This is a genomic window from Lentibacillus daqui, from assembly GCF_027186265.1.
GTDB classification, from domain to species: Bacteria; Bacillota; Bacilli; order Bacillales; family Amphibacillaceae; genus Lentibacillus_C; species Lentibacillus_C daqui.
On the sequence record NZ_CP114176.1, the window covers coordinates 3,286,482 to 3,517,167 of the forward strand.

At 40.4% G+C, this 230,686-nt stretch carries 217 protein-coding genes, 10 pseudogenes and 1 riboswitch (1 of these 228 running past the window's edge); of the genes and pseudogenes, 49 read left to right on the plus strand and 178 right to left on the minus strand.

The features are described 5' to 3' along the window. Positions 1 to 13: 13 nt before the first annotated feature. Positions 14 to 223 (minus strand): hypothetical protein, encoded by a 210-nt coding sequence (locus tag O2S85_RS16410; protein WP_269410371.1) that lies wholly within the window; start codon positions 221 to 223, stop codon positions 14 to 16. Between the two features lie 102 nt (positions 224 to 325). Next, positions 326 to 748: a hypothetical protein gene (locus O2S85_RS16415; protein ID WP_269410372.1), complete on the minus strand. Its 423-nt coding sequence runs from the start codon at positions 746 to 748 to the stop codon at positions 326 to 328. Positions 749 to 1,414: 666 nt separating this feature from the next. Here O2S85_RS16415 and O2S85_RS16420 point away from each other — a divergent pair. The 3 genes from O2S85_RS16420 to O2S85_RS16430 all read left to right on the plus strand — a co-directional run bounded on the left by O2S85_RS16420 (position 1,415) and on the right by O2S85_RS16430 (position 3,976). Next, the gene (locus tag O2S85_RS16420) at positions 1,415 to 2,482 is read left to right on the plus strand and encodes a C40 family peptidase (protein WP_269410373.1); all 1,068 of its coding nucleotides are present in this window, start codon (positions 1,415 to 1,417) and stop codon (positions 2,480 to 2,482) included. Positions 2,483 to 2,561: 79 nt separating this feature from the next. Then, positions 2,562 to 2,741: a hypothetical protein gene (locus O2S85_RS16425; protein ID WP_269410374.1), complete on the plus strand. Its 180-nt coding sequence runs from the start codon at positions 2,562 to 2,564 to the stop codon at positions 2,739 to 2,741. Between the two features lie 278 nt (positions 2,742 to 3,019). Beyond that, a complete protein-coding gene (locus O2S85_RS16430) occupies positions 3,020 to 3,976 on the plus strand; it encodes a nuclease-related domain-containing protein (protein WP_269410375.1) in 957 nt (318 codons plus the stop codon). A 502-nt stretch (positions 3,977 to 4,478) separates the two neighbouring features. Here O2S85_RS16430 and O2S85_RS16435 read toward each other — a convergent pair. After that, positions 4,479 to 4,715, minus strand: a complete 237-nt coding sequence (locus O2S85_RS16435; RefSeq protein WP_269410376.1) for a hypothetical protein — start codon at positions 4,713 to 4,715, stop codon at positions 4,479 to 4,481. A 3-nt stretch (positions 4,716 to 4,718) separates the two neighbouring features. After that, positions 4,719 to 4,967 (minus strand): hypothetical protein, encoded by a 249-nt coding sequence (locus O2S85_RS16440; RefSeq protein WP_269410377.1) that lies wholly within the window; start codon positions 4,965 to 4,967, stop codon positions 4,719 to 4,721. 336 nt (positions 4,968 to 5,303) lie between these two features. Between O2S85_RS16440 and O2S85_RS16445 the strand changes: the two genes are divergently transcribed. Further along, a complete protein-coding gene (locus O2S85_RS16445; protein WP_269410378.1) occupies positions 5,304 to 5,810 on the plus strand; it encodes an Hsp20/alpha crystallin family protein in 507 nt (168 codons plus the stop codon). Positions 5,811 to 5,818: 8 nt separating this feature from the next. Here O2S85_RS16445 and O2S85_RS16450 read toward each other — a convergent pair whose 3' ends face one another. Beyond that, entirely contained in the window at positions 5,819 to 6,040 is a 222-nt protein-coding gene (locus O2S85_RS16450) for a hypothetical protein (RefSeq protein WP_269410379.1), read from the minus strand. Between the two features lie 59 nt (positions 6,041 to 6,099). Between O2S85_RS16450 and O2S85_RS16455 the strand changes: the two genes are divergently transcribed. Continuing rightward, positions 6,100 to 7,017: a hypothetical protein gene (locus tag O2S85_RS16455; RefSeq protein WP_269410380.1), complete on the plus strand. Its 918-nt coding sequence runs from the start codon at positions 6,100 to 6,102 to the stop codon at positions 7,015 to 7,017. A 252-nt stretch (positions 7,018 to 7,269) separates the two neighbouring features. Here O2S85_RS16455 and O2S85_RS16460 read toward each other — a convergent pair whose 3' ends face one another. Both O2S85_RS16460 and O2S85_RS16465 read right to left on the minus strand, forming a co-directional pair. Next, positions 7,270 to 7,485, minus strand: coding sequence for a nucleotidyltransferase domain-containing protein (locus O2S85_RS16460; protein ID WP_269410381.1), 216 nt, complete (start codon positions 7,483 to 7,485; stop codon positions 7,270 to 7,272). 93 nt (positions 7,486 to 7,578) lie between these two features. Then, positions 7,579 to 7,983 (minus strand): nucleotidyltransferase substrate binding protein, encoded by a 405-nt coding sequence (locus O2S85_RS16465; RefSeq protein WP_269410382.1) that lies wholly within the window; start codon positions 7,981 to 7,983, stop codon positions 7,579 to 7,581. A gap of 346 nt (positions 7,984 to 8,329) precedes the next feature. Here O2S85_RS16465 and O2S85_RS16470 point away from each other — a divergent pair, with 346 nt between their 5' ends. After that, positions 8,330 to 10,066 carry an ABC transporter ATP-binding protein gene (locus O2S85_RS16470; protein WP_269410383.1) on the plus strand — a complete coding sequence of 579 codons (1,737 nt, stop codon included), beginning with the start codon at positions 8,330 to 8,332 and terminating at the stop codon, positions 10,064 to 10,066. Between the two features lie 367 nt (positions 10,067 to 10,433). On the opposite strand, the gene modB is transcribed toward O2S85_RS16470, so the two are convergent. The 4 genes from modB to O2S85_RS16490 all read right to left on the minus strand — a co-directional run bounded on the left by modB (position 10,434) and on the right by O2S85_RS16490 (position 15,550). Next, positions 10,434 to 11,108: a molybdate ABC transporter permease subunit gene (modB, locus tag O2S85_RS16475; RefSeq protein ID WP_269410384.1), complete on the minus strand. Its 675-nt coding sequence runs from the start codon at positions 11,106 to 11,108 to the stop codon at positions 10,434 to 10,436. Beyond that, the gene (gene modA, locus O2S85_RS16480) at positions 11,089 to 11,892 is read right to left on the minus strand and encodes a molybdate ABC transporter substrate-binding protein (RefSeq protein ID WP_269410385.1); all 804 of its coding nucleotides are present in this window, start codon (positions 11,890 to 11,892) and stop codon (positions 11,089 to 11,091) included. Before modA ends, modB begins: the two co-directional genes overlap by 20 nt. A gap of 295 nt (positions 11,893 to 12,187) precedes the next feature. After that, entirely contained in the window at positions 12,188 to 14,923 is a 2,736-nt protein-coding gene (locus O2S85_RS16485; RefSeq protein WP_269410386.1) for an MBL fold metallo-hydrolase, read from the minus strand. A 186-nt stretch (positions 14,924 to 15,109) separates the two neighbouring features. Then, positions 15,110 to 15,550, minus strand: coding sequence for a hypothetical protein (locus O2S85_RS16490; RefSeq protein WP_269410387.1), 441 nt, complete (start codon positions 15,548 to 15,550; stop codon positions 15,110 to 15,112). Between the two features lie 202 nt (positions 15,551 to 15,752). On the opposite strand from O2S85_RS16490, the gene O2S85_RS16495 reads away from it, so the two are divergent. Continuing rightward, positions 15,753 to 16,379, plus strand: coding sequence for a superoxide dismutase family protein (locus O2S85_RS16495; RefSeq protein ID WP_269410388.1), 627 nt, complete (start codon positions 15,753 to 15,755; stop codon positions 16,377 to 16,379). A 176-nt stretch (positions 16,380 to 16,555) separates the two neighbouring features. Here the strand turns inward: O2S85_RS16495 and O2S85_RS16500 are convergent, their stop codons facing one another. From O2S85_RS16500 to O2S85_RS16520, 5 genes and pseudogenes are all read right to left on the minus strand, one after another. Then, a complete protein-coding gene (locus O2S85_RS16500) occupies positions 16,556 to 16,867 on the minus strand; it encodes a YxxD family cognate immunity protein YxxD (protein WP_269410389.1) in 312 nt (103 codons plus the stop codon). A gap of 20 nt (positions 16,868 to 16,887) precedes the next feature. Next, the gene (locus tag O2S85_RS18945; RefSeq protein ID WP_439649414.1) at positions 16,888 to 17,352 is read right to left on the minus strand and encodes a polymorphic toxin type 50 domain-containing protein; all 465 of its coding nucleotides are present in this window, start codon (positions 17,350 to 17,352) and stop codon (positions 16,888 to 16,890) included. A gap of 591 nt (positions 17,353 to 17,943) precedes the next feature. Continuing rightward, positions 17,944 to 18,374 (minus strand): annotated as a pseudogene (locus tag O2S85_RS16510) (YrhA family protein). A gap of 4 nt (positions 18,375 to 18,378) precedes the next feature. After that, positions 18,379 to 18,600: a hypothetical protein gene (locus O2S85_RS16515; protein WP_269410391.1), complete on the minus strand. Its 222-nt coding sequence runs from the start codon at positions 18,598 to 18,600 to the stop codon at positions 18,379 to 18,381. Next, positions 18,600 to 19,556, minus strand: a complete 957-nt coding sequence (locus tag O2S85_RS16520) for a ribonuclease YeeF family protein (RefSeq protein ID WP_369419588.1) — start codon at positions 19,554 to 19,556, stop codon at positions 18,600 to 18,602. Before O2S85_RS16520 ends, O2S85_RS16515 begins: the two co-directional genes overlap by 1 nt. Before the next feature lie 552 nt (positions 19,557 to 20,108). Here O2S85_RS16520 and O2S85_RS16525 point away from each other — a divergent pair. Then, on the plus strand, positions 20,109 to 20,651 hold the full coding sequence (locus O2S85_RS16525) for an NADPH-dependent FMN reductase (RefSeq protein WP_269410392.1): 543 nt from the start codon (positions 20,109 to 20,111) through the stop codon (positions 20,649 to 20,651). A 199-nt stretch (positions 20,652 to 20,850) separates the two neighbouring features. On the opposite strand, the gene O2S85_RS16530 is transcribed toward O2S85_RS16525, so the two are convergent. Further along, the gene (locus O2S85_RS16530) at positions 20,851 to 21,201 is read right to left on the minus strand and encodes a hypothetical protein (RefSeq protein WP_269410393.1); all 351 of its coding nucleotides are present in this window, start codon (positions 21,199 to 21,201) and stop codon (positions 20,851 to 20,853) included. Positions 21,202 to 21,529: 328 nt separating this feature from the next. On the opposite strand from O2S85_RS16530, the gene O2S85_RS16535 reads away from it, so the two are divergent. The 5 genes and pseudogenes from O2S85_RS16535 to O2S85_RS16545 all read left to right on the plus strand — a co-directional run bounded on the left by O2S85_RS16535 (position 21,530) and on the right by O2S85_RS16545 (position 25,654). Continuing rightward, positions 21,530 to 22,369 carry a gluconate 2-dehydrogenase subunit 3 family protein gene (locus tag O2S85_RS16535; RefSeq protein WP_269410394.1) on the plus strand — a complete coding sequence of 280 codons (840 nt, stop codon included), beginning with the start codon at positions 21,530 to 21,532 and terminating at the stop codon, positions 22,367 to 22,369. 24 nt (positions 22,370 to 22,393) lie between these two features. Further along, positions 22,394 to 22,510 (plus strand): annotated as a pseudogene (locus tag O2S85_RS18950) (NAD(P)-binding protein); the annotation flags it as partial. Between the two features lie 132 nt (positions 22,511 to 22,642). Beyond that, entirely contained in the window at positions 22,643 to 23,590 is a 948-nt protein-coding gene (locus tag O2S85_RS18955; RefSeq protein WP_439649464.1) for a GMC family oxidoreductase N-terminal domain-containing protein, read from the plus strand. Positions 23,591 to 23,686: 96 nt separating this feature from the next. Further along, on the plus strand, positions 23,687 to 24,127 hold the full coding sequence (locus O2S85_RS18960; protein ID WP_439649466.1) for a GMC oxidoreductase: 441 nt from the start codon (positions 23,687 to 23,689) through the stop codon (positions 24,125 to 24,127). A gap of 153 nt (positions 24,128 to 24,280) precedes the next feature. Beyond that, positions 24,281 to 24,384, plus strand: a riboswitch (SAM riboswitch). 160 nt (positions 24,385 to 24,544) lie between these two features. Next, positions 24,545 to 25,654, plus strand: a complete 1,110-nt coding sequence (locus tag O2S85_RS16545) for a 5-methyltetrahydropteroyltriglutamate--homocysteine S-methyltransferase (RefSeq protein ID WP_269410395.1) — start codon at positions 24,545 to 24,547, stop codon at positions 25,652 to 25,654. A gap of 214 nt (positions 25,655 to 25,868) precedes the next feature. Here O2S85_RS16545 and O2S85_RS16550 read toward each other — a convergent pair whose 3' ends face one another. The 3 genes from O2S85_RS16550 to O2S85_RS16560 form a co-directional block, all read right to left on the minus strand. After that, positions 25,869 to 26,255 (minus strand): hypothetical protein, encoded by a 387-nt coding sequence (locus O2S85_RS16550; protein ID WP_269410396.1) that lies wholly within the window; start codon positions 26,253 to 26,255, stop codon positions 25,869 to 25,871. Between the two features lie 4 nt (positions 26,256 to 26,259). Next, positions 26,260 to 27,090: a sulfurtransferase gene (locus O2S85_RS16555; protein ID WP_269410397.1), complete on the minus strand. Its 831-nt coding sequence runs from the start codon at positions 27,088 to 27,090 to the stop codon at positions 26,260 to 26,262. A gap of 144 nt (positions 27,091 to 27,234) precedes the next feature. After that, the gene (locus tag O2S85_RS16560) at positions 27,235 to 27,375 is read right to left on the minus strand and encodes a hypothetical protein (protein ID WP_269410398.1); all 141 of its coding nucleotides are present in this window, start codon (positions 27,373 to 27,375) and stop codon (positions 27,235 to 27,237) included. A gap of 94 nt (positions 27,376 to 27,469) precedes the next feature. Between O2S85_RS16560 and O2S85_RS16565 the strand changes: the two genes are divergently transcribed. From O2S85_RS16565 to O2S85_RS16575, 3 genes are all read left to right on the plus strand, one after another. After that, on the plus strand, positions 27,470 to 28,006 hold the full coding sequence (locus tag O2S85_RS16565) for a MerR family transcriptional regulator (RefSeq protein WP_269410399.1): 537 nt from the start codon (positions 27,470 to 27,472) through the stop codon (positions 28,004 to 28,006). Continuing rightward, a complete protein-coding gene (locus O2S85_RS16570) occupies positions 28,006 to 28,260 on the plus strand; it encodes a DUF2187 family protein (RefSeq protein WP_269410400.1) in 255 nt (84 codons plus the stop codon). Before O2S85_RS16565 ends, O2S85_RS16570 begins: the two co-directional genes overlap by 1 nt. A 210-nt stretch (positions 28,261 to 28,470) precedes the next feature. Further along, a complete protein-coding gene (locus O2S85_RS16575; RefSeq protein WP_269410401.1) occupies positions 28,471 to 29,127 on the plus strand; it encodes an HAD family hydrolase in 657 nt (218 codons plus the stop codon). 242 nt (positions 29,128 to 29,369) lie between these two features. On the opposite strand, the gene O2S85_RS16580 is transcribed toward O2S85_RS16575, so the two are convergent. The 3 genes from O2S85_RS16580 to O2S85_RS16590 are packed head-to-tail and all read right to left on the minus strand — an operon-like array spanning position 29,370 to position 33,048. Next, the gene (locus O2S85_RS16580) at positions 29,370 to 29,837 is read right to left on the minus strand and encodes a (2Fe-2S)-binding protein (RefSeq protein WP_269410402.1); all 468 of its coding nucleotides are present in this window, start codon (positions 29,835 to 29,837) and stop codon (positions 29,370 to 29,372) included. After that, positions 29,834 to 30,685 carry an FAD binding domain-containing protein gene (locus O2S85_RS16585; RefSeq protein WP_269410403.1) on the minus strand — a complete coding sequence of 284 codons (852 nt, stop codon included), beginning with the start codon at positions 30,683 to 30,685 and terminating at the stop codon, positions 29,834 to 29,836. The genes O2S85_RS16580 and O2S85_RS16585 overlap by 4 nt, the downstream gene beginning before the upstream one ends. Then, positions 30,682 to 33,048, minus strand: a complete 2,367-nt coding sequence (locus tag O2S85_RS16590; RefSeq protein ID WP_269410404.1) for a xanthine dehydrogenase family protein molybdopterin-binding subunit — start codon at positions 33,046 to 33,048, stop codon at positions 30,682 to 30,684. The genes O2S85_RS16585 and O2S85_RS16590 overlap by 4 nt, the downstream gene beginning before the upstream one ends. A gap of 257 nt (positions 33,049 to 33,305) precedes the next feature. Between O2S85_RS16590 and O2S85_RS16595 the strand changes: the two genes are divergently transcribed. Further along, on the plus strand, positions 33,306 to 33,908 hold the full coding sequence (locus tag O2S85_RS16595) for a DUF2238 domain-containing protein (RefSeq protein ID WP_269410405.1): 603 nt from the start codon (positions 33,306 to 33,308) through the stop codon (positions 33,906 to 33,908). Between the two features lie 136 nt (positions 33,909 to 34,044). Here O2S85_RS16595 and O2S85_RS16600 read toward each other — a convergent pair whose 3' ends face one another. After that, positions 34,045 to 34,818: an HAD family hydrolase gene (locus O2S85_RS16600; protein WP_269410406.1), complete on the minus strand. Its 774-nt coding sequence runs from the start codon at positions 34,816 to 34,818 to the stop codon at positions 34,045 to 34,047. A gap of 475 nt (positions 34,819 to 35,293) precedes the next feature. On the opposite strand from O2S85_RS16600, the gene O2S85_RS16605 reads away from it, so the two are divergent. Next, positions 35,294 to 35,932, plus strand: a complete 639-nt coding sequence (locus tag O2S85_RS16605; protein ID WP_269410407.1) for a phosphate signaling complex PhoU family protein — start codon at positions 35,294 to 35,296, stop codon at positions 35,930 to 35,932. Between the two features lie 369 nt (positions 35,933 to 36,301). Then, positions 36,302 to 37,906, plus strand: coding sequence for a Na/Pi cotransporter family protein (locus O2S85_RS16610; RefSeq protein ID WP_269410408.1), 1,605 nt, complete (start codon positions 36,302 to 36,304; stop codon positions 37,904 to 37,906). Between the two features lie 275 nt (positions 37,907 to 38,181). Here the strand turns inward: O2S85_RS16610 and O2S85_RS16615 are convergent, their stop codons facing one another. Continuing rightward, positions 38,182 to 38,379 (minus strand): aspartyl-phosphate phosphatase Spo0E family protein, encoded by a 198-nt coding sequence (locus O2S85_RS16615; protein WP_269410409.1) that lies wholly within the window; start codon positions 38,377 to 38,379, stop codon positions 38,182 to 38,184. 187 nt (positions 38,380 to 38,566) lie between these two features. Here O2S85_RS16615 and O2S85_RS16620 point away from each other — a divergent pair, with 187 nt between their 5' ends. Then, complete coding sequence (locus tag O2S85_RS16620) at positions 38,567 to 38,710, plus strand: hypothetical protein (protein WP_269410410.1); 144 nt, start codon at positions 38,567 to 38,569, stop codon at positions 38,708 to 38,710. 369 nt (positions 38,711 to 39,079) lie between these two features. After that, the gene (locus tag O2S85_RS16625; RefSeq protein ID WP_269410411.1) at positions 39,080 to 39,865 is read left to right on the plus strand and encodes an HAD family hydrolase; all 786 of its coding nucleotides are present in this window, start codon (positions 39,080 to 39,082) and stop codon (positions 39,863 to 39,865) included. Between the two features lie 441 nt (positions 39,866 to 40,306). On the opposite strand, the gene O2S85_RS16630 is transcribed toward O2S85_RS16625, so the two are convergent. From O2S85_RS16630 to O2S85_RS16640, 3 genes are all read right to left on the minus strand, one after another. Then, on the minus strand, positions 40,307 to 40,915 hold the full coding sequence (locus O2S85_RS16630) for a methionine biosynthesis protein MetW (RefSeq protein ID WP_269412620.1): 609 nt from the start codon (positions 40,913 to 40,915) through the stop codon (positions 40,307 to 40,309). Between the two features lie 137 nt (positions 40,916 to 41,052). Further along, entirely contained in the window at positions 41,053 to 41,331 is a 279-nt protein-coding gene (locus O2S85_RS16635; protein WP_269410412.1) for a DUF5344 family protein, read from the minus strand. Positions 41,332 to 41,338: 7 nt separating this feature from the next. After that, entirely contained in the window at positions 41,339 to 41,755 is a 417-nt protein-coding gene (locus tag O2S85_RS16640; protein ID WP_269410413.1) for a YwqH-like family protein, read from the minus strand. A gap of 285 nt (positions 41,756 to 42,040) precedes the next feature. Here O2S85_RS16640 and O2S85_RS16645 point away from each other — a divergent pair, with 285 nt between their 5' ends. Next, on the plus strand, positions 42,041 to 42,439 hold the full coding sequence (locus O2S85_RS16645) for a secondary thiamine-phosphate synthase enzyme YjbQ (RefSeq protein ID WP_269410414.1): 399 nt from the start codon (positions 42,041 to 42,043) through the stop codon (positions 42,437 to 42,439). Positions 42,440 to 42,672: 233 nt separating this feature from the next. Here O2S85_RS16645 and O2S85_RS16650 read toward each other — a convergent pair whose 3' ends face one another. From O2S85_RS16650 to O2S85_RS16660, 3 genes are all read right to left on the minus strand, one after another. Beyond that, on the minus strand, positions 42,673 to 42,888 hold the full coding sequence (locus O2S85_RS16650; RefSeq protein WP_269410415.1) for a DUF2922 domain-containing protein: 216 nt from the start codon (positions 42,886 to 42,888) through the stop codon (positions 42,673 to 42,675). A gap of 47 nt (positions 42,889 to 42,935) precedes the next feature. Continuing rightward, positions 42,936 to 43,160 (minus strand): DUF1659 domain-containing protein, encoded by a 225-nt coding sequence (locus O2S85_RS16655; protein WP_269410416.1) that lies wholly within the window; start codon positions 43,158 to 43,160, stop codon positions 42,936 to 42,938. Between the two features lie 203 nt (positions 43,161 to 43,363). After that, positions 43,364 to 44,104 carry a WecB/TagA/CpsF family glycosyltransferase gene (locus O2S85_RS16660; RefSeq protein ID WP_269410417.1) on the minus strand — a complete coding sequence of 247 codons (741 nt, stop codon included), beginning with the start codon at positions 44,102 to 44,104 and terminating at the stop codon, positions 43,364 to 43,366. 337 nt (positions 44,105 to 44,441) lie between these two features. On the opposite strand from O2S85_RS16660, the gene O2S85_RS16665 reads away from it, so the two are divergent. After that, complete coding sequence (locus O2S85_RS16665) at positions 44,442 to 45,515, plus strand: LCP family protein (RefSeq protein WP_269410418.1); 1,074 nt, start codon at positions 44,442 to 44,444, stop codon at positions 45,513 to 45,515. 166 nt (positions 45,516 to 45,681) lie between these two features. On the opposite strand, the gene O2S85_RS16670 is transcribed toward O2S85_RS16665, so the two are convergent. Beyond that, positions 45,682 to 46,725: a glycosyltransferase family 4 protein gene (locus O2S85_RS16670; RefSeq protein WP_269412621.1), complete on the minus strand. Its 1,044-nt coding sequence runs from the start codon at positions 46,723 to 46,725 to the stop codon at positions 45,682 to 45,684. Positions 46,726 to 46,852: 127 nt separating this feature from the next. Beyond that, positions 46,853 to 47,986, minus strand: coding sequence for a glycosyltransferase family 4 protein (locus tag O2S85_RS16675; protein ID WP_269410419.1), 1,134 nt, complete (start codon positions 47,984 to 47,986; stop codon positions 46,853 to 46,855). 263 nt (positions 47,987 to 48,249) lie between these two features. Here O2S85_RS16675 and O2S85_RS16680 point away from each other — a divergent pair, with 263 nt between their 5' ends. From O2S85_RS16680 to O2S85_RS16700, 5 genes are all read left to right on the plus strand, one after another. After that, the gene (locus O2S85_RS16680) at positions 48,250 to 49,521 is read left to right on the plus strand and encodes an O-antigen ligase family protein (protein ID WP_269410420.1); all 1,272 of its coding nucleotides are present in this window, start codon (positions 48,250 to 48,252) and stop codon (positions 49,519 to 49,521) included. Continuing rightward, positions 49,508 to 50,545: a glycosyltransferase gene (locus tag O2S85_RS16685; protein WP_269410421.1), complete on the plus strand. Its 1,038-nt coding sequence runs from the start codon at positions 49,508 to 49,510 to the stop codon at positions 50,543 to 50,545. The genes O2S85_RS16680 and O2S85_RS16685 overlap by 14 nt, the downstream gene beginning before the upstream one ends. Positions 50,546 to 50,632: 87 nt before the next feature. Then, entirely contained in the window at positions 50,633 to 50,833 is a 201-nt protein-coding gene (locus O2S85_RS16690; protein WP_269410422.1) for a hypothetical protein, read from the plus strand. Positions 50,834 to 50,988: 155 nt separating this feature from the next. Then, complete coding sequence (locus O2S85_RS16695; protein WP_269410423.1) at positions 50,989 to 52,071, plus strand: polysaccharide pyruvyl transferase family protein; 1,083 nt, start codon at positions 50,989 to 50,991, stop codon at positions 52,069 to 52,071. 49 nt (positions 52,072 to 52,120) lie between these two features. After that, positions 52,121 to 53,548, plus strand: coding sequence for a lipopolysaccharide biosynthesis protein (locus O2S85_RS16700; protein ID WP_269410424.1), 1,428 nt, complete (start codon positions 52,121 to 52,123; stop codon positions 53,546 to 53,548). Positions 53,549 to 53,608: 60 nt separating this feature from the next. Here the strand turns inward: O2S85_RS16700 and O2S85_RS16705 are convergent, their stop codons facing one another. Beyond that, positions 53,609 to 53,767, minus strand: coding sequence for an Rpn/YhgA-type helix-turn-helix domain-containing protein (locus O2S85_RS16705; RefSeq protein ID WP_500796420.1), 159 nt, complete (start codon positions 53,765 to 53,767; stop codon positions 53,609 to 53,611). 205 nt (positions 53,768 to 53,972) lie between these two features. On the opposite strand from O2S85_RS16705, the gene bla reads away from it, so the two are divergent. Continuing rightward, positions 53,973 to 54,875: a class A beta-lactamase gene (bla, locus tag O2S85_RS16710; protein ID WP_269410426.1), complete on the plus strand. Its 903-nt coding sequence runs from the start codon at positions 53,973 to 53,975 to the stop codon at positions 54,873 to 54,875. 223 nt (positions 54,876 to 55,098) lie between these two features. Here the strand turns inward: bla and O2S85_RS18850 are convergent, their stop codons facing one another. The 4 genes and pseudogenes from O2S85_RS18850 to O2S85_RS16730 form a co-directional block, all read right to left on the minus strand. Next, the gene (locus tag O2S85_RS18850; RefSeq protein WP_369419598.1) at positions 55,099 to 55,335 is read right to left on the minus strand and encodes an RpnC/YadD family protein; all 237 of its coding nucleotides are present in this window, start codon (positions 55,333 to 55,335) and stop codon (positions 55,099 to 55,101) included. Beyond that, a complete protein-coding gene (locus O2S85_RS16715) occupies positions 55,293 to 56,003 on the minus strand; it encodes an RpnC/YadD family protein (RefSeq protein WP_369419600.1) in 711 nt (236 codons plus the stop codon). The genes O2S85_RS18850 and O2S85_RS16715 overlap by 43 nt, the downstream gene beginning before the upstream one ends. 360 nt (positions 56,004 to 56,363) lie before the next feature. Beyond that, a pseudogene (locus O2S85_RS18855) lies at positions 56,364 to 57,661 on the minus strand (IS91 family transposase). A 275-nt stretch (positions 57,662 to 57,936) separates the two neighbouring features. Then, positions 57,937 to 58,188, minus strand: a complete 252-nt coding sequence (locus O2S85_RS16730) for a GlsB/YeaQ/YmgE family stress response membrane protein (RefSeq protein WP_269410427.1) — start codon at positions 58,186 to 58,188, stop codon at positions 57,937 to 57,939. Positions 58,189 to 58,392: 204 nt separating this feature from the next. Between O2S85_RS16730 and O2S85_RS16735 the strand changes: the two genes are divergently transcribed. Then, the gene (locus O2S85_RS16735; protein ID WP_269410428.1) at positions 58,393 to 59,112 is read left to right on the plus strand and encodes a glycerophosphodiester phosphodiesterase; all 720 of its coding nucleotides are present in this window, start codon (positions 58,393 to 58,395) and stop codon (positions 59,110 to 59,112) included. 140 nt (positions 59,113 to 59,252) lie between these two features. On the opposite strand, the gene O2S85_RS16740 is transcribed toward O2S85_RS16735, so the two are convergent. The 8 genes and pseudogenes from O2S85_RS16740 to O2S85_RS16775 form a co-directional block, all read right to left on the minus strand. Beyond that, positions 59,253 to 61,106, minus strand: a complete 1,854-nt coding sequence (locus O2S85_RS16740; RefSeq protein WP_269410429.1) for an LTA synthase family protein — start codon at positions 61,104 to 61,106, stop codon at positions 59,253 to 59,255. Between the two features lie 475 nt (positions 61,107 to 61,581). Beyond that, positions 61,582 to 62,382, minus strand: coding sequence for a teichoic acids export ABC transporter ATP-binding subunit TagH (gene tagH, locus O2S85_RS16745; protein ID WP_269412622.1), 801 nt, complete (start codon positions 62,380 to 62,382; stop codon positions 61,582 to 61,584). 15 nt (positions 62,383 to 62,397) lie between these two features. Continuing rightward, positions 62,398 to 63,222: an ABC transporter permease gene (locus O2S85_RS16750; RefSeq protein WP_269410430.1), complete on the minus strand. Its 825-nt coding sequence runs from the start codon at positions 63,220 to 63,222 to the stop codon at positions 62,398 to 62,400. Positions 63,223 to 63,410: 188 nt separating this feature from the next. After that, a pseudogene (locus tag O2S85_RS16755) lies at positions 63,411 to 64,571 on the minus strand (CDP-glycerol glycerophosphotransferase family protein); the annotation flags it as partial. Positions 64,572 to 64,606: 35 nt separating this feature from the next. After that, positions 64,607 to 66,760 carry a bifunctional glycosyltransferase/CDP-glycerol:glycerophosphate glycerophosphotransferase gene (locus O2S85_RS16760; protein ID WP_269410431.1) on the minus strand — a complete coding sequence of 718 codons (2,154 nt, stop codon included), beginning with the start codon at positions 66,758 to 66,760 and terminating at the stop codon, positions 64,607 to 64,609. A 777-nt stretch (positions 66,761 to 67,537) separates the two neighbouring features. Then, on the minus strand, positions 67,538 to 69,058 hold the full coding sequence (locus tag O2S85_RS16765) for a glycosyltransferase (protein ID WP_269410432.1): 1,521 nt from the start codon (positions 69,056 to 69,058) through the stop codon (positions 67,538 to 67,540). A gap of 455 nt (positions 69,059 to 69,513) precedes the next feature. After that, positions 69,514 to 72,504: a peptidoglycan recognition protein family protein gene (locus tag O2S85_RS16770; protein ID WP_269410433.1), complete on the minus strand. Its 2,991-nt coding sequence runs from the start codon at positions 72,502 to 72,504 to the stop codon at positions 69,514 to 69,516. 193 nt (positions 72,505 to 72,697) lie between these two features. Next, entirely contained in the window at positions 72,698 to 74,737 is a 2,040-nt protein-coding gene (locus O2S85_RS16775) for an N-acetylglucosaminidase (RefSeq protein ID WP_269412623.1), read from the minus strand. Between the two features lie 138 nt (positions 74,738 to 74,875). On the opposite strand from O2S85_RS16775, the gene O2S85_RS16780 reads away from it, so the two are divergent. The 6 genes from O2S85_RS16780 (at position 74,876) to zwf (ending at position 83,083) form a co-directional block, all read left to right on the plus strand. Beyond that, positions 74,876 to 76,660, plus strand: a complete 1,785-nt coding sequence (locus tag O2S85_RS16780; RefSeq protein ID WP_269410434.1) for an IS1182 family transposase — start codon at positions 74,876 to 74,878, stop codon at positions 76,658 to 76,660. Between the two features lie 1,019 nt (positions 76,661 to 77,679). Beyond that, entirely contained in the window at positions 77,680 to 78,078 is a 399-nt protein-coding gene (gene tagD, locus O2S85_RS16785; RefSeq protein WP_269410435.1) for a glycerol-3-phosphate cytidylyltransferase, read from the plus strand. After that, the gene (locus tag O2S85_RS16790) at positions 78,071 to 79,252 is read left to right on the plus strand and encodes a CDP-glycerol glycerophosphotransferase family protein (protein ID WP_269410436.1); all 1,182 of its coding nucleotides are present in this window, start codon (positions 78,071 to 78,073) and stop codon (positions 79,250 to 79,252) included. The genes tagD (O2S85_RS16785) and O2S85_RS16790 overlap by 8 nt, the downstream gene beginning before the upstream one ends. Before the next feature lie 361 nt (positions 79,253 to 79,613). Continuing rightward, positions 79,614 to 80,009, plus strand: a complete 396-nt coding sequence (tagD, locus tag O2S85_RS16795) for a glycerol-3-phosphate cytidylyltransferase (RefSeq protein WP_269410437.1) — start codon at positions 79,614 to 79,616, stop codon at positions 80,007 to 80,009. Positions 80,010 to 80,067: 58 nt separating this feature from the next. Next, positions 80,068 to 81,165, plus strand: coding sequence for a CDP-glycerol glycerophosphotransferase family protein (locus O2S85_RS16800; RefSeq protein ID WP_269410438.1), 1,098 nt, complete (start codon positions 80,068 to 80,070; stop codon positions 81,163 to 81,165). Positions 81,166 to 81,598: 433 nt separating this feature from the next. Further along, complete coding sequence (gene zwf / locus O2S85_RS16805; protein ID WP_269410439.1) at positions 81,599 to 83,083, plus strand: glucose-6-phosphate dehydrogenase; 1,485 nt, start codon at positions 81,599 to 81,601, stop codon at positions 83,081 to 83,083. A 236-nt stretch (positions 83,084 to 83,319) separates the two neighbouring features. Here zwf and O2S85_RS16810 read toward each other — a convergent pair whose 3' ends face one another. The 6 genes from O2S85_RS16810 to O2S85_RS16835 all read right to left on the minus strand — a co-directional run bounded on the left by O2S85_RS16810 (position 83,320) and on the right by O2S85_RS16835 (position 90,526). After that, positions 83,320 to 84,777: an APC family permease gene (locus O2S85_RS16810; RefSeq protein WP_269410440.1), complete on the minus strand. Its 1,458-nt coding sequence runs from the start codon at positions 84,775 to 84,777 to the stop codon at positions 83,320 to 83,322. A 530-nt stretch (positions 84,778 to 85,307) separates the two neighbouring features. Next, positions 85,308 to 86,462: an acyltransferase gene (locus O2S85_RS16815; RefSeq protein ID WP_269410441.1), complete on the minus strand. Its 1,155-nt coding sequence runs from the start codon at positions 86,460 to 86,462 to the stop codon at positions 85,308 to 85,310. A gap of 490 nt (positions 86,463 to 86,952) precedes the next feature. Beyond that, on the minus strand, positions 86,953 to 88,017 hold the full coding sequence (locus tag O2S85_RS16820) for a glycosyltransferase family 4 protein (protein WP_269410442.1): 1,065 nt from the start codon (positions 88,015 to 88,017) through the stop codon (positions 86,953 to 86,955). Positions 88,018 to 88,106: 89 nt separating this feature from the next. Further along, positions 88,107 to 88,766, minus strand: coding sequence for a TetR/AcrR family transcriptional regulator (locus O2S85_RS16825; protein WP_269410443.1), 660 nt, complete (start codon positions 88,764 to 88,766; stop codon positions 88,107 to 88,109). A 13-nt stretch (positions 88,767 to 88,779) separates the two neighbouring features. Beyond that, positions 88,780 to 89,796 (minus strand): ABC transporter permease, encoded by a 1,017-nt coding sequence (locus tag O2S85_RS16830; RefSeq protein ID WP_269410444.1) that lies wholly within the window; start codon positions 89,794 to 89,796, stop codon positions 88,780 to 88,782. A gap of 4 nt (positions 89,797 to 89,800) precedes the next feature. Continuing rightward, on the minus strand, positions 89,801 to 90,526 hold the full coding sequence (locus O2S85_RS16835) for an ABC transporter ATP-binding protein (RefSeq protein WP_269410445.1): 726 nt from the start codon (positions 90,524 to 90,526) through the stop codon (positions 89,801 to 89,803). 349 nt (positions 90,527 to 90,875) lie between these two features. Here O2S85_RS16835 and O2S85_RS16840 point away from each other — a divergent pair, with 349 nt between their 5' ends. The 3 genes from O2S85_RS16840 to O2S85_RS16850 all read left to right on the plus strand — a co-directional run bounded on the left by O2S85_RS16840 (position 90,876) and on the right by O2S85_RS16850 (position 93,410). Beyond that, positions 90,876 to 91,619 carry a threonine/serine exporter family protein gene (locus O2S85_RS16840; protein WP_269410446.1) on the plus strand — a complete coding sequence of 248 codons (744 nt, stop codon included), beginning with the start codon at positions 90,876 to 90,878 and terminating at the stop codon, positions 91,617 to 91,619. Positions 91,620 to 91,700: 81 nt separating this feature from the next. Then, positions 91,701 to 92,141: a threonine/serine exporter family protein gene (locus O2S85_RS16845; protein WP_439649417.1), complete on the plus strand. Its 441-nt coding sequence runs from the start codon at positions 91,701 to 91,703 to the stop codon at positions 92,139 to 92,141. 117 nt (positions 92,142 to 92,258) lie between these two features. Beyond that, on the plus strand, positions 92,259 to 93,410 hold the full coding sequence (locus tag O2S85_RS16850) for an acyl-CoA dehydrogenase family protein (RefSeq protein WP_269410448.1): 1,152 nt from the start codon (positions 92,259 to 92,261) through the stop codon (positions 93,408 to 93,410). Positions 93,411 to 93,483: 73 nt separating this feature from the next. Here the strand turns inward: O2S85_RS16850 and O2S85_RS16855 are convergent, their stop codons facing one another. The 4 genes from O2S85_RS16855 to fabZ form a co-directional block, all read right to left on the minus strand. Further along, positions 93,484 to 96,537 (minus strand): efflux RND transporter permease subunit, encoded by a 3,054-nt coding sequence (locus O2S85_RS16855; protein ID WP_269410449.1) that lies wholly within the window; start codon positions 96,535 to 96,537, stop codon positions 93,484 to 93,486. Continuing rightward, a complete protein-coding gene (locus O2S85_RS16860; protein WP_269410450.1) occupies positions 96,534 to 97,391 on the minus strand; it encodes an efflux RND transporter periplasmic adaptor subunit in 858 nt (285 codons plus the stop codon). Before O2S85_RS16860 ends, O2S85_RS16855 begins: the two co-directional genes overlap by 4 nt. A gap of 220 nt (positions 97,392 to 97,611) precedes the next feature. Then, entirely contained in the window at positions 97,612 to 98,076 is a 465-nt protein-coding gene (locus O2S85_RS16865; RefSeq protein WP_269410451.1) for a competence protein ComK, read from the minus strand. A 221-nt stretch (positions 98,077 to 98,297) separates the two neighbouring features. Continuing rightward, entirely contained in the window at positions 98,298 to 98,717 is a 420-nt protein-coding gene (gene fabZ, locus O2S85_RS16870; protein WP_269410452.1) for a 3-hydroxyacyl-ACP dehydratase FabZ, read from the minus strand. A gap of 234 nt (positions 98,718 to 98,951) precedes the next feature. Between fabZ and O2S85_RS16875 the strand changes: the two genes are divergently transcribed. After that, positions 98,952 to 99,101, plus strand: coding sequence for a lmo0937 family membrane protein (locus O2S85_RS16875; protein ID WP_269410453.1), 150 nt, complete (start codon positions 98,952 to 98,954; stop codon positions 99,099 to 99,101). A gap of 91 nt (positions 99,102 to 99,192) precedes the next feature. Here the strand turns inward: O2S85_RS16875 and O2S85_RS16880 are convergent, their stop codons facing one another. The 7 genes from O2S85_RS16880 to spoIID all read right to left on the minus strand — a co-directional run bounded on the left by O2S85_RS16880 (position 99,193) and on the right by spoIID (position 106,755). Further along, on the minus strand, positions 99,193 to 99,888 hold the full coding sequence (locus O2S85_RS16880) for a DNA-directed RNA polymerase subunit beta (protein ID WP_269410454.1): 696 nt from the start codon (positions 99,886 to 99,888) through the stop codon (positions 99,193 to 99,195). 582 nt (positions 99,889 to 100,470) lie between these two features. Beyond that, positions 100,471 to 101,472, minus strand: coding sequence for a rod shape-determining protein (locus O2S85_RS16885; RefSeq protein WP_269410455.1), 1,002 nt, complete (start codon positions 101,470 to 101,472; stop codon positions 100,471 to 100,473). Between the two features lie 530 nt (positions 101,473 to 102,002). After that, positions 102,003 to 102,284, minus strand: coding sequence for a sporulation transcriptional regulator SpoIIID (gene spoIIID, locus O2S85_RS16890; protein WP_269410456.1), 282 nt, complete (start codon positions 102,282 to 102,284; stop codon positions 102,003 to 102,005). A gap of 491 nt (positions 102,285 to 102,775) precedes the next feature. Continuing rightward, entirely contained in the window at positions 102,776 to 102,901 is a 126-nt protein-coding gene (locus O2S85_RS16895; RefSeq protein ID WP_269410457.1) for a hypothetical protein, read from the minus strand. Positions 102,902 to 102,991: 90 nt separating this feature from the next. Then, complete coding sequence (locus O2S85_RS16900; protein WP_269410458.1) at positions 102,992 to 104,029, minus strand: AimR family lysis-lysogeny pheromone receptor; 1,038 nt, start codon at positions 104,027 to 104,029, stop codon at positions 102,992 to 102,994. Positions 104,030 to 104,274: 245 nt separating this feature from the next. Beyond that, positions 104,275 to 105,279 carry a stage II sporulation protein SpoIIQ gene (gene spoIIQ / locus O2S85_RS16905; protein WP_269410459.1) on the minus strand — a complete coding sequence of 335 codons (1,005 nt, stop codon included), beginning with the start codon at positions 105,277 to 105,279 and terminating at the stop codon, positions 104,275 to 104,277. Positions 105,280 to 105,570: 291 nt separating this feature from the next. Further along, a complete protein-coding gene (gene spoIID / locus O2S85_RS16910; RefSeq protein ID WP_269410460.1) occupies positions 105,571 to 106,755 on the minus strand; it encodes a stage II sporulation protein D in 1,185 nt (394 codons plus the stop codon). Positions 106,756 to 107,444: 689 nt separating this feature from the next. On the opposite strand from spoIID, the gene O2S85_RS16915 reads away from it, so the two are divergent. Beyond that, positions 107,445 to 108,485 carry an Rpn family recombination-promoting nuclease/putative transposase gene (locus O2S85_RS16915; RefSeq protein WP_269410461.1) on the plus strand — a complete coding sequence of 347 codons (1,041 nt, stop codon included), beginning with the start codon at positions 107,445 to 107,447 and terminating at the stop codon, positions 108,483 to 108,485. An 89-nt stretch (positions 108,486 to 108,574) separates the two neighbouring features. After that, a complete protein-coding gene (locus tag O2S85_RS16920) occupies positions 108,575 to 108,799 on the plus strand; it encodes a MetQ/NlpA family ABC transporter substrate-binding protein (RefSeq protein ID WP_269412624.1) in 225 nt (74 codons plus the stop codon). 64 nt (positions 108,800 to 108,863) lie between these two features. On the opposite strand, the gene O2S85_RS16925 is transcribed toward O2S85_RS16920, so the two are convergent. After that, positions 108,864 to 110,207 carry an RNA-guided endonuclease InsQ/TnpB family protein gene (locus O2S85_RS16925; RefSeq protein WP_269410462.1) on the minus strand — a complete coding sequence of 448 codons (1,344 nt, stop codon included), beginning with the start codon at positions 110,205 to 110,207 and terminating at the stop codon, positions 108,864 to 108,866. Further along, positions 110,194 to 110,616: a MerR family DNA-binding transcriptional regulator gene (locus O2S85_RS16930; protein WP_269410463.1), complete on the minus strand. Its 423-nt coding sequence runs from the start codon at positions 110,614 to 110,616 to the stop codon at positions 110,194 to 110,196. Before O2S85_RS16930 ends, O2S85_RS16925 begins: the two co-directional genes overlap by 14 nt. 111 nt (positions 110,617 to 110,727) lie before the next feature. Here O2S85_RS16930 and O2S85_RS16935 point away from each other — a divergent pair, with 111 nt between their 5' ends. After that, positions 110,728 to 110,865, plus strand: a complete 138-nt coding sequence (locus O2S85_RS16935) for a MetQ/NlpA family ABC transporter substrate-binding protein (RefSeq protein ID WP_269412625.1) — start codon at positions 110,728 to 110,730, stop codon at positions 110,863 to 110,865. Between the two features lie 201 nt (positions 110,866 to 111,066). Here O2S85_RS16935 and O2S85_RS16940 read toward each other — a convergent pair whose 3' ends face one another. From O2S85_RS16940 to O2S85_RS17060, 25 genes are all read right to left on the minus strand, one after another. Continuing rightward, positions 111,067 to 112,083, minus strand: coding sequence for an ABC transporter ATP-binding protein (locus O2S85_RS16940; RefSeq protein ID WP_269412626.1), 1,017 nt, complete (start codon positions 112,081 to 112,083; stop codon positions 111,067 to 111,069). Further along, a complete protein-coding gene (locus O2S85_RS16945) occupies positions 112,076 to 113,020 on the minus strand; it encodes a C40 family peptidase (RefSeq protein ID WP_269410464.1) in 945 nt (314 codons plus the stop codon). Before O2S85_RS16945 ends, O2S85_RS16940 begins: the two co-directional genes overlap by 8 nt. 16 nt (positions 113,021 to 113,036) lie before the next feature. Beyond that, entirely contained in the window at positions 113,037 to 113,957 is a 921-nt protein-coding gene (locus tag O2S85_RS16950) for a S66 peptidase family protein (RefSeq protein WP_269410465.1), read from the minus strand. A gap of 167 nt (positions 113,958 to 114,124) precedes the next feature. Continuing rightward, on the minus strand, positions 114,125 to 115,759 hold the full coding sequence (locus O2S85_RS16955; RefSeq protein WP_269410466.1) for a peptide ABC transporter substrate-binding protein: 1,635 nt from the start codon (positions 115,757 to 115,759) through the stop codon (positions 114,125 to 114,127). A gap of 35 nt (positions 115,760 to 115,794) precedes the next feature. After that, positions 115,795 to 116,799, minus strand: coding sequence for an ABC transporter ATP-binding protein (locus O2S85_RS16960; protein WP_269410467.1), 1,005 nt, complete (start codon positions 116,797 to 116,799; stop codon positions 115,795 to 115,797). 9 nt (positions 116,800 to 116,808) lie between these two features. Next, positions 116,809 to 117,765: an ABC transporter permease gene (locus tag O2S85_RS16965; RefSeq protein ID WP_269410468.1), complete on the minus strand. Its 957-nt coding sequence runs from the start codon at positions 117,763 to 117,765 to the stop codon at positions 116,809 to 116,811. A 1-nt stretch (position 117,766) separates the two neighbouring features. After that, positions 117,767 to 118,699 (minus strand): ABC transporter permease, encoded by a 933-nt coding sequence (locus O2S85_RS16970; protein WP_269410469.1) that lies wholly within the window; start codon positions 118,697 to 118,699, stop codon positions 117,767 to 117,769. 409 nt (positions 118,700 to 119,108) lie between these two features. Then, positions 119,109 to 120,452, minus strand: a complete 1,344-nt coding sequence (gene murA / locus O2S85_RS16975) for a UDP-N-acetylglucosamine 1-carboxyvinyltransferase (RefSeq protein ID WP_269410470.1) — start codon at positions 120,450 to 120,452, stop codon at positions 119,109 to 119,111. A gap of 33 nt (positions 120,453 to 120,485) precedes the next feature. Beyond that, entirely contained in the window at positions 120,486 to 121,202 is a 717-nt protein-coding gene (locus O2S85_RS16980; RefSeq protein ID WP_269410471.1) for a YwmB family TATA-box binding protein, read from the minus strand. A 132-nt stretch (positions 121,203 to 121,334) separates the two neighbouring features. Further along, complete coding sequence (locus O2S85_RS16985) at positions 121,335 to 121,565, minus strand: DUF1146 family protein (RefSeq protein ID WP_269410472.1); 231 nt, start codon at positions 121,563 to 121,565, stop codon at positions 121,335 to 121,337. 448 nt (positions 121,566 to 122,013) lie between these two features. After that, entirely contained in the window at positions 122,014 to 122,409 is a 396-nt protein-coding gene (locus O2S85_RS16990; RefSeq protein WP_269410473.1) for a F0F1 ATP synthase subunit epsilon, read from the minus strand. Between the two features lie 287 nt (positions 122,410 to 122,696). Beyond that, positions 122,697 to 124,112: a F0F1 ATP synthase subunit beta gene (gene atpD, locus O2S85_RS16995; protein WP_269410474.1), complete on the minus strand. Its 1,416-nt coding sequence runs from the start codon at positions 124,110 to 124,112 to the stop codon at positions 122,697 to 122,699. Between the two features lie 37 nt (positions 124,113 to 124,149). After that, entirely contained in the window at positions 124,150 to 125,010 is an 861-nt protein-coding gene (gene atpG / locus O2S85_RS17000; protein WP_269410475.1) for an ATP synthase F1 subunit gamma, read from the minus strand. 97 nt (positions 125,011 to 125,107) lie between these two features. Next, a complete protein-coding gene (gene atpA / locus O2S85_RS17005) occupies positions 125,108 to 126,619 on the minus strand; it encodes a F0F1 ATP synthase subunit alpha (protein ID WP_269410476.1) in 1,512 nt (503 codons plus the stop codon). Positions 126,620 to 126,637: 18 nt separating this feature from the next. Continuing rightward, on the minus strand, positions 126,638 to 127,183 hold the full coding sequence (locus tag O2S85_RS17010) for a F0F1 ATP synthase subunit delta (RefSeq protein WP_269410477.1): 546 nt from the start codon (positions 127,181 to 127,183) through the stop codon (positions 126,638 to 126,640). Further along, entirely contained in the window at positions 127,180 to 127,707 is a 528-nt protein-coding gene (atpF, locus tag O2S85_RS17015) for a F0F1 ATP synthase subunit B (protein WP_269410478.1), read from the minus strand. Before atpF ends, O2S85_RS17010 begins: the two co-directional genes overlap by 4 nt. Positions 127,708 to 127,855: 148 nt before the next feature. Further along, entirely contained in the window at positions 127,856 to 128,074 is a 219-nt protein-coding gene (gene atpE / locus O2S85_RS17020) for a F0F1 ATP synthase subunit C (RefSeq protein WP_269410479.1), read from the minus strand. An 86-nt stretch (positions 128,075 to 128,160) separates the two neighbouring features. After that, positions 128,161 to 128,883 (minus strand): F0F1 ATP synthase subunit A, encoded by a 723-nt coding sequence (gene atpB / locus O2S85_RS17025; RefSeq protein WP_269410480.1) that lies wholly within the window; start codon positions 128,881 to 128,883, stop codon positions 128,161 to 128,163. A gap of 25 nt (positions 128,884 to 128,908) precedes the next feature. Beyond that, positions 128,909 to 129,277 (minus strand): ATP synthase subunit I, encoded by a 369-nt coding sequence (locus O2S85_RS17030; RefSeq protein ID WP_269410481.1) that lies wholly within the window; start codon positions 129,275 to 129,277, stop codon positions 128,909 to 128,911. 581 nt (positions 129,278 to 129,858) lie between these two features. Next, positions 129,859 to 132,183, minus strand: coding sequence for a S8 family serine peptidase (locus O2S85_RS17035; protein WP_269410482.1), 2,325 nt, complete (start codon positions 132,181 to 132,183; stop codon positions 129,859 to 129,861). 185 nt (positions 132,184 to 132,368) lie between these two features. Further along, positions 132,369 to 133,502, minus strand: coding sequence for a non-hydrolyzing UDP-N-acetylglucosamine 2-epimerase (gene wecB / locus O2S85_RS17040; protein WP_269412627.1), 1,134 nt, complete (start codon positions 133,500 to 133,502; stop codon positions 132,369 to 132,371). 81 nt (positions 133,503 to 133,583) lie between these two features. Further along, entirely contained in the window at positions 133,584 to 134,213 is a 630-nt protein-coding gene (upp, locus tag O2S85_RS17045) for a uracil phosphoribosyltransferase (protein WP_269410483.1), read from the minus strand. Positions 134,214 to 134,465: 252 nt separating this feature from the next. Beyond that, positions 134,466 to 135,479, minus strand: a complete 1,014-nt coding sequence (locus tag O2S85_RS17050) for an NAD(P)/FAD-dependent oxidoreductase (protein WP_269410484.1) — start codon at positions 135,477 to 135,479, stop codon at positions 134,466 to 134,468. 20 nt (positions 135,480 to 135,499) lie between these two features. Further along, positions 135,500 to 136,522 (minus strand): FecCD family ABC transporter permease, encoded by a 1,023-nt coding sequence (locus tag O2S85_RS17055; protein WP_269410485.1) that lies wholly within the window; start codon positions 136,520 to 136,522, stop codon positions 135,500 to 135,502. After that, entirely contained in the window at positions 136,519 to 137,508 is a 990-nt protein-coding gene (locus O2S85_RS17060; protein WP_269410486.1) for a FecCD family ABC transporter permease, read from the minus strand. Before O2S85_RS17060 ends, O2S85_RS17055 begins: the two co-directional genes overlap by 4 nt. 222 nt (positions 137,509 to 137,730) lie before the next feature. Between O2S85_RS17060 and O2S85_RS17065 the strand changes: the two genes are divergently transcribed. Next, positions 137,731 to 138,693: an iron-hydroxamate ABC transporter substrate-binding protein gene (locus O2S85_RS17065; protein ID WP_269410487.1), complete on the plus strand. Its 963-nt coding sequence runs from the start codon at positions 137,731 to 137,733 to the stop codon at positions 138,691 to 138,693. 255 nt (positions 138,694 to 138,948) lie between these two features. Then, a complete protein-coding gene (locus O2S85_RS17070; protein WP_269410488.1) occupies positions 138,949 to 139,749 on the plus strand; it encodes an ABC transporter ATP-binding protein in 801 nt (266 codons plus the stop codon). A 164-nt stretch (positions 139,750 to 139,913) separates the two neighbouring features. On the opposite strand, the pseudogene O2S85_RS17075 reads toward O2S85_RS17070, so the two are convergent. The 18 genes and pseudogenes from O2S85_RS17075 to cax form a co-directional block, all read right to left on the minus strand. After that, positions 139,914 to 141,474: pseudogene (locus O2S85_RS17075) on the minus strand (IS1182 family transposase); the annotation flags it as partial. Positions 141,475 to 141,638: 164 nt separating this feature from the next. Next, a complete protein-coding gene (gene glyA, locus O2S85_RS17080) occupies positions 141,639 to 142,892 on the minus strand; it encodes a serine hydroxymethyltransferase (protein ID WP_269410489.1) in 1,254 nt (417 codons plus the stop codon). Between the two features lie 81 nt (positions 142,893 to 142,973). Beyond that, positions 142,974 to 143,522, minus strand: coding sequence for a TIGR01440 family protein (locus tag O2S85_RS17085; protein WP_439649418.1), 549 nt, complete (start codon positions 143,520 to 143,522; stop codon positions 142,974 to 142,976). A 136-nt stretch (positions 143,523 to 143,658) separates the two neighbouring features. Beyond that, the gene (gene rpiB / locus O2S85_RS17090) at positions 143,659 to 144,096 is read right to left on the minus strand and encodes a ribose 5-phosphate isomerase B (protein ID WP_269410490.1); all 438 of its coding nucleotides are present in this window, start codon (positions 144,094 to 144,096) and stop codon (positions 143,659 to 143,661) included. Between the two features lie 48 nt (positions 144,097 to 144,144). Next, entirely contained in the window at positions 144,145 to 144,312 is a 168-nt protein-coding gene (locus tag O2S85_RS17095; protein WP_269410491.1) for a hypothetical protein, read from the minus strand. Between the two features lie 27 nt (positions 144,313 to 144,339). Next, complete coding sequence (locus O2S85_RS17100) at positions 144,340 to 144,948, minus strand: low molecular weight protein arginine phosphatase (RefSeq protein WP_269412629.1); 609 nt, start codon at positions 144,946 to 144,948, stop codon at positions 144,340 to 144,342. Positions 144,949 to 145,267: 319 nt separating this feature from the next. Continuing rightward, positions 145,268 to 145,822: a manganese efflux pump MntP gene (locus O2S85_RS17105; RefSeq protein WP_269410492.1), complete on the minus strand. Its 555-nt coding sequence runs from the start codon at positions 145,820 to 145,822 to the stop codon at positions 145,268 to 145,270. Positions 145,823 to 145,945: 123 nt separating this feature from the next. Further along, the gene (locus tag O2S85_RS17110) at positions 145,946 to 146,971 is read right to left on the minus strand and encodes an L-threonylcarbamoyladenylate synthase (protein ID WP_269410493.1); all 1,026 of its coding nucleotides are present in this window, start codon (positions 146,969 to 146,971) and stop codon (positions 145,946 to 145,948) included. A gap of 104 nt (positions 146,972 to 147,075) precedes the next feature. Then, the gene (locus O2S85_RS17115) at positions 147,076 to 148,239 is read right to left on the minus strand and encodes a GNAT family N-acetyltransferase (RefSeq protein WP_269410494.1); all 1,164 of its coding nucleotides are present in this window, start codon (positions 148,237 to 148,239) and stop codon (positions 147,076 to 147,078) included. 153 nt (positions 148,240 to 148,392) lie between these two features. Next, on the minus strand, positions 148,393 to 148,842 hold the full coding sequence (locus O2S85_RS17120) for a GNAT family N-acetyltransferase (RefSeq protein ID WP_269410495.1): 450 nt from the start codon (positions 148,840 to 148,842) through the stop codon (positions 148,393 to 148,395). 73 nt (positions 148,843 to 148,915) lie between these two features. Further along, on the minus strand, positions 148,916 to 149,545 hold the full coding sequence (spoIIR, locus tag O2S85_RS17125; RefSeq protein ID WP_369419614.1) for a stage II sporulation protein R: 630 nt from the start codon (positions 149,543 to 149,545) through the stop codon (positions 148,916 to 148,918). Positions 149,546 to 149,693: 148 nt separating this feature from the next. Further along, entirely contained in the window at positions 149,694 to 150,545 is an 852-nt protein-coding gene (gene prmC, locus O2S85_RS17130; protein WP_269410496.1) for a peptide chain release factor N(5)-glutamine methyltransferase, read from the minus strand. A 13-nt stretch (positions 150,546 to 150,558) separates the two neighbouring features. After that, positions 150,559 to 151,629, minus strand: a complete 1,071-nt coding sequence (gene prfA, locus O2S85_RS17135) for a peptide chain release factor 1 (protein WP_269410497.1) — start codon at positions 151,627 to 151,629, stop codon at positions 150,559 to 150,561. 171 nt (positions 151,630 to 151,800) lie between these two features. After that, complete coding sequence (locus tag O2S85_RS17140) at positions 151,801 to 151,989, minus strand: hypothetical protein (protein ID WP_269410498.1); 189 nt, start codon at positions 151,987 to 151,989, stop codon at positions 151,801 to 151,803. 4 nt (positions 151,990 to 151,993) lie between these two features. After that, positions 151,994 to 152,965, minus strand: coding sequence for a nuclease-related domain-containing protein (locus O2S85_RS17145; protein WP_269410499.1), 972 nt, complete (start codon positions 152,963 to 152,965; stop codon positions 151,994 to 151,996). A gap of 37 nt (positions 152,966 to 153,002) precedes the next feature. Beyond that, positions 153,003 to 153,173 carry a hypothetical protein gene (locus O2S85_RS17150; RefSeq protein WP_269410500.1) on the minus strand — a complete coding sequence of 57 codons (171 nt, stop codon included), beginning with the start codon at positions 153,171 to 153,173 and terminating at the stop codon, positions 153,003 to 153,005. Positions 153,174 to 153,268: 95 nt separating this feature from the next. Further along, positions 153,269 to 154,138 carry a DUF6612 family protein gene (locus O2S85_RS17155; RefSeq protein WP_269410501.1) on the minus strand — a complete coding sequence of 290 codons (870 nt, stop codon included), beginning with the start codon at positions 154,136 to 154,138 and terminating at the stop codon, positions 153,269 to 153,271. Positions 154,139 to 154,488: 350 nt separating this feature from the next. Beyond that, positions 154,489 to 155,550, minus strand: coding sequence for a calcium/proton exchanger (gene cax / locus O2S85_RS17160; protein ID WP_269410502.1), 1,062 nt, complete (start codon positions 155,548 to 155,550; stop codon positions 154,489 to 154,491). A gap of 268 nt (positions 155,551 to 155,818) precedes the next feature. On the opposite strand from cax, the gene O2S85_RS17165 reads away from it, so the two are divergent. Further along, the gene (locus O2S85_RS17165) at positions 155,819 to 156,262 is read left to right on the plus strand and encodes an Hsp20/alpha crystallin family protein (protein WP_269412631.1); all 444 of its coding nucleotides are present in this window, start codon (positions 155,819 to 155,821) and stop codon (positions 156,260 to 156,262) included. A 105-nt stretch (positions 156,263 to 156,367) separates the two neighbouring features. Here the strand turns inward: O2S85_RS17165 and O2S85_RS17170 are convergent, their stop codons facing one another. The 41 genes and pseudogenes from O2S85_RS17170 to O2S85_RS17380 all read right to left on the minus strand — a co-directional run bounded on the left by O2S85_RS17170 (position 156,368) and on the right by O2S85_RS17380 (position 187,839). Beyond that, on the minus strand, positions 156,368 to 157,405 hold the full coding sequence (locus tag O2S85_RS17170) for a lactonase family protein (RefSeq protein ID WP_269410503.1): 1,038 nt from the start codon (positions 157,403 to 157,405) through the stop codon (positions 156,368 to 156,370). A 213-nt stretch (positions 157,406 to 157,618) separates the two neighbouring features. Next, positions 157,619 to 158,728, minus strand: a complete 1,110-nt coding sequence (locus O2S85_RS17175) for a glycerol dehydrogenase (protein ID WP_269410504.1) — start codon at positions 158,726 to 158,728, stop codon at positions 157,619 to 157,621. A 75-nt stretch (positions 158,729 to 158,803) separates the two neighbouring features. Continuing rightward, a complete protein-coding gene (locus tag O2S85_RS17180) occupies positions 158,804 to 159,076 on the minus strand; it encodes a hypothetical protein (RefSeq protein ID WP_269410505.1) in 273 nt (90 codons plus the stop codon). A gap of 1,513 nt (positions 159,077 to 160,589) precedes the next feature. After that, positions 160,590 to 161,141 carry a hypothetical protein gene (locus tag O2S85_RS17185; protein WP_269410506.1) on the minus strand — a complete coding sequence of 184 codons (552 nt, stop codon included), beginning with the start codon at positions 161,139 to 161,141 and terminating at the stop codon, positions 160,590 to 160,592. Positions 161,142 to 161,583: 442 nt separating this feature from the next. Next, positions 161,584 to 162,264 (minus strand): DUF443 family protein, encoded by a 681-nt coding sequence (locus O2S85_RS17190; RefSeq protein WP_269410507.1) that lies wholly within the window; start codon positions 162,262 to 162,264, stop codon positions 161,584 to 161,586. A gap of 300 nt (positions 162,265 to 162,564) precedes the next feature. Next, a complete protein-coding gene (locus tag O2S85_RS17195; protein WP_269412632.1) occupies positions 162,565 to 163,269 on the minus strand; it encodes an SDR family oxidoreductase in 705 nt (234 codons plus the stop codon). A gap of 535 nt (positions 163,270 to 163,804) precedes the next feature. Further along, a pseudogene (locus tag O2S85_RS17200) lies at positions 163,805 to 164,451 on the minus strand (DUF443 family protein). Positions 164,452 to 164,523: 72 nt separating this feature from the next. Continuing rightward, positions 164,524 to 164,742 (minus strand): hypothetical protein, encoded by a 219-nt coding sequence (locus O2S85_RS17210; RefSeq protein WP_269410509.1) that lies wholly within the window; start codon positions 164,740 to 164,742, stop codon positions 164,524 to 164,526. A gap of 80 nt (positions 164,743 to 164,822) precedes the next feature. Then, entirely contained in the window at positions 164,823 to 165,245 is a 423-nt protein-coding gene (locus O2S85_RS17215) for a DUF443 family protein (protein ID WP_269410510.1), read from the minus strand. 319 nt (positions 165,246 to 165,564) lie between these two features. Further along, positions 165,565 to 166,044, minus strand: coding sequence for a hypothetical protein (locus O2S85_RS17220; RefSeq protein ID WP_269410511.1), 480 nt, complete (start codon positions 166,042 to 166,044; stop codon positions 165,565 to 165,567). Between the two features lie 47 nt (positions 166,045 to 166,091). Then, positions 166,092 to 166,541, minus strand: a complete 450-nt coding sequence (locus O2S85_RS17225) for a hypothetical protein (RefSeq protein ID WP_269410512.1) — start codon at positions 166,539 to 166,541, stop codon at positions 166,092 to 166,094. Positions 166,542 to 166,602: 61 nt separating this feature from the next. Then, entirely contained in the window at positions 166,603 to 167,127 is a 525-nt protein-coding gene (locus tag O2S85_RS17230; RefSeq protein ID WP_269410513.1) for a hypothetical protein, read from the minus strand. A gap of 448 nt (positions 167,128 to 167,575) precedes the next feature. Then, positions 167,576 to 167,866: a hypothetical protein gene (locus O2S85_RS17235; RefSeq protein ID WP_269410514.1), complete on the minus strand. Its 291-nt coding sequence runs from the start codon at positions 167,864 to 167,866 to the stop codon at positions 167,576 to 167,578. A gap of 296 nt (positions 167,867 to 168,162) precedes the next feature. Next, entirely contained in the window at positions 168,163 to 168,549 is a 387-nt protein-coding gene (locus O2S85_RS17240; protein ID WP_269410515.1) for a DUF4176 domain-containing protein, read from the minus strand. Positions 168,550 to 168,648: 99 nt separating this feature from the next. Then, positions 168,649 to 169,332, minus strand: coding sequence for a DUF443 family protein (locus O2S85_RS17245; RefSeq protein WP_269410516.1), 684 nt, complete (start codon positions 169,330 to 169,332; stop codon positions 168,649 to 168,651). A gap of 168 nt (positions 169,333 to 169,500) precedes the next feature. Next, positions 169,501 to 170,798, minus strand: a pseudogene (locus O2S85_RS18860) (IS91 family transposase). 280 nt (positions 170,799 to 171,078) lie between these two features. Continuing rightward, a pseudogene (locus O2S85_RS18865) lies at positions 171,079 to 172,376 on the minus strand (IS91 family transposase). A gap of 390 nt (positions 172,377 to 172,766) precedes the next feature. Beyond that, positions 172,767 to 173,405 (minus strand): DUF443 family protein, encoded by a 639-nt coding sequence (locus O2S85_RS17270; protein ID WP_269410519.1) that lies wholly within the window; start codon positions 173,403 to 173,405, stop codon positions 172,767 to 172,769. Between the two features lie 38 nt (positions 173,406 to 173,443). Continuing rightward, a complete protein-coding gene (locus tag O2S85_RS17275) occupies positions 173,444 to 173,764 on the minus strand; it encodes a hypothetical protein (protein ID WP_269410520.1) in 321 nt (106 codons plus the stop codon). 268 nt (positions 173,765 to 174,032) lie between these two features. Beyond that, a complete protein-coding gene (locus tag O2S85_RS17280; RefSeq protein ID WP_269410521.1) occupies positions 174,033 to 174,341 on the minus strand; it encodes a DUF4176 domain-containing protein in 309 nt (102 codons plus the stop codon). A gap of 99 nt (positions 174,342 to 174,440) precedes the next feature. Continuing rightward, positions 174,441 to 175,079: a DUF443 family protein gene (locus O2S85_RS17285; protein WP_269410522.1), complete on the minus strand. Its 639-nt coding sequence runs from the start codon at positions 175,077 to 175,079 to the stop codon at positions 174,441 to 174,443. Positions 175,080 to 175,147: 68 nt separating this feature from the next. Continuing rightward, a complete protein-coding gene (locus O2S85_RS17290; RefSeq protein WP_269410523.1) occupies positions 175,148 to 175,423 on the minus strand; it encodes a hypothetical protein in 276 nt (91 codons plus the stop codon). A 25-nt stretch (positions 175,424 to 175,448) separates the two neighbouring features. Continuing rightward, positions 175,449 to 176,210, minus strand: coding sequence for a DUF443 family protein (locus tag O2S85_RS17295; RefSeq protein ID WP_269410524.1), 762 nt, complete (start codon positions 176,208 to 176,210; stop codon positions 175,449 to 175,451). A gap of 30 nt (positions 176,211 to 176,240) precedes the next feature. Further along, positions 176,241 to 176,834, minus strand: coding sequence for a hypothetical protein (locus O2S85_RS17300; RefSeq protein WP_269410525.1), 594 nt, complete (start codon positions 176,832 to 176,834; stop codon positions 176,241 to 176,243). Between the two features lie 23 nt (positions 176,835 to 176,857). Next, positions 176,858 to 177,907: pseudogene (locus O2S85_RS17305) on the minus strand (IS630 family transposase). Positions 177,908 to 177,946: 39 nt separating this feature from the next. Beyond that, positions 177,947 to 178,324, minus strand: a pseudogene (locus tag O2S85_RS18990) (IS110 family transposase); the annotation flags it as partial. Positions 178,325 to 178,584: 260 nt separating this feature from the next. Next, positions 178,585 to 179,388: a hypothetical protein gene (locus tag O2S85_RS17315; protein ID WP_269410526.1), complete on the minus strand. Its 804-nt coding sequence runs from the start codon at positions 179,386 to 179,388 to the stop codon at positions 178,585 to 178,587. A 4-nt stretch (positions 179,389 to 179,392) separates the two neighbouring features. Further along, positions 179,393 to 179,884: a hypothetical protein gene (locus O2S85_RS17320; RefSeq protein WP_269410527.1), complete on the minus strand. Its 492-nt coding sequence runs from the start codon at positions 179,882 to 179,884 to the stop codon at positions 179,393 to 179,395. Positions 179,885 to 180,579: 695 nt separating this feature from the next. Further along, entirely contained in the window at positions 180,580 to 181,941 is a 1,362-nt protein-coding gene (locus O2S85_RS17325) for an IS4 family transposase (RefSeq protein WP_269409153.1), read from the minus strand. Positions 181,942 to 182,087: 146 nt separating this feature from the next. Next, the gene (locus O2S85_RS17330; protein ID WP_269410528.1) at positions 182,088 to 182,501 is read right to left on the minus strand and encodes a hypothetical protein; all 414 of its coding nucleotides are present in this window, start codon (positions 182,499 to 182,501) and stop codon (positions 182,088 to 182,090) included. Positions 182,502 to 182,664: 163 nt separating this feature from the next. Further along, positions 182,665 to 182,799: a DUF4176 domain-containing protein gene (locus O2S85_RS18880; protein WP_367749103.1), complete on the minus strand. Its 135-nt coding sequence runs from the start codon at positions 182,797 to 182,799 to the stop codon at positions 182,665 to 182,667. 218 nt (positions 182,800 to 183,017) lie between these two features. After that, positions 183,018 to 183,284: a hypothetical protein gene (locus O2S85_RS17335; RefSeq protein WP_269410529.1), complete on the minus strand. Its 267-nt coding sequence runs from the start codon at positions 183,282 to 183,284 to the stop codon at positions 183,018 to 183,020. Positions 183,285 to 183,623: 339 nt separating this feature from the next. Beyond that, positions 183,624 to 183,878: a hypothetical protein gene (locus O2S85_RS17340; RefSeq protein WP_269410530.1), complete on the minus strand. Its 255-nt coding sequence runs from the start codon at positions 183,876 to 183,878 to the stop codon at positions 183,624 to 183,626. Further along, a complete protein-coding gene (locus O2S85_RS17345; protein ID WP_269410531.1) occupies positions 183,820 to 183,975 on the minus strand; it encodes a hypothetical protein in 156 nt (51 codons plus the stop codon). Before O2S85_RS17345 ends, O2S85_RS17340 begins: the two co-directional genes overlap by 59 nt. Before the next feature lie 238 nt (positions 183,976 to 184,213). Then, positions 184,214 to 184,759, minus strand: coding sequence for a hypothetical protein (locus O2S85_RS17350; protein WP_269410532.1), 546 nt, complete (start codon positions 184,757 to 184,759; stop codon positions 184,214 to 184,216). 380 nt (positions 184,760 to 185,139) lie between these two features. After that, positions 185,140 to 185,814 carry a DUF443 family protein gene (locus tag O2S85_RS17355; protein ID WP_269410533.1) on the minus strand — a complete coding sequence of 225 codons (675 nt, stop codon included), beginning with the start codon at positions 185,812 to 185,814 and terminating at the stop codon, positions 185,140 to 185,142. 30 nt (positions 185,815 to 185,844) lie between these two features. Then, positions 185,845 to 185,970, minus strand: a complete 126-nt coding sequence (locus O2S85_RS17360) for a hypothetical protein (protein ID WP_269410534.1) — start codon at positions 185,968 to 185,970, stop codon at positions 185,845 to 185,847. Positions 185,971 to 186,102: 132 nt separating this feature from the next. Continuing rightward, on the minus strand, positions 186,103 to 186,393 hold the full coding sequence (locus tag O2S85_RS17365; RefSeq protein WP_269412634.1) for a DUF4176 domain-containing protein: 291 nt from the start codon (positions 186,391 to 186,393) through the stop codon (positions 186,103 to 186,105). A gap of 9 nt (positions 186,394 to 186,402) precedes the next feature. Continuing rightward, positions 186,403 to 186,918 (minus strand): hypothetical protein, encoded by a 516-nt coding sequence (locus tag O2S85_RS17370; RefSeq protein ID WP_269410535.1) that lies wholly within the window; start codon positions 186,916 to 186,918, stop codon positions 186,403 to 186,405. Positions 186,919 to 187,360: 442 nt separating this feature from the next. After that, positions 187,361 to 187,507: a hypothetical protein gene (locus tag O2S85_RS17375; protein ID WP_269410536.1), complete on the minus strand. Its 147-nt coding sequence runs from the start codon at positions 187,505 to 187,507 to the stop codon at positions 187,361 to 187,363. A 182-nt stretch (positions 187,508 to 187,689) separates the two neighbouring features. Then, entirely contained in the window at positions 187,690 to 187,839 is a 150-nt protein-coding gene (locus O2S85_RS17380; protein WP_269410537.1) for a hypothetical protein, read from the minus strand. A gap of 674 nt (positions 187,840 to 188,513) precedes the next feature. Between O2S85_RS17380 and O2S85_RS17385 the strand changes: the two genes are divergently transcribed. Beyond that, complete coding sequence (locus O2S85_RS17385) at positions 188,514 to 190,280, plus strand: IS1182 family transposase (RefSeq protein ID WP_269410538.1); 1,767 nt, start codon at positions 188,514 to 188,516, stop codon at positions 190,278 to 190,280. Here O2S85_RS17385 and O2S85_RS17390 read toward each other — a convergent pair. From O2S85_RS17390 to rho, 14 genes are all read right to left on the minus strand, one after another. Then, a complete protein-coding gene (locus O2S85_RS17390) occupies positions 190,213 to 190,524 on the minus strand; it encodes a DUF4176 domain-containing protein (protein ID WP_269410539.1) in 312 nt (103 codons plus the stop codon). The genes O2S85_RS17385 and O2S85_RS17390 overlap by 68 nt on opposite strands. A 92-nt stretch (positions 190,525 to 190,616) precedes the next feature. Beyond that, positions 190,617 to 191,264 carry a DUF443 family protein gene (locus tag O2S85_RS17395; protein ID WP_269410540.1) on the minus strand — a complete coding sequence of 216 codons (648 nt, stop codon included), beginning with the start codon at positions 191,262 to 191,264 and terminating at the stop codon, positions 190,617 to 190,619. A gap of 38 nt (positions 191,265 to 191,302) precedes the next feature. Then, the gene (locus O2S85_RS17400) at positions 191,303 to 192,817 is read right to left on the minus strand and encodes a T7SS effector LXG polymorphic toxin (protein WP_269410541.1); all 1,515 of its coding nucleotides are present in this window, start codon (positions 192,815 to 192,817) and stop codon (positions 191,303 to 191,305) included. A gap of 22 nt (positions 192,818 to 192,839) precedes the next feature. Beyond that, the gene (locus O2S85_RS17405; protein ID WP_269410542.1) at positions 192,840 to 193,130 is read right to left on the minus strand and encodes a TIGR04197 family type VII secretion effector; all 291 of its coding nucleotides are present in this window, start codon (positions 193,128 to 193,130) and stop codon (positions 192,840 to 192,842) included. A 5-nt stretch (positions 193,131 to 193,135) separates the two neighbouring features. Then, positions 193,136 to 193,558, minus strand: coding sequence for a YwqH-like family protein (locus O2S85_RS17410; protein ID WP_269410543.1), 423 nt, complete (start codon positions 193,556 to 193,558; stop codon positions 193,136 to 193,138). A 12-nt stretch (positions 193,559 to 193,570) separates the two neighbouring features. Continuing rightward, on the minus strand, positions 193,571 to 198,022 hold the full coding sequence (gene essC, locus O2S85_RS17415) for a type VII secretion protein EssC (protein WP_269410544.1): 4,452 nt from the start codon (positions 198,020 to 198,022) through the stop codon (positions 193,571 to 193,573). 48 nt (positions 198,023 to 198,070) lie between these two features. Then, a complete protein-coding gene (gene essB / locus O2S85_RS17420; protein WP_269410545.1) occupies positions 198,071 to 199,411 on the minus strand; it encodes a type VII secretion protein EssB in 1,341 nt (446 codons plus the stop codon). A gap of 402 nt (positions 199,412 to 199,813) precedes the next feature. Continuing rightward, the gene (locus O2S85_RS17425; protein ID WP_269410546.1) at positions 199,814 to 200,068 is read right to left on the minus strand and encodes an EsaB/YukD family protein; all 255 of its coding nucleotides are present in this window, start codon (positions 200,066 to 200,068) and stop codon (positions 199,814 to 199,816) included. Positions 200,069 to 200,080: 12 nt separating this feature from the next. Further along, complete coding sequence (gene essA, locus O2S85_RS17430; protein WP_369419623.1) at positions 200,081 to 200,581, minus strand: type VII secretion protein EssA; 501 nt, start codon at positions 200,579 to 200,581, stop codon at positions 200,081 to 200,083. Beyond that, the gene (esaA, locus tag O2S85_RS17435) at positions 200,553 to 204,140 is read right to left on the minus strand and encodes a type VII secretion protein EsaA (protein WP_269410548.1); all 3,588 of its coding nucleotides are present in this window, start codon (positions 204,138 to 204,140) and stop codon (positions 200,553 to 200,555) included. The genes essA and esaA overlap by 29 nt, the downstream gene beginning before the upstream one ends. Positions 204,141 to 204,326: 186 nt before the next feature. Further along, positions 204,327 to 204,623, minus strand: coding sequence for a WXG100 family type VII secretion target (locus O2S85_RS17440; protein WP_269410549.1), 297 nt, complete (start codon positions 204,621 to 204,623; stop codon positions 204,327 to 204,329). Between the two features lie 430 nt (positions 204,624 to 205,053). Continuing rightward, positions 205,054 to 205,674 (minus strand): thymidine kinase, encoded by a 621-nt coding sequence (locus O2S85_RS17445; protein ID WP_269410550.1) that lies wholly within the window; start codon positions 205,672 to 205,674, stop codon positions 205,054 to 205,056. A 187-nt stretch (positions 205,675 to 205,861) separates the two neighbouring features. Continuing rightward, positions 205,862 to 206,107 carry a type B 50S ribosomal protein L31 gene (locus tag O2S85_RS17450; protein ID WP_269410551.1) on the minus strand — a complete coding sequence of 82 codons (246 nt, stop codon included), beginning with the start codon at positions 206,105 to 206,107 and terminating at the stop codon, positions 205,862 to 205,864. Positions 206,108 to 206,307: 200 nt separating this feature from the next. Further along, positions 206,308 to 207,588, minus strand: coding sequence for a transcription termination factor Rho (gene rho, locus O2S85_RS17455; protein WP_269410552.1), 1,281 nt, complete (start codon positions 207,586 to 207,588; stop codon positions 206,308 to 206,310). Between the two features lie 245 nt (positions 207,589 to 207,833). Between rho and O2S85_RS17460 the strand changes: the two genes are divergently transcribed. After that, positions 207,834 to 208,232: a hypothetical protein gene (locus tag O2S85_RS17460; RefSeq protein ID WP_269410553.1), complete on the plus strand. Its 399-nt coding sequence runs from the start codon at positions 207,834 to 207,836 to the stop codon at positions 208,230 to 208,232. 98 nt (positions 208,233 to 208,330) lie between these two features. Here the strand turns inward: O2S85_RS17460 and murA (O2S85_RS17465) are convergent, their stop codons facing one another. The 14 genes from murA (O2S85_RS17465) to O2S85_RS17530 all read right to left on the minus strand — a co-directional run bounded on the left by murA (O2S85_RS17465) (position 208,331) and on the right by O2S85_RS17530 (position 227,572). Next, positions 208,331 to 209,617, minus strand: coding sequence for a UDP-N-acetylglucosamine 1-carboxyvinyltransferase (gene murA, locus O2S85_RS17465; RefSeq protein ID WP_269410554.1), 1,287 nt, complete (start codon positions 209,615 to 209,617; stop codon positions 208,331 to 208,333). Between the two features lie 154 nt (positions 209,618 to 209,771). Further along, positions 209,772 to 210,413 (minus strand): fructose-6-phosphate aldolase, encoded by a 642-nt coding sequence (gene fsa, locus O2S85_RS17470; protein WP_269410555.1) that lies wholly within the window; start codon positions 210,411 to 210,413, stop codon positions 209,772 to 209,774. Between the two features lie 170 nt (positions 210,414 to 210,583). Then, positions 210,584 to 210,952 (minus strand): response regulator, encoded by a 369-nt coding sequence (locus O2S85_RS17475; protein WP_269410556.1) that lies wholly within the window; start codon positions 210,950 to 210,952, stop codon positions 210,584 to 210,586. 186 nt (positions 210,953 to 211,138) lie between these two features. Then, positions 211,139 to 212,746, minus strand: coding sequence for a CTP synthase (gene pyrG, locus O2S85_RS17480; RefSeq protein WP_269410557.1), 1,608 nt, complete (start codon positions 212,744 to 212,746; stop codon positions 211,139 to 211,141). A gap of 311 nt (positions 212,747 to 213,057) precedes the next feature. Further along, on the minus strand, positions 213,058 to 213,555 hold the full coding sequence (gene rpoE / locus O2S85_RS17485) for a DNA-directed RNA polymerase subunit delta (protein WP_269410558.1): 498 nt from the start codon (positions 213,553 to 213,555) through the stop codon (positions 213,058 to 213,060). A 470-nt stretch (positions 213,556 to 214,025) separates the two neighbouring features. Further along, positions 214,026 to 217,271, minus strand: a complete 3,246-nt coding sequence (gene icmF, locus O2S85_RS17490) for a fused isobutyryl-CoA mutase/GTPase IcmF (protein ID WP_269410559.1) — start codon at positions 217,269 to 217,271, stop codon at positions 214,026 to 214,028. A 2-nt stretch (positions 217,272 to 217,273) separates the two neighbouring features. Then, on the minus strand, positions 217,274 to 217,918 hold the full coding sequence (locus O2S85_RS17495; protein ID WP_269410560.1) for a TetR/AcrR family transcriptional regulator: 645 nt from the start codon (positions 217,916 to 217,918) through the stop codon (positions 217,274 to 217,276). Between the two features lie 239 nt (positions 217,919 to 218,157). Beyond that, a complete protein-coding gene (locus O2S85_RS17500; protein WP_269410561.1) occupies positions 218,158 to 219,297 on the minus strand; it encodes an acyl-CoA dehydrogenase in 1,140 nt (379 codons plus the stop codon). 42 nt (positions 219,298 to 219,339) lie between these two features. Next, entirely contained in the window at positions 219,340 to 220,482 is a 1,143-nt protein-coding gene (locus O2S85_RS17505; RefSeq protein ID WP_269410562.1) for an acyl-CoA dehydrogenase, read from the minus strand. Positions 220,483 to 220,516: 34 nt separating this feature from the next. Next, positions 220,517 to 221,368 carry a 3-hydroxybutyryl-CoA dehydrogenase gene (locus O2S85_RS17510; protein ID WP_269410563.1) on the minus strand — a complete coding sequence of 284 codons (852 nt, stop codon included), beginning with the start codon at positions 221,366 to 221,368 and terminating at the stop codon, positions 220,517 to 220,519. A gap of 152 nt (positions 221,369 to 221,520) precedes the next feature. Then, on the minus strand, positions 221,521 to 222,699 hold the full coding sequence (locus tag O2S85_RS17515) for an acetyl-CoA C-acetyltransferase (protein WP_269410564.1): 1,179 nt from the start codon (positions 222,697 to 222,699) through the stop codon (positions 221,521 to 221,523). A 161-nt stretch (positions 222,700 to 222,860) separates the two neighbouring features. Next, a complete protein-coding gene (locus O2S85_RS17520) occupies positions 222,861 to 224,966 on the minus strand; it encodes a (Fe-S)-binding protein (RefSeq protein WP_269410565.1) in 2,106 nt (701 codons plus the stop codon). A 449-nt stretch (positions 224,967 to 225,415) separates the two neighbouring features. Beyond that, positions 225,416 to 227,083: an arginine--tRNA ligase gene (gene argS, locus O2S85_RS17525; protein ID WP_269410566.1), complete on the minus strand. Its 1,668-nt coding sequence runs from the start codon at positions 227,081 to 227,083 to the stop codon at positions 225,416 to 225,418. A gap of 51 nt (positions 227,084 to 227,134) precedes the next feature. Beyond that, positions 227,135 to 227,572 (minus strand): YwiB family protein, encoded by a 438-nt coding sequence (locus tag O2S85_RS17530; RefSeq protein WP_269410567.1) that lies wholly within the window; start codon positions 227,570 to 227,572, stop codon positions 227,135 to 227,137. A gap of 373 nt (positions 227,573 to 227,945) precedes the next feature. On the opposite strand from O2S85_RS17530, the gene O2S85_RS17535 reads away from it, so the two are divergent. Beyond that, entirely contained in the window at positions 227,946 to 229,991 is a 2,046-nt protein-coding gene (locus O2S85_RS17535; protein WP_269410568.1) for a transglycosylase domain-containing protein, read from the plus strand. A gap of 173 nt (positions 229,992 to 230,164) precedes the next feature. Here O2S85_RS17535 and O2S85_RS17540 read toward each other — a convergent pair whose 3' ends face one another. Next, on the minus strand, positions 230,165 to 230,686 hold the 3' portion of the coding sequence (locus O2S85_RS17540) for a YwhD family protein (protein ID WP_269410569.1). It continues 6 nt past the right edge of the window; 522 of the gene's 528 nt are visible here — the last part of the coding sequence; its start codon lies beyond the right edge, outside the window — the gene reads right to left on this strand; the stop codon is at positions 230,165 to 230,167.

Here is a 230,686-nt window from a genome sequence, read left to right on the forward strand (position 1 = left end):
TGTAGATTTGAATTTATAAATCCCTCATATGTAGTCCTGCTTCGTATTTATCTCCAATCCCTTTACAGGCATCTTTTTTCTCACGGTCGATAAAATATTTGAAATTATTCATATAAATATTACCCAATCGCAAATCTTCAAGATATTTTCTCTCATTGTGCTTAAATAAACAAACCACCATATTTTCTAACATACCACCGTAATCACTTAAATATTTAGCCAAAAAAATCACCTTCTGCCTCTTTAATTTCAACATATTTTACTTAATATACTAATTTGTCAAATAAATATAATTTCAAAAAGTAGCTGTTGCATAAATGCTTATTTAAATATATTTCTTATAATCCTGTTTAATAATCATTATTATTTTATGATAATCGTCAAAAATCATTTCTATATATTCCTGCCCCGGTCCTAAGTATTCACATTTCTCTGCTATCTCGTCTATATGTAATACACGTGTTACCACTTCATATTTAAACAAATGCAAATTTTCGTATAACACTTTTCTGTTGCCTTTTACATAAACTTTCCAATCAAAATCTTTAGGTTCTCCATAATGTATAGGAAACTCAAGTGGGCTATTATTGCCCTCATTTCCTAGAATAGTATTATAAGCGATTAGTTTCATTCGTCTATTCTTTGTTTCCTCGATCCTATTTTGATGTCTCGTTTGAGCCCAGTATGAAATCCATCCACCTAATCCGACGCCAATTAAAGGTAGTATTGATTGTAATAGGTCATTCATGAATTATCCCTTGCCTTTGTAAAACTTTATAATATATATTTTAAACACCTATTAATTCTTGTAAGGTTATTTATTGGTTTGGAGGTTTCTACACTTTACGTGGTTATAAATCATGGTTAAATAATAAACTCTCATACGCTTCTCACCTAGCGGAATAATTGTGCAAAAGGGGCATAATCAAAAATGGGCATTTATGACTTTGCCCTTTACCGCTTTCAATAAACTAAAATCAAATCCTTATATACTTTTCCATCTGTTCTTGGTATTTAACCTTTTTAAAACTTCATGACGCACATTTATAGGTTGTTCGTATAATTTTGTTATTTTATCAGACCCTCCGATTTATTTTTTTACTGTTAATACCTGAAATGTTATGTCTTCTTTCTTTAATCCAGTGTTATCAAACCCTATGATTGGGCTCGTTTGCCGATTTTTATAAGAATTATACTTCATGTCTATTGAAAAATTGATAATTCCATTCGACATTATACCACAAACCTGTCTGGTGATGTAAGACTTTTTTGAAATGGTCTGTTACCGAACTATTCGAACTTACTGTCATATTACAATAATATTACAAATCTATTGGAAATCTATCAAACTTTTACCTTAATTGATATAATCGTGACATAGTTAGTAAAATTTTCATGTGAGAGGGGTAGAGAATTGACGAATAAGAAATTAATTATGTCAGTATCTGCGAGTGCGGCCATCGCTTCGGCATTTTTTGTCGCTGATGAAGCAGACGCAGCTTCCTATAAAGTAAAAAGTGGTGACACGCTATGGGCCATCGCACAAAAATACAATACAACGGTTGGTCAATTGAAATCGGCAAACAGCCTGACCAGTGACGTTATCTATCCAAAGCAGGTACTGGAAACTGGGAATAAAAAACAATCATCCAACTCTAATTCTACTAATAAATCTGGTTCTACATATACTGTAAAATCGGGTGACACCTTATCGGGGATCGCCGCCAAACATAACATATCCGTTTCTGAATTAATGAACTGGAATAACTTGAAATCGACATTAATTTTTCCTGGAGATGTATTGGCTGTCACGAAAAATGGAAGTTCTTCCAGCGGTGCGAATGCATCTGGCGGCTCAAGTTCTTCGGGATCAAGCTCGAATGGTGGTAGTGTTGGCTCAGCAAAAGTGCACACCGTTCGTTCCGGTGACACGTTATCGGGCATCGGTAGCAAGTACGGCGTTAGTGTTGCCAATTTGAAACAATGGAACAACCTGAAATCCGATCTGATTATTGTCGGGCAAAAGTTGAACATTAGCAAGAGCTCATCATCGGCAGGTTCCGGTTCCAGCTCGGGCTCTGGTTCATCCGGCTCAAGCGATTCTTCCAGCGGTGCCAGCTATGATGCAAGCAAAGTGGCTAGCATTGCCAAAAGTCAAAGTGGGGTCCCGTATGTATGGGGCGGCTCTAGTCCAAGCGGGTTCGACTGTAGCGGATTTATCTATTACGCCTACAATCAAGCAGGCAAATCGATCAACCGTACATCAGCTGAAGGCTATTACAACCGTTCGGCCTATGTCAACAAACCAGCTGTAGGCGATCTCGTCTTTTTCGAAAACACCTATAAGAGCGGCATCTCCCATGTCGGCATCTACTTGGGCGGCAACCAATTCATCAGCGCCGAATCAGATGGCGTGAAGATTAACAGCCTAAGCAACCCGTATTGGAGCAAGCACTTTGAAGGATATAAGCGGTTTTATTAATACATCGAGTTAACCGCTCCCTTTGGTATGCCTTATTGAATGATAGTATAACCGGCTTTTGATTCATTTGGTTTGATTAATGAAAGTGCCGGTTATTGGAGAAGATGGTAGGAATCCGGCTCTGGGCCGGATTCCTTTTTATGTTGGGTTGGTGTGTGGGCTGGAGCAGGGCGGGACACTCGATCAACTTTTCACCGTTTCCGATCGACTTTCTCGCTCCTTCGATCAACTTTTCCTCGTTCCCGATCAACTTTCTTGACCGATCGATCAACTTTTCTTCATTCCCGATCAACTTTCACATTCGATCGATCAAATTTTCCATAAGACACTTCCAATGAGAAGTCCATACCAAGTGTAACACCTGGCACGGTCAACATTCAGGGAATCCGTGCCAAGGCATTTCCGGGTGGAGGAACGAACCTAAAATTTCCTCCAGTTTAATTAATTCGCCAACATCATTTCAGTGCTATTAAACTCCCCGAAATATGCTATAATATGAAATATATACTAACAATTTAATAGGAAAAGGAGAATTCTATGTTACTTCGAAAACGCCCCAAGCCACTGCCACTACGGAAACTGGAAGTGCTTATTCCACGAACACCCTCTTATTTCAGTTGTTTACCAGATATGCAACAGGATCTGGCAAAACGAATGACAGGATATATCGGTGAAAAAAGAGTTGATTATCACCTAAGATCGCTCGCCAAGAAATATACCATTCTGCATGATGTCCACCTCAAACTCCCATATGGAAACTCTATCCAGATCGACTCATTTATTCTTACTCCATATGCCATCTTTATCATTGAAATTAAAAATTATAAAGGAACGATCACCTTTGACACGCTTCTCAAGCAACTTATCCGTGATGACGGTGAAAAGGAGACAGGCTTTAAATACCCAATTACACAAGCGGAGAATCATCAGCTGCACCTCGAAAATTGGCTGCACGATCATCATTTTGCAAATGTACCCATTCGTTATTTCATAGCTATCGCCGATCCAGGTACGATTATAAAAGTAGAAGGAGACAAGCAGGGAATCGCCAAAGTCGTCACACATGCAGAACATCTCCCACAGCGAATACTCGAAATAGATGCAGCATATGCACAGAGCAATAGTGCCAACTTGCCGGTTAAAAAGATAAGTGATGCTATTTTGAGTGAATGTGAGGAATTTGATATAGATATCTTGGGGAAATATGGTATGACGAAGGAAATGATTTTGCCTGGGGTGGGTTGTCCGGAGTGTGGAGTTTTGGCAATGGAAAGACAGTATGCGAACTGGAAATGTAGACGATGTGGGAAGTTAAGCAAAGATGCACATGCACGGGCGCTGGATGTTTATTTCCTATTGATTAGTGATAAAGTAACGAACCGTGAATGTATGTGGTTCCTAAAAATTAATTCGCGTCATCTAGCCTCAAGAATTTTGAAATCATATAACTTGACTTATTTCCAAAAGGGCAAATACTGGACGAAAAAACGCTGATGTCCCGCACAAGTTAAATAACGGATACGATTCGATTCACTCATCAACCGGTATTTAATTAACCAAAGGCCGGTTATAGGACAAGTTAACCTAATGGGAGTTTAGTGCTATTAAAATTACCCTAATCTTAATAAGAATAACTGAACCGGCGTGGAAGGTTGATCGAAAACGAGGGAAAGTTGAGCGAACATGCATGAAAGTTGAGCGAAAACGAAGCAAAGTTGAGCAAACATGCATGAAAGTTGATCGGAAACGAGGGAAAGTTGGTCGAACATGCGTGAAAGTTGATCAAGGTGAATGAAAAAGTGATCGTTATCGGAATATGAGATGTTCGGTAGCTTGACCGGTTTATACGTTATCGGCGCATGCATCACTGTTTATATCTCCATCGGACACCGCAGCTTTATCTCAATCGACTTGTTGCTTACTCTAAATCACCCAAAAAGGCGAACCACTACCAGATCCGCCTTTCCGATGATTTTTGTGAACAGAACTGCCAGCATTACACGATACTTGTCTTCTGGGCATTTGTGTCATTTACATCCAAATCATTGACGAGATTGAGCGGGACATTCGTGATTGTAAAATCGCCGTTTTCTTCTCCTAACCCATAGTTTTGCTTAATGGTTAAAAATGTATCTACACGCGGGGAAGGTGCCAAGTTCATTGATGAATTCCTATCCATTGCATTCACCTTGATCGCCAAGACATTTACGGCTACAGGTCCAAAAAACACCATTTGTTATCCCTCCATCTTTTTGGGTAAGGCATGAAAGGTTGATGGCGAATCCACTTGATCCCGGTCATCAATAAAACTTTGCGGACTTACAAAGTCACTTCCATCCCCAAAGTTTTGCCCAAACCCTTGTGTTTTCTTATCCGAGTTATTCCAATCAGCTAGCACGTTTTGACCTACATTGACGGCAGACGCATTTTCAAAGGAGTTGATTTTTAACACAAAAATATTGATATTGACTGATGCACCTTTCATCTATTGCTGCCCCCTCCCTTAAGTGAATATATTACACCGCCTGCTTGCTTATGAGAAAAAAGGAAATTTTCATATTCATTGTGTGATCAAGGTAATGAACGTTCCATTGGCTTAATACATATATATAACACCGCTATTACTATTTTAACGTGGAAGTTGAATCAATCGAAAAACCGGGAAAACTTTTTCCTTCATGTTTTTAGACCTTTAATCCGAATGAACATTTACGGTGCTCTTCATCATTTGATTCGGCTAAGTCCTCCTTTTAGAACGTAGATGTACAACTAATTTTAGTTCCTGTCCAGGTGTAATGACATTTGTCAGGAGGCAGAGATAATGGACATGGAAAAACTCAGACAATGGATGGAGATGGCGCAAAAATACCAAAACGGTAACTTTTGGGATGCTATCTTTGATCAATATCCTGGTATGGACCAGCAAAACACAAATGGAGACCAACAAAATATGGGGGCAACGGGGCAAAATGATGATGTATATACAGAAGAATCACCGAAGCATCATACCTCGGCCGAATTCCCCCTGGCTGATATTTTTGTTACGGACACGCAAATAATGATTATTATTGAACTACCCGGGTTGAAGAAAGAGGATATTCAATTGTCCCTTTCCGGAAATAAATTGCTTGTCAAAGGAGAAAGTAAGATGCCTATTGTGTCGGGATCACCCTTCCTAAAAGAACGGAAATATGGTGAATTTGAAAGACAGATTGAGCTGCCGGAGCCCACTGAAAGCAAAGACATGCAAGCCAAATTTGACAATGGTCTCCTGCTGGTTACATATATTAGAAAATATAACCAGCATGAACCAATTTCCATCCAATAAGAGAGAGCTTATTTTTTTATATTTTCCGCGTCTGTGAAATCAGAATCCTCTACGGTAGAAGCAGGCATAATTTGGGTGACTTCATCCGCATTTTGTTCACCAAATCCTTCATTTCGATGATTGACTACATGATTTCCACGTGCAATCGTTTTGCCAATGGAAATGGTGGAATTTTTATCGATTGTATTTATTTTTACATGATGCAACCCAATAGTCGTCTTTGCTTTCATCTGCAGGATCTCCTTTCGTCATTTTTTGGACAATATTTTTTGAAAAGGTGTGAGATAAGATGCCTATAAAAGATTTATTCAACAGGGATGAAAATAATGATGATGAAATAGAGATGCTGGCCAAAAGGGTAATGGCACTTGAATCGAAAACGAATACGTTGGATGTACATATGCGACAATTTGCAAAGTTTGAGAACGAATTGCGATCAGAAGCCTATACCTCCAAATATAGCAATAATAAATCAAAGGAGACGCGGAAATCAGCGGAGAAAAATGCTTTAACACGTGAAACACTTTCCGCCATGGAGAATCATATTTATTCACAAGTGTCCGATTATGTCAAACAGACCACAAGTCCCATTCAAAAGAAAATGAACAGCTTAGAAGAAAGGTTGTCTGTTATGGAAAATAATGTTCTGAAAATGAGCGATTTGATCGAGAAAAACCTGCAGCAGACAATGCAATTAAAAAGTGAGATGGAACGCATAAAAGCGGGATTAAGCCCAAGGGAAGAAAAACCGGTTGTCATTCGGGAACTGAAAGTAGATAGAATTATGCTGGATAAATACGAGCAGAACAATAATTTTGGTAACTTGGGAATCAAAAATATTAGTGGGCAACTGAATATAGGGGCAACTTACGGAAAAAGCGCCCTCCCATCAGGAATTACTGATGAGCTGATAGATGATTGGAAAAACCCTGAAGAAGAAGCTGAACAACAAGAAATGATGGACGAGAGTGATTCTGGGAGCGAATCTGATAATGGGGCAGTAAATAAATCAGATAATGGGGTGGATAATGAGTCAGGTGATGAATCCAAGGGTGAGTCAGTAAATCAGCCGGATAATGGGGCGGATAATGGGTCACGTGATGAATCCTATCTTGATTACCACGGTCGAGGCCACAGCGGCTATTTTGCAGGCAAGCAACAACCAGATGACGATACAGATGGTTTCACAAATATACCGATTGAATGATAAGAATTAGATGTGTGCCTGGCACCCGAATATTTCATTGAAAGGGTGCTGTCATTTCCTGGTTTTTATCGCATTCGATCGATTTGCGCCTTGCTCGATCGATTTTCTCTTGCACTCGATCGATTTCACACCGCGCTCGATCGATTTTTCGCCTTGCTTGAACTGTTCCAATGGCAGGAAGCTTTCTCAGTCAATTGTTTGCGTACCTGGCATCCGGACAGTTCAGCGTATTCCGGGGTTGATGGCGTGCCTTCACCCGGTCTTCCTGCGATACATTTCAACCCCTTCTGTATTAATATGTCTAATTAAGCTTTTGTTCGTAATCCCTTCATAATGAACCACGTCAAAGAAATATGGAAGCGGGTACTCTTCATTTAACAGGAAATGTAGTTCGGATACCGTTTTTCTCGTGACTTCTTCCCCTACTATCGCAATATCCACGTCTGAGCCTTTTTTATAATTTCCCATCGCTCGACTTCCAAAAATCAATGCGTTCAATTGCATCAAAAAGACCTATCGCATTTTTTATTAACGTCTGATCTCGAGATTGCAAGCCAAACATTATTCTCTTTCCTCCTGAAGTTTTTCATACAATATCTTCAACTGCGGCAAAAATACGTTTGCAATTTCATCGACAAATTCCTTTGCCATCTGTTCATCATATGTATGAGTCATTAAATTACGTTTGGATAAAGCATCCATCCAGACATGTCCGTCATCAATTAAGTCAATTTGATATGCCTGTTTAATCGCTTCTCTTGGACTCTTTACTACATACCCTTGTGCTTCCAGGTAGTCTTTTAGAACTTTCCACGATAGTTCAAATGTCATTTCAAAAAACTGAATGACCCCAGCCCACTCTAATTCCGTTTCAACGGATTGTGTAGCATATTTATTCAACAGTTTGAACGATCGTTCGAAGTTTTCAAACCGCTGTCGCCACCGTACCTCTTTTGACGGTTCCATATAAACACTCCTCTCAGGCAACATTATATTTTATATTGGAACAAAGGTACAAGCCATTGTTTGCATTCAACCATCCAAAACTGTTCGCCTACTTGCATGGAAAAATAGGCATCCCGTCCTTCAGCTTGCGGGTCCGTTATTGACAAAAATGGAATATCAAAACCTCTTGTCAATATTATTATGATTATTTATATAATTACAACATAATATGAGGAAAATTGTTTGTGTGCCTGGCACCCGAATAATTTCACGTAACCCTTTTCACTCTAACACACACGCCCTAACATGATATAATAACACCGTACGGGACGCCTCACAGTTCCCCCGTAGAAGGAGTTATCATACCATGGGAAATAACAAACAAGTCGGTCTTAAGCCATTTTTCTCGCTTATTTTATCAACAAACATTCCAAAAGTTGCGTTAACAATCGGCTTAATCGCAAGCATCCTCACAACAATCGCCGGTCTGGTCGTTCCATTACTGACCAAACAATTAGTCGACGGCTTTTCCGCTTCCTCGCTAAGCATCCCACTTATTACGGCGATTGCTTGTGCCTTTATTATCCAGGCTGTCGTCAATGGATTGTCCACGTATCTGTTAACTGCAGTCGGCCAAAAAATCGTAGCCAATCTTCGGGAAAATATGTGGGTAAAACTCATCCGCCTGCCCATTAGTTATTTTGACAAAACTTCAAGCGGCGAAACAGTCAGCCGCGTGGTAAACGACACGAATATCGTCAAAGACTTAATTTCGGAGCATTTTCCACAATTTGTTACAGGTATCATCTCGATCATAGGAGCAGTCGCTATCCTCCTAATAATGGATTGGAAAATGACACTTATTATGCTCCTTGCTGTTCCGATTACAGTGGCAGCAATGGTCCCGCTTGGCAAAAAGATGGTCAAGATTTCGCGTGGACTTCAGGATGAAACAGCTGTCTTTACTGGTAACGTCCAGCAGACACTTGGCGAAGCACGCTTAATGAAAGCCTCGAATGCAGAACAAAACGAAGAAGCAAAAGGACTGGCAGGAATCAAGAAATTGCTCGGATTTGGCTTACAGGAGGCTCGTATTTTTGCACTGGTCGCACCACTTATGTCCCTCATCGTCATGGTCGTAATGGTGACGATCATTGGTTACGGTGGTATGCGTGTGGCAAGTGGAACGATGACAACTGGATCCCTCGTTGCCTTTTTACTTTACCTTTTCCAAATCATTATGCCAATTACCGCTTTTGCCATGTTTTTTACCCAATTACAAAAAGCAAAAGGCGCCACGGAAAGGATTATCGATATCTTGGAGCTGCCACTGGAAATTGGTCAAACCGGTATGGAAATGGATATTGCAAACCTGCCAATCCATGTTGAGAACGTATCATTCGCCTATCAAGCGGATGAACCCGTGCTTAGACAAGTATCTTTTACCGCTAACCCCGGCGACAAGATTGCTTTTGCCGGTCCGAGCGGCGGCGGAAAAACAACCATGTTCGGACTACTTGAGCGTTTTTACGAACCGGCAACAGGTGTCATCCGCATTGGAAACACCGATATTCAAGATTTGTCCCTGAAATCTTGGCGGAGTCAAATCGGCTATGTCCCCCAAGATAGCGCCATGATGGCCGGGACGATACGCGAAAATTTGTGTTACGGTCTGGAAAATGAAGAACAAATACCTGATGAACTATTATGGCGTGTTGCCGAAATGGCGTACGCTGCCCAATTCATCAAAACTTTTCCAAAGGGATTATATACAGAGGTTGGGGAACGCGGCGTGAAGCTATCTGGTGGTCAGCGCCAACGCATCGCCATCGCTCGGGCATTCCTGCGCGATCCGAAAATCCTAATGATGGACGAGGCAACCGCCAGCTTGGACAGTCAATCGGAAAAAGCTGTCCAACAAGCTTTAACACAATTAATGAAAGGACGAACGACATTTGTTATTGCCCACCGACTTTCAACAATCGTCGATGCAGATAAAATTATTTTCATTGAAAAAGGCCAAGTAACAGGCAGTGGGACACACCAGGAATTAATCCAGTCACATGCATTGTACCGTGAATTTTCTGAACAACAACTTGTGTAGAAATTGAACAAGCAGCTGGGCGATGCATATTGGTTCGGGGGCCTGGCATATTTGTTTAGGCTAAGTAGCCATAATGGCATAGGCAAATTAAAGGGTATCAGTGGCTTTGTTAATGTGGTTTTGTAACCGGCTTTTGGTTAATGAAGTGCCGGTTATTGGGGGAGGAGGTTAGAATTCGGCGGGCGGGATTTCTTTTTTGATAGGGTGCGGATGAGTTGGGGCAGGCGTGTCTTTCTTAGGTTTGCGCGTTTCTTCCGGTTTCGTGCATCTCTCCCCCAGCCTGGTCGTGCTCCCTCCCGGCCTGGCACACTTCTCTCCCCCCAGCTTACCACCACTCCCAATACACAACCATCATCACCACATCCCGCTATTTCCGCTGAACCGACCACAACATCACAAACGAAATCAGGACAATCGCCAGCACCCACATCCAGGCCATTTGCATATTTCCCGAATCAATCGCAATGTAAATGGCCGTCGGGATCGTTTGCGTCTCCCCGGGAATATTGCCGGCAAACATCAATGTCGCCCCAAACTCACCCAATGCCCGTGCCACACTTAGAATACTTCCGGAAATGAGCGCCTTTGATGCTAACGGGATGGAAATCAGAAAAAACAGCTTCCATTCCTTTGCACCGTCCACTCTAGCCGCTTCCTCAATCCCCTGGTCAATGCCTTGAAAACCGGACTTTGCTGATTGGTACATAAGCGGAAAGGCTACCACAACGGAGGCAATCACGGCAGCCACCCAAGTGAAAATAACCGGTTGCTGGAAAACCCATTCAATCATTCGTCCCACAACACTTTGCCTACCGAAAATAACAATTAGGAAAAACCCGACAACAGTGGGTGGAAGAACCAATGGCAACATCAGGATCGTTTCCAAGACAGCCTTGCCCCTGAAACGTTTGCGAGCCAAAATTCGACCAACAATCGTGCCGGTTAAAATTACGATAATCCCAGCAATCACCGCAACTTTTATGGATAGCCAAATCGGGCTCAGAAATTCATTCGTCGTTAGTTCATTCCACAGTGAATCCATATTTTTCAAACACCTTTAATGCTTCATCACTTTGCAAATACTGATAAAAATCCCTTGCTTCCTCCCTGTGTTTCGTGTCTTTGACAATGCCAAGTGGATAAATGATTGGCGTGTGGGTCTTGGCATCAGCAGTGGCCGCGATTGTTACCTTGTCCGAAATCACTGCATCAGTTTTATAAACCACCCCCGCTGCCACATTTCCCGTCTCCACATAAGACAATACCTGCCGTACATCTTTGGCATAAACTATTTTCGGTTCGACATCATTCCAAATCTCCATTTTTTCCAGGGACTCCTTTGCATACTTGCCCGCTGGTACCGATTCGGGTATTCCAATCGCAATTTGATCGATATCCGCTTTTGTTAAATCCTTAAAGCTGCTTATGGAACTTTTTTTATTGGGGACAACCAGGACAAGCGAATTACCAAGGAGATCCACACCGTCCTTCTTGCTGATCTTTCCTTCATCCACCAGCCGATCAAATTTATCCTCCGCCGCGGAGAAGAACAAATCAACCGGAGCCCCTTGCGAAATTTGCTGCTGTAAGGAACCCGAACCGGCAAAGTTGAATTTCAACGCCACTTCAGGGTGCTCTTTCTTATATGTATCCTGAATCTCCGTCATCGCATCCTTTAAGCTGGCTGCCGCGGAAATGGTTAATTCTATCTTTTCCTTAGCCTTCTTGCTCCTGGATGATTGATCGGTATTTTCAGTATTGGAACATGCAACAATAACCACCAATAAAAAAGCAATCACCGCCACAAGTTTAAGCTGTTTCCACATCTTTTGGTCCCCTTGTATAATAAGATATATTTCATTATATCTTATTATACAAGGGTTTGTGTACCGATGATATGACAATTGTGCAACTTAAAAAATGGCGATCGATATCGTATCTCTTCCCTATTCTCGATTGACTTTTGCATCCTTTCGATCAACTTCTGCATCTTTTCGATCAACTTTCACGCTCACTCGATCAACTTCCGCGCTCACTCGATCAACTTCCGCGCTCACTCGATCAACTTCCGCGCTCGCCAAACTTTAAGGGATCAGTACCCCGCACCCAAACTTTTCCCATCTATTTCAATCGCAACGAATATCCAGTCTCCGCTTCAATCTCCCTGCTAACTGTTGCAAATGCTTCCTCGCCAGGTTCATTCCCCACTTTAACGGAAACTTCCGCTTTGTCCATGTGTACGGATGGGTTGCCTTTTTGTTCCCATTCAGGTGGGATAGCTTGATTGGTGATGCGGATGATTTCATTTTGTTTCGGGGATTTGGCATACGTTACGGCCATACCGATTTCATTGCTCAACGCCTGCATCATCTCGCCATATCGCTGGGCAACTTCCGGCGATATAAAATGCAATTCCATCAACGGTTGACCGCCAGCTTGTTTCATTCCTGTTTTGAAGATGGTCACACCGTAATCTTCACCATATTGTTTGGCGACTGCAATAGCCTGATTATTTTCCAACGGCTCAATACCGACTTCAGGAGTGTACACGTCATCCGAACCACTTGCACCACCGCTAGTCCCCTTAACAGCATGCGCATCTTCGGCAAACACGAGTGTAAATCCGGTGGTTTGTTTAAATTGCTCGGCGATGTGCGCGCTATTTTCCGGTTTCGCTTCTTTGGTCACAACCGTGGCATCATGAATGTGAACCGATGGCATGGCAACATTCTTTTCCAACAGTGATGCAAGCAGTGGCTGGAATGCTTCGTGCCGGACGGAATCAGAAAATGCCACATTCCAGCCAGTTTGCTTCATCAAATCCCGGGAAATCTGTTTTTGCTCTTTATCGGAAATACTATCGGGAAAATCAAACGACAACAGCATGTGCTCATTTTCCGTTCCATTTTCCTTCACGCCACAGCGCAAGAATCGTGGGTGATCGGCAAAATAGTCGCGGATCTTGTCCATCGCATGATTGGCATTCATTTTTTTCGCCTGGATGGGCAAGTCCAAATTGCTCAGTTGAAACCGTAGCTTCTGATCCAGTTTGTACCCAACGCGTCCTTCCACATCTACATGTCGATGTGAATCTGGGATACTTTGCAGTGCCAAGGCAACGGCAAATTGCTGTGCTTCATCTTCAATCCCAAGCCGCTGGAAAATTTCCTGCAACGACAAGGTATAATCGGGCACCAGATCCCAATTCACGTTTTCCAGATATGGACGGCTAAAAGTCAATACGCGATTGGCTACATCTGCAAATTTTTCTATGGATAATCCCCACGGGCCAAGTGTTTCCATCATACGATTGGCCTCCACTTTATCCAGCTTTCCTTTTGGCGTGTCGCAGTAAAATGTCGCGATTTTCGGATGCACGTTTTGACAGAGGCCAAATTTTAATGTTTCATCTGCCTCTTTCTTATATAGTAGTACATGACCAATATAACTGCGGAGCCGCTCCTGTTCACGATTCCGTTTGTATTTTTTGCCAACAACGCCCTTTCCTTCTTTCCGTTTATCAAAAGGATACGTTTCTCCATTTTCTGTTAACAGTGGATGAAAACGGGGATGAATTTTATCACCCAACGCAACCCGCGCATCATCATCTCCGTGCACTAAAAGGGTATACGTTGGATTCAGCGTTTCAATAAATCGGGTCATCTCACTCGCATCCGCATGTGCGGACAAGCCAAATTTATCCACTTGGCAATTCACCTGATAAGATTCGCCATCAATATCCAGCGTATCTTCCTCACCCGCAGCAAGTGCCAGCAATTTTTTACCCGGGCTTTCCTCGTCTTGATAACCGGTCAGATAAACTGCATTCTTTTTATCCGTGACCAAATGTTTCGCGTACCAAGCACTCGCCCCGCCGGTTAGCATTCCCGATGACGCAACAATACAGGCAGGTTGACCGTTTATTACGTTTTTCCGTTCTTTCGGGTCAACCGGTATGCACCTGCCCTCGGTTAAAAACGCATCCCCATTTGTCCGCACCCGATGTGCAACCGGGCCTTTCAGGTAATGCGGGTAATTGCGATAAATTCGGCTGACCGGTGTGACCAGACCATCCACATAAATTGGAAATGTCGGAATCAGCCCTTTTTCCATGTAATCTTGTAAAACCAACAGAACCTCCTGCGCCCGGCCAAGTGCAAACGCCGGAATCAAAGCAAATCCGCCATCCTCAATCGTTTGCGCCACATGTTGTGCCAGCCGCTTTTCCTCCATATTCCGATCCGCGTGCAAACGATTACCATAAGTCGATTCCATCACCACCACATCAGGCTGGATATTTTCCGCCACCTTGGCACCTGGGATTGTCCGCCCGCCACTAAACGATAAATCCCCGGTCACCAGTAGACGCTCACCGTTATTCTCCAGCAAAAACATCACCGCACCCATAATATGTCCGGCACGATAAGCAGTTACCGTCGTCTGACCTATTTTCATCACACCATTTGCCGGCAAAACAAGCACTTGTTTCAGCATTTGCTGCATCTGCTCTTCTGTATATGGCATCAGCGTCTGATTCAACCGGCTTTGCTCTGTCAAAATTTTATAGGAATCTTTCATCATCAGTTGCATCAAATCAGCAGTCGGCGGCGTCGCGTAGATCGGAACATCCGGATATAACGCATGAACGACCGGCAACGCACCAATGTGATCCGCATGTGCATGGGTGACCAGAATCACATCCGGCTTACCGAGCTCGTCTGTCATTCCCAGCATCGGCAGCTGATCCTCCCCATGCATCCGCATCCCGGCATCAATCAAAATATTTGTCTCGCCCAATTGAATATGTAAACAGGAAGCACCTATTTCGCTTCCTCCACCAAGAACCGTTACTTTCATGTAGGCAAACACCCTTTCCTTCAAATCGATAGGTCTATTATAACATGGGATAGAGGGTCTCTGTCGTCCCCATTTTTATGCGCGACTGATCTTCTTCAACTAATTTCTTTCCCTTTCTACCGTGACAAATGGTACACGTGCCAGGCACCCAAACCATTCAGAATTGTCCGGGTGCCTGGCACTGAATTACATGCGTACAATAACCGCGCCTCCTCCAGATGGTGTTGAAACCATTTGGCTTTGTTCTGGCTGATGCTGTAGTTGCTGTAATATCGCATTGTTTTGCTGAATTAGTTGTACAAGCAGCTGTTGGATATGCTCTAACTGTGCTTGCATATCGCCTCCAGATTTTATATATGGTGTATACATCATCGGATTATAGGAATAACCCTCCGTATTTTTTCCATTGTGTTGTTCTGACGTTTTTTCAGGCCCTTTGTTGGTGTTGGGTGGTGCAGGGAAGCTCCCGGGATATTGCTGGTTAGACGGATTAGCAACCTGGGGGCCTGACGGATATGGATTATACGAATATGAACTTTGAAAGCCAGATGGAGGCATTACACTACTTTTTGCTTCATTCTCTTGATTCCTTGCATTTGGTCGGAGTGGATAATAGTAATACATCATTTCCCCCCTTCGTCACAATATAATTTTATTCAATTTGCTAAAAAACGGGTGCTTTTATCCAATAATTGATGAAGTGGCCCAATTTGCTTACAAGGCTGGAGGGAGTCTCGACATAGAAATGATTTAACACCAAAAGGTTTAACTTACTCCATTTATGTTAAATATATATTGTAAACATTGGAGTTGGAAAGGAGTTGCATGGATGAAACGCAGGATTTCCCTTTTATTTCTATTAACTATTGCGGTTGTTTTAACTGCATGTGGTGGAAACGCAGATAATGACAACGCAGACAGTCGGAACAACACGGTTAAAAAAGATGCCGACGCCCAACAAGTAAACAAGGATGAGAATACCCAAAAGGTTAACGTTGACCTAAATAACGGTGATGGTGAGTCGGTTGGGACGGCAACATTAAATCAGGTTTCGGATGGGGTTGAAATCATGATTGAAGGAAAAAACCTCCCAAAAGGCACCCACGCTTTTCATATCCATGAAAAAGGACAATGTGAGGCGCCAGACTTCGAATCAGCAGGAGGCCATTACAATCCGGATGATACCAATCATGGGTTTGATGACCCGGATGGACCACACGCTGGCGACATGCCAAATATTGTGGTAGGGAATGATGGCACGGTGAAACAGTCATTTCTGGTTGAAAATGTATCATTGGAAAAAGGCGAGAATAACTCTTTACTAACCGATGAAGGAACATCCCTCGTCATTCATGAAGGTGCTGATGACGGAAAATCACAGCCTGCTGGAGACGCAGGTGACCGACTGGCATGCGGTTCTATAAGCGAGTCATCGGGAACAGCGATGCATCAATGACCTTCTCGTTTAGCTTAACGTCTATTGTCTAACATGTACCCCAAGGTGATCACGTCTTGGGGTATTGTTTTATCTTAGAACAGGCTTTTGAAAAACATGACATTCCTCTGGGATCTTCTCTAATCGGAGGTAAACTTTTATTAGTAAATATTCTGTTCTAAGGTTCTAACAAGTATTTACTGGGACCAAATCACTGTATAATCCTCTAATAAAACTTGTTTTGGTTTATTTTGGATAGATACTTCTATCAAATTCCCTTTCTTTATATAATTATCAACTTTGACCGGTACATTTAAAATCTCAATAACTTCAACTGCACATGCATAAAACTCTTGATAATCTTCTTCTTCTATCTCTAGCCCATTATCCGTTTCATAACAGGTATCCACTTTCCCCTTGATTTCTAAACCACTTTTCCACTTAATTATGACATAATATCTGTCTTTTAAACTAGTAAGTAGAACCTTATGAAGTGAATCGGTTTCCATAATATTTGCGTCCTCCTTTTTTACCAACTAATAGGATTCGAAGGTACAATATGTGCACCATTTTTTGAATAATGTATAATTCCCTTAGTAGTTTCATAATACTCCCCAGTTATAGGATCGACATATTTACCTATTACTTGTCCAAAGTCCACCCTTTCCTTATTTGCTCCTAGCCATTGCCCAGTTCCTGCTTTTTCATCCAATAATTTTTGCGCATCGCCGTTAAAAATACTCTTTCCCTTTTTATAATTTGAATGCCCTTGTATATGTTTTCCTTGCTTACCCGGGTGCACTTTAGCCTCAAAACCATTTATTACCCCAAAGACTTGGCCATCAGTTTTCTTTTTATTGAAGTCATTTCTATCTTGCTTCCGCACAAACCAATACTGCCCACCAGCACTATCCTGCACAGCCCCAACTTCTGGAACGCTCTTTTTCAACGAGTTTATCAAATTATTAACTGTCGGAATCTGGAATGGTTCCACCGAATTTCCTCTTACTATCGGGGTTGAAGCCCTAGATACGGATTTCGTTGATGATTTCTCCCCGTGTTTAACTGAACCCACTCTATTTTCTGTCTTTGCAGCTTTGTCAGCGGATTTTACTGTATTTGAGCCACTGACTTAACAGGGGGCCTTGCAATGCCTAGTAAACCTGCCACTCCCAAGATGTCCGTGATATCATGCCAATGTTGCGACTACTCCACACTTATGGAATTACTTTTTATATATAAACCCTTATCCTGAATTAAAACAATATTAAAACGTTGGACAAAAGATTACTACACCTTCCGTCCAACGTTTTGTTATTTTATTTGTTTTTAACTTCCAACATCTCTATGCATGCATAAATTCACTAAAATTACTGGCATTATTTTTTATAGTACATTACATGTTACCAGGATTGATTTAGTAAACCTATTGCATAAATCTTGTATATACTGTCTTCTCACAAGTGAATTCAGCCATTCATCTGTAATACTGTCGATTTTGTAGTAAACACCTGTGGGACTACCGGTTGATCAAAAAGATGAAAAACAATCTGTTACCTTATCTCCAGATGGATCTTGAGTTCACTCACAATATATTCCTTATCGCTTCTTCCAGCATTTGTTCATATGTTGTATAAACCTCAATAAGATCCCCGCTAGGTTTATCTAATTCACAAAAACGCTTGTGTTTCAAATCGTAGCAGAGCCAAGAAATATCACTATCCCCAAAAAAACATAGTTTTCTAGTTCCTCGTTTTCCCACCAAATGGTATTGGCATTAATAAAACCATTGTTTTCATCATTAATATCGGAATTATAAATAATCAAGCCATTATAATCAAAGCCATTCACTATTTTTAAAAATTCTTCATATTCATTAAAGAAGTTCTCTCCCTCGAAACGATTTAACACCCATTTCCTAACCTTTTTTAAACTAGTTTCATCAGCAGGCTGTGGAGGTTTTTCTCCAAATGACTTCATTTCACTTTTTAACTGATTAATCAATTCTTTTATCATTCTATCACATCATTTCAAACGGCTTAACCTTTTCTCCGGTTCCAGCCGATCTTCCGGGATACGGGTCAACAAACAAGTGCCTCATTTCCTCATCTTCTTCAAACTCCCGGACAATCCGGCCATTATTTAAGGTCATATATTTTCCTTGGAGCTCTTCTTTGTAATCGGAAATTTCCTCGGCATTTACAACCTTGTCTTGTAACGTGACGTATTGACACGCATTCATCAAGAAATGGAGCTACCGCCTATATCAAGTAACGTTTGCATGGATCGCAGACTATAATCCATGGTGCGCATCTCAAATTTTTTCTGCGCATATTTCACCACAGCACCTGGTATCGGTATGTTCAAAAACCGCGTCAAAAATCCCTTAACACCATAAGTCATTAGATTATCACGGGAAAAGGCATTACTCGCCCTCTTACCCTTTAGGCCTTTGAGCAATTCATCATACGCATCGACACCAGACAGCTGTTTCACTGAATAACCAGCAATGCTTAGATCACCGCTAACCTGCTTTTCATTGATCTTCTGCAAATATTGTTTCATCACCTGAATATCATGTTCCACATGTTCCAACTTGGCTGTTTGGTCGGCATCGTATGCATGTAGCTTTTCTACCGTTTCGTAAATTTGGCTTCTTCCTTGGGTCAACGTGAACAGGAATTCCTCATCATCGACAGTCGGAAGCGATACAATATCTCGAATAGATTTAATCGCTGCGTTGGTTTCATCCGTCAAAGCAGTTGTCATCTGCTCCGCCTTTTTCAACCCATCGACCAAATCACCTTCTAGAAACTCCTGGTGAATATAACCATTTTCATCAGGCTCCATCGCCAGCAGTTCACTTTCCATACCTTTTAACACATCCTGATAATCAGCAATAAACCCCTCCAAAAACAGCAAAAAGGGCAGATGCAATTCCTTATAAAACGAACGAATCGCCTGCGCACCCTTCCCACGAAACGAATCATCCAGTGTCACAACCGCCATCACCCGCTTCTTTAGGTCCTGAACCTGTTCACCCAAACTATGTAAGCGCTTCCCTGTTTCTCTAATTCTTTTCAATAACTGATAAACATCTAAAACCTTAATAAACCAACACCCCCAAATGGGACACAGGGACGGTTCCTTTGTCCCGGTAACCCACAGTTGCAATTCTCTATTTGATGTATTTCGCAACTGCTTCTCACAAATATTTCATGAATTCTATCTATATTATATGGGAAATCTCTACCAATTTTAAAGGGGGAAAAGTACTGTTTTTTAATTTTTGAGGATGAAATGATAGTTCGAAGGGTAATAAAATCACCGTATATATAGCAAAAATCGTCGTTAAATGTTTTACCACCCTTGCGTATACTCTTTGTTACGGAAATTGTGGATGTACCTAAGATAAGGCTATCGCCAACATCACAACTTTTATTGGCGAGTCACACCTTTGGGCAGATTTTCCTGTCAATCAAAAACTACATGTCTCTCTTGCACACTGGTTGTTATGCTGGCGGGGCAATGATTGACGCGCGGGGTGGGGGATGCCGCTCACCCGGATACGAGCAAATGGCTTGCGTTAAAATTCAGGACAAGATAAGCTTCAACTGTAATAAATATGCAGCACTTATTTAACAGGTACATAAACAATCAACCTAAATAGTCATACAATAATAGGAATAAGGTGCAATATCGATGCCTTATTTCATGTTATGAATGGTTATGGGAAAGGAGGCAATCCTGTTGAAACTTGTCGGAGTATCAGGAGCATTAGCCGGTGACAAGACATCTCTGGCTGTAAACGATGTGTTGGTTGCGGCCAAATTGATTGACTCATCTATACAGACGGAGTTGATTGACTTACGGGACTATGAAGTGGAATTTTCTGTGGGTGCCCCATTATCGGATTATAACGATGATACCTGGAATGTTGTGAATAAGATGCTGTCCGCCGATTTTTTGGTATTTGGCACACCCATTTATCAGGCATCCATTTCAGGAGCATTAAAAAACTTGTTAGACCTTTTTCCTGAAAATGCCTTTAAATATAAAGTAACCGGTATTGTCGCAACTGGTTGGTCCAATAAACATTTCTTGGTGCCGGAATATCAATTAAAGCCGGTCCTTTCTTATTTTAAAGGATTGATTCCAACAGGCAACGTCTTTATCCAAAATGATTCCTTTAATGAAGAAAGCGATGAAATTATTGATCGTAACGTTTCAGAAAGGATTAAAAAACTTGCCGATGAAATGATTTATCTGCAGCGAGGGATTAATAATAGATAGTCCCTTGTTTTTTTGTGGTGGAAAAGAATAATAGCGCGATTGATGCTCGCCTTGATTGGCTTTCAGATGCATTCGGTCAACTTTGATCTTCCCCAATTAACTTTCAAATGAGTAATAAAAAAAGACGAGCATTTGCCATCCTTTGATCTGAAGAAAAATTTTTCCGAAGTCTTATTTGTGAAGTAATCTTGTAGTTATCTTATTTCATACCCATGGTTGTCTTGATACGATGAATGTCGACTTTGTTTGCCCAGGTGTCATCCCGCACAAGTTCCAATTTTGCGGCATGGTCATCCAACGCCTCTTTCAAAGAACCAAATTCCTTTGCATTTGCAATTTTCATACCGTCAATTTCCGCTTTCAAATACGCTTGCCCGGACTGTAAAGCACGCAAAATCTGTCCATGTTCTTTTAGTGTTTCCCCTTGCATTTTCAGTGTTTGGTCAAACCCATCCATTCGCTCATCCGTACGATCAAATCGCTTGTCCATGCCATCGAGCCTTTCTGCAATAGACTCCAACATTCCAATGATTTTGTCTTCTTTTTCCAACCGGTTCACCTTCTTTTATTCTTTTACTTAGTGTAACATATTTCCGATCCGCCAGGGGAAAATTTCATAGGTTGTAAAGACACACTACTATTTCACAAAAGCATCTATTTCCACGTGCAAAAAGAGATGCTTAAAATGTCAATATACCGGGATATATTGACAAAGTCGCTGATAAACCCCGTAATTTTAACAATCTACCTCTGCACTATTTCTTTCCCCACGCATATGTAATTCACTGCAATTTGAAAGAACATGCTTCTAAGAACTGTATATTTCCCCACCCATTGGTAAAAATACCCGTATACAAAAAATGCAGGAGGTATATGTCATGACAGATAAGCGTGATAATGATCAGGATCCCAAAAAGGACAATCCGGAAAATCATTCAGGTGACCAACATGATGATGTTACACATGACCCCAGTCGCCGCCGCTTTCTCAAAAACAGCGGGATGGTAGCTGGCGGTGTGATTGGCGGGGGATTACTTGGCGGTTTTTTAACTAATCAGTTCACATCAAACGAAGAGGCGAAAACACCAAAAACACAATCAAAGAAAGAAAATACAGCTGACTATCAAAACGCGCGGCAATTTTTCCATCGCATCGGGGACTTCACGGTATTGGAAGCGGCCGTCGAACGAATTTATCCCAAGGATGATAATGGGCCGGGTGCAATCGAGCTTGGTGTACCCTATTTTATTGATAATCAGCTAGCCGGTCTTTGGGGCATTAACGGCAGAGATTACCGGCATCGCCCGTTTATTTATCAGAAAAAAAATCGGAGTAATGAAGGTCAGGCCGATCAGTCTATGCTGGATCGCGGGCAGATTTTTCTCAATGGGCTGCGAAAAATGAATGATGAAAGTAAAAAACGCTTCGATACAACGTTTGATAAGGCTGATGAAGATCAGCAAATTGAAATTTTACAGGACTTTGAACATGACAAAGTCAAGATGCAAGGTGTTTCTGCCGCTGATTTTTTCACCTTGTTACGGCAAGCAACATTAGAGGGGTGTTACGCTGACCCGCTATATGGCGGAAACAAAAACATGGACGGCTGGCGTATGAAAGAATTTCCCGGTTCCCAGCCATCGTACACTAATATTATTAGCAACGAGAAATTCGACAAAATTGAACCAATGAGCCTAAAGCAATATCAAGGACATTAATCAACATGACAAGGAGGAGAGAATATGGTCCAAAAACTCGATAAAGTGGATGCAGTTATCGTTGGCTCTGGTTGGGCAGGTGGTATTGCCGCTGCAGAACTTTCCAAAGCAGGTTACCAAGTTGTCGTGTTAGAACGCGGAGAGAACAAAAAGCAAGATGATTTTGTTGGTACCAAGGATGAATTAAAATATTCCATCCGCTATGATTTGATGCAGAAATTAAATAAGGACACCATTACCTCGAGAAGTAGTATAAACGGTACAGCATTGCCCGTGCGCAACAATAGTCACGCCCGCATCGGCACAGACACTGGAGGGGCAGGTGTACATTGGAATGGCATTAGTTTCCGCTGGTTGCCATATGATTTTGAGATTTACAGTAAAACGGTGGATCGCTACGGCAAGGATAAAATCCCCAAAGATATGACCATTCAGGACTGGGGCATTACCTATGACGAATTGGAACCGTATTACGACAAATTCGAAAAAACTGCCGGTATATCCGGAGAAGAAAACCCAATCGGGCCCAAGCGTTCAGATAAATATCCGAATCCGCCGATGCAGGAGACCGCGGTTACCCGGCTGTATAAAAAAGCCGCGAAAGAACTCGGATATCATCCCTATCACATACCATCTGCCAACGTCACCAGGCAGTACACGAACCCGGACGGAGAAACCATTAACGCCTGTATGTATTGTGCATTTTGTGAGGAATATGGCTGTGACTTTGGTGCGAAGGCGGATCCGATTGTAACTGTACTTGCAACTGCCGAAAAGACTGGCAATTACGAACTGCGTAATCAATGCACTGCCACCCGGGTTACCCATAGCGGCAATCGGGCCAACGGGGTTATTTATACCGATACCTCAACCGGTCAGGAATACGAGCAACCTGCTGACATTGTTGTGCTTGCCGGATTTGTTTTTACCAATAACCGGTTATTATTATTATCTGAGATTGGCGAACCATACAATCCTAAAACTGGAAAAGGTATCATCGGCAAAAATTTCACCGGCCATTTTTCCAATCTCTCTACCTATGTCGGTACCCGCGGCTTCTTTGAAGATAAAAAATTCAATCTGTATGCCGGTGCAGGTGCCCTGGGTACGACGATTGATGACTTTAGCGGTGATAATATCGACCATACCGATCTCGATTTTCTACATGGGTATGAAGTGCATTACTTCCAGACGGGAATGCGGCCAATTGCCAATAACTAAGTTCCAAAAGGTACACCAATCTGGGGGAAGGAATTTAAGAAAAATTCATTGCACTACACGAATCGCAATATCTTCCTGACCCCACAGACCGCATTTTTGCCAAACAAGAACAGCTACATGGACCTGGATCCAACGTACACCGATTATCTTGGCAATCCGCTGCTCAGAGTAACCTGTGAATACCAGGACTATGATATCAGCCGCACCCGTCACGGTATTAACACTTCCAAAAAAATCGTGGAAAAAATGGGCGCTGATATCGTGGATGTCGATGAAATTGATGATGATACGCAATTCGACCACAAATTTTATACCGATCATTTCTTCGGTGGCGCAATCATGGGCGACAAACCCGAAACGTCAGCGGTAAACACCTACTCACAGATGTGGGATATGGAAAACCTATTCGTTGTAGGCGGCTCTTCCTTCCCACATAACAGTAATTACAATCCAACCGTTACTATCGGTGCATTCGCTTACCGTGCGACAGAGGGAATGATTCAGTATTTAAAAAATGGAGGAGGAATAGTTTCTTAGGAGAAAAGGGAATAAGTATTTTACTTGTTTGATTCATTGAATATATTTTATTGGCTTGGGGTTAGTATCTGTTACTTTTATAAACATTCAAAAATCCCTTGACATTTAGTATCGTCACGTGTAACGTAAATATTAATAATTTAATATAATTTTTTCTTATCCAGAGAGGTGGAGGGACTGGCCCTTGGAAGCCTCGGCAGCAGACTCGGAATAGAGTACTGTGCCAATTCCAGAAGCGTCATGCTTGAAGATAAGAAGAGCGAACAACTATGATCGTGAAACCTCTTCTTAATTCAAGAAGGGGTTTTTTGATTCCATAAAGGCCCCCCACATAAACTAGACAGGAAGGAGCGGTGTTGCAGGAATATCTGAACCTATTGATTTTAATCATCACAAAAAAGAAAGAGGGTATATTACATGTCGATTACATTAACCAAAGCACCATTTAAAGCTGATCTTGTTGGCAGCTTGCTCCGTCCAGAAAATTTGCATCAGGCGAGGAAGGCATACAAAGAAGGAAGCATCTCCGCTGAACAACTGCGCGAGATTGAAACGAAGGAAATCAAGCGCATTGTTGACAAGCAGATTGAGGTCGGTTTAAAAGCCGTGAGTGACGGAGAGTTCAGACGCCGCTTCTGGCATACAGATTTCCTGGAACATTTAAATGGTGTAGAAGGCTATGTTCCTGAAACTGGATTCATTTTTCATGGTGAGGAGGAAACGGAAAAGTATGATGTACGAAACATTGGCAAGATCTCGTTCAATCCGGACCATCCGTTTCTAAACGACTTTGCCTTGTTTCATGACATTGTAGATGGCCGGGCAGTTGCCAAACAAACGATTCCAAGTCCTAACCAATTGTTTAATCACGGCATTCGCGATGAAAGTATCTATCCGGATATAGAGGAATATGCAGATGATATTATCCAAACCTACCGGGATGCATTACGGGCGTTTTATGATGCTGGTGTACGATACTTACAATTTGATGATGTGTATATTGCCGGGCTTTCGTCACCAGATATTCCGTTCAATGACGGTACATATAATCGGGAACAATTAATTGATTTGGCATTGCGAGTTGTCAATGGCGTGCTGGAAGGAAAACCGGATGATTTGCATGTGACAACCCATCTCTGTCGCGGTAATTATCGATCCAACTGGGCATTTGCAGGAAGTTATGAACGGATTGCACCCACATTATTTGCCAAAGAAAATGTCAATGGATTCTTTTTAGAGTATGACGATGATCGTTCCGGTGATTTCAAACCATTGGAATATATCCCAAATGGAGGGGCACAGGTTGTACTTGGCCTGGTCACTTCCAAATCTGGTGAGCTGGAAGATAAGGAAAAGATTAAAGCACGAATCGAGGAAGCATCACAATATGTACCGCTTGAACAACTAGCTCTAAGTACACAATGCGGATTTGCCTCAACCCATCATGGAAATAAATTAACTGAGGAAGATCAATGGAGGAAGCTGAAGTTTATTGTCGAGATCGCCAATGAAGTATGGGGATTTTGATCATTGGTACAATCTCGAAATGTCTTCGGTTAAGGATATTCAAGGGTCTCTGTAGTGTTGTGGGGATAGTCTGGATTTTTATTAGGAACTTCCTAATGGAGGAGTTCCTTTTTTATTGAAAACATGCAATGAGCATACAATGACTGTTTCATATTTTCAGCTATCAAAAGAAACAAAAACAAACATCCCCCCTTGATGCTTGGGGGGGATGATCCTACCAGGAACGTATTGCTCCATCGTCCAAACAACCGGGACGAATGACACCTTTGATAAAGTTTTGGCTAGTTGGCAATGACACCAGATGAGCCAGCCATTGTTCTTTTTCCTTATCCGGGATCCTGTGGACAAAACTTTCTGCAGTAACCTGAAGAATCGCATCATCGTGACTAATTCCAAAGTCCAAGGACCAGCCACCGGTTTTGGAAATTCGTCCAGACGTATCGGTTCGAATGATTTTATAATCGTCCTTTTCTTTATAGGAATCTAACACAGATGCATCCAAATAGATTGGTAGTTTTTCAAGCTGTCCATCCTTTAGCGCTTTTGAGAATAGCTGTTTTATGATTGGAACGTCACTCACACGAATGATTTCTACCGCCATTGCTTTACCTCTCAACCGGTACGCCAACCATGCTTCCCCATTCGGTCCAGGAGCCGTCATAGTTGCGGACGTTGTCAAAGCCAAGTAACTCGTGAAGGGCAAACCATGTGTGAGCAGAACGTTCACCAATTCGGCAATAGGTGATAACGTCTTTATCGGAAGTAATTCCTTTTGTTCCATATAATTCTTTTAATTCCTCTGGAGATTTAAACGTACCATCCTCATTTGTAGCTTGTTTCCATGGCACATTGGCAGCTCCTGGTATATGTCCACCGCGTTGAGCTGTTTCGGTCATTCCTGGTGGCGCAATAACTTCACCGCTAAATTCTTGTGGACTGCGGACATCTACAAGCGCTACGTTGCCATCCTTTACTGCAGCTAATACTTCAGGTTGAAGCGCACGAACAGACAGATCTGGATTTTTCGCCTCATATTTTACAGGGGTTACATTAGGTTCAGTTGTTACATATGGGCGTTCTTCAAGCTCCCATTTTACCCGGCCGCCATCCAATAATTTGACTTGTTCGTGGCCAAAAATTTTCAACTGCCAGTATGCATATGCTGCGAACCAGTTGTTATTATCACCGTACAATACAATTAATGTGTCAGGGGTAATGCCAGAGTTGCCAAGTAATTCCTCAAACTGATCTTTACTAAGGATATCACGACGGACCTGATCATTTAACTGGGTCGTCCAGTTCCATGCAATTGCTCCTTCAATATGACCAGATTCATACGCGCTATTATCAACGTCCACTTCCACCAGTTGGACCTTGTCATCATCCTTATGTTCTGCCACCCAATCCGTTGTAACGAGTGCTTTATTCACAGTCATCAAAAAACCTCCTTTGATAAATTGCTTTGCCTACAATTAAAATACCACTAAATTTATCGGAATACAATACTTGGAGTGGCATTTTTGCGAAAAGATTGAAAGGTCTCTCTGTAAACAAGAGCATTTTGAAGATATTTTAATTATCTAGAGGGAGGCAATCACTGAACAATCATTTTCAAAATCATAAATAACAACTGGTCTAGTTTCAGTTGCAGACGTTTTGGAATAGGTAACAGATAACCGCTGAATATCAGGGTTATGATCCATCCCTAACTTTTTCCACATTTATCACATATTCATCCCAACTTCTTCTTTTATGATAAACATGTAGCGTCGGAAATTAAAAACGGCACTTCAATACTGATAAAGAAAGTAGACGGTGAAAACATTGGAATTGTTGAGCATAAGAAGCCTAAGCCGTATGGTCGGAATCTCACTATATACGGCAGCGAATTGGATTGAGGATTTTGATGTTTATATCCCGAAAACGGAGGAAAGAGACGCCACTTATTACTACCCCGATGCTGTTGACGTGTTAAAACGTATAAAAAAATGGAAAGCCAAAAACTATGAAAATGCACAAATAAAAATCATGTTGGCCAATTACGCACTTCCAACCAATCAGAATCATGCAATGAAAGAAACACAGACAACACTGGATCATGGTAATGACAAGGAAAATATGTTAACAATCATGCAAACCATTGGAAAAACTGTATCCAACGTTACAAACCAAGAAAAAATCATCCATGAACTGCAAGAACAACAACGCAAACAACTGAAACGAATTAAAAAGTTGGAAAAGCAAGTTGAGGATATAAACGAGCTAAAGCAAGAGATTGCGACATTAAAACGGGAACTTGCATCCAATAATTATGAGACGAGCAAAGCATCATTTGCGCGCTTATTTCATTAATGCTTATTGAAGCATGGACAATACTTACGAGGAGAATTGAGTTGTTTACACCTGACAAGAAAAAAGCCAAACCTGGTGATATTGTGGAATTCAAGAAAAACGATTTTATTATGAAGGGAGTAGTATTACCTTCTAACTGCAAAAAAAGTATCATTGTAGATATTGAATCACTGAACAACCTGAAAAAACTACCGTTTGGATATCCGAATACGGTTGTTGCACATCATAAGTACAGGGTTGTTGATAAGAAATAATTCGCATAAACGGACAAAGGCGTAGTGACTGCCTTGTCCGTTTTTTCGATGATATGATGGACCTCGAAATAGTACTCGACTGACTATAATCGTTCCATTAAATATCTGATCGATGGCAATCCCAAACCCTCGTTCTTTCCCTATTTGAATGTTTAAGTGCTTTGTGTATATAATGACCCTAGATTATTCATTACAGAGGAGAACAGATACATGATAAAAGGTGTAATTTTTGATTTTGATGGTTTGATTTTTGATACAGAAACCGTCGAGTATAGACTGCTAAGTGATATTTTTGCCAAACACGGAGCCGAGCTGTCGCTAAAACGTTGGCAACAAGAAATCGGAACATATACAGGATTTAAGCCATTTGAATATTTGTGCGAACAAACCGGCAATAAACTGAATCAGAAGGAACTTGAAACCCAATTTAATACTTTATTCCATGAACAATTAACAAATGAAAGTGCCCGATCTGGAGTAGAGGAATATTTAAAAGAAGCAAAAACACTTGATTTGAAGGTTGGATTGGCATCAAGCTCTAACTATAAATGGGTTTCCAACCACTTGCAAAACCTAAATCTAATTGATTACTTTGATTGCATTAAAACGTCAGATGATGTGGAACATGTCAAGCCGGACCCGGAATTATATTTACAAGCCGCCAGCTGTTTAGGGTTGGAAGTTGGTGAATGTCTCGTTTTTGAGGATTCGGCAAATGGAGCAATCGCCGCAAAAAAAGCCGGCATGAGCTGCGTCATCGTACCTAATGAAGTAACCGAAGCCATGGAATTCTGCCAGGTAGAACACCGAATAACATCGATGTCAGACATTACTTTAAAAGAATTATTGGAAACCATCAAAGTATAAACAAACCTATAAAGTGAAACTTCTTCAGTGGAGACTTCGATTAACAAGAAGTTGAAGTGGAGACTAAAAAACTGTCGATATTTCCCGGGAAATGATGAACTTTCCCAGGAAATATCGACACGAATAAGATAAGTTCGCATAATATGGTTGTCCTCGGAGAATCCCATAAAAAAGAAAAGGCCTCGAATTATCGAAGCACTTCACACCAAATCTCCCTCACACCACTATAAACAGCCATTACCTCACCCCGAGGCATATCTTTTTGCCTCCAACACCGACGTGATCGCTTCCTTGATTTCCTCATATCCGGTACACCGGCAGATGTTGGATTGCAACCAATTTTTAATTTGATAATCATCGGCATTAGGATGAAGTTCAGCCAATGCATAACAGTTCATTAAAAATCCTGACGTACAGTATCCGCATTGAAAGGCGAATTTCTCGATAAATGCTTGCTGAATTGGGGTATCTTTCAATCCCTCAATCGTTGTGATGTGATGGCCAACCGCTTCTACGGTCAACATCAAACAAGATTTCATCGGTCTGCCATCAACAAGGATCGTACAAGCCCCACAGTCGCCATTCTCACAACCGGGTTTGGTTCCTGTCAATCCAAGTTCATCCCGTAATGTGTTTAACAACGTATCCGCAGGCCTGACGTGAACGCTTTTTGTCTCATTATTAATCGTTAATTCCACCGTTATCTTCATCGCCCGTTGCCATCCCCTTTCAACTCCAATAGCGATTCTTCCAATACCTGTCGTAACACAAACGCTCGATAGGCTGCGGATCCGTATATATCATCCAGGAGTGGTGCGGGAAGCTGGCCGATCGCCTCGTTAATCCGCTTCTCCAGCGACTGGTCTGACCTATTTAGGGTTTCCTCCACATCACTTGAACGAAACGGAAATTCACACAAACCACTAAACGCCAATCGTACCTGATCTTCTTTCTGTATTCCGGAAACAGTAAACAGGGGATACCCAATTCGGCCAATTCTAGTCATTTTTTTACTGACAAACGGCAAATCAATCCATTGCTTATCTACAAGGATTTGGACAATAAATGACCCGGGATCGAGATTTACTTGTTGATCAAACGTTTGATTAATCGGAATTTGCTTCACTCCAGATTCCCCGGCAACCACTAGATCACAGTCAGTTAATAATAACGGTAAGATTGCTTCCTTATATTTAATGTTTCCACAAATATTGCCGCCGATTGTAATCTTTTCCCGTGACGTATGATCAGCTATCCGGCTGCAGTTTTTCCCCAATAATGGAAATTCACTCCACTCTTCAAGCTGGGATAATGGAACCGCGGCACCGATCACCAAACGGTCACCCTGGGACTCCAAAACGGTGCATTCCGGAATGGTCTTGATATCAATGACTACTCTTGTTTCCGTATAAAGCTGATTGGTACGCATCATGGTGATAATTTCTGTTCCACCACTGTAAAAGATGGGCGACTTTCCCTCGTTGCGTAACCGCTGGAACATCTCGACAGCCTCTGTTATGGAAAAAGCCTGATAATATTCAAAATCTACCGCAATCAAAGGTTCCCCGCCTCCTTTTTCTGCTGCCAAATGTATTCCGGAACAAGTGGCAATTGATTCAGTGGAACTCCCGCAGCTGCCGACAAACTATTCCCCAGTGCTGCCGGCATGCCAATGATTCCATGTTCCGCAACCGGCCGCGCACCATATGGGGCATCGAGCTGTGGAGTATCCAAAAACTCCACGATATATTCAGGTTGTTCCTCGTAGCGTAAGGTTTTGTACGTGCGAAATTGGTTCGTTTCGATGTTGCCATTGTCATTAACCACGATTTGTTCACGATTGGCCCAGCTTAATCCCATGATCATCGAACCGGTCACTTGTCCACGGGCACCTTTTGGGTTCAATATTTTTCCGGCATCAATGACCGATACTGCCTTACTGATTTTATAGGAAAATGTTTTCGTATCAAACTCTACTTCTACTGCCTGTGCACCAACCGTCCAAGCGGGTCCGGGAATCCCTTGTCCCGTTTGCTGATTGACTTTGGTTAGGTGGTTCATAATGAAGCCGCCACGTCCAACCACCATGCCGCCAACCGCGTTTCCATTATCATATTTATACCCATGAGCCACGTCTTTCACATTCACATTGATGTCCGGGTTACTTTTTACAAACACCCTGGCTTCTGCGACATCAAGATCCTCTGGCTTGCATCGTAAAGCGTGTGATGCAATGATTTTTAATTGCCGTTTTACATCCTCGGCTGCCTCCAACACCGCGTTACCGACCATGTATATTGCCGTACTTGCTACTGTTTTCCAATGGCGTGGGCTTGTCTGGGTATCAACCTCCATCATGACATGGATTTTACTTTCATCTACCTGCATACTTTCCGCAAGCAATTGGGTTAACGTGGTTTTGGTTCCTTGACCAATTTCCACAACACCAACATTCAAATTCATGCTGCCATCCTCGTTAAAGGTAATGATTGCACCAGCTGTTGCATCTGTTGGGGACATGGAGGTTTTCCATAAACAACTGACCCCTTTTGCCCGCACCATACGGTCAGATACCGGAACAACCTGCCCTTCTTCCCAATTGATTAATTGCTTGACACGCTCTAAACATTTGGCCGTATTACCGATATTACTTTTTGTCAAGGGTGCTTGGGTCGGTGTGGTATCGCCTGGTTTGATCATATTCATCATTCTTAATTCAATGGGGTCGATGTGTAATTTTTCTGCAAGCATATCTAAGGCACGATCAATAGCAAATGCGAGTTCTCCATGCCCATACCCCCTGCTTGACGTGGAATAAGGATGATTCGTGTAGACACATAAGGAGTCACACCATACATGATCAATCTTGTAAGGACCTGTACAATTCAATGCCGCAGTGGTAGTAATGTCGGACGCTTCATCGACATATGCACCTGAGTCAAATAAAAAGGTAATTTCCGCCATCATTAATTTTCCCGTTTGCTTTGCCCCAAGTTTCACATTGGCGCTCATGCCAATACGTACAGGAGAACTGATCAAATCTTCCTCTCTTGTGTTTGCAATTTTCACCAACTTACCGCCAACCGCCTTAGAAGCTACATATGCAATAAATTCTAGCTGAATCGCAGCCTTCCCACCGAATCCGCCCCCTACCAATGGCGTGTGAACAACCACTTTATCTTCATTTAAGGAAAAATATTTACTAATATCCTGTTTCACCATAAACGGCGCCTGACTGGATGTATGGATATGCACTTCCCCGTTTGGTAAAATTTCCGCGCGAACGGTACGCGTTTCCATTGCCGCATGATCCGTTTGCGGCAGGGATACTTCTGTTTCAACTGTCACCTCACTTAGGTCCCGTCCCTCATCGATATCACCTTTGCGAACCTTGACATGATTTGATATATTACGATCTGGATCCGGCCTGACCTCTTTTCCCCTTGTATAGTGCATCAATTCTTCATGAACGTACGGGCGCATTCCCGCAACTGCTTCCTGAACCGAATTAATGACCGGATAGGGTTCATACGCCACCTGAATCTTCGCACAGGCAAATTGTGCTTCATGCTCACTATCTGCTACAACAACAGCAACCGGCTCGCCAAAATAGCGGACTTTTCCCAATGCCAAAATAGGGCGATCCGCAATGGCCGATCCCGTCAAAACCGGATAATCCTCGCCAATTACAACTGCCCGCACACCAGGACATTTTTTTGCTTCTGTTATATTGATTGATTTTATCTTTGCATGAGCATAAGGACTTGTCAGTAATTTGGCATGCAACATCCCCGACGCTGAAAAATCACCCGTATATTGCGCCCTACCGGTAACCTTGTTGACACCCTCTTTTCTTTTTACACTCTTTCCAATCATCGTTGCAATACTCCCTTTTGACAAATATTCATTAACCAATTTCATTATTTGTCAAAACAAAGAAACTATACCCGGGTTAAAAGCGTGACACGGGGATTTGGTTGAAGTGAATGGAATGGATCCATTAAGAGGTATAGACTATCGACCGGCTGTATGGACCTAAGCGCGGATATTAACCCAGAATTATATTTTTAAAAAGGCATGTATCCAGTTAAATAGGGCAAGTTATAGTACATATATAAAAGGGAACACCAAAATGAGCGGATTTGTAACAGCTAGTTGTAAGTTTTTGAGGTGATAGATTGAAACGTAAAATTGTCATTGCAATATGTCTGATATTTACCATTTTCATGGCGTTTCTGGCGGTGTATTACTTCAATAGCGGAGAAATGAAAAAAGCCTTGGTAGGTGTTGGCGGAGCAGTTTGTGGTGCCATCCCTTTGCTGTTGGCTCTGTTTTTCAAGCTCAAATTTCATCTTCCCCTCGTTATTTCTTATCTTGTTTTCTTATTTGGCTCACAGTATCTCGGTACCATCCGGGAATGGTATGGACTCGGCTGGTGGGATACATTCATTCATTTTATCAGCGGTGGAGTGCTCGCTTTTACTGCCATCGCCTTATATGAACGGCTTATTCGTCGTAATGCCGGCAATGCTATTTCACCCTGGTTTGTATTTCTGTTTATACTCGGATTCTCTGCACTCGGTGGGGTTTTATGGGAAATTTATGAGTTCACCTGTGATCAGCTCTTTCAAACGACAATGCAGGGCGGCGGTAACTTTGATACGATGACAGACCTGATTGCCGGTATGATTAGCTCATTGATCATTGCAGGCTATGCGGGGATTCGAACAAAAGTGAAGCTGAAAAGGAAGCGTCAATCAATTCCCACCAATCATAAATAGGTCATTCATATGGTCACCTTTCCAAGAAACTATTCAGGAAGTTTTGCGATAACCACAGAATGGAAAGATCATTTTGAATTTGGAAAGTGAGGAAGTACCCGGCCGCTTCCTCACAAAAAGTAACCAGATAAACTTATCAGCGATTCCCATTTTCTCCGGTTTTTTGAACATCTCCCCTAAGTAAATATTTCTCAATCGCCTTTCCAACCCCACTCTGTTCATTGGAATCCGTCACTGCCTTGGCAACATCTTTTAATTGCGGTATTGCATTTCCCATTGCCACACCAAAACCGGCAGCCCTGATTAATGGGAAATCATTCCAATTATCCCCAATAGCCATCACTTCTTCCATCTTTATTCCCACATGCTCGCAAACCTTTCTGACACCTGTTGCTTTTGATTTTCCCTTCACCCCAACCTCAATAACATTTAGAGCGGAACTAGTCATGCTAAGCCCATGTAGACTGCAAATTCGCTTTTTCACTCTATCCAAAACCTGTACATACGGATCCCGAATACCAAACTTCAACCAGTTCCTGGAGCCCATTTTTTCCGTCCAATGGTGGCGTCGAACGAGACCGTTTACGTCGCATCCCCAATAATCCGCTCCATAATGTTCGGCAATCTCCTTCAATGTACGTATATCTTTTCTTGGAATAATTGATCGTTCCAGCAACTCACCCGATCTCCCCCAGACCTCACCGCCATTTACTAACACCATGGGAGTATGTAAACCTAACTCTTTTCTAAATGCTCTCACAGACTGTCTCCCCCGGCCACTGGCTATAATAACCATAACCCCCGCATCGGTCGCCCGCCCTATCCATTTCCTATCTGTCGGTGAAATCCGCTTATCATCAGTAAGTAGTGTACCATCCAAATCCAGCGCCAATAAACGATATGGAACCATCGAATCACCACCTATACGTTGTAACAAAAACCATCTATTGATTATATGCTCGCTACAGATCATTTACGACCTTTGATATAGAATTCTCCAGATTAATAATGACCAGAGCGCAAAGTCGATCGAGGCGTATGAAAGTTGAGCGACTCTGGCTTAAAGTTGATCGAGAATACATGAAAGTTGAGCGACTCATGCCCAAAGTTGATCGAGAACACATAAAAGTTGAGCGACTCATGCCCAAAGTTGATCGAGAACACATAAAAGTTGAGCGACTCATGCCCAAAGTTGATCGAGAACACATAAAAGTTGAGCGGCCTAGATGCAACCAAAATCGATCGAGTCAAACACTTGCTCCTATAAAAGAACTTTGTGGATCATATTTTTTGATCATAGTTAATATGCTGGAAAGATAACAGCAAAATGACATCCGCAATTATTTTCCAAAGGATACAGGCGGTTCATCCAAGGAGGTGAAAATATGCTCATCCGACAAAATTATTACGATCACAAACGGCAGCAAATCCAGCAACTTGTATTGGAAATTCTGGATAATCTGCAACAAATGATGGTGCAGTTTGATGCGTATTTGCTCAAACCGACAAGCGAAAACAAAGCGTTTATTTTTGAAATTGAGAATGAGATAGATACTGATGAAAAGAAGATTGAAAAATACATCCTTGAAATAATTTCGCTGGAACAACTGAACACATCGGAAATTAAATGGTTATTCTCGGTAAGCCGGATTATTCGCGAACTGGAGCGAATTGGCGATCAGTTAACCAATATCGTAACAATCAGTGATGTGATTGATACCAACATTCTCCGGCCTATGATCCGGTCTTTTTTTGATTACGAAAAAGATATGATATCGTGGCTCACCGCAGGCATTCAAGACAATAATGCCGAAAAGCTTCAATCCGTCATTACACACGATGCATATGTGAATCACCTAAATAAACAGACATACAAAGGTTTGGTTCATTTGATTAATGAAGAGAAGCAGTTGACTGAAAGTAAGTTAAAAATGGTAATTGTCAGCCGTTTTCTGGAACGAATCGGCGACCATCTGGTGAATGCAGCGCGGACGTATAAGGATGCGATTGAGGTTTACCAATGAATTAGTGTACATCATGGTTGTTGGGTGGGGGATGAACAACATAAGAGCGGTGGAGGGTACACCAATCGTGGGACAGGAACTTGTCAAGTCGGGAGAGAGTCTTGCTAACCCGGGAGACAAATACGTTATGTCGGGACACAAGGTCGTCTACTCGGGAGAAAACCCCGTTATGTCGGGACACAAGGTCGTCCACTCGGGAGAAAACCATGCTATGTCGGGACACAAACTCACTTACTCGGGAGACAACGCTGCTAAATCCGAAATAACACACAATCCAACACCAGATACCTCCCATCTGCTACCAAATAAAACTCATTCGACACCCCCGCCCTACAACAAACGCACAATAAAATAGAAAGAGGAATCCTTATGCTTACATGTATATTAGGCTTTTTTGGTGGCTTGGGAATTTTCCTTTATGGTACGCACCTGCTCAGCAACGGCCTGCAAAAGGTGGGCGCATCCAAAATGCGAAAATCCCTTGCTGCCATGACTAATACTCGATGGAAAGGCATTTTAAGCGGAATTAGTGTGACATTTTTCTTACAAAGCAGCACCGTTACGAACATTCTTGTCGTTGGACTAGTGAGCAGCTCCATCATTACCCTGTCGCAAGCATTCGGCATTGTGCTTGGATCAGCGATAGGAACGACGCTTACTGTGCAGATTTTAACGTTTGATGTGGCACGCTATGCATCGATTTTCATTTTTCTTGGTGCAGTTTTTATCATGTTTTTGAACAAGAATATATGGAAATCGATTGGCCAAATAGCACTCAGTATTGGCTTTATTTTCTTTGGGATTGGCGTCATCACATCTTCCTTGGAACCGTTAAGTGAAAAGGATGCTGTTTTACATTTTCTGGTCACTCTTTCACAAAATCCAATTCTATTTGCAATAATTGGCATGATTTTTACCGCCCTAATGCATAGCAGTGCTGCAATGATTATTATCGGGATTGCCTTTGTAACATCAGACGTACTGACCCTACCGGATGTATTACCACTCGTCCTTGGTGCCAACGTTGGGGCAACATTGCCAGTCGTCATTTCTAGCCTTGCCTCCCAACTGGAAGGAAAGAAACTTGCACTATTTTATTTTTTATTTAAAGGTATCGGTGTGGTTATCGCTATGTCATTGTTAGCCTTTATCACCGATTGGATTCATTATTTGCCTGGTAACCCAGCACGGCAGATTGCTCATTTTCATACGGCGTTTAACATTGCGATTGCCATGTTATTTTTCCCATTTCTGCCCTGGATTGCGACATTGTTTAAACGGTTTTTCCCGCAACAGCAAACTGCAACTGCACCCAATTTTCAAATCTATCTCAATGAGAGCTTATTGACTGTACCCGAGGAGGCTTTGATTAGTAGTAAACAGGAAATTTTCCGGTTGGCTGACATGGTTCGGGAAAATATGATTAATCAGTTGAAAGGTTATATCGACGGCACGGTTACGAAAGACGACATCGATCGGGTCGAACAAGCGATTGATGCTTCCTACATCAAAATACAGCAATATTTACTAAAAGTTGGTCAGCTTGATTTGTCGAGCAGCCAGTCAAATGAGGAAGTCAAATTGTTGAACATTTTAAATGATATTGAACATATCGGGGATATTGTGATTCGGTTTATTAGCAAAGCAGAAAAAGTTAGTGAGAAAAACATTGCATTAAGTGAAAAAGACCAGGGACAACTAACCGAATTGCTTGGATATATTGAACAATCCTATACTGATTCATTACAGGCATTTAAGGAAGACGATCTAAAAAAGGCGCGAAAGAATATCCAATCCCAGTCGGCCGTCAACCAGTTTGAAAAAGATGCCAAATTTGAGCACTTCAACAACCTGATCACCAAACAGGAACACAATCCGGACATCAGCGCCGTCTACCTGGATATCATCAACCAGCTCATGCAAGTTTACCATCACACCATGAACATCTCGCGCACCGTACTTGGTTTGATTTAGGGAGAGTGGCTATTCCGATGACATCTCCAACTAATACTATCTATATCATGATTGCCTAGAAATAATTCTCCCACATTCTTGCAAAATTCAAGCATGTTTTGATTCAACCTTTTCAAAACATGCTTCTTCATTTGCCTTTCATCCGTAAATAATTCTACATTTTCAGAAACTACTACCCAGCCTCATTACCCACCTGAACAATTAATTTTAGTTAAAAATACCTATGTAAACCGTGAAACATACGACAATCGCATACATGGAAAGGAAATTAATTATCAGATATAATGATTTAATAGTTTCCAATGTTGCCCCTGCCCAGTTAACAAATAATTTCTGTATAAATTCAATAGATCATCTAACTCCTGGCTGCATTTCACTGTCTCTTCATGGGTAAATCCCTTTTCATAAGCTAAATCAATCATTTGTCTTCTTTTTATATGGATTGACTCCTGTAAATTTTTATGTATATACAATTAAAATACCCCCAACCCATGATATATATTATTTAGTTTATAGGACTTTAGTATGAAAGTAAACACATTCCATACTAAATTACCAAAAGCTTCATTATTACATTTTCATTACAATTGAGTTATGACGATATAATCTTTCTGAAATTTTGATACAATGGGGACATATCTACTATCAGGGGGCGGCTTGATGGAACCAGTCATCTTGTATATAAAATTATCCAAGGAGTTCGAAAGCAAATTAAATAGAAAGCTTACAAATAATGAAGAAGAATTCCTTAAATGGATTGTCCAGGAAAAACGTAATGAAGAAAAATCGACAGTATCTTGTTAAGTTCTGTCCCAGAGCCACTAAAATAAAAAATTGGATGCCCATGGGTTGAAGGTGGGCATCCATCGAAAAACAAAACTCCAAACCTGTGTTCAATGTTATTTACCCATTGAATATGGTAATTAAACATAAGGAACATTATTTATTCCACGCCATAAGCATGTGCCTTTAGAGATTGTGATGCAGTTTTTAAAGCGATTATGTTAAAAAACAAAATTCAAAAGTGAAAGCATAAATAAATGACATTCATTCTCAGTAATAAAATACGATATGCTCCCCCCTATCCAATCATCCATCATCAGAAACCGTGCCCCTGTCCCAAAAATGTGATAGACTTAATATAACAATCATTCGCAGTAAAAGGAGAACAACATGACCTACCAGGTACTTTTTCTCGACATCGATGGGACGATATTAAAACCAGACCATACCTACACGGCATCAACCAAAGATGCGATTACCCAGCTTAAAGAAAAGGGCATTGAGGTTTTTCTCGCAACCGGAAGACCAATCCATGAACTTTCTGAGCTGGCCGATGAACTTGGTATTACCTCATTTATTGGTTACAACGGTGCACACGCCATCTACAAAAACCAGTCCATTATTGACGAGCCCATGAATCCAGATACGATTGCGACATTTTTGCAGATTGCAAGTGATCGTGGACAAGAACTCGTGTTATATACTAGCGAAAAAAATTATTATACAGCTCTGGATACACCAGAAGTCAACCAATTCATCGAAACATTCCAAATGCACAAAAACGAGCGTTTCACCAGCGAAATAATGAACCGGGTGCTTGGCGCAACCATCATTAACATGAATCCAGCGGACGTTATCCATTATGAATTTGATGCTAATATCCACCTTTCCCAAGTAAACATAACTGGTGTCGAACATTGCTATGACATTATTCGCAAAACCGTCAACAAAGGAGAAGCGGTTAAGCGTGTACTCAAACGTTTGGATATTCCCAAAGAAAGTGCGATTGCCTTTGGGGATGGGATGAATGATAAAGAAATGCTGCAAACCGTTGGAGAGGGCTTCGCTATGGGAAATGCCAGCCCAGCTTTATCGCAATATGCAAACCGCAGAACAACAACGGTGGAGAATTCCGGAATTTTTAATGGATTGAAGCAATTGGGTTTGGTTAGGTAAATAAGAAAAACGAACGTGTACATTTGTTAAAATCGTGGTATAATAACGGTAGAGATCCATAAAATAATAACGACCGCCTCATGAGACCAACATGAAGCGGCCGAATAGACTAGACCCCATCAAGAGGGTCAGGCAGCATTAAGAAAAAATAATCCCTCAGCGCCACCTGAACGCATAAGGAGTGTGCTAGGATAAAAAGGTGTATATGTTGCGACAAGGTAAAAAATACCACAGTAACACTCACTGCGGTAGACCGTCTTTCAATAAGATAAGCCGAAACTGGAATTCCAGTTTCGGCTTCTTTGTTTTTGGAAAAAGTATGTCGCTGTGATTAGATACAACTGTTGTGGAATATTTGCTGTCGATATTTCCCGGGAAATAGCTATTATTGTTGTCGATTCTTTCCCGTCAAAAAAGTTTTTCCCGTTGTTAAATATCTCCTTATATCAAATCATAAACCAAAAACCGTTCATCCAGGTCCCAGTCGTATAACCCTGGCACAATAATCTCCTGCTTCAAGGTGAACATTGTTTCACTTTCCAAAAAATCGATATATTTTTCGTCTGGATAATACAAAATGAGTTCAGCGTCCCTATCAGTTTCGGCAACCGATACCAAAATATGATCGACAACTTTCCGGAAAATCTGGATGGAAAAAGGGTTAAAAAAATAAAAATAGGTATCTTCCGGGACAATTCGATATTCTTCCGCCAGACAATTAATAAATTCAATTGGTTGCTGTTGATTTTTTGTATTATGCAAATAGCTTCTTAGATTGTCAGACGCACCTTTTAGTAAATCCTGATCCATTTCAATTCCTTTTACAGCTAATTCTTGAAAATAATGCAGATAAAAATTCAAACGACCTTTTCCGCATCCAAAATCCACTACCTGACTGCCAGCCTTTATCGAATAATTGGTAAATAATGTATCAAGTGCGTCATAGGGTGTCGGTTCATATGGGTAGTGATAAGGTGAATCGGGATATGCAACGTTCTTACTTTCTCCTGTCTTGACGTGCAGCAATTTATCATAATAGTACTCTCTGATAGATCTGGGTCTTTTTGCAGTATGCCATTGATGCCCACAGATTATAAGCACATCCTTTCATTCATTTCGCTTTCAAAAGGAATTCCGGTAAAAATCCCTGCAATATTACTTCCATTTTACAGAGTATTCAGCTCTATTTAATCAGAAAATTGTATTGCATCTGCTGCCTTTTCATCCGTTTTCTGCATCGTTTGCACCGACCGAATTGTAGCCTCTTTATTGTTAAGCAACAATGACTGATAGGATCCGATGATATCATCCAGCGCTTGATTAATCGTATTCAGTTTATCGGCCATATCAAGTTGATTATCATCCGCAATCATAACATGGATCGATTCCAAGGCTTGACCCGATGACTCCATTTCATTTAGTGTCTGCTCCACGTCCGCAAAACTAATCTTTACTTCTGTACCCATGGATTACTTAACTCCCCCTTCGCTGTGACCGCAAATCACTTAACAGTCTGTTTTTGGATGCATAATCACTTTCCATATCGCCAATTGATGCGCGTATTTCCTCAATTTTATCCGTTAACAGGAAAATGATATGATCTAGTTGCTGATCCGGGATGGATTTATACGTTGCCTTAATTTCACCGTTTCGGAACCCATCAAATTGATTTGCCTGTTGCCCATTCCACGTACGCCTCGACAAGTCCGGGTCGAGGCAGTACCGTTGATTGACCTGGAATTCCTCTTGATAATCTTCAAGTTGTAGATGCGTTGTTTTTAACCGTTCTAATTCGTCACGTTTTTGGATAAGTTGTTGATTCATGGAGTAAATGGTGCTCTGAAGGGTTGTGATTTGCATATCAATTGTATCATTCATTTCTTGTTTCACCGCCTGATCTGCTTAAATCTTAAAGTAGAATTATTTCTCAGCCATCTACACATTATATGGTATTATCACCCTAGGCAACAGGGGTAGAACGTACTGTTTTTTAGTTCAAATAAATTAGGCATTAAGCCTCATTTATTCAAGTGTTTTTCATGTGCGAAAACAGGGAAAACTATTGATACATCAAGCACAACATTTCAGGTAGATGTCTGGCACGCATATGATTGACGTAAATTCAAAAATTGGTCGGTGCCTTATGCAAATTATTCAGTGAAAGGATGATGTTAAATGAATAAACGCTTCACTTTAAAAACAAACCGGCATTCGGAAATGATTGAGATTACACCTACGCTAGAGCAGTGGCTTCGTGAAATGAAAGTAAAAGATGGCATTTTAATTGTTTCATCCTTACACACGACAGCTGGGATTACTGTGAATGAAAATGCCGACCCCGATGTCAAAACTGATATGCTTATGCGGCTCGATGAAATCTATCCATGGAACCACCCACAAGACTTGCATGTCGAAGGAAATACGGCAGCCCATTTAAAAACGAGTACTGTTGGACATGCCCAAACCATCATTATTTCTGACGGGGAACTCGTACTTGGTACATGGCAAGGGGTATATTTTTGTGAATTTGACGGGCCACGCAATCGAAAATATCATGCGAAATTGATCGCCTGATGATTTAACAAAATCATGGAACGGCTTCAACCGAATTCGCGCAAAGTGCAGGGCTGGAATTAAAAATATAAATTAAATTTTATCGGCGGTTTCAGCTCATTTTACGGCGGTTTACATATTTTTTACGGCGATTCCGATATTTCATGGAGGCGGAGGCCAACGTTAGAAAAACTTCCCCACCTCCGCTAAAACAAAAAGGGCAGCACGTTGTCACAACGCACCGCCCTCTATCATTAGTCAAGCTCAATCTCCGTCACCTGATGATCAACCAGTCGGGCTCCCTTGATTGAAACAAGGTCACCTCCTGAAGTTGTAAACACATCCTGGCTGATAATCTCATCCATTGCGCTTTTAACAGCTGCTGGATCAACTGGTTCCACCGGTTTATCCAGCGAATAGGTAACGGTTTTGCCATCTTCATTTAAAAATTTCAACTCAAGCTTTTTCACGTTTCCACCTCCTCTTTACCCGCCATGTATGAGCCCCGGTCCTGAACCTATGACTCCATAATCTGGGAGCTGTCTTTACGTTCGATGTCGTAAAGTGGAAGCTCCTGCAATTCGACAAAAGCATGGGCTAGGGCATAAAGCTGATCAGAAGTTGCTTCAGGCTTGATATTATTGAAGCTCTTCGTCTTATAAACCTGCTTCCCTGAGTCCATATCCAGGCCATCGTCCAGGATAATTTGCAAAGTGGAACTATACAATTCTGCTACTGCCATGTTCATCTCCTCCTTTCACAACTACAATCGTTTGTGGATGGAGAAAGGTGCCATGTGATTAGTAAATTTAATATATACCATTACTGCCGTGCCCTCTATTTTAGAGAAAGAGACGATAGCTAAAAATGAAAAAGCAGCGAACAAGTTACCCGATCCGCTGCTTTTTCAAGGATACATCTCTCACTACACACGCTGTCCTGCTTTCAATCACGTTTTAAAATCACTCGCCCCATAAACGCAAATACTTTCAAAATTCGTTTCAATCGTGTTGGCTGTTTAATCAAACGATACAGCCATTCCAGATTAAGCGAAATCCAAAATTGCGGAGCCCGTTTTGCCTTGGTCACTCCGGCAATCGTATCAAAACTCCCACCTAACCCGATAAACAATCCCTTGGAAAATTGCTGTCTGTATTTGGCAATCCATTCCTCTTGTTTGGGAAATCCAAGCGCAACAAAAATGATGTCAGGATTGGTGCGCTCCACCTTAGCAGCAATTTCCGTGTCATCCAAATCAAAAAAACCATGATGGTGTCCGGCAATCTTCAAATCGGGATATTTATGTTTGACTTCTTTTACCATCTTTTCATTGACAGTTTCTTCAGCACCCAGAAAAAAGCAGCGGTATCCCCACCGTTCTGCATGATCAAGCAAATCAAGCATGAGATCAAAGCCGGGAATTCGCTCCGGCAATGGTTCTTTTTGATATTTTGCTGCCATCAAAATGCCTGAACCGTCCGGAACTACATAATCGGCACTAAGAACAATCTCCTTATAGGCTGGGTGTTCGCGGGCATGCATTACGATTTCCGGATTAGCCGTAACTACAAATGTATTCTCCTGATTCGCGATTCTTGGTGCAAGGTATTTTTCAAGAAATTCCTGCTTCGTTGTATGGATAAATGGGATGCCCATAATAGTTACTGAAGTCCTGGAATTCGTCATATTTCGCAACCTTTCTATTGAAAACTCAGCTTATCGCCCTCTATCTAGCTGAAGCCATCGTTTTTTATAATTTAATTCCTTTTGCCCTCGACAAGCGTTAAAAGTAGCGACCATGTTTGTAACAATTTACATATAAGGTGCAAAATTGTTATCAAATTTTAATTTACTGCTGATTGTTTTTCTAGTAAAATTAATGATAGCTTTCGAATTTTATGTAGAAAATACTCGAAATTATCATATCATGTATCATTAGATTTTTCTAACGCATTTTGAAATATAGCTAAATATTCATGCATAATACTAATATATAGGTATTACGCATAAAAGGGGAATGAATATGTCCAATCAAACACGTTTTGTGCGACACAGAAGAAAACGTAAACTGCGGAAAAAGGTTGTTTTCATCCTTGTCCCATTTTTATTAGTATTTATCGGAGTTGCTACCTATGGCACATATCTATATATGAAAGCCGGCTCTGTTTTCTCCGAGTCATTTCAGGATGATGGAAGGGAGAAATCAAGTTTACGTGAAACAAAAGTTGACCCCTCCATCGATAATGTATCCGTTTTGATCATGGGTGTAGATGCCAGTGATGTTCGTGATAATAAAGATAGCAACAATTCACGTACGGACACATTGATGCTTGCCACATTGAACAAAGATGATAAAAGTGTAAAACTGCTTAGCATTCCACGTGATTCCTTTGTTTATATTCCTGAAGCGGGCTTTCAGTCAAAAATTAACGCCGCTCATGCCTATGGCGGACCAAAGTCAACGATTGAAACTGTGGAGAACCTGCTGAACATTCCTGTAGATTATTATGTCAAAGTAAACTTCGAAGCATTCATCGATGTGGTTAACGCAGTCGATGGTGTGGATGTTAATGTACCATACGAAATGTATGAACAGGACTCCAAAGATAAGGCGAACAAAATTCACTTGCTCCCGGGAAAGCAGAAATTAAATGGTGAAGAGGCTTTGGCATTTGCCAGAACAAGAAAACAGGATAATGACATTGAACGGGGCAAACGGCAACAGGAAGTAATCAAAGCCATCATGAATAGGGCAATATCAATGAATTCCATCTTAAAATATGACGATGTTATTGAAGCAGTTGGCAAGAATATGACCACCAACATGACATTCGATGAAATGAAAAGCTTTATATCCTATGGAACAAGCAAAGATTTAGACATCGAATCACTAACATTGGAGGGGCAGGATTACCAGCCAGCCAATGTCTATTATTACCAGCTGGATGAAGTGGCACTGGAAGAAACACAGCATATACTAAGAAAACAACTGGATTTGTCTGATTCGGTGAGTGCAACCGCGGGTGACGATAACAACGTGGAAACAGGCACTGAAGCAGGAACAGAACCGGAGACGAACCCGGATTTGACCTATTAATATAAACAACCCGCTAGTTATAAAACTAGCGGGGTTTTTTACGAGATAAGAAGATATGAAAATTCTGGGTTTATGGCCGTGTCCGACTCCATAAACAAGTCTGATTTGAAGCTTGTAGCCAATCATCTCGCACACGATCAATAGCAGCAACCCACCCGAGCCACTGCTATTTATGCTTCAACCCTTTCACCAAATTTGTCAAAGGTTTATATTCAGCATTGATTAATTCCAGATTTTCAATTAAAAATTGTACTGCTACCAAGGAAATCGCGAAAATCAGCAGCGATCCCCAAACTGTTGTCATCGAGAATAAAATTGCTGCAACACTAAACATACCACTAAGCGTGTAGATAATTAACACAGTTTGCTTATGGGTAAATCCGGACTTAACCAAGCGATGATGCAAATGTGAACTGTCCGGACTCGATATCGGCTGTTTATTAATATACCGGCGAACCATGGCAATCAAGGTATCGGAAATCGGCACACCCAAAATAAAGATCGGAATGATAAACGAAATAATCGTTACATTCTTAAACCCGAGCAGTGCCAATACTGCAATCATATAACCTAAAAATAATGCACCAGTATCTCCCATAAAAATTTTGGCCGGGAAAAAGTTATATCGTAAAAAGCCAACTGTGCTAAAAAATAGGATCAAAGCTATCGTCGCTACATAAATATTGCCCATAATTACGGCCATTCCGGCAATGGTAAATAAGGCAATTGCGGATACCCCGCCGGCAAGCCCGTCCAGGCCGTCAATCAGGTTAATGGCATTCGTAATCCCGACAATCCAAATAATCGTAACTACTGAACTTAAAAAGCCAAATTCAATTTGTCCACCAAACGGCAGGTTAATAAATTCCACCTGCAGGCCGCCCCAGAAAACGACTAGACAAGCAGCTCCCGTTTGGGCTATAAATTTAACCTTTGGAGAGAGGTCAAATAAATCGTCAATACAACCAACGAGCACCATAACAAAACCGCCACAAAGAATGGCAATATGGTATTGATTGATCGGTTGTAGTATACATAAGCCAATGAGGAAACTTAAATAAATGGCGATTCCACCCAGCGTTGGAATCGGCGCTTTATGAACTTTTCGTTGATTTGGTTTATCTGTTGCGTTAAACTTCAATGAAACTTTTATCAAAATCGGCGTTATGATTAATGAAATGAACAGTGTTAAAAAGGCTAATCCCACTATCTTTATCACTTAGCCCACCCCGTTTGCCAGCATTTACGCAGGCAATTTTTATTTTCACCATCTGCCTGCTTCTTATTTCTATACTATATATATTCGGCCTTTACACCAGAAATCTGTATGCAGGTACTCAAATCCATCTGCTTTTTATACTGTCATTTACATGTTCCATACTTAAATATATATTATAAACGTTTTCAGCAAAAATCTCCAATGAAAATTTACTTGATGCATGAGATTTGAGCTTTTCCCCCATCGATTGCAGCATTCCCCTATCACGAAAAACCATCGCCTCTTCCATCGCACTGGTCAATTCCCGGATATTTCCCGGACTCGTACGCCATCCGTATGATTTGTCACAAAGTAATTCCGCTACACCGCCAACATCTGATGCGATCACTGGTGTTTTCGCCCGGGCAGATTCCAGCAATACGAGCGGAAAACTTTCGCTTAACGAGGTTAGCATCGTGACATCTGCCATCCCGTAAAATTTGTCGATATCCTGTCTGTGCCCGAGGAAATGAACATGATTTTCGATGCCCAAATCGCGTGCAGCATCTTTTAATTTGTCGGTAAGGGAGCCGTCACCCGCCAGCAGCAAGTGACAATTTGCATGTCCGGCTAGTAATTGTGCCAAAGCTTCGAAGGCAATTTGGTGACCCTTTACCGGTTCCAGCCTTGCTACCATCAAAAATAAAAAATCATGATTAGAGAAACCAAAGTCGTCCCTTACATGTGGGGAATCAAGCTTTTTCCGAAAGTCAATACCGTTTAATGCGGTGATAATTTTCTTGTTTTCTACCCCGGCACCGTTTAAATTGGTACGAAATGGTTCGGAAATTGCAATCACACGATCTGCATGCCGAATTGCATTTAAATGGATATGGCAGAGGAAATTCCCGTACAGCCCCTTCCCCATAAAGTCGTGGGCTGGATCACTGTGAACTGTAACTACCCAATGGAAGGAAGCCATTTTCTTTAATATCTTTGCGTACACATTCGCCCGTGGCCCGTGAGTATGAACGAAACGAATGCGCTCTTTTTTGATAAAGCCAGCAATTTTACGCATCAGTGGAATACTTAATTTTAGGTGATTGGAAAAATAAACGGTCTGAATCCCCCATTTTTTCGCCTGTTTGAGCAGTTCGCCTTTTTCTAAAACACCTAAAACAAATTCATCCCGGTTAAATTCTTTTAACAGCCCCAGAATATGATGCATTCCGCCGCCTGTTTCATTTCCGGCATTTAAATGTAAAATTTTCATATGTAACTTTCACTACCTTTTATTGAATCTGTCTACAGGTTGCCCAAGGATGGCTGTTTTCATGCTTTTTTAGGGGATGCATTTGCAATGTAGTTCGTGCTTTTGCTGAATCCGGGCTGTTTGTTCTAGTATAATCGGCGGGTTTTTCTTTCCGTAATATGGCGAAAGAACGCCCGCTTCCTATAAGCCTCCTATGCATATTTGTTACATAACTGCCCATAATTGTGAATATGGAATGATCGTGACATGAAAGGACTATTCACATGGAAATAATAGAGAAGCGGGAAAAGTGGATTTTTTTATTAATTATCATTCAGCCGCTTATAGATATTGCGACATCTATTTCCAGCTACCATGGGATGACTGTTACAATCGGTTCCCTTTTTCGGGCAATTTTAATGGCTGGGTTGTTTATTTGGATGATACGCTTCATATACTTATATAAACAGGAACAGGTATGGGCTTTTTTTGCATCCTATTTTGCGATTATACTGATGCTGGCCATAACGATGCTATATAAACCCCAACTTAACTTGTTTCAGGAAATAAATTTTGCGATTAAAACCGGCTATTACCTGGTCATGATTCATGTATCAATCCTTTTACTGAAACAAAGAATATTATCAAAAGCAACCATATACAGGGCGGCAGCGGTTACAAGTCTGATCGTTGGAGTCAGTTACTGGCTGGCCATTGCAACCGGCACAGGTATTGACAGTTACCGCTATGGGAGTGCGGGTTTTTCCGGGTGGTTTTTCGCTGCGAATGAATTGAGTGTTATTGTCATTGTTCTGCTGGGATTAAGTCTGGTTCACCTTACCTATAAACGAACATATCTCTCCTGGTTTTCTTTAGCATTCATGATCAGCATGGTGCCAATGATCGGGACAAAAACAGCTTTTGTAGGTGGAGTCGCCCTCCTATTAACAGGTGTGGGATATATACTGCTTTTTATTCGGCACGTTGGGAGAGAAAAAAGCGCCATTCTTTTCCTGGCAATCGTTATCTTATTCATTTGTCTTATTCCAAAAACACCGATTTTTTCAGCAACGGGACAGTTGGGACATGGGGCGGATCATAAAACAGAGCAAATAGAATCTGTCTCTGATCAAACCGAAACCAAAAGTCCAACGAATATCCTTAGTTCTCGTGATATGTATCTGCAACAAACAAAAACAGAATTTGCCGATGCTACGGTGGCAAGGAAATTATTCGGACTAGGGTTTGCTGGTGATAATCAAGATGTTGAGAAGTTGATTGAAATGGACTTCTTTGATTTATTCTTTGGCTATGGTATTATTGGCAGTTTTTTATTAGTCATGCCGCTCATCTTTTTAGTCAGTAAGCTTTGCAAAAACATGTTTCCATTTACCATTAGAAAACTTATTTTGGCTTGTACACTCGGATTATGCCTTGGTATAGCTGCATTAGCCGGTCATGTATTATTTGCGCCATCTGTTATGACATATGTAACCATTGGTATGATTGCTTTAGTTCGGGAAAATATTGAGGTGGGAAAATATGACGTCCCCTAATATAGTCAGTATTATTGTACCTGTATACAATGCTGAGAAATATCTTAGCAGATGCATCAGCAGTATTTTGCAACAGACATACAAGCTGATTGAAGTGATCTTGGTTAACGATGGATCCACCGATGACAGCGGGCTTATTTGTGAGCGTTACGCCAAACGGGATCAACGGGTGCGGGTCATTCATCAGCCAAATGCCGGACCATCCGTTGCGCGTAACGGTGGTATCAAAGCAGCAACGGGACACTTTATTCAGTTCGTCGATGCCGATGACCATCTGGAACCAACCATGACCCAACGTTTGGTGGAAGCGATGAAGCCCGGTATTCAGATGGTTGTTTGCGGATATCATATTGCCCAAAAAACAATGAAACAACCGATTATCCCATCCATTACTGGCATCTTTTCCAAAACAGACTTCATGCAGCATATCGGGGAACTTTATAAAAACATCATTCTTCCTTCACCCTGTAACAAACTATATGATGCTACTCTGATTAACGATTGCCATATTCAATTTGACAAACATTTTTCCATGGGTGAAGATCTGCTGTTTAACCTTGGTTATATTGAAGCATGTGAGCAGATCCATATCATCACCGATCCATTATATACGTATTGTATTAACCAGGATTCATTAACGAAAGCGTTTAAGAAGGACTTGATGGAAAACCAGCAAGTACTGCTTGTTCGGGTCAAAGATTATCTGCGTAAAAAAAACTGTTTCACCGCAGATAATCAATATTTCCTGGCCATGATTCAAGCCAATAGCATTGTGAATGGTCTGAACAATCTATTTCACCCAGACAGTCCGCTTACATCCAGACAAAAAAAACAAGCAATCAACGCTATCGTTACCGCAAGCTATGTACCCATGGCCCATTTTTCCGACACCTTGCAAGCTCGTTTAGTTGGAAAACTGGTTAAACGTCAAGCGATACATGCCATATACTGGTTTTTCGCTGCAAAAAACCTGCTCCACCAACGCCTCCATCCCGTATTTAACTTGCTGAAACAACTCAACTAGCCGGCGATAAGATGAGGGGGCATGCCGGCATGGACATAAGCGGTTCTCTTGATTTTCCGGTTTAGGGCTTGGGCAGAAACTATTGAGATGATGGCACAAATTCCAAAGTGCGATGGACCGAGAAAAGGTTTTTTCCTAATTTTGGGGATCGCTGATATAAATGCTGAAATCGCTGATAAAGCACGTAAAATCGCCGATATAAGTGCTAAAACCGCTGATATATCGTGCAAAGTCGCTGATATAATGCAAGAAATCGCTGATATATTCAATCACCGTTCACCAATTTAAGAAAACTTGCACCAAACAATGTCTTTAGCATCTTCAGTTGTTTGGACCTGTAAAATGGCATGACTTTTCATGTCTAAAACAGTCTGTATTGTGCAACCATGCAGGTATAGTAATCCCGGGATTGAACCCCCTTGTTAAAGCGAGGAATGACCAGCATGAAAAAGGTGATCATTTATGCGTACACACAATTTAATCTGGGTGATGATTTATTTATAAAAATACTATGCGAACGCTATCCGGACACACAGTTTCTGCTTTATGCGCCACGTGGTTACCAAAAATTATTTCACATGTTACCGAATCTCCGGGTTTTCCCTAGCGATACATTATGGTTTCGTGGCGTCCGTTTATTATCCCGGAAACTTCATCTGGAACATGTTTTATGTAACATAATTGCCAAAAACTATGACATGGCAGTTTACATCGGGGGATCCCTTTTCATTCAAGGTGAAAATTGGAAGAAGGAGTTCAGGAACAATAAAGCATTAAAGTTAACAAATAAACCATTTTTTCTATTAGGGGCTAATTTCGGACCCTATGATGACGATGAATTCTATATAGCATATAAGAAGCTGTTTCATACATATACAGATATTTGTTTTCGCGACCGTCATTCACTTGAACTGTTCCGTGACTTGCCACAAACACGAATGGCCGCTGATATCGTTTTTCAATTGCAAATGCCAACAGCCAATACACAGGAAAAAATGGTCGTCCTAACTGTAATTAAGCCATCGATTCGCAAGCACTTGGTAAATAGTGATCAGCTGTATTATCAAAAAATGAGTGAGGTTGCGATTCACTTTATAGAGAGAGGATACCAGGTAACGCTAATGGCCTTTTGCGTAATCGAACAAGATGATGAGGCTCTCACTGCAATCAAACAACGTATTCCAAAACATTTGATCCCAAACGTCGCAACCTATGTATATCAATATCATATAGATGAAGCACTACAAATTCTGGTACAATCCAGCTTTATTGTCGCATCCAGATTCCATGCAATGATTCTTGGTTGGGTTATGGGAAAACCAGTATTTCCAATTGTGTATAGCCGAAAAATGACCAATGTTATGCAGGATTTACATTTTACCGGAAAATACTGTGATTTCGACGCATTGCATACATTAAAAGCAAATGATGTCTTTGCCAGCTTAAACAACAGTACAATCAATGTTTCCAATCCCGTGAAGGAAGCAGAGGAGCACTTTTTACTTTTGGATAAATACATGAAATAGTTGTTTTGTCCGGGATATTAAAAAACATCTACAAAAGGAAAGACGTTGTATGGCAAATGGAAACAATTTATTAAAGAATACAATACTCTATACAGTTGCTAATTTCGGCTCAAAAATACTCGTCTTTTTCATGCTCCCACTGTACACCCATTATTTTACAACTGCAGAATACGGACTTTGGGATGTTGTGGTAACCACGGCAACATTGCTCGCACCATTTATTACGTTTGAATTAGTTGCTGGGGTTTACAGGTGGCTGCTCGGGGAAACGGATGAAAGCAAAAAGCAACAAATTATTACCACTGGAGCAGTCATTATTTTACGTAACCTGCTCCTTTTCAATGTGGTTGCTGTGGCCGTACTCCTATTGACTTCCATTCCATACGGCTGGCTTGCATTGTTATATGTAGATATCTCCATTGTCGTCAGTTTTATTCAGCAATGCGCAAGGGGGCTTGGGTACAATAAACTATTTGCCCTGATTGGGGTTCTGCAAACAGTGATCACAGTGGCGCTAAACCTTATTTTTATTCTGATTTTCCATTTACGGCTGGACGCATTTTTCTATTCGGCTATTATCGCTGGGATTGGAGTCACAATTGTTGGCTGGCTGACCATGAAATTTAGCTATTACCTATCAGCTAATGCTTACTCCAAAAGCATCATCAAATCCCTGCTCATCTATTCGATGCCGATCATCCCCGGGGCTGCCAGCTGGTGGGTAATGACTATGTCGGATCGGTATTTTATCACAGTATTTTTAGGGATGGACGATAATGGAATTTATGCGGTTGCGAACAAGATCCCCGCCATATTGATGATGATCAGCTCGGTCTTTTCGCTTGCCTGGAAAGACAGCGCGATCTTAGCGTATGATTCCATAGACAAGGATAACTATTATACAAACGTTTTTCATCATTTTTTCCGGTTAATGACCACATCAGTCATTTGCCTGGCATTGTTAACCAAACCTGTCTTGGCCATCTTCATTGCCAATAATTTTTATAGTTCTTGGAAATATATCGGATTTCTCTTGTTGGCAACGCTGGTAAGTGCATTCTCACAATTCTGGGCAGCTGGATATCACGGCGCCAAAAAAACCAACCTTATTTTCATTTCATCCTTGGTAGGCGCGGCTATTAATGTATTGGTAAACCTGCTATTGATCCAGTATATTGGGTTATATGCGGTAGCGATTTCGACCTTTGTCGCCTTTCTGGTCATGTGGCTTATGCGTGTATATTTTGCCGGGGCGTATTTCCATATTCAAATGAATTACCGGGACATGGCTGTTTTATTACCACTGACAGCAATCGCCATGATTGTTCCGTTTATCTTTAACTGGGTTGGGATCGTGATCAGCATTTGTCTGGCAATCCTGGTTTTTTTCATATACAACTGGGGATTAATCACATTAGTATATGAAAATATGAAGGAGATAGCCGTCAAATGGAGCCGGAAAACTGCGGAAAAGTGACTACGAATATTTGAAATCCAGTCTGATAACCCAAGACGTAGAAAGTCTTGGGTTATCGTGTTACAACGTCTCCCGCAACCGTTCAACTTCTTCACTGTCCAAATGCGTCACTTCCGCGATCAGGTCAATGGACATCCCTTTTTTCAACATCTCACATGCTACTTCTTTGGTTCTAACTTCCCCCAGCCTCAATCCCTCACAACAGGTCAATGAATCCACCAAGGTCGATTCATAAAGCAGCCTATTTTGCTAAAAAACTATTTGACAAACGGAAACTACAAATGTAGTATTACATATGTAGTTTTAATTTATACCCTTCATTTTATGGAGCACGAAATATCATCCGGGTTTGATTGGCCGCCAAACCTGATATGTATAACTAACATAGGAAGGTAAATAAAAGATAGAAAGAGGTTTGATTTTAATGAATTTAAGGAAACCAATCTTTGGTACATTTAAGAAATTGGTACCTGTACTGCTTCTCTCATGTGTGGCACTTGCAGGTTGTTCAGAGGATAGTGCTCAACCCGATCCATCCGAATCAAAAAATAATAATTTTGCCAAACTGGAAGACAAATTTGATGCCAGACTTGGTATCTATGCGCTTGATACGGGTACAGACCAAACCGTCACTTACCGATCAAATGAGCGTTTTACGTATGCATCCACACATAAGGCTTTAGCTGTAGGTGCACTGCTACAGCAAATATCAATAGAAGACCTTAACCAAAGGATCACCTATAAGCACGATGACCTTGTAAATTATAATCCAATTACAGAGAAGCATGTTGATACAGGAATGACGCTGAGAGAACTATGTGAGGCTTCCCTAAGATATAGTGATAATACAGCAGAAAATCTTATCCTTAAGCAGTTGGGTGGACCTGATGAACTTAAAAAAGCACTCAGAGAAATTGGCGATGACGTGACAAATCCTGAACGATTCGAGCCGGAGTTAAATGAAGTGAAACCTGGTGAAACCCATGATACTAGTACACCCAAGGCGCTTGCTAGCAGTCTCCAGTCCTTCGTAATTGGTGACGCACTTCCAAAGGAGAAACGTTTGCTTTTAACAGATTGGCTTAAGGGAAATGCCACTGGTGATACATTGATTCGTGCAGGAGTACCAAAAAACTGGGTTGTAGCGGATAAATCTGGGTCAGCATCATATGGAACACGAAACGACATTGCTGTTATTTGGCCCCCGAAAAAAGAGCCGATTGTTTTAGCCATTCTTTCCAGCCATGATGAAGAGGAAGCGGATACTGATGATAAACTTATTGAACTGGCAACAAAAGAAGTAATCGACATTCTTAAAGCTAAATAATTTACCCCAACTGAATCATTATGTGGCTTGAAATAAAGTTGCACCACCTTAGCCCTTTGGGTATGATGTATAGTAATAGAAGAACTTCCTAACGATGCAACTTATGAGGATATTATGGAGGAAATATATATTCAATCTAAAATTGACGCTGGATTAAAACAACTTGATGACATAAACAAAGCAATGGATCCAAGACACCCGTCATGTCCTGGATCCATTTCTTTTATTCCAGCGTTTTCAGCAACCGTTCAATCTCCTCATGTTCCAAATGTGTTACTTCCGCTATTAGTTCAATGGACATCCCTTTTTTCAACATTTCAGTCGCTACTTCTTTGGTTCTAATTTCTTTGCCAATTTCTTTCCCAATCTCTTTCCCTTTCTCAATTCCACGCTCTTCATACGAAATCGGCAGCTCCATTATTTTTTCCGCATCAGGCAACTGTTTGATTTCCTTCGCCATTTCTTCTTCCTCCTTTCAGACAGTGTTAAATAGGTTTCGAAAAAGCCATAAATTAATCTCTCACGTGCCGGGTCCAATTCCATTCGGGTCATCATTCGTAAAAACTCGATTTTCACCTGTACTTTTTCTTCCTTTTTATAACCCATTTTACTCAATAATGCCGCGGCTGCTGGATTGTCAGACTTGATATAGTCTCTCCAGTTCTTTTTACGCAAGTGTAGCGTCAAATATTGAAACGTCAACACATGAGCGAACGGAAATTCCATCGTATATTCATCCTGTTCCCATTTTTCGTTATAACTAAATACCGCGATCGGAACAATTGGTTTCTGATACGTATTATACAACAAACTGAAATAACGAAACATCCGCTCATGAAAATCGCCTTGTTTTTCATTTTGCGGTTCAATGTGAACGATAATGACGGTATCTGTACTCTTTAGTTTCGTTTCTACGATAATATCCAGTCTTCTTGTATTCCCTTGGATTAGATCTGTGTAAACTTCTTGCGGATAAGGTTGGATCGAATGAAAATCAATATGGTAATGAATATCAGGAAAAAATGCTTCCAAAAATTCTTCAAAAAATGTGTTGATTAATTGTTTAAATAGCTGGTCATGTCTGGTGTAACTTGGAGAATCTTCTTTTACTACTGTGGTTACTGTCAATACAGCACTTCCTTTACGAGGATATGAAGTTAAAAAACCGAGGTGTTATTCTGGTATTAATATATCATGAAAGGTGGAAAAGAACAAATGTTTTCTCTATTCCAACCTATTCATATATGCAAAGGTTTAGATTATACGAGAAGAAATAAGAAAAACCGGGCAAACCCCGCCCGGTCCTTTTGTATCCACCATAGTTAGAGAAAATCCGATAATTTATATTCCTGTCCATGTATGCCCTTATAATACTCCGGATACATGTCTCCCCCACATTGTTCACAACTAAATCTGGGTGGAGTTGTTGGATCTCCTTCATCCATCAAATCAAATTCCTGTACGACATCATAAGGAATCTTCTCCTCCTCATGACACACCAAACAATGATAATTGACAAACGTCTTCTTGGGGCGCAGATGGTCGGTTCCCTTTTTCCTCTTTTTGCTTTTCTTGCCCGTTGCCTTCGAGATGATGAATCACCCTTTCTAGATAGCTTTTTGCTTCTTTCGTTAATGCTATTTTTATTTCTAATCGTCCTCCCTCAAGACAGACTTCACCCATGTACTCATAATAGTTGTTGCAATGTGGGCAAATCATTGGATCTTTTTGTCCACTTGAAATAATACGCTCTCTCCATGTTTGGCGGCGTAATGTCTTTTTCACCTTCAGTATCCATCGTTTTGTTCCTTGTTGCCATGTAGCCAACAGCTTTTTACTTAACTTCTTGCTCCTTCTTGAGTACATGCCATAATGACGAATCGTTTTAAATTGTTCATCCGGAATATGACGTATTAAACGGATGATAAACTCTTCTACTGTAACTACTTCATGTTTTTCTTTCCCATCTGTCTTGTCCACATACTTAAAAGTTACAGTTTGACCATCATATGCCTCGATCCGATTGGTTCCAATCGCTGGTCGACGAATATAGCGGCCAATATAGCGAAGCTGCTCTTTTATCTTTCCTCTTTGTTTTGGGGCATACACATAGAAGCCTTCCCCATTTGCGGAAAAAGCCTTTTGTAATCTTGGCTGTATCCTTTTCTTTTCTTGCTTCGTCAAGTTTTTTCGGATGAGCTTCAACACTACCGTCTGCCATTGCTTTCGAAGCATCTTGAATGGTATAAAATCGTATCCTTTCCATTCCCCTTTTTTCGTGATTCCCCCATCGTTACCATCATATGTACATGGGGATTGAAATTCACTTTGGAACCAAACGTATGCAATCCAACTATAATCCCCGGTATCACCTTGGCTTTCTTCTGAAAATAGTCAGTAAGTAATTTGGCTGCTTCATCCATAAGTGGCTTTAAAAGCTCACGATGTAAAAGGAATATATCCCGTAGCCCTTCATCAATTGTGAGTATCACATGTCGGTGATTCACTTGTAATACGTCCTCAGACAATAGACGACTCCATTCTTCGCTTTCTCCAACAGAACAGGTTGTACAAAAACGTCCCTTACATCGGAAGGGAATACGCTTTACATCATGGCAGCCCTCGCAAACAAAAAGTTTGAATCCTTTTTTCATATCTCCACAGTCACGAAATTTCTCTACCTCCTTTGTGACAATAGGACGGATTCTCTTTCCGTATTTCCTTTTGAATGATTCCCAATGTTGATTTTCGTCAAAGAAGATTTTTTTTAATATGTTTTTCCCCATACATAAAAAATACCACAGTAACACTCACTGCGGTAGACCCAAATTTTATACTTTCCTATCTTTTAAAAATAGACCTGGATACGTTTTATATCCAGGTCTCGTACATAATGATTTACAAATTATATTGGTAACCGAAATTTTAGTGCACATCGACCTAAATGAAGCGGGAATCGATCTAAATGCAAGTGAAGGTCATATTCACTGGCCAATGATTCCCGCTCTTTTTAACAGCGTTTCACTTTAACAACCAACCTCTTTAACAATTCCTTACCGGTTTAAGATTTCCGGAACGCGCGAAATAAAAAGCTTAGAATCAACACCAGGATAACCGCACCAATAATGGCTGGGATGATGAAAATACCCGCCAGTTCCGGTCCCCAATGGCCAAGTAGCAATGTTCCAAGCCACGAACCAATTAATCCAGCAATAATATTACCAATAATGCCTCCTGGTATGTCACGGCTTGCGATCAGACCACCCAGCCAGCCAATCACACCACCAACTATGATCATCCAAATAACACCCATCGTATCACTCCTCACTCTAATATATTTCAAAAGCGTATCGACAAAGCACTTTAAAAATCCCAACAAGAGGTTTTCTATGATAGTACCACTATTATTTGTAGCTTAAACCATTTTATGCAATTATGATGGAAACTGCCTCGTGTATACGCCCTTGTACCATATGTTATGATTTAATTAGCTTCTAATTGAATGGAGAGATGCAATTTGGCACTTAATTTCGCCCATCGTGGTTCACTTACGGAGGCGCCGGAAAACACACTACCAGCCTTTCAAAAAGCACTGAAACATGGTGCAAGGGCTGTAGAATTGGACGTTCAGCTGACAAAAGATCAACAGCTTGTCATTTGTCATGATCACAAACTATCGCGATTGAATAAGGATGTTAAGGGATTAATCAAGGATTTTACACTGGCGGAAATCAAACAAATTGATGTAGGTGCTGCCTTTTCCGAAGATTTTCAAGGCACCACACTGAGCACATTGGATGAATTGTTGGCAATTTGCCCCGAAGATCTGCTGTTAAATATCGAGATAAAAAATATTCCAGTCATTTATCCCGGGATAGAACATATTCTGCTCGATTGTCTGAAACAGCACAATCGGATAGATCATGTCATTATCTCATCATTTGACCACATGGCCTTGGCTAAAATGCAGGAGCTTGAACCAAACATCAGACTTGGCATGCTGTTTTATTATCGTATGTTACACCCATGGGACTACGCCAACAGTAGCGGGCTAAATATTACAAGTATCCATCCCAACCAAGTATATGTTGATCAAACGTTTGTTCAGGAGTGTAAACGGCTTGGTTATGAGGTTTATCCTTTTACGGTTAATACTAAGGATCGGTATGAGGAATTAATTTCATATGGGGTGGATGGCGTGTTTTCGAATAATCCGGAAGTGTTCAAGCAAAGCTAATTAACATAGTGACTTTTTCATGCCTAATGGCGTTCCCATTACCTCTTCATACTTCAAAAGTCAAATAACCCCTCCTGATACAGGTAGGGTTATTTGACGCTTACGAAGGCGGTGTTTACACGAGCTGGCGTTTCTATACTTTACTTAATTTCTGTATAAAAATCACCAGGCAGCCAGTTATGCCCAAATAGTGCATCATATTCAACAATCCGGTAATCATCAACCACAGTCAATAATTCTTTTGAAAGATCTTTATCATATATTTTGCCTTCATCTGATACAATATAATCTTTCCCTATTCTTTTTACACCTTTTTCCAATAGTGTATCCATGAGACCTTGATAGGCAGAAACATAATAATGCCCCTCCCTTAATAATACTGGGACAAAAAATACGGGTGACAAGTCATCAAGTTGGATCCCACCCTCGCTTCTCCCGTGATTCATATAAATAAACCAAGGTGTTTCATGGAGCAAATCACCTTTAAATTGGTTCTCTGTTCCTCTGAAAACGCTAGGGAAATGATCACCATAAAACAAAAAATTAATTTCCTTATCAGACTTATCCCATTCATTAACTAATTCTTTCATCGCTTTATCCGAGGCATGTATTCCCTGCAGATAATTAAACAATTCTTTTTCCTTCTTTTTTGGAAAAACATCTGTATTAATTTCCGGTTCGTAATCCATTTCGGGAATTTCTTTATTGTATGGAGAATGGTTTTGCATCGACAAGATATGGATCAACCCCACATCTTTCTTATTTGCCACTTCCATCATATCCTTATTCAAAGCTTCATCTGAAACCCTTGTATGGGTTCCCAGCTTTTCGGTATGCTTAATGCCATGATCCAGATAGTGAAATTCATCAAACCCGATTGCATCATATATTGTTTTTCTATTGTAAAGATGTGCTGTATATGGGTGTAAAGCAACCTTATTCTTGTTATAAAAATCCAAAATGGTATGGTGGTTCTTTGAATCAGCGTAGAAGTCTGAATATGGCGTTACAACCAGTGGTTCACGAAAAACTTCCAGGCTGAAAGATGTTAAAACCGACCATTCCAAATTAGCAGTTCCTCCCCCTATATACTGGCTGTACATCGTTCCTCCAATATTATTTTTAACAGTACTGGAGATAAACGGAATAGGAGTTTCGTTTAACAAAAGGTCGGGCAACTGTTTCGGATCCATTAATGATTCGCTTAAATACAGAAATGTTTGCGATTCATTTAGGGATTTATCACGATCTTTATTAATATCTTTGGAAATCTTACTGTATTTCTTTGAGATTTGCGTGATCCTATCCTTACTGTAATTACCGGGTCTATCCATATAGGTAGGTTTTACCGTATTCATCAGCGTAGGTAAATAGCCGTCTTTGCGGGCCCGTTTTAAAGGATTAAAATTATGGCTATGCGTTTCTTCAAACTTCAAAACATGTGTATTGTAATAATTTGGCTTCATAAATATTGCCACTAAAACGCTTAGAGATACTACAAATAAAACAATCCGAATCCTTCTGCTGACGTAGAAGTTTATTTTCTTTGAAACTTTCACGATCAAAACTTGTATCCCAGCCAAAACCAAAATAGTTACAATTGCTATTAACAAGGCAAAAGCCGGCGAAACATCTACAAAAGACAAAATCTCCTTTGGTGAAGCAATCGTTTTGAGCTCCGAGAAAGTGATAAATTCATTTCGCTCCATTGCTTTCATCTGGTTTGCAAAAACTAAACCAAACATTAACAAATCTATCATCACAATACTTACAATGGCTGTTCCTAAAATGGAGTATACAAAAATGGTAATTGTGAAAATTAAAGAGACACCATTGAAAAAAGAATCGTGGAAATCCTGTCCGGGGTCAATGGTATAATCGGGAAACATGCTTTTATTTAACCATTTAATTATAACTGTTGAATTGATTCTTATAATAAAAAACAACAATATGAAATAAGCAATAAAAAGTAACGCCTTTACGACTTTTGGCACGCTAAACTCCACTCTTTTCTCCCAAAATATCTTTCCAATAAACTACTTTATCATAACAGCGACTAATTTTTAAGAAATCTTGGTGAAACAGCCCTAAATTGTTTACGTCTGGCACGACTACTGGCAAGGGAGTAAACGTAAAATAATATATCCTTAGATGCACGTTTTATATTTTCCATAAAACGTAAGATCGGTAATGTACGGTGCGGACATACTTACAACTGAACCGATTTCCGCCTGACCAATTAATTCTCCTGAATCCGGGTCTAGTCGTCCCGACCTCATTAGCGGTTTGAAATTTATGATAATGCAATGGATCGGAACCATTATCATAGACGGCGTGTTTATCACTGTTCATCTGATATGGATTCCATTCATCAGGTCCAAAACTGCATTCACTGCTGCCGACAACATGCTAAGAGTATCCAATACCACTAGCACCAGTGTCCCCCATTTTTTAAACCCCAGATAAATTCTAAGCCATCAGAGCCTTATGCTGTCTTTCCACCGCTTTCTCTCTGTATGCTTTTTTCTCATCTTTGGACATTTTTTTATATTCCTTCAAAAACTGCTCATATTTCGGCATGACCTCGTCGACTGTTCCGAAATCCTTGACCATGCCATATTCCAGCCAGAGAATTTTCTCACAAAACTTTTTCATTTGCCCGATGGAGTGACTGACAAAGATCATCGTTTTCCCCATACGCTTGAAATCCTTCATCTTCTCAAGACTTTTCTCGGCAAATGCTTTATCACCAACAGACAAGGCTTCATCAATGATCAATATCTCCGGATCGACATTGACCGAAATCGCAAAGCCCAGTCGCGATTTCATCCCACTGGAATACGATTTTACCGGCTGATCGATGAACTTGCCCAACTCCGAAAACTCGATGATCTCAGGCTCTAATCTTTTTATTTCTTCTTTACTAAACCCCAACATCAGACACTTCAATTCTATATTGTCCCGACCAGACAGATCATTTTTGAGCCCTGAAGCAACTGCAATCAGGGATGCTTGTCCATTTATTTCAACACTGCCGGATGTCTCGGGAACAATACCGGCAATAATATTGGACAATGTTGATTTACCTGATCCATTAATCCCAACAAACCCGACAACATCGCCTTTTTCCGCTGTAAAACTAACATCCGTCAGTGCATAAAAGGATTCACCATAATTTTTTGGTGTAATGAGATCTAATAAACGCTCTTTGTTGTCGTTATACAATTTATATTTCTTTGTCACGTTTTTAACAATAATTGCTTTTTCCATCATGATCACAAGCCTTTATAAATAATCAATGAAATGGCGGCGGAATTTCACATGCAGCGTCGAGCCGAATATGAATAGCACAATGACTAATGCCCAGAAATAAAGCGTATAATGCCAGTGCTCAATAAAATACCAACCTGCTCCAAAAAATGCCGAACGATACCCTTCAATTAAATACAATAATGGGTTTAACTTTAGTAATTGCATGATTGTCGGAAATTGATTCGTTAAAATAGTTATTGGCCACAGAACACCCGAGACATAAAGAAACATTCGTAATGTCGAACTCAAAAACATGTGTACATCTCTTATTATGGTGGACAATGTTGACGTTATTAGTGCAACGGAAAAAATCAAACAAAATGCGCCAAAAATAAAATAGATCAGTTGCAAGTAATATAAATTCACATAATAACCCATAAATTGAAAAATGACCATCGTAATAACCAGCATAATTAGATGGATATAGAACTGGGAAAAAATAACATAGTTCGGGATCACACTCATAGGAAAATTCATTTTAGATAACATGCGCAATCTCGTATAGATCGACTTGGAACCTTGAATCGTCGACTGGTAAAAGAAATTCCACAGAAAAAAGGCCGCCATCAGCCAGGTAAAAAATGGAATCTCCACTCCGCCTACTTCTACAGGTTCTCGATGCCTTAGTGCTCCAAATACAAACCAATAAATTAATATTTGAATGGTGGGGTTCAGAATCTCCCAAAACATTCCCAAATAATTGTTCCGGTTTTTACTTTTTAACTCATATAGGGAAAGCCGCCGTATTAAATAAAAATGTTTAAATTGCTCTTTAAGAACTGTTATTGCAGATTTCATATGTATATCCTTTCGACTCTTAAAACCCTTTTATATACTGCTATTAATTATAATTATATTTACCTAACTTTATTATTTTTTTAATTTAACTTTTGTAACTTAATAAATTATACAAGCAACAAGGGTAAAAGACAATAAAAGAGAAAGCAGGTCTATACCATTTATAGTATAAACCATGTTTTTAGAAATCAATCTTCAAATACTTCTTTTACAACACGCTCGCTAGCATGACCATCTTCCAGATAACAAAACTTTTCATAAAATGCCTTTGTTGCATCGGATGGAACGAAACCATTTGCGTCAAATTTTAGGATTTCGTCAATAATCCCTTCCGTTGTTTTCACCAAAGGTCCAGGGGCTTTCGTTTCTAAATCAAAATAAAAACCACGTAGCTTATCTCGATAATCGTCAATATCGTAAACATAAAATAACATTGGCCGTTTTAAATTGGCATAGTCAAAAAAAACAGAAGAATAATCTGTAATAAGTAAATCTGCAATAAGATACAGTTCGCGAATATCTTCATGATAGGAAAAGTCAAAAACAAACCCTTCATATCCCTTTAAGTCAAGGTTCTCAGCCACAAGATAATGCAACCTTAGAATAATTATAAAATCATGATTGAGTTCTTTTCGAAGTTTTTCTAAATCAAGGTGTAAATCAAATTTATACTCACCTTTAGCATAGAATTGATTATCTCTCCAAGTTGGTGCATACAGGATAACCTTTTTATCCAACGGTAAATCGCATTCGTTTTTTATTTTGGAAATAATATCTTGATTATTACAATTCAATAAAAAGTCATTTCTTGGATAACCAGATTCGATTATCGTCTTATCAAACGCAAAGGCTCTTCTAAATATCTCAGTCGAATAGGCATTCGGAGAAACTAAGTAGTCCCATTTGCTTGTTGATTTTAAAAAATTTTGTTTGTATTGAACTGTGTTTGTTCCTGGCATATGTACTTCATCCATATCCATTGCCAACCGTTTTAACGGTGTACCATGCCATGTTTGCAGATATGTTGTGTAACGGGGCTTGGGGATCCATAATGGTAATCGGCTATTAGATACCCAATAGCCTGCCCTAGTCATTAACAATAACCATTTTAATGAAAAACGATACACCTTCTGGATATCTCTTCCCACTAAAGCTTTGGAGTGCCTTTTATCAACACTCCAATACATTTTATAACCTGACCTATTCTTACACATATATTCGTAAATTGCCCTTGGGTTATCACTGTATTGTTTCCCCAAAAAACTTTCAAATATGATTAGTTTAGGGTCTTTGGGAAGTACTTTTCCAAGGAAGTTAAAGGTAAATTTATATAATTTAAACACAACTCTTTTAACAGCACTTTTCATACATAATTTCTCCGTAACTAAGAATCCTGCCCTATCTCTTCTAATGATTTGCCCTCAAACACGCGCTGCACCGTTTTTCTTGAAGCATTACCATTATCCCATAAACAAAATTTATTATAGAATTGATTATAGGTATCATGATATTTCATTCGAACATCATCAATATGTTGCACAGCATCGACAACTTCGTCCGTGGTCATCAGCAGCGGACCTGGAACCTCTTTTTCCATGTCGAAATAAAAACCTCGCATTTGATCACGGTATTTCTCAATATCATAGGTGTAAAATAATATGGGTCGTTTCAAATTGGCATAATCAAAAAAGACGGAAGAATAATCCGTGATTAACATATCTGAAATCAAATAAAGTTCTGCAATATCATCATACAGACTAAAATCATAGACAAACCCTTCATATTCCGAAACGTCCAGCCTGTTCGCAATATGATAATGAGTTCTCAATAAAAGAATATATTCATCACTTAAATTCTCTTGCATTTTATCTAGCTCTAGCTTCAGGGTAAATTTATAATTACCCCTTGAGAAAAATTCATCGTCACGCCATGTAGGAGCGTATAATATAACTTTTTTATCAAGTGGAAGATTTAGGTTTTGCTTTAAATCATTTATGTCCTTGAAATTATTTTTTTGATATAAGATATCATTTCTGGGATACCCAAATTCCAGCATCTCTTTATCAAACTTAAAAGCCCGCCTAAATATCTTGGAAGAATATTCATTTGGTGAACTTAAATAGTCCCACCTGCGAGATTGAATATAGAAATTCTCTTTATATTTAGGATCTGCCGAGAATATATCTTTTTGGTCAAGCACCAATGTCTTCAAAGGGGTACCATGCCATGTTTGCAAATAAACGTTACCTTCCCGTTTATCCAAAGATTTTGGTAAGCGAATATTACTTACCCAATATTTTGCCCTCGCTAAATAGTAATAATAGCGCAGACTAAACCTTTTCACCTGAATAGGGTTACCAGGAATGTTTTTCTTCTCTCGTACACTCCATACACATTTATAACCCATGTCATTATTCAACAGATATTCATAAATGTATTTTGGGTTGTCGGAGTAATTTTTACCAAGAAAACTTTCGAAAAAGACAAGCTTTTCCTTCATAGAAAACTTCATGAAAACTTTTCTATATAATAAAATAAAAAACTTTCTCTTCGTTTTCAAACCTTCCCTTATCTCCCTTAGTAGTCTGTGTTGTGTATTGACCTTTTTATATTTATGAACATTTCCTGTTTTAATCTTATAGATTTCTCTTTTAAGAATAAAGTCCTTTTGGCTGATCAATTGAGGATCGATCTTATTCACTGCCTCAACAAGCTGTGGGAAAAAGTCATCTATATGTTCATCTTGTTTAAAGTACGTAATGACATTCTTCCTGTAAAAATTCAACAACTGGTTATCAAGAAAACGATCAGCTAATTCGTCGTCACTGTACTCTTGCTTCAACGTATTGTAAACATCCAGGAAGCTGCTTATTTTTACATGTTCATCTGATTGGGTTAAAGACGGATTGTTAATCGGATCGTTTCGTTTCCGTTTAAAGTAAACAGCCTCTTTGATATAAGGGATTAACTCTGAATGGATAAGTGCAGGTATCAAAAAAGTTAAATCAGCATACACTTCCACATCCTCGGAAAAATGTAAATTTTCCTTAATAATATAATCACGCTTAAACAAAAAATTGACGGCAGACCTATTTTTAATTAGCTTAAACCTTTTATCAATATATGTTTTCACGTTAAAAAGGCCATCCAAAATGATCGCCATACTTTTGCTAAAATGAGTCGATTTAACTTTACCACGAATCATATCATGATGTTTGATGTGGTTCACTAATATTTCCAATGTTTTCTCTGGGAGATAATCATCGCTATCCAAGAAGTAGATAAATTCTCCGCTAGCCTTTTTTATGCCAAAATTCCTTGCAGCTCCAACACCTTTTCGCTCGGAAAAATGAAACAATTGAATTCTGTCATCTTGCTTTGCTATTTTTTCCAACAGTTGTGTACAGTATTCATTACTATTATCGTTTATTAATAAAATTTCAAGATCGGTATAAGTTTGTTCCATTAGAGACTTCAAACAATCGTATACATATCCTTCTGTGTTATATACAGGTGTAATAACCGAAATCTTTCCCATGATTACACTCCTTGAAGCAAAATTATTTGCAAACCCTTATTATATTTTTATTTAATATTTTTTAAAGCTCAACTTTATTTTACGTAATACCTCCATGAATTACACAAATTTTATTATAATCTAATTTGATTAACATATCAATTTTATGTCTAAGTATTTCACTTCATTGTAATTATTTCTTCACACTTAATGAAATTCGAATTATCAATTTAACTTTAGGTGTTTATTTTCATAATTGTTTTTATTTCAATGCTTTTTCAGCCTTTATGTGGAAACTTTGTCTAAAACTTGTGCGCACAGCAACGGTCAGAATAAAGGTAACAATTACATGGATAGCTATCTTTTCTGGAGAGCAACAAAAGACTAACAACACTCGACAGTCTTTTAGTTGTTTTTATACTTTCTACGTTAATCAAAACAGACCCATTCCTATACTCAATAATGAACAATACGAAAGATAATTCACCATTTATTACCTGTAAACCTATCTATTGCAACATGATCTAAATCCTCCAATACATACGTCTAGAGTTCTGTCTTCCATCAAATTCATGGTTCATAGATTATGCATAAAAAGGTAAACGAAGCGGTCCGTTTCCTATATTGCGTATTTTTTACATTTTTACATTCAGCACCATTCAGAACCACCGCATTGGTTGATTCTGTAGCTCACATGGTAACTGGTCGCAATAAACTCACCACAATATGCCAGTGCCAGAACTTCCTTTTCGTATTGGAATTCCAAATGGTTCCTTCAGTTTATTTAATGAAAATACATCAACCTTTGACCAATTCGAGCCATTGCTTTTTAAATTTTTCCTCACTAAAAGTCTCTTTAACAACACTAGCGTTTATAGATAGTTCTTCACGTAAATCCTCATTTTTCATTAACTTAATTATCTTTTCCGCAAGTTCTTTCTTATTTCCCCGTTCAACTAAATAACCATTAAACTCATTTTCAATAATATCATTTGGGCCATATTTTATATCATAAGAAATAACTGGCGTTCCAACTGCCATACTTTCTGTAAGTACCATGGCAAACGCCTCTTGTCTTGAGGTTAGGATAGAACATACTGCTTTCTCGAACGTTTCTCTGGGATTAGTAGTGTATTTTTTTAAGAATACATTATTCTTCAGACCAAGACTTTCAATTAATAACTTTAGCTCATTCTCTAACTTTCCATTACCATATATATAATACTTAGCATCTGGAATCTTTTCAACAACATATGTAAATGCACGAATTGCTTCGTCTAAATTTTTGTCTTTATGATAACGAGCAAGTGTTACAACTAATCTACGATCGTAGTCCTTCTTATAACTTTTTTCTCTTTTTACATCATCTGGTTCACATGCATGGGGAATCACTGTAAATTTATCATTTGCCCCATAAACTGCTTCTACATCTTTTTTTTGTTCATCTGTTAAAAATACAACTTTATCTAATTCTTTAGCTTGTTCAAATAATGTTTTATAACTTTTCTTTATGTTTTTTATATCATTAAAAGGCTCTTCTAGATGATTAGTGTGGATAACTTCAATTTTTTTTGCATTATTATGTTTGATTCCTAATAAAAATTTATCCAATCCCCTAAGCTCGCACATGACTACTGGAAAATCTACCTCATTTAAGAGGGAGTTTAGCCATTCTTGTTGAAGATCATATAGTTTGTCATATTCCCTGGGTGTATCATTAAACAATGCTGCTCGTCCTTCTTTCCCATTTGTTGAATTAATGTGTACACTCAAGTAACAATTACCTTTATCATCAAAATATCGATCTAATCGAGACTTATTTTCAAGTTTATCCATTTGTCGCACTCTAACTAAAACTCCACGTTGATCGTACTCTTCACGGGCTATTCTATATCTGTCATAATCCATATAATCTATAAATTTTAAGGATCCATCTTCGTTGAATCTTTTATATTTAACGTAAAAACCATTCTTATAATATCGATAAGATCGTTCTGTTTTCATCTTTTTAACAGGAAATTCAAAAAAACCTTTCTCCCCCACCGAATATTTATATTTATTCTTTGATTTTTTGAATTTTTTTCTTTTTGGCTTTATATGCTCGAAAAAATTAACTACTCTTATATTCTTTGATAATATTTTTCTATCATATAATTCATTTATTATAGAATTATGAAATTGTTGAAACACAAACGTAGCAATAATAACTTCACTATATTTCTCCGCTAACAAATTAGCTCGTTTTATTGAGGCTCTAGTGACCCCTCCGCGTTCAACATCCAAAGACCTAACTAATATAACAGGAGTGATACTTCCCAATTTTCTAGCTCCTTTCAGTAACTGTTGTGTGTAATTACCATCCTATAAAGTTTAATTCCTACTATCCTTTTTGGATTGAAAACTCAATTTAAGCATAACCATCTACAAAACTTATTTCTGTGACGTGGTCATTATCTCTAATTCTTTAACCTACATACGTCTACTATAGATTAAACAAATCGTCTAGCGATTTCCATATTGTATATACTAACATCATTACGTGGATTTACAGATTTTAAAACAGATTTATTATACCATATATGCCGTTTCTAAATCTATTTTTACCAAAACGCATTTAATTCCCACGAATTCCAAAATTCAAAAACACAATCAAAATACTATAATATCAAATTCAGGAGACGTTATGTACCACGTTTTGACTTTGTAATACTTCTTCAATTAGATAAAAAGACTGTCACCAAAAGTTATGCCTTTTGGGACAGACTTCTTAAAATTTAATTTACATAGGAACTATGCAACCAAATTCTTTTACCATTAAAGTCTCCACGGTACCAAATATTGTTGCCAACTTTTTCAGTCAAATTGACATGAAAGGCCTGAGATTTATACGGTAGCATATCCTCGTATACCAAATCCTGTAATCCACCCCATGCTTTCGAGTAGGCACTGCCCTTTCCAGTAAAGTACAAAGTTTTCTTTTTCTTATCCACACCTACATGGTCATGTAATGATAAATCGTCTGCTTGCACCCAGCCAACCACCCCATCTTCACGGCTTGGTTTCAAACTGACCAGATAAAACGTTTGTTCACCAACTTTTGCTTGTTGCTTTATATAATACACTTGATTGGTATACTCTTCTCCTGCCTTAAACCTAGTTGAAGTGTCCCCAATCGTTTCATAAATATTTACCTTGTCACCACGAATATGACCTAGCTTACTGGTGTTACTTTCTTCTTTTGTCGTTAAATAGCTTTCATGTAACCAAATTGTCTTTCCATTAAAATTACCACGATACCATGTGTTGTTGCCTACCTTTTCGGTTAAATTGACATGGAATTTTTGATGTTTATAAGGTGACATATCTTCATATACCAAATCTTTCGAGCCACCCCATGCTTTTGTATAGGCTTTACCTTTCCCCGTAAAATAAAAAGTCTTATTATTTTTGTCCACACCACTATGCGAATGTACCGATAGATCTTCTGCTTTGACCCAACCAACCGCATCATCTTTTTTACTTGGTTTTAGACTTATTAAATAATATAGTTGCCCATTTACTTTAGCTTGCTCTTTCACATAATACACTTGATTAATATATTTTTCTCCCGCTACAAACGAAGAAGCATTGGAATATACATCTGTGTAAATGTTGACCTTTTCATTATGAATATGACCTAGTTTACTTGTATTACTTTTATCTATTAAATAACTGGAATGAATCCATACCTGTTTGCCATTTAAAAATCCCCGATACCAAATATTGTTACCAACCGATTCCGTGAGATTCACTTTAAAGGTTAATCCCTTATATTTTGATAGGTTATACACTAAATCGTTTGAACCGCCCCAAGCTTTAGTATAGGCCTTTCCGTCACCTTTTATGGTGAAAGATTTACTGTTCTTATCCACACCCTTATGAGTATGATTACTTATATTTTTATCTTCAACCCAGCCAACTACACCTTTTTTCTTGCTTGGCTCTGTACTTATAAGATAAAACATCCTTCCATTTACCTCGGCTTGTTTTTTAATATAATAAACGGCGTTTGTATACTTATCTCCAGCCTTGAATGAATTAGAATCGTTTAGTATTTTCTCATATATTGTTACATCTCCATTGCGAATATGACCTAATTTGCTCGTATTACTTTCCGTTATTGTTCCAACATAGCTTGAGTGAACCCATACCACTTTTCCATCAAGTGTTCCTCTATACCACGTATTGTTTCCAACTTTTTCAGTGAGGTTAACCTTAAATGTTTCTCCGGCATGTGATGATAAATCATATACTTGGTTCTTAGAACCACCCCAAGCTTTATCATAAGCCTTTCCAGTACCTTTTACGATAAAACTTTTACTTTTCTTATCTACACCATTATGTGTACGGACGTTCATGTCATTAGCCTTTACCCAGCCAACTGTTCCTTTTTTACTACTTGGTTCTCTACTAATTAAATAGTAATGAACTCCACTAATTTTAGCTTGTGCTTTAATATAAAAAACTTCATTCATATTTTTTGACCCGGCTGCATGGCTTTTCTTTTTAGAAGGATTATCATAAATTTGTGCATTACCTGATTTTACATGCCCTAATTTGCTTGTGTTCGCATTTTTATCCGCGACTAGTTTATTATATTTTGAGGTTACTAAACTAACAAATTGGCTCCAATTATATCCATACTTTGCAAAATAATCATGTGGATCTACATGCGTTGTACCACCTAAGAAGTTACTAACGGCTTTATGGGACCACAATGTACCTTTACCATTATTTTCTGCACTTGATACGCCTAAATTGTATTTATATAATAAGGAGGCGATATAAGTTGAATAGTTATTAATAGAACGTGCAAATTCATCAAAACTGTTAACTTCAACTAGTTCGACATGGATAAATCGCTCGTTTGCAAATCGACCAGCTCCCCATGCTGCATTATCTGTTGGATGGATTTCTATAATATGCGAATGATCAACAAAGGCATGAACAAAAGCATTATTATAGTTTTTAGTCATATAATTTATTTCACTTGTTATTGTTGAATTCGGATTAGACGTTTCGTGAGCTACCACGCCCTCCGGCTTTCCAAATCCACTACGATAGTTAAATTCCGGAAATACATTCTTATGATTAAATTCAACTTCAGCTGGAGTTATATTTTTAATATAATTATTTACATCTGGATAGGCTTGTCTCGTGAGTATATTTCTGTTATTGGATGTTTGCTCCTCTGGATGTTCGCTCTCAAATTTTCCGTCTCTCCAGTCCTTTGGAACATATTGCAATTCTTCTTCACTTAGCTCGCTAATATCTTCACCGTAAACTTCAGTACCAACCTTGATTCCCAACTCATTATAACCGTTCTCGCTATTGTCAGCACTATCTTTTTCTTTGGTTTCCTGTTTATTCACGTTATTTTCGGCAGGGTCATGAGTATCCCCTTTATTCTTGGTAGCTTCCTCTTTTTTTTCAGATGATTTATTATTTTTTGTTACACGTTCATTCATTTCTACCTTTTTGTCTTTATCATTTTCTTCTTGTGATGCTTTTTCCCTATTCGAATCGTTGTCTTTGTTCTCATCTTCTTCTGCTTCTACATCAACGCTATCTAATTCATTATGTACTGCGTCATTATCGTTTTTCCACTTATTAATATCACCTTCCCTACTATGCTGATCCTCAAGATTCTCCTTAGCTATAATTGGATAAGGGAACGATGACGTTAACACAAGAAACAATGATACTACAATCGCTAATTTCTTCATGCAATCCCTCCTAACTTAAAATCTCATTGGTGCTATTAGACTAGTAATCCTTATTAATATATCGGTTGGAAGGCAAAAGCTTTAGAACTAAAGGCAATTTTTATTTTCGCTTTTTTATTCCATGAAAAGGAAGATTGATTATCTCCATGATTTTCACACGTAGTCAAAGTTCCAACATATATTTTCAACCCATTTACTGATACCTAGGTATATCCAGAATCATTTTATAACCATCTAGCAGATTATATAAATCATACATTCTTGATGTTTGTTTATATGCCCAACCTATATCTGTTGCATATTGGTGGGTAGCTGTACCAGTGTTTGCGGCTGCCAATGGATTCCAGCGCATTTTATACAATGTATCTTGCCCCGCTTGGACATAATTCTCACTGACAAATGCTGCTCCACCAGTAATTGCATCTTCTGGAGTAAACCACCCAGCATCATAAGCGTATTTTGCACCGCATTCAACTGCGCATCCATCATTGGCACCAACGCCATACATATTATAAACCTTTTTCCCTTTATATTTAACGCCATTAGCTAATTCAGACGTGCCATTTCCAGTCTCCAATAATGCATGGGAAATTAGATATATTTCATTGATATTATATTTTTGACTACCCTCAGTAAATGATTGTGCTTTTCCTTCCAAAATACCGTTACCCTTAAGGATCTTTTCATTTATCTCACTTACACTAGCGTCGGAACTTTCTGATAGCTTAAGAAATTGCAACTTGTCTTTTAAACTATCCGTGAAGTTTCTATAATCTAAATAGTATCTTACATCTGTGGGGTCGGCGGTTACCCATCCCGTTGTATATCCTATATGATACCAAGTATACCCAGAAACCTTCTGACTACCTTTTATAGGAAGTTTTGTTCCATTACCTACTCTCCCGCCTGATAGATAATTGGTTCCAGGGCCTCTTCTCAAGTTCCAATTTTCACCTTTAACCGTACCTTTACCATTACTAATACTTCCGAAAGCATCTTCACGAATCCAAAGCTTATATTGTTTATCCGTTTGTGGGTTAACTTTCATTTGTAAATCTAGCATTTTATCGAGTGATAAATTGTAAGTTGTGTAATCAGTAATTACTTCTTTTGTCTTTTTTAGATATGACTCATGAAACCATACCGTTTTTCCATTCAAGGTTCCACGATACCATATGTTATTCCCCACTTTTTCAGTTAGGTTAACTTTAATTTCTTGGCCTTTAAATTTTGAAACATCGGAATAGACTAGATCCTTTGATCCACCCCACGCCTTACTGTATGCACTACCAGTCCCGACTACCTTTAATATCTTACTTTTTTTATCTACTCCAACATGGTCATGTGTTGACATATCTGATGCATTTACCCAGCCGACTGTCCCATTTATCACACTTGGTTGTTTGCTAATCAGATAATAAGTTTGGTCATTTACTTTAGCCTGCTGTTTAATATAGTACACTGCATTTGTATAATTACTCGTATTTAGAAGCGATGATCTATCACCAAGGCTTTTATAAATATTCGCATTACCATGCAAATGACCTAATTTACTTATTCTATTTGTATCCTTCATCGTTAGGTAGCTTTCATGTAACCAGATTGTTTTTCCATTAAATTTACCACGATACCATGTATTGTTACCGACTTTTTCGGTCAAATTGACATGAAAGGCCTGAGATTCATACGATGACATATCCTTATATACCAGATCTTTCGAGCCACCCCATGCTTTCGTATAGGCACTACCTTTTCCAGTGAAGTATAAGGTTTTCTTTTTCTTATCTACACCTACATGGTCATGCAATGATAAATCGTCTGCTTGTACCCAGCCAATTACTCCATCTTCACGGCTTGGTGTCAGACTGATAAGATAAAACGTTTGTTCACCGATCTTGGCTTGTCTTTTTATATAATACACTTGATTCGTATATTCTTCTCCTGCTGCAAACTTGGTTGAAGTGTCGCTAATGGTTTTATAAATGTTTACCTTTTCACTGCGAATATGACCTAGCTTACTGGTGTTACTTTCTTCTTTTGTCGTTAAATAGCTTTCATGTAACCAAATTGTCTTTCCGTTAAAATTACCACGATACCATGTGTTGTTGCCTACCTTTTCGGTTAAATTGACATGGAATTTTTGATGTTTATAAGATGACATATCTTCATATACCAAATCTTTCGAGCCACCCCATGCTTTTGTATAGGCACTGAGGCTGGGACAAAACTCCAGTAAATAAAAATTAAGGCGTAGGAGCTTACACTAAAAAAAGTGTAGGCCCCACGCCTTTTTTGACATTATTTTAGTAAACAAAAAGGACACCTTTTGATAAAATTAAAGTTACCTGACAATAATTTTGGAGGTGTCCTTATGTTTAAACATTATACCATGAATCAGGTAGTTTTGCCGCTAGATTTAGAAATTAAATTGAAAGAGAATGATATTGCTTTTGCGATCAATGATCTTGTCGAGAGTATTCCCGAAGAGGTTTTCGATGACTTAATACGACAAACCGGCCGTCCTGCGTACCATCCTCGCATGATGTTGAAAATCATTTTGTGTGGGTATACGCAATCCGTGTTTTCTGGTCGTAAAATAGAAGCTTTATTACAGGATAGTATCCGCATGATGTGGTTGGCTCAAGGACACGAACCCAGCTATCGCACCATCAATCGTTTCCGTTCTCATCCACTCATCGAAAACATACTACGTGAATGCTTTGTCCAGTTCCGGAATCAGCTTGTGGAAAAGGAATTGATTGAAGAGGAAGCCATTTTTATTGATGGTACAAAAATTGAAGCGAACGCCAATAAGTTCACCTTTGTGTGGCGGAAATCCGTTGAAAAATATAGTGATAAGCTAATCGAAAAGTCCAATCAACTGTATGATGAGCTGTTGGAGAAGGAGATCATCCCGGCAATAGAGCGAGAAACAGAAGAGAAACTTTCCGTTAAAGAAATGGAAGAAGTAGTCGAAAAGTTAGATGAAAAGGTTGAGGAATACGATAAAAAAATCGAAGCTTGTGAAGTTGGTAGCGAACGAAAGAAAATCCGTTCCGAACGTAAATTTCCAAAACAAGCTCGCAAGCAGTTTAACGATTTCATCACTCGTAAGCAAAAGTATCAAAACGATATGGAGAAATTCGGGGACCGTAACAGTTATTCAAAGACAGATCCGGATGCGACGTTTATGCGCATGAAGGACGACTACATGAAGAACGGTCAATTGAAAGCTGGTTACAATGTCCAGATTGCAACGGAAGGTCAATACGCGCTCGCTTACGATGTTTTCCCAAACCCGACGGATACACGCACTTTAATTCCTTTTCTCGACTCGATTGAAGAAAACTTTTTCGAACTGCCGGAACACATTGTCGCGGATGCCGGATATGGCAGTGAACAGAATTATGAAGATATCATCGAGAATCGAAATCGAACGCCACTTATTACATACAATCAATATCGAAAGGAGAAGAAAAAGAAGCATAAGAACAACGCTTTTCATGTAGATAATTGGGATTATAATGAGGACGAAGATACTTTTCTGTGCCCAAATGGACGGAAAATACGGTTTAGTCATCATTCCAAACGAACAGACAGGTACGGATTCACCCGTGAATTTAAAGTGTACGAATGTGAGGACTGTTCGGGCTGTCCACTCCGCGATTTATGTACGAAAGCAAAAGAAGGAAACAACCGAAAAGTCTACATGAATGAAAAGTGGGAATCCCAAAAAGAATATGTACGTGCGAAGCTTTCAGACGAGAAAACTGGTGAAATTTACGGAAAACGTAAAATTGACGTAGAACCAGCGTTCGGTTTCTTGAAGGCTAATTTGGGTTTCACTCGTTTTTCTGTCAGAGGAAAACAGAAAGTGAAAAATGAATTAGCCTTCGCATTGATGGCGGTGAACTTGAGAAAGTACACCGCCACGAACAGTAAATTAGTACCGGAAGATAGAAACAACTCCACAAAAAAGGTTCCAAGCAAACTTTTGATTTGCTTGGAACCTTTTTATTTACTATTTTTGGCTAGTTATGTCCCAGCCTCTTTTCCTTTTTTATCTACACCTACATGGTCGTGTATTGATAGATCACTAGCTTTCACCCAACCGACAACACCCTCTTTACTGCTTGGTTTCTTACTTATCAGATAAAATCTTACTCCATCAACATCAGCTTGTTTTTTTATATAATAAACAGCATTTGCGTATTTATCGCCCGCAGTAAACAATCTATTGTTTCCAGGTATTTCATAAATTTGTGCACTTGCACTTCTAATATGACCGAGTTTGCTTGTATTCACGCCAATATCTGTTGAACTTGTCGTTAGAATTTTTGCCTTTTCACCTTCAATAATGGCTTGTTGTTCCTGATTGTCTTCTTTAGTTTTAGGGTTCTGTGTCTTTTCTTGTTTTTCGGATTCCGAAACAGATACACCATATTTTTCCTTGTCTACTTCATCATTTGTTTTTGTTTCTGTATTTCCATTCTTTTTACTACCATTTGAATCCGAAGAACTAAATATCTCATTTTGATTTGCATCCTGTTCTAAATCCAAATTTTCACTTTCCGATTCATTGCCCATTTTGCTACCGTTTTTCTTGAACTCCGACTCAGAATCCACCTCTTCCACCTTTTTATCACTTACGACTTTTTCGGACATACTATTGTTATCAGCGTCTCGCGTGGTAGCAGATAAACTGTACGGTGAAAATGAACAAGAAATTAAAATTACCATTATAATCATTGCTATTTTTCCCATTTGTTTCCTCCTCAGTAATTACTAAGTTAAACCTCCGTTCCCTCCAATCCGCTAGGATAAAGTAGGTTAATACGTTGGGGAATAAATAATTCATTAAATTTCCTTTCATTATTAAACCTGGAATAATAATTATCTAATGCGACATATTAACCTTTATACAAAGAACCTAGATAATGCCAGTTGTTCTCCAAGTTTTTCTCTAAGTTCAATTACTAGTATACTAACAATAGTATATTTTGGAAATAAAATCTCAGCATTTTTCAACATAAATTTACATAAACTATTTCTATTCTCTCTTTTCCATAGTATACTAGAATCAAGTTTTCAATTAATTGAAACCATCTTGTTAAGCCGTTGTAATAAGAATATGTTATGTTAGATAAAATTGTGTTCTTCACGGAGGTATGAACAATGAAAAAAGTAATCACATACGGAACATTTGACTTGCTCCACACCGGTCATATCAATATATTGCGCCGTGCCAAGGAATATGGCGACTACTTGATTGTCGCAATTTCCTCGGATGAATTTAATGCAATCAAAGGTAAAAAGGCATATTATTCATTTGAACAACGCAAAGCAATCCTTGAGGCAATCCGCTATGTTGATGAAGTAATCCCGGAAAATAATTGGGAACAGAAAGTAGAAGATGTTCAAAAACACAACATTGATACGTTTGTCATGGGAGATGATTGGGAAGGGAAATTCGACTTTTTAAAGGAATATTGCGAAGTCGTTTATTTACCCAGAACAGTTGGAATATCAACGACCAAGATCAAAAAAGATTTAAAGTTATCCACCAATGGCTAGAGAACTGGCAATTTCAGTATATTTGTTTGTTTTCCGCTTGCTCTTTCGCCTGTTTCAATGGTTTCCCCAAAGGAAAAAGACCGTATTCATTGCTTCTTTTGGGGATAATATTCTGTATACGTTGCAAGAGCTACGAAAACAAACGGATGACCCCGTTGTTATTCTAAAAACCTCCCAATGCAAAGTAGATTTTGAAGATACTACTGCCACTATACTACATTTTCAACCTATTAATCTGTTGCAATGGATTCAATCCATCTATCATATCGCATCTGCCGATAAAATATTTGTTGATAATTACTTTGGCTTTTTGGCGGTGACTGATTTTAAAGCGAATGTCTTATGTGTACAATTATGGCATGCAGCAGGGGCAATTAAACAATTTGGACTAAAGGATCCATCGATTGTCCACCGTACACAACGCGCTTATGAACGATTTCAAAAAGTTTATCAGCGCTTTACCCATGTTGTTGTCGGATCTGAGAAAATGGCCGCCATCTTCCGGGAAAGCTTTGGACTCAGCAACGAGAAGATATTACGAAGCGGCATTCCACGGAGTGATTTATTTTATGATACTAAGACACAACAACGCATTCAACAAACACTGCGTAATAGGTATCCGGTCATTGGGCAAAAAAAAGTTATCCTGTATGCCCCAACCTATCGTGATCATGAATTGAATCAAGTAAATATTGCCCTTGATATTGAAAAAATGTATCAGCACCTTCATCAGGACTATGTGCTATTCCTGCGTCTGCATCCGGCGGTTAAACAGGAATTCCACAATCAATATGACTCGTTCGTTTATGACGTATCCGATATCACGGATGTCAATCATCTATTATTGGTAACCGATATCCTAATCACGGATTATTCGTCAATCCCATTTGAATTTGCCTTACTGGAACGACCAATGATTTTCTTCGCATATGATTTAGATGACTACGAACAACAAAGGGGATTCTCGGAAGCGTACGAAACACTTGTCCCCGGACCAGTTGTGAACAATACGGATGATATTGTCGACGTTATTGAACATGGCATCTTTGATATCCAGCTCGTTAAGGAATTCGCCAACCAGTGGAATCAATATAATAAAGGAAATGCCAGCCGAACGTTAATAAACACATTATATAAAGAAGAAGAACAGTATCAAGCAGTGGATCAAAATTAAATGAAAACATTCTTAATAGTTTAAGCCTAGGTGTGAAGTGAATATTTGCTCACACCTAGGCATTTTTATTTTCAATGTGGACTGAAGGTTTCAACCAGTCACAATAAGAACAGTGGAAATAATAGATAATGTGCCCCAGTAAAGTTTACGTTCATCGGCGATTCCTGCCTATTTTACGGCGATTTTCGGATTTTATCCGGCAATTCTCATTTGTTAGGGAATTGCAGCATTAGGGGAAACTTCCGCAAAAATCGTATGTTTTACAGTATAGCTTCATTTGTAAGGGGCGGCTAATTTTTTTATCATTATTTCCCTCGCATTTGTATAATACTAAGGAAAACAATATATCGGAGGTCATTGCATGAAAAAGGTTATCACATATGGAACATTCGACTTGCTTCATACCGGCCATATCAACCTGTTACGCCGGGCAAAGGAATATGGGGACTACTTGATCGTTGCGATTTCTTCAGATGCTTTTAACGAAATGAAGCATAAAACGGCATATTACAGTTTTGAACAGCGTAAAGTTATTCTTGAAGCGATTCGCTATGTAGACAAAGTCATTCCGGAAAACACATGGGAACAGAAGGTAGATGATATCCAAAAATATGATATCGATGTGTTTGTGATGGGTGACGACTGGAAAGGAAAATTTGACTATTTAAGTGAATACTGTGAGGTCGTTTATTTACCGCGAACAGTCGGCATCTCCACAACCAAAATTAAAAACGACTTTGGCAGAAATAATGTTTAGAGAATGGCTGATTACCATATATCTGTTTGTCTTTCATAGCGTTTTTCGGTTATGCCGCGTGTCCCCTCTGCAACAAAAGACAACCCTGGTAGCGACATTCGGTGATAATATCGCCTATACTATTCGAGCTCTGGAAAAGGAAACAAATGAACGATTTGTTATTGTGAAAATGCCAAAATGCGACATTCCCTTTTCTGAAATCACTACACATCAGGTATTAGATTTTAAAGCACCAGTACAATGGCTAAAATCGATTTATCATTTGGCAACATCGCGGGTCATCTTTGTCGATAATTACCTCGGGATCCTGGCAAAAATGAATTTGAAACCACAGGTGATGTGTATCCAATTATGGCATGCAGCTGGAGCGATTAAGCGGTTTGGACTGGAAGATCCGGCTTTCCAAACACGTTCCGATCATGCCAAACAACGAATCCAAACCGCTTATCAACGCATCACCCATATCGTGTGCGGTTCGGAAAAGATGACGCCCATATTCCAAAAAAGCTTTGGTAACCCTGAACTTGCCGTGTTACGAACCGGGATCCCCCGAACTGATTTTTTCTTTCATCCGATTGAAATGAAAAGCGTCCAACTGGTACTGCAACGGAAATACCCGGTGACAAGTGAGAAGAAAATTGTCCTGTATGCACCGACATTTCGTGATTACGACATTGTCCATTCCCATATTCCGATTGATGTGAACAAGTTTTGTGAAGCCTTCTGTGATGATTATGTGTTATTTCTTAGGCTGCATCCGGCGATTAAGCACGATTTTCATAATAAGTACCCCGGCATTGTGTACGATGTTTCCGATGTGAAGGATGTCAGCAAACTGCTTGTCCTAACAGACATATTGATCACGGATTATTCCTCCATCCCGTTTGAGTTTGCCTTATTGGAACGGCCAATAATTTTCTTTGCTTACGATTTAGCGGAGTATCAGCAGACAAGAGGATTCTGGCAGGATTATGAAACACTTGTCCCGGGACCGATCGTTACCAATTCCGCTGACTTAATTCGGGTAATGCATCAAGCAGACTATGATATGGAACGAATTCGTCAGTTTGCAGAGGAGTGGAATCAATATTCAGACGGAAATTCCAGTGAAAACCTGATAAAAGCGGTATATTTTAAGGGATCTATCCCCGGCTAAAGTGGTAAAGTAACAGGGGGACATACGCCCGAATTGTCCCCTTTCATTCCTTGCCCAGTTTACTTGGTTATGATAACTTTAAAAGCAGCATAGTAAGCGTTCGGGGGGATGGGACCATGAATATATCCAAATCGTTGTTCCGAATTCTAAACAAACAGGATTAAACTAACGGAAGGCCGTTTTCTTTTCGTTAGCTTTTCGTATTGATAACAATTTGATGTTCGGCAAAGATCCCGTTTTTGTGTTTCCTCCAAACTGACCTATGCAGGCCCAACCCGCCATAGTTGATTTACCCTTTCAATACCAGTACTATTAAAATATGTTTGCTTCAACAAAAGATTGAATTCAAAAGGAGAAAAAAACAGATTTTTAACAGAAGTTCCCCCTTTTGAATAACGTTAAAGCAGAATTCTAAACAAAGTGAGGCGTTAGCGTGAATATACAAGAAAAACCAAAGGCAATCATTGTCATTTTCGGGGCAACAGGTGATTTGGCCAAACGAAAATTGTTTCCATCGATCTATCGCCTCGTTCAACATGGCAAAATCAGCGGTGACTTTGCCGTTATTGGGACTGCCCGCCGGCCATGGACCAATGATATTTTCCGTGAAAACGTGAAAAAATCAATTGAGAATACCTTGTCAACCAATAAGGATTTAGATACATTTACATCCCATTTCTATTACCATCCATTTGACGTGACGGAGCCATCTTCTTATGTGGAACTGGAGGCACTGTTGCAGACCCTGGAGGGTACCTATCAAACAGCGGGGAACCGCATTTTTTATCTGGCCATGGCGCCGGAGTTTTTCGGGGTTATCGCCAATCATTTAAAAACAAACCATTTAACCGAGAGTACCGGATGGACCCGGCTCGTTATTGAAAAACCATTTGGGCATGACCTGACATCCGCCAAGAAGTTAAACAATGAAATTCGTGCGGCATTTGACGAGGAACAAATTTATCGGATCGACCACTATTTAGGAAAAGAAATGGTGCAAAATATTGAAGTGATCCGCTTTGCCAATGGTATTTTCGAGCATCTGTGGAACAATCGATTTATTTCCAACATACAAATCACTTCAAGTGAATCACTTGGAGTAGAGGAACGAGCCAACTATTACGACCGCTCAGGCGCTGTTCGTGATATGCTGCAAAACCATATGTTACAAATGGTCTCCCTGCTGGCAATGGAGCCACCGATTAAATTAACCACTGAGGAAATCCGCTCAGAAAAGGTGAAGGTATTGCGCGCAATCCGACAAATGCATATAAGCGAGGTAAATAACTATTTTGTCCGCGGGCAATATGGTAATAATGGCGAGGACAATGAACATAGCAGTGGTTATCGCGAGGAGGCACCGGAGCTTTCCGATTCGAACACAGAAACATTTGTCGCGGGCAAAATCATGATCGATAATTACCGGTGGGCAGGCGTTCCCTTTTATATCCGTACCGGTAAACGCATGACCGAGAAGTCCACGAAGATTATTGTCGAGTTCAATGATATTCCAATGAATTTATATTATAAAAATAAACAGGAAAAACATCCGAATTTATTGGTGATCAACATTCAACCGGATGAAGGAATCACCCTTTATCTGAATGCTAAAAAGGCCGGATCCGGAAACCAGACCAAGCCAATTAAACTTGCCTATACCAATCATGAGATTAATGGAATCAATACACCTGAAGCCTATGAAAAACTCCTTTATGATTGCATGATTGGGGACACGACCAACTTTACTCACTGGCAGGAAGTAGCCTTATCCTGGACATTTGTCGATCCGATCCTGCAATCATGGTCAGAAACAAAACCAGATTTTCCAAATTATCCAGCTGGTTCCATGGGGCCTCACGCGGCGAATGAACTACTTGCCAAGGATGGATTCCATTGGTGGCCATTGAACGGGGAATAAGCATAAACCTATTAATGTGCTGTAACGACCTTAAGGTATGGGTAGTTGGAGATAAGCAGTCCGTAAAAAAATAAATCACTGAATGAAGTTTTAATCTATGCAGCCCCAGTATTTGGCATAATTACTGGGGCTTCTATGTATCTGGGATAACCTTCCCATAGCCGGGTAACTTTTAACGTTAACAGCATTATTTCAATGAGGGTAGATAGAAATGAAAAGGTGGTGGTCCATCATTTTCATTCATCTTCTACCTCAATCTTTTTACTTCCCAAGATCAAATAGTTCAATTTCTCTTTAGGGATTTGATTGAATTCCCGCCGTTTCATGAAGTAAAATACAAGGCCAAGGACAATCCAGATAATTAAGGCAATAAGTGATTCCATACCAAGAAATGCTGGTGAACCGGGTACTAATAATAGCGCAATAAACGTCAAACTTGCCAGCATTCCGACAATCGCAATCAATTTCTTTCCCGGGGCAACTACATTTTTTTTCGGGTTATGTTGACTACCCGCTGACCATTTAAAAATCATATTGGCGGTATAGCACGTATAGAAATACGCAATCGACACGCCAATCGATGACATGTCAACGACCCATAATAAAGCTTGCCGGCCAAACCACGGTGCAAGCATAGCAATGATCACAGTAAAAATGATACCTACATACGGCGTCTTATATTTTGGGTGCATTTTCGAGAATATGCCGGGTAATATTTTTGCCCGTGACATAGCAAATAGCAGACGGCTGGACGAAATGATAAATCCATTTAATCCAGTAAAAATACCCATACTCAATGCCACTGCAAGAATAACTAATCCCAGTATCCCGATCACATCGGTAACTGCGACTGCGGTTCCCCATAGATAATTTCCGGCTACAAGTTGTTCCCATGGTGCAGCCATCGCTGTCGCAAGTACCATTAAACTATATAAAATTCCGGAAACCAGAATTGCCATGATAATCAATCCGAATGCTTTTTTAGAGGAAAAGTTGAATTCCTCCGCGACCTGTGGTACATTATCAAATCCGATGTAAGCCCATGGTGCAATCGCAACAATCGAAATAATAGCTGCAAATGATGTGGTATGTGCCGGGAACAGTGGTTCAACATTGGCAAAAGTGGTTTTCGGGCTTCCCCCTACTAAAATAACAATCGCAAGCACCCCTGCCAACATAATACAGCAAAAGATAAATTGTACTTGTCCGGTCAGGCCTGTCCCACGAATATTTAAATAGCCAAAAACCAGCAGAACCAGAACGGCAATGATAATCTCCATGCCATATACCTTCCAGCCAGCAATCTGATATAGCGGCAAATTCTCAATAACCTTTGGGAAAACAAATTTGAACATTAAAGCAAATGCGGACGCGTTAAGGGCAACAATACAAATGTATCCAAGGGTTAGAAACCACCCACAGATAAACGCATGGGTTCGTCCCAAACTTACAAAAGCATAAGCAAATTCACCGCCTGAAACGGGGAAGCTTTTAATTAAAAATCCGTAACTGACAGCAATGAGCATCATCAATGCGGCGCCAATTAAAAAGCCAATAATCACACCAAGTGGTCCGCCATCCTCCATCCAGACAGTCGGCTGTACAAAAGCCCCCCAGCCAATCGATGAACCAAGAGCAATTGCCCAGACCCAGTGTGGTTTTAATGATTTCTTCAATTTCTGTCGTTCTTCCATGCTGAATAAGACTCCTCATGTTTGTTATATTTTCTATCGGTTCCGTTCACCAAATTATGGAGTGAATCACACAATCTTTTATGTCTGACAGCTGTATAAAGTTGCAGATGGACAGGTGATGGTTATAGATGAATGGAGTGACCTTTTGTGAAGATATCTCTTTTAAGTTACGTGTTTAAAAAGGGTAAAAAGGACAGAGAAGCCCGAGTCGCGTGGCTTTGGACACCAGGCTTCCATAGGATGTGGTGACTTCTGCGTTGCCCACAGGTCGATAGGCAATTTTAGCAGAAGCCCCCCCTATCGAACATCCTTATAAGAAGAAATACCAGGTCTACCAATATCGGAAAATGTGAGTGGCATCTAATAGCAAGCACTTTATGCACTATACACGACACCTATTAAAATGTTTTACATAGTGGGCAACGTTGTCTGGTAAAATAACCCAACCGCTTTGTCCCTTCCATGCACTTCAACCAACGTTAGGACCAATTCCTTCTTAATGTGCCACATTACCTAACAGGCAATACCTTTTATTGATATTCCGGCTTTCCACCTTTAACTCTAATCCAGGAAGACTTTTTCCCCACAATCGCAGACCGGATGAATTTTTTTCCAAACTGTAACCGGTTATAGAACAGATAGGCAATGATAAAGACCATGGGAGTTAACACAATTTTCCATAGTACCGTATGCTCAACTGACACAAGATCCAACCGCTGCATCATGATTCGGATGGATTCCATAATAAATACGTGCGAAACATAGATTCCTACTGCATTCGCCCCAATTTTAGCGAATAGCGTACCTTTGCCAACCTGGCTATGCTGGAGCACCAGTAGGAACAAAAATAAAACCAATGGGATGGTCGACAGAAAATAATTTTCGGCTTTACCATCGAACACTTGTAGAGTGATAAAACCTTCCAACACCTGCATAATGAATAACGATGCCAGACAAATAATCGCAATTCTGGTTGGGATTTTCTTGGCAAATGCAGTAACAGCCGGCTCATATTTTGCAGCAATTCCCCCGAGCATTACATAAAATAGCGCAAAAAAGAGGGTATCCCTTGTATTCAGTGATACATCGTAAATAAAAGAATAAGATTGACCGAACAGGCCAAACAGATTAAATCCGAGGCTAACGACTAATACTACACGCATGAGTCTGACTTGCATAAATACATATAATAGTACAATCGCCCAGATTAATGCTGGCAAAAACCACAAATGATATTCCGGCCATCTAGATCCCAGATAAATCGCATTCCACCAGTCAAAGTTGCCGATGTAATCGGTAAACATATTTTTCAAGGCGGTACCATTTTTTTCTGTTTCTATAAACCTTAAGACAAGTTCGAATAAGAAATAAAAAGCGAACCATGCCACATAGAGCTTTACCAATTTGACAATGTACTTTCTTACATATTGGGTCTGCCTTTTGAACACTGCTTCCGGATGACTCAACTGAATCTTATTCAGCTTTTGCACAAATAAATAACCTGATACCACAAAGAAAAATGGTACCGCAAATCGCGCAATTGTATTAATGATAAAATTAACCTCATCACCATTTACGGTGCCAAGCTCTACACCTTTCACTGTGTTAGAATGTATAGTCACAACAAAAAAAATCGCAAAACATTTCACATAATCAATCATATAATTCCGTTCCACTTGTTGCACACATCCTCTTCCTTCTTGACCCCTCATTAATAAAATAGATGTGTATCCAATTCCAAGTTCTATTCTTTACCCCGTTTATCAGTACAGACCTGGATTTTATTATACCGTTGTACAAATTAATATTCTCTATACTTTAAAACATTCGATGGATAGACTCATAAACTGGGGGGTTGCACGCGTTGGCGATTGTCAAACCAAAAAATGGGGATTTTCGATAAAAACGGCGGAATTGAGTATAAATGTCATGAAAACCTTTGGAGAGAATTGAGCATTGTTTATAAGTGGGAACCGGGTAATCGGTGGCTCAGTACTTCTAACAGCCAAGCGGGATGTCCCTGCCTTTGCCAAATCTAAAGGTCTAATTTCCCCGGAATTACCCAGTTTCCAAAAGGTGGTGGGGCAGGTTACTTATCCGGCTTATCTTTATTGATTGAATATTTTAGGGTGTGTATTGTTGGGGCACTTTCCGTTCATGACGAGGCTCCTGTTTTTACGCTCTTTTAAACATTTTCCGCAGCAAGTCGATGACAGGGCGTTTTCCGTTCATCACCAAGCCACCGAGTTCAGCAAGGAAATGGAAAAGCACGAGTACGAAAAGGATGATAATGACTGCTGTCGTCATGGTTGCGTTTGACAACAATATGGCGATGGCTCCAAATAACGCACTGAATCCATAAATGATCCAGACACTTTGCCGGTGACTGAATCCTTTTTCAATCAATTGATAATGAATATGCTTGTTATCCGGCAGCATGATGCTTTGCCCATTACGGAACCTGCGCACGATCGCAAACACAGTATCCAGAATAGGAACCGCCAGCAGGATGACCGGAATAATAAAACCGAACAAGGTGATATTTTTAAATAAGCCAAGGATGGAGACGACCGCAATCATATAGCCAAGAAAATTGGATCCCGTGTCTCCCATGTAAATTTTGGCCGGGTAGAAATTGTGGAACAAAAAACCAATATTGGCACCAATCAGCGTAATGCAAAAATAAGCTGCCAACAAGCGCACATCAATAATCGCCATGATAAACATCGATAAAAAGGCGATTGTAGTGACTCCTGCTGCCAGACCATCAAGTCCGTCAATCAAATTAATTGCATTGGTGATACCAACAATCCATACCAGTGTTACCAGGACGCTAAGAAAACCCAAGTCAACCAGTCCGAAAACGGGAATCGTAATTTGGTCAATAATCAGCCCTGCAGAAATCAGGAACGATGCCGCAATCACCTGTCCTGTCAACTTAAAGGTTGGACGAAGCTGGTATTTATCATCAAGCATACCGGTAATAATAATCACGATCGCCCCAAATAATATTTCCTTGAAGTAGGTACCAAATGGATGCAAATAAACCATGCCAAGAAACATACCAATAAATATTGCCAAGCCGCCAAGCCTCGGCATGATTTGTCGATGGATTTTCCGTTTGTTCGGCACATCCATAATCCCAAGCTTGATAGCCAACTTTTTGACCGGAAATGTAATGAGTAATGTACTAACAAGTGCAATCAGAAATGCGATAGACAGATCACCAAAATAAACCATAATGAACTCCTAGTAGATCAATTTTTTTGATTATACCGGCACATACAAGATATTAACGAATAACAGAAAGAACTTGGCTTAGGTTTTTCCTATTTGCCAATTCCATGCATCAGGTAGTCAATGGTTTGCTTGATCTCCGTCTCATCATCCCATGCACGATCCGGCTGAATAATAAATCTGGTAAACAAAAAGCCAATAATCGCCGGACCAATCATCCGGATAATTTGGTCGTTTGGAATGTCGCGCAACTCACCTTTTTCTTTATAAAAATCAAATGTTTTCTGCATTGCCGGGATTACTTTTTCCAAAGCCGTTTTTTTCAGTGCGTCTTGTAGTTCCGGATGAAAGGCCAATTCCTGTATCAGAATTTTGATTAATGGAACATTGTCTTTCACAAACGAAAACCGGTTTTTAATTAGTAAATATAAAAAGTTTTGCAAGCTCGTGTGGTGATGATGGAATACTTCATCGACAAATTTACCAGCAAACGTCGGGATCATAAATTGCGCGATCACCGGATGAACAATGGCCATCAACAAATCCTTTTTCGTCTGATAATGACGAAAAATCGTCCCTTCAGCTACACCTGCTCGTTTGGCAATTTCGCTGGTTGATGTGGCAGCATAGCCTTTTTCAGCAATTAGTTCAATCGCTGCTTCTAAAATCTTGATTTGTTTCGGTGTCATGTTTTCCGTTTGCTTGATTATATTTGTAAATGAATGGGATGCTGAATGGTTGTTATCTTCCATGAAATATCGTCTCCTATAATTTACGGTGCTTCTTTAATGCTACTACATTAAGCAAAATGAATACCAATGAAAAGCCAAGCAAAACCAGAATATCTGTTAGGACCGAGTGAAGCCCCTGTCCCCGGAGCATGATTTCCTTCAATGCATCACCGCCATAGGTTAACGGCATGATTTTACCAATGGCGTTAATCCAGCCAACCTGTTCAGTGTGAAAGATTCCGGAAAAAAATACTTGTGGGACAATGACAATAGGGACAAACTGAATCATCTGGAATTCATTTTTGGCGTATGCCGATAATAGTGTACCCAGGCTTTGTGCTGCAATTGCCAGCAGAAATGTAATGCATAAGACAGAGATGATTGATCCTGCCATATACATTCGCAGTACATAGACCGAATAAAGAACAATAATAATCGACTGGATGATAATAAACACGCCAAATCCGCCCATGTAACCTACAACAATTTCAAAGCGTCGTAATGGGGTTGCCAGCAGTCGTTCCAGTGTTCCTTGTGTCCGCTCTCGTAAAAATGATACTCCACTTAACAAAAAGACAAAAAAGAACACGAAAAACCCAATAAGGACTGGCCCAATATTATCAAACAGTTGTAAATCACTTGATCCGTGTAAAAAATGGATGTCCATATCCAATGCCCGCGGATTTAGCTGTCTGGATACTTGGCTGAATAATTGCTGTACGGCCTTGCTTGCAGTCGGATCACTGCCTTCCATCGTTAGTTCCGGCTGCTTCTTTCCCCAAGACAAATGGGCATCGATCGTATTATTCTGCAATGCCGCCCTTGCCTCTTGATCACCCATAACCTTGATGTTGGCGTCCTCTTCTTCCAAAATGTTCTGGACAGCATCCGGCGCATCAGTAATCGCAATGACAGGTTCGTATGCTTTCATATCCAATACGACCCACAATAGTGTCAGGACAAATAATGGTGCGATAAATAATAACGCCAGACTCCGCTTATCCATTTTAAACTGCAAAATAATCCGTTTAATAATTGACACGATACGCATTCTCTCACCCCTTTGAAGCTGTTGTTTCGCCGCCATAGTATAAAAATGCTGCTTCCAATGATTCAGTTTCACTTTTTTCCATTAATTCATTCGGACTGCCATGGGCAATGACGTATCCATTCCTTAGCAATGCCAGACTGTCGCATTTTTCCGCTTCATCCATCACATGGGTCGTTACGATAATCGTTGTTCCCTGTTTTTGCAGCTCCTTTAGATCCGCCCAAATAGAAGCCCGCAAAACCGGGTCAATACCAACAGTTGGTTCATCCAAAATAAGCAACTTCGGCTGATGTAACAAGGCAGCCGCCAATGACATTCTCCGTTTCATCCCACCCGAATAGTACTCCAGTGTTTTATCCAGATGGTCGGTTAAATTCACCATCTTGGCAACCTGTTTAATCCGTTCCTCCCGCTCACGTTTTGGAATCCGGTAGATGCCCGCAAAAAAGTCTAAATTTTGCCTTGCTGTTAATTCCCCATATAATGCGTCGGATTGCGCCATATAGCCAATCTCCTGCATGACGTTTAACGAGGGTATCCGTTCTTGATCAATGGTTACCGCACCACTAGTCGGCTCTAAAAGTCCAATGATAATCTTCACCAATGTCGTCTTTCCTGACCCAGAAGGCCCAAGCAGTCCGAATAATTGTCCTTCAGGTATCGTAAAATCAATGTTCCGTAAAACAATCTCCTTTTCAAAACGATGCTCAATTTGATGCAACTTGATCATCTTTTATCCCCTCCCATTTTTAATGGTTTATCTGTTGTAAGTGATTACTCACATTATACGAGGAATGAACCGATTTGTAAACATGAATCATTTTTTCATGCATACATATTATTGGACATCACATAATGGAGGTTGACATCGAACGCCTCCTCGATGAATGAATCAAACCTCCATACGTCATGATATAACCTAAATACGTGGCAATGAAAGTTTTGCCCAGGACGTATTTGGGTTGGTCACCACGGAACCGGAACTTTGCCTCAATCTGTTTTACTTCCCATTTGTACCCCTTCCCCTTATACTATTGACAGGTATTTGCATGTATTTCCGTATGTGAGGTGTTTTTGGAATGAATGATCCTATTTCTGTTTCCATGGTCTGTATGCTGGCGGGAAAAATTACACTGGAAAGCGGTGCCGAAACACACAGAGTAGAAGACACCATGAATCGTATTGCCTCTGCATTCGGGCTTGAAGATGCACAAAGCTATGCTACACCAACCGGCATCAATTTTTCATCGGGTCCAGCCGAATCAACCAACTTTATCCGAATTTCCAACCGCTCGACGGATTTGCATAAAATCGCGAATGTAAATGATATTTCACGGAAAATTACTGCTGGTGAAGTGGATCTGCCCGGCGCTTTAAAACTATTAAAAGAAGTAGACCGAGCCAAATTAACATTTCCGGGCTGGATGCAAATTATTTCTGCTGCATTTGTCAGTGGCAGTTTTGCATTTATGTTTGGCGGGACATGGCTCAACTACCTGCCAGCTTTTTTTATTGGTGGATTGGGATTTGCCGCCTTGATTGGTTGTGACCGGTTCATTAACACGCGTTTCATTTCAGAATTTCTTGCTTCTATCCTGATTGGCCTGTTGGCGTTTATTTCTATTTATTGTGGGTGGGGGTCCGATTTGAATAAAATCATCATCGGTGCGGTAATGCCCCTGGTACCTGGTTTGCATATTACCAATGCTGTTCGCGATTTAATGGCAGGTCATTTAATCGCCGGTCTCTCCAAAGGTGTTGAAGCATTTTTAACTGCCTTTGCGATTGGGGCAGGTGTAGCTGTTGTGATTGGAATAATATAAGTTTTAAAAAACAGCCTCCTTTAATCTTGTGTTTGCATTTCTGTGCAGTTGAAATTTTAAACAAAAAGGAGTATGACGCCTATGATTATAATAATCGTTACACAACTTATCACCAGCTTTATTGCCGCTGCTGGGTTTGGCATCATATTCAACGCCCCGAGGCAGTCACTTATCCAATGTGGATTAATTGGCATGTTAGGGTGGATACTTTACTACTGGCTAGTTGAACAAGGAATGAATGTCGTTCCTGCAACTGTATTAGCCGCAATGTTAGTTGGTGCGTTAAGCCAAATTTGCGCTAAACTTTATAAAACACCTATTATCATTTTTATTGTATCAGGAATTATCCCACTTGTACCCGGCGGAAGTGCATATGATGCTATGCGCCACTTTGTCGTCAATGATTATTATACAGCCGTCCAATTATCCACCAAAGTTATGCTGCTATCAGGCGGCATTGCTATCGGCCTCATGTTTTCCGAGGTAGTCAACCAACTTATTATCAAACTAATTAGAAGATAGCGGGACAGAGGGGCACAATGATATTATTGAAATTTTCGTTAAACTATGGGATAATATTTCCCACAATTCCAACCATGTTTATCAAAATAAATAACAATCATCAATGGAGGGATAATAATGAATCTATTAGAACTGGATTCAATGGAGGAACGAATCAATCTATTATCTAAAACAGTAAAACCTTTTACAGAACGTGCAGCAAAGCATGATGAAAATGTATCATTTCCTTTTGAAAACTTTCACGATTTAAAGGAAATTGGTTATCCAGGATTAACCTTATCAAAGGAATACGGGGGATTAGGCATATCACTTTATGAAATGCTACGCCATCAAGAGGTTATTGGAAAGGCAGATGGATCGACCGCACTCGGCATTGGCTGGCATATGGGGATTATGCAACACCTTTCTCAAAATGAAATTTGGGATAAAGAAAAATTTGCAGCCGTTGCACATGATGTAAGAGAAACTGGTGCATTACTTAACAACGCTGCATCGGAGCCAGCTACAGGAAGCCCTACCCGCGGCGGTAAACCGGAGACCTTTGCAATAAAAGATGGTACAGGATGGGTTATTAATGGTAGAAAGACATTCACCACACTTGCCCCTATTCTTAGTTATTTTGTTGTCAGTGCTTCCATCGATGGCACTGATGATGTAGGAAATTTCCTAATAAAACGCGAAAGAGAAGGCGTACGGGTTGAGGAGACATGGGATTCCATCGCTATGCGTGGTACAGGAAGTCATGATCTTGTACTGGAAAATGTCCATGTTGAAAAAGATGATCTTGTGGAAATTCTATCATCTGGTAAAAAGAAACCAGCTGGCTGGCTTTTACACATTCCTGCTTGCTACCTGGGAATCGCACAAGCCGCACAACAAGCTGCCTTGGAATTTGCAACTAATTATTCGCCTAATAGTATTAAAGGAACCATTTCTGAATTACCAAATGTCAAACAAAAGCTCGGAGAAATGGAACTCAGCATCCTGGAAGCTAAACATTTTCTTTATTCCGTTGCCAAGAAATGGGATGAAAGCGATGAAGCAACACGGGATACAATGGGACCTGAGCTTGGGGCAGTTAAATTATCTGTTGTAAATAAAGCAGTACAAGTAGTTGATTTGGCAATGAGAATCGTTGGCGCGCGCAGCCTATCCAAGAAAAACAATTTGCAACTCTATTACCGCGATGTCCGGGCAGGGCTTCATAACCCACCAATGGATGACATGACAATTATGCAGCTTGCTGAAAAATCAATTACAGAACATTAGGAACAGAGGAGATGCGCAAGGGGGAACCTTGAAACCAAGCGGGACAAAAGATATTCCTTCTGTCCCGCTTGGTTTATTTTTCCCTTCTTGTTATTTTTGCTGTCAAGTCGTCAAACAGGGTATAGACAACCGGAATCAGTAATAGCGTAAAAATACTGGAAACACCCAGGCCGAAAATGATTGTTACGGCAAGTGGCTGTTGTATTTCCGCCCCTTCACCCAATGCCATGGCAAGTGGAACCATTCCAAAGATCGTTGTTAAAGTGGTCATGAGGATTGGCCGCATCCTGCTCGGACCTGCCTGGATAATGGCATCGTAGCGTTCAATCCCTTTTCGCCTCAGGATATTGATATAGTCAACAAACACGATCGAGTTGTTGACGACAATACCGGCAAGCATGATAATCCCGATAAATGCCGGGATACTTAATGACAGGCCTGTTACCAGCAATCCGATCACAATTCCGATTACCGTGGCAGGTATGGAGAACATAATAATAAATGGAAACAGGAAATTCTCAAATTGGACTGCCATCACCGCATAAACAAGAAAAATCGAAAACACGAGCGCCATGGCTAAATCCGAAAAGGAATCCGCCATATCCTCAGCCTGACCGCCAATATCGTAACTATAGCCGTCAGGAAAATTCATGTCACCCAGACGCGTTTCAATATCTTTTACAATACTTGCCAAATCACGATCAACGATATCACTGGTGACATTGATTTGCGGTTGCTGATTTTCCCGATTTAATGTTGCCGGCCCTTGTACCTCCTCAAAGGCTGCCACCTCTTCCAATGGGATTGTCTCTCCCTGTGGTGTTTGGATGGTCATATTCTCCAGATCACTAATTGTGCTGTTTTCTTCTTCCGGATACATGAGTGTAACATCCATCTCATGGCCTTCCTCACGATATTTGGTAGCCATCTGACCGGTAAACAACATCTGGATCTGACCGGAGATTTGTTCTTGCGTTAAACCATACATGGCAGCTTTTTCTTTATCAATGGTAACGGTTTGCTGTGGAACTCCTTCCGATGCCGATGATTCCGGATTATAAACACCTTTTATATTGGAAATTTCGTCGACCACCCGATCGCCAAGTTTGCTTAGTTCTTCATGTTCCGGACCTTTCAGTTGAATTTGCACCGGATTGCCCATACCGACACCACTATCCATCGCACTTACCTTAATATCTGCACCAGCAATGTCCTGCAAGTCACCATTAATCTTTTGCACAATCGCTGTGGTTGTTTGTTCACGCTCAGATGCTGGGACAAGCTGCATATTAAAGGTTGCTACGTTTCCTTGTGCCGCAAGACCCAATTCACCATTGCCAATCTCGGCATAATCAGTTTCCATCAGATCATCATAGCTTTTTAACCGGTCATTGATCTTATCAACTATTCCTTCTGTATAGTCAAGTGAACTACCCTCTGGCGCCTCCACCTGAATTTGGATTTGCCCTTCGTCTGATGACGGAATGAATTCTGCTCCAATAAATGGAATCAGACATAAACTGGCAATGATTGCTGCGAGTGTGCCAAAAATGGTCGATTTCCGATGCCCGAGCACCCATTTCAACACACCGACATACGCATTGTTCACACGTTTTAGCACACGATCAAACCAATACCGCCGTCCGTTGTCCTCCATTGCCTTTGATAATAATTTCGACGACAGCATCGGCACTAGCGTAACCGCAGCAATTAGTGATGCAATCAAGGAAAACGATACAGTCAGTGCAAGTGGTGTAAACAAATCGGATGCAATACCCTTCACATAAATCATTGGCAAAAACACCACTACAGTAGTCGTTGTTGAAGCAATAACAGCAGGTGCCATTTCGGAAGCCCCTTTTGTTGCGGACTCAAATAAACTATAGCCACGCTGCCGATATGTAAAAATATGTTCCAAAATAACAATCGAGCTGTCGACCATCATTCCAAGCCCGAGCGCTAACCCGCCTAGTGTCAATACATTCAACGTCTCACCGGTAAAATACATTAACGCAAAGGTGGTAATAATCGCAATCGGAATCGAAATACCAATAACAATCGTTGCCCGAATGCTTTTTAAGAATAAGAGTAACACCAGGATGGAAATAATCCCGCCTAGCAAAATATTTTGGACAACAGAGTTAATCGATAGTTTAATAAAGTCAGATGTATCAATAAGGACATTTAAATCAACGCCATCAGGCAGCTGGTTTTTGATCTCATCCATGCTGTCTCTGATATTATCAGCAACATCTACTGTGTTTGCATCGGTTTTCTTCATAAAGGATAACACAACAGATGGCTCGCCATTGACAAGTGTTTTTGTTCCCTGTGCTTTAAATGTATCTTTGATTTTAGCAACATCGCCAACATGAATTTTCGTGCCGTTTTCGGTCTGAACAATCGTTTGATCAATATCCTCAAGTGAGTCAAATTCGCCGGTTATACGGATTTGCAAGTCCTGATTTCCTTTATCAACGGAACCTGCTGAGGTGGATTGATTGGTGCCATTCAATGCTTGCACGAGGGTATCCGCGGTAATCCCATACTGCTGCATTTTAGCCTGATCCAGAACGAGCTGGATTTCTCGCTCCTTGCCACCTTCTACAGAGACTGACGCAACGCCGCCTTGTCGTTCAAAATATGGAGTCAGTTGTTCATCAGCAACATCAGTCAGATTTGCTGCATCTTCCCCGGTGAGGCCGACCCACATGACTGGCATTTGTTCCGGGTTAAAGCGGAGGACACTTGGATCACCAGCATCATCTGGCAGTGCTCCCTTTACCTGATCAATTTTTTCCCGGACATCGATTAAAGCCTGATCCAAATCGGTGCCGTTTTTAAACATCATCATCACCAGTGAAGAACCAGATTGGGATTGTGTCTGCACGGTTTCAATACCTTCAATGGAACTAACCGATGACTCAATCGGGCGACTTACCAGATTCTCAACTTCTTGTGGCGCAGCATCTTCATATGTGGTCGCAACTACGGCAATGGGGAGATCGATTTTCGGGAACAAATCCACCACGAGATTCCGCATCGATACGAAACCCAATGCGAGAATCGCCAATACGATCATGATTACCCCAACCGGTCGTTTGACAGAGGTGTTGACTAGTTTCACGATGGATTCCCCGCTTTCACCACATTAACCTTACTGCCATCCGCAAGTGTTTGCTGACCGCTTGTTACTACTTTATCGCCCTTTTTCACATTACCTTTAACCGCTGATTCATCCGATTGTGTTTCTTTCACGGTTATTTCTGTTTTTTTAACCGTATCATGATTTACGATGTATACAAATGATTGATCATTCTCCTTCACAATCGCTGCAGTTGGTACAATCAGCGCATCTTTTACTTTTTTGACAGGCAAGTAAAGTTTTGCCACCTCACCGGGTATCAACTTTTCCTTATCATTATCAAAAGTTGCCTCTATTGGGTATAATCCTGTATCATTTGGCATTTTATCAATGGACGAAATGGTTGCCTTTACTTCCTTCCCATTGATAACCGCTTTATGTTCGTCATCCTTGGTGAATAAATCCATTTCATCAGCTGTGGCATCAACTTTAATTTTCAATGAATCCAAATCGGCAATCACTGCTAACGGATCAGAATTCGATACCACTGATCCTTCATCGGCAGACAAGCTGGTGACAATGCCGTCATTTGGTGCATAAATATGGTTGTCACCGGAAAGAATAGCGATTAAATCATCTTTTTCGACTTCATCACCATTCTCCACTTTAAGCGTCTTTATTTCCCCAGGCGTTTCAACCATAATCGGTGTGGACGAGTCCGGAGCGGTACGGCCATAAACCGTCTTTTCCGTTACCAAATCACCCTGCTCAACCTTGGCAGTTTCCACAGGCGTAACCGATTCTGCTTTCTTTTCCTTTGCATCATCGTCTGAACTGCATGCTCCAAGTAAACCAACAAACATCAATACTACCAATGATAAAAATAGTCTGCGCATCTATGTAACTCCTCTTTTGGGACAGGTCCACCCGTGTTCTAATATTTCATCCATTCTCATCATACATGGATTCAATTACTTGAAGCAAGTATTATTTTCAAAAAAAAGAAAGTATAAAAGTTGCACTTTATTCTGTTAAACCAGGATAAACCACGTCCAGCTCAGCACCTGACAAGTAGCTAATCGGGCACTTCTGCCTTTATTCTTTTTCTAATCTTGGTCAATGGAAGAAAGGATGGTTCATTTGCGCAATAACATGACTCGTCCTTTTAAATTGCATATCAATTGCACTTACTGAAGCATTAACATAGAGGCCTGATCCGTCATGAAAGGCAATAAATGTTTTATCGTCCCGCTGTTCGTAATCGTATATATGGTAATACGAAATCCACACGCAATCACTGTTTTTAATGGAAGCCGTTGGTAACATGTACACATCTTTATGCGGCGCTACCGGTATAGGAAGCTTGCTGCGGGTTTTTAAAATTTTCCCTGCTGCATTTCGTCTCCCTATTAATGTAGAACCGTTAATTTCACAGCTATGATCAATTATGCACTGTGGTTTATATATGGATGTTCTTTTTCGCCCTGTTTCCAGGATTAAAGAATGATAATAACTGGAACCCTTTGTAATAATGGCTTTGGTTTTTGGTGTTATGACATAAATCGGTGAAGGTGATTTCACCGTCCTCCCCCCTCCTATCATTATGAGACTATTATACTATTTTCATAATAATATTCAAACTAAAGTAACATTTATTTAAATAATATTTACCAAGATTAGCACTTTGTTCCTATTCGTTTGTTACCTTGAAAATAAAAATACGGACAGTACATTCCGTTTTGCTATTCCTGTGCTGGAAAAGAAAAACGAAGGAACTGTCCGCTATCATACATTTTTTAGTTTCACTTTATCGCAAACATAATTTCTGCTTCACAGGCAAGTTCACCATCGACTGTTGCTATTCCTTTGCCTTTACCGATTGGTCCCTTTAACCTGAGAATCTCAACCTCTAATTTCAATTGATCCCCTGGCTTGACTTGCCGCTTAAACCGGCATTTATCTACACCTGCCAAGAATCCAATTTTCCCCTTATTCTCTTCCTTGCCCAACATAGTAATCGCACCAACTTGGGCAAGCGCCTCAATAATCAAGACGCCAGGCATAACCGGATAATCGGGAAAATGCCCTTGAAAGAACGGTTCATTGATTGATACATTTTTGATTCCGGCTACCCGTTTACCCTCATCTACCTCCGTAATTTTATCCACCAATAAAAACGGATAGCGATGGGGGAGAGTTTCTTTTATTTCCTTTGTGTCCATGTAACATTCGCTCCTTTTTAATGGTTCAAAAAGAGGACAATCCATCTTTTGAACAAACATTTTTTCCTTTCGTTTCTACATTATAACAAATAGAATGGTAAATCGTCGGGATCATTGTCACCCGGGTTTTGACCACAACGTTCCAAGAAGTATGTTTTTGCCTTTCATACTGGCTCCAAATCGCGAATAGATCGTAAAAAAATCGGGAATGTTAACGATGAGGAGAGTGATACGATGCTTTGGACAATCTTTATCATCCTGATCGTGCTGTGGTTACTCGGATTAATCTTTAAAGTTGCCGGTGGTCTTGTCCATATTTTACTCATTATTGCCATTATTGTATTGATCATACGACTGGTGACGGGCGGAAAAAAGCAAAACTAACTCCCAAAACAGCCACATTCGTCCAAATAGGTCAGGCGTAAAATAGTTCATACGAAAAGCATGGCCCGTATTCACAACCATGCTTTTTTAATCACTTTTCTTGCTTTACAATATCTATAATATGCTGCCATGTGCTTTTATGCAACGCATCAAGCGGATGGCCATCACCTATGCCCCCATATCCGATCATTAAACCGATCATCAGCGCTACCAAAGAAAGCCCGAGGACGACAATGATTCGCAGCCAAATGGGAAAAATACGTCGTCTCGGCTTTTTATGTTGCCGTTTTTGCTGCTTTTTTAATTGTTTAAATTGCTCGCGGGTTTGCACTTTACCAGTTTCATCTGATTCCGGAATCGGTGCTGGTGCGGCCGCCTGTTTTTTACGTGTTTTCCTTGTTTGTGTATCAGGCTTGTCAGGTTGAACCGCCACACCTTGTTTTGCTTTCGCTCTTTGTTGCTTGGCATATTTTATTTTTTCTTTCCATACTTGCCACCACTTTTTCAGGTATTTCATGAGCAAGTGCGCAAATTCTCTTAATTTCCAGGAAGTCTTTTTTGCCAGTTCCTTCAAAAAGACATATAATTTGCTAAGTAATTTCTTTGTCCTTATTAACAATTCCTGCAAAATATCACGAAATTTGACAAGCATTGGCTTAGCTTTTTCTGTCGCTTGTTTCAGTACACGCTGCAACCAGTTCAACACTTGCTTTCCTTTTTGTTGCGTGCGTTCTAAAAAGTTCTTGTTTGGTTCAGGCTTTTTCTGTTGATTCGGATTAGTGGACATGGCGGTTCTCCTTACTTCCTGCTACATGGTGCTTCATCGCAGTACGGAAAATCTATAATCGGTTTAAAGAGGAAGTTCAAAAAGTCCGGTAAAAATGACATGCCCCTGCAAAAGGGGTATGCCGACGCCTGAGCGCAAGCCCGTTTTTAGTCGGCCTTCATTTGAAGAACTCGTCGGCTTGCTTTACCGCTCCTCATGTACCTTCTATGTACACTCCGGTGCTCAAAGCTACGCCGCCTAGAACTTCTCGGTCCTTTTTATCCTCCTTTTGAACACGCACTTAAAAGTATATAAAACTACTATAGTGATTTTTGTACCTTTTTGTCAACAAGTCAAAAAGTACTAGCTTACTATTTCCGTTCCAGCGCTGACCAAAGTTTTTGGAAACAAATTACCTGAGTTGGTTAACTCGGTCCAGTTTTCCCAATGACCGGATACCCATCCTTTGTCGTCAACATAACCATATTCTCGCCTTCGATTGGGCGAAGATAAAATGATTGTCCAATTGAATTTTCCCGGTTTCCGTAACTGTCATATCTATTTCGTCAGGATGAATCGGATTTCCCGTACGATCATGGCACATCAAACAATTTTCCGGCGTTCAATTTTATCAATGTTTTCCAGCATAGCCCCTGTCCCTTTGGCAACGCAATTCTTTGGTTCTTCGGAAATAAATACAGGAACCTTTAATTCCTCTGCCAATAATTGGTCAATACCGTGAATTAATGCCCCTCCTCCTGTTAGAATGACACCACGGTCGATAATGTCAGCGGACAATTCTGGTGGTGTTTGTTCCAGGATAGATTTGGCAGCTTGGGTAATTAGATTTGCCGATTCACGGAGTGCGCCTTCGATTTCATCAGAATAAACGGTAATCGTCTTTGGCAAACCGGTTACCATGTCACGTCCGCGAATATCCATTTCCTCTTTGCGCGAGTCCTTGAAAATGGTCGCTACATTAATTTTAATTTCCTCCGCGGTACGTTCTCCAATTAACAATTTATATTTTTTCTTTATGTATTGAAGTATTTCCCCATCAAATTTATCACCAGCCATTTTAATCGATTTCGCCGTAACAATATCACCCATTGACAGGATTGCAATATCGGTTGTACCGCCACCAATATCAACAACCATATTGCCACTCGGTTGAAAAATTTCCATGCCGGCCCCAATCGCTGCGACCTTTGGCTCCTCTTCCAAATACACCTTTTTACCGCCGGATTTTTCCGCTGCTTCCCTTATCGCCTTTTGCTCGACCTTGGTAATATTCGTAGGGCAGCAAATCAGCATACGAGGTTTTGCCAAAAATCCTTTCACATTAATTCTATCAATAAAATGTTTTAACATTGCTTCCGTCACATCAAAATCCGCAATAACCCCATCTTTCAACGGGCGGGTAGCTTCAATATTTCCCGGTGTACGTCCAACCATTCTGCGTGCAGCCTCGCCTACTTCCAGCACACGACCAGTATTACGATTCATAGCAACAACAGAAGGTTCATCCAAGACAATCCCCTTCCCCTTTAAATGAATTAAAACATTGGCTGTCCCAAGATCAATTCCAATATCCCTGGATAACATGAGTCAAGATCCTCCTTGCTTTTAAATCCGTGTTCACAAAGTTGCCGAATGAGAAGCAAGCCAGCGAAGAGATTCACTGCTCATCATTTGCCGACTTTTTGAACAACCTTTATTACTATGGCATCAGTCAGAGGACATAATGCTGCTAATTTTATATTTTAACATAGATTACATGAATAAACTGCCCCAAAACAGAAAATAGTTAGGAAGATTTACCCAGAAAATGGGAAGAGTTTAGGACTGCCGTAAAAATGCACATCATAAGGAAAAAATTGATCGGTTCAGGAACAATATCGATCGTGCACACGTGAAAGTTGATCGTATGCTCATGAAAGTTGATCGAGAATGCATAAAAGTCGATCGGTCCGGACAAAAAGTTGATCGAGAACTGATGAAAGTCGATCGATATACACCCCCGGGAGCAAACAACAAATACCGGAAAATCCACACGTTCATTGGATTTTCCGGTATCAGGTGAAAATAATTTTCATTTTAATTTGCGATCATCACCCCCTTAGCGGTCATCCTGCTCATCCAACCGGTTCAATGGTTGTTGCACTTTCCGGTTCATCTTTATACTTCTTTCTGGTTGCCTCACCTCCGCGAAGATGGCGGATGGATTTATGGTATTCGAGTATATCTTTTACCTGATTTGCTAGTTCCGGATGTATTTCTGGCAGTCTTTCCGTTAAATCTTTGTGAACTGTACTTTTGGATACACCAAATTCCTTTGCTATCATACGGACAGTTTTCCTCGTCTCAACGACATATTTCCCTATCCTGATAGTCCTTTCCTTGATGTAATCGTGCACACCGTTCGCCTCCCTAAGTTGTCTGTTTCCGAGGTGTGTATCTGAGACAAGGTGGTCAAGAAATTAGACTACGTATCAACTAGAAATGTTTGATTGTGAGCGATGTCTCTTAAAATTCCAATATTCAAAAAACACAGGACATAGCTATCCTGAAAATGGTATGCTGGTCTATTATCGATATATATGAAAATGAACTCGAGTTTAGAAGGAATGTATGTATTAGTGGTTGACAAATTGGTTTGACATGCTACACAAGCTCTCACCTCAGACATCATTTGATTGCTTGGTTTGTAACATTTTATTATTGCTCTTCGTGGATTATGATTAAAATTACGCGTTTCATGGAAGGGGACAAACAGTATTTTTGTTAGTGGTGAATTACAGCTACTGAAAAGCAGTATGTGGAAACGTAAAATACTTAACGCAGAGATAGGTCTCTTGCCGTAATTCACCACATGAAGGAGCAACCAATTACAAAAGATAACTACTCGTTAATCAATATCACCATACCCTGGGTCATGTGCAATCACATCTCCGGAATGAGCGCCCATTCCTGCAGTCAACACAATTCCGAATGACATGACAACCGCAAGAGCAAGTAAACGTACCTTTTTCATGTAAATCCCTCCCTTCTTCATTTTTCGTTACAAGCATAAGATGTGGAAAAATTATGGTAAAAGCAGGGTAAGTACCCCACTCACATCACTTCATTTCATGTCCGCCAAATCATTTAGTGGCAGTCTGGAGAAGAAATAATCACTTCTTTTTTCAATGAATTGATTGTATGATTGAAGCAGTATATTTTTATCTTGTTTGGCAGCTCCCAAATAATACAGTTTAAAGGGGCTGTCTATTGGCACTTCATTTAAAAGTTTAATTGCTTGGTCATAATTGCCTTTTGCTATTTCAATATGGGCTTGCTCACTTTTGTCATCGCTTACAATACCATCCACCTGTTTAAAATGTGCCGACAAGAATGGTATGTTTTGCTGGTGTATAGCACGAAGACTATCTTGATAATGATATTTCTCTGCTAATTTTGAAGCTTTATTCAAATGATACATACCTTGGAAATAAGTATCGAATGTGTACGTGAGTCCCAAGTTGATATGCATGTTTACGATTGTTTGATTATTGGTTGTTTCATTGAGTACCCGAAATGCATACTTCCTGGCCATAATTAACTCGTTTCTTGTCCAATAATAAATAAACAAGTTTTGATAGAGTCTTAAATTAAAATAAAATAACAACTGAACATCTTCTACCGCATCAAACAAATCGGACAGCTTATCAAGGAAATTCCCAAACTTGCCAAATTCCCGCAGATCAAAATGACAGGCTAATTTCAGCAGTTCAATGACACATTGCAACTCGGGGTCATCCGTCTTATAAAAGGATAGATGCTCCGCTAATGCTCGTGAGTACTGACCAGATTGTCGTTTTCGATTCACAACCAGCTGATATATTTCTGCCCATTCCCGGTTGGAAGCATTGCTGGATTCCCGATTTTTATTGACCAGTAATTGTAGATCATTTATATAGCCGTTTGTATATAGAAACTCCATTCCTTTTTTCTTAATTTCATCGGATGTCGATTGCAAACAAAATTGCCGCATTAATTGTAAGGCAGTCTCATTGTTATGTTCCCGAAACAACATGAGCTGGACCTGCCCCAACGATAATTTGTTTTCATCGGGAATGGATGATAGAGAGTTTGCTGCCATGCCAGTCTTGGAGTACTTCACTCTGGGCTCTCCCTTCTTCTGCGTACTAAGTGCTTGGATTCAAGTTAATTAATTATCGCGACACATTTCGTCAAACACTAGCAATATGTGACATCTATTTTCATAATAACATAATTTCGTCAAATGAAAAGCATAATCGTTCGACAATTTTCGCACTTTTAACAATTGTAAATATTTGGCAACTCCATGTCTGATCAAAAAAAATAAACCCTAGCAACATTTACTAGGGTACAGGTTCATTCAAGTTATGCATTTTTGGATGTATTCGCTGATTTGGATGCATCTCCGTTAGAAGTTCCATCTTGTTCATCTGATTCAGAATCCTTGTTCTCGTCTGGAGTTGTTTGATCCGGGTTCTCCTTATCTGCATCTGCTCCATCACTATTTTCATCTGAACCGGATTGATCGGAATCATCTGCATTGCTGTTATCATCGGATTCATCCGTTGCATCGGAATCTGATTGATTTTCATCATCACCAGTAGTCACTGACTCATCTTCCTTGTTGGCGTCATCCGCTTTTGAATCTTCTTTGGATTTTGATTCCTCTGCACTTGCTTCATCAGTTTTTACACTGTCAAGCTTGCTTACTGGCTGATTAAAGAATTCTTCCGGGTTGAGCGCTTTTTCATCTTTTCTCAACTCAAAGTGGACGTGTACTTCTTTGTCCTTATTAAATAGATTTTTGCCACCTGTCCCGATAACATCACCTTGCTTCACCTTGTCGTTTGCTTTAACATTTACTTCTCCAAGGCTTGCATAGTACGTTGTGACGCCTTTTTGATGAGATAATTCGACAACGTTACCCAAGAGTGGATCTTCTTTTACCTCTTTAACAGTACCACTTAGTGCAGCTGTAACATCGAATTTTTCAGTGTCCGGGGATGCAATATCGATACCAGTACTTTGATAGTATCGGTTATTGTAATGGACTAAGGCTTCCTCCTGATCCTTATCATCCGCGTTGTAATCGAAAAATTTAGTTACGATTTCTGCTTGATCTGCTTTAACAGGCATTTTGATCTGTTCTTGCTGGTTTGCTACTGGCTTGGCTTCCTGGTCATAAGAACCATCAGCGTAATCCTCAACCTGACTATCATCCGACTCTTTAACTTGGTTATCCAGATTTTGATACCATATAACTGCTGTAAGGAGAATAGCAGCAATTACCAGGTATAATGCTGGAAAGAACCACTTCTTACGAAAAATGCGGCTCCATTTATTTTTTGGAGCATTGTTTTCTTCTTTCATGATCATCACCTCAACAACCATTCTGATCAGAAAAAAGAAAAACTATACATGCTTTGCAAAAAAATTTGCGATATTATGCATTTTTTACGAAATATCAGAGAAACTAAGAAGTTTAATGACGAATCTATGGTTTTATCAGGGGTTTTAGCTAGCGAAAAGGGATTTCTTTCATACAGTATGAACATTTCTGCGTCATTTTAAAAAAATAACCTCCCAGCCTGACAAACGGCATATGTCAGGGGAGGTTATATGAATATATGGCTTACCCATTCTATCAATAAGCGATCCTATTTATTTTGCTACCAGTGTTGGGGCTGTTTCGGTTACTTCACTAATTTTAACTCCTTTATAATAGTGTTTAACAATATCCTTATAATCTTTTCCAGCCTTAGCCATCCCGTTTGCCCCATATTGACTCATACCAATGCCATGACCAAACCCTTTGGTGGTAAATATTAAATGACCATTTTTATGTTTGATGGAAAAGTCGCTGGAGCGCAAATTGAATTTTTCCCGAATTTCTTTTCCTGTAAATGTTTTTCCATCAATGGTTAATGTACCGACACGGTTTCCATCTGTTCTCGATACATCTGCCTCCAAATCACCCGGAATTTGTACACCAAGTTCTTGTTCGGCCTTATCTACGGCGACCACCTGTTGATCCAAAAACTTCGGTGAATCCTTATCCCACGGACTTTTCACGCTGCGTAAATAAGGTAGCTTATTTTCCCAATAATCCTCCGAGTTTTCCGTATAGCCATTACTTGTTGAAAAGAACGCCGGAAAAATTGGATTATTATCGTACGTCAGGATTTCTCCCTTTGTGGCGGCAACTGCCTTGTTTATCTTTTGCATATTCTTATCATAATCTTTCCCCCACTTCTTCTGGAGTTCTGCATCATTGCTGTATACCTGATTATCTGTCGTATCGGTGATAGCAGGTTCATCTTTTTTATCTTGATTCAGCAGCAGGTCGACCACATAGGTCCGGGCAGCGAGCGACTGCGCTTTTAATGCTTCCATTTCAAAATCAACAGGCATTTCCGAAGCTACCACTCTCGATACATATGTTTCTAGGGGTACATCTTCTACCTTATTCGAACTCGCCCGCATCACTTCAACAGAAAAAGGAGAATCCCCTGCAGTCAATTCAACTGGTTTTTGATTATCTGAAGAAGGATTTTCCGATTTTTTTTCAGCCTTTTTCGTGCTTATATGGGCCTGGTCATGATCTTGATCAGGTAATGCAATTAAGGTAGGGATAATCAGGATAATAACAACTAAGCTGGCTAGAAAAACGATTCCCGGAACCTTCCAGGTAGAAGATTTTCCCGGAATTGGTTTGCCTAATTTGTTTGGTTTTCCCTGCTTGATCCTGGAAAAATGCGACATCCGCTTGGAAGGAAATTTCGGTTTCTTCTTTTCCCACGCTTTTGGCATTGGATTTGTTTTGTAATGGTATTTGCGATTATTCATCTGCCGCCTCCTCGTATGAGAATTAATATGCTGCTTTTTGACTGTAACTATTCCTGTTATCGTGATGACATTCCGAGAAGTACATTCTAGAGGATGTTCAAAAAGTCCGGTAAAAATGACACTTCGAATTTCGTCGTTGGCTTGCTTTTCCGCTCCTCATGTACCTTTTATGTACACTCCGGTGCTCAAAGCTACGCCGCCTAGAACTTCTCGGTCTTTTTATCCTCCTTTTGAACACGCACTCTAGTATCCCCACTACTAAACTTATACATATTTCCAAAGCAATAGAACCGAAAATTTTATCTTGAAATATAGGGACACCTCCAGATCACTAAGAAAATAAGCGGATAGAGGTACATGCTGTCCAACTTTAAAAACATGTATCTTAGTATTACCCAGTGGGGTATTGCCGTAAAAGATAATGCTCTCTTTTTTAAAGATTTCATAAAAGGAACGCTTGTTTGCACTCACGAAATATGCTATACTATCTTTAGATAAACTCCTTGGTTAAGTACCCATAAAACATAAAGGATGTGTTTCCTCTGGCAATTATCCGAGTTCCACATAAACAACCTGCTAATGCACCACTTATCGTAAGAGAAAACCCTAATGACTACGCAAAGAAAAACAAGAAAATGCATAAAAACACCCGCCCGGAGTTACTCAAACGCATAGCACTGGAAAGACTAATGGATTTAAAGGTAGACTACGCCTTTAAGCAACTTTTTGGAAATGAAAAGAATAAAACAATTACCGTCGTTTTCTTAAATGCTATTTTACAAAAAACAGGACGAAAGCCGATTAAGGATATTTCGTTTACAGACATCGAAATTGGTGGTGAATATGAAGAAGATAAGCAATCGAGACTGGATTTGATAGTAGTTACAGATGATAATGAACAGATTAATGTAGAGGTTCAATTTACGAATGAACACAACATGATTAAGCGTTCATTGTTCTATTGGTCAAGGTTATATACACTATCGCAGCAAAAGAGTATGGATTATAAAGAATTACGCCCTGTCATAACGATCAATATCTTGAATTTTGATTTGTTCTCACAAACGAAGCATTTCCATAAGACATACCATTTGTACGAAGACAAGGATGTATTCCAGTTGACAGATGTAATGGAAATCCATTTTATTGAAATGGGCAAATTAATCAAGACGTGGAAAAACAACGAACTCAACCCTTGGAGTGATTTGTTGGCAAGGTGGCTTTTGATGTTGGGAATGGTGGATCAACGTAACAAAAAAGTCTACGATGAAATTTACCATGAACTGGAGGCGATTGCTGTGAACGACAAAACACTGAGAGATGCTTTTCACAATTGGGAAGAATTAAGTATGACACAGGAGCAACGGTTAGCGTATGAATCCAGACTAAAAGTGATTTTGGATCAAGAGGATCGGGAGAATAGGAAGCAAGAGCTGGAAGAATTGGAGAAAAAAGCAGCCGAAAATCAAAAGAAATTAACACAACTGAAACAGGAAGTTGAGCAAAAAGAGCAAGAGGTTGAACTAAAGGAGCAAGAGGTTGAACTAAAGGAGGAAGAAATCAATCGAAAAGCACAAGAGACCGAACGGAAAAATCAACGGGCGGAGCAAAGACTCGAGGAAACTGCCCGGAAACTCTTGGACAAAGGAATGGATATTAAATTTATTGCGGAGGCTACTAATCTTTCCTGGGATAAAATTGTTGAAATAAGTAAGGGTTTAAAAGAATAATGTCTTTTGTTTTCCCTACTGATTTGCTGCTATAACCCCAACAATAGCGGGCGCGCATTAATGCTGTTTGAAAAGCCGGCTTGCTTCAGATGCAAGAAGATGCTACCATCAAAGATATAGCTGAAAATAAGAATAACTATGAATTCGTGGAGCTTGACCCGGCGCAAATTCCCCGACAGCTAGGTGAACTTGATGCAGCAGCGATCAACACCAATTTTGCAATCGATGCCGGCCTGTCTCCAGCTGAAGATACGATTTTCCGGGAAGGATCTGATTCCGCACTCCTTTGTTTATTTAAACCTAACCGAAATTAAGCCTAAAATTAATCAAAGACCTCTTCTCTGTTACCAAGAAGAATGTTTGTTTCACTCCTCGGATTTACTTCCCGAGGCCAGCAGATGGGGTCAAACCACAAGCAATCTTTGCCTGTTTAAAATCCCACCACACTGTATACATAGGGGATTCCACACCTATATAGCCTGCGCGAGGCAATCGCTTTTTGGCTTTCTTTCCGATATTAACTGCACTGTTGATATCTCTCGAAAGCGTTGTACCGCAGTTTACACATGTAAAGTTGCGAATGGATGGGTCCTTTTTCTCCTGATGACCACAGACACAACAGGTTTTGGTTGTGTCACGTTCATCGATCTTTTGATAATATTTACCGCTTTTTGCCTGCACCCAGTTTAATATACGGCGAAACTGTCCAACTGGAGTTTGATTTAACATGGCCCTTCTCATCGTCCCGTACTTTGCCACATCGGGAGTCGGAGTATAATCACCAATGTAAATGGTATCGAAACGCTTGGAAAAATAATGCGCATAGCTAAATAACAGCGTCTTCATTTGTTCTCGACGTTTTAATTGCGCCTTTTCCAAAGCATGATTGAGTCTCTTCCAACGTTTGCTTGGCTCCAAATACGTAACATTTGGGGTGCATACCAGCTTATTAAACTTTTCACATTTGTCCCGTTTTGATTTGATTTCATCGATTCGTTTATCCCAATACTTCAACAGTGCATTCATCGATTTCAATTCATATGATTTTCCATCACTATCTAATCCTACTGCCAAATTCTTATGGTTGGGATCAAATACAATAAACGATTGTTCCTTCACCTTGGTGATTTCTTTGACATCTTCTATTGTAAAAATGGCATAATACGAATCCAGATCCTTTGTAATGCGGAGGGTTTTGATTCTCTCCGTTTCGCTTAGTTCTACCGCTTCCACAAGTCCAACTTTGATTTTGATGGTCTTCTTAGCCTGTTCATCTATTTTCCTTAATTCCTTGTATTCTTCATCTGTTAATTTGCCAAAACTTAAGGAAAGTTGATTGGCGTCCAATAATTTAAAACCTTTTTTTGGTTCATCATAATATAGCGAAAACCACTTCCTTTTCCATGAACGATATTTTGGTTTCTCATTCATTAATTTTGGATCAAAAAATCGTTCATAGGCATCTTTTAACCGTAATGCCGTATTTTTCAATGGGGAGGAATGGACTTTAAACAAAAATGGGTTTTCCCCTTTTATTTTCGGTACTTCATTCCTCAGGTTTCTGCCGGAAAGCAGTTTTTTCTTTTTTCCATTGCGATAATCTTCCTCCACCGCGTCCAGCAATTGATTGTACAGCCAGTTGCACATTCTGGATTGAGAATCGAGTAACTGCTTGTTTTCCTTTGTAACCACCAACCGTACCTTTTTATTATACGTAAGCATGGCCGTTGTCCTCAATGACCTGTTTCACCGCTTGTTGCAGTTTCTTTCGCTTGTGACTTCTGATTCCATACAAGCGGCTGCTGAAGACAGTAATAATGGAAAGCATACCACTTCCCAGATCTTTTATAATACGAAACTGATATCCATTTGCCGAACAATACTGTGAAACGGTATGGACCTGCCTTTTTAACTCTTCCTTTTGGTCCGATGATGAGACGTGGTAATACCCAATAACAATTTTGTCTTGAAGTGGTTTCAAATCACGCTTGATAGCACTAAGGTCTTCTACAGCATATCTTCTATGGCCACCGGTGGTTCGAGAGGATGTTATCTTCCCCTCTTTTTCCCACCTTCTTAATGTAGTGGGATGAACACCAAGTATGCTGGATGCTTCATCGATGGTATACATGTTAGCGATCCTCCTTATTTTTCTACATAACAAAGTTCGACATAAAATGCGAGAATCCTGCTAAAAAGTAATTAATTTTAAATAATTTAGAATAAACTGTTTTGGAACCCTATTGCTAACCTGATTGCCGTTCGAAAGGAAAACAAAGATAATGAAGCCCTCAAAAAAATCATCGATCTGTATCAATCCGATGAAATAAAAGAATTCGTTGAGGAAAACTTCGACGGATCTGCCATCCCTGCTTGGTAAGAGCAGGGGGTAGCTCCTCTGCTCCAGTTTCGGGCGTGACAAAGGGATGGTTCATTTGTCTCGCCCGAAAGATAGCTTTATTTAAGCAGATTGTTTTGCGTTGTTGCAGCCTACTGATTAGTTTTCTCACTTACCCAATCGATTTTACTTCTTGCTCAATCAACTTTCCTTTATTCAAGCTATCCGCTTCTCACTAATTACTCATGCCTTAGGATTTACATTTATTGCCGGGACGCGTTGCCTGTCACTCTGTCCCACCTCTGTGTAAAGATGGCAGGCAACATAGTGATGTTGTTCGATTTCTTGCCAGGTTGGTTTTTGGTGGGCGCAGATGTCCATTGCCATGGGGCAGCGGGTGCGGAACACGCAGCCGCTTGGCGGGTTGATGGGACTGGGCAGTTCTCCTTGTAAAATAATTCGCTCCCGGCTTTCCTCAATATCAGGATCCGGTATCGGTATGGCCGACAATAATGCTTGTGTATAAGGATGCAGCGGGTTTTCGTAAAGGGTATCACTTGTTGTTAATTCCACCATATTCCCCAGATACATCACACCAATTCGATCGGAAATTTGCTTCACCATCGATAAATCATGGGCAATAAATAAGAACGTTAACCCCTTGGTCTGTTGCAATTCCTTCAATAAATTCACAACCTGAGCCTGCACGGATACATCAAGGGCCGAGATCGGTTCATCGGCAATAATAAATTCCGGATCCAATGCCAATGCCCGGGCAATCCCAATCCGTTGCCGCTGCCCGCCGCTGAATTCATGTGGATAACGGTTGGCATGATCACGATTCAAACCCACCTCTTCCAATAGTTCATAGATTCGTTTTAGCTGTTCCTTCCTACGCGAAAATATACCATGGACTTCCAATGGCTCGGCGATCACTTCCCTGACCGTTGAGCGCGGATTTAATGAAGCATACGGATCTTGAAAAATCATTTGCATCTGTCGGTAAAAATGAAACTTTTCCTTACCGTCCAACTCATGTACATTTTTTCCATCATAAACCACATCACCAGCCGTTTTTTCATAGAGTCCCATGATAGTACGCCCAATCGTTGACTTCCCACAACCTGATTCACCAACCAACCCAAACGTTTCCCCTCTATTAACATGGAAGCTAACATCATTGACGGCCTTTAGTAGCTGACCTTTTCCCATATCAAAGTATTTCTTTAGCTGATTCACCTGCAAAATTTTATCAACCATCATCATCCGCTCCTTGCCAATATCGTCTGGCTGCGCATAGCTCCCGTTTATAAAACGTACCTTCAAGTTTAATCATTTCAATTGATTTACCTGTTTTTGGTGCGTGAATCATGCTGCCGTCACCGCAATACATACCGACATGATGGATTCTGCCCGCTCCATCTTTATGTGCAAAAAATAGTAAATCACCCGGTAATAATCGATCAAAAGGAATCGGCACTCCTTGTTTTGCCTGATCTCCGGCATCCCGTGGTATTTGGTATCCGTTCGCTTGATGCATCACATAAGTAAATCCTGAACAATCAAAACCAAACGCACTCATACCACCCCAAAAGTATTCCAACCCAATAAATTGCTCTGCCGTTTCAATGAGCTTATTTCCGGGTTGCTTCCTTGGCCCCTTCGCAGTTAAAAATTTGCTGACCGACGCCTTTGGCAAAAACAATAAACCATGGGGTGCCACCACTTCGACCCGATCACCATGATCACGTTTTAACGGCAGCCTGGTTTGATAGCTGATTTTTAACACACGCTCTCCAGACATCTTTTCCAACCAGGCGAATTTATCGGTAACTGTAATCATCCATTTGCTTGACCAATCCTGAACTGATACTTTTTTCAGCTGCTGGAATGGAACCCACCCGGGATAGCCACGTTCATCCTTATGCGATGGTTGGGTTGGAATAACAATATGGCACCAACCATCCCGCTCATCGATTACCATCACTTTTTCTCCATACAACAGCTGCGTTTGCACCCGATTTTCATCACATAAAGCTACCTTTCTTAAATAATTCTGGCTGGCAATCCATTGATCGATATCAGTCGGGTTACTTATTGCCGGTTGATCTATCTCCCTTGCAGACTCTGGATTTGTCCAGACCGTTGCAACCTGAACCGCTGTCACCCAACATTGATCTGAAGTTTGATCAAACAACTGCTTGGCACCCCCTCTACTTTACCCCTGGCTCGATGATCAAGGTTTTCGTATACGTTGATAGTGTCGCATATACACCAAATGGTACAGCAAAATTCGGTGTGCAATGACCAATTTGAAAGCCGGCCATCACCGGACAAGATAATTCGCTGAAATACTGTTGGAAGACATCGTCTAACCGAAATGAAGGCTTTTCACTTTTTGACTTGGAGAGAGCGAAATCCCCGATCAATAACCCTGCCAAATGATCCAGTTTACCAGCCATTTTTAACTGATTTAGCATGCCATCAACTCGGTATGGCTCCTCACCAATATCCTCGATCAATAACAACTTATTGGCAGTTTCAATTTCAAACTGTGTCCCCAGCGTACTAATTAATAATGATAGATTTCCACCGACCAATTCACCACCAGCTTCCCCTGATACATAAACGTGCAGTGGTGATAATGTGCCCGAATAACAAAGTTTGGCAGGTGCAAACAGCTGCTGAAACAGGTTTGCAGATAATGTATCAAATGTATCCTTGGCAATATCTGATGCCACCATCGGGCCATGAAAAGTAACGAGTCCCGTTACCTGTCTAATCGCTGTATGCAGGAATGTGATATCGCTATATCCCCAAAAAACTTTCGGATTGTGCTGAATCAAGTCATAGTCCAAATTGGCTGCCAATCTGCCTGTTCCATAGCCACCTCGCGCACAAAAAATAGCTTTTACGGCTGGATCCGCAAACATCATATGGATATCAGCCATGCGCTCCTCATCTGTCCCGGCCAAATACCCATATACCTGATGCACATAGTTGCCTAATTTAACGTTTAGTCCCATCTTCTCAAAAAAAGGTATCCCGCAGTTTAATTCATGCTCATTGATTGGGCCGGCTGGTGCGATGATTCCAATCGTATCCCCCTGCTGCAGACGCTCCGGCTGTATCATGATAAAACCTCTTTCCCTTTACAATTATGTATAGAAAGATGCGGCCCACCTAAACTTTAAGCGGGCCATTTCTTTCATGATCCGGGAGATGCGCTTTCCCGAATTCGTACAGTACGCTCCCATTATCGTGATACGTCCCCGAATCCAGGATACGCTCCAATCTACTTTTACTGCTTATCCGCCCATTTCAATTCCAAATACCCAACCGGATGGCGAACAATGTCGGAAATGTTATCTTTGTAAATGTACACTTGATTATAGTAGTGAATTGGAAAAAACGGCATTTCATCGGCCAACATTTTTTCCGCCTCATACATCTCATCCCAACGTTTCTGCTCATCCTTTTCTGATCTCGCCTGTTTGATTAGTTCATCATACTTCTTATTTGACCATCCTGTCCGGTTCATCGTCGAATCGGTAATAAAGCTTTCCAGGAAATTGATAGGGTCACCATAATCAAATAGGAACGAACTCTGTGATAGTTGATGCTTTAAGGCCTTTTGATCATCTAAAAATACGTTCCACTCGGCATTTTCCAAGGTGACATCAACACCCAGATTGTCACTGAACATATTTTGCAAGGTTTCCGCAATTGCTTTATGATTCTCATTTGTACTGTATGATAATGTAACAGGAGGCAATTCATCATAGTCTTCTTCCTCCATGCCCTCTTTCAACAGTTCCTTGGCTTTATCCGGATTAAATTTTACCAGATCTCCATTCGCCTCTCGAAAATCGGCACCGGATGGATCCTTAAATCCTGGTGAAACAAATGCATGGGCCGCTTCTTCCTTATTTTTCGTCACAAAATCAACAATGTCATCCTGATTGACGGCCATCGCAAATGCTTTACGGATTTTTTCATTTTGGAATGGCTCCTCGTTAACGTTAAACCGATAGAAATAAAGCCCTGCCTGATCTTCAATGACCACATCATCGCCTTCAATCAGCTGCTCAGCCATATCAGATGGGATCTCTGTCATATCCAGCTCATCGCTTTGGAACATTTGATATTCTGTGTTTGTTTCTGGAACCATTGCCCAATCAACTTTATCCAGCTTCACGGTATCTTTATCCCAGTATTGATCATTTTTCACCATTTCAATTTTTTTGTCATGATTCCACTTCTCCATTTTGAACGGACCATTGGCTACAAATGAATCTGCTTCCCCATACCATTTCGGATCATCTTTGGCGACCTCCTCATTGACTGGGAAAAACGCCGGGTTGGAAATGATATTCAGGAAAAACCCAGTTGGTGCTGTCAGTGTAACCTCCAAAGTCTTATCATCTTTGGCAGTCACTTTGACATCATCTGCACTGCCATCTCCATTATTAAATTCCTCCCCGCCTTCAATAAAATAACCTAAAAAGGCCGCTGGTGAACCGGTCTCTGGATCAAGCAACTGTTTCCAGGCAAATTCAAAATCACCGGCTGTTACCGGATCCCCATTCGACCAGTTGGCATCATCACGAATGTGGAAAGTGTATGTTTTTTGATCATCAGATATATCCCAGTTTTCAGCCATCGCCGCTTCTGGTTCATTATCCTTTCCCAGCCGTGTCATGCCTTCCATCAAATTGTTCAAGACATTCCATGACACTGCGTCAAAGCCCTCTGGCGGGTTTAATGATGTCGGTTCCTCTCCGTTATTCATGAGCAATACTTTTTCTTCTGTCTGCGCCGTGCCCCCACCACCACTGTCGTCATCTTTGTCCTTGCCAGCATCTTCATTGGCTGTACACGCAACCAAAACAGTCAGCAATAACGCGAATAACCCTGCTAAAAAGCCCTTCTTCATGAACCTTTCCCCCTTTGAATTATGGGTAATCCCCTTTATTTTGTGGCCGCTTGAGCCAACAGCTGTTTAGCCCTCTCATCTTGCAGCCAGCAGTCCACATGGTGGGTAGCTGACAGCTTCGATTGAAACGGATAAACTTTATTACACACCTCCATCGCCATTGGACATCGCGCTGTAAACGGACATCCTTGAGGAGGTGAGAATAAATCAGGTGGTGTACCATCAATCGGGGTTAAATTTGCCCCTTTTAAATCGAGCCTTGGCACCGATTGAAGCAGTCCTCTTGTATAAGGGTGCTGCGGCTGATAAAAGATTTCCCGCTTGGTGCCGACTTCAATAATTTTACCGGCATACATGACAGCAATCCGATCCGCGATTTTGGCAACAACCCCCAAGTCATGCGTAATTAAAATAATCGAAACCCCTGTCCGGCTCTGAATTTTTTCAAACAGTTCCAGTATTTGCGCCTGGATTGTGACATCAAGCGCGGTTGTCGGTTCATCTGCAATCAACAGCTCCGGCTCGCAGATCAGTGCCATGGCAATCACAATCCGTTGCCGCATTCCACCACTAAATTGATGCGGATATTGTTTCAAACGAACTTTCGGATTCGGTATCCCTACTAGCTCCATCATTTCCAGTGCTTTCTTTTTGGCATGTGTGTGTGAAATATCCTGGTGCTGCTTTAACCCTTCCATCAGCTGATTACCAATCGTTAATGTTGGATTAAGTGCGGTCATTGGATCTTGAAAAATCATGGATATATCAACACCACGAATTTTGCTTATTTCTTTATTCGATAACATTGTCAATTCCTGCCCGCGAAACATGATCGAACCGTCAGCTATTTTGCCCGGGGGATCAGGGATGAGCCGCATAATCGCATTCGTTGTCACACTTTTACCACAGCCAGACTCGCCAACAATAGCCAATGTTTCGCCTTTATACAAATCAAAGTTTACCCCGCGGACAGCCTTGACCGTACCACCATAGGTTGAAAAAGTCACATGCAGATTGTTCACTTCCAGAATTTTTTCCAATTCTATCCCCTACTTTCTTAGCTTCGGATCAAGCGCATCTTGCAAGCCATCGCCTAAAACATTAAAAGCAAACATCGTAAACGAGATGAAAAATGCCGGGAAAAATAATGTCCACCAATTACCTGAAAGGATGGCTCCTAATGCATCGTTTGCCATCGTTCCCCAGCTTGCATATGGCGATTGAATCCCCAGTCCCAGAAAACTGAGGAACGCCTCGGCAAAAATGGCACTAGGTACTGTTAAGGTCATTTGCACGATAATTGGTCCCATTGTATTAGGAAGCAAATTTTTATTGATGATCCGTCCCGTTTTTGTGCCAAACGATTTGGAGGCAAGCACAAATTCATAGTTTTTAATTTGCAGCACCTGCCCACGGACAATTCTAGCCATCCCGACCCAGCCGGTTACCGTCAGTGCCAGAATAATGGTTGTCAAACTGGGACCAATCACAACTAAAAATAAAATCACGACAAGCAGATATGGCAGTCCATATAACACTTCAATAATCCGCATCATGATATTATCCGCTCGCCCACCCTTGTAACCGGAAATCCCTCCGTAAACAACACCAATAAATAGATCTATCAGTGCTGCCATTAACCCAACAAATAAGGAAATCCTGGCTCCATACCATGTTCTGGTAAATACATCACGCCCTAATGAATCAGTACCAAACCAATGATCTGCGGTTGGCGGCATAAATTGCTCAGATAAGCTACCTTCTCTGACCGAGTAAGGGGACAACATCGGACCAATAATTGCCATAACAGTTAACAGAATTAAAAAAATGAGTCCGGTCATAGCCAGTTTATTTTTCACCAATCGTCGCCATGCATCTTGCCAATAAGATAACGAAGGCCTGGAAACCTTTTCGGCAGCATGTAAATCTTTTTCCTTCCAGTGAAACCACTCGTCTGGCACCTGTTTGTAAGGAGAATGGCTGGTTTGTTCTGATAATGGTTCCATCTCATTCTCCTCCTTTTTTGTGCAGCTTGATGCGTGGATCCAGCAGTCCATAAGCGATGTCAACAAGGAATAACATGAAGATCAGGAACGCACTATAGAACACAGTTGTCCCCATAATCACTGGATAATCACGCTGATTGATACTTTCCACAAAATATTTTCCCATTCCTGGTATAGCGAAGATCTTCTCAATCACAAAGGTACCGGTTAAAATACTGGCAAGCAATGTCCCCAATATGGTTACCACTGGCATCAGCGCATTTTTCAGTGCATGCTTGATGATAATTTTCCATGGACTAAGGCCTTTTGCCCGGGCCATTTTAATATAATCCTGCGTCAACACCTCCAGCATGGTCGACCGGGTTAACCTGGCAATAATCGCCATCGGCCCGGTTGCCAGTGCAATGATCGGCAGGACCATATGGGCAGGACTCGACCATGTTGCCGGGGGGAATAATTTAATGTTCACCGCCAATTCCTGAATCAGCAATGTTGCCAGTACAAAGTTGGGAATCGAGATACCTAAGACCGCAAAGCTCATGGCGGCATAATCAATCACTTTGTTATGTTTTAATGCTGCAAGAATTCCCAAGACAATTCCGGAAATCAGTGCGACAATGATCGTAGCAAATCCCAATTCAAAAGAAATCGGAAAGCCCCGCCCAAGCAAATCGTTCACAGTCTCAGTCGGCTGTTTGATAGAAGGACCAAAATCAAACGTGACAATTGACTTTAAATAGAGCACATACTGGATATAGTACGGTTTATCCAGATTATAATGCTTCTCCAGATTCGCCTGTACTGTCTCATTCGTTCCCCGCTCCTCATTAAAAGGCGAACCCGGGATGGTGACCATTAAGACAAAAGTCAGGGTAACGATGATCCAAATGGTAACAACCATCAGGAGGAACCGTTTTAAAATAAATCGTGCCATTTTGTCACCTCGCTATCATGTCTGCTATAATCTCTTAATTACTGCTACTGTCAAAAGTAGTGGAAAGGCTGAAAAAGGATATGTATTTTTAGGTTAAAAGCCCTTCGGTAAACGGTTTCAATAGTTTGATAGTAAAAGGGTAGTAACTGTCTATCGATCATCATGCTATACATCGCCATTTCCCCGATCCTCCCATACTAAAGCACTAAGTTCCCCACTTATATAATTACTAATTTTTTAACAATTTTATCATATATCAACTAAATTGGAAAGACTTATTTGTACAAATTACCCGAATACCTGGAACAGACAAAGTATGCATATTGTAAACTGTACGGCTGCCTGAAAACAACGCAAAAAAGCAGAAACCCAAACAAAAGGATTTCTGCTTCATATTAAATATAAATATTTAAGAAAACTTTGCTACAAGACTATTAAGACGATATTCTGCATCCGTCTGTGATGTTTCTTTTTTTATTTTGACTGGTTCCTTCTGGTCATTAACACGTTCAATATCTGCACCAAGTGCCGCTAATTTACCAGCAAAATCAACATAACCGCGATCCAAATGTTTCAACTCGGTAACACGTGTATACCCTTCTGCACGTAATCCGGCAAGAATAAGAGCTGCAGCTGCACGTAAATCAGTGGCAGCAACCTCTGCGCCTTGCAAATCGGTATTACCGTTGATGATCACACTGCGTCCTTCGATTTTCATTTTTGCATTCATGCGACGGAATTCCTCTACATGCATAAAGCGATTCTCAAACACGGTTTCCGTAATGACACTTGTACCTTTTGCAAACAGCATCAAAGCCATCATTTGTGACTGCATATCGGTTGGAAATCCTGGATGTGGCAATGTCTTAATATCAGTTGCACTTAAATGTTTCGGGCCGATCACCCGTAACCCGCCTTGTTCATCTTTAACAGTTACATTCATTTCCTCAAGTTTCGAAATCACAGAACGCAAATGTTCACGTACCGCATTCTCAATGAGAATATTTCCTCCTGTAATGGCAGCGGCGACCATGAATGTACCTGCCTCGACCCTGTCAGGAATAATCGCATGTTCAGCGCCATGCAACCTTTCTACACCCTCGATCCGAATGGTTTCAGTACCAGCACCAACAACGCACGCACCCATTTTATTAAGGAAATTTGCCAAGTCTACGATTTCCGGCTCTTTGGCGCAATTTTCAATCACTGTTTTGCCTTCAGCAAGTGCAGCAGCCATCATAATGTTTTCCGTTGCACCAACACTTGGGACATCCAGGTAAATTTTTGCACCTTGAAGTCTGCCGTCCACTTTTGCCTCAACAAAGCCGTTACCGACATGGACTTCGGCACCCATTGCTTCAAATCCTTTTAAATGTAAATCGATTGGTCTTGAACCAATAGCACAACCACCAGGCATAGCAACTTTAGCATGACCATAACGAGCTAATAAGGGCCCCAATACCAACACAGATGCCCGCATTTTACGAACATACTCAAATGGAGCTTCCGTTAATAAGTCCCTTGATGCATCAATCGTAATCGTATTGTTTTCAAAATATACATTTGCATTCATATTGCGAATGACTTCGTTTATCGTATAAACATCAGCTAAAACCGGAACATCGTGCAAAACGCTTTTTCCTTCACTTGCAATGATACTTGCAGCGATTACTGGAAGCACTGCATTCTTAGCACCTTCAACCTTTACGGCACCATTTAATGGTCTACCGCCGCGAACGATGATTTTTTCCATGTTTCAATCTCCTTCAGTTGCGATTTCTCTATATTAATATTCAGTTATCAAGATAGGTGTTCCAATCGTTAATTTCGGCTTTTCGTTATTATTGTTGATTGCCACTTGAACATTCACTTTTTCATCCATTATTTTGATGTTCCGGTCCCATAATGGTGTATACCCGTAAATAATTTTATTAACCGTCGAATGTTTAATGGAATCCGTTTGTGTCGAAATTTGACGAATGTTTAAGTCCTTCGCTAATTCCTTTAAAAAATAATCACTACTTATTGTACCATTATTTTCTGTTGTAAGACAAGTAAATACCTGTGCATTTTTTGTGAACATATTCTCGGGGAGTGCATTCATTCTCCTTATGTAACCTTGTTTGATTGTCCGATCCCAGTGATCCCCGCTAATTTCCGCTATTACCTCGGAATGATACCTTGTATTAGTCGGTACAATCACTTTAAACGATTCGGTCATCCCCCCTACTTTATGAGCACCACTAAATGAATATTTTATAACGTTTTCGCCTTTTTCTGTAGAGACTAAATACCTATTTTTTAATTGTTTTACTAATTTGTTCACATTTTTCCGGTCCATCTGTTCTCTGACCGTTACCTGCCAGTTTTCTACGGTTAAATCGTGCTTCGTAACAATGGTTGCCAAATCTATCATTTCATCGTCTGCGGCTTGTGTATATCCAATCGTAGCTTTGGTTATTAGTGCTAGTAATAAAACAAGCAAGAGTCCAGTTTTCTTCATGTCGATTCCTCCTGTTCAAAAACTATCATCAGTATGAACAAGAGGAATAGAAATAATACTGCACAAATTTCGACATATTTAATAGTTTACCAGATTTATATTGACCTCCTTTTTTCAAAAGAGCGCTTTTGGTTAAAAGAGGTACAATAGATCTTGTGACCACTGAAGAATCTCCAGGAAGAAGCGGCTGACTCCAGTGCCTATGACAATTGTTATGAATAATAGTAACACTCTTGCCTCTGTGACTTTTCCTTTACGAATCAGCGGGTCAAAATTTATCGTCTGTACAACCTTCCACGTGATAAAGATAAAAATCAAATGCGATATAATGCTGACTACCGCGAGTTGTCCAATTGAAAACATTTCGTTCACACCTTATTCTACATAATTAGTTATTGTGCTTTCCCCCATTAACTAATATTGGTATGCATATACACATAACATGCCATGCAGGACTTATTTCATACGTGGTCAAGACAAAGCACCACAACAAGTGCAAATGTAGTGTCAGGGAAATTACTATTCAATACTTTGCCATGTACATCGTTGAATGTCAAATGCTCTTTATGAAATACCTGTCGAAAAATAGTTCGTGGCGGAGAAGAAATATTTCATTTCCCGGGAAATATCGACATGATTTGGGTAGCTCCCTAAACCCAAGCAACAAACTGTTTAACCTTTTAACGGATCAATTCCACATCGGTGTTTGTCGCTTTTAGGAGGATGTTCAAAAAATCTGCTAAAAATCACGCATCGAATTTCTTCCAAAAAGCGAAAAAAGCCCCCACAATTGTGAGAGACTTTCTACCTTTTAACGAGCAATGCTCAATCGGTTGGATGCTCGTTTGAGTGCTAATTCTGCCCGTTGGAAGTCAATTTCATCCTGTTTGGACTGAAGACGTTGCTCTGCTCGTGTTTTGGCACGTTCAGCGCGTTCGACATCGATATCAGAAGGTCGCTCGGCAGACTGGGCAAGAATGGTCACCCGATCCGGACGAACCTCTAAAAAACCGCCATTAACCGCCAACCGTTCTACATTATTGCCGTTTTTCAAGCGTACTGCACTGATCGTCAACGGAGCGACTAATGGAATATGGCCCGCTAAAATACCAAGTTCTCCGTTTTCAGCTTTACAGCTAACCATCTCATAACTATCTTCCAAAACTGGACCATCAGGAGTAACAACACTCACCGTTAGTGTTTTCAATGTAACCCCTCCTTGTCTAGCTCCATCTTCCAGCGGCTAGTGGACTTCCTTCGCCTTCGTACGATAAGTCAACATCGGCTCGGGGGCAAAGGAATGCCGACTAAGAACGGGCTTGCGCTCAGGCGTCGGCATACCCCTTTTGCAGGGGCATGTTTCCTTTATCTCCCACGGCTTAGTCCATCCATACGCCGCTACCCGGACGATTTCGCCTTTCTTAAGACCCGTGAGACAGCATTGGTTTTTAGCCCATATAGCTACTGGTAAAGCTGCTGCCCACAAAGGTCTGCTTATTGTTCCATTGCTTTCGCTTTTTCAACTACCTCTTCAATTCGTCCAACCAAACGGAACGCATCTTCAGGCAAGTCATCATATTTTCCATCCAGGATTTCACGGAAGTCTTTGACTGTTTCTTTAACTGGAACATATGAGCCTTTCTGTCCCGTAAACTGTTCCGCAACATGGAAGTTTTGTGATAAGAAGAATTGAATACGACGTGCGCGTGCTACTGTCAATTTATCTTCATCAGAAAGTTCATCCATACCAAGAATAGCAATAATATCTTGCAATTCTTTATAACGTTGCAGTGTTTGTTGAACTTCACGAGCAACTTCGTAATGTTCGTTTCCAACAATATCCGGATCCAATGCACGTGATGTAGATGCTAATGGATCTACTGCCGGGTAAATACCTTGCTCGGATAACCCACGATCAAGGTTGGTCGTCGCATCCAAGTGTGCAAATGTTGTCGCAGGTGCCGGGTCAGTATAGTCATCTGCTGGTACATAAATGGCTTGGATCGAGGTTACCGATCCTTTATTTGTCGAAGTAATCCGTTCCTGCAATTGACCCATTTCTGTTGCCAGTGTTGGCTGATAACCAACCGCAGATGGCATCCGGCCAAGCAATGCGGAAACTTCAGATCCTGCTTGGGTAAAACGGAAAATATTATCGATAAATAATAGCACGTCCTGACCTTGCTCATCACGGAAATATTCCGCCATGGTCAATCCGGTCAATGCCACCCGCATCCGTGCTCCTGGTGGCTCGTTCATTTGTCCGAATACCATCGCAGTTTTTGCGATAACACCAGAATCTTTCATTTCATAGTAAAGGTCGTTCCCTTCACGTGTCCGTTCACCAACACCGGCAAATACGGAAATACCACCATGCTCTTGGGCAATGTTATTAATTAACTCTTGGATTAATACCGTTTTCCCTACACCGGCACCACCAAACAAGCCGATTTTACCACCCTTGATATATGGTGCAAGCAGGTCTACAACTTTAATTCCCGTTTCCAAAATTTCTGTATCTGTTGCAAGATCTTCAAATTTTGGTGAATCCCGGTGGATCGGATCCCTACGAATCCCTTTATCCAATGGCTCATCCAAGTCGATATGATCACCAAGTACATTAAATACACGGCCAAGGGTAGCATCCCCAACCGGCACCGATATTGGACCGCCCAAATCTTGTACTTCCATACCACGCATGACACCGTCTGTTGATGACATGGCAATGGTTCTTACTGCATTGTCACCAAGATGAAGCGCTACTTCCAATGTAAGATCAATACTTACATGTGAATCGTCTTCAGCTTTATAATCGATCTGCAACGCATTTAAAATATCAGGGAGATTGTCGTCATCAAAGCGTACATCGACAACTGGTCCCATGACTTGTGTAACGTAACCTTTCGACATTTGTTTCCCTCCTATCTAACTTTCAACCGCTAAAGCACTATTCCAAAGCAGCTGCACCGCCGACAATTTCCGTGATTTCCTGTGTGATGGCTGCCTGGCGTGCACGGTTATAAGTTAATGATAAATCATCAATAATATCTTTTGCGTTATCTTTTGCATTCCGCATTGCATTCATCCTTGCAGCATGTTCACTAGCTTTTCCATCCAATAATGCACCATAAATCAGGCTTTCTGCATACTGTGGCAAAAGCACATCTAAAATTGCTTCTTCACTTGGTTCGTATTCATAAGCGCTTTTTATTTGCGATTCTGATTGGATATCCGTTAATGGTAAAAGCTTCTTCGCTGTCACCTGCTGAGAGATTCTGCTGACAAAATGATTGTAAAATAAATTCAATTCATCGATTTCCCCGTCGATAAACATGTTAACCGTCTCACTTGCCAATGCCTTAATGTCAGCAAAATTCGGCTGATCAGCAAGCCCGAGAATACTTTTTACCACCGGAATGTTCCGGTTTTTGAAAAAATCGTAGCCAATGCGTCCGGCAACGATAATCGCATATTCATCCTCCGATTGATGACGTTTGGCAATTGTTTGATGTAACTCCCGTAAAACATTACTGTTATATGCACCTGCCAGCCCACGGTCCGACGTAATAACAAGGTACCCGGTCTTTTTTACATCGCGCGATTGCAACATCGGATGCTCTACACTTGTGTTGTTTGTTGCAATACTAGCTACGACTTCCTGAATCTTTTCACTATAAGGTACAAACGAGCGTGCATTTTGTTCGGCACGGGTCAATTTAGAGGCGGATACCATTTCCATTGCCCCGGTAATTTTATTCATGTTCTTCGTGGAATCAATCCGATGTTTAATATCTCTAAGTGATGCCAAGCTTGTTCACCGCCTTTCGTAACAGAGTACAAGACATGGGACTTGTGCCGAAATTCGGTTCCCCTAATTTCGACATTCATGTCCCCATATGTCTTATCTATTTATCGCTAGGTAAAAATGTTTTCTTAAATGATTCAACCGCATCATTCATAGCCTCTGTATCTTGTTGTTTTCCAGTGTCATGAATTGCTGACAGTAATTCTTTGCGGTTTTCATCCAGCCATAAATGGAACTCTTCTTCAAAACGGGTGACATCCTCCACTGGAATATCATCAAGGAAACCTTTTGTTAATGCATAAATGATCATTACCTGTTTTTCAACAGCCAATGGTTTATGCAATCCTTGCTTCAGAACTTCAACCGTCCGTTCCCCACGATCCAACTTCGCTTTCGTTGCTTTATCCAAATCTGACCCAAATTGGGCAAATGATTCAAGTTCACGGAACGAGGCCAAGTCCAAACGCAATGTACCAGCAACTTTTTTCATTGCTTTAATTTGTGCGGAACCACCAACACGAGATACCGAAAGTCCAGGGTTGATAGCTGGTCGTACACCTGAGAAGAACAAATCAGATTGCAAGAAGATTTGGCCGTCCGTAATTGAGATCACGTTGGTTGGAATATATGCACCAATATCCCCTGCCTGTGTTTCTACAAACGGCAATGCTGTTAACGATCCGCCACCCAGATCGTCATTTAATTTGGCGGCGCGTTCCAGTAAGCGGGAATGCAGGTAGAATACATCCCCTGGGAATGCTTCACGGCCTGGTGGACGACGTAAAAGCAGTGACAGTTCACGATATGCAGCTGCCTGTTTGGTAAGGTCATCGTATACGACCAATACATGCTTGCCGTTATACATAAATTCTTCACCCATGGATACACCCGCATACGGAGCAAGGTATAGTAGTGGAGCGGGCTCTGCTGCCCCTGCAGAAACGACAATAGTTTTATCCAACACACCATAGCGGCGGAATGTTTCAACTGTTCCACGAACTGTCGATTCTTTTTGTCCAATTGCAACATAAATACAAATCATGTCTTCATCTTTTTGATTAATAATCGTATCAACCGCAATCGTTGTTTTACCTGTTTGCCGGTCGCCGATAATCAATTCACGCTGCCCGCGTCCGATCGGTACCAGTGCGTCAATTGCCTTAATCCCTGTTTGTAAAGGCTCATCAACAGATTTACGTGCCATTACCCCCGGCGCCGGTGATTCAATTGGGCGGGTTTTGGTTGTTCCCACCGATCCTTTACCATCTATTGGTTGACCTAATGGATTCACCACGCGTCCCAACAATTCCTCTCCAACCGGTACTTGCATAATTCTGCCTGTACGACGAACCTCATCGCCTTCTTTAATATCTGAATATGGACCCAGGATAACAATCCCGACATTACCTTCTTCCAGGTTTTGTGCCATACCCATGACACCATTGGAGAATTCAATCAGCTCTCCGGCCATACAATTATCCAGTCCGTGAGCCCGGGCAATCCCGTCCCCAATTTCAATGACGGTTCCGACATCACTTACTTCAATTTGTGCGTCGAAATCTTCAATTTGCTGTTTGATCAGTGTACTGATTTCTTCAGCCTTGATGCTCATACCATTTCACCCCTATCATCATTTGTTTGCAGTTACAATACGCCGTTCGATGCGTTTCAGTTTTCCACTGACGGAACCATCAAAAATCGTGTTCCCCATCCGGATTTTTATGCCTCCGATCAGGGAAGGATCTACTTTATTTTCAAGTTTGACAGCTGTTTTATTTAATCGCTTGGCAAATGTTTGTTCAAGTTGTTTCAATTCGGCATCTGATAATGCACGAACGGAATAGACATTCGCTACTGCAATTCCTTTCACATCATTTGCCAACTGGCTTAAATGATCAATAACGGATGGAATGATCTCTATACGATGACGCTCAACCAGCATTTTCAATGTGTTTACAACATCGTTTGACAGACCTTGAAACACTTCGCCCAGGAATTGTTTCTTTTTCGCATTATCAACGCGAGGATGCTCCAGGAATGTAACCAACTTTTTATTTGCCTGAAAAACTTCTTTCACAACAAGAAATTCATCCACTAGTTTATCCAGTACTTTCTTTTCGTTTCCGAGTTGAAAAAGAGCATCTGCATATCTTTTAGCCACTACTGACTCACTCATCGCTCTTCTCCTGCCTCTTTGATATAGTCATTGATCAGTTTCTCCTGGTCGCTTTCACTAATTTCCTTTTCAATTACCTTACTTGCAATCAGTACTGATAATGATGCCACTTTATCTTGCAGTGCCTGGATGGCCTTTTCTTTCTCGTTTTGAATTTCTTCTTGTGCAGCTTGTTTGATTCGCTCTGCCTCTTGTTTAGCAGTATCGATAATCTCTTGTTCTTGTTTTGAGCCAAGCTTTTTTGCATCTTCAATGATCGATTGTGCCTCTTGCTTGGTTTGTTTCAACTGTTTGGTTGCTTCTTCTTGTGCACGTTCTGCCTCGGCACGACTCTTCTCAGCAGCTTCAATTTCAGATACCACATATTCTTCACGCTTTTGCATGATGTTCATTAATGGTCTCCAAGCAAACTTGCGCAGTAATAGGAGTAAAATAATAAAAGCCACTAATTGCACAATCATATCGCCAACATTTAATCCGCCGATTGCCGCATGAATGGTAGAAACCCCAGTGAATGCTTGCACACAATTCACTCCTTTCGCATTGCTAGAAATGATTCCGATATTTGTTTGGATCTCATACGTAAGTCGGACACGCTAAACACGAATTTACGCTTTTCTTATAAATAAAGGCGAAGATTCTTTGGAAGAGATGCTCCGCCATTGTTCAGTTCTATTGACCCATTACGATAAATGCGATAACCACTGCCAGGATCGGTACAACCTCAACCAAACCAGCACCAATAAATGCCGTAGTTTGCAGTTGACCTCTTAGTTCCGGTTGACGTGCAATTCCTTCTACTGTACGACTAAAGATAAGACCGTTACCAATACCAGCACCGATTGCGGCTAATCCTACTGCAAGTGCAGCTGCTAAAACACCTAAACTCATGTTAAATTCCTCCTAGAAAAATATAATTTTTATGATGCACCGTTTAAACGAATTGTTTAACCAGCCAACTAACATTAGCAAAAAATTTAATGTTCACTAGTTACTTTATGGGACATGTAAACTAGCGTTAATAATGTAAAAATGAACGCCTGGATACCCCCGACAAATATACTAAATCCTTGCCATGCGAGCATCGGTATAATGCCAAGAATTGCTCCTCCAACACCTGTTGTCATGAGCCCGGCCAAGAGGGCTAATAGAACCTCACCAGCATAAATGTTTCCAAACAAACGAAGTCCTAATGTAAGGGAGTTCGCAAATTCTTCTATTAACTTAATTGGGAAGAATATCGGAAACGGTTTAAAGAAGTCACTTGCATACTCTTTTCCACCCCGAACCTTTATTCCATAGAAGTTTGTCAGCAAGATAATCATTACGGATAATGTAAGTGTTACCCCTGCATCTGAAGTAGGTGATTTCCACCATAGGTCATGTCCAAATGTCATCATGGTAGCAACTCCCATTATGTTACTGACAAAAATATAAGTAATTAATGTCAAAGCAAGTGGTAAGAATGTCTTTCCTGTTTTCCAATCCATTGTATCGGTGACCATACCCTTAACAAAATCAACAATCCATTCAATAAAATTCTGCACTTTTGTTGGTTTCATTTTTAAGTTTCTTGCAGCAAGCGTAAAGACAATAAACGTAATCGCCGATGCTATAATGATCGTCATTACATTAGATAAATTAAAATCAAGCCAGGATATTCCAAATACATTCTCTACTATCGGTGCTTCATGATCCACCTTTTTCACCCCTCTTTCGTACAAGTTACTTCCCAAATTCGGAAACAAAAAAATCTATCATAATGACAATATAAGATGTCATTATTCCAATGATCACTGCAATAATGTTGAAATATGCATCATAGTGAAGTGCAATCATTATTGCGATTCCCACAGCAGCAAGTCTGGACAAAAAACTTATATCCCTTATTTTTTGCTTCTTGACAATGGCCTCACCAATTGCATCCATTCTTCTTTGTAAGAGCCATAGGTTATACAAACTCACTGCACTCCCTAAAAGAAGACCGAGAAAAACCCTGGGGATTGGTGTGAATCCAGCTCCCAGCACCCAGATGGCGAGAAGATAAAACATCCATTTTCGTTCTCTGGCTATCATCTTTTGATATTGTGACATTTTTTCTTCTCCCATTATCATATCTGTTAAATGGCATGCTTTTTAACCGGCATTTTTAATAGAACCAGCAGAGTATTTTGCCTGTTATGAAATTTATTTACATGGGTAAACTTCATTCCAGATGCCCTTATTCAGTAATATGTAAGAAAGATCACTGATTTTGCTGAAAAGTTCCTTTATACTGTTGTGATTCATGTCCAATATACAGCGTTAAAAATTGACATTCATATGGATGATTCCTGTGAAAATTGAACATAACAGACAAACATAAAGTTACTTCTTTCACAATATAAGTGTAAACCCTACCACGCCACACTATGCAGTGTACAATAGCCATATCTTATTGTCAATCAGTTCAAGGGAGAAAAAATATTTAGTAGTAATTTTTCCTTTTCGCTGTTTATTTGTCGATTTTAACCAAAGTTGAAGCAGTCATTTCGCAATCATTCCGGGAGCAACCAGTTGATTTATTTTCATTATAAAGGATATAAAGGACATTTTGGCGCGTTTTTATGACAGTTTTGTGAACAAGGGAAAAATTATATTCTCTCCCTATCAAAAAATGAAGGGCGAATAACCCTTCATTTTTCTCCAATTTCCAATTCCGTCTCATAGCTTTCATATTCGCCATTTTCCATTTCTACGGTGATTAACGCTTTATATGTCCCTGGTTTACCAAGATCGCGCTTGGTCATTTCGCCTTCATTTACCCCTACTTTAGGTTCATCAATAGTGATAAAGGGGCGATCGTATAACAATGTTCCAGCATCATATAGCTGTACCTCCACCCGTTTCGCCGGATCAGTGACATACAATTGATACTTGTAACTATCCTCCGAAAGTGGCTTCAACGTTAAATCAAATCCCATTGCTTTTGGATAATCAGCCGATTGATTCACGAAAAGATATGGCAGATGATAAGCTTGTTTTCCTTGACGCAACGTTAGCCAGCCTTGATAGACACCTTTGTCCAGCAAATGACTTGTAACACCCAATTTCACCTGCACCTTTTTGCGGTCGTGCGGTTGAACGGCAAACGTTTGCGGCAGTTGAAAATGCAGTCCTTTTTCCGCCTTGGGGATATCAAACGAATAACTTTGCTCTTGATCTGTCGTGTTTTCGATAACAAGATTAACCGTCTTATCCCGGCTCTGACCGGTTATTTTCCCAAACGACAATAACGGATTATCAATAATAGTACCCGTGTTAATGGCTTGATCGGGCTGAATTTGTCCCATTCCCTGTTCGATTGGATCAGCTAATTTATCTTTTTGTTCCAGTGGCAGGGCGGTTGTCTTCAGTGCTCCTTCCAATTTGGCAACCGACCAATCAGGATGTGCTTCCTTCAATAGGGCAAGCGCACCGGTCACATGTGGTGCTGCCATGCTCGTCCCCTGTAATTCACGATACCCATCCGGTACTGTGCTTAAAATATTTGCGCCCGGGGCGATGACTTCCGGTTTAATATCCCAATCAACAGTTACCGGCCCACGCGAACTAAAATCAGCGACCATTTCCCCGGTTTCTTGATATTTCGTTTCCAGATACAGCCGATCTTTTGGCATTTTAGACCGTAACCATTCTCCTGTCTGTTGTGTAACAGTAGCAACCGGAATACCTACCGGGTCTTGGTCATTTTCCACCGAACCTTGGAAAGACCCTTTTTCATTATTATAAATGATGACTGCTTCAGCCCCCGCTTCTTCAGCCATTTTTGCTTTTTTGTAAAATGGAATCTTGCCACGTTTCATCAAGGCGATTTTGCCCCGAACGTTATCGTCTTTCCCCGTCATCAGAGCAACCGGATAATCAGTATCCAAACCCCATGTTGGTGAGCCAAGCATCGGCATCATCGACAATGATTGATCTTCCGTTGGTTCATACAAAAATGGCAATGATTGCGGCATAGACAACGCACCGACAGACAGTGCTTTGCTAGCGGTTGCCGGAGATCCGACTGTCCAATGATCCGGGCCGCTGTTACCATTTGCAATCACAACTGCAACCCCATGTTCAACAGCGCGATTAACAGCAATGCTCGTCGGATAATCCGGACCATTTACCGTGTTTCCCAATGATAAATTGACAATGTCTACTCCATCATCCACCGCCTGTTCCAGTGCCGCAATTACCTGAATCGAGGTCCCTTGTCCACCTGGTCCCAATGCCCGGTACGCATGAATCTCAGCATCCGGCGCCACTCCTTTTAATTCGCCATCCGCTGCAATAATCCCAGCAACATGCGTTCCATGAAAAGTTGGCATCCCCTGTGAAGGAATCGTCTCCATGGGATCATCATCCAAATCAACCATGTCGTACCCTTTTTTATAATTACTTTTTAAATCTGGATGATGGTAGTCTATCCCTGTATCAATAATACCGACCGTCACTCCTTTACCTGTATAAGATGTATCGTTAAGGTCACCAGGCAGAACAGCATTTGTATCGATATTTTTTAATGTGTCATCATTTATGTTCTGATTATCTTTATCATGGTCAGGCTTCTTGCTAAAATTCAAAAATCTATCTTTTAATGATACATGTTTTTCCGAGTGATTTTTCACTGATAAATCATTCGTCTCGTATGTCGTAACCGGATGAACCGCTTTTATAAAATCAAGTGAATTCATTTTCGAAAGCTTTTTCGGATCAGCTCGGAGTGCCAATCCATGAAAAAGCTTCTTATATGTAGCAACCACTTCAACGGAAGGATAATATGTTTCAATATACTTTTTGTGTTTAGCCGCATCCCCGTTCACTTCGATAATGATTGATGTTTTATCATCATCATGATCGTGAAAGCGTGATTTTTCATCATGTTCATTACCAGGATGTGCCGGTACATTGGTTTGCCAGGACACCATGAAGATGAACATAATCGTCAGGATGGCAAATAGTTTGTGCATGAAGAAGTCCCCTTTTTCACCTTATTTTTTGGAATAAGTGGGGAAATCATGCATGGTTTGAAGAAAATTGTTTTGCGGTATATTTTTTATCATAGATGATCACGCGTTTGGAGGGGCACCCGGGGCTAAAACCGAGCTGAAGCCGGACTGAAGCTCCCCTTATAACGCAAAATGAACCCAGCCAATCAACTGGATCCATCCTTTGTTTGAGAAAAATAGCGTACCATTGCTTCGGCGATTCTGCTGGCAGCATGTCCGTCTCCATACGGGTTTGCTGCTTTAGCCATTCGGTCATGAGCATCCCTATCGGAAAGCAGTTCATTTGCCAGGGTAAAAATATTATTTTCATCCGTACCTGCTAATTTTAACGTGCCTGCTGCAATTCCTTCTGGGCGCTCGGTGGTATCACGCAGTACAAGTACAGGAACACCCAACGATGGCGCTTCCTCCTGCACACCGCCTGAGTCTGTCATGATTAAGTGTGCGCGGGCAGCGAAATTATGGAAATCAACAACACTTAATGGTTCAATCAAGGTAATCCGGTCATCATTTCCGAGAATGTCAGCAGCTGTTTGCTGGACAATCGGGTTTAAGTGAACTGGGTAAATCACATGGATATCTTCATGTGTTTCCACCAACCGCTTGATTGCACGGAACATGTGCTGCATGTTTTCCCCAAGGTTTTCCCGGCGATGTGCCGTCACCAACACCAACCGTTTATTACCGAGCTGATCCAAAATCGGACTGCTATATGCTTTATCAACCGTAGTTTTCAACGCATCAATGGCTGTGTTTCCAGTGACAAAAATACGCTCCACCGGTTTATTTTCGTTCAGCAGATTTTGTTTTGCCTTTTCCGTTGGAGCAAAGTGTAAATCGGCCATCACACCGGTTAACTGCCGATTCATTTCCTCGGGGTATGGAGAATATTTATCCCACGTCCTTAGCCCAGCCTCCACATGACCTACCGCGATCTGGTTGTAGTAAGCGGCAATGGACGCGACGAATGTAGTCGTTGTGTCTCCATGAACAAGGACGATATCCGGCGATGTTTCCTTCATTACTTGATCCAAACCCTCCAATGCCCGGGTGGTAATCTGGGCGAGGGTCTGTTTTTGCTGCATAATATTTAAATCATAGTCCGGAGTGATAGCAAAAATCTCCAATACCTGATCAAGCATTTCCCGATGTTGTGCTGTAACAGTTACAATAGATTCAAACTGCTCTGTTCGTTTTTCCAACTCCAAAACAAGCGGAGCCATCTTAATTGCTTCCGGCCTTGTCCCGAAAATGGTCATGACTTTAATACGCTTTGTCAGGTCGTTGTTTAGCCCTGGAATCGGCTCAAGCTGTTGGGTCGCCATTACATTGCCATGTTTTGTCAAGTTCCTCACTCCAACCTATTTCGTACCAAACAACCGGTCACCGGCATCACCAAGTCCCGGAACAATATAGCCATGGTCATCCAGTCCTTCATCCAGTGCTGCCAAATAAATATCCACGTCCGGATGCTCTTCCTGAATCTTTTTCACGCCTTCTGGAGCGGCAACCAAACACATCAGCCGGATTTGTTTTGCGCCACGCTTTTTCAACGAATGGATGGCATCATTTGCCGAACCGCCAGTAGCAAGCATTGGGTCAATCACGATAAGCTCACGTTCGGAAATGTCGGATGGTAATTTAATATAATATTCGACAGGTTTAAGTGTTTCCGGGTCACGATAAAGCCCGACATGACCAACCTTGGCAGCCGGAATCAAATTGAGCATTCCATCGGTCATCCCAAGGCCTGCACGCAAAATTGGAATCAGGCCGATTTTCTTACCTGCCAACACCTTTGTTTTTGCTGTAGTCACCGGAGTGTTCGTCTCAATTTCTTGCAGTGGAAGATTACGGGTAATTTCGAATGCCATCAACATCGACACTTCATCAACAAGCTCGCGAAATTCCTTTGTCCCTGTTTCTTTATCTCGTATGTACGTTAATTTATGTTGAATTAACGGATGATCAAGTACATGTATATTTCCCATAAAGCCGGATCACTCCTTTGTAGTGGATGTTCAAAAAGTCCGGTAAAAATGACACTTCGAATTTCTTCGTTGGCTTGCTTTTCCGCTCCTCATGTACCTTTTTATGTACACTCCGGTGCTCAAAGCTGCGCCGCCTTGAACTTCTCGGTCCTTTTTATCCTCCTTTTTGAACTCAACTCCTATATTAGTTATCCTTAAAATTGTACTGAAAAACGGACCATGTTTCAAGTGTGTTGTAAGAAGTAACCTGTATTAATCATTGTCCAATAACGGTGCATAGTTGGTCGAGAAAATGGTAGCAAGGTTTGCTTTCGGTGCTATAAACTGCTTGGCATGATTGACCGCAATTGGACCTTCGTTAAACCCTCCGGCGATCAAGTTTAGTTTGCCGGGATAAGCCGCGATATCTCCAACTGCAAATATTCCCGGAATGGATGTGGCCATCGTATGGTCTACCTGAATTGTCCCGTTATCCATGTCCATGCCCCAATTTGCTATCGGACCTAGTGCAATCTGAAATCCATGATTGACAATAACACGATCAACCAAGACTTCTTTAACTTCCTGATTCTCAACATGCTTCAAGACAACACTGGATAACTGGCCGTTTGAGCCTTTTAACTCGGACAATTCATAAGGCGTTAATACCTCCACAGTAGAATTCAGCATTTTTGTTACACTGCTTTCCATCCCGGTAAATGTTGGCTTGCGATGAACAACAATAACTTTTTTGGCGATTGGCTCCAGCACATTTGCCCAATCGACTGCTGAGTTTCCTCCACCTGAAATAAGAACGTTTTTTTCACGGTAATTTTCCATCTTGCTGAAACAATAGTCAAGGTTTGTTTTTTCAAATTCTTCAGCATGGGGAAGATTTAATTTTGTGGAGCTTAATATGCCAAATCCGGTGGCCAACACAACAGTCTTAGTGAAGTGCTTTTCCCCGTTGCTGCTCGTTAAGATAAACGTCCCATCCACTTGCTTTTCCATCCCCGTGATCTGTTGCTTTAGGACAATGTCTGGATGGAATGTTTTGGCCTGGTTTATCAAATCCTCAGTAAATTGTTCCCCGGATTTGGCAGGAATTCCACCAACATCCCTAATTATTTTTTCCGGATAAAAATAGGAAACCTTCCCGCCCAAAAACGGTAGATATTCAATAATTTTTGTTTTCATTTCCCGCATTCCGCTATAGAAAGCTGTAAATAGTCCGATGGGGCCTCCTCCAATAATGGTTATATCATAAAGTTCTTGTTGTTTTGTCATATGAAGCTTCCTCCAATCAATTACTTCGCTTTCATAAGCAGGTAAATAAAATAAGGTGCGCTTATAATCGCAACAATGATTCCAACAGGTACTTGAGCAGGTGCCAGAATGTTTTTGCCAACCGTATCAGCAATCATTAACAACAATGCCCCAATCAAAGTTGAAATCGGAATAATGTATTGATGTAATGGACCAATGATCTTTCTGGCTATGTGCGGGACAACCAGACCTAAGAAGGCAATTGCCCCTCCGGCCGCAACTGCAGCGCCGGCAAGAGCTACAGCAATGAACAGCAGAATTACCCGGTTTTTTTCGACAGATACTCCAAGTCCCGATGCAATACCATCACCAAGATTCATAGCATTTAATGCATTGGCTTTGAACAGTGCCAATGGGATAAGAATAAGCATCCAGGGTAACAGCGCCAATACAAAGCTCCAATTCGCATTCCATATGTCTCCGGATAGCCAGACGGTAGCCTGTCGGAAATTTTGCGGATCCATCTTCAATTGAAAAATGACCAGTAATGCACTAAAACCAGCATTAACCCCGATCCCAACCAATACCAGCCTAATTGGGTTTACACCCTTTTTCCATGCTAATCCATAGATTAATATGGCTGCACCAAGAGCTCCCAGTAAAGCAAATAAAGGCATCATGAAAATAGAAAAAGTACCCGATGTATCGAGACGATTTTGGGAAAAGAATAGAAACAGTATGACGGCAAGTCCAGCGCCGGTATTGATTCCCAAAATCCCCGGATCAGCAAGTTCATTTTGGGTCACCCCTTGCAAAATAACACCAGATACTGCGAGACCTGCCCCAATAAGCAAAGCAAGCAAAATTCCCGGCAGACGAAAATCAAACAGGATTAATTGCTGCCGTGCTGTTCCATTATGTAACAATGTTCTTAGTACATCACCCGGTGAAATACGGATAACACCGGTATTTAAACTAATAAAAAACAAGATAATCAGTAAAGCGATGAGCAGCATCATAATAAGTAGAAATTTTCTTTGTTTCCCCGCTTCCGTCGTGTTCATGATTTTCCACCTCCATTACCGCGAGCCAGGTAAAGGAAAAAAGGCACACCAATAAGTGAAGTGATTGCGCCAACCGGTGTTTCAAATGGTGCATTGACCACCCTCGCTACGACATCGGACAGGACGAGCAATAAGGCACCAAAAATAGCAGCTGAAGGGATGATCCATCGGTAATCCGTTCCCATAATAAAACGTGTGATATGTGGCACAATAAGTCCGACAAAACCAACAACACCAGCAACAGAAACAGCTGCTCCCGTCAGGATAAGCACGGAAAGAATGCCAATTACCTTAATAACAATATTTCGTTGCCCAAGTCCCGTTGCAATGTCTTCTCCAAGGCTTAGCACGGTAATCGATTTGGATATAGCAATTGCCGGAAGAAAACCAATAATACCGGAAATGAATAGCATTTTAACAGAAGACCAGTTTGTTCCTTCCAGACCGCCCGCCAACCAAAATCCCATCTGTTTTTCCAATTGAAAATGCAAAGCAATCATCGATGAAACAGAACGAAGCATCATCCCGATAGCAACCCCTGCAAGAGCAAGTTTGACCGGGGTTAAACCATCTTTTGAAAAAGACCCGACCATAAATATGAGTACAACAGCAATTCCTGCCCCAATCCATGAGGCCAGGTTCATTCCCAAATTCGATATGTTGGAGAAGAAAGCCAAAGAAATAACAAGAGCAAAGGCAGCTCCATCAGTAACCCCCAAAATGGATGGGGAAGCTAAAGGATTTCGTGTCATTCCCTGCATAACCGAACCGGCAACTGCCAAAAAAGCACCGATTAGTGCTGCAGCAATTGCACGGGGCAAACGGAGTTCCTGAATAACCTGATGGGTTGACAAATCTGGTTGAAAGTCAAAAACAGCCTGCCAGACTGTCATCAACTTTATATCAATTGCTCCGTATGAAACAGACAGACCTATAGAAAATAGCATAGCTACTAATGCGATTAGGTTGATGAAGATTCTTATCATATTGGATTGTTGAATTATAGAAAACATATTCCTCCCCTATTTCTATCGAGAGTGATGAATCGAGCCAAAAATAAGTCACGCTTAAAGGTGTAATATGACAGATAAAATGAAACTTCAATCAGTAGAAGTTTTACTGGCAGTTAAAAATTGACTTAACAATTGAAAATGATTATCATTACCATTGTGAACATGAAATTATCATAACATATTGGAGGACTACATATGAAATTAAATGATAAATACCGATTGCTTTTTCTCTGTGTGACAATTGGTTTGTTATTCATTATTTCTGCCTGTGGAAACAAAGAATCATCCGAAGCTCCCGATAAACAGGATAAAGATACAAGTTCCGAAGTAACGCTAGATTCCGAAAAGGGCGAAGTAACCATGCCTAAGGAAGCGAAACACGTTATTGCGCCATATCATGAGGATACATTACTTGCGCTAGGTATCACACCTGTTGCCAAGTGGGCAATAGGAAAAAGTGTACAAGGCTACCTGGAACCGGAGCTAAAGGATGTACCGTCCATCGAATGGAATCTTCCTTTGGAACAAGTACTAAATCAAGATCCGGATTTGATTATTTTAGAAAATAACCTGGATAGTTATAAGGGTTCTTACGAAGATTATAACAAAATTGCCCCAACGTATGTCATGAACAAGGAAACGACAGATAACTGGCAAAAGCAATTAGAAACCTTTGGCAAATTATTTGGCAAGGAAGATAAGGCGAAAGAAGTGTTGAAACAATATAAAGATAAGGTAGCCAAGGCAAGCGAAGAAGTAAAGGATGCCATTGGAGATGAGACGGCTGCAGTTATTTGGGTATCAGGCGATGAATATTTTGTGTTTGAACATAACCGCCACAGTGCAGAAGTGTTATATTCTGAATTAGGTGTAAAGGTTCCGGCACTAATTGAAGAACTAGGCGATGCGGAAACAGCATGGAACCCAATGTCCATTGAAAAACTCTCTGAACTGGATGCCGATCATGTATTTTTGCTAGCGGAAAAAGGAGAATCGGGAGTAGAAACGCTAAATAAAAGCACTGTCTGGCAAAGCACTCCGGCCGTTAAAAAAGGGAATGTTTACCACCTTCAAGACCCAAGCAATTGGACTAATCAAGGATTATTGGCATCAGAAAAAACAATAGATGACATCGTCAAAGCCCTAAAGGAAAAATAACAATTATTACTAGGATCCTTTAGCGTTGGCGAATTCAAGTTCCCTCTAGGTTGGTTCCATTGACTAACGTCCAAAAAGCCAATAAACTTAAGGTAATGAAATCTGGTTTACGAAACATATATATTAGATATATGTGTGTAAGGGATTGAACAAAGGTGTACGCGGAATAACGCATGAATGTATCCTTTTTGTTCAAAAACTGATAAAAATGTGGTCCCCTTTATCCTTATGCACTATAAAAAGGAGCGATTCCAAATGCAAACGTTGAACGCAGAGGATCTAACGCTGGGCTATGGTGACAATATCATCATTGAAAATTTAAATATAAGCATACCTAAAGGGAAAATCACCGTGTTCATTGGCGGTAATGGTTGCGGGAAGTCTACATTATTGCGTTCTTTAGCACGTTTATTAAAGCCAAAGGGAGGTAATGTCATATTAGACGGTGAAGACATTGCCAAACTTGGGACAAAAGAGGTCGCCAAAAACATGGCAATTTTACCGCAAGGCCCGGTAACGCCAGAAGGACTAACAGTTTACGAACTTGTTAAACTTGGCAGACACCCACATCGCGGATTTTTAAAACAGTGGTCTAAAACAGATGAAGATGCTGTTCATCAGGCACTTCAGTCGACAAATACCATAGAACTTAAAAACAGAACCGTTGATTCATTATCGGGCGGGCAACGTCAACGTGCATGGATAGCTATGACACTAGCCCAGCAGACAGATACTATTTTGCTGGATGAACCGACGACTTATTTGGATATGACCCATCAAATTGATGTGTTGGATTTATTGTTTGATTTAAACGAGCGGGACGGACGCACCATTGTTATGGTACTGCATGATTTAAACCTTGCCAGCAGATATGCACATCATGCAGTAGCAATCAAAGATAAAAAGATTTTTGATCAGGGCAAGCCGGAAGAAATAATAACTTGTAATCTAGTACATGAGGTTTTCCAAATGAAATGTGACGTAACATATGACCCAAGGTTTGGTACACCAATGTGTATTCCGCATGGCAAAGGCCGTTGTTTATTTGCGAATTAACATTTCATCCGACATTATCGACATCTATAAAAATCACCGTGATAAAAAGAGGCTGGGACATAACTAGCCAAAAATAGTAAATAAAAAGGTTCCAAGCAATAAAAAATTTGCTTGGAACCTTTTTTGAGGAATTTCTCCATCTCCCGGTACTATTTTACCGTTAATGGCGGCTTTTTTTCTCAAATTCACCGCCATCAATGCGAAGGCTAATTCATTTTTCACCTTCTGTTTTCCTCTGACAGAAAAACGAGTAAAACCCAAATTAGCCTTCAAGAAACCGAACGCTGGTTCTACATCAATTTTACGTTTTCCGTAAATTTCACCAGTTTTCTCGTCTGAAAGCTTCGTACGTACATATTCTTTTTGGGACTCCCACTTTTCATTCATGTAGACTTTTCGGTTGTTTCCTTCTTTTGCTTTCGTACATAAATCGCGGAGTGGACAGCCCAAACAGTCCTCACATTCGTACACTTTAAATTCACGGGTGAATCCGTACCTGTCTGTTCGTTTGGAATGATGACTAAACCGTATTTTCCGTCCATTTGGGCACAGAAAAGTATCTTCGTCCTCATTATACTCCCAATTATCTACATGAAAAGCGTTGTTCTTATGCTTCTTTTTCTTCTCCTTTCGATATTGATTGTATGTAATAAGTGGCGTTCGATTTCGATTCTCGATGATATCTTCATAATTCTGTTCACTGCCATATCCGGCATCCGCGACAATGTGTTCCGGCAGTTCGAAAAAGTTTTCTTCAATCGAGTCGAGAAAAGGAATTAAAGTGCGTGTATCCGTCGGGTTTGGGAAAACATCGTAAGCGAGCGCGTATTGACCTTCCGTTGCAATCTGGACATTGTAACCAGCTTTCAATTGACCGTTCTTCATGTAGTCATCCTTCATGCGCATAAACGTCGCATCTGGATCCGTTTTTGAGTAACTATTGCGATCACCAAAAATCTCCATATCGTTTTGATACTTTTGCTTACGAGTGATGAAATCGTTAAACTGCTTGCGAGCTTGTTTTGGAAATTTACGTTCGGAACGGATTTTCTTTCGTTCGCTACCAACTTCACAAGCTTCGATTTTTTTATCGTATTCCTCAACCTTTTCATCTAACTTTTCGACTACTTCTTCCATTTCTTTAACGGAAAGTTCCTCTTCTGTTTCTCGCTCTATTGCCGGGATGATCTCCTTCTCCAACAGCTCATCATACAGTTGATTGGACTTTTCGATTAGCTTATCACTATATCTTTCAACGGATTTCCGCCACACAAAGGTGAACTTATTGGCGTTCGCTTCAATTTTTGTACCATCAATAAAAATGGCTTCCTCTTCAATCAATTCCTTTTCCACGAGCTGATTTCGGAACTGGACAAAGCATTCACGCAATAACTTTTCGCTGTGTGGATTAGAACGGAATCGATTGATCGTGCGATAGCTGGGTTCATGTCCTTGAGCCAACCACATCATGCGGATACTATCCTGTAATAAAGCTTCTATTTTACGACCAGAAAACACGGATTGCGTATACCCACACAAAATGACTTTCAACATCATGCGAGGATGGTATGCAGGACGGCCGGTTTGTCGTATAAAGTCATCGAAAACCTCTTCGGGAATACTCTCGACAAGATCATTGATCGCAAAAGCAATATCATTCTCTTTCAATTTAATTTCTAAATCTAGCGGCAAAACTACCTGATTCATGGTATAATGTTTAAACATAAGGACACCTCCAAAATTATTGTTTGGTCACTTTAATTTTATCAAAAGGTGTCCTTTTTGTTTACTAAAATAATGTCAAAAAAGGCGTGGGGCCTACACTTTTTTAGTGTAAGCTCCTACGCCTTAATTTTTATTTACTGGAGTTTTGTCCCAGCCTCTTTTTACTAAGCATATAACGGAAACTTATCTGTCAATGCTTTAACGCGTTTTGCTGCTTCTTTTTGCTTTGCCTCATCTTCATGGTGTTTTAATGTAAGTGAAATAATGGCAGCAATCTCTTTCATTTCTTCTTCTGCAAAGCCACGAGTGGTTACGGCAGCTGTACCAATCCGAAGTCCACTGGTAACAAACGGGCTTTCTGTATCAAACGGAATGGTATTTTTATTGGTGGTAATACCAATATCATCCAGTACCTTCTCCGCTACTTTTCCGGTTAGTTTGAGCGGTGTCACATCAAGTAATAATAAATGGTTATCGGTACCACCGGAGACAATACGGATGCCTTCATTTGTCAATGCCTCACCAAGAACTTTGGCATTTTTAATAATTTGGTTGGCATATGCTTTGAAATCATCAGATAATGCTTCTTTAAACGATACGGCTTTGGCGGCGATAACGTGCATCAATGGGCCACCTTGAATACCCGGGAACACGGTTTTATCAATCTTTTTGGCAAATTCCTCTTTGCATAAAATCATACCGCCACGTGGACCACGCAACGTTTTGTGTGTAGTGGTTGTCACAAAGTGTGCGTGTGGAACTGGATTTGGATGCAACCCAGCTGCAACTAATCCGGCAATATGAGCCATATCGACCATCAAATAAGCATCAACGGCATCAGCTATTTCCCTGAATTTAACAAAATCAATCGTCCGGGAGTAAGCACTGGCACCAGCAACGATCAATTTTGGCTGCACCTCTTTTGCTTTGGCTAAAACGGCATCATAATCAAGCTTCTCCGTTTCTTTGTCCACGCCATAATCAACGACATTATATAACTTCCCGCTAAAATTCACCGGGCTGCCATGGGTTAAATGACCACCATGATTCAAGTTCATGCCCAGGATGGTATCACCCGGATCCAAAACAGAGAAGTATACTGCCATATTCGCTTGCGCCCCGGAGTGTGGCTGAATATTCGCATGCTCGGCACCAAATAATTCTTTGGCACGATCACGGGCTAAATTCTCGGCCACATCTACAAACTCACAGCCGCCATAGTACCGTTTACCAGGGTAGCCTTCCGCATATTTATTAGTTAAAACAGAGCCCATTGCCTTCATAACCGCTTCTGATACAAAATTTTCCGAAGCAATTAATTCAATTTTTTGTTGTTGGCGTTGTTTCTCATTCTCGATTGCTTCATAAAGCTCCTGATCCGTCTGTTTCAATGTCGTTACAGATGTTGTTGTTTCCATTTGATAACCCCCTGTGTGAATTTTTATACCAGATATATGTGGGAATTCAGATAACTCCCCTTCCATTTCACCCTGGTATGATTATTTATAGACAGCCCGTTCACCGCCAATTAATTTTGGACGGGTGCGGGCGGCTGACAGATGTGCACTTGCGACATGCCGCTGATTTAAACGTAATGGTACAGCTACTCGTTTCAGATGCATCCCAATCATTGTTTCACCAATATCGATACCTGCATTTGCTTCAACCATTTCAACAACTACTGGATCTTGCATATGCTTATACGCATAAGAGGCCATCGATCCACCTGCTTTTGGCTGCGGTATAACCGAGACTTCCTCCAGCCGGTGTGCTTTCATTGTACTTCTTTCCACAACCAAAGCCCGATTCAGATGCTCACAACATTGAAACGCTAATTGCAACTGTTTATCCTGCTGGAGCCTTATCAACTGCTCAAAAATAATTGCTGCGATCTCCTCACTGCCAGCTGTTCCGATATGTTCACCGATTACTTCACTTGTGGAGCAGCCAATCACAAACAAATCCCCATCGTTTACATATCCGTTATTTAACCATTCATCAACAACAGCTTCCATATCGTCATGAACTTGCTGGTGCAAATCAGCCAATTGTGATCACCGCCTCTTTTTGAAAGTATATATTTGCTAGTTTTACTTAGCTGTAAACCAAATGGGGTCAGTTCGGCTCCATTTGTTCCTTTTAAAATTTGTATGGTTCGGATGATAATGATTAATCGGACCCGTTTTATCCCTCGTACGCAGTAATTTTACCAATCCGGTTGGCATGACGTCCGCCATCGAAATCCGTCTCCAGCCATACCTTGGCAATTTCCCTGGCAAGCCCTGGTCCAATGACGCGTTCTCCCATTGCCAAAACATTGGAATCATTGTGCTGTCTGGTTAATTTGGCACTGTATACATCATGGGCCAATGCACAACGAATACCGCTTACTTTATTAGCCGCGATCGTCATACCAATCCCAGTTCCGCAAATAAAAATACCACGGTCAAATTCACCCTTTGCTACACGCTCAGCGGCAGGCAGTGCATAATCCGGATAATCAACGGATCCCTGACAATCACAGCCCGTATCTTCATAGGTAATTCCCATTTCATCCAATAAATCTTTTACTTCATTGCGAATCGTCATCCCCGCATGATCAGCAGTTAAAATGACCTTCATTGCTATCACCTCTTTCTTTGCCTGCGTTGTTTATCACGCACGCATTAACTATGATGTCATAATGATAAACCATTGCTGGGGAATTGACCAGTACGGACGGATAGAATCATAGACAACATAAATAAATACTGCGGTAAAAGAATACGTAATAAGCGCCAAAATCGTTGTAAACAGTACAAGGTTCCATCTTAGGCTAAAGCGATAGCTCGGCTTCATCTCTTGCATCTCCCTTACATGCTATCATTAGTCGTTTTTTATTTTCCCAATTAATAGATCGACATGTTTATCTAGTTCATGAAGGGTGTTTTGATAAACTTGCAAGTCTCCGCCAAACGGATCGGAAATATCATAATTGATTAAGCTGGCCTCCATCTGCTGGATACGTCGAAGGTCATCCTGCAAATGTTTCATTACTTCTTGCTCAAGTGTTTCCTTATCCAGTTTGTGCTGGTTCTGTTGCATGAAGATGATTCGCTTTTGTTCATAATCTGCATATGCCCGTTTTAATTCCTGCCAAATTTTCCTATCCGCATCTGAAACGTATTCCTTTAGTGTAAAATATTTATCCTGATAATCAGGGTACTGTAATATGAGGGATTGTTTATGCTGCATTGTCATGGTCAGTACTAAATCAGCCCAGTTCAACAGCTTTTCGGAAACCGGCTGCGAACGATGATCCAACGAAATCCCCTGAAGTTTTAGCGCATCTATCGCTGTTTGATTAGCACGTTGATTTCTTCCCGCAAAAACCCCGGCCGATTGCACCTCTGCCCGTGGGTATTTAGCTTTCAGCAATGCTTCAGCCATTGGACTGCGGCACGTATTTCCGGTACAGACAAACAAGATTTTCATCAAAAAGAAACCTCCGTTATTGAGGATGTTATTGGTATTCCAAACATATTCCATTTTACCGCCCCAACCTGATATCCAGCAACATTAGATGTTCGAGGAGGAGAAGTTACCCACAAAGCTGTTTTTTATTTTACTTCCAGATTATTTAGCAAAGTTAATCTCTACTCAAACTATAACACATGAAGCAGTAAATGTCAGAAAAAAGTGAAGTAAAAAAACGAGTACCACTGCATCACCGGTACCCGTTCATTTTTCCACACATTGCACGATTCAAATCAGCACATATCCCAGCTCAACCCAGAATACGCCAACTATTGACCTAGCCAAACACCAGGTTTAATCCAAAGCCGCATAAAATACTGCCACCTAATATTTCACCATACACACCGATCAAGCCGTGAACCTTTTTCCCAACGATAAGACCGATCCAGGTTAATACCATACTAACTGCCCCAAAGAGCAATAAAGCTATTGCTGTCTTTACACCTGACATCCCCAGACTTAACCCAACCGAAAAACTATCCATACTCACACTTATAGAAAAAAATAGCAGCCCGATTCCCGCGGGCTTAACAATTTTTTTGACTTCGTGGTTAAAGGCGGTGAAAACCATCTGTGAACCAATCGCAATTAACAGCATGCCGGCAATCAGGGTGGTCAGCTGGCCAATTTGCACAGATATTGCTTTTCCGACTATAATCCCTAAGAATGGCATGATCATATGAAAGATGCCGACAACAAGTCCGATAAAGGCAATTCGCTTAAGTCTTAGTTGCTGCATTCCCATTCCTAAACTTACAGAAAATGCATCCATCCCCAGCGCAAATGACATAAATACTAATGAGACAATTTGGCCGATATGATATACCGCCATCCTCAACCCCCCTCGGACATGCTATTAGATAAATATGCGTGTCCGAAGTGGTTTATGCTGGAGATAGGTTTTTTGGCTAATTGTCACTAACGCTTTTCCTTATCCTGAATCACAACCTTATCATTACGCCGGAACGTAAACACTTGCTGCTTTTTTCAACCGGTTCATGATTGCCAGACCAATACCTTTTTCCGGGAATGCTTCACATACAATCAAATCCACATCCCCCTCTTTAAAGGTACGTAATGCATCATAAATATGAGCAGCAATATCCGTTAATGATTCCTTTGAGCCAAGGGAAATGACTTGATCGGCACATAGTCGTTCAGACGTTTCCTCACTTGCTATCACACCAATCTTCGCGTAATTCTCTCGTTCCTCGGCAATAACTTCAGCCAATTTTTCCGCCGGGCCTTCAATGAGCCACATCGGAACTTCTGGTGCATAATGGCGATATTTCATGCCGGGAGCTTTCGGCCGGCCAACCGCATTTGCCAGTGCCGGATCAACCATGACATCGCCAATAACTTCTTGCAGCTGTTCCTTGGTCACACCGCCGGGGCGCAGAATAATTGGAATTTCACTGGTGCAATCAATGACCGTCGACTCCACGCCAACACCTGTCGGACCACCATCAAGCAAACCGGCTATTTTTCCATTCAGATCCTGCCACACGTGATCAGCTGTTGTCGGACTCGGTTTGCCGGAGAGATTAGCACTAGGCGCAGCAATTGGCAAATCACATTTTCGCAAAAGCCGCTGGGCAACCGGATGGCTCGGGATCCTTACCCCAATTGTGGATTGTTCCGCTGTTACATTGGTTGCACAAGTTCCGTTGCTAGGTAAAATATATGTTAACGGACCGGGAGAAAATGTATCAATCAACTTATCCACAAATGTCGGGACTGTGGATACTAATTGTTGCAGTTGCGCTTTGGTTGCAACATGGGCAATGAGCGGGTTATCCGCCGGGCGTCCTTTCGCTGCAAAAATCTTTGCTACCGCTGTTTCACTTGTTGCATCCGCGCCAAGCCCGTAGACTGTCTCGGTCGGAAAAGCCACTGCCTCTCCGTTTTGCAGCAGTCCCGCCGCTTCATCGATCCCTTGTTGATTGCCACTATCTACAGCATTCCAACGTTTTGTTTCCATCGTATGTCGACCTCTTTTCCACAAATCTATCTCTCTTTATCAAAATGCTTATCCACAAGCAATAAAATTTATCCACATTATGCACAGGTGATGTCCATAAACTCTTAAAAAAAGTCTGACAGAAATGTTTGCCTGTTAGGGATTAGTTTTTCCAGTCGTTCAATAGCTTCAAGTTCTCCTGCTATAAGTTCTGCCTGATAGTAGTCTTTCGGGCGCCGGAAATTTAATAGCATACATGTCAATAGCTGGATCGAGCAATGAATAGCCTGTGTATCGTTCCCTTGTTCATCCATATTTACAGTTGTTTGTCCAGCTGCTATATCCAGTTGATAGGTTCCACTATTTTCCGGGAAAAATTCATCACTGACAACAAGTGTGAATTCTCCCTCGTCTTGAAATGGATATTCCTGTAAAAATTGCTGTACATCAACGATTCTCGCCATAAAATAAGGAGTAAGTTTCTGCTCAAATCGAGGCTCATCTAGCAATAATGGCAGGTTATCCCGTTCAGGTACGGTCAGTTCAACCTTATCGGCCATGGAATCATGGTTGGCAATAAAATGCAATAATTGTTTTTGTGCCTGTACATTGACATATGCCCATTCTTTGATGGTGAAAATGTTGCTTGTTACATCATAAATAATATATCCCTCAGGCTCATCCTGACGATTAAAGGTAGCAGCAATTTGATATTTTTTTGTCAACACCCGCTGCCTCCACCATGCCTCATCCCGGACAAGCATGCCATTAAAGGTGCTGGCATACTCGGAATAAATCTGCTGAAGTAATGGAATATCCGGCCCAATGCGACGTACATAACCACCGGAAAGGTTCCATTTTTTCTTTAGCCGCTTCATCGGAAGTGAATAATGTTGTCTCGTAAATGCATGCTCCCAGCCATATTTGCGGTAGAATGCAAACGAAAACGGATGAAGAAGGGAGATGCTTTGTCCATTTTCCTTCATCTTTACCAATGCGTGATAAAGCAAGTGTTTAACCATGCCCCGCCTGCGATATTCGGGCCATGACGCTACTCCGGCAATACCTCCCATCGCAAACGCTTTTCCATTTATGTAACAGGATAATGGAATCTGATGTACTTTTGCCGCCAGCTGTCCATCTTCCTTCCATCCCCAAATGGTGTCCTGCTTTATTTTTTCTTTTTCTTCGGATAATTCATCCGCCGACAGCTCACTTTGAAATGCAAATTGGTCCAGCGCCAAAACAGCATCAAAATCAGCCTCAGTTAATGTTTCAATGTGTTCCACAATATCCCCACCTATGTATGTTTCAACTATTTCATCATCATACCATTTTTGTCCACATTGTGCGATTTTGGTGGTTTAATTAATCCATGAAAAAGAAAAAACCTGCGGAAGTTATCCACAGGTTTGGTGTAATATGTTAAGTTATGCACAATATCAACAGCTGATATTCGTGTTATCCACGCGATCTTGTGAATAACTCATTTTTGATACGTTATATACCCACCAATTGCCTTCCTTCATTTGTTGACTATCCACAAATTCATTTTTCTTCTGTGGATGAAACTGTAATGCATCAAGCAACAAATCAACAACCGGCTGATGGCTGTGGACATATACACTTTTGGCATGTCGCTGTTTCGCAATGGCCAGTACTGATTCCAACAGTACCGCAAGTGAAGGGGCGCACTTTTTCGTAACATGAAGCTGTTTTAACCAATAAACACCCGGTTCCATCGGTTCCAGAATAAAACAACCTTCAATTTGTTGCTCGATTTCAACCACATAACCATGTTGCATTAATGCATTTCCATTAACATCCCGGTTTTGTTGTAAAAAATGTTCCACCTTTTCTATTGACACATGTTTTGTCGCTACTAGATTCATGTTTATCACCTCTATTAAATGTAATAGATTTTGCATGGTTCTTTTCTATGATTTTATGCAAAAGAACATGAATCTATGACAAACCAAGCCATTCAAACAAGAAAAATTTCACCTTGACCTCATCATCATCTGTTTCCTTCTGTTGTTTCTTTTCAACCTTGTCATCCTGTTGATCCGCACTGGAGGCCTCAGCAACCGTCGTTCCACTGGAAAAATCCAAAAAGCATAACGGCGGGAACAATACACACCACCAATTGGAACCTTCCCCTTCTCCAAGGGTAATTAACACGGCCTCATATTCCCCGGCAGGATACAAATAATTGCCGTATAATTTTGCCGGGAACGATACATTTTCCCCGTATTCCACTTGAAATGATTGTGATGCATTTTCCGCTTCCAATACGTTTTCAACGATCTGCTCAATTTCCGGCAGTTTCCCTTGTATCACTTTCCGCGCTTCATCAATGTCAGCAATGTTCTCAACCCATCCGGCAATTGATTTATTCACCGCATCACGTACTGTCTGCTTAACTTTCTGGTCCCCATCGCCATCACTATTTGCCAAAATCCGCAGTCGAATGGCATCATCCGGAATGACCTGATATCCCTGATCATTACTTGCTTGTTGAAACATGCCTTTGGTTGGCATCAATAAGAAAATAATTATAATAGCAAATACAAAAAATACTAGCTTCTTCATCATTTCCAGCCCTTTCCGATTGGATTTACAACCAGTATGGGCTTAGAAAAATGTTTTTAAACTAGTATTCTGGTAAAAATTTTATTTGTTAATAGATTGGTATTTGATTTATCCATCCAGGAGACTACATGCCCAAACGCGAGCCTTGTCCCTAACTGATTTTCGTGGAAATGATTCGATCCTTACCATTAATGTCCGGTATAATGGCTATTTCACTCTTTGGAAACTGTTGCAAAATCAGCTGTTGAACTGCTTTCCCCTGCTGATAACCGATCTCGAACGCCACCAGTGCCTGTTCCTTTAGTACATTCGGCAGTGACTTTACAATCGAACGGTAAGCTGCCAGCCCATTGTCCGCCGCAAATAAAGCAAGCGCCGGGTCATATTGTCTTACCGTATCAGACATGCTTGTTTTCTCGGATTCAGCGATATATGGCGGGTTCGAGACGATGATGTCCGCTTTTAATTGTTGGTCGATCAGCGGTTGTAAAAAATCCCCCTGTAAAAATGTAATGTTTGCCTGGAGGTTCCCGGCATTTTGTTTGGCAACCGTTAATGCTGCTTCGGAAATATCTGTCGCATACACGGTTGCTTGTGGCAGCTCCAGTGCTAATGTGCAAGCAATAACGCCACTACCGGTACCAATATCGGCAATCGTTAACGGCTTTTTTTCATGTTTGTTTATTTGACCGATCACATACTGTACCAGTTCTTCTGTCTCCGGCCTGGGGATTAGCACGTCCGAATTAACATTAAATTTGCGGCCATAAAACATTTCATACCCAAGCAAATGCTGGACAGGAATGCCGGTTGCTGCGTGAGCTTTAACTGCTTTTTCAAACTGTTCTCTAACTGGCTCCGGAACCGTCTCTTGCATGCCCGCAAAAAATTTGGTCCTTGACACACCGAGATAATGTTGCAACAGAATTTGCGCAACATGTTCTTCTCGCTGATGATCTGCTAAAAAAAGCGAAGCCCGCTTTAGGACTTCGTATTGTTTCATGGGCTGTTCCATCTTATTCACCAATCTGTTCCAATTTTTTAGTTTGTTCCTCGATCAACAAAGCATCGATAATTTCATCCAGTTTTCCAGTCAAGATTTGATCCAGTTTTTGAATCGTTAAATTAATTCGATGATCTGTCACTCGGTTTTGTGGAAAATTGTACGTACGGATCCGCTCCGACCGGTCTCCTGTACCAACTGCCGATTTACGCGATTCATCATATTCAGCCTGTGCTTCCTGCTGATATTTGTCATAAATCCGTGCGCGCAGTACTTTCATTGCCTTTTCCTTATTTTTAATTTGTGACTTTTCATCCTGAATGGAAACAACAATTCCCGTCGGCTCATGGGTTAACCGGACAGCGGACATCGTCGTATTAACGCTCTGTCCCCCTGGGCCGCTGGATGCATACGTGTCGACGCGAATATCCTTTTCATTAATTTCCACTTCTACCTCTTCTGTCTCCGGCAAAACAGCCACCGTCGCCGTTGATGTATGGATTCTTCCGCCGGATTCGGTTTCCGGCACCCGTTGCACGCGATGGGCTCCATTTTCATATTTCAATTTAGAATACGCACCTGTACCATTGATCATAAAAATGATTTCTTTGTAGCCGCCAACCCCGGTCGTATGTGCCTCTAGAACCTCTGTCTTCCACCCTTGCGATTCCGCATAACGCGAATACATCCGGTATAAATCGCCAGCAAATAATGCCGCCTCATCACCACCAGCAGCACCACGAATTTCCATAATAACGTTCTTATCATCATTCGGATCTTTTGGTAACAGCAATACCTTTAATCTTTCTTCCAGCTCTTCTTTGGAATCGGTCAGTTCAGCAATTTCTGCCTTGACCATCTCCGCCATTTCCTCATCCAGATTATCATCCAGCATTGCCTTGGCATCCTCTAGCTGGGAGGTTATATCTTTATAGTTGCGATACGTATCCACAACCTCCTGCAAATCAGACTGTTCCTTAGAGTACTCCCGCAATTTTTTTGTATCATTTATAACCTCTGGATCACTCAATAACTCGTTCAATTTATTATAACGATCTTCCAATGATTGTAAACGGTCTAACATCACGTCCACCTCTTTTCAGATTAACAGTCTAATTATATTATACTCAGGGTGGGAGGTCAAAATTGTTTTGGAACTAAGAGTGAGACGGGGGACGGGACAGAGGGGCGGTGCATTTGTCCTACCATTTCCGCTGACAGCAGTTCAGATAGGGATCCCCGTGCGGATAAGCATTTATACGGCGATTTTGATGCTCACAAATTGGACATTGCTTATGCACAGCGAATTTAAAGTCAGTTTATCAGCGGCTTTGAGTTTTGTATCAGCGGTTTTGGCCTTTGTATCAGCGGTTTTGGGCATTCTATCAGCGGTTTTGACCTTTGTATCAGCGGTTTTCATGCTTATATCAGCGATTTTTTCCATTCTATCAGCGATCCCCAAAATCTAGGGTATACTTTTGCCATCTGTTTTTCCCACTAACCGGAAATCCCTCCTTTTGTAAGATACGTTTCATGACATGAGATGAATCGATTCGTAAAAATTCCCGTGCATCCTGATTAGTTATGGTATCCCCGATTAATAGCTTGTAATCATGAAGTGCCTGTAAATGTGCACTTCTTGAAGCGTGATGACACTGCGGACAAAGCCATTTATTATGTTCCTTTTTCATCGGATTGGCAGCACATTCAGGACAAAATACACCCTTGATCAATTCGTTTTTGCTAATGCCAAATTTCTTTAAAACATCCGCTTTCGGTGGTGTATGATCCGCTTGAATGCGATCAAAAATCTGTTGAAATGTTCTTTGGTCTAAAACCTGGTTTGTGTATATGTGATTTTGTTCATGAATATGAAATGGTAATGATTTACTGTAGATCACTTCATTAGGAACCGTACTTTGTGGAAAAAGCGGTTTGATGATGGTGCTGGGAAAACTGATTACAACGAAATATAGTATTGGTACGTGGGGAAAATTATACATTCGAAGCCACTTTTGCAGTCGATGCCGTTGCAATTTGACTTGAATAATTGGATTTGGCAGGCCTTCTTCCCGACCATCGTCACCAACCCTGAGGACTTGTCTATCTCCGTCAAAGTATAAGGTGCCATACCAATTTTTCACTTCCAGCATCAGAATGTATTGTTTGGATAAAAGGAGTTTGTCAATTTCAAAATAATCATTTCCATCGGGCAACCGTGGATTATGGAAAATGGAAATGTCTTCACCGGGCAGAAATTTCAGGGGAAAGGTTAATGCAGATTCACCTTTGATACCTGTACGCTCCTTTTTTATCTGATCTTGGAGTCGAGGTTTTATCGGGTGAAACGGGGCTGTTCGCCGGTCCAAGGCTAATATCTTGGAAAGGTAGTCCGTTTCAATATTGGGTTTTGAAGTCAATTCGGTCACATCCTTTTGATTATCTATTTCTATCTTACTACATAAATGTTCCAAGCAGTGAAATTTTTTCAGCGGTTCCTGTTATTGTATCAGCGGGTTTCACACTTCTATCAGCGGTTTCCACGCTTCTATCAGCGATCTTGGTCATTCTATCAGCGGTTTCCACACCTTTATCAGCGATTTTCGTGCTTATATCAGCGATCCCCAAATTTTAGGTACCCCTCGCGCCCCGCAGCATCTCCCATCACCCAAACCAAACAAAAAAATACACCCTAACAAGAGGATGTATTTTCACAACTGCAATTATTGCTCAATTGCTTTATCTTTTACGTCATCTGGTACTTCGATTGGGTCTACTTTATTGATGTTGGAGTAGTCAGCTTTGACATTTTGTACGATATTCATTTCTTCGTCTTCAGCTTTCATGCTCATATCCATATCCATATCGAGTGATTTGATATCGTATGATTCCTTATCAATGGTGTATTCCATCGACATGCTGTTTATCTTCATATTGTCCAAAACTTCCTGGCCTTCGTCACCTAATTCTTGTTGCAATTCTTCTGGCAGGTTTTCCTGGATCATCTTTTGCATTAATTCGTTAAATTTCTCACCGTTCGCATCCAATTTTAAAATAAATGCATCATCGTTTTGCTCAAATGACATATCATCGGTATAATCTTTTATCATTTTTAATTGCTCGGACGGGTCTGGCTGCTGGCCGGCCATTTGTTCAACCATATCCATGGAAGCACCATCCATTTTAACCCAGTCACCGATTTGATCACTGTATAGGTACATGCCGTCGTCAACCATGTAAATTTCCATATCCATGTCCGGAAGTTCTTCATCGGTTCCATCCATTTCCATTTTGGTTACGCCTTTCATATACATAGCCATAGGATCCATTGTCATTTTTGTATCATAATTGCTGTTTGTGTCCATGGCAACGGGCTCATCGCCACTTGCTTCAATATGTTGCTGCAAATCCATCGTGACTTCTGCACTCTTCATGTCCTCGGAGGCATCCAAAGCCTTTTGATATACTTCCTCCGCTGTCAGCTTGCTTTCTTTTTCCTTACTCGCACCTTCTGTTGGTTCGGCCGTTTCATTACATGCTGCTAGAACTAGTGCCATAACTCCAGCTACGAGTATTAAAAACCATTTTTTCAAATTTATCCACCTTTCTAATTCTATTTGTCTACAACATTACCATATGGAAAAATAAAAGAAAAGGTTTCATTTATATTAATATTTCTTTACAAAAAAATTGCATCAAAAGTACTACATTTTTTCCCCCCAAAAAGCCAAACTACATAACAAGGAGGGAATCCAATGGCAAAAGATAAAACAAAAACAAAGAACAAAAGCAAACAAGAAATAAACGATATGAAAAACAATAATAAATACCGCACGAATCGACCGCCCGGAAACTAACCCGGGAATCTTTTCGGACAAAACTACCGGCTAAAACGCTATAACAGCAAGCTCCCCCTAATATCAAGGGGGAGCTTGCTGTTATTTTACAGAAAATAAAAGCCGACTCCCATAATGACGTAGGCGGCAAGTAGAACCATCCCATCAAACCAATTCGAATCCCCATCCACCGATATCATAGCCATCAATAACACAGCCATGGCCATACTGACTAATTCAGCCCACGAAAACACCAAAGACATCGGATTGGAAAAAAAGAGCGATATTAGCACAAGTACTGGTACAACGAACATCGCAATTTGCAAGGTTGATCCTACCGCAATTTCCATCGCCACATCCATTTTATCTTTATATGCCATAATAACTGCCGATGCGTGTTCCGCTGCATTACCGACAATGGCAACAATAATGACCCCAATAAACAGTTCTGACCAGCCAAATGTTTCACCGACTAAATGAAACGTATCGACGAGTTTTTCCGAAACATAGGCAACTGCGATCGTTGATAGGGCTAACACAATAACCGACTTGCCTTTACCCCATTCCGGTTCTTCCTCCGCTTGATTTTCCGCTTTTTCCTTTTTACTTGCATATACCCCGCGATGCGTGACCAATTTAAATACTAATGTTGCAGCGTACAAAATGATTAAAATGATGGAGATCCCGATACTAAAAATCATCGTATGACGGTCATTCATCCCATATGAAAACACTTCCGGAATCACAAAGGCAACAAGTACGGCAAAAATCAATAGTCCCGCATTATGTTGCGCATGATATATATTGAACTTCTGACGTTTATACCTTAATCCGCCAACAAAAAAAGACAAGCCAGCAACAAACAATAAATTTCCCAGCACCGAGCCAGTTAATGAAGCCAATACAATCCCGACAAGCCCAGCCTTCAGGGAAAAAATTGAAATAATCAACTCAACCGCATTCCCAAACGTTGCATTCAATAGCCCGCCAATTCTTGAACCCATTACTATTGTCAGGCTATCGGTTGCCCGGCCAATAAAACCTGCCAAAGCAATAATGGTTAAACAATAAACAACAAACATAAATATGGTGGGCCAATCAAGCATTGAACCAATAACAGAAACTGGTAAGCCAATGACCACCATAACGATGAAAATAATATTCACCATCCGGGAATCCCCCTTTAAATCCTCGTTAGAAATAGATTGCCCAGTGAAAGAGATATTATTTGTAAATTGCATGATGCAGAAAAAACAGCACATAATAAACGTGTTCCGCTGAATATCAATTGATCAATAAAGGTCAAAATGCAATCAATTCACATATGTATTTCTAAGTAAATGTACGATATTTAAAGTTTTTTGTCCAGTTTATATTGACTATTATTTAATAATGGTATATAATTTAATTGTAAACGAAATGAAGGAGGAAGATATGATGTTTGACTTAATGCCTTTTCACAAAAGAAATGAAGATGTATTTCGCAACATGCTAAAATCGTTTGATGATGCGTTTAACCGTGATGTCTTTTCTCCGTTAAATCAGGAACTTGGTTCATTCCGCACCGATATTACGGAAAAGGATAATGCTTATTATATTGAAGCGGATTTACCAGGTATTGCAAAAGAGGATATCAACATTAATATAGAAAATAATCATTTAACCATTTCAGCTAAACGTGACAACAATCATGAAGAAAAAGATGAAAATAACAAAGTAATCCGCCAAGAACGCCATTACGGTGAATTTGTCCGCAGCTTTTATGTGGACAATGTAAATGAGGACGAGATCTCCGCGAAATTGGAAGATGGAATCCTTAAAGTAGAAATTCCAAAAAAAGATACAACCGCACCTGCCGCAAAACAAATTGATATTCAATAAAGTAAAAAACACGTAAAAAAACTCCTCATAGTCCAACTACGAGGAGTTTTTTGCTTTATATGACGCGTCATGCTTTAACGCTTTAAGATGGAGGAAAACTGACCCTTACTGTAAAAATTTTACACAAACCACTTCAGGTACTGCAATTTCTGAATCCAATTTGGAAAGCTTTCCTGTTTCACTGTCACGTGCAAATAAAACTACATTTCCCGTATGCTGATTGGATGCAACAAGATAATTCTCACTTGGATCCAACACAAAATCCCGCGGCCATTCTCCGCCAGATGGCATGTATTCTACTAACGAAAGCTTGTTTGTTTCATCGTCAACAGCAAAAACGGTAATACTATTGTGCCCGCGATTTCCAGCATAAACAAATTTTCCATCTGAAGAAATATGAATCGCACTGGCATCATTCGTCTCCATAAAATCAGCCGGGATTGTCTTGATATATTGTTTTTCCGAAAAACTGCCCGTTTCCGTATCGTATGCCAAAACAATGATTTCTGAGCTTAATTCAGTAATCAGATAGGCCACTTTTTCATTTGGATGGAAAACAATATGTCGCGGACCACTGCCACCGTTGACCTGCAATGTTGCAACGCGCCTTAATCCGTTATCTTCTATTTGATAGGTCACTAGCTCGTCCGTACCAAGGTCGCAAGCAAGGACATACTTTCCATCCGGCGAGAATCCGGCATAATGCACATGTGAATGTTCCTGACGCTTATGCGGCCCGCTTCCTTCATGGAAAACAAATGACCCGGCTTGTAATGCACCCTGTTCATCCACTTGGTACAGTCCAACAGCCCCTTTATGATAATTAGCAGTAACAACTTGATCGCCTCGAACCGTTAAATGACAAGGTGGTGCGCCATCCTCCAGCTGGCTGTTTATCTTCGTCAAGGCGCCTGTCCGATTTTCAAGCCTGTATGCATTGACACCACCTTGATCCCCATCCTGCGCAACCGAGTACAGATACTTGTTGTCATCACGGACAGTTACATAAGTAGGGCTCCCAACCTTAGCCGCCACCTCTGTTTTACCCAATGTTCCAGCATCTACATCCAATTCGAACCGATAGATCCCTTCACTCGTTTGCCGTGTATAGGTTCCGGCATACCCAATATATTTTTTGCCCATATGTATCGCTCCTTTTTAAAAACAATGTAATTACAGTATAACACGTTGATGTAGGCCAGCGCTTTTTCGTTAACTGATGTTTGGAATACATTAGGATTAACTCTTGGGCCATGGTTGAGCCCGAATGCTATTTTTCTGCTCAGCAAGCAAAAGGACATCCGGAGTACGGGATGTCCTTTTAAATTTACCAATAGCGTTCTTCCCTGTTAATACTTACTTAGCATGTTTTTCTTTATAGGCTTTTGCATACTGATCAGCTGCAAAAATTGCATCGGCGACATCGTCTGCTGTGACCTTAAAGGCTTGATGGATTGTTTCACCTTCAGTGGTAGCCGCTTGAGCCACTTTCATGATGTCATCTCTTGTTGCATCTTTCAATTTGATGTCTTCCAAAGTGACTGGCAAATCAAGGCTTGTATACAGCGCAATGTAGCGCTCAATCTCCCTCAAATCGCGTTTTTCGAGCGCGAGTTGGACAAGCGTGCCAAATGCAACTTTTTCACCATGTGTCATATTATGGATGTCACCATGCAAAGCTGTGAAGCCATTGTGAATAGCGTGTGCTGCTCCGAGACCGCCACTTTCAAAGCCTAAACCGCTAAGCAGAGTGTTGGCTTCCACAACAGATTCAAGCGCCGGCGTTACTGATTTGACTTTCACGGATTCATAAGCTAGATTGGCATATTTGAAAAGTGTTTCTTCACATTTTTCAGCAATCGCTTGTCCGGCAATTGTTGTTTTGCCGCCTGCCATTGTGTTGCCTCCTGCCAGGATGACGCTTCGAGCTTCAACCCAGGTCGCCAATGCATCCGCAATCCCTGAGGCCAGAAAACGTGGTGGTGCGCCTGCAATAATTTTTGTATCGACAACAACAAGATCTGGATTTTTATTGTAGAAACGATAACCTTCAAAAACCCCATCATCTGAATAAACTACGGATAGCGCACTTGTTGGTGCATCGGTTGAAGCAGTTGTGGGTACAATCACAGTATAGCCGTTCAATTCGTCTGATACAGCTTTAGCGGTATCGAGCGTTTTACCACCACCGACACCGATAACCACTGTTGCATTAGCATTTTTAGCAATGTCAGTTATCCGCTGAATTTCTGTTTTGGAAGCTTCTCCGTTAAAGATAACTTTCTCGGCCTTAAGGTTTTTATGTTTCAATTGGTTAACCAGTTCGTTCCCGGCAATATCCCAAACCGTTTCATCCGCTATGACAATGGTTTGCTCACCAAGGTCCTTTACGTATTCCCCAATATTTTGAATGACATTTTTCCCCTGAACATATTTAGCGGGGCTGGTGAAAATTCTTTCAGTCATGTCGTAACACTCCCTATTTAAGTAATCCAATTATACTTTCCCCAATTAGGTAGAATTAAAACAAATTGGGCGTTTTTACGCAGTCAACTCTCTCACTTTCTTGGCCAAAAACGTCTGTACCCCGGCAATTATGAAAAGAATTCCTGCACCGATTGCTACCATAGCCGGAAACCCAATGACGATCAGAATCACTCCTTGTACCGTCGTTGCTTTTTTTGGTACATGTCTACCGATCAGAAGCGCAATAATTTCTATTATAAATAACCCAACAAGCATGACCAATAAAAATGTCAAATGGTGCAGGATAAGCAACAAATTCGGGTAATGTCCCGCGTACATAAGAATCATTAATGGTGACTTCTATCGGAATAAATATGCTCAAAATGAACATAAAAACAGCCATCGCCATGCACACCATACTACCAATCGTCGCCAACAATTTTGCAGTCTGTGCATTTTTTATTTTCCACGTTTTATCACTACTCATATCACGTTTACTCACCATTTCATCATAGACTTATAAGCTATTAATATAAAGTGATTATCCATGATATTCATTTGGCAGCACCCATTCTATCTGTTCCCATTGGTTTTAGGTTTCCGTTCTTGTCATAGTTAAAACTATCGAAGCGGTATTTACAGTAAAGTATTACGAGTTGTTCTGGCAGGACAAAAAGCATAGTATAGAAAAGTAAAATAAATAGTGTTACCATTACAATGGATTCAATATCAGCAAGACCAAACGTCCTAACAAGGTATTGTAGAATGAAAAGCAATCCAACACTACCTACAATCACTACCTACAATAATTATTGGAACAAACGACTTTATATCATATTCAGCCTTAGATCTTAATTTATCCTTTTTAGACCCCTTACGATATTCCCCTTTTCCTAGCAGAATATAGAACCGAATACATGTCACAGTAAACACAAGTAAACCAAATAACAATGTTATACAGGTAAATATCAACAGGGACTTTTGCGAAATCATCCTATCTGCACCAATTAGAAACAGTGCGGAAAGATAAAAACATACTCCTCCCGTGTTTTGCGATACTAAAGTAATCAATAGGTACTGTATCTTTTGACCTTTCATATATATCTTTGGAACGGCGTAAACAATGGATAGGAGAACTAAGGCGCTTGTTATTATTAAATGTAACGTAAACAATCCACCTTCATATGGAAAAATGGTGCTATCTGCAGCTACAATATAGGTTAAAAAAAATATTAAAGGCTGAAAAAAGATAAATAATATTAATGCAAACCCCAATGAGCTAGGACTTTGTCTACCGGATTCAAGTGACCCCCTTTAAACGGCAAAGTCCTCCTCTGATAGTCTTTTTAACATCACCGTTCAATCCCTTCCTGAAGATTTTCTTCTAGCTATAGCTACTAGCTGAACCAGCCTTTTATTTTATGGATAGCACCCTTTGCGCGTCTCAGCAAAGTTTCTACTTATTGTTTCTTCCACTAGTGAAAATACCGGAAAAAATGTTTTTCATCCTTAAATGCTTCTTACATTGAAGTCTTCGAAAGCTGCATCTATTTTTTCGGGAATAAAATTATAATACTTGAAAACAACATTACGATAGGCGATTCCGTTTTCTTATCGTTATTGGTTATTGCAGTTTTGGATGGCTTTCCGCCTTTTCGCTGCTTATCAAGGTCTCTTACAGCATTGTGGAAGTGGAGTGGCAGAAGAAATATCATTCATCGAGGTAGAGCCGATTATTGGTATCCATCCCCTTGGGGTGTCCTGAATATACCATAACCCTTCATTGTCATTTCATTGATTCCAATTATGAATGGTTTGGTCCTTATCATTAATCAACTTGTCAAGCTATTACACACATAATCTATTGTTGGGTCTGAATTTTTTCATCCCTTAGCTTTTTAATTATTTTTTTTCGCTTTAGTGGTTTCATATAAATGCAGCCAAGAAATACAGCAGTACTTAAATAACCTAGAATCAACGGTGTAATACTATTAATAGCAAAAAATATAATAAAAGTAACTACTGCAAATAGAAAGGAAAGGATAACAACATTTAATTCTATTCGTGATTGTCTCATACCCTTATAGGCACACTCTTCTAAAAAATAATCATCTAGAACAATCGGGCGTTTTTTTTCCTCTGTATAATAGGTTTGATGAAGTTTATTAGCCGTGAAATAAGCAATTACTAGAGAAATAATAAACAAGCTAATATCCAGGAACAAGCTATTATATTCTTGATAGAAGCCGTTAAGAAGATTTCCAGTGATATAAAGTGCTATAGAACCCAAATATACTTTAACATAAGAGTTTTTTTTACGAATTGGTATTTTATAAATAAGCCCGTCATCCTGATCATAAAATAATGTGTATAGATCCTTGTTTCTGTAAAATGTAACTAAAGAATCTTTCAAGTTTTATCCCTCCATCAAATCTTTAACCAAAAATTGTTCCTAAACCATCAGTTATTCCTGACCACGCATCGCCTACGAAATTTTTTCTACCTTCCCATAGTGATTTGCACCTTCTCGTATATCATCTGCATGATCATAGACCCAATCGAAAGCTTTCCCGCCACCATAGCAAAACCGGCACCTATTAACGATCCAACTGGTCAACCAACTGCAAATTCCGCTGTTTCGGCCATCGTTGTTATAATACCATGACTTCCTGCTTTAAAGGCGGTATCTGTACCCCGAATAATCATACCACATTCCTTGCTTCTCTGTTTCCTCTGACGGGAAGATCATGCTGCTCTATTCAAAATCATAAGTTTGCCTGTTCCTTCTCCAATTGATTCAATTAGTAGCATGATAATTTCCCTCCTAATTCATTTTACACTTACAATCCGAGACTCTAGGCATCATCCTGTGGGAAAGCTTTTGATCTTTTGCCACCCAGAAACATGACCCTTGTATTCCCCTCAATTATCGTTGCGAGTCCGGGCAAAACGATCCCAGCAAATATAAGCATAGTTGAAAATATCAATATTATCCAATTACCATATTCAATATATGCTGCGGCTCCCATTACTCCCAATCCAACACAGCCAACATAAACGAATGTAACCAGAAAAATAACTTTAAATGAATCAGGCATGACCCATAAGCGACCTTTAAATAACTGACTAAGGTCGATTATTTGATACATGTTTTTTTTAAACATTCGACTGATAGTAAAGATGAGTAATATCATGAGAACAACAATAACTGTCACAATGATTGCATTTACATAAATCGGAATATCAACGTCAAAATAATTCGCTATAGGGCTTAAACTGCTGGCAGCAATAGAGGCTAAGATCGCCCATAAAAATTGAGAAGAACCCACCTTTTCCTTTACGGTAGGAGCTGTTAATTCTTCTGCAATTTCTGGATCCTCCACTTTATATACACGATTGGGAAGCAGCCAGTAGAAAAAAGGAAATAATAGCTTCCAAAGGGACGCCCCTCCCATATCCAGAATATAGTTCTCTCCTTTAATTGTCAGTATTCGATACCTTAAATTTTTGGCTGTACGATGCACAGTGCATTTCATACAAAATCCCCCTTCCTACCACTCCACCACTCATCAGTATGATAAATAATAATAAAAGCAATGAAAACCCAATATTGCTTTTTATGGCTTTCCACATTCTATATTTACTCCTATTTACTCCTTAACACCCGATAAAATCATTGTCATTCGAAAAAAATACTATTCCAAACTAACTTGGGATAGTATTTTAATATCTTAATATCGTAGACTAGGCGCAAACTTCATCACTCATCCTCGATAATTATAGATACTTCTATTGTTCTTTTACAAAGCCTTACGCTGTTCAGAAAAACCATTCACTTAAACAGGTCTAACCAAAATTTCATTGACATTCACATAATCCGGCTGAGTCACCGCATAAACAACGGCTCGCGCAATGTCTTTCGGTTCAAGTTTTTTCCGATTGCTTTCAAATGGGCTTTCTGAACTTAACGGCGTTTCCACCATGCCCGGTGAAATACTAGTGACGCGCACGCCAGTTTGGACAAGCTCTTTCTCCATACCAGCGGAGATTGCACGTACAGCAAATTTCGTTGCACAGTATACGGTCAATCGCTCTGTCACTTCAAATCCGGAATCCGAAGCGATATTGACAATATGTCCACTTTTCTTTTCCAACATATCAGGTAAGACGGAATGGATGCCATAAAGAACACCCTTCACATTAATATCAATCATCTGCTCCCAATCAGAGACGTCTCCTTCTAGTACTCTGCTTGACCCCATCATGCCGGCATTATTAACATAAATATCTACACTGCCAAATGCTTGTTGGGCGCGCTCAGCCAGAAAATTCACATCCTTTTGCTTCGTCACGTCTATTTTAACACATAGCATTTTTGCTTTCTGATTCATTTCTTCGGCTATTGTGGCAAGTTTCTCCCCGTTCCTTGCAGCAAGCACGACATTTGCCCCTGCCTCGGCAAGTTCTTTCGCGATGGCTGAGCCAATACCACTGCTTGCTCCGGTAACAACCGCTGTTTTTCCTACTAATTGTTGTGTCATCGTCATCAAATCCCCCCTTCGTTTAAAACACCCTTTGCTTGTCAACTTATATTCCCTTCCAAAATACATTACGAATTATAAAATATCCAGCAAGATGGGTGAAGTGTATGTGCTCATTGCTATACCAAATGACATACTTTTCAGATACGTATTTTTGCATTGCTCCCCAAACTTAATTCTAATATATCGGTATGTGCGTTCTTCCTATTAAAATACCTCACCAACGCTATTAAACCTATTATCCTATGTAAATCTGATAAACAAAAGAAGTATACCGTTAATATGCTTCTTTTTCATAATAATTTCATCCCGTTTTATTCCATCAGACCCGTAACAGGAATGCTCCCTCCCCTTTGATGGCATAATCTTTCATACTATCCTGGATTAAAAAATAGCCCCTCATAAGGCTGATATATTTCATTTGCATATTTTGAGCCATATAATACTATAAAAAATAGAATCATATAACCAAGCGGATTGATTCCGCGATGAAAGAGCCGGTATAAATGATTATTTTGTTTACCTTTTTTTACTTTTATATTCTTCTATCCTTTAATTTCACGGTAATATTTCCTTCTTTAAATGTTTTGTGATTGAGTAGAAATATACCAAATAATACTCCTGACGCAACGATTAGCACCATAAAATTTCGAGATTCAACATATCCTAGGAAAAAAAATACACTCAATCCTAAAATCACAAGATAACTCAATAATACGTTTAAAAAATGTCTCACTGAACCTGGGCGAATCCACAGTTTTCCCCTGGGCAATGTTTCAAATTTAAGAACATCATACATTTTCTTTTTGCGGTTTCGACTGATGGAAAAAGATAATAAACCCACCAATACTATAGCAAGCACCAGCAACGCTATATTGATTAATGGCGACATGGGAACGTTAAAGTAATCCATTAAAGGGGCTAAGAACATCCCACCCGTATAGGAAACCCCAGTGGCGAAAACCAGATAAGATCCCCCCGTTTTTTCATTTTTTCGGTCTTTAATCGTTCTATAACAGCCTGATCCTCAACTTTGAAAATATAATTGGGAAGCAGCCAGAAGAAAAATGGAAAAATAATCTTCCAAAAGGATCGTTCTATATCCATAATGTAGGTTTCTCCTTTGATTATCAAAATTCGATACCGTTCATTGTTAGCTAAATGTTGTACTTCGCCTTTCATAAAGCAATCTCCTAATCTTCGTCATTCGTTCTTGTCTATTAAGCAAGGGATTCAAAGAACTAAGACCGCTAGCTATAGACTCACCTGGATTCTTGAAAGTTCCTTGAGTGCACTATCCTTGGCATTCTTAGCCTTTTCCATCTGTTCTTCTTTCTTACCCGCATTATAATCATGCAATTTCGCTAACTCACTAATTTGGGATGCACCTTCAAATTCCGCAAACCGTGCTGTTCCTTCACTCGTTTTGGCACTACTCATCACTGTCTCAATTTGATGTATGATCTCTTTCACATCTGTTCATCGCCTACACCATTGAACGAGGATAAATCTATTAAACATTTTGTCTTTATGTTTTAGTATTTATTACCAATCTATTCTTTAATTTTCACTGCAACATTTCCTTCTTTTATTGTTTTACGGTTAGTTAGTAACAATAAAAATAATATTAATGATGCGGCGACTAACACTATAACATTTTGTGTTTCAACATACGCAAAGAAGAAAAATACGCTAACCCCTAAAAGCACAATATAACTAAACAATACATTTAAAAAATGCTTTATAGAGCTTGGCTGAATCCTTATTTTACTTTTAAACAGTGCTTCAAGTTCTACTGCGTTATATAGTTTCTTCTCGTGGCTACGGCTGATCGAAACATACAACAAAGGTACGAATATTAAAGCAATCAACAGTATTGCTATATTGACCAGTGGCGGCATGGAAATGTCAAAGTAATCCATTAAAGGCGCTAGGAGCATACCGAGTGCATAGGAAATTCCTATCGTAAAAGTCATACCGGAAGCCCCTCTTTTCCACTTTTTTCGTCTGAAGCTGTTCTACGATAGGATTCCACATAAAAGGGGATCAATCTTTTTTCCATGATCATCACACTCCTGACGTGTATATAGTATAGTGTCCATATAGCAAAGATGGATGGAAAATATTAATTAGGACCGCAGATGTAGCTACTAAACTATGTTTTTCTCGATAAGGGCGGAAATTTTCTGTTTCATATGAACGAAAAATTGACTCCAATTTACACTTCAATATCATTCGAATCAAATCAAAGGTTGAGGTTTATTCTTACCAATATTGAACCACATGATCTTGATATTATTTCTTTTTAAACACTACATCGTTCTTTAATAAACCAACTACATTTATGGTACTCAAAATCAAAGTAAGGAAAAAGGTTACATACCCTAATATACTTAATATCGGGAGTAATTGGTCAAAGTTGTTAAAGACTTTCCTGTCAGCGAGAAATTTTTCAATTAATGATCTAAATTTAATTTGTAAAAATATAAAAATGATCGCCGCAATATAAATCAAAACGATACCAAAGATAAGAGGAAATCTTCTGCTTGTGCGCATATAGCTCCCCACCCCAAAATTAAGTATTGTCGTTTTAATAATACCAGGTTCGGACTCATTTCCTCTATTAGCAAGTGCAGTCATCTTTACAAAGAAATTCGGTATCAAAACTAATAAACCTATAAATATTGATAAATAACCTAACAACAGATTATAAATACTAATTGCGTTTACAAATATACTAACTACACAAAGCAAAATAATATATCTTGCCTTCAATTTAAATCCTCCTATTTTAGGAAAAATCCCGTACCTTCCAATATAACTTATTCATTGTCCCTTGATATCAAATACTTGTAAATAATCGCATCTAATGTTCCAGCGTTAAAGGTACCCTCAGAGAATACTTTTACCTTTTGAAACCCCACCAACCCAAGAAAAAATGTAACGGGAATCATAAAAATAATACAGCTTACCTTATTTAGTACCAGCAACCGTTTTAGCTTTTGGTCTTTAATCTCAAGTTGTTTAAAACGCTTTAAAAATTTTAAGCAATGAAACCAATTAACCATATAAAATATAAACATTACAGAAAAACCAATAGCGCAACCATAATAAAAGAAACGATACGAGCCTTCCAATGTCTTAGGTATCAAAATCCCTCCCAATATAACGGTTACGCCCATAACAGCAAATATTATAGGCAATATAATACTAAAGTGATATGCCTTTTTAGATGAATCTCTTAATAGTTGCCAAGCTTCTTCCTTATTCATTAATTTTTCTCCTTTTTATTGTAAACCTTAAACCGTTCTACCGGTAGAATATCCGTGTTTACTAACTCCTTCTTTTATAAATTTTAAATCGTTCCGGTGGTAGATAGCATACTAATACAATAAACAAAAAGAATATAAACAATGCAAAAAAAAGCCACGTTAGCCATTGATAAATCAAAAATAATACTGTAAAGGCGATAAATATTAAAAATAGAACACCAGATGTTATGACATCACCTTTTAAAGTATTCTTTCCTTTTTCAATATATTCTTCTACCATATCCTGTGTATTAAATATTTCTCTTCTGTCTTTATGTGTTTCTTTATACTTATACACACCAAGTGCGCCACTAATTATGAAAAGAAACATAACGATCAGTACATTTATGGGATTGCCCATGGATAAATGCAGGAATTTAATACCTCGGAGAAAAGCTAACACAAGGGCCCAAGCAATCCAAAATTTGAAATCATTTCCATTATCTTTAACTGTCTTATATATTCGCTGGGACTGATTATTTAGAAAAAATGTGAATTCTATCTTGTTTTTTATTTCCCGATGGATAGGAATTAACTTTTGCTTCACATTTCCACTCCTTTGACATATTACTAGCTGAAAACAGAACCTAATTTACCAAAAAAACCTAAAACTGCATCACCAACCTTATCTATTCCCTCTTTTAGGTCCATGATCATAAGCCCAATCAAATGCCATGGATCCCATGCGTAGCCACTACAAGTCCAGCGCCAGTTGCAACAATTCTTGCAACGGTAAAGGGAGCAGCTGCAACTGCTAATGTCTCCAAACCAGTCCCTACCGCAGAACTAAGGCAGAACTAAGATGGTTAAACTAATACGTCTTCCCTTAAAATTGGAAAGGCAGGTATAGATAGATAAAATCTTGTTTTCCCCAATCTAAAAATTTTGTTGGATACATCATTATAAAATATTTCTCTTTAACACAAGGAAAAACAAAATTACCATAAATAAAATGGAATGCAACATTCACCGCTACTGCTGACCATTTATCATTTTTAATCACGTAATTCACAAAAATTGAAAAGAACAAGTAACAGAACAAAAATAATGGTGAGACTCCATAATCCAAAGATAATATGTACAACCAAGACAGACAAACCCGCTACCAGAATAGAGGCCCATAACTGAGGTAAAAGTTTAAATGAGAAATAGATAACAAGTATAAAGATAGCAGGTACTAGAACGGAATAAAGTAGTACTTTTACGCCCCCATAAACTCCAATCATAACCAATACAAAGATAATCAATCCTGCTATTGTACCATATAATGGAATTTTGCCTCTCAATACAAGAACCACCTCCGTACCTCAATCATAATATATTTGCTTCCAATAGCATTTTGATTTACTTGCTGATTAGGGTTTTTCATTTACCTTTTGAATCAATGATCAAATGATTCCAATATCGTCAAATGCAATTCGGCAAAATATTTATACGCTTCTTTGGCTCCTTTTCCAGGAAAAGAGATCATGTCATTAATCGTTTCAATACTTGCTTTTTACTTTATTTGACTATGATCGAAAATTAGTGGATGCATCTTGTGAGTCATTCGAAAAATCGGTTACTTTGGATACGCCTAAGGTTATCCACATGAATATACTAAACAAAAGAAGCATATCATCCATATATGCTTCTTCGATAACCATTCAATCTCTTTTATTCTGACGGACCAGTAACTGTTCCTTTTTTTGAGTTTAGGATTACTTTCTTCCTGCCAGTCCTTGAAAATCTTAATAAATCGTTCTTCTTCTTCACCCTTAAATCCTTCAAAGACCACTTCGTCTATATTTTCTTCATTAAAATAATATACATTGTTGGGGTTCAATCCTTGTGGGTAAAAGCATCCCGAATAGTCATACCAGATCCCCTCAACTTCTGTTTCCTCTGACGGAAGAATTGGAGCTCTGTTCAGAATCATGGTTTTACTCGTTCCTTCTCTCAGATATACAATTGATCCAATAGGTAACATGTTTCATTCCCCTCCACCGATTTAATTTATGTTTAAAAAATACTCATGCGCTAATCTTTTAACAAAGCATTTTATCTTCCAATTTTTTCATATAACCATCTATTCCTTAACTTTCATAGTAGCATTTCCTTCTCTTATCGTTTTTCGATTAACCATTAAAAAACCTAAGAGAAAGCCTGATGCAATGATTAATATCATAACATTTTTAAATGCAATATATACCACAAACATGGATAAATCAAATCCTAAAAGAAATATATAACTAAATAGAACGTTTAAAAAATGCCTGATAGAACTTGGCTGTATCCATAATTTTTTCTTTGACATTTTTTCAAGTTCAATAACATCATACAGTTTCTGTTTGCGGTTACAGCTAAGTTTATAATACCATAGACCAACCAACATTATAGCAAACAACATCAATGCCATATTGGCCAATGGAGGCATGGGAACGTTAAAATAATCCATTAAGGGGGCTAAAGAGATACCGACCGCATAGGAAATCCCCGCTATGGCGGTCATACTCGAAACACCTTTCCTTTCCATCTTTTCGGTCTGCAGCTGTTCCACAAGGGCCTGATCCTCGACTTTAAACACGCGATTTGGAAGCAGCCAAAATAAAAATGGAAAGATAATCTTCCAAAAGGAATTCTCTATGTCCATGATGTAGGTTTCCCCGTCAATTATCAAAATCCGATATCGTTCATTGTTCGCTAAATGTTTTATTTCACCTGTCATAAGAAAAACCGGGCAAACCCCGCCCGGTCCTTTTGTATCCACCATAGTTAGAGAAAATCCGATAATTTATATTCCTGTCCATGTATGCCCTTATAATACTCCGGATACATGTCTCCCCCACATTGTTCACAACTAAATCTGGGTGGAGTTGTTGGATCTCCTCCATCCATCAAATCAAATTCCTGTACGACATCATAAGGAATCTTCTCCTCCTCATGACACACCAAACAATGATAATTGACAAACGTCTTCTTGGGGCGCAGATGGTCGGTTCCCTTTTTCCTCTTTTTGCTTTTCTTGCCCGTTGCCTTCGAGATGATGAATCACCCTTTCTAGATAGCTTTTTGCTTCTTTCGTTAATGCTATTTTTATTTCTAATCGTCCTCCCTCAAGACAGACTTCACCCATGTACTCATAATAGTTGTTGCAATGTGGGCAAATCATTGGATCTTTTTGTCCACTTGAAATAATACGCTCTCTCCATGTTTGGCGGCGTAATGTCTTTTTCACCTTCAGTATCCATCGTTTTGTTCCTTGTTGCCATGTAGCCAACAGCTTTTTACTTAACTTCTTGCTCCTTCTTGAGTACATGCCATAATGACGAATCGTTTTAAATTGTTCATCCGGAATATGACGTATTAAACGGATGATAAACTCTTCTACTGTAACTACTTCATGCTTTTCTTTCCCATCTGTCTTGTCCACATACTTAAAAGTTACAGTTTGACCATCATATGCCTCGATCCGATTGGTTCCAATCGCTGGTCGACGAATATAGCGGCCAATATAGCGAAGCTGCTCTTTTATCTTTCCTCTTTGTTTTGGGGCATACACATAGAAGCCTTCCCCATTTGCGGAAAAAGCCTTTTGTAATCTTGGCTGTATCCTTTTCTTTTCTTGCTTCGTCAAGTTTTTTCGGATGAGCTTCAACACTACCGTCTGCCATTGCTTTCGAAGCATCTTGAATGGTATAAAATCGTATCCTTTCCATTCCCCTTTTTTCGTGATTCCCCCATCGTTACCATCATATGTACATGGGGATTGAAATTCACTTTGGAACCAAACGTATGCAATCCAACTATAATCCCCGGTATCACCTTGGCTTTCTTCTGAAAATAGTCAGTAAGTAATTTGGCTGCTTCATCCATAAGTGGCTTTAAAAGCTCACGATGTAAAAGGAATATATCCCGTAGCCCTTCATCAATTGTGAGTATCACATGTCGGTGATTCACTTGTAATACGTCCTCAGACAATAGACGACTCCATTCTTCGCTTTCTCCAACAGAACAGGTTGTACAAAAACGTCCCTTACATCGGAAGGGAATACGCTTTACATCATGGCAGCCCTCGCAAACAAAAAGTTTGAATCCTTTTTTCATATCTCCACAGTCACGAAATTTCTCTACCTCCTTTATGACAATAGGACGGATTCTCTTTCCGTATTTCCTTTTGAATGATTCCCAATGTTGATTTTCGTCAAAGAAGATTTCTTTTAATATGTTTTTCCCCATACATAAAAAATACCACAGTAACACTCACTGCGGTAGACCCCAATTTTATACTTTCCTATCTTTTAATAAGAAAAACCGGGCAAACCCCGCCCGGTCCTTTTGTATCCACCATAGTTAGAGAAAATCCGATAATTTATATTCCTGTCCATGTATGCCCTTATAATACTCCGGATACATGTCTCCCCCACATTGTTCACAACTAAATCTGGGTGGAGTTGTTGGATCTCCTCCATCCATCAAATCAAATTCCTGTACGACATCATAAGGAATCTTCTCCTCCTCATGACACACCAAACAATGATAATTGACAAACGTCTTCTTGGGGCGCAGATGGTCGGTTCCCTTTTTCCTCTTTTTGCTTTTCTTGCCCGTTGCCTTCGAGATGATGAATCACCCTTTCTAGATAGCTTTTTGCTTCTTTCGTTAATGCTATTTTTATTTCTAATCGTCCTCCCTCAAGACAGACTTCACCCATGTACTCATAATAGTTGTTGCAATGTGGGCAAATCATTGGATCTTTTTGTCCACTTGAAATAATACGCTCTCTCCATGTTTGGCGGCGTAATGTCTTTTTCACCTTCAGTATCCATCGTTTTGTTCCTTGTTGCCATGTAGCCAACAGCTTTTTACTTAACTTCTTGCTCCTTCTTGAGTACATGCCATAATGACGAATCGTTTTAAATTGTTCATCCGGAATATGACGTATTAAACGGATGATAAACTCTTCTACTGTAACTACTTCATGTTTTTCTTTCCCATCTGTCTTGTCCACATACTTAAAAGTTACAGTTTGACCATCATATGCCTCGATCCGATTGGTTCCAATCGCTGGTCGACGAATATAGCGGCCAATATAGCGAAGCTGCTCTTTTATCTTTCCTCTTTGTTTGGGAGCATACACATAGAAGCCTTCCCCATTTGCGGAAAAAGCCTTTTGTAATCTTGGCTGTACCCTTTTCTTTTCTTGCTTCGTCAAGTTTTTTCGGATGAGCTTCAACACTACCGTCTGCCATTGCTTTCGAAGCATCTTGAATGGTATAAAATCGTATCCTTTCCATTCCCCTTTTTTCGTGATTCCCCCATCGTTACCATCATATGTACATGGGGATTGAAATTCACTTTGGAACCAAACGTATGCAATCCAACTATAATCCCCGGTATCACCTTGGCTTTCTTCTGAAAATAGTCAGTAAGTAATTTGGCTGCTTCATCCATAAGTGGCTTTAAAAGCTCACGATGTAAAAGGAATATATCCCGTAGCCCTTCATCAATTGTGAGTATCACATGTCGGTGATTCACTTGTAATACGTCCTCAGACAATAGACGACTCCATTCTTCGCTTTCTCCAACAGAACAGGTTGTACAAAAACGTCCCTTACATCGGAAGGGAATACGCTTTACATCATGGCAGCCCTCGCAAACAAAAAGTTTGAATCCTTTTTTCATATCTCCACAGTCACGAAATTTCTCTACCTCCTTTATGACAATAGGACGGATTCTCTTTCCGTATTTCCTTTTGAATGATTCCCAATGTTGATTTTCGTCAAAGAAGATTTCTTTTAATATGTTTTTCCCCATACATAAAAAATACCACAGTAACACTCACTGCGGTAGACCCCAATTTTATACTTTCCTATCTTTTTAAAAAACCTATAGGCTCTACAAATATGGAACCAATAACAATATATATAAAATAAAGATACATGATAGACATGATGAATATAAACATACAACTCGCAGCTATAAAAGATGAAATTTTTATTTTCGGGTTTTTAATCCGCGAATATTTTTTAAATTGATTATCTCTTTTGATTTCCGTTATTGCTGTCTTAAACGGATACACTAAAAACTTGATCATCTTTTATTTTCACTTCCTTTACTGATTTAATTTACGATTACAACAAAAGTATTCGAGCGTTAATATTAGCTCGGATTTTTTCCTCCCCAAGTTTGTTTTTGTATTCTTATCTATTCTTTAACTTTCACGGTCGTATTTCCTTCTCTAACCGTTTTACGATTGGTTAATAAAAACACGAATAATATTAATGATGCAATTATTAACACCATAACATTTCGAGTTTCAACATAGCCTAAAAAAATGAATACACTAGCGCTTAAAAGTACAAGAAAACTCAAGAATACATTTAAAAAATGTCCCACAGAACTTGGCCGAATCCATATTTTATTATCGGGAAGTGCTTCAAGTTCAACAACATCATTCAGTTGCTTTTTTCGGCTATGACTAATGATAAAATACAATAAAACCACGAGTATTAAAGCTAGGACCAAAAGCGCTATATTGACTAACGGTGACATGGGAACATTAAAGTAATCCATTAAGGGGGTTAAAAGCATAGCCCCCAAATAGGAAAAACCTGTGACGAAAATCAGATAAGACCCACCTGCCTTTTTCATTTTCTCTGTCTTTAATCTTTCCACAGTAGTCTTATCCTCAACTTTAAAAACGTGATTTGGGAGCAACCAAAAGAAAAATGGAAAAATAATCTTAAAAAAGGGTCGTTCTATATCCATAATGTAGGTTTCTCCTTTGATTATCAAAATTCGATACCGTTCATTGTTAGCTAAATGTTGTACTTCGCCTTTCATAAAGCAATCTCCTAATATTCGTCATTCGTTCTTGTCTATTAAGCAAAGGGATTCAAAGAACTAAGACCGCTAGCTATAGACCCACCTGGATTCTTGAAAAGTTCCTTGAGCGCGCTATCCTTGGCATTCTTAGCCTTTTCCATCTGTTCTTCTTTCTTACCCGCATTATAATCATGTAATTTCGCTAACTCACTAATTTGGGATGCACCTTCAAAATCCGTAAACCGTGCTGTTCCTTCACTCGTTTTGGCACTACTCATCACTGTCTCAATTTGATGCATGATCTCTTTCACATCTGTTTCATCGCTACACCATTGAACGAGGATAAATCTATTAATATCTTCTTTGACCTCTTTCAAATAGTTGCTCTTAATAATGGCGGAATCACTGTTATCGACATCGGATCCAAATTATCAATATGCTGCCGCAAATTTTCCTCAAAGTCATAAAACAATCCTTGAAATAATTCCACTATTTTACGTGGAGATCATTAAAAATATTGTTTTCTTCTTTGGAGGCTTTTCCGAAAAAAGCGATATAAAAGCCATTAACTCTATTATTCTATGTAAATCCGATATAAAAAAGCATACCAGTTGCATGCTTCTTTTTCATGTACATTCTGTTTTATTACACTGGACCAGAAACCATACCTTTTTTTATGTTTGGCTTTTCTTCTTCCTGCCAGTCCTTGAAAATCTTAATAAATCGTTCTTCTTCTTCATCCTTAAATCCTTCAAAGACCACTTCGTCTATATTTTCTTCATTAAAATAATATACATTGTTGGGGTTCAATCTCTGCGGGTAAAAGCACCCTGAATAATCATACCAGATTCCCTCATCTTCAGTGCCCTCTGAAGGAAGAATAGGAGCTCTGTTCAGAATCATAATTTTACTCGTTCCTTCTCTCGGATATACAATTGATCCAATAGGTAACATCTTGATTCTCCCCCACCGATTTAATTTGCGTTTACAAAAGTCATCCAAACGTTAATCTTTTAGTAAAGCATTGTATCTTCTCGTTTTCTATATAACCATCTATTTCTTAACCTTTACAGTAGCATTTCCTTCTTTTACCGTTTTACGATTGATTAGTAAAAACACGAATAACAATAATGATACAATAATTAATACCATAACATTTCTAGATTGTAAATATACCAAAATGCCAAATATGTTAAAGCCTAAAAAAAATATATAACTCATCAATACATTTAAAAAGTGCTTAATAGAGCTTGGCCGAATCCATATTTTATTCTTGGGTAGCGCTTCAAGTACAATAACATCATTGAGTTTCCGTTTTTGGTTACAATTGGCGGAAAAATATAATAAACCAACCAATATTACAGCAAGAAGCAACAGCAATATATTGACCAATGGAGACATAGGAACGTTAAAGTAATCCATTAAGGGGGCTAAGGAGATACCGCCCGCATAGGAAATCCCTGCTATAGCGGTCATACCTGAAATACCTTTCCTTTCCATCTCTTCGGTCTGCAACTGTTCCACAAGAGCCTGGTCCTCAACTTTAAACACGCGATTTGGGAGCAACCAAAATAAAAATGGAAAAATAATCTTCCAAAAGGAACTCTCTATATCCATGATATAGGTTTCTCCGTCAATTATTAAAATCCGATATCGTTCATTGTTCACTAAATGTTTTATTTCACCTGTCATAAAATAATATCGTATCCTTTCTTTAACATCTGATGTTGTCTATCAGGAAAAAGGATTGATAGATACAATCACAGGATTCTTGAGTGCTTCTCCTGCAGCATCCATAAAGCTGTTTCCTCACTATCACAAATGCTGTTCCACATGTGTAGCTGCTTCTCCTTTTTGAAATAAAATGTAAAACTTGCTAAACCACCAACGTATTTTCCAGTATATTTCGCATACCTTGCATACTGAAAAAACTTTCCGGAGGTTCTTAAGGTATTTAATATTTTCTTGGTAAGCTTTGGATCCATTTTATTTAACAGATTAGTACCTTTCTCTGTTTTTATCAGTTCTTTTGCCAAATCCAGCTGATCATATCCATTTTTTTTAGGAAATCAGATGTTTCACATAATCGACAAGCATTGAAGGCATCCTTTTCACAACTGCTTTATGATCAACCAAATAATCTTCCAGCATATCGTAGCCTTTCAAGTACTCTATAAAACCGCCCAGGAATTTGACCCTTGTATCGCCTTCAATTATCGTTCCGAGTCCGGGTAAGACTGTCCCAACAAATATAAGAATCGTTGAGAAGAGCAATATAAGCCAATTACCATATTCAATATATGCTGCAGCTCCCATTACCCCCAATCCAAAACAAAAGAAATACATAAATGTAGCTAAAAAGACAAACTTAAACTGAGCAGGCATGATCCATAACTGGCCTTTAGATAATTGACTTAGATCGATTATTTGATACATCCTTTTTTTAAACATTCGGCTTAGAGAAAGGATCAGTAATATCATAAGAATAACAATAAATATCACAATAATTGCATTTATATAAATCGGAATATCAACGTCAAAATAATTCGCTATAGGGCTTAAACTGCTGGCAGCAATAGAGGCTAAGATCGCCCATAAAAATTGAGAAGAACCCACCTTTTCCTTTACAGTAGGAGCTGTTAATTCTTCTGCAATTTCTGGATCCTCCACTTTATACACGCGATTGGGAAGCAGCCAGTAGAAAAAAGGAAATAACAGCTTCCATAGGGATGCTCCACCCATATCCAAGATATAGTTCTCTCCTCTAATCGTCAGTATTCGATATCTTAAATTTTTGGTTGTGCGTCGTACGGTGCATTTCATTCAAAAATCCCCTTCCATACCGCTCCATAATTAACTAAACGGATTGATGGCATCAAGACCGCTTGCAATCGACTCACCTGGATTCTCAAAAAAATCACTTACAGCTTCTTTTCCACTACTCCACCACTCATTTATTTTCTGACCTGCTTTATCTAACCCAGTCTGGATACCAAATATATTATTATCGTATAAATATTCAAAGGTAAATGTTGCAACAAAGCTTACACCTATACCTGCGGCTGCAGCCCAACCAACTGGACTAGCACCCAACACTGCAGCATAAGCAGTAGTTCCATAACTAGCTAAACTTCCTCCTAAACTTGCTAGATTATGGGTCAAGGCTTCTCCTACTGTCTTACCATTGTCTCTATCGCCTTGATAGCCAAGATAGGCTCCCAGACCCGTAAGTGCCCAACCTCCCCATTTTACATAATCGGCATACTTATAAAACCCCTTTGATTGACTCAACACATCTTTTATTGCCTTAGAAGATTTCGGATCCGGTATATTTACAGCAGACCTTATTTCATCCTCATGTTTTATCAAATATTCAGCTATCTCTTTTTGATTATATCCTAATTTTTCGAGGAAAGTTTTTAAAGATCCTCTTGCTGCACTTGGCACACTATATAAATGGTATTAAATATTTATAACTTTGAACACAGCCGTTTTCTTACAGTTTCTAAGACTTTTTGGATATTCATCATAAATTCCTGTACCGCATTACGAATTTCATCAACCGTTGAATAAAAAACATTATGGATCACAGACTTTTTTAACCATCCCCAAAGTCCCTCAATGAGGTTTAATTGGGGGTTGTAGGGCGGAAGAAACATCAGCTGTAACTCTGGATGATCTTCCAAAAATGGTTGGATTAGCTTGGCATGATGGATTTTGGCGTTGTCCAGTACCATGACAATATTCTGGTTCGGATATTTTTCGACAACCTGCTTTAAAAAATCCAAAAAGACTTTAGCGTTATAGCGCTCTCTTTCAATACAAAAGGTTTCACCAGATTCATAATCCAGTGCACCAATTAATTTGACGCCATGATGTTTGCCTTAAGTTGGGACAATTTTTTGTCGACCTTTGGGAAACCATGTACAAGACAATGCCTGGTAGTCTCGGATCATACTCTCATCCTGGAACAAAATTCGATCAATTTCACCGTTCCTCATTTTTTTAATGGTTTCAAATTCTTCCTTGAACGCCTTTTGTTTTTCAGGGTCCGCCTTTTCTAGTGTATTATAGGTGGGTTTAGTGTAGCTGAAGCCAAGACGATGAAGTAATGTGCGAACACCTCGGTCTGAATAAGAAACGCGAAAATTTTGCTCAACCCAATATCGAATCAAAAATGACGTCCAATTCATCTCTGCAGGAAATCCTACGTCTGCAGGTTTGCTTTCGACAATTAGTTGGTATAGTTCTTGTTCCTGTTCTTCCGTTAATCTGCTCGGTCGCCCGGGAGATTGTCCAGGAGTTAACCCTTTTAACCCGTCGTTGCGATAGTCACGAACATAGTGGCATACTGTTGGCACCGTACATCCAATAAGGTCGCCAATTTCTTGATAAGTGTTCCCTTTAAGGTGCATTAAAATGGCTTGATAACGTTTGAAAAGCCGCAAATCCTTTGTATTGTGCATCGCATCTTTAACTTCTTGAACGGCTGGGTTAAAATCAGCTTTGTGGATTTTCATTTTGTCTACCTCAAACATGTTTAAATTCCTTTAATTCCATTTATATAGCTGCGCAATAACACGCGCATCTTCGGTGTCGTTTTTCGTTGGTGAGTTATCATCGACCTCTTTTAACTTCTTCACGTGCATCGGATTAACCAATACAAAATCATAGTCTTTAGCAACTAGATAATGGCCAGGCTCAGCCAGTAATGCCCTGTTGGCTTCACTCCAAAAACGACATGACTTTTTCGTTATTTTTCTGGAGCTTGACAGTCCAATCTAGTAGTTGTTGAAAACCGTGTATGCGATGTCAAAGATCAGTCTTTTGCCAAATTCGTACCCTCTATCATCCTGTGCACGCGCCACATGTTTATCCTTGGCAATATCAATTCCTACAATGATTTGCGATATTTTGCGATTTTGATTATAATTCATTTTGCTCCTGGTATTTTTAATTTCGGAGTCGATGCGCATCAACATCCTGTACTATACCAAGAGGGCTTATTTTTGTTAACCTCAAATTTCTTCGTTACAGGAATGCTCGCTCTATGGCTTCCGAAAGCCCATTCCCATAAATACCTTCAAGTAATGTAAAGTCTTCCATTAGAAAATTACCCTCTTGCCAGTCCTCTCTTTTAATTGTAATGTTTTATAGACTAATAAGTTATCAAAATGAAGTGATTTTTCCTCGATATTCATTTAATAACATCCTTTCTATCGATTCCCATTGGTTTTAGGTTTCCGTACTTGTCATAATTAAAGCTATCGAAGCGGTATTTACAGTAAAGTGTTACGAGTTGTTCTGGAAGTACAAAAAGCATAGCATATAATACTAAGATACAAAGTGACAGCATGAATATTGTTTGTATATCCATTAAGCCGAACGTCCTAACCAGAAATTGAATAATAAATAGCAATCCAATGCTTCCAGTAATTATCATAGGAAGATAAGATTTGATGCCAGCCTCAGTCCTTGATCTTATTTCATCTTTTTTCGATCCTTCTCTATATTGACCTTTTTTTAATAAAATATAGAATCTAATACAGGTTATAATAAAAATCAATACTCCAAACGATAAAGTTATAAAGGTAAACGCTAAAAGTGACTCTCTTGTTACACTGTAATTTTTTCCTATATAAAACAGCGCCATTGTATAAGGCAATATCCCAAACAAATTTTGAGACACGAATATTGTTATTAAGTATTGAACCTTCTGTCTGTTTAAATAGACTTTCGGGATTGCGTAAATAATTGATAGTAATATGAATATTATCGTGGTAACCAAATGGAATTTGAACATTGCTTCTTTATTCGGAAATTTCGAATCACCCCCGGCTGCAACGTATGCCAAAAAAAACATTAGAGCTTGAAGGAAAATTGATAAAATAAGCACGGATCCTAACGCCCCTGGCCTTTGCCTTCCTGATTCAAATGAACCTCGTAAAACTTTAAAATCATCCTCTTTTAATCTACTTAGCATATTTATATCTTTCCCCAATCTATCAACTGAACCATCCTTTTATTTTATGGAGCGCACCTTTTGCTCGATCCGTGATTGGATCCGTGATTGATTTTTTTGGGCCATTACCAAATGAAAATTTAAATTCCTTAATCCCCCAATTAGCTATCATTCCAACTTCAACCCCTATAGCTGTTCCAACACCCGGAATAAGTATAAGTGCTGTACCGGCAGCTGTAAATCCTGCATGAACTGCCCTACCCACCGCTGTATCAACTGCAGTACCAACAGTTATCCGCGAAGCAGCCTCACCTGTGCTTAATCCCTCGTCTTTGTCATCATGGTAATTACTATAATAATTTAACCCAGCACCAAATATACCAAGTGATTTTGAGGCTCCCTTATCCATATTGAGAATACCGCCACTTTTAACATTAACTGTGTCTTTCAAACTATCTCCTGCTCCTTTTACAGTTGCTTTCGCTATGGTTTTTGCTTTATCCCAATTTGTTGCTTTGTCGTTCCAATATTTCATCCCCTGATGTTTGCCAGTAACGTCTGTCCCTGTCTTGGAATAAACCTGTTTTCCCGTTTTTTATCGTAATAGTTAATTGCAGTTTTGGATGGCTTTCCGCCTTTTCGCTGCTTATTAAGGTTTCTTACAGCATTGTGGAAGTGGAGAGCTTTTTAATTATTTTTTTCGCCTTAGTGGTTTCATATAAATATAGCCTAGAAAAACAGTAGTTCCCAAACAACCCATAATTAACGGTTTTATACTAATAAAAAAATATATAATAAAGGTAACCACTGAAAACAGAGGGAGAGGATCATCATCCCCTGAATCGTCCATGTTGGTGACGAGAGCCTGGTACTATCAAATGAATTATTCTCCTAAAATTCTACGTTGGATTAGAAGTAGCGTGAACAAACACTTCCGATTCAATCTGCATGCTGTTCATTTTTTTACTTTTATATTATCCGTATCTACGGATCGCTTCAGAACGATTTTATTTTAAATATTCGTTAGTTGAATAACGGGATAGGCGAAATTCAACCTGAGTTTTTTTCCAGTTTTCCTTCTAATTGTTTATGAGCCTGACTTCGCTTTATTGGCCTTACTATCCAGACAGCTAACATAATAACCGCCCACATTCCGATGTTAATAAGGAACATTAATACACTTTGCGGCATAAAATATAGAAGGGCCACACTTAAAAAAATGAATAGAACTCAACTTTCGCAGCACAAATTAGGCAGGTACACCTTGATATAGTTAGGCAGACCTGCAGCCCAATGCTGTAGTTGACTTTTGATTAGTTTTTTAAATTTACTATTTGTCTTTTTTAGGGCATCTTCAAGAAGCTCGATTAATTGCTGTAGTGCCACAGCCCAATCAAGTTCCTTTACCTCATCACAGAGTTCATAAAACATACCGCCGAGTGTACGGTCGTCTGTACTGCATCGATTTTGCCAGGACAATAGGATATACCTTGTGAATACAATCGTTGTATGGGCGATAAGAGAGTCATATGATCTACCTTGAAACTCTTTTTGAAGTTTCAAAAGGGACTTCGTTGCCTTAAAGAAAACTTCAATATCCCACCGCATGCCATAAATGCGGATAATTTCTTGTTCGGTTAATGTACAATCTGTGCTCAAGATTGCCAGCCATTCGCTCTTCTTATTTCGATTGCGAATAAATACAATTTTCACATCCACCCCATTCTTCATTGTGGTATGAATGGAACGCAAAATGTTTTTATGATGTGCTGTAGGTTTAGCTAACCGATACAACTGTTTCAAACCAACCCAGTTGTCATTAACCAGGTATCTTTGGTTGGTATCTTTAACCATGCCAATAACGTCAACACCTTGTTCTACAATGGATCCTATAAGTGGCTGCTGTGTGAACCATGAATCCATTAAAACGTAGGATGCGTCAATACCTTTGGAGAATGCACGTTTGATCATTCCCGGTAATTGTTCTGGAGCTTTTTGTAAAGCTTCTTGTCGTCTTTTATAACCAGACGTACGCTTATCGATGCTTTCATTTATGCCGTTGATTACAGCCTTTTGAGAGCTCAACAACGAGAAATCAATTGGCATAAAAGTGGCGCCATCAGACCAACCAAGCGTGAGCATACGAAACCCTTTATAATAACGCATTTTTTGGGAAGCGTGATCAAAACAGCGGGCAAGTAACTCTACTTTTTTACTACGGTTCCGTTCATAAGATGAATCATCAACAATTAGTACTCTCGGACGGTCATTTTTAGTTAATGTGCTAACTTTACTAATAGTGGCTGCACTTAATGAAAGCAAAAAGCGTCGCCAATTGTATCTTGGGTTGTTTAGGAAACGGTATATCGCATTCTTTTCAGGTAGACTATCCGATTTCTTGCTTTGCAAAAGTCTGAACCAGTTTTTACCTTCGAAGATCAGACAGAAAATGAGTTTGAAAATATAAGCACAAGTGAAACCAAGGTTTTTATTGATCCCTGCGTCCCTTAGGTGTTTTAGAATATTTAATTCGTCAAATGCAGATTTTAATTCTTTTGGCAGTTGATTTTCTTTGTCATTATTCGCTATCATAGTAGTAGGCACCTCGCTCATGGTAGTTTTTTCTAGTCAATTAAACTATACCAAAAGTGGAGGTGTTTTTCTTTTATAACGATTGAATGTCAAGAACTATATTTGATTTATCACACGCTACGTCGCGGCTTAGTTAAATTAACTTTTTACTCCGCGAAAGTTGAGAATAGAAATAATAATAGTATGATAAATACTAGCACTCGAGATTGCTTTTTTCCCTCGGAAAGATATTCACGCAATTCTTGATTCGTTGGATATATGACTTTTTTTCTGCGTTCTAATCCTTTTTCAATTGCTCTGTCTGATAATTTTATACTTACACAGCCAAGTATTATTCCCAAAATACTAGCAATAACTAACATTTTTAATGGATTTGTTGCCATACCAAATGAAAAATTTTTCATTATGGCATAGAAAGGAATTGAACAGAAGCTCATGAAAGTAATCATTGATTTGTTTATTTGTTGTGCAATTAAAAAAAGCTCTTGTTTTTTAAAATCAAAGTATACAGAGTAATTTGACTCCTTATTTTGATAAATCGCTACCCAGGATCTTGACACACACTCACATCCCTTCAAGCGTATTCTTAACAACATCAAGCATTATTCAGCTATTACTGGCAAAGTATTGTTTCTCTTCTTTGGCGGCCTTTCCGGAAAAGGAACTCATACCATTACTTATGTAAATTCTAAAACAAAAGGAACATACCGCTAATATGCTTCATCAATACAATTCTTCCTGCTCACCCTTATAACCTCCAAAATATACTTCTTCAATATTTTCCCTATTGAAAAAGTAAGCACCCTTTTGTACTCTTCCAGCGGGATATATACAAGCTGAATAATCAAAATAACCTATGACTCCATCTTTATTTTATAAGGGCCTTGTTCAAAATCATTAATTTAGCACTTCCATTTTTCGGTCGAACAACACATACGATTGGTAGAATATCCATATACAATCTCCTTTGTTACAAATACTTATTATAACTTAGGACCTTTATCCCTATATCTGGTTATTTGCAAACATTAAAAGATGCTCTCATTTTTTTCAACCCTTACACGAAAAACAACTACTTATTTCTCATTCTGCAATTCCTTAATTATTTTTCTTCTCTTTATTGGCTTCATATAAATAAAGCTAAGAAAAACAGAAGTGCACAAACAACCAAAAATCAAAGGCTTTATGCTATTGACCATAAAAAATGTAATAAATGTGACTGCTGCAAACAGGAGGGAAATGATAATTACCCATATTTCTGCACGAGATTGTTTCATCCCCTTATATATACACTCTTCTAAAGAGTAATCATCCAAAATAATCGGGCGTATTTTTTCCTCCATATAGTATACCTGGTACATTTTATTAACCGTGAAATATGCAATTGCTATTCCAATAATAAATAAAATAATATCAAGGAAAAAATTATAATGTGTTTGGTAAAATCCGTTAAGAAAATTTCCAGCAATGTAAAGTGCTATAACAATTAAATATACACTAACAATAGAATTTTTTTGCCAAATGGTATTTTGTAAATGACTCCATCGTCCTGGTCATAGAATAATGTATATAGATCCGTATTTCTATAAATTGGAACTAAGGTGCTTTTCAATTTTTATCCCTCCACAAGAACTAACCAAAAATGGAACCCAAACCATCAGTTATTCCTGATACTGCGTGACCTATGAAGTTTTTGTACCTTTCCATATATCGCCTGCATTATCATAGATTGCATCAAAATCTTCGCTACCAAGATAACCAATGCCCGCACCTAACAATGCTCCACCAATTGCTGAAATAACACCGTGTGCTCCTGCCTTAACAGCTGCATCCGCAAGCTTTTCGGATAAAAGTTCAACTATGGCCTCTGTACCATCATTAATAGGTGTCTTCGTAATCTGCCTTATTAAGTTCCCCGTTTTTATACAGCTCTTCAATTCGATCCAAATAACCTTTCGCTTCCGAATCCAAGTTATTAATTTTCACTTGTTCCGCAACTATTTCATGTTCCTCTAAATAACCTTCGCATGCCATGATCTTCCAAGTATTCTATAAAACTATCTGTCATGTTCTCTTTTATCTTTTCTTCACTCATATTTCTACTTGTATCTTTAACCGAATCTACTATAGCATTATATTGATCAGACGTTATATCTCCATTTTTATTCTAGCACTATACTCCTGATTTTATATTACTCAATTCAAATACTACCTAGATTTGTTAGCCATTGGGGAGATAGAATATTTACAGTACATTTAACTTTCCCCTACTTTACTCTATATCGATTACTTTATTCCTGAACCCTCTTAGTGCCCTTTTTCGATCTAAAGGTCTCATTAAGATGAGAATAAAAATAACTCCTGCACATATACAACCAATGACTAAAGGTCGAATTTTACTTGTAGCAAAAAATATTATGAAAAATGTTATCCCAACTGGCAATGATATAATTGCACTATAAAGCTCTATGCGAAGCTGTTTCGTTCCTTTAATAGCGCATTCCTGCAAATTATATTTATCCAAAATAATCCCTTGCTTTGTTTCCTTGAGATAATAGGCGCTATAAAATTCGGTAGTTACATAATAAGTTACTCCTAAGGCAATAATAAACAAAATAATGTTGAGGAATGTAGTTTGATACCCTTGATAAATACCATCAAGAAATTTTGAACCATAAGTGATCACTAGGATAACCATGAAAAATATCGCAAAAGACTTATTTCTGTGTTGAAATTTATATAAACGGTTGTTATGTTGATCATAAAATAACGTATACCGTTCCTGCTCTCTATAAAGCGGTATTAACCTCTTTTTCATAACTCCCCCCCTTGCTAATTTTCAATCAACTAAATGGAGCCTAATCCATCAGTAATTCCGGATATTGCATCCCCTACGAAATTCTTAGCTCCCTCATATATTTCCTCTTTATTATCTTAAAATTTGTCAAATAAATAACCACCACCAGCTCCGATTGCAGCACCAACAGCGGTCCCAATCGGGCCCCCAATAGCTGTTCCTATAGTTGCACCTACAAATGTAGCTCCAGTATGTCCTCCAGTTTTAATCGCCGCATCAGTTGGATCCTCTCCATCAGTAACTCTATAGATACTCCATCACTGATTTAATTTACACTTATACCAAGATGATTCTCCTCCTCTCCTAATTCATTTTACACTTACAACCTTAAACTCTAGACTTCATTCTGTGGAAAAAACTTTTGCATTTTTACCGCCCAGGAATTTGACCCTTGTATCGCCTTCAATTATCGTTCCGAGTCCGGGTAAGACTGTCCCAACAAATATAAGAATCGTTGAGAAGAGCAATATAAGCCAATTACCATATTCAATATATGCTGCAGCTCCCATTATCCCCAATCCAAAACAAAAGAAATACATAAATGTAGCTAAAAAGACAAACTTAAACTGAGCAGGCATGATCCATAACTGGCCTTTAGACAATTGACTTAGATCGATTATTTGATACATCCTTTTTTTAAACATTCGGCTTAGAGAAAGGATCAGTAATATCATAAGAATAACAATAAATATCACAATAATTGCATTTACATAAATCGGAATATCAACGTCAAAATAATTCGCTATAGGGCTTAAACTGCTGGCAGCAATAGAGGCTAAGATCGCCCATAAAAATTGAGAAGAACCCACCTTTTCCTTTACAGTAGGAGCTGTTAATTCTTCTGCAATTTCTGGATCCTCCACTTTATACACGCGATTGGGAAGCAGCCAGTAGAAAAAAGGAAATAACATCTTCCATAGGGATGCTCCACCCATATCCAAGATATAGTTCTCTCCTCTAATCGTCAGTATTCGATATCTTAAATTTTTGGTTGTGCGTCGTACGGTGCATTTCATTCAAAAATCCCCTTCCATACCGCTCCATAATTAACTAAACGGATTGATGGCATCAAGACCGCTTGCAATCGACTCACCTGGATTCTCAAAAAAATCACTTACAGCTTCTTTTCCACTACTCCACCACTCATCTACTTTCTGACCTGCTTTATCCAACCCATCCTGGATACCAAATATATTATTATCGTATAATTTAACTTTGAGTAGACCTTTAATATAAAAAGGTACTCAACCATTGATTTTCATCCATATAACCTAATTTTGTCGTTTCAGATCCAACCTTTTTCCTTAATCATCAATGGACAGTTTCGGATATTTAACATCTTTTATATTTTCTTCATACTTTTCCTGGAATAATTCCTCCTGTTTATCCTTATATCCTTCGAAATATACCTTTTCTATATTTTCCCTGTTGAAGAAATACGTTTGCTCCTCTACTTGACCCGTAGGATAAATACATGCAGAATAATCAAAGTAACCTATTTTCCCATCTTGCTCATATAAAGGTACTCTGCTTATAATCATCAATTTCACATCTCCGTTTTTTAGCTGTACAACACTTCCTAAATGGTAGCATATCCATGTTTATTAGTTCTTTTTATAAACTTTAAAACGTTCTGGTGGTAGATAGCAAACTATCACAATAAACAAAAAGAACATAAACAATGCAAAAAAAAGCCATGTTAGCCACTGATAAATCAAAAATAATACCATAAAGACGATAAATACTAAAAATAAAACACCAGACGTTATGATATCGCCTTTAAAAGTATTCTTTCCTCTTTCAATATACTCTTCTAGTGTATTATATATTTCTCTACCGTCTTTATGTGTTTCTTTATACTTATACACACCAAGTGCGCCAGTAATTATGAAAAGAAACACAACAATCAGTATACTTATGGGATTTCCCATGGATAAATGTAGAGATTTAATACCACGGAGAAAGGCTAATACAAGGGCCCAAGCAATCCAAAATTTGTAATCATTTCCATTATATTTAACTGTCATATATACTCGCTGAGACTGGTTATCTATAAAATATGTGAATTCTATCTTGTTTTTATCTATTTCCCGATGGATAGGAATTAACTTTTGCTTCACATTTCCACTCCTATTCTCTTGACATGCTTGCTAACTAAAAACAGAACCTAATTTACCAACGAAACCTGAAACCGCATCGCCAACCTTGTCTATACCCTTTTTAGTCCATGATCAAATGCCCAGTCAAACGACATAGAGCCTAACGTAGTAGCTGCAAACCCTTTTCTGTTGTAACAATTCCCGCAACAGAAAAGGGGGCAGTTACAACTGCTAAAGTAACCAAACCAGTTCCTGGTGCAGCACCAAGAAGGTGTCCTCCAGTTTTAATGGCTGCGTCTCCTACATCTTTTCCAGAAAGTACTTGAGCACCAAAAACAAGTCCTGAACCCTATGAGCTTTGGAGAATATTTAGCCCCAGTACGGAGCACTTTTGCCAATTTTGATGGTGCCTCACGCAAAGCCAAATCACTGCCGCTAGCAAACGAAAATGTCAATCCTTTATCTACAAAATTTGCGCTCCCTCTTTTTTAATTTTTTCTTGCTCTGCAACTGTTTCATGTTCATCTAAATAGTCGTCCAGCATTCCATGATCTTTCAAATATTGTATAAAACTATCGGTTGTATGCTCTTTTATCTTCTCTTCACTCATATTTTCACTTGTATTTTTGACCGAATCCAATATAGCGGTGTATTGCTCATACGATATATCCCCATCTTTAAATTCCTGATAGGCTTATTTACTACGTTTTTTGATGATGTTTTATTTAGGGATTTAATTGTACTTTCCTTGGCATCCTTAGCTGTTTCATCTGCTCTTCTTTCTTACCCTCATTATAATCCTGCTAACTTCGCCAACTCACTCATTTTGGATGCCCCTTCAAAATCCGCAAACCGCGCTTTCCCTTCACTCGTCATCACTGCTTCAACCAGATTTATGACCTGTTTCACATCTGTTTCATCGCCTACACTGAATAAAGACATTGGATAGTTCCATCTTTGCCATTTTTCAGGTCCACCAATGACAAGGCGAGACCCAGTTCCATAATAACTAGAACGCATTAGGTTTATGTGGTTACATTTTGGCGTTTTTCATAGTCTTAAAATGTGCCAAGACCAACACCCTTGACCTTGTTTGTGACCGTGGTGGTGTTTCAGAGGTGGGTCTATTTCTTGTCACAAGTGGGTCTAAAATATGGCAAAGCTGGGTCTTTCGCATGGCAATATTCATACACCATTGAACGAGGATAAATCTATTAATGTCTTCTTTGACCTCTTTCAAATAGTTGCTCTTAATAATGGCGGAATCACTGCTATCGACATCGGATCCAAATTATCAATATGCTGCCGCAAATTTTCCCCAAAGTCATAAAACAATCCTTGAAATGATTCCACTATTGTACGTGGAGATCATTAAAAATATTGTTTCCTTTGGAGTCTTTTCCGAAAAGTGATATAAAAGCCATTAACTTATTATCCTATGTAAATCCGATATAAAAGAGGCTGGGACAAAACTCCAGTAAATAAAAATTAAGGCGTAGGAGCTTACACTAAAAAAAGTGTAGGCCCCACGCCTTTTTTGACATTATTTTAGTAAACAAAAAGGACACCTTTTGATAAAATTAAAGTTACCTGACAATAATTTTGGAGGTGTCCTTATGTTTAAACATTATACCATGAATCAGGTAGTTTTGCCGCTAGATTTAGAAATTAAATTGAAAGAGAATGATATTGCTTTTGCGATCAATGATCTTGTCGAGAGTATTCCCGAAGAGGTTTTCGATGACTTAATACGACAAACCGGCCGTCCTGCGTACCATCCTCGCATGATGTTGAAAATCATTTTGTGTGGGTATACGCAATCCGTGTTTTCTGGTCGTAAAATAGAAGCTTTATTACAGGATAGTATCCGCATGATGTGGTTGGCTCAAGGACACGAACCCAGCTATCGCACCATCAATCGTTTCCGTTCTCATCCACTCATCGAAAACATACTACGTGAATGCTTTGTCCAGTTCCGGAATCAGCTTGTGGAAAAGGAATTGATTGAAGAGGAAGCCATTTTTATTGATGGTACAAAAATTGAAGCGAACGCCAATAAGTTCACCTTTGTGTGGCGGAAATCCGTTGAAAAATATAGTGATAAGCTAATCGAAAAGTCCAATCAACTGTATGATGAGCTGTTGGAGAAGGAGATCATCCCGGCAATAGAGCGAGAAACAGAAGAGAAACTTTCCGTTAAAGAAATGGAAGAAGTAGTCGAAAAGTTAGATGAAAAGGTTGAGGAATACGATAAAAAAATCGAAGCTTGTGAAGTTGGTAGCGAACGAAAGAAAATCCGTTCCGAACGTAAATTTCCAAAACAAGCTCGCAAGCAGTTTAACGATTTCATCACTCGTAAGCAAAAGTATCAAAACGATATGGAGAAATTCGGGGACCGTAACAGTTATTCAAAGACAGATCCGGATGCGACGTTTATGCGCATGAAGGACGACTACATGAAGAACGGTCAATTGAAAGCTGGTTACAATGTCCAGATTGCAACGGAAGGTCAATACGCGCTCGCTTACGATGTTTTCCCAAACCCGACGGATACACGCACTTTAATTCCTTTTCTCGACTCGATTGAAGAAAACTTTTTCGAACTGCCGGAACACATTGTCGCGGATGCCGGATATGGCAGTGAACAGAATTATGAAGATATCATCGAGAATCGAAATCGAACGCCACTTATTACATACAATCAATATCGAAAGGAGAAGAAAAAGAAGCATAAGAACAACGCTTTTCATGTAGATAATTGGGATTATAATGAGGACGAAGATACTTTTCTGTGCCCAAATGGACGGAAAATACGGTTTAGTCATCATTCCAAACGAACAGACAGGTACGGATTCACCCGTGAATTTAAAGTGTACGAATGTGAGGACTGTTCGGGCTGTCCACTCCGCGATTTATGTACGAAAGCAAAAGAAGGAAACAACCGAAAAGTCTACATGAATGAAAAGTGGGAATCCCAAAAAGAATATGTACGTGCGAAGCTTTCAGACGAGAAAACTGGTGAAATTTACGGAAAACGTAAAATTGACGTAGAACCAGCGTTCGGTTTCTTGAAGGCTAATTTGGGTTTCACTCGTTTTTCTGTCAGAGGAAAACAGAAAGTGAAAAATGAATTAGCCTTCGCATTGATGGCGGTGAACTTGAGAAAGTACACCGCCACGAACAGTAAATTAGTACCGGAAGATAGAAACAACTCCACAAAAAAGGTTCCAAGCAAACTTTTGATTTGCTTGGAACCTTTTTATTTACTATTTTTGGCTAGTTATGTCCCAGCCTCTTTTTCATGTACATTCTGTTTTATTTCACTGGACCAGAAACCGTACCTTTTTTTATGTTTGGCTTTTCTTCTTCCTGCCAGTCCTTGAAAATCTTATTGAATCGTTCTTCTTCTTCATCTTTAAATCCTTCAAAGACCACTTCATCTATATTTTCTTCATTAAAATAATAGACGTTGTTGGGGTCCAATCCCTGCGGGTAAAAGCATCCCGAATAATCATACCAGATTCCCTCAATTTCAGTGCCCTCTGAAGGAAGAATAGGAGCTCTGTTCAGAATCATAATTTTACTCGTTCCTTCTCTCAGATATACAATTGATCCAATAGGTAACATATTGTATTCCCCTCTACTAATTTAATTTACCTTACAACAAAAGTCCCTAGATTTTAATGTTAAGGAAAACTTTTGTTTACCTGTTTTTATTTTTATATTCTTCTATCCTTTAATTTCACGGTAATATTTCCTTCTTTAAATGTTTTGTGATTGAGCAGAAATATGCCAAATAATATTCCTGATGCAACGATTAGCACCATAACATTTCGAGATTCAACATATCCTAGGAAAAAAAATACACTCAATCCTAAAATCACAAGATAACTCAATAATACGTTTAAAAAATGTCTCACTGAACCTGGGCGAATCCACAGTTTTCCCTTGGGCAATGTTTCAAATTCAAGAACATCATACATTTTCTTTTTGCGGTTTCGACTGATGGAAAAAGATAATAAACCCACCAATACTATAGCAAGCACCAGCAATGCTATATTGATTAATGGCGACATGGGAACGTTAAAGTAATCCATTAAAGGGGCTAAAAACATCCCACCCGTATAGGAAACCCCAGTGGCGAAAACCAGATAAGATCCCCCCGTTTTTTTCATTTTTTCGGTCTTTAATCGTTCTATAACAGCCTGATCCTCAACTTTGAAAATATAATTGGGAAGAAGCCAGAAGAAAAATGGAAAAATAATCTTCCAAAAGGATCGTTCTATATCCATGATGTAGGTTTCCCCATCGATATTCAAAATTCGAAAACGTTCATTGTTAGCTAAATGTTGTACTTCGCCTTTCATAAAGCAATCTCCTAATCTTCGTCATTCGTTCTTGTCCATTAAGCAAAGGGATTCAAAGAACTAAGACCGCTAGCTATAGACTCACCTGGATTCTTGAAAAAGTCCCCTGCTGCTTTTCCCCACTCGCTTATTTTTTCACCTGCTTTATCCAAACTGTCTTGGAGGCCTAAAGTGTTATGACTATATAAAAATTCAAAAGCTGCTGTTGCTCCTACACCAACCGCTACAGCCACTCCCCCCGGAGGAAACGCCAACGCAATTGAAGTTCCTATTGCTAATACTGTTCCGCTATGCGCGACTGCTTCTCCCGCTGTTTTACCATTATTTGCAACATCATCATAAAAGCCATAACCGACTCCTGCCCATCCAAATGCCTTTCCTGCTCCTTTTGCATACTTAGAAAACTGTAACAACTTATCAGACTGTTTATACGTATCTTTTATTTCCCTATAAAAATTCAGATCCGCTACCTTCGTTCGAGAGGATATTTCTTTTTCACTTTCCATTAAATAATCAGCTAACTCTTTTCTACTAAGCCCCGATTTCTTTAAGAAGATAGGTAAATATCCTTCTGCATGTTCCCAAAGCATTTTAGGCATTTTTTTCACAACGTACTCTGCGAAAGTCTGATGATCATCCAAATATTGTTCCAGCATATCATGATCTTCCAAGTATTTTATAAAACTATCTGTTGACTCCTCCTTTAACTCTTCTTCACTCATATTTCCATTTGTACTTTTAACGACATTCAATATGGCAGTGAATTGATCATAGTCAATTTCACCGTTCTTAAATTCTGTGTAGGCTTTATTTACTACTTCTCTGGATGAAGGTTTATTTAGTTCCTTAAGCGCACTTTCCTTAATATTCTTAGCCTTCTCCATCTGTTCTTCTTTCTTACCCTCACTGTAACTCTTTAACTTCGCTAGCTCACTACCCTCAGAAGCACCTTCAAAATCCGCAAACCGCGCTTTCCCTTCACTCGCTTTAGCATTATTCATCACTGTTTCAATCTGATTTATGACTTGTTTCACATCTGTTTCATCGCCTACACCATTGAACGAGGATAAATCTTCATCCAGCTCTGTAATTTTCTTGACCGCCTTCTTTTTCCATTCGACTACATCCGTAAAAGACGGGGGAGTAACGGAAGAAATATCATTCACTTTTCCAATTATATCATGGATGATTTCGTCCTGCTTCTCCAAATCCTCAAATACTTCATTAATGTCTTTCTTGACATTCTTCAAATAATTGCTCTTAATGATGGCAGAATCGCTGCTATCGACATCGGATTCGAATGTATCGATATGCTGCTGCAAATTTCCTTCAAGGTCATCAAACAACCCTTTAAATGAATCCAATAATGTTACATGCAGTTCGCCAAAATATTGTTTCGCTTCCTTTGCTGCTTTTCCTGAAAAGGAATCCATGCCATTAATCGTTTCAATATTTTCTATTACCTTGTCTAACTGAGACTGAAAATCGGCGGAAGCTTCTTGCAGATCTTTTGAAAAATCGTTTACCTCGGACATATCCACTTTATTTGCCATTCGTTACCCTCCTTATGCACGATCATTTCATCATTTGTGGTCCGCTTACCTTAGCCAGTTGCTCATCATTTTCTACCATTTCTTTCCCGACGTTATCCAATGCATTAATATCGGAATCCAACATCTGTTTATACCTTTCTAACAACTTGATGGCATCAATCGTTGTTTCCAGATCATCCATAAATGGCTTAAGATTCGTTTTATCAAATTCCCGAGTTATATTGATGCTACTCTTAATGCTGGAACAAGCTGACCGCAGGCTGTTAATATTCGAGTTAAATTCACTTATTTTAATACTAACTTCTTCAGCCATCTCTATTAATCCTCCTTCGCTGCTTTAATATTGGACTCCAAGCTGTCCAATACATTTTGCAGATTTTCCAGTCCAGCCTCGGCATGAGCCTTTTCTTTTCTTGCCGCCTCAAGATCTTCATCAATTTGTTGTTTTGCTTTGCTCGTATCAGAGTCATACATTCCTACAAAAACGCCATAGGAGTTATATTTTGCTTCAAATTGCTTCTCCTCTTCACCCTCCCATTTTGACTTGTTCACTTCAAAGTCATCAATCTCCTTCTTAATGTTTGTTAAACTTTGAATGCTGGTCTGCATAGAGCTTGATGCCTCCTGCAGACGTTTAACTTTTTCAGTTGCAGCCGAAATCATGTTCCTTGAATTTTCCATTCCTGCCTCGACCGTTGTCTTTTGCTTTTTCAAACTGCTAAGCGATGTTCCTGCGCCCATCTACACTCCTCCTTATTCCGGAATTTTTATTTTCACATATTCATGATCCATGGCGTAATAACATTCATATGGATTTGGATATTTTTCTTTTCGGATAAACGGCTGGCTGAATATATCCTGGTCGCCAAGCCGCATCGTGAGCAGACCAACTGTTGATTGCCTGCGGACGTATTTTGGTGCCGGGTCATAACTGCTTCCGATAAATCCATAGTCTCCGCATATAATAAAATGAATGCCAACGGAAGGTCCTTCTTCCAATAGTAATGGCAACTCCTTATCATCCAGCTTACTCCGGGATGCAAAATCTTTCAAATCTTTAATCATAACAAGCCACTTAGTTTTTTCCGCATTTCCTTGTAAACGATGATTAATTTCAGTTATCAGATCTTCTTTTACCACGGTAACACCCTCTGCATCCGAGGGGTAAGCATTTAATTGGTTTCCTATGTCTATAAGCGGCTTATCATTGGTATCGATTAACATGGTATGGTATGCACCATTCAGCATCGTCATATTTTTCGCAAGTGCATTGGTCAGTTTATCGAGACCGTCTTTTCGGTCACTGACAACAGTAAGGAAATTGTATTTCTCCGGATCATATACAAGTGGGGTAACTTCCTCGAATTCAAGCCCCAATGGTAGCAATTCCTTTTCGACGTGCTTTTTCGTTCGTTTATTTTTCTTGAACTGCTCAAAATCAATTGCTCCCTCAGGCATCATCGGAATGTCCTCAGGCCGCTCCCCATCCCAATGCTCATCCATCAATTTCGCCGTCTCTTGAATCTTATCAATCATACCAAGTGCTTCTTCACCTTCTGCCGGCAAGGTAGCCTGAAACAATGCTGGATCTTCCAATTTCACCAATCCGCGTCCGGCGATTTCCTCAATTTCCAAATCCGTTTTTCCAACAATCGATCGTACTTCCATGGAATCAATTAAATATAAAGCGATTTGCAGTTTCATATTAGATAATAACGGCATTTTCAAGGCGTTTTGTCTGCCTGCACTGATCGCTAAATGGATACCAATGCTTGCACCCTCACGGGCGATTTGCGTAATTAACCGATCAAATTCTTCCCCGAAATCTGCTTCCCTTACCGTGTCATAGTTATCAATCGCAATCATAATGTTCGGCACGGTTTCTTCACTTGCCTTTTCATACATCTCCATATTCGCTACACCATATTGACTTAACTTCCTCTTTCGGTCTTTGATAGTGTTGGTTAATAAACGAATCCACTTACCGATCTTTTCTATTTCATCAACTAACATCATATCCGCCACATGTGGTAAGTTTTTCAATGGCAATAACCCGTTGGTGCCAAAGTCTAGTAAATAAATATGCAAGTGCTCCGGATTATGCTGCCGAACCAGGTCCATGACCAATGTTTGCAGAAAGGTAGATTTTCCATAACCGGGACTGGAGAAAACAGCGATATGTCCGTTTTTCGTCAAATCGATTATTAGTGGCTCCTGTGCCTGTAATTCCGGTTGGTCTAACAAGCCAATGGTTGCGTGTAATAGCTTCTTGGGCTCCTGCCAAGCCTCTTTAAAATCGACCGGATGCAAGTCTTGGGCAAAGATCTGCTCAGGCAATGGCGGCAACCACGGCCTTGGCAATGGCTCAATCTGCTGCGCCTCCGTATAATCGTGAATATAATCAATCACCGCATCCAATTCCGTTGGTGTCTGCTCAATCTCGTCTTTCTTGTCTAATCCGCTCAAGTCCTCGGTCAAAATATCATACTGTCCCAAGTCATTGATGGCGTAGATGGTAGTATCGACCAGTTCATGATCATCTTTATCCGGGACATAATCCGCTCCACTCCAGGCGCTCTGGAACAGTTCATAGATTTCATTGTTCCCGACCTGCAAATATGCCCGACCTGGCAAAGTAATTTCCGCTGCATCGGGGGTTTTCAGCACTTCATTGGAATCACTGGCATTTTGTACTTTGAGTGCCAGCTTGAATTTGGAGTTCGACCAGATTTGGTCATCGACAACCCCGCTTGGTTTTTGTGTTGCCAGGATTAAATGAATGCCCAACGAACGACCAATCCGTGCCGTGGATACCAATTCTTTCATAAAATCCGGTTGTTCTGCTTTTAGCTCGGCAAACTCGTCGGATATCAGGAACAGGTGGGGCATGGCTTCACTTGCTTCTCCTTGTTTGTACAGCTTCTGATATTGGTTAATATGGTTAACATTGTGTTCCCCGAATAAGCGCTGGCGTTTTTGCAGTTCTGCTTTGATTGATGCCAGCGCGCGTAATGCCTGTGCCCGGTCGAGGTTGGTAATCGTCCCGAGTAAATGCGGCATATTCCTGAATAAGTTCGCCATGCCACCGCCTTTATAGTCAATTAAGAGAAAGGCAACTTCATACGGGTGGAAATTGACAGCCAATGACAGAATATAGGATTGAATGATTTCTGATTTACCCGAGCCAGTCGTACCGGCGACAAGTCCGTGTGGCCCGTGTGCTTTTTCGTGTAAATTCAACTGCACGATATCGTCTTTTCCACGCAGCCCCAGCGGAACAGCCATGCTTTTATATGTTTCATTTTGCTGCCAGCGCTGGGCAATCCCCAACTGCTCCACTTTCTCTACACCGTACATTTCCAAAAAGGTAACACTTTCCGGTATCGTGTTTTTCAGACTTTGCAAATGGTTGAGTGGAGCCAGCGCCCGGGAGACATCTTCCTTGTTAAAGCCTGCTGGAAAATGATCCGGTACGAAACTGTGGTTGACCAATTCGCCTTCTTCCAAGATAATATTTCCGCTTTTTGCGTCACGAATATCAATTACCGTTGTGACATGTTCCGGTAAAGACTGCATTACATCCTGGACAAACACGAGGGAAACACCGAGCTCGCTTGGATCGTCATTAAAGAATTCCATGATCGTATGGTCCAAAATCAGCTTCTCATCGGTTATCAGCACGACATAATGCGGTGAAAAATAGGTTTTCTCGTTTTGATTGGCTTTTTCATCCAACACCAGCTTGCGTTCTTTCAACACTTGATATATCGAATGCAAGACTTGGTCACGGGATCGTTCATGATAGATAAATCCGCGAACGTTCAAATCTTGCAAACTGGCATGTGGCAGCCAGCGCATCCAGTTCCAATCCGTTTTTTCTTCTTCTGGAAAAATCGTAATAAATTGCACATCGTGATAACTTTGAAACAAGGCGATTTGCATGACTAATAATTGTAGTTGTTCCAGTACAAGTTCCCGCTGGCCGATATAACCGACCGGCCCCTTGGTAAGTGAGGTGACCACTGGAACATCGGTTATCCCTTGGTATTGGGAACGTAATTCACGTGCCATATCAACTAGTACATCTTGTTCCTGGGTAAACTCCTCCTCTTTAAATTCAATCTCAAAGCTGGAATCCACTTGCCCAAGTCCGGTGCGAAAATGTAAAAAGTCATGGTGGAACATCGTTTTCTCATAGGTCCGTGCATCAATACGCAATGCCATATCCCGGATTTGTTCCACATTTGGATAATGATACGCCAATGCATGACGCTGTTCTTCACTGGTATGGTAGAGCTCTTTCATCTTTCGTTGCAGATATTCACGGTATGTTTTATCACGGTGTTTCATGTCTCTTTTATATTTTTTTACACTTTTTACGTATGATGTGATGGAAAAGATAATCGTTGTCACGGTCATCGCCAGCATCACAATAATATAGATCCCGCGCGGATGAATCAACGTAATAATCACGAGTGCGGCAATCATAACCAGTGGCGGGACAATCGTTCGTGCCAATTGTTCGCTTGGTTTGGACGGTTTATTGGATGGCTTGGCAATGACCCGCTTTTCCTCCGGTTCCCGATAAATGATTCTTGGTGAACGATGGTAATCGGGATATTCCACGCTAAAATGATTGTCAGCCTCTACAAGCGGGATCAACTTGGATGCTACTTGTTTCCCCGGTGCATGAATCTGGATATCGTCTGTTCGAATCAGGACAAACACTCCGGCAAAAAATAATTCATCCCCAGGTTCAAGATGCATATTTAACTTTGCCCGGGTAAAGTTATGGTAAATATCCCCTTCCTGAACCTCCAGAGAAAATCCCCGTTTGTCTGTTTCCCGGACAAGAACAAAGTCAACCGGAACGTCTTTGATCATGACATCATCATAATCGTGATTGCCAAATGTAATACTGCGCTTACCGGCTACGTCATAAATTTGACCTTCCATCTTGTCCATTAAATAAAAATGTATCGGCTGATCCGCTGCAATGGTCAACTGTTTATTTTTATGTAAAACCTGATCGGCAATATAACATACTTCCCCATCCCAATGAACCGCGATGGAGCGATCCAGCGTAAAAAATGTCACCGTATCCGCCCAATCATTTCCCACCGTCAGTTCTTTCGGCGTGTTATCGGGTAAATGGCATTTATGCAGTTGGTCACTATAGCTTACCATCAATGTTTTCTGAGCCATCTTTGTTTCTTCCTCTCCAAACCTGTCCATCTAGTTGTTAAGCAGAACCTAGTCTTTTTTCTTATCCTTTTCATCTTTCTTTTGCTTGTCTTTCTTCTTATCTTCATCTTGTTTCTTGTCTTCTGCTTTTTTCTTGTTGTTGTCTTCCTTATCTTTCTTTGCTTGTTCTTTTGCCTGCTCCTTTACCCCGGCAGCCGCGGAGCTATCCGCTTCATCCTCATCGTCATCGTTCTCCAGATATTCTTCTTTGTATTTGTCCAATTCATCTTCTAAATCATTGACCTTCTCATCTCGTTCAGACCCATTTAAATCCGGATCATTTTGTGCTTCTTCAATCTGTTGGATCATCCCGTGCATAATCAACTGTGGATCATCGATATATTTGGCTTTATCCATTGCCGTTTCCAGATCTCCAAGTCCATTGTAAATCCAATAGAGCAAGTAATTATCATCACTTTTTAGGCTAACATTTTTCATGATGGCTTCCTTATTTTCATCCGATAAATTTTCTACCGTAATATAGGAATAAGCTAAAATGTATTTGGTCGCTTTGGGCAGTTTTTCCGGATTTGTTTTCTCGAGCGTCGAAATCACTTCTCCATAATCGGAAGCCAGATATGCATCATGGGCATCCAATAATTTGTGCTGGTATGGCATGGTAACAAACCCGAAGTAGGCAAGTGGTGCCGCCAACAGGACCGCAACTATGATCATGATAATCGATAATTGTTTAAACAGACGAAATCGTTTAATGGGGACAACTTGCATCTGCCGCTGGGTTTTCTTTTGCTCTGCCTGATAGCTTTCTTCCAAAAATGCTATCAGTTCGGCAAGATCATCCATACCGCTAACCTGTTTTTCAAATTCTGTTTCCTTAGCGTTGGCAAGCGCCCCATTGTACAGCTGGTCAAAACTATATTTATTGGAAATAAGGGCGATACTTAGGCATTTTAATTGTTTGAGAAAATCTTGTTCACTCATCGAAAAAGGTGGAACAATATCACGAATCCCCCGGTAGACAATCAAAGGCATCAGGTTATCATCGAACACCAAGTTATCCGGATGGAGGAAAAAGGTAATTCTTGTTGACAAATATTTTTTGAGCCGGGATACATTACACAGCAGCCGTAATTTTTCATTACGTCGCAGCTGTTTGACCTTTTCCCAATGTTTGTTATTCTGGCCGACCGCAAATGAAAACGTAAAGGAATCCCCTTCTTCCTCTGCCTGCACCGGTACAAATCCATCCTCAGGAGCCTGTTGCATCATTGCTAGCTGCCGGATATCCTTTGCCCGGGTTTGCGACTTAGGCAGTGCTAATTGCCAGATACCCTCTTCTATTGAAAATTGCAGTGTGAGCCGATCAAATTCAATCGTTTTTTCGTTCATTCCTATGACTCCTCCATTGAAGCTCCTATCAAGAAAGGCGTAAGCGGTCCGTTCAGCGGCGTATGTGCTGCGCCCGCGCAACACGGGTGGTTCGGTGTTGCTGCGCAAAGCAGCGGTTTTAACCGAACATTCCTACCATGGAGATAAAGGAAACATGCCCCTGCAAAAGGGGTATGCCGACGCCTGAGCGCAAGCCCGTTCTTAGTCGGCCTTCCTTTGTCTCCGAACCGATGTTGACTTATCGTACGGAGGTGAAGGAAGCACACTAGCCGTTGGGCGCTGAAGCTGGACATGGCCTTTCTGGTTAAAGATTTCATACAGATATAAATTTTATTATTTCTTCTCTTGTAAAACATGCTGATGAAGAAGTACCTCCATCAGCCTTTGTTCAATAAGCCGATTTTATAAAACAGTTAGAATGTCTCCATCGGCTATGGGAAAATCGATTAACATATCATCGTCTGCCAAGAGCAAATCTTTGGTAATCACTTTTACGGCACAGCGGGAACGATCCAACTTGTCCAGTTTCAAGGTATCGATCACATCCAACAGCAATTGTTTGACGGATAATTGGATGGGAATCCGTAAATCATATATGCCGCCATTTCCACAACTGGTAAAATCGATGGTCACATTAATATGTGTATCATGTAACATCTTCCCACACTCCTAATCTGTCAATTTCCGCATCATGATAAAGACACCGCCAAACAATATACAAGCAAGACCTGCCAGCACGATGAACAGCATGTTATTGAACCATGATTGACTTTCCTCTTCCTGATCGTTATGTTTCTCTGCTTTTGGGGCCGTATAGTCCGCCGTAAACAATGATTGCTTGACCTGTTTTACTGTTGTATCCGGCTCCATATCCATCGTAAATAGCGAATGCTCCAAGTCTTCCATCGATTCCTTCTGGTCCTTTTGCTTCGATGTTATCTTATTCTTGGTTTCTTCTTTAAATAAATCTGGCAACCTTTTTTCCTGTTCTGTTTCGGTATTCCGTTCGAGCCCCTCGTTGTCTCCTTGAATAATCCGATCAATCTTCCATTGTATTTGACCCTTGTTTTTTGAATCGTCTTCTGCTGATGCGGTAACAGGCAACATCAGCAGAAAACAACATATACACAGAAAAAGGAGCTTAGTTCGCCTCAGCAACATGTTCATCATCCTTCGATTTACTTTTATCAGAGCGATGTATGACAAGTAAATTAGCCAGTGCACCGACCAGGATGACCCCAATCATGACCATCATTATCATGAAATAACCATCGTCCCCCTGTGTCACCTTGGTCATTAAGGTTTCAACATATTGTAAAGGAGAATACATTCGCAATGTATCGACACCACCGAGTCCGGATCCCAATGCTTTGGTTAAGAGTAAATAGACACTTAACATCGCAAGCAGGATAAACATTCCAATCATTTTTATTTGTCGCAGCAAGTATGATGACACTAGCAGCATGGCGAGCATGATTAGGATTATTAACCCGGTCCACATCATCAATTGCCCGTTATTGATTCCCAGGAAGTATCCGGAAACGAGTCCAATGACTAATCCCTCGGCGATACCAATACTGGCGGTGATTCCGGTTATCAACGCATTTTTGCCCATTAATGATTGCTCGTGTTCGAACTGATCTCCTGCCGTTCGTCGCTGGTTGTTCAGGGAAATTACATATGCTGTAAACAATGCGACAATAAAACAAATCAACACAAGGAAATATGGCGTGAATGTATCACCGGCAAGAATAATTCCTTGATTTTTTGTTTCTACCGGGTTGGAAAGGAAATCATACAGATCCTCATTTTGCCGGTCACCAATTCGACTGTTGGCAAGCACACCCGTAAAATTGTCCGCAAATTCCTGGTCATCCAAAACTTTGTTGGTCATATTTGTCGAAAGATCTTTCGCTTTATTCACCAATGCAACGCCGCTATCCTGAATGGCGCTTGCCTGGTCATCGATCGTATCAAAAGTCTGATACACACGGGAAGCCGATTGCAGATTCCCGCTCGCTTGATCGGCAAGGGCCTGACTTTGCATTAATAATGGCTGAAACTGTTGGCCCAGTGACATCACTGCAGTTTGTTCCTGATCATTGTTTTGCTGAATTTCTGCATGATTTTCTACCAGATCCATACTTTGTTCGCGCCAATTGGTAATGCTCTCCAGTGTTTTTCCAAGGCTTTCATTCATCAAAGCGGCGGCATCCGTTGTATCGGAAACTTTTTGGGCCAGCTGTTCGGCATTTTCATCGGTTTTTTCGACAAATGCCTGATACGCGGTTATTCGATTCCGTAAATTTTCCAGTGGCTGTCGAACTTCCTCGGTAACACCTGCTTTGATTCGACCAATTACATAATCAGCTAATACTGCGTCCGTGTCCTTTTTATTAAACAGATAGTAGAGTGATGACTTGGAAGCAATATCCTCCAACCTTTTGCCATTATTCCCCACCGTAGAACACGCGCCAGGACCACCAGCGTTGTCACAAGTTAAATCAATCCCGAAATAGGTCTCATAGGAAGCGAGCAATTTTTGGTATGGACCGATTGTATTGGTTACTGCATGAATCAAATCCTTTGTTGCTTCATCAATGACAGGTGATGCGACTTCATGGTGGATAGTGTTGTTGATGACTTCCACTTTTTCAATCTCATCGTCATCTTTATCACCTTCATCTCCCTTGTTCGCTTCCTTATTCTCGTCTTGATCTTCATTTTTGTCTTTATAGGCATCCGTATCATTGTCGTCTTTAGGATTTCCCGGCTGTTCAGATTCCTTTTCGTTGTCATCCGGCTGGTTATCCTCATTATCATCTGTGTCTGCTTTATCTTGATTATCCTTGTCTTTATCTTGATTATCCTTGTCAGCTGGTTGATCAGTGTCATCGTTTTTTTCGTCCGTATCCTTGTCATCTGGTTGTTCCTCATCCGTTTTATTATCAGATGCATCTGGTTGCTGGGTACTGTTGTCTTCTCCCTTGTTGTCGTTGCCCTTTTCTTCCGTCATACTGGCAACCAGCGGGGTATTGGGCATAGTTGTTAAAGTATATTCATCCGGCTCATCAGCATCGGTAATGTCCTTTTGATGCAGACTCCAGCTCCATTTTGCCAGCTGGTAGACATCAATATCACTGGCAGGATCCTTCAGCCGCAGTGTTAATTTAACGTTGAACTTGCCTTTAACATTTGCAGGCAATTTGATCTGATGATTTTGATAATAGGCATCGGTATAGTTGGCCTCTTGCTGATTTGGCAGCTGTAAAGCTAACCGTTCGACCGTAAATTCATCAGGGATATCATGCAACTCAAATATTTGCCCAGACTCAGACTTTTTGTTCTCGGGAAGAATGACGGAATCTGTCATGGTTACCCCAGTCTTGTGCAAGTAATCTTTCAATGCCTGTACATTTAAAATCTTGTCTTCATCGGTATCTGATTCTACCGAGCCGAACTCATCCTTATATTTCTTCGTTATCGCCAAAACGTTTTTAATTTCGGTAACTGTACCTTGGGAAAGACCCGACCCCTCAATCACATTTTCATCCAGGGTAGGCAGCTTGGAAATTTGTGTTTCAATATATTCCCGAGTGTTGTTATCCGCGTAATCAAAAAACTTATTGGCACTCATATCGCCATTTTCACTGTTAAATGCGTCCCCGATAATTTTCGACAGTTTTTTTCCCACTTTATCATCAAGAATATCGGTTTCCAGCATCTGATCGACATTTTTCTGTGCTTGATTGACCGTGTCCAGTGCATCCTGAAGACGCGCCCGCAACATCCTTGTATCGGTCACAATACTTCTCATATCACGTTTTGAATCATCTTGTCGTTTTTGAAACTGCTGGCTAATCATTTGGTTGGCAGCTTGCAATTGATTTAGCTGCTCTTCTATATCTGCACTGTTGACCTGACCTTGATACTGATTTAACTGATCAAGGAAATTCATCGATAGAGCACTATTCGCCTGATGTAATTGTGCTGTATCGTTAATACTAGATAAATAGTCTTGAGCAGAATCTACCCGGTCTGACAAACTATTATTAAAGGAGTCCAGTGTATTTTCAAATCCGCTGAAACTATCTTTGGAGATTTTTGTACTGTTTTTTACTGTTTGAAACTGATTCGTATAATTGGCGAGCGGATCATGGATGTCATTGTTGTATGTGTATGTATATTCCGCTTCCTTATCTATGATCCCGCCAATGTTATCCTGCGCATTTTGCAGATGCCCAATCACACTGGCAAAATATACATCAATAATGCGACGGTTAAAATCATTTAATACAGAACTGGCCGTCTTTTCTGCCCGCGCTTTTACATCCTCATTCTTGGAGGCATTAATCTTATAATTTAATTCGACTTGTTCAGGTGAATCGGAATCGATCGATAATGCCTTTTTTGAAAAGTCGTTTGGTATGACAATCATCATATCGTATGTATTCTCTTCCAGCCCGTTTTCCGCAACACCACGGCTAACAACGTACCAATCCTGGTCATTGTTTTTGTCCATACCTTTAACAAACGCGTCCCCAAAATTCAGTTCGTAGTTATTAAACATCGTACCTTGATCTTCATTTACCAAAGCAATGGACATGGTCTGTACATCTTGCGGATCCTGCTTTTTCGTCACATGATGCAACGATAAATAAGACAATCCGGAAGCAAGGACAAGCATTAAAACCAGGAACAATGCCAACTGTTTGTATCCCTTTTTCATTGATCAACATCTCCTGCTCGTTCCATATGATAATAAAGTAAACATTCATTCAGTGGGAGAGTTCTAAAACATATTTGTAATGAACATGAGCTACACAACAATGGTCGTCGTGTAGCTCATAAATAGTGAAGAATGGACAGAATTCATTTTTCCACTCTTAAAAAAACTCAGCTTGTCACCAAGTTCTTAGCGAAGGCCAAAGTTTTGTGATAATGCTTCGTCTTGTTCAGCAACCGCTTCAGCAGTTTTTTGTAATTGAACTTGAATTTCCTGCATTAGCTGTGCGAAATCTTTTACTTTTGGACGCAATTCATTGAATTGATCATCGAAACGTTCAAAGGCACGTCCTTCCCACTCGCCTCTTAATTCTTCTTGTAAATTAGACAGATCATTCAAGACTTCATCAATTTTGTCTGAACCTTGGCCATAGCGTTGTGCCTTCGCCTGCAGTTCATCTGGTGTCATACGAATTTGTCCTGCCATCTCTTCATCTCCCTCAAAAAATAATAAAAACTCTTAAGCTTAAATAGAATCTAAGCCCTTTCCATAATTTAATCCTAATGATAGGATTTTCCGCTGTCAACTGTGTTTTTCATAACTTTTACGAAGATTAGTAGTAAATACCCAGAATATGTAGTGAATCAGGTCTTTTCTAATAAATATGATTAAAAATACCCAGATTACTCTCTTGCAATTTTCGGGTCATTTTAATTAGTAAAGCTAGTGGAGCACTTGTGTGTTGCAATCTGGCGCGAGATTTGTTTTCTTGGCAGATATGGAACAATTGAGGATGGAATCGGCCGTGAGATTCGCTATTGGTTAGATAAAAAAGCCATAAATGAGTGACATTCACTTCAGCAAATAAAAATACTTCCTTTTCCATTAAAAAAAGAGCGTATACGCACGCTCTTTTTCATTTTACAATCTTGGTAAAGCTATTCTCTATTTGATTGCCGGGTTTATTGGGAACCTCATGATGGTGCCGGCAGCGTGGCTCGTACGTTTCCGAAGCGCCAACCAAGATGACCGGATCATCATAGGAGGCTGGCTTTCCATCAATCAGTCGCTGGGTTCTGCTTGCTGGCGAGCCACAAATGGGACAAATGGCGTTCAGCTTGGTGACTGTTTCACTTAGGGCCATTAATTTTGGCATCGGCTCAAATGGTTCCCCACGAAAATCAGTATCCAAGCCGGCTACGATCACCCAGATTCCTTTATTGGCAAGTTCATCAACAACAGCAACAATATTATCATCAAAAAACTGTGCTTCATCAATCCCGACAACATCGGTGTGTTTATCGATGTTTTCCATGATTTCCTTGGAGTGATTAATTGGACGGGCAATGGTTGAAGTACCATTGTGTGACACGATCGCGTCTCCAGCATAGCGGTCATCGATAGCCGGTTTAAATACCCGGACGGATAAATTGCCATATGTTGCCCGACGAACTCGACGAATCAGTTCTTCTGATTTACCGGAAAACATGCTGCCGCAAATAACCTCCACCCAGCCAGTTTGGTTCATTACATACATCGGTGGGACTCCCTTCTCAGTTTCAAGTATGTAGTAAATGTACCATGTATATCATAACATTCATTAATTATTGTTTGCATTTTAAAGTAAAAAAACAGGCAACGTTTATACATTTTGCCTGTTTTAGGATGTAAGGAACAATTGTAATTCCCTATCATGTGTTGCCTGAAACGGTCGGCTCCACTTTTTATTTCATATTATATTTTTTCTTAAATCGGTCTACACGGCCGCCGACTTTATCTGCTTTTTGTTTGCCCGTGTAGAATGGGTGTGAAGCAGATGAGATTTCAACACGGATTAATGGATATGTGTTGCCATCTTCCCATTCGATTGTTTCGTCAGAGTTTTGAGTAGAACCACTCAAGAATTTAAAATCCGAGCTTGTATCAAGAAATACAACTTTACGGTACTCTGGATGAATGTCTTTTTTCATGTTCTTCCACTCCTTTTTGCCCTGAATCCCGAAGAAACAGAGTTATTGCAAGAGCCGTCATAGGTCTTTTTATACCTTATCTAAACTCACATAAAGAGATTATACCAGTGTGCGTCATTGATTGCAAGCATACATCAGTGGTTATTATCGCAAAAAAAGGAAAACCGGTCGATTATTTATGTGACTCTACCTCTACCATTTTAACGTTTTGTTCCACGGCGTTTCATATCCTCATCAAGCTGCTGAAGAAATTCTTCATTGCTTTTTGATGCACGTAATCGTTTCATGAAACGGTCAAGGAAGTCATTGGAATCCTGCATTGTTTTGCGAATAGCCCAGATTTTGTCCAAATGGCCTTTGTCAACCAGCAGTTCTTCTTTTCGGGTTCCAGAACGTAAAATATCAATTGCCGGGAAAATACGCCGTTCTGCCAGGTTGCGATCCAAATGCAGTTCCATATTTCCTGTTCCTTTAAATTCCTCATAAATCACATCGTCCATCCTGGAGCCGGTATCTACCAGTGCCGTGGCCAATATAGTAAAACTGCCACCCTCTTCAATATTTCTTGCTGCTCCAAAGAAACGCTTTGGACGGTGAAATGCTGCCGGGTCAATACCACCGGAAAGGGTCCGGCCACTTGGGGGAATCACCAAATTATATGCTCTTGCCAATCTGGTAATACTGTCCATTAACACGATGACATCCCGTTTATGCTCGACCAGTCGCATCGCACGTTCCAGAACAAGTTCAGATACTTTGATATGACTCTCTGGTACTTCATCAAATGTAGAGCTGACCACGTCAACATCAGGATATACGGAACGTTCAATATCGGTAACTTCCTCAGGACGCTCGTCCACTAGTAAAATAATCAGTTTAGCATGTGGGTGATTTTTCGAAATGCTATTGGCAATTTCCTTCAACAACATCGTTTTCCCCGCTTTTGGCGGTGCAACAATTAGTCCGCGTTGTCCAAATCCAACTGGTGTCATCAAATCAATAATCCGGGTGGAGATTTTTCGCGTATCTGTTTCCAAATTCATTAACCGATCCGGATACAATGCAGTTAACGCCGGAAAGTGCACACGTTCTTTTGCTGAATCAGGATTTTCATCATTTACGGCATCGACATGCAATAATCCGTAATATCGTTCATTTTCCTTTGGTGGTCGAACCTTTCCGGAAACCTTGTCCCCATTGCGAAGATCAAACCTTCTTATCTGTGACGCGGAAATATAAATATCCTCGGCACTAGGAGAATAATTGATCGGACGCAGGAAGCCAAATCCTTCTGATGGGATAATTTCTAAAATACCGTCCATAAATAAATATCCGTCTTTTTCCGCCTGCGCTTTTAAAATCGCAAAAATCAATTCTTTTTTCGTTAGTTTCGCATAATAAGAAACCTTATACTCCTTTGCTAAAGCATAAATATCCTTCAGTGTAAGGGTTTCTAAATGCGATATTGTTAATGTGTCCATTCTTTTATTTCACCACGCCTATTTATTTGTCGTCTAGCTATTAAAAATAAATCTGAATAAATTCCCAATCTATATAAAATTTCTTCAATTAAAACAACTATGTTCAGACACCAAGATACTGCTTACCTGATCATATGACTTGAGATTTCCACTTCTTAACTTGAAGGTATATACTTTTGAAGAAATGAAGATTTGTCGGAAGCTATGATAGAGGATGTTCAACACTGGCAAGACAAGCCCAATTAATGAATCACCAAGATATTAACCTTGCCTTTGGACAGCCTTATTTGAACAGCCTTAATAGAAGTTTTATAAATTATATTAACCAATATGAACCCTTATTAAACATCTACTATATTACCTTTTTCAGCGGAATTATTCAACTCTATTTTAAAAAAACAACGGAACTGGTAGAAAAAGAGTGGCATCAAGAGATAGTACCTGGCAGGAATAAATCATTGCATCGATGGAACCCGCAAGATTCATACCCACTAACATGGCAAGTACTTGCAGCCTCGCTTTACTTAGCACGCATTAGGACGTTGGCCGTTGTTTGGGAACGGTCACATGATAAAAATGGATTGGAAAACTATAGAGAATGGATGTGCGCACCGGCTGAATCATCCCCCACTTCTAAGCGTTAACAAACCAACAAACTCTGAAGAGGGGGATAAACGGCCTGTCGCAATGCCGAACTGACCTACGACCTATAGCCCTCCGTTCGGCTCCGGCGCCTTTGTTGTTACGAATTCTGAAACTGTTCTATTTCCTGGGCGCTCATTTCTTCGCGCCATACATTTGCCCCTAAGTTAGTTAATTTTTCTGTTATTCTCTGGTATCCCCGGTCAATGTGCTCCAGACCCGTTATTTCGGTGATCCCCTCGGCCATTAAACCAGCTATAATCAGCGCGGCACCAGCACGTAAATCAGTTGCCTTTACCCGTGCACTTTCCAATTGTACCGGACCGGAAACAATAGCCGATCCACCTTCTACTTTTATTACCGCATTCATCCGCCTTAGTTCATCTATATGTTTTAGCCTGGCTGAATAAATTGTATCAGTTACAACCCCTGTATTGACGGCCTTTGTCAATAATGTGGTAATCGGCTGTTGCAGATCGGTTGGAAAACCAGGGTATACAAGCGTTTTGATGTCCACACTTTTCAACGGCTGCTTGGACGCTATCAGCAACTGTTCTTCCCCTTCTTCTACAGTCACACCCATTTCCCGCAGTTTGGCAAGTAAGGATTCCAAGTGTTGGGAAATGACATTGTCAATAATAACCTCATCACCAACTGCCGCGGCAGCTATCGCATATGTGCCTGCCTCAATACGGTCAGGGATAATCGTATGCCGGCAGCCATGCAATGATGGAACACCTTCAATCCGGATGACATCGGTACCTACCCCTTTGATTTTGGCTCCCATGTTCGTCAACAGTGTTGCTACATCAATAATTTCCGGTTCCTTTGCAGCGTTTTCAATCACCGTTTTTCCTTTAGCCTTCACTGCGGCAAGCATAATATTAATCGTTGCCCCAACACTGACAACATCCAAATAAATTCTTGCCCCTCTTAATTCCTCAGCACGTAAATAGATGGCACCCTGTTCATTCGTTACTTTGGCACCTAATGCCTCAAACCCCTTAATATGTTGATCAATTGGTCTTGGACCTAAATGACAGCCACCCGGAAGACCGATTACAGCCTGTTTAAATTTACCCAGCATGGCTCCCATAAAATAGTAAGATGCCCTGAGTTTCTTCACTTTTCCATTGGGCAATGGCATGGATATCATATGTTCAGGCTTAATATGTATCGTTTGGTTATCCCATGATACCTCACCGCCAATTTCTTTGAGCAGTTCACCAAGATTGTAAACATCAGAAATCTTCGGTAGTCCTTCAATTGTTACTTCGGAATCAGCTAATATTGCGGCCGGCAACAGTGCTACAGCGCTATTTTTTGCACCGCTTATCCGCACCTTGCCATTTAACCGATGACCGCCCTCGACTAACATTTTTTGCAATTGGAAAACCCGCCTTTTGAGTCGTTCAAAAATCACTTTTGAACACACATATGTTGTTGATTATCGTCAAACAAGAAAGCGATAAGCAGCTACCATATTAGTAGCAGCTTCCGCCTTTGTATTTAGCTTGCTCAGTTTTTCCAGTTTCATGCAGTTATTTTGCATTTTTCCAGTCATCAAGGAATTTTTGGATACCTTGATCGGTTAATGGATGTTTAACTAACTGTGATAATACTTTGAATGGAATGGTGGCGATATGTGCACCGTTTAGCGCTGCGTCTGTCACATGCATGGGGTGTCTGATTGATGCAGCAATAATTTCGGTTGCAATGCCATGGCGATCGAAAATTTCCGCGATTGTGGCCACTAAATCCATCCCTTGCTGGCCAATATCATCCAAACGGCCAAGGAAAGGTGAAACATAGCTAGCCCCGGCACGTGCCGCCAGCAAAGCCTGATTAGCATTAAAAATCAAGGTTACATTCGTTTTAATATTCAAGTCGCTAAATGCTTTGACCGCTTTTAAACCTTCCAAAGTCATTGGTACCTTAACCGTAATATTTGGAGCGATCGCAGCCAGTTCTTTCCCTTCTTTAATCATACCTTCTGCATCCTCAGAAATAACTTCAGCACTTACCGAACCGGAAACCTCTGCAGTAATTTCCCTGAGACGGTCATGGAACGAAACACCTTCTTTCGCAACCAGACTTGGGTTTGTTGTAACACCTGCCAGGATGCCGAGCGCATTTGCCTCACGAATTTCTTCAATGTTGGCTGTATCAACAAAAAATTTCACCAGAATCATCCTCCCGTATTCACTTATTAAAACTTTCTGTACCGATTCAACTATACTATTAGAATACCAACTCACGACCTCCGTGGCAACAAATTAAATTAGATGAAACATGATTTTAGCAGGAGCCATTGCCTGTTAAACAGGGTTTTTGACAGGAACAATCGTTTTTTTTATTTCCCTTGCCCAATAATACCATTGGTGATAGAACAAATATCAGTGATGTTAAATGGCTTGGAAATAACTTCTTTAACATTCGGATAATCCGCAAACTTTTTGGTTACCTCTTCTGCAAGACCGCTCATAATAATTGCTGGAACGCTTATGTTTTCCTGTTTGAGACGTCTAATCACTTCCGAACCATCGATCACAGGCAATTTGTAATCAAGCATAAGCAAATCAAATGTTTTTTGAAATAATTGATCCAGTGCTTCCTTCCCTGTTTCTGCCGTCGCAACACGATAACCCTCATTTTTTAAAACTTCCACTAATAATAATCGTATACCAGGTTGATCATCAACAACTAATATCGATTTCTGCATAGACTCCAACCATCCTTATATGCACAATTCTATATCTCTCACTATGTTATTTCGCTATAAACGCTTGAGAATCCTCTTTTTACAGACAAAAAACTGGTGAGCCGGTAAAAGATCTCAGGTTTCAACACGCTCGATTATCCAGGAACCTGAGTCGAATTTTTACCAATCCTAGCCCACCAGATATAATTATTTTGATTGCTGTTTAATTGCTGCCTCGACAAATCCGGCAAACAATGGCTGTGGTCTGGTTGGACGCGATTTAAACTCCGGATGGAATTGACAAGCAATAAACCATGGGTGATCGCTTAACTCAATTGTTTCGACCAATCGACCATCCGGGCTTGTACCGGAAAAGACAAAGCCGTTCTCTTCCATAACTTTACGATATTCATTGTTAAATTCATACCGGTGACGATGTCGCTCATAGACCAGATCTTCCCCGTTATAGTCGGCCTTTGTTTGCGTTCCGTCCTGCAATTTGCACGGATAGCTCCCCAAGCGTAATGTCCCACCCAACTCGGAAATATTCTTCTGCTCTGGCAGTAAATCAATAATCGGGTGTGGTGTATCCGGGTCGATTTCAGCAGAATGCGCCCCATGAAGCCCTGCAACATGTCGCGCAAATTCAACCGTAGCTAGCTGCATACCTAAGCAAATACCGAAAAACGGAATGTTATTTTCCCTGGCATAGCGAATGGCTTCCATCTTTCCATCAATTCCCCGATCGCCAAAACCGCCGGGAACTAAAATTCCATCTACTTGATTAAGCTCTTGATGCATGGATTCCTGGTCAAGTTTCTCCGCGTTGATCCATTGAATGTCGATATCTGTGTCATACAGGAATCCGGCATGCTTCAATGATTCTACCACCGAGATATATGCATCCGGCAGCTCAACATATTTTCCGACAAGACCAATGGTTACTGTCCTCTGTAAATGACGGACCTTATCCACCAATTGATTCCATTCTTGCATATCGGCCGGATGGCAATCCAACCCGAAGTGATCACAGGTTATTTGATCCAAATGCTGCTCTTGAAGGGCAATTGGCACCTGGTAAAGGGTATCCGCGTCACGCATCTCAATAACCGATTCTTTTTTAATATCGCAGAACAAGGCAATCTTATCTTTCATTTCCTGACTAATCGCAAATTCTGTCCGTAAAATAATCACATCAGGCTGAATACCTAATGAACGCAATTCTTTCACACTATGCTGCGTTGGTTTGGTCTTCATTTCTCCGGCAGCCTTGATGTATGGAACAAGGGTACAGTGCAAATACATGACATGATCGCGACCAATATCACTTTTAATCTGGCGGATTGCCTCAAGGAATGGCAATGATTCAATGTCTCCCACTGTCCCGCCAATTTCGGTAATCACAACATCGGCCTTCGTTGCTTGTCCGGCACGAAATACCTGTTCCTTGATTTCATCGGTGATATGTGGAATAACCTGGACGGTGCCACCCAAATAATCTCCTCGGCGTTCTTTCCTGATTACACTGGAATAAACCTTTCCTGTTGTAATATTGCTATATTTATTCAAATTAATGTCGGTAAACCGTTCATAATGTCCCAAATCCAAATCGGTCTCGGCACCATCTTCAGTAACAAACACTTCTCCATGCTGATAAGGACTCATCGTGCCAGGATCAACATTGATATATGGGTCAAACTTTTGGATTGTTACTTTAAGTCCCCTATTTTTCAATAACCTTCCTAATGATGCCGCTGTAATTCCTTTACCAAGCGATGATACAACACCGCCCGTTACGAAAATGTACTTTGTCACTGCAATCCCTCTTTCTTCTATACTGTATAGCGTATTGCTTGGTTGTTGGAAAGCTGCTTACCACTCATTAATGTGCGTAAACCCGCGCCATTTAAAACAAAAAAAGCGAGGCGCCGGGCGTAAAAAGGTTAAGTAAAAACGAAAAGCGCTCCCCCATGTTGGAGGAACGCTTTATAAATTAAATTAAAGAGCCCAATAAGCATTGTACTCATGTCGCATGAAAAAGTCAAGCTGTCATTTCAGGGTTTGCGAATATATGAAACATGAACCTGACATCATTCGCAAAAGGTTTTGGCCGTTAAAGTAGCACCTTATTTCGTTTCTTTTTCCGTATCTTCCTCTTCTTCGTCCTCTTCTTCATCATCGAAAGACTCATCATCAAAATCATCGTAATCCTCTACTGATTCATCCAATTCAAAATCACCGATCACTTCATCGAGATCTTCATCTACAACGTCCAACTCTTCTGATTCGTATGGCTCTTGTTCCACTTTCTTCTTTTTCTTGGACTTCTTCTTTTTCTTTGGCTCGGTTGGGATTTCTTCATCAATTTGTTCCACCGGATACCAGCGTTTTAACCCCCACATGTTGGAACCAAGGGTCATGAACCGGCCATCAATATTTAAATCAGTATAGAACTGCGCAATAAATTGTTTCTTTTGTTCATCGGTATACCCTTTGATCTCCGCAATTTTTGCAAAAACATCCCGAAAATTGGTTGCTTTTTTTTCATCCAGCAAAATCAAATTTGCCAACTCAATCATCGACATACCTGCTAATTGTTCGCGGCTATAACTGTTCAAGCTCACGGTTACGCACTTCCTTTTTCCTAGTATTTTACGGCTTCAGCCAGCGAAGCATCCTATTTATAATCAATTCAATTATTTATAATCATAATCTTCCATTTTAACCTCTTTACATATAAACCATACCTTTTATTAAAACACATCGAGCCTGAATATGCTAGGAAAAAATGAAAATCCAGCTATAATAGAGGTCTATCAACCAATGATGCATTCATATCAACTGTAGTAGTGCAGCTATCAACCTCATTCGAGTAAGTATCAACCTGTTTTGCCGGGTATCAACCCCGAAATGCGATTATCGACCAGGTTTGCTTGGATATCAACCGTGGGAGCACGAATATCGACCGCCAGCATCGACAACCACTTCCCGCAAAAAACACACGCCAAACGACAATCCATTTGGCGTGTAACATACTTTTCCTATTTGACCCTACGTCATCCGGTTTCCGACCACTGGCATCTCATCACCGCTTTTACATATTTCTCCGATACTGTCCGCCAACTTCATACAATGCATTAGTAATTTGACCAAGGCTGGCAACTTTGACTGTTTCCATCAACTCGGCAAAAATGTTCCCATTGGATGAAGCAACATGTTTCAACCGCTTCAAAGCTGCGTCTACTTCATTTTGATGTGCCTGCTGAAACTGCTGTAATTCATTGATTTGATGCTCTTTTTCTTCCGTTGACGAACGGGCAAGTTCCATTGAATCGATTTCTTCCTCAGACGGCGGGTTTGGACTAAGATACGTATTGACCCCGATGATCGGTAATTCTCCGGAATGTTTTTTGCCTTCATAGTAAAGGGATTCCGATTGAATTTTACCACGCTGATATTGCCGTTCCATTGCACCAAGCACACCGCCGCGATCATTCATGTTTTCAAATTCCTGTAACACTGCTTCCTCCACAAGATCGGTTAATTCCTCGACTATAAAAGAGCCCTGGATTGGATTTTCATTTTTTGTCAGACCGAACTCCTTGTTGATAATCATTTGAATCGCCATCGCCCGTCGTACCGATTCTTCTGTTGGTGTGGTAATTGCTTCGTCATAGGAATTCGTGTGCAAGGAATTACAGTTATCCTGAATCGCCAATAACGCTTGCAATGTGGTGCGGATATCATTAAACTGAATCTCCTGCGCATGCAGCGATCGTCCGGATGTTTGCACATGGTATTTCAATTTTTGACTCCGTTCGTTGGCACCGTACTTCTCCCGCATGGCGATTGCCCAAATCCTTCGCGCCACCCGGCCAATGACGGTATATTCCGGATCCAGTCCATTTGAGAAAAAGAAGGACAGATTTTTGGCAAACTTATTGACATCCATTCCCCGGCTCAAATAATATTCCACATAGGTAAACCCATTAGCCAGTGTAAAAGCCAGCTGGGTGATTGGATTAGCTCCAGCTTCGGCAATATGATATCCGGAAATCGACACCGAGTAATAATTCCGGACTTTTTTATCAATGAAGTACTGCTGAATATCCCCCATCATTCGTAAAGCAAATTCTGTGGAAAAGATACACGTGTTTTGCCCCTGATCTTCTTTTAAAATATCCGCCTGAACTGTTCCGCGGACAACTGCCAAAGTATCATCCCGCAATTGTTCATATTCCTGCCTGTTTGGTTCCCGGCCATTTTCTTCTTTGAATTTTTCCAGCTGCTGGTCAATCGCAGTGTTAAAATACATAGCTAAAATAATCGGTGCCGGTCCGTTAATGGTCATCGAAACTGATGTTAATGGATCGGTTAAATCAAATCCGGCATACAGCTTCTTCATATCTTCCAATGTACAAATATTAACCCCGCTTTCGCCAACCTTTCCGTAAATATCCGGCCGGTAAGCAGGATCTTCTCCATAAAGTGTTACAGAATCAAATGCGGTCGATAACCGTTTTGCCTCCGAATTCTTGGACAGGTAATGAAAGCGACGATTGGTACGTTCCGGCGTTCCTTCTCCGGCAAACTGTCGGGTTGGATCTTCCCCTTTTCGTTTGAATGGAAAAACACCCGCCGTGAATGGAAACGCACCAGGAACATTTTCTTTTAATAACCAGGTTAGCCGCTCACCCCAATCGGTATATTTGGGAAAAGCGATTTTGGGGATCTTTAACCCCGATAGTGATTCCGTTACAATATCCATTTCAATCTCTTTATCTCGAACCGCAAATGTCATTTTATCCTGACTGTAACTTGCTTTCGTTTCGTCCCAACTATCGAGCAGCTTTTTCGACTTCGCATCAAGTGCTTCTTCCAGGGAACCAATTTTTTCCTCAATCTTGGAAACGTCTGCGTTCTCGTCAAGAATATCTTTGGCCCCGTGAAGTTGATAAAGTTTGCGGGCAACATCACTTTGCCGTTTGACATTGGCATGATAATTCCGTACATGTGTGGCAATTTCCCGCAAATAATGGCGTCGTTCATTGGTAATAATCATGTTTTGTTTTTCTGCAATCGTATGCCGATCGAAATCAACCTCAACATTCCAATCATACTTCTCATTTAATGTATCGATGATCGAGGCAAATAGGGCATTGGTACCCTGGTCATTGAATTGACTGGCAATCGTGCCGAACACTGGATACTTGGTTGGATCTTGATGAAACAGCATATGGCTGCGTTCATACTGTTTGCGGACTTGATTCAGTGCATCTTCTGACCCTTTTTGTTCAAATTTATTAATGACAATGAAATCAGCGTAATCAATCATATCAATCTTTTCCAATTGCGATGGTGCGCCAAATTCGGCCGTCATCACATACATCGACAGGTTCGTCACATCGGTAACGGCCGCATTACCTTGCCCAATCCCACTGGTTTCGACAATGATAAAATCATAGCCTGCCACTTTGACAACATCAATCGCATCCTGAATCGCTTTTGATAATTCCGTACCGGAGTCCCTTGTCGCCAGTGATCGCATGTAAACACGTTCGTTAAAAATAGCATTCATGCGAATCCGGTCCCCAAGCAACGCTCCACCGGTTTTTCGCTTGGTTGGATCAATCGAAATGATCGCCATTTTTTTAGCTGGTACGCCATGAATAAAACGCCGAATTAATTCATCGGTCAATGAACTTTTACCAGCCCCGCCTGTACCGGTGATTCCAAGCACTGGCGTATCGTATTCTGATGCTTTTTTTCTGATTTCCTTCAGCACCGCCTGTTTCTCCTGATCATCTACTTCCTTGCTCTCCACATAAGAAATAAACTTCGCGATTGCTCCACGGTCTCCATGCAACAGCTTCTCCTGATCTTTCTTCACATGAATTGGCGGCACAAAATCGCACTTTTCCAAAATCCGGTTAATCATGCCTTGCAGTCCATACTTTCTTCCGTCCTCCGGGGAAAATATCCAGGTGACACCATATTCGTGTAACTCCTTGATTTCCCGTGGCAGAATGGTTCCACCGCCACCGCCGACAACTTTAATGTGTCCGGCACCAAGTTCTTTCAATAAATCAACCATGTATTTGAAATATTCCACATGTCCGCCTTGGTATGAGGAGATGGCAATTCCCTGAACATCCTCCTGAATAGCCGCATGCACCACATCTTCCACCGATCGGTTATGTCCCAAATGAATCACTTCTGCACCACTGGATTGCATTATTCGCCGCATAATGTTAATCGATGCATCATGACCATCAAACAGACTGGAAGCAGATACAATACGGACAGGATTTTTCGGATAATACACGTCTGGACTTTCCATGGTTATGCGCCTCCTGTTAATTGTTTTGTTTCGTTTTCCACACGCAGGCTCCTTAACAAATATTCAATTTGACCGTTCGTATATTCCTCAAGGGTAAATTGCTTTTGCAGGATCCATCGTCTAAATCCCCACATCTGTCCCTGCACAAAAATATTGTTTGCCAGCAGTTCGGCATCCTGTTTAGATATAGCCTGGGGCAAACATGCAGTTAGTGCACGTTCAAGAATAGTTACCATATCCCGTTCCTTCTTAATAACATAGTCCCGGGAATCTTTTTTCAGCGATTTGACCTCCTGATACAGGATCAGTACCTCTTCCTGCAAATCATCCATCAAACGAAAATAGGAACGCATCATTGAAATAAAGTTTTCTATTGACGGGGAAGCCAAATCGATAATCGCCTCCAGCTGATGACGTACCTGATGGTGAATCGAATCGACAACAAGGAATAAAATATCTTCTTTTGTCCGGATATATTCATACAACGTCCCAATGCTAAAGCCGGATGCCTTGGCGATTTCCTTCGTAGTTGTCCGGTGAAAGCCTTTCTCTTTAAACAGTGTAATTGCACCTTGAATCATTTGCTTACGCCGTTTTTCGATCAATTTATGGTCTTTTACAGAGGAAAGAATTTGCTTATCGGTCATAAAACTCCTCCCTTCGTTGGATGGCTCCCTTGCCCGCGGCCCAAATACACTTCGCTTTCCGTGGGTGCTCCTTGCCCCGGCAAGGGGTATGCCGACGTTGGCCGCAAAGGCCGTTTTTAGTCGGCCTTCCTTAAGTACCTCGCTGTGGGGTCTCACTCTGGCCACTGTTCCCACAGGAGTCTACGTGTATTCGGGCCGCTCAGTGTTCTAAAAACCTTTTCTCTATTCAAAGAAATCCGTTATTTCGTCAGCATTCTGCCAATGACCAGGCGTTGTACTTCGTTGGTTCCTTCATAGATTTGGGTTATTTTTGCATCGCGCATAAATCGCTCAACAGGGTAATCTTTTGTATAGCCATAGCCGCCAAACACTTGGACAGCTTCTACGGTAACGTTCATGGCCGTATCACCGGCAAACAATTTGGACATAGCCGATGCTTTTCCATACGGTTGGCCCTGCGATTCCAGCCATGCAGCCTGATAGGTTAACAGACGGGCGGCTTCTATCTCCGTTGCCATATCCGCCAATTTAAATGAGATACCTTGATTACGGGCGATTGGTTTACCGAATTGCTCCCGTTCCTTCGCATAGCCAACCGCAGCATCAAGTGCGCCTTGTGCGATTCCAACAGCTTGAGCAGCAATACCATTACGTCCGCCATCAAGTGTGGACATGGCAATTTTAAACCCTTCACCTTCTGCACCAAGCAGGTTTTCTTTAGGAATGCGGCAGTTTTCAAAAATCAGTTCCGTTGTAGTCGATGAGCGAATGCCTAATTTCTTTTCCTTTTTGCCAAATGTGAAGCCTGGTGTTCCTTTTTCCACAATAAAGGCACTGACCCCCTTATGCTTGGCATCCGGATTGGTTTTGGCAAAGACGATATAAATATCAGCAACTCCGCCATTGGTAATCCAAACCTTATTCCCGTTTAGCACATAATCGTCTCCGTCCCTTTTGGCAACGGTTTTCATCGAGGCCGCATCACTGCCTGCACCTGGTTCGGACAAGGCATAAGCGCCCAGCGATTCGCCAGTTGCCAGCCGGGTTAGAAATGTCTGCTTTTGCTTCTCATTACCATATTTGTAAATCGGCCAGCTGCAAAGTGATAGATGGGCGGAAAGCGTTACCCCTGTAGAGGCACAAACTCGCGATAATTCTTCTACCGCGATGACATAGCTGACAAAATCCGCACCAATCCCGCCATATTCCTCTGGCCACGGGATCCCGGTCAAGCCAAGTTCTGCCATCTTGTCAAAAATCCCCCGGTCAAATCGTTCTTCCTCATCACGTTCAGCAGCAGTTGGTTCTACGTCCTTTTTTGCAAAATCGCGAACCATTTTCCTGAGCATTTCTTGTTCTTCTGTTAATTGAAAGTTCATCGTTCTACCCTCCTGCATATTGTAAGCCTTCACGTTCGACAGCTATTTGCGTAAAAGTTCTCTTGCAATGACCATATGCTGAATTTCGTTTGTTCCTTCATAGATTTCGGTGATTTTTGCATCCCGAAACAGCCGTTCAACCGGATAATCCTCGGTATAGCCGTACCCACCATAAATCTGCACCGCTTCAATTGCTGTATTTCTGGCTGTCTTGGAGGCATACATTTTTGCCATGGACACTTCTTTGGCACAAGGCACATCTTGCTCGACCAATGATGCAGCATGATAGACTAATAGTTTTGCCGCTTCCACTTGTGTTGCCATGTCGGCAAGTTTAAAGGAAACACCTTGCTGTCTGGCGATCGGGCGGCCAAATTGTTCCCGTTCTTTGGCATAGGAAACCGCCAATTCAAGTGCCGCATCAGCAATTCCCAACGCCTGTGCGGCAATCCCGATTCTGCCAACATTCAGGTTAGCCATAGCGATATTAAAACCGTCACCTTCCTTGCCAAGCAATTGTTCTTGTGGCACGGCACAATGATCAAATGTTAGCTCCACCGTGTTTGAGCCATGCAGCCCCATTTTTCGTTCCGGCTTACCAATCATTAATCCTGGTGTACCTTTTTCGACAATAAATGCACTAATCCCTTTTTTCCCTTGTTCATCACCTGTTCTGGCAAAAGTGATATATGTATCTGCTTCGCCACCATTGGTAATAAACATTTTGGAACCGTTTAAAATATAGTGGTCATCATCCTTTTTTGCCATTGTCTTGAGACTTGCCGCATCAGATCCGGAACTGGGTTCAGTCAAAGCAAATGCACCCAAATATTCACCTGCTGCAAGTTTAGGCAGGTAGTAGTTTTTTTGCATTTCATTACCAAAATAACGGATTGGATTGGTTCCAACCGATGTATGAACCGACAAGATAACGCCAAGTGTTGCACTTACTTTTGACAACTCATGAATCGCGATAATGTAAGCGGGAAAATCCATACCACTGCCACCATATTTTCCCGGAAGCGGGATCCCCATCAGGCCAAGCTCTCCCATCCGTTTCACCAATTCTCTTGGAAAGCGGTCCTCCTTCTCCATCCGGGCTACTTCCCTTTCGACTTCTTTCTGTGCGAAGGCGCGAACCATCTGACGCATCATTTCCTGTTCTTCAGAAAAGTGCATTTTCATACATGCTCCCCCTTGTATGTAAAGCCATGTTGTTTTAATTGTATTGGTAAAAGCCGCGACCGGATTTTTTGCCTAACCAGCCCGCATTGACGTACTTCCGAAGCAATGGACATGGACGATATTTGCTATCACCAAACCCTTCATGAAGCACCTCCATGATATATAGACAAGTATCCAGGCCAATAAAGTCAGCCAAGGTTAACGGCCCCATCGGATGGTTCATACCAAGTTTCATAACGGTATCAATATCTTCAACAGACGCTACCCCTTCATGCAGGGCATACACTGCTTCATTTATCATTGGCATTAAAATACGATTGGCTGCAAACCCTGGAAGGTCACTTACTTCCACCGATGTCTTCCCCAGTTGTTCAGCCATATTGGCAATTTGCCGGTATGTCGCATCACTTGTTTGCAGGCCACGAATAATTTCCACGAGTTTCATAACTGGAACCGGATTCATAAAATGCATACCGATCACCTGGTCAGGCCGGTTTGTTGTAGCGGCAATTTCCGTAATTGGCAGTGATGATGTATTCGTCGCCAAAATCGTGTGGGCTGGTGTCACTTGATCCAATTCCGTAAACACTTTTGCTTTGACATCCATATTTTCTACAACTGCTTCAATGACCAAATCACATGAAGCAGCATCAGTTAGTGTCGCCGATTTGTGTAGCCGGTTTAATGTTTCTGTTTTATCCGCTTCACTGATCCGCTGTTTGTCGACAGACCTGGTCAGTAGTTTTTCAATCGTGCTTAATCCTTTATCCAATGCCTGCTCACTCATATCATGTAAATATACGTTAAATCCGGACTGGGCACAGACCTGGGCAATCCCAGCCCCCATTTGCCCAGCCCCGATCACCATGACGTTTGTAATATCCATTCGTTTTTCCCCTTTCTTTATTACTACGAAAGAATTCCTGCCTATTTGTGAACTGCGGCGAAAGTATGCCGAACTCCGGCGAATTTTTGTCAAACTTCGGCGAAAATGTATCGAATTCCGGCGAAAATATGTCGAACTTCGGCTTTTCGCTATTAAACCTCCACCAGGATTGCATCGCCTTGCCCGCCGCCACTGCAAATGGCCGCAACTCCTAATCCGCCGCCGCGACGTTTCAATTCGTGAATCAAGGTTAAAATAATCCGGGCTCCGCTGGCACCAATTGGATGGCCGAGTGCAACTGCCCCGCCATTTACATTAACTTTTTCCATGTCAATCCCGGCTATTTTTCCACTTGCCAGCGAAACAACAGCGAATGCTTCGTTGATCTCGTACAAATCAATATCGTCTTTGGAATAGCCCGTCTTCTCCAGTAATTTATTGATGACACGTCCCGGAGTTTCCGGGAAGTTCTCCGCTTCAACTGCTACTTCGGCGTGACCAAGAATGGTTGCCATTGGTGTTTTTCCCAAATTTGCTGCCTTTTCATCGGACATTACTACAAAGGCACACGCCCCGTCATTCACGCCTGGTGCATTCCCCGCTGTCACCGTCCCATCCGGGTCAAACGCTGGAGACAATGCCGCCAGTTTATCCAGACTGGTATCCTTTCGTGGTGCTTCATCGGTATCAACAATAATTGATTCTCCCTTTCGTTGTGGCACCTCCAATGGCACAATTTCTTCAGCAAATTTGCCATCCTCGATTGCTTTAATCGCCCGCTGATGGCTGCGGAGTGCCCATTCATCCTGCCCTTCTCTGGATAATCCGAATTTTTCTGCCGTCGAATTGCCGTAATTCCCCATATGAATGCCTCTAAAGGAACATGTCAGGCCATCATGAACCATCATATCAACTACCTTTTTATCACCCATCCGATTGCCCCAGCGTGCATCAGGCAGATAATAAGGGGCATTGCTCATGCTCTCCATCCCCCCGGCAACAATCGTATCCTCATCACCGAGGCGAATGAGCTGATCGGCCAGAGTTACACTGCGCAATCCAGAGGCACATACTTTGTTAATCGTTTCTGTTTTGACATCCCATGGAACCCCTGCTTCACGAGCCGCCTGCCGTGATGGGATTTGGCCTTGACCACCTTGTAGCACTGTCCCCATTATCACTTCATCGATCTCTGTTCCCGGTAAACCTGCACGATCCAATGCAGCACTGATTGACTTCCCTCCTAATTGGGCAGCTGTAAACGGTGTTAATACGCCGCCAAACTTACCAAAGGGGGTGCGTGCTCCTGATACAATAACTGATTTTCTCATTATGACCCATTCCTTTCTATCGGAGTTTATCGAAGTTTACTAGTTTTGTTAACGCTTTCTATAATTGATTGAACGCTCGCTCACTGTAGAGGTACTATATAGAGGGAGAACAACCTCCCTCTATTAGTTTATCACGTTAGTCTATGGTTATGAACTATTCATTAAGCCGTTTTCGTATATTCCTCAGTAAATACAGACATTGCCAGTATTTCCGCAACATCCATCGTTCCAATATCGTCTTCCACTTCTTTTGCCTTCGTACCATCACTAAGCATGGTTAAGCAATATGGACAGGCGCTGGATATCATGGTTGGCTGTACGGCGATTGCCTGTTCTGTACGAGCTACATTGATTCTGTTGCCGGTTGTTTCCTCACTCCACATTAATCCGCCACCAGCTCCACAACACATTGCGTTCTCTCTATTACGCTTCATTTCTACCAGTTCCAGTCCCGGAATCGATTTGAGAATTTCTCTCGGCGGATCATACACGCCATTATAACGTCCAAGATAACAAGAGTCATGATAAGTGAGCCGTTCGTTGATTTCCCCTTTTGGTTCCAGCTTTCCACTCATAACCAAATCAAACAGCAGTTGTGTATGATGATAAACCTCCGCTTCAAAACCAAAGTCCGGATATTCATTTTTGAAAATGTTGTATGCATGAGGATCAGTGGTCACAATCTTGGTCACACCATGTTTCTCAAACTCCTTGATATTTTTTTCGGCAATTTCCTGGAATAAGAATTCGTTGCCAATCCGGCGGGCAGTGTCACCAGAGTTTGCTTCTTTATTCCCTAGAATCGCAAAGCTGATGCCTGCTTGATTCATCAATTTGGCAAACGCAATCGCAATTTTTTGACTGCGGTTATCATATGCTCCCATCGAGCTTACCCAGAAAAGATATTCAAATGATTTGTCTTCTTTTTTCAATTCCTTAACGGTTGGGATATAAACGGATTCATCCAGTTCCCGCCATTTGATCCGGTCTTTTTTCGATAATCCCCATGGGTTACCCTGACGTTCAATATTCATGACTGCGCGCTGGGCATCCGGATCCATTTTTCCTTCTGTCATCACCAGGTAACGACGCAGATCAATAATTTTATCGACATGCTCGTTCATCACCGGACAAGCATCCTCACAATTCCGGCAAGTTGTACAGGCAAACAGTTCTTCCTGAGTAATTACGTCACCAATCAGGTTTACATCCTCCATACTTGCTGCCGCTTCCTGGCGAGCGATTTGATTCCCTTTCGTATTGGAAAACGCATACGCTGGAACCCATGGTGTTTTTCCGGTCACCGCCGCCCCTTTTTCTGTTAAATGGTCACGCATTTTGATCATCAAATCCATCGGTGACAACATTTTACCGGTCCCGGATGCCGGGCAAACATCGGTACAACGTCCGCATTCTACACAGGCATAAAAATCAATCATTTGAAATTGTTCAAAGTCCTCAATTTTACCAACACCAAAGGAAATGTCCGCTTCATCTTCGGCAGCATCTTCATCGAGATCAAAATCTATTTTATTTAGCTTCCCTGTAACCCGTTTGCTCAAAAATACATTAATTGGTGCGGCAATCAGGTGCGCATGCTTCGATTGTGGTACATACACTAAGAAAGTTAAAATTGTAATCGCATGCACCCACCAGGCGATATAAAATACAACTAATGCAGCAGTTGGCGACATCCAGCCAAAGGCCATTCCAATTAAACTGGCAACAGGCTCTGTCCATGTTGCTTCGGTTCCATGCCAAATTTGCGCCATTCCATTACCAACTAAAACCGAGAGCATTAATGTTCCGATAAAAATCAACACAAGTCCCGCTTTAAAGCCCCGTTTTAATCGGACAATCTTTTCTACATAGCGCCGGTGAAAACCAATAGCAACGGCAACCAGGATCATTAACGTAACGAGCTCCTGGAAAAAGGTAAATCCGGGATAAAACACCCCAAACGGCAAGTGTTTACCAGGTGCCAATCCTTTTACGAACATATCAATGGCACCAAATTGAACCAGGATAAATCCGTAAAACATCATGACATGCATGACCCCGGACTTTTTATCCTTTAGCAGCTTGGATTGTCCGAAAACAATTTTGCCAATTCTTCGCAGCCGTTCTTTGATTTCCCCATCAAATTCCGACTTCTTCCCCAATTTGATATATGCTATCCGTGTTGCTACGACTCTGCCAAACAAGTACACACCGTAAATAACAATGGCTGTAAATAGAATCGCATTAAGCAGCAGTAGCGTGTTCATAATCCGAGCTCCCCCTTTTTATGTAGTAAGAAATATATAAATAAATGGATGCCAAAAACCAATACACAGAGCATAGCCATGGTAAGCTACAATTCCCCCAGCTCCAGCTATACATTATTCTGAATTATCCTTTAAAATGACAGCGATTGCATTTAAAAGATAATAAAAAGGTTCTACTCCTACTTTAAATGTGAATGACCATTCAGTCAATACATTTTTAAAATTTATGTGAGAATTATGAACGGATGGGAAATGGGCGGTTCTCCTATCCCATCATTTTTCATAGCAGATTGGGCGGTTTTGGCAATGGCTGGGTAGCAGTTGCTCTGATTTATCAGCGGTTTCTGCACTTTTATCGGCGATTAGCCCCCCCTTTTTTCCTCCCCGCAAAAAATAAGACAGAGGAATTCAACCCTCTGTCCTTGGCCAAACTAACTGCCACGCTGTCTCTACATTTTTTCCGGTGCGGTGACTCCGATTAGGTTCAAACCGTTAGCGATAGTAATGCGAACGGCTTGCATAAGAGCAACGCGTGCTTTGGAACGTTCCGGATTTTCGGTGTCCAGTACTTTTTCAGCATTGTAGAAGCTATGCAATAAAGAGGCCAACTCAAAAATGTATTGGGTTACCTTATGCGGCGTTTCTTTCATGGCCGCGTCGGCTATTACCTGTGGGAAATCCCCCAATTTTTTCAGCAGATCGATTTCCTTTTCCGCTGTTAATAGTCCCGTATCATATTGTTTTGTAACCAATCCTTTTTCTTCTGCCTGTTTGAGCATGGTACAAATTCGAGCATGGGCGTATTGCACATAATAAACAGGGTTATCATTTGACTCAGAACGCGCCAAATTCAAGTCAAAATCAAGCTGTGAGTCATTGGAACGCATCACGAAGAAATAACGTACCGCATCAATACCAACCTCATCCATCAATTCCCGCAATGCTACTGCGTTTCCGGTCCGTTTACTCATCCGAATTTTCTCCCCGTTTTCAAACAGGTTGACCATTTGGATAATTTTCACCGCAAATTTTTCCTTTTCATAGCCAAGTGCCCGGATAGCCGCTCGCATGCGCGGAATATATCCATGATGATCCGCACCCCAGACGTTTATGATTTTATCAAAACCGCGTTCCAATTTATTTTGATGGTAAGCAATGTCCGGGGTTAAATACGTATAACTGCCATCTTTCTTAATTAACACACGATCTTTGTCATCGCCAAATGCTGTCGAGCGGAACCAGGTCGCACCATCTTGTTCATAAATATAGTCTCCCTGTTTCAACGTTTCCAGTGCATCGGCAATTTTATTTTCCTTATATAGCGACCGTTCCGAGAACCAGTTGTCGAAATGAACGCGAAAATCGGCTAAGTCCTTTTTTATCTTGTTCATTTCATATTCCAGCCCATATTCTTTAAAAAATGATAAACGTTTTTCCTTATCCGCATTCGCCCATTTATCGCCATCTTTTTTGGCCAGTTCTTCACCGATCCTAATAATATCAGGGCCGTGATAGCCATCTGCGGGCATTTCTGCATCCATGCCTAGTGCCTGTAAATAACGTGCTTCCACGGACAAAGCCAGGTTATCAATCTGGTTACCGGCATCGTTCATATAGTATTCTCGTTCTACTTGATAGCCCGCAGTATCCAGTACATTGCAAAGCACATCGCCAAACGCTGCCCCGCGTGCATGACCAAGATGCAAGTCACCAGTCGGGTTAACAGAAACGAATTCAACCTGAACCTTTTCCCCTTGGCCGGCATTGCTTCTGCCGTATGCATCCCCTGCTTGCAAAATAGCAGGCACGATCTCACTAAACAGGTCATCTTTGGTAAAAAAGTTAATAAATCCCGGTCCGGCAATTTCGACCTTTTCGATGGCCGCCTTGGTTTGATCGAGGTTTGCGACAATGTCTTCCGCAATTTGCCGTGGTGCTTTTTTGGCAATGCGAGCCAGCTGCATGGCAATATTGGATGCAAAATCACCGTGTGCTTTATCTTTTGGTTTTTCCAGCGTTATTTCCGGCAGCTCTTGTTCCGTTGCCAAATTTGCCTGGACTACCGCCTTAATCATTTCCTGCTTCAATGTTTCTTCGGTTTGCGCTAGTATGTTCATTGGGAAGCCTCCTCATTTCGCTTCATTAAGATTTTTTCGTATATTTCGTCGTTAAACTGCTTTTTGTATCGTCAGTGTTAATTGGTGTCTTCGGGCATCCTGTCCATTCAGTTTCACCTGATAGGCTACCGATAATTCGCCTGGTTTCGTTCGTCTTGGTGGTTGATAGACAATTTCCTCGGTATAAGTTTCCATATGGATCGCCCCATGCATATGTTGAAACAGCGTCTCGGAAGTTTCACCCGGGCTAAATTGCTGGTGCATAGCAACCGCACCCGAGCGTTTAATGCTCACCTTTTCCCGTTGGATTGTCAATAAGTTCTTAATCGTATCCCCGCTGTTTTCCAGTTGCTCATGATACGTTAAAACATCCATTTTATTTCGGTTATATAAATAGCCGGTTGCTTTCGTTGTCGTTTCCTCTACTTGCCCGTTATCTTCAATCCACATATGAAGTTCAATTGCAACCTGGCTTTGTTCCTGTTTCATACTAATCGCTCCTGCCAATTCAGTCGGATATCTACTAATTATAGCGATAAAAGGGGATCAATTTCAATATTAATTGTTTCTATACCAAAGATCCGGTTAAACTAAACTATTCAGAACTATTTGCGTACCAGGCACCTACGCAATTCCGAATAGTTTGCGTACTTGTGACCTGTGTTTATTTCCATTTATCTTTTCCTATAATGGGTATAATGTACACGTTCAAAAAATCCGGATAACCGCTCATGTTTGGCATATGGCCGCTCGTAATTAGGCCGCAACTGCTCAAGATTAGCCGTACTCTTGCTTGTCCAAGCGGGATATCTGCTCGACTCAACCAACAAACCGCTCAAACAACGAAATTGGAGTTAATCAGATGAAATGGTTTAAAAAACGTATTTACATAAAACTTATATTGGGAGTTTTTTTATCTGTCCTGGTCCTTCTATCAGGTGTTTATTTGGCGAGCTATCTGCTTGGTCCACCTGATCTCGTGCCTCAACAAAACACGGTTTACTATAGTCAGGATGGAAAAGTGATTGGCGAAGAGCGTGGTAACCGTGGTGAGGATTGGGTGGATTTAAGCGACATATCCGACCAATTAATCCAGGCAACGCTTCTTGCTGAAGATCGCCACTTTTACAATCATCACGGGTTTGATATTCCACGAATCATGGGTGCTGTCTGGACAGATTTGAAAACGATGTCATTAAAACAGGGTGCGAGTACACTTACCCAGCAGTATGCCCGAAACTTGTATTTGTCTTTTGAAAAAACTTGGACGCGGAAACTGCAAGAAGCATTTTATACGATTCGCCTGGAAATGTTCTATTCAAAGGATAAGATTCTGGAAGGGTATTTAAACACAATTTACTACGGACACGGTGCATATGGTGTGGAAGATGCCAGTAAATATTACTTTAATAAATCGGCCAATGAATTATCCCTTGCTGAAGCGGCAATGCTCGCGGGTATTCCCAAGGGGCCAACCTATTACTCGCCTTACAATAATCTGGCAAATGCCAAAAAGAGGCAAAAGTGGATATTGGGTTTGTTGCGTAATCGCCATATCATCAGTGCCCAGGATTATGAACAGGCAATCCATACCGAACTTGCCTTTACCAAACCGGTTGATCAACAGAAGGCGGACAAGGCTCCCTATTTTCAGGACACCGTTTTACATGAAGCAGCAAACCTGTTGGAACTTGATAAGGAAAAAGTGCGTTCCGGCGGTTATCAAATCTATACGACATTAGATACGGATAAACAAACAAAGTTGGAAAAACAAACGAACACAGTCTTCCAGGATAGTAGCGATATTCAGGTTGGAGCGATCGCCATGGATCCCCATAATGGTGCAATGCGGGCACTCATCGGCGGCAAGGATTACGAGGACAGCTCGTTCAACCGTGCGATTCAGGCAAAACGCATGCCCGGCTCAGCCTTTAAGCCATTTTTATACTATGCTGCACTACAAAACGGGTACACACCAACGACCATGCTGATGAGCAAGCCAACCGTTTTCAAATTGGAAAGTGGCGGAAAATACACACCAAACAACTTTGATGGCTATTATGCCAATAAGCCAATTACACTAGCTCAGGCCCTGGCATTATCCGATAACATTTATGCTGTAAAAACGAATCTATTTTTAGGTGTCGATAAGCTAATCCATACAGCAAGGAAACTAGGTATTACCAGTCAATTGCCCAAAGTACCATCGCTCGCCCTTGGAACCGCTACTGTGTCTGTAAAAGAGATGGTAACAGGGTACGGCATCCTGGCAAATGGTGGTCACGATATTGAAGCTTATACCGTGGAGAAAATCATGGATCCGAGTGGCAAGGTACTTTATAAACGGGACCATAACAGTGGAGAACAAATTCTCGACCCGCAAACGACATTTGTGTTGACCCAACTGATGACGGGAATGTTTGACCGTTCATTAAATGGTTATATGTCAGTCACCGGTTCTACTGTTGCTGATAAACTATCCCGGCCTTATGCTGGCAAATCCGGATCCACCGACTCAGACAGCTGGATGATTGGCTATAGTCCTGATTTGGTAACAGGCATCTGGACCGGCTATGACGACAATCGCCAAATGGAAAAGGTTGCCGAAACAGCTTATGCCAAAGAGGTTTGGGCAGGATTTATGGAGGCCGCCCACAAGGATATGCCACCACGTAAATTTGCCGTCCCATCGGGTGTTGTCAAAGTGTCCATTGATCCGGAAACAGGTAAACGTGCCACACGCTATTGTAATCATAGTCGTGTCATGTACTTTAAAAAAGGCACTGAACCAACTGAATATTGCAGCCTTCACTTACCAAATGATAAAGCAAAAAACGGTGACGGTCATAAACAACAGAAAGACAAGAAAAAAGGTACATTAAAAAAACTATTTGAATCGCTGTTTTGACGGGACAAGGAGGCTGTCCCCCTTGTCCCTAAAAAACGGCTGACCCGTTAATCGGATCAGCCGTTTTTTTGTCCTAGTAATACATGTGTAAGCCCATGTATATCATATTTTACAAATTTATCTTGTAAAGTACAACATATTCTGCAATTGTTCACGATTCATTCACAAATTGTTCACGATTTCGGAAGTGCCTGCTTCAATTCGTCGGCGGAATTATTCCACATGTCACCGCCATTGAAATCAACAAGGAAGTCGCGTAACAGCTGTTTGGAATGTTCGTCCATATGATCAAGGATAATTTTTCCTTTTAAGGATTTTTCCATATGGGTAACATGTTCAGGCATGGATTTATAGGCGCGCTTTATCGAACGGTCAACCCTAATCTCACTGCCACAAACACCGGAAAAATATGGGCCGTTTTCTCCTTTATCAACTGTAACCCAAACAATCCAGTACAATTTACCATTCGGAACGGCATCTTTATCCGGCAAAAATTTCACGCGACGTTCTACCTGGCTCCGTCCATGCATGGCGCCCATATCGACAAATGCCCGATCTTCATTTGGATCGACAATCACCGGTGAAACATTTTCCAGACTAATTGAACCTGCACCAAAGCCCCTATCTCCATCAAGCGGATCATCTTTTATAATAGTGAATGGATTACTCTTCTTATTGTTGGAAGACTGTTCTGA

Excerpts from the sequence above, each read along its gene's own strand:
- O2S85_RS16930 (WP_269410463.1), bottom strand. The coding sequence starts at position 110,616 with ATGTATACCATCGATGAAGCATCCAGCATACTTGGTGTTCATCCCACT.
- modB (WP_269410384.1), bottom strand. The coding sequence starts at position 11,108 with ATGGATTCACTGTGGAATGAACTAACGACGAATGAATTTCTGAGCCCG.
- rho (WP_269410552.1), bottom strand. The coding sequence starts at position 207,588 with ATGGACACATTAACAATATCGCATTTAGAAACCCTTACACTGAAGGAT.
- fabZ (WP_269410452.1), bottom strand. The coding sequence starts at position 98,717 with ATGGACACAAAGGAAATAAAAGAAACTCTCCCCCATCGCTATCCGTTT.
- O2S85_RS16440 (WP_269410377.1), bottom strand. The coding sequence starts at position 4,967 with ATGAAAGGTGCATCAGTCAATATCAATATTTTTGTGTTAAAAATCAAC.
- essA (WP_369419623.1), bottom strand. The coding sequence starts at position 200,581 with ATGATGAACATGTTGCTGAGGCGAACTAAGCTCCTTTTTCTGTGTATA.
- O2S85_RS16850 (WP_269410448.1), top strand. The coding sequence starts at position 92,259 with ATGAATCTATTAGAACTGGATTCAATGGAGGAACGAATCAATCTATTA.
- O2S85_RS16620 (WP_269410410.1), top strand. The coding sequence starts at position 38,567 with ATGGAACCAGTCATCTTGTATATAAAATTATCCAAGGAGTTCGAAAGC.
- O2S85_RS16895 (WP_269410457.1), bottom strand. The coding sequence starts at position 102,901 with ATGAAAAAGGTACGTTTACTTGCTCTTGCGGTTGTCATGTCATTCGGA.
- O2S85_RS16465 (WP_269410382.1), bottom strand. The coding sequence starts at position 7,983 with ATGGAACCGTCAAAAGAGGTACGGTGGCGACAGCGGTTTGAAAACTTC.
- O2S85_RS16685 (WP_269410421.1), top strand. The coding sequence starts at position 49,508 with ATGACGTCCCCTAATATAGTCAGTATTATTGTACCTGTATACAATGCT.
- O2S85_RS16915 (WP_269410461.1), top strand. The coding sequence starts at position 107,445 with ATGGATTTAAAGGTAGACTACGCCTTTAAGCAACTTTTTGGAAATGAA.
- O2S85_RS16665 (WP_269410418.1), top strand. The coding sequence starts at position 44,442 with ATGTCCAATCAAACACGTTTTGTGCGACACAGAAGAAAACGTAAACTG.
- O2S85_RS17520 (WP_269410565.1), bottom strand. The coding sequence starts at position 224,966 with ATGAACACGCTACTGCTGCTTAATGCGATTCTATTTACAGCCATTGTT.
- O2S85_RS17385 (WP_269410538.1), top strand. The coding sequence starts at position 188,514 with ATGTTTAAACATTATACCATGAATCAGGTAGTTTTGCCGCTAGATTTA.
- O2S85_RS16965 (WP_269410468.1), bottom strand. The coding sequence starts at position 117,765 with ATGGAACCATTATCAGAACAAACCAGCCATTCTCCTTACAAACAGGTG.
- O2S85_RS16790 (WP_269410436.1), top strand. The coding sequence starts at position 78,071 with ATGGCTAGAGAACTGGCAATTTCAGTATATTTGTTTGTTTTCCGCTTG.
- O2S85_RS16470 (WP_269410383.1), top strand. The coding sequence starts at position 8,330 with ATGGGAAATAACAAACAAGTCGGTCTTAAGCCATTTTTCTCGCTTATT.
- O2S85_RS17410 (WP_269410543.1), bottom strand. The coding sequence starts at position 193,558 with ATGGGCGCAGGAACATCGCTTAGCAGTTTGAAAAAGCAAAAGACAACG.
- O2S85_RS16925 (WP_269410462.1), bottom strand. The coding sequence starts at position 110,207 with ATGCTTACGTATAATAAAAAGGTACGGTTGGTGGTTACAAAGGAAAAC.
- O2S85_RS16625 (WP_269410411.1), top strand. The coding sequence starts at position 39,080 with ATGACCTACCAGGTACTTTTTCTCGACATCGATGGGACGATATTAAAA.
- prfA (WP_269410497.1), bottom strand. The coding sequence starts at position 151,629 with ATGTTAGACCGTTTACAATCATTGGAAGATCGTTATAATAAATTGAAC.
- O2S85_RS16920 (WP_269412624.1), top strand. The coding sequence starts at position 108,575 with ATGCAAGAAGATGCTACCATCAAAGATATAGCTGAAAATAAGAATAAC.
- O2S85_RS17165 (WP_269412631.1), top strand. The coding sequence starts at position 155,819 with ATGTTTGACTTAATGCCTTTTCACAAAAGAAATGAAGATGTATTTCGC.
- O2S85_RS16780 (WP_269410434.1), top strand. The coding sequence starts at position 74,876 with ATGTTTAAACATTATACCATGAATCAGGTAGTTTTGCCGCTAGATTTA.
- glyA (WP_269410489.1), bottom strand. The coding sequence starts at position 142,892 with ATGGAAACAACAACATCTGTAACGACATTGAAACAGACGGATCAGGAG.
- O2S85_RS17035 (WP_269410482.1), bottom strand. The coding sequence starts at position 132,183 with ATGCACAAACTATTTGCCATCCTGACGATTATGTTCATCTTCATGGTG.
- O2S85_RS17380 (WP_269410537.1), bottom strand. The coding sequence starts at position 187,839 with ATGTCTTTATTCAGTGTAGGCGATGAAACAGATGTGAAACAGGTCATA.
- rpiB (WP_269410490.1), bottom strand. The coding sequence starts at position 144,096 with ATGAAGGTCATTTTAACTGCTGATCATGCGGGGATGACGATTCGCAAT.
- O2S85_RS17505 (WP_269410562.1), bottom strand. The coding sequence starts at position 220,482 with ATGAAAATGCACTTTTCTGAAGAACAGGAAATGATGCGTCAGATGGTT.
- O2S85_RS17395 (WP_269410540.1), bottom strand. The coding sequence starts at position 191,264 with ATGAAAGGCGAAGTACAACATTTAGCTAACAATGAACGTTTTCGAATT.
- O2S85_RS16560 (WP_269410398.1), bottom strand. The coding sequence starts at position 27,375 with ATGTGGAAAAAGTTAGGGATGGATCATAACCCTGATATTCAGCGGTTA.
- O2S85_RS17425 (WP_269410546.1), bottom strand. The coding sequence starts at position 200,068 with ATGTTACATGATACACATATTAATGTGACCATCGATTTTACCAGTTGT.
- O2S85_RS16750 (WP_269410430.1), bottom strand. The coding sequence starts at position 63,222 with ATGAAATCTGCAATAACAGTTCTTAAAGAGCAATTTAAACATTTTTAT.
- tagD (WP_269410437.1), top strand. The coding sequence starts at position 79,614 with ATGAAAAAGGTTATCACATATGGAACATTCGACTTGCTTCATACCGGC.
- O2S85_RS17320 (WP_269410527.1), bottom strand. The coding sequence starts at position 179,884 with ATGAAATATTGGAACGACAAAGCAACAAATTGGGATAAAGCAAAAACC.
- O2S85_RS17100 (WP_269412629.1), bottom strand. The coding sequence starts at position 144,948 with ATGAAAATCTTGTTTGTCTGTACCGGAAATACGTGCCGCAGTCCAATG.
- O2S85_RS17500 (WP_269410561.1), bottom strand. The coding sequence starts at position 219,297 with ATGAACTTTCAATTAACAGAAGAACAAGAAATGCTCAGGAAAATGGTT.
- O2S85_RS17390 (WP_269410539.1), bottom strand. The coding sequence starts at position 190,524 with ATGTTACCTATTGGATCAATTGTATATCTGAGAGAAGGAACGAGTAAA.
- O2S85_RS16500 (WP_269410389.1), bottom strand. The coding sequence starts at position 16,867 with ATGGAAACCGATTCACTTCATAAGGTTCTACTTACTAGTTTAAAAGAC.
- O2S85_RS17440 (WP_269410549.1), bottom strand. The coding sequence starts at position 204,623 with ATGGCAGGACAAATTCGTATGACACCAGATGAACTGCAGGCGAAGGCA.
- O2S85_RS16515 (WP_269410391.1), bottom strand. The coding sequence starts at position 18,600 with ATGAATGCGTGTCAATACGTCACGTTACAAGACAAGGTTGTAAATGCC.
- O2S85_RS16885 (WP_269410455.1), bottom strand. The coding sequence starts at position 101,472 with ATGTTATCCAGGGATATTGGAATTGATCTTGGGACAGCCAATGTTTTA.
- O2S85_RS17105 (WP_269410492.1), bottom strand. The coding sequence starts at position 145,822 with ATGGCGGTATATCATATCGGCCAAATTGTCTCATTAGTATTTATGTCA.
- O2S85_RS16575 (WP_269410401.1), top strand. The coding sequence starts at position 28,471 with ATGATAAAAGGTGTAATTTTTGATTTTGATGGTTTGATTTTTGATACA.
- O2S85_RS16675 (WP_269410419.1), bottom strand. The coding sequence starts at position 47,986 with ATGAAAATTTTACATTTAAATGCCGGAAATGAAACAGGCGGCGGAATG.
- O2S85_RS16690 (WP_269410422.1), top strand. The coding sequence starts at position 50,633 with ATGATGGCACAAATTCCAAAGTGCGATGGACCGAGAAAAGGTTTTTTC.
- O2S85_RS17400 (WP_269410541.1), bottom strand. The coding sequence starts at position 192,817 with ATGGCAAATAAAGTGGATATGTCCGAGGTAAACGATTTTTCAAAAGAT.
- O2S85_RS17325 (WP_269409153.1), bottom strand. The coding sequence starts at position 181,941 with ATGATAGCGAATAATGACAAAGAAAATCAACTGCCAAAAGAATTAAAA.
- O2S85_RS16845 (WP_439649417.1), top strand. The coding sequence starts at position 91,701 with ATGATTATAATAATCGTTACACAACTTATCACCAGCTTTATTGCCGCT.
- O2S85_RS16430 (WP_269410375.1), top strand. The coding sequence starts at position 3,020 with ATGTTACTTCGAAAACGCCCCAAGCCACTGCCACTACGGAAACTGGAA.
- argS (WP_269410566.1), bottom strand. The coding sequence starts at position 227,083 with ATGAACATACTAGCGCAAACCGAAGAAACATTGAAGCAGGAAATGATT.
- O2S85_RS17335 (WP_269410529.1), bottom strand. The coding sequence starts at position 183,284 with ATGGAGGAAAAAATACGCCCGATTATTTTGGATGATTACTCTTTAGAA.
- O2S85_RS16435 (WP_269410376.1), bottom strand. The coding sequence starts at position 4,715 with ATGGTGTTTTTTGGACCTGTAGCCGTAAATGTCTTGGCGATCAAGGTG.
- esaA (WP_269410548.1), bottom strand. The coding sequence starts at position 204,140 with ATGAAAAAGGGATACAAACAGTTGGCATTGTTCCTGGTTTTAATGCTT.
- O2S85_RS16490 (WP_269410387.1), bottom strand. The coding sequence starts at position 15,550 with ATGATGTATTACTATTATCCACTCCGACCAAATGCAAGGAATCAAGAG.
- tagH (WP_269412622.1), bottom strand. The coding sequence starts at position 62,382 with ATGGAAAAAGCAATTATTGTTAAAAACGTGACAAAGAAATATAAATTG.
- O2S85_RS17095 (WP_269410491.1), bottom strand. The coding sequence starts at position 144,312 with ATGAAGCCGAGCTATCGCTTTAGCCTAAGATGGAACCTTGTACTGTTT.
- O2S85_RS16955 (WP_269410466.1), bottom strand. The coding sequence starts at position 115,759 with ATGAAGAAGGGCTTTTTAGCAGGGTTATTCGCGTTATTGCTGACTGTT.
- O2S85_RS16635 (WP_269410412.1), bottom strand. The coding sequence starts at position 41,331 with ATGGGTACAGAAGTAAAGATTAGTTTTGCGGACGTGGAGCAGACACTA.
- O2S85_RS17280 (WP_269410521.1), bottom strand. The coding sequence starts at position 174,341 with ATGTTACCTATTGGATCAATTGTATATCCGAGAGAAGGAACGAGTAAA.
- O2S85_RS17475 (WP_269410556.1), bottom strand. The coding sequence starts at position 210,952 with ATGCAGAAATCGATATTAGTTGTTGATGATCAACCTGGTATACGATTA.
- atpD (WP_269410474.1), bottom strand. The coding sequence starts at position 124,112 with ATGTCGAAAGGTTACGTTACACAAGTCATGGGACCAGTTGTCGATGTA.
- O2S85_RS16555 (WP_269410397.1), bottom strand. The coding sequence starts at position 27,090 with ATGACTGTGAATAAAGCACTCGTTACAACGGATTGGGTGGCAGAACAT.
- O2S85_RS17515 (WP_269410564.1), bottom strand. The coding sequence starts at position 222,699 with ATGAGAAAATCAGTTATTGTATCAGGAGCACGCACCCCCTTTGGTAAG.
- O2S85_RS17195 (WP_269412632.1), bottom strand. The coding sequence starts at position 163,269 with ATGACACAACAATTAGTAGGAAAAACAGCGGTTGTTACCGGAGCAAGC.
- O2S85_RS17405 (WP_269410542.1), bottom strand. The coding sequence starts at position 193,130 with ATGGCTGAAGAAGTTAGTATTAAAATAAGTGAATTTAACTCGAATATT.
- O2S85_RS16820 (WP_269410442.1), bottom strand. The coding sequence starts at position 88,017 with ATGGTTTATTTTGGTGATCTGTCTATCGCATTTCTGATTGCACTTGTT.
- atpA (WP_269410476.1), bottom strand. The coding sequence starts at position 126,619 with ATGAGCATCAAGGCTGAAGAAATCAGTACACTGATCAAACAGCAAATT.
- O2S85_RS16940 (WP_269412626.1), bottom strand. The coding sequence starts at position 112,083 with ATGGTTGATAAAATTTTGCAGGTGAATCAGCTAAAGAAATACTTTGAT.
- murA (WP_269410470.1), bottom strand. The coding sequence starts at position 120,452 with ATGGAAAAAATCATCGTTCGCGGCGGTAGACCATTAAATGGTGCCGTA.
- O2S85_RS16810 (WP_269410440.1), bottom strand. The coding sequence starts at position 84,777 with ATGGAAGAACGACAGAAATTGAAGAAATCATTAAAACCACACTGGGTC.
- O2S85_RS16830 (WP_269410444.1), bottom strand. The coding sequence starts at position 89,796 with ATGCGTATCGTGTCAATTATTAAACGGATTATTTTGCAGTTTAAAATG.
- O2S85_RS16535 (WP_269410394.1), top strand. The coding sequence starts at position 21,530 with ATGACAGATAAGCGTGATAATGATCAGGATCCCAAAAAGGACAATCCG.
- O2S85_RS16985 (WP_269410472.1), bottom strand. The coding sequence starts at position 121,565 with ATGTTTTCAATTGGACAACTCGCGGTAGTCAGCATTATATCGCATTTG.
- O2S85_RS17375 (WP_269410536.1), bottom strand. The coding sequence starts at position 187,507 with ATGAGTGAAGAGAAGATAAAAGAGCATACAACCGATAGTTTTATACAA.
- O2S85_RS16590 (WP_269410404.1), bottom strand. The coding sequence starts at position 33,048 with ATGAAATTGGTTAATGAATATTTGTCAAAAGGGAGTATTGCAACGATG.
- spoIIQ (WP_269410459.1), bottom strand. The coding sequence starts at position 105,279 with ATGAAAGAAGAAAACAATGCTCCAAAAAATAAATGGAGCCGCATTTTT.
- O2S85_RS16980 (WP_269410471.1), bottom strand. The coding sequence starts at position 121,202 with ATGAAGAAAACTGGACTCTTGCTTGTTTTATTACTAGCACTAATAACC.
- O2S85_RS16455 (WP_269410380.1), top strand. The coding sequence starts at position 6,100 with ATGCCTATAAAAGATTTATTCAACAGGGATGAAAATAATGATGATGAA.
- O2S85_RS17530 (WP_269410567.1), bottom strand. The coding sequence starts at position 227,572 with ATGAAACAGGAACAAAGCCAGGTTGCAATTGAACTTCATATGTGGATT.
- O2S85_RS16545 (WP_269410395.1), top strand. The coding sequence starts at position 24,545 with ATGTCGATTACATTAACCAAAGCACCATTTAAAGCTGATCTTGTTGGC.
- O2S85_RS16730 (WP_269410427.1), bottom strand. The coding sequence starts at position 58,188 with ATGGGTGTTATTTGGATGATCATAGTTGGTGGTGTGATTGGCTGGCTG.
- O2S85_RS17190 (WP_269410507.1), bottom strand. The coding sequence starts at position 162,264 with ATGAAATGCACTGTGCATCGTACAGCCAAAAATTTAAGGTATCGAATA.
- O2S85_RS16875 (WP_269410453.1), top strand. The coding sequence starts at position 98,952 with ATGCTTTGGACAATCTTTATCATCCTGATCGTGCTGTGGTTACTCGGA.
- O2S85_RS16655 (WP_269410416.1), bottom strand. The coding sequence starts at position 43,160 with ATGGCAGTAGCAGAATTGTATAGTTCCACTTTGCAAATTATCCTGGAC.
- O2S85_RS17295 (WP_269410524.1), bottom strand. The coding sequence starts at position 176,210 with ATGAAATGCACCGTACGACGCACAACCAAAAATTTAAGATATCGAATA.
- O2S85_RS17535 (WP_269410568.1), top strand. The coding sequence starts at position 227,946 with ATGAAATGGTTTAAAAAACGTATTTACATAAAACTTATATTGGGAGTT.
- O2S85_RS16695 (WP_269410423.1), top strand. The coding sequence starts at position 50,989 with ATGAAAAAGGTGATCATTTATGCGTACACACAATTTAATCTGGGTGAT.
- O2S85_RS16600 (WP_269410406.1), bottom strand. The coding sequence starts at position 34,818 with ATGGTTCCATATCGTTTATTGGCGCTGGATTTGGATGGTACACTACTT.
- O2S85_RS17170 (WP_269410503.1), bottom strand. The coding sequence starts at position 157,405 with ATGGGCAAAAAATATATTGGGTATGCCGGAACCTATACACGGCAAACG.
- O2S85_RS16950 (WP_269410465.1), bottom strand. The coding sequence starts at position 113,957 with ATGATACAGCCGGAGCGTCTGCAGCAGGGGGATACGATTGGAATCATC.
- O2S85_RS16645 (WP_269410414.1), top strand. The coding sequence starts at position 42,041 with ATGAATAAACGCTTCACTTTAAAAACAAACCGGCATTCGGAAATGATT.
- O2S85_RS17010 (WP_269410477.1), bottom strand. The coding sequence starts at position 127,183 with ATGAGTGAGTCAGTAGTGGCTAAAAGATATGCAGATGCTCTTTTTCAA.
- O2S85_RS17285 (WP_269410522.1), bottom strand. The coding sequence starts at position 175,079 with ATGACAGGTGAAATAAAACATTTAGTGAACAATGAACGATATCGGATT.
- O2S85_RS16610 (WP_269410408.1), top strand. The coding sequence starts at position 36,302 with ATGCTTACATGTATATTAGGCTTTTTTGGTGGCTTGGGAATTTTCCTT.
- atpE (WP_269410479.1), bottom strand. The coding sequence starts at position 128,074 with ATGAGTTTAGGTGTTTTAGCAGCTGCACTTGCAGTAGGATTAGCCGCA.
- O2S85_RS17055 (WP_269410485.1), bottom strand. The coding sequence starts at position 136,522 with ATGAACACGACGGAAGCGGGGAAACAAAGAAAATTTCTACTTATTATG.
- O2S85_RS17060 (WP_269410486.1), bottom strand. The coding sequence starts at position 137,508 with ATGATAAGAATCTTCATCAACCTAATCGCATTAGTAGCTATGCTATTT.
- O2S85_RS16425 (WP_269410374.1), top strand. The coding sequence starts at position 2,562 with ATGAAAGTGCCGGTTATTGGAGAAGATGGTAGGAATCCGGCTCTGGGC.
- O2S85_RS17030 (WP_269410481.1), bottom strand. The coding sequence starts at position 129,277 with ATGTCACAATATCAAAAGATGATAGCCAGAGAACGAAAATGGATGTTT.
- O2S85_RS16770 (WP_269410433.1), bottom strand. The coding sequence starts at position 72,504 with ATGAAGAAATTAGCGATTGTAGTATCATTGTTTCTTGTGTTAACGTCA.
- O2S85_RS17180 (WP_269410505.1), bottom strand. The coding sequence starts at position 159,076 with ATGATTCTTATGTACGCGGGACATTACCCGAATTTGTTGCTTATCCTG.
- O2S85_RS17445 (WP_269410550.1), bottom strand. The coding sequence starts at position 205,674 with ATGTATGTAATGAACCAAACTGGCTGGGTGGAGGTTATTTGCGGCAGC.
- O2S85_RS17245 (WP_269410516.1), bottom strand. The coding sequence starts at position 169,332 with ATGGTGGATACAAAAGGACCGGGCGGGGTTTGCCCGGTTTTTCTTATG.
- O2S85_RS17495 (WP_269410560.1), bottom strand. The coding sequence starts at position 217,918 with ATGACCGATAAGCAAATTCTTTCCTCTGTAAAAGACCATAAATTGATC.
- O2S85_RS16760 (WP_269410431.1), bottom strand. The coding sequence starts at position 66,760 with ATGGGAAAGATTTCGGTTATTACACCTGTATATAACACAGAAGGATAT.
- O2S85_RS17240 (WP_269410515.1), bottom strand. The coding sequence starts at position 168,549 with ATGTTACCTATTGGATCAATTGTATATCTGAGAGAAGGAACGAGTAAA.
- O2S85_RS16605 (WP_269410407.1), top strand. The coding sequence starts at position 35,294 with ATGCTCATCCGACAAAATTATTACGATCACAAACGGCAGCAAATCCAG.
- O2S85_RS16495 (WP_269410388.1), top strand. The coding sequence starts at position 15,753 with ATGAAACGCAGGATTTCCCTTTTATTTCTATTAACTATTGCGGTTGTT.
- cax (WP_269410502.1), bottom strand. The coding sequence starts at position 155,550 with ATGGTGAATATTATTTTCATCGTTATGGTGGTCATTGGCTTACCAGTT.
- O2S85_RS16570 (WP_269410400.1), top strand. The coding sequence starts at position 28,006 with ATGCTTATTGAAGCATGGACAATACTTACGAGGAGAATTGAGTTGTTT.
- O2S85_RS17345 (WP_269410531.1), bottom strand. The coding sequence starts at position 183,975 with ATGGCATGCGAAGGTTATTTAGAGGAACATGAAATAGTTGCGGAACAA.
- O2S85_RS17215 (WP_269410510.1), bottom strand. The coding sequence starts at position 165,245 with ATGACTTTTACGATAGGAATTTCCTATGCACTCGGTATGCTCCTAGCG.
- O2S85_RS16445 (WP_269410378.1), top strand. The coding sequence starts at position 5,304 with ATGGACATGGAAAAACTCAGACAATGGATGGAGATGGCGCAAAAATAC.
- O2S85_RS17350 (WP_269410532.1), bottom strand. The coding sequence starts at position 184,759 with ATGAAAAAGAGGTTAATACCGCTTTATAGAGAGCAGGAACGGTATACG.
- prmC (WP_269410496.1), bottom strand. The coding sequence starts at position 150,545 with ATGAAACAATACGAAGTCCTAAAGCGGGCTTCGCTTTTTTTAGCAGAT.
- O2S85_RS17110 (WP_269410493.1), bottom strand. The coding sequence starts at position 146,971 with ATGGAAACAAAACGTTGGAATGCTGTAGATAGTGGCAATCAACAAGGG.
- O2S85_RS16660 (WP_269410417.1), bottom strand. The coding sequence starts at position 44,104 with ATGACGAATTCCAGGACTTCAGTAACTATTATGGGCATCCCATTTATC.
- O2S85_RS17225 (WP_269410512.1), bottom strand. The coding sequence starts at position 166,541 with ATGAATAAGGAAGAAGCTTGGCAACTATTAAGAGATTCATCTAAAAAG.
- O2S85_RS16415 (WP_269410372.1), bottom strand. The coding sequence starts at position 748 with ATGAATGACCTATTACAATCAATACTACCTTTAATTGGCGTCGGATTA.
- O2S85_RS17120 (WP_269410495.1), bottom strand. The coding sequence starts at position 148,842 with ATGAATCTAGTAGCGACAAAACATGTGTCAATAGAAAAGGTGGAACAT.
- bla (WP_269410426.1), top strand. The coding sequence starts at position 53,973 with ATGAATTTAAGGAAACCAATCTTTGGTACATTTAAGAAATTGGTACCT.
- essB (WP_269410545.1), bottom strand. The coding sequence starts at position 199,411 with ATGAACGAAAAAACGATTGAATTTGATCGGCTCACACTGCAATTTTCA.
- spoIID (WP_269410460.1), bottom strand. The coding sequence starts at position 106,755 with ATGAATAATCGCAAATACCATTACAAAACAAATCCAATGCCAAAAGCG.
- O2S85_RS17175 (WP_269410504.1), bottom strand. The coding sequence starts at position 158,728 with ATGACTGAAAGAATTTTCACCAGCCCCGCTAAATATGTTCAGGGGAAA.
- upp (WP_269410483.1), bottom strand. The coding sequence starts at position 134,213 with ATGGGAAATATACATGTACTTGATCATCCGTTAATTCAACATAAATTA.
- O2S85_RS16880 (WP_269410454.1), bottom strand. The coding sequence starts at position 99,888 with ATGTCCACTAATCCGAATCAACAGAAAAAGCCTGAACCAAACAAGAAC.
- O2S85_RS17140 (WP_269410498.1), bottom strand. The coding sequence starts at position 151,989 with ATGGAAAAAATCGCTGATATAAGCATGAAAACCGCTGATACAAAGGTC.
- O2S85_RS17050 (WP_269410484.1), bottom strand. The coding sequence starts at position 135,479 with ATGACAAAACAACAAGAACTTTATGATATAACCATTATTGGAGGAGGC.
- O2S85_RS17450 (WP_269410551.1), bottom strand. The coding sequence starts at position 206,107 with ATGAAAAAAGACATTCATCCAGAGTACCGTAAAGTTGTATTTCTTGAT.
- O2S85_RS16460 (WP_269410381.1), bottom strand. The coding sequence starts at position 7,485 with ATGGGAAATTATAAAAAAGGCTCAGACGTGGATATTGCGATAGTAGGG.
- icmF (WP_269410559.1), bottom strand. The coding sequence starts at position 217,271 with ATGGAAAGTCCAGACGTGTATTATCCGAAAAATCCTGTCCGTATTGTA.
- O2S85_RS17460 (WP_269410553.1), top strand. The coding sequence starts at position 207,834 with ATGAATCACCAAGATATTAACCTTGCCTTTGGACAGCCTTATTTGAAC.
- O2S85_RS16680 (WP_269410420.1), top strand. The coding sequence starts at position 48,250 with ATGGAAATAATAGAGAAGCGGGAAAAGTGGATTTTTTTATTAATTATC.
- O2S85_RS16860 (WP_269410450.1), bottom strand. The coding sequence starts at position 97,391 with ATGCGCAGACTATTTTTATCATTGGTAGTATTGATGTTTGTTGGTTTA.
- O2S85_RS17070 (WP_269410488.1), top strand. The coding sequence starts at position 138,949 with ATGCAAACGTTGAACGCAGAGGATCTAACGCTGGGCTATGGTGACAAT.
- O2S85_RS16970 (WP_269410469.1), bottom strand. The coding sequence starts at position 118,699 with ATGGCACGATTTATTTTAAAACGGTTCCTCCTGATGGTTGTTACCATT.
- essC (WP_269410544.1), bottom strand. The coding sequence starts at position 198,022 with ATGGCTCAGAAAACATTGATGGTAAGCTATAGTGACCAACTGCATAAA.
- O2S85_RS16840 (WP_269410446.1), top strand. The coding sequence starts at position 90,876 with ATGAATGATCCTATTTCTGTTTCCATGGTCTGTATGCTGGCGGGAAAA.
- O2S85_RS16485 (WP_269410386.1), bottom strand. The coding sequence starts at position 14,923 with ATGAAAGTAACGGTTCTTGGTGGAGGAAGCGAAATAGGTGCTTCCTGT.
- O2S85_RS16450 (WP_269410379.1), bottom strand. The coding sequence starts at position 6,040 with ATGAAAGCAAAGACGACTATTGGGTTGCATCATGTAAAAATAAATACA.
- O2S85_RS17355 (WP_269410533.1), bottom strand. The coding sequence starts at position 185,814 with ATGAAATGCACCGTACGACGCACAACCAAAAATTTAAGATATCGAATA.
- O2S85_RS17270 (WP_269410519.1), bottom strand. The coding sequence starts at position 173,405 with ATGAAAGGCGAAGTACAACATTTAGCTAACAATGAACGGTATCGAATT.
- O2S85_RS17510 (WP_269410563.1), bottom strand. The coding sequence starts at position 221,368 with ATGGATATTACAAACGTCATGGTGATCGGGGCTGGGCAAATGGGGGCT.
- O2S85_RS16550 (WP_269410396.1), bottom strand. The coding sequence starts at position 26,255 with ATGGCGGTAGAAATCATTCGTGTGAGTGACGTTCCAATCATAAAACAG.
- O2S85_RS18850 (WP_369419598.1), bottom strand. The coding sequence starts at position 55,335 with ATGGCGAAGGAAATCAAACAGTTGCCTGATGCGGAAAAAATAATGGAG.
- tagD (WP_269410435.1), top strand. The coding sequence starts at position 77,680 with ATGAAAAAAGTAATCACATACGGAACATTTGACTTGCTCCACACCGGT.
- O2S85_RS16580 (WP_269410402.1), bottom strand. The coding sequence starts at position 29,837 with ATGAAGATAACGGTGGAATTAACGATTAATAATGAGACAAAAAGCGTT.
- O2S85_RS17065 (WP_269410487.1), top strand. The coding sequence starts at position 137,731 with ATGAAATTAAATGATAAATACCGATTGCTTTTTCTCTGTGTGACAATT.
- O2S85_RS16825 (WP_269410443.1), bottom strand. The coding sequence starts at position 88,766 with ATGGAAGATAACAACCATTCAGCATCCCATTCATTTACAAATATAATC.
- spoIIR (WP_369419614.1), bottom strand. The coding sequence starts at position 149,545 with ATGATGAAGAAGCTAGTATTTTTTGTATTTGCTATTATAATTATTTTC.
- modA (WP_269410385.1), bottom strand. The coding sequence starts at position 11,892 with ATGTGGAAACAGCTTAAACTTGTGGCGGTGATTGCTTTTTTATTGGTG.
- O2S85_RS16700 (WP_269410424.1), top strand. The coding sequence starts at position 52,121 with ATGGCAAATGGAAACAATTTATTAAAGAATACAATACTCTATACAGTT.
- O2S85_RS16835 (WP_269410445.1), bottom strand. The coding sequence starts at position 90,526 with ATGATCAAGTTGCATCAAATTGAGCATCGTTTTGAAAAGGAGATTGTT.